Origin of the sequence: Spirosoma aureum (genome assembly GCF_011604685.1) — a bacterium.
In the GTDB taxonomy this organism is placed as follows: Bacteria; Bacteroidota; Bacteroidia; order Cytophagales; family Spirosomataceae; genus Spirosoma; species Spirosoma aureum.
The window spans coordinates 1,680,589-1,911,274 of record NZ_CP050063.1 but is presented as its reverse complement, the minus strand read 5'-3'; the positions used below and the strand labels follow the sequence as shown (position 1 = coordinate 1,911,274).

The 230,686-nt window shown below is 48.0% G+C and carries 186 protein-coding genes (2 of these 186 running past the window's edge); 105 read left to right on the top strand and 81 right to left on the bottom strand.

What is annotated here, in order from left to right:
- The 4 genes from G8759_RS07710 to G8759_RS07695 all read right to left on the bottom strand — a co-directional run.
- Positions 1 to 455: the 5' portion of an ABC transporter permease gene (locus G8759_RS07710; RefSeq protein ID WP_167206717.1), read on the bottom strand. It extends 337 nt beyond the left edge of the window; the window shows 455 of its 792 coding nt (coding positions 1–455); it begins with the start codon at positions 453 to 455; the stop codon falls past the left edge of the window.
- Between the two features lie 17 nt (positions 456 to 472).
- On the bottom strand, positions 473 to 1,081 hold the full coding sequence (locus G8759_RS07705) for a DUF3347 domain-containing protein (RefSeq protein WP_167206716.1): 609 nt from the start codon (positions 1,079 to 1,081) through the stop codon (positions 473 to 475).
- Positions 1,082 to 1,394: 313 nt separating this feature from the next.
- The gene (locus G8759_RS07700) at positions 1,395 to 6,296 is read right to left on the bottom strand and encodes a beta strand repeat-containing protein (protein WP_167206714.1); all 4,902 of its coding nucleotides are present in this window, start codon (positions 6,294 to 6,296) and stop codon (positions 1,395 to 1,397) included.
- A gap of 554 nt (positions 6,297 to 6,850) precedes the next feature.
- Positions 6,851 to 7,066, bottom strand: a complete 216-nt coding sequence (locus tag G8759_RS07695) for a recombinase family protein (RefSeq protein ID WP_167206712.1) — start codon at positions 7,064 to 7,066, stop codon at positions 6,851 to 6,853.
- Positions 7,067 to 7,610: 544 nt separating this feature from the next.
- Between G8759_RS07695 and parS the strand changes: the two genes are divergently transcribed.
- Together parS and G8759_RS07685 are read left to right on the top strand one after the other, a co-directional pair.
- Entirely contained in the window at positions 7,611 to 8,096 is a 486-nt protein-coding gene (gene parS / locus G8759_RS07690) for a type II RES/Xre toxin-antitoxin system antitoxin (RefSeq protein WP_167206710.1), read from the top strand.
- 3 nt (positions 8,097 to 8,099) lie between these two features.
- Positions 8,100 to 8,633, top strand: coding sequence for an RES family NAD+ phosphorylase (locus G8759_RS07685; RefSeq protein ID WP_167206708.1), 534 nt, complete (start codon positions 8,100 to 8,102; stop codon positions 8,631 to 8,633).
- A 189-nt stretch (positions 8,634 to 8,822) separates the two neighbouring features.
- Here G8759_RS07685 and G8759_RS07680 read toward each other — a convergent pair whose 3' ends face one another.
- Together G8759_RS07680 and G8759_RS36340 are read right to left on the bottom strand one after the other, a co-directional pair.
- Positions 8,823 to 9,056 (bottom strand): hypothetical protein, encoded by a 234-nt coding sequence (locus G8759_RS07680; protein WP_167204103.1) that lies wholly within the window; start codon positions 9,054 to 9,056, stop codon positions 8,823 to 8,825.
- Positions 8,954 to 9,187, bottom strand: a complete 234-nt coding sequence (locus G8759_RS36340) for a cupin domain-containing protein (protein ID WP_167206706.1) — start codon at positions 9,185 to 9,187, stop codon at positions 8,954 to 8,956. Before G8759_RS36340 ends, G8759_RS07680 begins: the two co-directional genes overlap by 103 nt.
- Before the next feature lie 142 nt (positions 9,188 to 9,329).
- Here G8759_RS36340 and G8759_RS07670 point away from each other — a divergent pair, with 142 nt between their 5' ends.
- Positions 9,330 to 9,539: a transposase gene (locus tag G8759_RS07670; RefSeq protein ID WP_167206704.1), complete on the top strand. Its 210-nt coding sequence runs from the start codon at positions 9,330 to 9,332 to the stop codon at positions 9,537 to 9,539.
- A gap of 442 nt (positions 9,540 to 9,981) precedes the next feature.
- Complete coding sequence (locus G8759_RS07665; protein WP_317166770.1) at positions 9,982 to 10,215, top strand: hypothetical protein; 234 nt, start codon at positions 9,982 to 9,984, stop codon at positions 10,213 to 10,215.
- A 23-nt stretch (positions 10,216 to 10,238) separates the two neighbouring features.
- Here G8759_RS07665 and G8759_RS07660 read toward each other — a convergent pair whose 3' ends face one another.
- The 3 genes from G8759_RS07660 to G8759_RS07650 form a co-directional block, all read right to left on the bottom strand.
- On the bottom strand, positions 10,239 to 11,105 hold the full coding sequence (locus G8759_RS07660; RefSeq protein WP_167206702.1) for a glycerophosphodiester phosphodiesterase family protein: 867 nt from the start codon (positions 11,103 to 11,105) through the stop codon (positions 10,239 to 10,241).
- Positions 11,106 to 11,159: 54 nt separating this feature from the next.
- Entirely contained in the window at positions 11,160 to 12,416 is a 1,257-nt protein-coding gene (locus tag G8759_RS07655) for a ComEC/Rec2 family competence protein (RefSeq protein WP_167206700.1), read from the bottom strand.
- A gap of 119 nt (positions 12,417 to 12,535) precedes the next feature.
- Positions 12,536 to 15,919 carry a TonB-dependent receptor gene (locus G8759_RS07650; RefSeq protein ID WP_167206698.1) on the bottom strand — a complete coding sequence of 1,128 codons (3,384 nt, stop codon included), beginning with the start codon at positions 15,917 to 15,919 and terminating at the stop codon, positions 12,536 to 12,538.
- A gap of 329 nt (positions 15,920 to 16,248) precedes the next feature.
- Here G8759_RS07650 and selD point away from each other — a divergent pair, with 329 nt between their 5' ends.
- From selD to G8759_RS07615, 7 genes are all read left to right on the top strand, one after another.
- A complete protein-coding gene (gene selD, locus G8759_RS07645; RefSeq protein ID WP_167206696.1) occupies positions 16,249 to 17,331 on the top strand; it encodes a selenide, water dikinase SelD in 1,083 nt (360 codons plus the stop codon).
- A gap of 89 nt (positions 17,332 to 17,420) precedes the next feature.
- Positions 17,421 to 18,191 carry an alpha/beta fold hydrolase gene (locus G8759_RS07640; RefSeq protein WP_167206694.1) on the top strand — a complete coding sequence of 257 codons (771 nt, stop codon included), beginning with the start codon at positions 17,421 to 17,423 and terminating at the stop codon, positions 18,189 to 18,191.
- Positions 18,192 to 18,198: 7 nt separating this feature from the next.
- The gene (locus G8759_RS07635) at positions 18,199 to 18,900 is read left to right on the top strand and encodes an SAM-dependent methyltransferase (RefSeq protein ID WP_167206692.1); all 702 of its coding nucleotides are present in this window, start codon (positions 18,199 to 18,201) and stop codon (positions 18,898 to 18,900) included.
- Positions 18,901 to 18,980: 80 nt separating this feature from the next.
- On the top strand, positions 18,981 to 19,622 hold the full coding sequence (locus G8759_RS07630) for an MBL fold metallo-hydrolase (protein WP_167206690.1): 642 nt from the start codon (positions 18,981 to 18,983) through the stop codon (positions 19,620 to 19,622).
- A gap of 84 nt (positions 19,623 to 19,706) precedes the next feature.
- On the top strand, positions 19,707 to 20,348 hold the full coding sequence (gene pssA, locus G8759_RS07625) for a CDP-diacylglycerol--serine O-phosphatidyltransferase (protein ID WP_167218793.1): 642 nt from the start codon (positions 19,707 to 19,709) through the stop codon (positions 20,346 to 20,348).
- Between the two features lie 95 nt (positions 20,349 to 20,443).
- Positions 20,444 to 20,695 carry a phosphoribosylformylglycinamidine synthase subunit PurS gene (gene purS / locus G8759_RS07620; protein ID WP_162387639.1) on the top strand — a complete coding sequence of 84 codons (252 nt, stop codon included), beginning with the start codon at positions 20,444 to 20,446 and terminating at the stop codon, positions 20,693 to 20,695.
- 143 nt (positions 20,696 to 20,838) lie between these two features.
- Entirely contained in the window at positions 20,839 to 21,846 is a 1,008-nt protein-coding gene (locus G8759_RS07615) for a 3-oxoacyl-ACP synthase III family protein (protein WP_167206688.1), read from the top strand.
- Between the two features lie 32 nt (positions 21,847 to 21,878).
- Here the strand turns inward: G8759_RS07615 and G8759_RS07610 are convergent, their stop codons facing one another.
- Positions 21,879 to 22,250 (bottom strand): CoA-binding protein, encoded by a 372-nt coding sequence (locus tag G8759_RS07610; protein ID WP_167206686.1) that lies wholly within the window; start codon positions 22,248 to 22,250, stop codon positions 21,879 to 21,881.
- 310 nt (positions 22,251 to 22,560) lie between these two features.
- On the opposite strand from G8759_RS07610, the gene G8759_RS07605 reads away from it, so the two are divergent.
- Positions 22,561 to 23,154 carry an HNH endonuclease gene (locus G8759_RS07605; RefSeq protein ID WP_167206683.1) on the top strand — a complete coding sequence of 198 codons (594 nt, stop codon included), beginning with the start codon at positions 22,561 to 22,563 and terminating at the stop codon, positions 23,152 to 23,154.
- 108 nt (positions 23,155 to 23,262) lie between these two features.
- On the opposite strand, the gene G8759_RS07600 is transcribed toward G8759_RS07605, so the two are convergent.
- Together G8759_RS07600 and G8759_RS07595 are read right to left on the bottom strand one after the other, a co-directional pair.
- Positions 23,263 to 27,105, bottom strand: a complete 3,843-nt coding sequence (locus G8759_RS07600) for a sensor histidine kinase (protein ID WP_167206681.1) — start codon at positions 27,103 to 27,105, stop codon at positions 23,263 to 23,265.
- A gap of 154 nt (positions 27,106 to 27,259) precedes the next feature.
- Positions 27,260 to 27,568: an iron-sulfur cluster assembly accessory protein gene (locus tag G8759_RS07595; protein WP_162391793.1), complete on the bottom strand. Its 309-nt coding sequence runs from the start codon at positions 27,566 to 27,568 to the stop codon at positions 27,260 to 27,262.
- A 145-nt stretch (positions 27,569 to 27,713) separates the two neighbouring features.
- Between G8759_RS07595 and G8759_RS07590 the strand changes: the two genes are divergently transcribed.
- On the top strand, positions 27,714 to 28,238 hold the full coding sequence (locus G8759_RS07590) for a DUF7935 family protein (RefSeq protein ID WP_162387634.1): 525 nt from the start codon (positions 27,714 to 27,716) through the stop codon (positions 28,236 to 28,238).
- A gap of 66 nt (positions 28,239 to 28,304) precedes the next feature.
- Here G8759_RS07590 and G8759_RS07585 read toward each other — a convergent pair whose 3' ends face one another.
- The 3 genes from G8759_RS07585 to G8759_RS07575 form a co-directional block, all read right to left on the bottom strand.
- Positions 28,305 to 29,150, bottom strand: a complete 846-nt coding sequence (locus G8759_RS07585) for a hydroxymethylglutaryl-CoA lyase (protein ID WP_167206679.1) — start codon at positions 29,148 to 29,150, stop codon at positions 28,305 to 28,307.
- Positions 29,147 to 29,500, bottom strand: coding sequence for a transmembrane 220 family protein (locus tag G8759_RS07580; RefSeq protein ID WP_167206677.1), 354 nt, complete (start codon positions 29,498 to 29,500; stop codon positions 29,147 to 29,149). Before G8759_RS07580 ends, G8759_RS07585 begins: the two co-directional genes overlap by 4 nt.
- Positions 29,501 to 29,603: 103 nt before the next feature.
- The gene (locus tag G8759_RS07575) at positions 29,604 to 30,323 is read right to left on the bottom strand and encodes a tetratricopeptide repeat protein (RefSeq protein ID WP_167206675.1); all 720 of its coding nucleotides are present in this window, start codon (positions 30,321 to 30,323) and stop codon (positions 29,604 to 29,606) included.
- A 269-nt stretch (positions 30,324 to 30,592) separates the two neighbouring features.
- Between G8759_RS07575 and galK the strand changes: the two genes are divergently transcribed.
- The 5 genes from galK to G8759_RS07550 all read left to right on the top strand — a co-directional run bounded on the left by galK (position 30,593) and on the right by G8759_RS07550 (position 36,593).
- Complete coding sequence (galK, locus tag G8759_RS07570; RefSeq protein ID WP_167206673.1) at positions 30,593 to 31,756, top strand: galactokinase; 1,164 nt, start codon at positions 30,593 to 30,595, stop codon at positions 31,754 to 31,756.
- An 82-nt stretch (positions 31,757 to 31,838) separates the two neighbouring features.
- Positions 31,839 to 32,507, top strand: a complete 669-nt coding sequence (fsa, locus tag G8759_RS07565) for a fructose-6-phosphate aldolase (RefSeq protein ID WP_162387629.1) — start codon at positions 31,839 to 31,841, stop codon at positions 32,505 to 32,507.
- 81 nt (positions 32,508 to 32,588) lie between these two features.
- Positions 32,589 to 33,269 carry a cell division ATP-binding protein FtsE gene (locus tag G8759_RS07560; RefSeq protein WP_167206671.1) on the top strand — a complete coding sequence of 227 codons (681 nt, stop codon included), beginning with the start codon at positions 32,589 to 32,591 and terminating at the stop codon, positions 33,267 to 33,269.
- A gap of 196 nt (positions 33,270 to 33,465) precedes the next feature.
- The gene (locus G8759_RS07555; RefSeq protein ID WP_167206669.1) at positions 33,466 to 34,632 is read left to right on the top strand and encodes a glycoside hydrolase family 26 protein; all 1,167 of its coding nucleotides are present in this window, start codon (positions 33,466 to 33,468) and stop codon (positions 34,630 to 34,632) included.
- 161 nt (positions 34,633 to 34,793) lie between these two features.
- Complete coding sequence (locus G8759_RS07550; protein ID WP_167206667.1) at positions 34,794 to 36,593, top strand: M61 family metallopeptidase; 1,800 nt, start codon at positions 34,794 to 34,796, stop codon at positions 36,591 to 36,593.
- A 76-nt stretch (positions 36,594 to 36,669) separates the two neighbouring features.
- Here G8759_RS07550 and G8759_RS07545 read toward each other — a convergent pair whose 3' ends face one another.
- Positions 36,670 to 37,989, bottom strand: a complete 1,320-nt coding sequence (locus tag G8759_RS07545; protein ID WP_167206665.1) for an esterase-like activity of phytase family protein — start codon at positions 37,987 to 37,989, stop codon at positions 36,670 to 36,672.
- Positions 37,990 to 38,147: 158 nt separating this feature from the next.
- On the opposite strand from G8759_RS07545, the gene G8759_RS07540 reads away from it, so the two are divergent.
- Positions 38,148 to 39,641 carry a capsule assembly Wzi family protein gene (locus G8759_RS07540; protein ID WP_167206662.1) on the top strand — a complete coding sequence of 498 codons (1,494 nt, stop codon included), beginning with the start codon at positions 38,148 to 38,150 and terminating at the stop codon, positions 39,639 to 39,641.
- 55 nt (positions 39,642 to 39,696) lie between these two features.
- Here the strand turns inward: G8759_RS07540 and porX are convergent, their stop codons facing one another.
- Complete coding sequence (gene porX, locus G8759_RS07535) at positions 39,697 to 41,271, bottom strand: T9SS response regulator signal transducer PorX (RefSeq protein ID WP_162387623.1); 1,575 nt, start codon at positions 41,269 to 41,271, stop codon at positions 39,697 to 39,699.
- A gap of 342 nt (positions 41,272 to 41,613) precedes the next feature.
- Here porX and G8759_RS07530 point away from each other — a divergent pair, with 342 nt between their 5' ends.
- From G8759_RS07530 to G8759_RS07520, 3 genes are all read left to right on the top strand, one after another.
- Positions 41,614 to 42,720 (top strand): LysM peptidoglycan-binding domain-containing protein, encoded by a 1,107-nt coding sequence (locus G8759_RS07530; protein ID WP_167206660.1) that lies wholly within the window; start codon positions 41,614 to 41,616, stop codon positions 42,718 to 42,720.
- A 74-nt stretch (positions 42,721 to 42,794) separates the two neighbouring features.
- Positions 42,795 to 43,007: a hypothetical protein gene (locus G8759_RS07525; protein WP_167206658.1), complete on the top strand. Its 213-nt coding sequence runs from the start codon at positions 42,795 to 42,797 to the stop codon at positions 43,005 to 43,007.
- Positions 43,004 to 43,795 (top strand): TIGR02757 family protein, encoded by a 792-nt coding sequence (locus tag G8759_RS07520; RefSeq protein WP_394353306.1) that lies wholly within the window; start codon positions 43,004 to 43,006, stop codon positions 43,793 to 43,795. Before G8759_RS07525 ends, G8759_RS07520 begins: the two co-directional genes overlap by 4 nt.
- A 28-nt stretch (positions 43,796 to 43,823) precedes the next feature.
- On the opposite strand, the gene G8759_RS07515 is transcribed toward G8759_RS07520, so the two are convergent.
- Positions 43,824 to 44,744 (bottom strand): hypothetical protein, encoded by a 921-nt coding sequence (locus tag G8759_RS07515; protein WP_232074167.1) that lies wholly within the window; start codon positions 44,742 to 44,744, stop codon positions 43,824 to 43,826.
- A gap of 436 nt (positions 44,745 to 45,180) precedes the next feature.
- On the opposite strand from G8759_RS07515, the gene G8759_RS07510 reads away from it, so the two are divergent.
- Entirely contained in the window at positions 45,181 to 46,428 is a 1,248-nt protein-coding gene (locus G8759_RS07510; RefSeq protein ID WP_167206654.1) for an alkaline phosphatase family protein, read from the top strand.
- 57 nt (positions 46,429 to 46,485) lie between these two features.
- Here G8759_RS07510 and G8759_RS07505 read toward each other — a convergent pair whose 3' ends face one another.
- On the bottom strand, positions 46,486 to 47,556 hold the full coding sequence (locus tag G8759_RS07505; protein WP_167206652.1) for a phosphatidylinositol-specific phospholipase C1-like protein: 1,071 nt from the start codon (positions 47,554 to 47,556) through the stop codon (positions 46,486 to 46,488).
- Positions 47,557 to 47,791: 235 nt separating this feature from the next.
- On the opposite strand from G8759_RS07505, the gene G8759_RS07500 reads away from it, so the two are divergent.
- The 6 genes from G8759_RS07500 to G8759_RS07475 all read left to right on the top strand — a co-directional run bounded on the left by G8759_RS07500 (position 47,792) and on the right by G8759_RS07475 (position 57,437).
- Positions 47,792 to 48,472 carry an RNA polymerase sigma-70 factor gene (locus tag G8759_RS07500; RefSeq protein WP_232074166.1) on the top strand — a complete coding sequence of 227 codons (681 nt, stop codon included), beginning with the start codon at positions 47,792 to 47,794 and terminating at the stop codon, positions 48,470 to 48,472.
- A gap of 24 nt (positions 48,473 to 48,496) precedes the next feature.
- Entirely contained in the window at positions 48,497 to 49,516 is a 1,020-nt protein-coding gene (locus G8759_RS07495) for a FecR family protein (protein ID WP_167206650.1), read from the top strand.
- Positions 49,513 to 52,986 (top strand): SusC/RagA family TonB-linked outer membrane protein, encoded by a 3,474-nt coding sequence (locus tag G8759_RS07490; RefSeq protein WP_167206648.1) that lies wholly within the window; start codon positions 49,513 to 49,515, stop codon positions 52,984 to 52,986. The genes G8759_RS07495 and G8759_RS07490 overlap by 4 nt, the downstream gene beginning before the upstream one ends.
- A gap of 80 nt (positions 52,987 to 53,066) precedes the next feature.
- The gene (locus G8759_RS07485) at positions 53,067 to 54,500 is read left to right on the top strand and encodes a RagB/SusD family nutrient uptake outer membrane protein (protein ID WP_167206645.1); all 1,434 of its coding nucleotides are present in this window, start codon (positions 53,067 to 53,069) and stop codon (positions 54,498 to 54,500) included.
- A 193-nt stretch (positions 54,501 to 54,693) separates the two neighbouring features.
- On the top strand, positions 54,694 to 55,416 hold the full coding sequence (locus tag G8759_RS07480; protein ID WP_167206643.1) for an SGNH/GDSL hydrolase family protein: 723 nt from the start codon (positions 54,694 to 54,696) through the stop codon (positions 55,414 to 55,416).
- Positions 55,417 to 55,430: 14 nt separating this feature from the next.
- Positions 55,431 to 57,437, top strand: coding sequence for an FAD-dependent oxidoreductase (locus tag G8759_RS07475; protein ID WP_167206641.1), 2,007 nt, complete (start codon positions 55,431 to 55,433; stop codon positions 57,435 to 57,437).
- A 174-nt stretch (positions 57,438 to 57,611) separates the two neighbouring features.
- On the opposite strand, the gene G8759_RS07470 is transcribed toward G8759_RS07475, so the two are convergent.
- On the bottom strand, positions 57,612 to 59,096 hold the full coding sequence (locus G8759_RS07470; RefSeq protein ID WP_167206639.1) for an arabinose isomerase: 1,485 nt from the start codon (positions 59,094 to 59,096) through the stop codon (positions 57,612 to 57,614).
- A gap of 119 nt (positions 59,097 to 59,215) precedes the next feature.
- On the opposite strand from G8759_RS07470, the gene G8759_RS07465 reads away from it, so the two are divergent.
- Complete coding sequence (locus G8759_RS07465) at positions 59,216 to 60,253, top strand: aldose 1-epimerase (RefSeq protein ID WP_167206637.1); 1,038 nt, start codon at positions 59,216 to 59,218, stop codon at positions 60,251 to 60,253.
- A gap of 111 nt (positions 60,254 to 60,364) precedes the next feature.
- Here G8759_RS07465 and G8759_RS07460 read toward each other — a convergent pair whose 3' ends face one another.
- The gene (locus G8759_RS07460) at positions 60,365 to 61,093 is read right to left on the bottom strand and encodes a 3-keto-disaccharide hydrolase (RefSeq protein WP_167206635.1); all 729 of its coding nucleotides are present in this window, start codon (positions 61,091 to 61,093) and stop codon (positions 60,365 to 60,367) included.
- Between the two features lie 323 nt (positions 61,094 to 61,416).
- On the opposite strand from G8759_RS07460, the gene G8759_RS07455 reads away from it, so the two are divergent.
- The 6 genes from G8759_RS07455 (at position 61,417) to G8759_RS07430 (ending at position 68,328) form a co-directional block, all read left to right on the top strand.
- Positions 61,417 to 62,178 (top strand): cytochrome b/b6 domain-containing protein, encoded by a 762-nt coding sequence (locus tag G8759_RS07455; protein ID WP_167206633.1) that lies wholly within the window; start codon positions 61,417 to 61,419, stop codon positions 62,176 to 62,178.
- Positions 62,175 to 62,990, top strand: coding sequence for a molybdopterin-dependent oxidoreductase (locus tag G8759_RS07450; RefSeq protein WP_167206631.1), 816 nt, complete (start codon positions 62,175 to 62,177; stop codon positions 62,988 to 62,990). Before G8759_RS07455 ends, G8759_RS07450 begins: the two co-directional genes overlap by 4 nt.
- 111 nt (positions 62,991 to 63,101) lie before the next feature.
- The gene (locus tag G8759_RS07445; protein WP_167206629.1) at positions 63,102 to 63,851 is read left to right on the top strand and encodes a DUF1223 domain-containing protein; all 750 of its coding nucleotides are present in this window, start codon (positions 63,102 to 63,104) and stop codon (positions 63,849 to 63,851) included.
- Positions 63,852 to 64,110: 259 nt separating this feature from the next.
- On the top strand, positions 64,111 to 64,680 hold the full coding sequence (locus G8759_RS07440; RefSeq protein ID WP_232074165.1) for a hypothetical protein: 570 nt from the start codon (positions 64,111 to 64,113) through the stop codon (positions 64,678 to 64,680).
- A gap of 2 nt (positions 64,681 to 64,682) precedes the next feature.
- Positions 64,683 to 65,399: a hypothetical protein gene (locus tag G8759_RS07435; RefSeq protein WP_167206627.1), complete on the top strand. Its 717-nt coding sequence runs from the start codon at positions 64,683 to 64,685 to the stop codon at positions 65,397 to 65,399.
- Between the two features lie 163 nt (positions 65,400 to 65,562).
- Positions 65,563 to 68,328, top strand: coding sequence for a vWA domain-containing protein (locus tag G8759_RS07430; protein ID WP_167206625.1), 2,766 nt, complete (start codon positions 65,563 to 65,565; stop codon positions 68,326 to 68,328).
- 21 nt (positions 68,329 to 68,349) lie between these two features.
- Here the strand turns inward: G8759_RS07430 and G8759_RS07425 are convergent, their stop codons facing one another.
- From G8759_RS07425 to G8759_RS07415, 3 genes are all read right to left on the bottom strand, one after another.
- Positions 68,350 to 69,096, bottom strand: a complete 747-nt coding sequence (locus G8759_RS07425; RefSeq protein ID WP_167206623.1) for a hypothetical protein — start codon at positions 69,094 to 69,096, stop codon at positions 68,350 to 68,352.
- Between the two features lie 114 nt (positions 69,097 to 69,210).
- Positions 69,211 to 69,951, bottom strand: coding sequence for a LytR/AlgR family response regulator transcription factor (locus G8759_RS07420; RefSeq protein ID WP_162387603.1), 741 nt, complete (start codon positions 69,949 to 69,951; stop codon positions 69,211 to 69,213).
- On the bottom strand, positions 69,948 to 71,189 hold the full coding sequence (locus G8759_RS07415; protein WP_232074164.1) for a histidine kinase: 1,242 nt from the start codon (positions 71,187 to 71,189) through the stop codon (positions 69,948 to 69,950). The genes G8759_RS07420 and G8759_RS07415 overlap by 4 nt, the downstream gene beginning before the upstream one ends.
- A gap of 275 nt (positions 71,190 to 71,464) precedes the next feature.
- Between G8759_RS07415 and G8759_RS07410 the strand changes: the two genes are divergently transcribed.
- Together G8759_RS07410 and G8759_RS07405 are read left to right on the top strand one after the other, a co-directional pair.
- Positions 71,465 to 72,391, top strand: a complete 927-nt coding sequence (locus G8759_RS07410; RefSeq protein ID WP_167206619.1) for an alpha/beta fold hydrolase — start codon at positions 71,465 to 71,467, stop codon at positions 72,389 to 72,391.
- 112 nt (positions 72,392 to 72,503) lie between these two features.
- On the top strand, positions 72,504 to 75,725 hold the full coding sequence (locus G8759_RS07405; RefSeq protein WP_232074163.1) for a ligand-binding sensor domain-containing protein: 3,222 nt from the start codon (positions 72,504 to 72,506) through the stop codon (positions 75,723 to 75,725).
- A 50-nt stretch (positions 75,726 to 75,775) separates the two neighbouring features.
- Here the strand turns inward: G8759_RS07405 and G8759_RS07400 are convergent, their stop codons facing one another.
- Complete coding sequence (locus G8759_RS07400; RefSeq protein ID WP_167206617.1) at positions 75,776 to 76,243, bottom strand: DUF3592 domain-containing protein; 468 nt, start codon at positions 76,241 to 76,243, stop codon at positions 75,776 to 75,778.
- A 352-nt stretch (positions 76,244 to 76,595) separates the two neighbouring features.
- Here G8759_RS07400 and G8759_RS07395 point away from each other — a divergent pair, with 352 nt between their 5' ends.
- A complete protein-coding gene (locus tag G8759_RS07395) occupies positions 76,596 to 77,594 on the top strand; it encodes an ankyrin repeat domain-containing protein (RefSeq protein ID WP_167206615.1) in 999 nt (332 codons plus the stop codon).
- A gap of 1,155 nt (positions 77,595 to 78,749) precedes the next feature.
- Entirely contained in the window at positions 78,750 to 81,176 is a 2,427-nt protein-coding gene (locus G8759_RS07390; protein WP_167206613.1) for a CBM96 family carbohydrate-binding protein, read from the top strand.
- A gap of 94 nt (positions 81,177 to 81,270) precedes the next feature.
- Here G8759_RS07390 and G8759_RS07385 read toward each other — a convergent pair whose 3' ends face one another.
- The 4 genes from G8759_RS07385 to G8759_RS07370 all read right to left on the bottom strand — a co-directional run bounded on the left by G8759_RS07385 (position 81,271) and on the right by G8759_RS07370 (position 87,386).
- Positions 81,271 to 81,678 carry a VOC family protein gene (locus G8759_RS07385; RefSeq protein WP_167206611.1) on the bottom strand — a complete coding sequence of 136 codons (408 nt, stop codon included), beginning with the start codon at positions 81,676 to 81,678 and terminating at the stop codon, positions 81,271 to 81,273.
- 128 nt (positions 81,679 to 81,806) lie between these two features.
- Positions 81,807 to 83,153, bottom strand: coding sequence for a TolC family protein (locus G8759_RS07380; RefSeq protein ID WP_167206609.1), 1,347 nt, complete (start codon positions 83,151 to 83,153; stop codon positions 81,807 to 81,809).
- Positions 83,154 to 83,176: 23 nt separating this feature from the next.
- Positions 83,177 to 86,248: an efflux RND transporter permease subunit gene (locus G8759_RS07375; RefSeq protein ID WP_167206607.1), complete on the bottom strand. Its 3,072-nt coding sequence runs from the start codon at positions 86,246 to 86,248 to the stop codon at positions 83,177 to 83,179.
- A 52-nt stretch (positions 86,249 to 86,300) separates the two neighbouring features.
- The gene (locus G8759_RS07370) at positions 86,301 to 87,386 is read right to left on the bottom strand and encodes an efflux RND transporter periplasmic adaptor subunit (RefSeq protein WP_162387594.1); all 1,086 of its coding nucleotides are present in this window, start codon (positions 87,384 to 87,386) and stop codon (positions 86,301 to 86,303) included.
- A gap of 212 nt (positions 87,387 to 87,598) precedes the next feature.
- On the opposite strand from G8759_RS07370, the gene G8759_RS07365 reads away from it, so the two are divergent.
- The 4 genes from G8759_RS07365 to G8759_RS07350 all read left to right on the top strand — a co-directional run bounded on the left by G8759_RS07365 (position 87,599) and on the right by G8759_RS07350 (position 91,396).
- On the top strand, positions 87,599 to 87,934 hold the full coding sequence (locus G8759_RS07365) for an ArsR/SmtB family transcription factor (RefSeq protein WP_167206605.1): 336 nt from the start codon (positions 87,599 to 87,601) through the stop codon (positions 87,932 to 87,934).
- Between the two features lie 156 nt (positions 87,935 to 88,090).
- Complete coding sequence (locus G8759_RS07360) at positions 88,091 to 89,242, top strand: trypsin-like peptidase domain-containing protein (protein ID WP_167206603.1); 1,152 nt, start codon at positions 88,091 to 88,093, stop codon at positions 89,240 to 89,242.
- Positions 89,243 to 89,453: 211 nt separating this feature from the next.
- On the top strand, positions 89,454 to 90,227 hold the full coding sequence (locus G8759_RS07355) for a hypothetical protein (protein ID WP_167206601.1): 774 nt from the start codon (positions 89,454 to 89,456) through the stop codon (positions 90,225 to 90,227).
- Positions 90,228 to 90,703: 476 nt separating this feature from the next.
- Positions 90,704 to 91,396, top strand: a complete 693-nt coding sequence (locus G8759_RS07350) for a hypothetical protein (protein WP_167206599.1) — start codon at positions 90,704 to 90,706, stop codon at positions 91,394 to 91,396.
- On the opposite strand, the gene G8759_RS07345 is transcribed toward G8759_RS07350, so the two are convergent.
- Positions 91,397 to 91,885 carry a GtrA family protein gene (locus tag G8759_RS07345; RefSeq protein ID WP_167206597.1) on the bottom strand — a complete coding sequence of 163 codons (489 nt, stop codon included), beginning with the start codon at positions 91,883 to 91,885 and terminating at the stop codon, positions 91,397 to 91,399.
- A 443-nt stretch (positions 91,886 to 92,328) separates the two neighbouring features.
- On the opposite strand from G8759_RS07345, the gene G8759_RS07340 reads away from it, so the two are divergent.
- The 4 genes from G8759_RS07340 (at position 92,329) to G8759_RS07325 (ending at position 95,406) form a co-directional block, all read left to right on the top strand.
- Positions 92,329 to 92,763, top strand: a complete 435-nt coding sequence (locus G8759_RS07340; protein WP_167206595.1) for a hypothetical protein — start codon at positions 92,329 to 92,331, stop codon at positions 92,761 to 92,763.
- Between the two features lie 44 nt (positions 92,764 to 92,807).
- Complete coding sequence (locus tag G8759_RS07335; RefSeq protein WP_167206593.1) at positions 92,808 to 93,107, top strand: hypothetical protein; 300 nt, start codon at positions 92,808 to 92,810, stop codon at positions 93,105 to 93,107.
- A 386-nt stretch (positions 93,108 to 93,493) separates the two neighbouring features.
- Positions 93,494 to 94,627 carry a sensor histidine kinase gene (locus G8759_RS07330; RefSeq protein WP_167206591.1) on the top strand — a complete coding sequence of 378 codons (1,134 nt, stop codon included), beginning with the start codon at positions 93,494 to 93,496 and terminating at the stop codon, positions 94,625 to 94,627.
- Positions 94,624 to 95,406 carry a LytR/AlgR family response regulator transcription factor gene (locus G8759_RS07325; protein WP_167206589.1) on the top strand — a complete coding sequence of 261 codons (783 nt, stop codon included), beginning with the start codon at positions 94,624 to 94,626 and terminating at the stop codon, positions 95,404 to 95,406. The genes G8759_RS07330 and G8759_RS07325 overlap by 4 nt, the downstream gene beginning before the upstream one ends.
- Before the next feature lie 16 nt (positions 95,407 to 95,422).
- Here G8759_RS07325 and G8759_RS07320 read toward each other — a convergent pair whose 3' ends face one another.
- The gene (locus G8759_RS07320) at positions 95,423 to 95,719 is read right to left on the bottom strand and encodes a hypothetical protein (RefSeq protein WP_167206587.1); all 297 of its coding nucleotides are present in this window, start codon (positions 95,717 to 95,719) and stop codon (positions 95,423 to 95,425) included.
- A gap of 170 nt (positions 95,720 to 95,889) precedes the next feature.
- Between G8759_RS07320 and G8759_RS07315 the strand changes: the two genes are divergently transcribed.
- From G8759_RS07315 to G8759_RS07295, 5 genes are all read left to right on the top strand, one after another.
- The gene (locus G8759_RS07315; protein ID WP_232074162.1) at positions 95,890 to 97,425 is read left to right on the top strand and encodes a TolB family protein; all 1,536 of its coding nucleotides are present in this window, start codon (positions 95,890 to 95,892) and stop codon (positions 97,423 to 97,425) included.
- A gap of 83 nt (positions 97,426 to 97,508) precedes the next feature.
- On the top strand, positions 97,509 to 98,345 hold the full coding sequence (locus tag G8759_RS07310) for a sugar phosphate isomerase/epimerase family protein (RefSeq protein ID WP_162387582.1): 837 nt from the start codon (positions 97,509 to 97,511) through the stop codon (positions 98,343 to 98,345).
- Positions 98,346 to 98,388: 43 nt separating this feature from the next.
- Positions 98,389 to 98,721: a YrdB family protein gene (locus tag G8759_RS07305; protein WP_232074161.1), complete on the top strand. Its 333-nt coding sequence runs from the start codon at positions 98,389 to 98,391 to the stop codon at positions 98,719 to 98,721.
- A 304-nt stretch (positions 98,722 to 99,025) separates the two neighbouring features.
- Entirely contained in the window at positions 99,026 to 99,577 is a 552-nt protein-coding gene (locus G8759_RS07300) for an RNA polymerase sigma factor (RefSeq protein WP_167206583.1), read from the top strand.
- Positions 99,578 to 99,974: 397 nt separating this feature from the next.
- Positions 99,975 to 100,526: an RNA polymerase sigma factor gene (locus tag G8759_RS07295; protein ID WP_167206581.1), complete on the top strand. Its 552-nt coding sequence runs from the start codon at positions 99,975 to 99,977 to the stop codon at positions 100,524 to 100,526.
- Between the two features lie 184 nt (positions 100,527 to 100,710).
- On the opposite strand, the gene G8759_RS07290 is transcribed toward G8759_RS07295, so the two are convergent.
- Positions 100,711 to 101,817, bottom strand: coding sequence for a DUF2911 domain-containing protein (locus G8759_RS07290; protein WP_167206579.1), 1,107 nt, complete (start codon positions 101,815 to 101,817; stop codon positions 100,711 to 100,713).
- A gap of 256 nt (positions 101,818 to 102,073) precedes the next feature.
- Between G8759_RS07290 and ileS the strand changes: the two genes are divergently transcribed.
- Together ileS and G8759_RS07280 are read left to right on the top strand one after the other, a co-directional pair.
- Positions 102,074 to 105,484, top strand: a complete 3,411-nt coding sequence (gene ileS, locus G8759_RS07285; protein WP_167218787.1) for an isoleucine--tRNA ligase — start codon at positions 102,074 to 102,076, stop codon at positions 105,482 to 105,484.
- A gap of 269 nt (positions 105,485 to 105,753) precedes the next feature.
- Entirely contained in the window at positions 105,754 to 106,155 is a 402-nt protein-coding gene (locus G8759_RS07280; RefSeq protein ID WP_232074160.1) for a hypothetical protein, read from the top strand.
- 33 nt (positions 106,156 to 106,188) lie between these two features.
- On the opposite strand, the gene G8759_RS07275 is transcribed toward G8759_RS07280, so the two are convergent.
- The 4 genes from G8759_RS07275 to G8759_RS07260 all read right to left on the bottom strand — a co-directional run bounded on the left by G8759_RS07275 (position 106,189) and on the right by G8759_RS07260 (position 111,190).
- Complete coding sequence (locus G8759_RS07275; RefSeq protein ID WP_167206577.1) at positions 106,189 to 107,094, bottom strand: 1,4-dihydroxy-2-naphthoate polyprenyltransferase; 906 nt, start codon at positions 107,092 to 107,094, stop codon at positions 106,189 to 106,191.
- An 89-nt stretch (positions 107,095 to 107,183) separates the two neighbouring features.
- Entirely contained in the window at positions 107,184 to 107,801 is a 618-nt protein-coding gene (locus G8759_RS07270) for a glutathione peroxidase (protein WP_167206575.1), read from the bottom strand.
- 61 nt (positions 107,802 to 107,862) lie between these two features.
- Positions 107,863 to 109,662 carry an arginine--tRNA ligase gene (gene argS / locus G8759_RS07265; RefSeq protein WP_167218785.1) on the bottom strand — a complete coding sequence of 600 codons (1,800 nt, stop codon included), beginning with the start codon at positions 109,660 to 109,662 and terminating at the stop codon, positions 107,863 to 107,865.
- Positions 109,663 to 109,780: 118 nt separating this feature from the next.
- Positions 109,781 to 111,190: an aminotransferase-like domain-containing protein gene (locus G8759_RS07260; protein WP_167206573.1), complete on the bottom strand. Its 1,410-nt coding sequence runs from the start codon at positions 111,188 to 111,190 to the stop codon at positions 109,781 to 109,783.
- A 99-nt stretch (positions 111,191 to 111,289) separates the two neighbouring features.
- Here G8759_RS07260 and G8759_RS07255 point away from each other — a divergent pair, with 99 nt between their 5' ends.
- The gene (locus tag G8759_RS07255) at positions 111,290 to 112,717 is read left to right on the top strand and encodes a pyridoxal phosphate-dependent decarboxylase family protein (protein ID WP_167206571.1); all 1,428 of its coding nucleotides are present in this window, start codon (positions 111,290 to 111,292) and stop codon (positions 112,715 to 112,717) included.
- A 4-nt stretch (positions 112,718 to 112,721) separates the two neighbouring features.
- On the opposite strand, the gene G8759_RS07250 is transcribed toward G8759_RS07255, so the two are convergent.
- Complete coding sequence (locus G8759_RS07250) at positions 112,722 to 115,088, bottom strand: penicillin acylase family protein (protein ID WP_167206569.1); 2,367 nt, start codon at positions 115,086 to 115,088, stop codon at positions 112,722 to 112,724.
- A gap of 127 nt (positions 115,089 to 115,215) precedes the next feature.
- Here G8759_RS07250 and G8759_RS07245 point away from each other — a divergent pair, with 127 nt between their 5' ends.
- Positions 115,216 to 115,716 (top strand): hypothetical protein, encoded by a 501-nt coding sequence (locus G8759_RS07245; RefSeq protein ID WP_167206566.1) that lies wholly within the window; start codon positions 115,216 to 115,218, stop codon positions 115,714 to 115,716.
- Here the strand turns inward: G8759_RS07245 and G8759_RS07240 are convergent.
- Genes G8759_RS07240 through G8759_RS07230 form a run of 3 tightly spaced genes read right to left on the bottom strand, consistent with a single transcriptional unit; the run spans position 115,699 to position 117,100 of the window.
- Entirely contained in the window at positions 115,699 to 116,508 is an 810-nt protein-coding gene (locus G8759_RS07240; protein ID WP_167206564.1) for a peptidoglycan-binding protein, read from the bottom strand. The two genes, G8759_RS07245 and G8759_RS07240, sit on opposite strands and share 18 nt — an antisense overlap.
- 48 nt (positions 116,509 to 116,556) lie before the next feature.
- Positions 116,557 to 116,886 (bottom strand): nucleotide pyrophosphohydrolase, encoded by a 330-nt coding sequence (locus tag G8759_RS07235; protein WP_167206562.1) that lies wholly within the window; start codon positions 116,884 to 116,886, stop codon positions 116,557 to 116,559.
- A 16-nt stretch (positions 116,887 to 116,902) separates the two neighbouring features.
- Positions 116,903 to 117,100 (bottom strand): DUF4177 domain-containing protein, encoded by a 198-nt coding sequence (locus G8759_RS07230; protein ID WP_167206560.1) that lies wholly within the window; start codon positions 117,098 to 117,100, stop codon positions 116,903 to 116,905.
- Between the two features lie 119 nt (positions 117,101 to 117,219).
- On the opposite strand from G8759_RS07230, the gene fdhD reads away from it, so the two are divergent.
- Entirely contained in the window at positions 117,220 to 118,053 is an 834-nt protein-coding gene (fdhD, locus tag G8759_RS07225) for a formate dehydrogenase accessory sulfurtransferase FdhD (protein ID WP_167206558.1), read from the top strand.
- 125 nt (positions 118,054 to 118,178) lie between these two features.
- Here the strand turns inward: fdhD and G8759_RS07220 are convergent, their stop codons facing one another.
- From G8759_RS07220 to G8759_RS07200, 5 genes are all read right to left on the bottom strand, one after another.
- Positions 118,179 to 119,345 (bottom strand): exo-beta-N-acetylmuramidase NamZ family protein, encoded by a 1,167-nt coding sequence (locus G8759_RS07220; RefSeq protein WP_167206556.1) that lies wholly within the window; start codon positions 119,343 to 119,345, stop codon positions 118,179 to 118,181.
- A gap of 37 nt (positions 119,346 to 119,382) precedes the next feature.
- On the bottom strand, positions 119,383 to 120,978 hold the full coding sequence (locus tag G8759_RS07215; RefSeq protein ID WP_167206554.1) for a RagB/SusD family nutrient uptake outer membrane protein: 1,596 nt from the start codon (positions 120,976 to 120,978) through the stop codon (positions 119,383 to 119,385).
- An 18-nt stretch (positions 120,979 to 120,996) separates the two neighbouring features.
- The gene (locus G8759_RS07210) at positions 120,997 to 124,362 is read right to left on the bottom strand and encodes a SusC/RagA family TonB-linked outer membrane protein (RefSeq protein WP_167206552.1); all 3,366 of its coding nucleotides are present in this window, start codon (positions 124,360 to 124,362) and stop codon (positions 120,997 to 120,999) included.
- Positions 124,363 to 124,518: 156 nt separating this feature from the next.
- Positions 124,519 to 125,511: a FecR family protein gene (locus G8759_RS07205; protein ID WP_167206550.1), complete on the bottom strand. Its 993-nt coding sequence runs from the start codon at positions 125,509 to 125,511 to the stop codon at positions 124,519 to 124,521.
- 11 nt (positions 125,512 to 125,522) lie between these two features.
- Positions 125,523 to 126,080, bottom strand: coding sequence for a sigma-70 family RNA polymerase sigma factor (locus tag G8759_RS07200; protein ID WP_167206548.1), 558 nt, complete (start codon positions 126,078 to 126,080; stop codon positions 125,523 to 125,525).
- Positions 126,081 to 126,375: 295 nt separating this feature from the next.
- Between G8759_RS07200 and G8759_RS07195 the strand changes: the two genes are divergently transcribed.
- The gene (locus G8759_RS07195; RefSeq protein ID WP_167206546.1) at positions 126,376 to 127,575 is read left to right on the top strand and encodes an EndoS/ChiA family endoglycosidase; all 1,200 of its coding nucleotides are present in this window, start codon (positions 126,376 to 126,378) and stop codon (positions 127,573 to 127,575) included.
- Positions 127,576 to 127,953: 378 nt separating this feature from the next.
- Here the strand turns inward: G8759_RS07195 and G8759_RS07190 are convergent, their stop codons facing one another.
- The 4 genes from G8759_RS07190 to amaB all read right to left on the bottom strand — a co-directional run bounded on the left by G8759_RS07190 (position 127,954) and on the right by amaB (position 131,206).
- Entirely contained in the window at positions 127,954 to 128,388 is a 435-nt protein-coding gene (locus G8759_RS07190) for a RidA family protein (protein ID WP_232074159.1), read from the bottom strand.
- Positions 128,389 to 128,492: 104 nt separating this feature from the next.
- On the bottom strand, positions 128,493 to 128,966 hold the full coding sequence (locus tag G8759_RS07185) for a nuclear transport factor 2 family protein (protein WP_197933105.1): 474 nt from the start codon (positions 128,964 to 128,966) through the stop codon (positions 128,493 to 128,495).
- Positions 128,967 to 129,117: 151 nt separating this feature from the next.
- Positions 129,118 to 129,324, bottom strand: a complete 207-nt coding sequence (locus G8759_RS07180; protein WP_167206544.1) for a hypothetical protein — start codon at positions 129,322 to 129,324, stop codon at positions 129,118 to 129,120.
- Between the two features lie 358 nt (positions 129,325 to 129,682).
- Positions 129,683 to 131,206: an L-piperidine-6-carboxylate dehydrogenase gene (amaB, locus tag G8759_RS07175; protein WP_167206542.1), complete on the bottom strand. Its 1,524-nt coding sequence runs from the start codon at positions 131,204 to 131,206 to the stop codon at positions 129,683 to 129,685.
- 139 nt (positions 131,207 to 131,345) lie between these two features.
- On the opposite strand from amaB, the gene G8759_RS07170 reads away from it, so the two are divergent.
- Complete coding sequence (locus G8759_RS07170; protein ID WP_167206540.1) at positions 131,346 to 132,392, top strand: fasciclin domain-containing protein; 1,047 nt, start codon at positions 131,346 to 131,348, stop codon at positions 132,390 to 132,392.
- Positions 132,393 to 132,485: 93 nt separating this feature from the next.
- Here the strand turns inward: G8759_RS07170 and G8759_RS07165 are convergent, their stop codons facing one another.
- The 8 genes from G8759_RS07165 to G8759_RS07130 form a co-directional block, all read right to left on the bottom strand.
- Positions 132,486 to 133,604, bottom strand: a complete 1,119-nt coding sequence (locus G8759_RS07165) for an ABC transporter permease (RefSeq protein WP_167206538.1) — start codon at positions 133,602 to 133,604, stop codon at positions 132,486 to 132,488.
- Complete coding sequence (locus tag G8759_RS07160) at positions 133,601 to 134,707, bottom strand: ABC transporter permease (protein WP_167206536.1); 1,107 nt, start codon at positions 134,705 to 134,707, stop codon at positions 133,601 to 133,603. Before G8759_RS07160 ends, G8759_RS07165 begins: the two co-directional genes overlap by 4 nt.
- Positions 134,708 to 134,725: 18 nt before the next feature.
- Positions 134,726 to 135,478, bottom strand: coding sequence for an ABC transporter ATP-binding protein (locus tag G8759_RS07155; RefSeq protein ID WP_167206534.1), 753 nt, complete (start codon positions 135,476 to 135,478; stop codon positions 134,726 to 134,728).
- An 11-nt stretch (positions 135,479 to 135,489) separates the two neighbouring features.
- Positions 135,490 to 136,416, bottom strand: coding sequence for an ABC transporter ATP-binding protein (locus tag G8759_RS07150; protein WP_167206533.1), 927 nt, complete (start codon positions 136,414 to 136,416; stop codon positions 135,490 to 135,492).
- A gap of 6 nt (positions 136,417 to 136,422) precedes the next feature.
- The gene (locus G8759_RS07145; RefSeq protein WP_167206531.1) at positions 136,423 to 137,382 is read right to left on the bottom strand and encodes an HlyD family secretion protein; all 960 of its coding nucleotides are present in this window, start codon (positions 137,380 to 137,382) and stop codon (positions 136,423 to 136,425) included.
- Between the two features lie 15 nt (positions 137,383 to 137,397).
- A complete protein-coding gene (locus tag G8759_RS07140) occupies positions 137,398 to 138,681 on the bottom strand; it encodes a TolC family protein (RefSeq protein WP_232074158.1) in 1,284 nt (427 codons plus the stop codon).
- A 70-nt stretch (positions 138,682 to 138,751) separates the two neighbouring features.
- Positions 138,752 to 139,375 carry a TetR/AcrR family transcriptional regulator gene (locus G8759_RS07135; protein ID WP_167206529.1) on the bottom strand — a complete coding sequence of 208 codons (624 nt, stop codon included), beginning with the start codon at positions 139,373 to 139,375 and terminating at the stop codon, positions 138,752 to 138,754.
- 163 nt (positions 139,376 to 139,538) lie between these two features.
- Entirely contained in the window at positions 139,539 to 140,855 is a 1,317-nt protein-coding gene (locus G8759_RS07130) for a gluconate:H+ symporter (protein WP_167206527.1), read from the bottom strand.
- Between the two features lie 245 nt (positions 140,856 to 141,100).
- Here G8759_RS07130 and G8759_RS07125 point away from each other — a divergent pair, with 245 nt between their 5' ends.
- From G8759_RS07125 to G8759_RS07075, 11 genes are all read left to right on the top strand, one after another.
- On the top strand, positions 141,101 to 141,700 hold the full coding sequence (locus G8759_RS07125) for an RNA polymerase sigma factor (protein WP_167206525.1): 600 nt from the start codon (positions 141,101 to 141,103) through the stop codon (positions 141,698 to 141,700).
- 111 nt (positions 141,701 to 141,811) lie between these two features.
- On the top strand, positions 141,812 to 142,945 hold the full coding sequence (locus G8759_RS07120; RefSeq protein WP_167206523.1) for a FecR family protein: 1,134 nt from the start codon (positions 141,812 to 141,814) through the stop codon (positions 142,943 to 142,945).
- A gap of 189 nt (positions 142,946 to 143,134) precedes the next feature.
- Positions 143,135 to 146,566: a TonB-dependent receptor gene (locus tag G8759_RS07115; RefSeq protein ID WP_197933104.1), complete on the top strand. Its 3,432-nt coding sequence runs from the start codon at positions 143,135 to 143,137 to the stop codon at positions 146,564 to 146,566.
- Between the two features lie 24 nt (positions 146,567 to 146,590).
- On the top strand, positions 146,591 to 148,096 hold the full coding sequence (locus G8759_RS07110) for a RagB/SusD family nutrient uptake outer membrane protein (RefSeq protein WP_197933103.1): 1,506 nt from the start codon (positions 146,591 to 146,593) through the stop codon (positions 148,094 to 148,096).
- A 139-nt stretch (positions 148,097 to 148,235) separates the two neighbouring features.
- Positions 148,236 to 150,527 carry a GH92 family glycosyl hydrolase gene (locus G8759_RS07105; RefSeq protein WP_167206521.1) on the top strand — a complete coding sequence of 764 codons (2,292 nt, stop codon included), beginning with the start codon at positions 148,236 to 148,238 and terminating at the stop codon, positions 150,525 to 150,527.
- Between the two features lie 240 nt (positions 150,528 to 150,767).
- Complete coding sequence (locus G8759_RS07100; RefSeq protein ID WP_162387547.1) at positions 150,768 to 151,328, top strand: RNA polymerase sigma factor; 561 nt, start codon at positions 150,768 to 150,770, stop codon at positions 151,326 to 151,328.
- Positions 151,325 to 152,140 carry an anti-sigma factor gene (locus G8759_RS07095; RefSeq protein WP_167206519.1) on the top strand — a complete coding sequence of 272 codons (816 nt, stop codon included), beginning with the start codon at positions 151,325 to 151,327 and terminating at the stop codon, positions 152,138 to 152,140. Before G8759_RS07100 ends, G8759_RS07095 begins: the two co-directional genes overlap by 4 nt.
- A gap of 150 nt (positions 152,141 to 152,290) precedes the next feature.
- Positions 152,291 to 152,818 (top strand): peptide-methionine (R)-S-oxide reductase MsrB, encoded by a 528-nt coding sequence (msrB, locus tag G8759_RS07090; RefSeq protein ID WP_167206517.1) that lies wholly within the window; start codon positions 152,291 to 152,293, stop codon positions 152,816 to 152,818.
- Positions 152,819 to 153,101: 283 nt separating this feature from the next.
- Positions 153,102 to 155,696 carry a penicillin-binding protein 1A gene (locus G8759_RS07085; protein WP_167206515.1) on the top strand — a complete coding sequence of 865 codons (2,595 nt, stop codon included), beginning with the start codon at positions 153,102 to 153,104 and terminating at the stop codon, positions 155,694 to 155,696.
- Positions 155,697 to 156,585: 889 nt separating this feature from the next.
- A complete protein-coding gene (locus G8759_RS07080) occupies positions 156,586 to 157,098 on the top strand; it encodes a hypothetical protein (RefSeq protein ID WP_167206513.1) in 513 nt (170 codons plus the stop codon).
- A gap of 178 nt (positions 157,099 to 157,276) precedes the next feature.
- A complete protein-coding gene (locus G8759_RS07075; RefSeq protein ID WP_167206511.1) occupies positions 157,277 to 157,825 on the top strand; it encodes a DUF4468 domain-containing protein in 549 nt (182 codons plus the stop codon).
- Between the two features lie 12 nt (positions 157,826 to 157,837).
- Here the strand turns inward: G8759_RS07075 and G8759_RS07070 are convergent, their stop codons facing one another.
- Together G8759_RS07070 and G8759_RS07065 are read right to left on the bottom strand one after the other, a co-directional pair.
- Complete coding sequence (locus tag G8759_RS07070) at positions 157,838 to 158,500, bottom strand: endonuclease III domain-containing protein (RefSeq protein WP_167206509.1); 663 nt, start codon at positions 158,498 to 158,500, stop codon at positions 157,838 to 157,840.
- A 104-nt stretch (positions 158,501 to 158,604) separates the two neighbouring features.
- Positions 158,605 to 159,882 carry an OmpA family protein gene (locus G8759_RS07065; RefSeq protein ID WP_167206507.1) on the bottom strand — a complete coding sequence of 426 codons (1,278 nt, stop codon included), beginning with the start codon at positions 159,880 to 159,882 and terminating at the stop codon, positions 158,605 to 158,607.
- Positions 159,883 to 160,176: 294 nt separating this feature from the next.
- Between G8759_RS07065 and G8759_RS07060 the strand changes: the two genes are divergently transcribed.
- Both G8759_RS07060 and G8759_RS07055 read left to right on the top strand, forming a co-directional pair.
- On the top strand, positions 160,177 to 163,248 hold the full coding sequence (locus G8759_RS07060) for a SusC/RagA family TonB-linked outer membrane protein (protein ID WP_167206505.1): 3,072 nt from the start codon (positions 160,177 to 160,179) through the stop codon (positions 163,246 to 163,248).
- Between the two features lie 41 nt (positions 163,249 to 163,289).
- Entirely contained in the window at positions 163,290 to 164,663 is a 1,374-nt protein-coding gene (locus tag G8759_RS07055) for a RagB/SusD family nutrient uptake outer membrane protein (RefSeq protein ID WP_167206503.1), read from the top strand.
- 112 nt (positions 164,664 to 164,775) lie between these two features.
- On the opposite strand, the gene G8759_RS07050 is transcribed toward G8759_RS07055, so the two are convergent.
- From G8759_RS07050 to G8759_RS07005, 10 genes are all read right to left on the bottom strand, one after another.
- Positions 164,776 to 167,412: a M14 family metallopeptidase gene (locus G8759_RS07050; RefSeq protein WP_167206501.1), complete on the bottom strand. Its 2,637-nt coding sequence runs from the start codon at positions 167,410 to 167,412 to the stop codon at positions 164,776 to 164,778.
- 99 nt (positions 167,413 to 167,511) lie between these two features.
- Positions 167,512 to 170,325 (bottom strand): M14 family metallopeptidase, encoded by a 2,814-nt coding sequence (locus tag G8759_RS07045; protein ID WP_167206499.1) that lies wholly within the window; start codon positions 170,323 to 170,325, stop codon positions 167,512 to 167,514.
- Positions 170,326 to 170,360: 35 nt separating this feature from the next.
- On the bottom strand, positions 170,361 to 170,987 hold the full coding sequence (locus G8759_RS07040) for a hypothetical protein (RefSeq protein ID WP_167206497.1): 627 nt from the start codon (positions 170,985 to 170,987) through the stop codon (positions 170,361 to 170,363).
- A gap of 76 nt (positions 170,988 to 171,063) precedes the next feature.
- Positions 171,064 to 172,662: a SusD/RagB family nutrient-binding outer membrane lipoprotein gene (locus G8759_RS07035; protein WP_167206495.1), complete on the bottom strand. Its 1,599-nt coding sequence runs from the start codon at positions 172,660 to 172,662 to the stop codon at positions 171,064 to 171,066.
- Positions 172,663 to 172,697: 35 nt separating this feature from the next.
- Positions 172,698 to 175,946, bottom strand: a complete 3,249-nt coding sequence (locus G8759_RS07030; protein ID WP_167206493.1) for a SusC/RagA family TonB-linked outer membrane protein — start codon at positions 175,944 to 175,946, stop codon at positions 172,698 to 172,700.
- Between the two features lie 470 nt (positions 175,947 to 176,416).
- Positions 176,417 to 176,641: a hypothetical protein gene (locus tag G8759_RS07025; RefSeq protein WP_162387532.1), complete on the bottom strand. Its 225-nt coding sequence runs from the start codon at positions 176,639 to 176,641 to the stop codon at positions 176,417 to 176,419.
- A 143-nt stretch (positions 176,642 to 176,784) separates the two neighbouring features.
- On the bottom strand, positions 176,785 to 177,060 hold the full coding sequence (locus tag G8759_RS07020) for a hypothetical protein (RefSeq protein ID WP_232074157.1): 276 nt from the start codon (positions 177,058 to 177,060) through the stop codon (positions 176,785 to 176,787).
- A 105-nt stretch (positions 177,061 to 177,165) separates the two neighbouring features.
- A complete protein-coding gene (locus tag G8759_RS07015) occupies positions 177,166 to 178,761 on the bottom strand; it encodes a peptide chain release factor 3 (protein WP_167206491.1) in 1,596 nt (531 codons plus the stop codon).
- Positions 178,762 to 178,864: 103 nt separating this feature from the next.
- Positions 178,865 to 179,242, bottom strand: coding sequence for a DUF423 domain-containing protein (locus tag G8759_RS07010; RefSeq protein ID WP_167206488.1), 378 nt, complete (start codon positions 179,240 to 179,242; stop codon positions 178,865 to 178,867).
- 113 nt (positions 179,243 to 179,355) lie between these two features.
- Entirely contained in the window at positions 179,356 to 180,015 is a 660-nt protein-coding gene (locus G8759_RS07005; protein ID WP_167206486.1) for a YggS family pyridoxal phosphate-dependent enzyme, read from the bottom strand.
- A gap of 179 nt (positions 180,016 to 180,194) precedes the next feature.
- Here G8759_RS07005 and G8759_RS07000 point away from each other — a divergent pair, with 179 nt between their 5' ends.
- The 4 genes from G8759_RS07000 to rplI all read left to right on the top strand — a co-directional run bounded on the left by G8759_RS07000 (position 180,195) and on the right by rplI (position 182,418).
- Positions 180,195 to 181,136, top strand: coding sequence for a hypothetical protein (locus G8759_RS07000; RefSeq protein ID WP_167206484.1), 942 nt, complete (start codon positions 180,195 to 180,197; stop codon positions 181,134 to 181,136).
- Between the two features lie 115 nt (positions 181,137 to 181,251).
- A complete protein-coding gene (gene rpsF / locus G8759_RS06995; RefSeq protein ID WP_162387527.1) occupies positions 181,252 to 181,626 on the top strand; it encodes a 30S ribosomal protein S6 in 375 nt (124 codons plus the stop codon).
- Positions 181,627 to 181,628: 2 nt separating this feature from the next.
- Positions 181,629 to 181,880, top strand: a complete 252-nt coding sequence (gene rpsR / locus G8759_RS06990) for a 30S ribosomal protein S18 (protein WP_012925715.1) — start codon at positions 181,629 to 181,631, stop codon at positions 181,878 to 181,880.
- Between the two features lie 94 nt (positions 181,881 to 181,974).
- Entirely contained in the window at positions 181,975 to 182,418 is a 444-nt protein-coding gene (gene rplI / locus G8759_RS06985) for a 50S ribosomal protein L9 (protein WP_162387526.1), read from the top strand.
- 60 nt (positions 182,419 to 182,478) lie between these two features.
- Here the strand turns inward: rplI and G8759_RS06980 are convergent, their stop codons facing one another.
- Positions 182,479 to 182,853, bottom strand: coding sequence for a hypothetical protein (locus tag G8759_RS06980; protein ID WP_167206482.1), 375 nt, complete (start codon positions 182,851 to 182,853; stop codon positions 182,479 to 182,481).
- 269 nt (positions 182,854 to 183,122) lie between these two features.
- Here G8759_RS06980 and G8759_RS06975 point away from each other — a divergent pair, with 269 nt between their 5' ends.
- From G8759_RS06975 to G8759_RS06860, 24 genes are all read left to right on the top strand, one after another.
- Positions 183,123 to 184,121 carry a GSCFA domain-containing protein gene (locus tag G8759_RS06975; protein ID WP_167206480.1) on the top strand — a complete coding sequence of 333 codons (999 nt, stop codon included), beginning with the start codon at positions 183,123 to 183,125 and terminating at the stop codon, positions 184,119 to 184,121.
- Positions 184,122 to 184,172: 51 nt separating this feature from the next.
- Positions 184,173 to 185,276 (top strand): Mrp/NBP35 family ATP-binding protein, encoded by a 1,104-nt coding sequence (locus G8759_RS06970; protein ID WP_167206478.1) that lies wholly within the window; start codon positions 184,173 to 184,175, stop codon positions 185,274 to 185,276.
- A gap of 90 nt (positions 185,277 to 185,366) precedes the next feature.
- Complete coding sequence (locus G8759_RS06965) at positions 185,367 to 185,633, top strand: NifU family protein (protein WP_167206476.1); 267 nt, start codon at positions 185,367 to 185,369, stop codon at positions 185,631 to 185,633.
- A gap of 12 nt (positions 185,634 to 185,645) precedes the next feature.
- A complete protein-coding gene (locus tag G8759_RS06960; RefSeq protein ID WP_167206474.1) occupies positions 185,646 to 185,885 on the top strand; it encodes a DUF433 domain-containing protein in 240 nt (79 codons plus the stop codon).
- Complete coding sequence (locus G8759_RS06955) at positions 185,869 to 186,195, top strand: DUF5615 family PIN-like protein (protein ID WP_167206473.1); 327 nt, start codon at positions 185,869 to 185,871, stop codon at positions 186,193 to 186,195. The genes G8759_RS06960 and G8759_RS06955 overlap by 17 nt, the downstream gene beginning before the upstream one ends.
- Before the next feature lie 72 nt (positions 186,196 to 186,267).
- The gene (locus G8759_RS06950) at positions 186,268 to 187,923 is read left to right on the top strand and encodes a D-alanine--D-alanine ligase family protein (RefSeq protein ID WP_167206472.1); all 1,656 of its coding nucleotides are present in this window, start codon (positions 186,268 to 186,270) and stop codon (positions 187,921 to 187,923) included.
- Between the two features lie 252 nt (positions 187,924 to 188,175).
- Positions 188,176 to 189,933 (top strand): phospho-sugar mutase, encoded by a 1,758-nt coding sequence (locus G8759_RS06945; protein ID WP_167206471.1) that lies wholly within the window; start codon positions 188,176 to 188,178, stop codon positions 189,931 to 189,933.
- 193 nt (positions 189,934 to 190,126) lie between these two features.
- Positions 190,127 to 193,459 carry a SusC/RagA family TonB-linked outer membrane protein gene (locus tag G8759_RS06940; RefSeq protein WP_197933102.1) on the top strand — a complete coding sequence of 1,111 codons (3,333 nt, stop codon included), beginning with the start codon at positions 190,127 to 190,129 and terminating at the stop codon, positions 193,457 to 193,459.
- Positions 193,460 to 193,486: 27 nt separating this feature from the next.
- Positions 193,487 to 195,193, top strand: coding sequence for a RagB/SusD family nutrient uptake outer membrane protein (locus tag G8759_RS06935; protein ID WP_167206470.1), 1,707 nt, complete (start codon positions 193,487 to 193,489; stop codon positions 195,191 to 195,193).
- 366 nt (positions 195,194 to 195,559) lie between these two features.
- Complete coding sequence (gene tsaE, locus G8759_RS06930; RefSeq protein ID WP_167206469.1) at positions 195,560 to 195,982, top strand: tRNA (adenosine(37)-N6)-threonylcarbamoyltransferase complex ATPase subunit type 1 TsaE; 423 nt, start codon at positions 195,560 to 195,562, stop codon at positions 195,980 to 195,982.
- A gap of 65 nt (positions 195,983 to 196,047) precedes the next feature.
- Positions 196,048 to 197,259: an alanine dehydrogenase gene (locus tag G8759_RS06925; RefSeq protein WP_162387515.1), complete on the top strand. Its 1,212-nt coding sequence runs from the start codon at positions 196,048 to 196,050 to the stop codon at positions 197,257 to 197,259.
- A gap of 107 nt (positions 197,260 to 197,366) precedes the next feature.
- On the top strand, positions 197,367 to 197,771 hold the full coding sequence (locus tag G8759_RS06920) for a hypothetical protein (RefSeq protein WP_167206467.1): 405 nt from the start codon (positions 197,367 to 197,369) through the stop codon (positions 197,769 to 197,771).
- Positions 197,772 to 198,244: 473 nt separating this feature from the next.
- Entirely contained in the window at positions 198,245 to 200,245 is a 2,001-nt protein-coding gene (gyrB, locus tag G8759_RS06915; RefSeq protein ID WP_167206465.1) for a DNA topoisomerase (ATP-hydrolyzing) subunit B, read from the top strand.
- 68 nt (positions 200,246 to 200,313) lie between these two features.
- Positions 200,314 to 202,665, top strand: a complete 2,352-nt coding sequence (ppk1, locus tag G8759_RS06910; RefSeq protein ID WP_167206463.1) for a polyphosphate kinase 1 — start codon at positions 200,314 to 200,316, stop codon at positions 202,663 to 202,665.
- A gap of 40 nt (positions 202,666 to 202,705) precedes the next feature.
- Complete coding sequence (locus G8759_RS06905) at positions 202,706 to 203,284, top strand: Uma2 family endonuclease (protein WP_167206461.1); 579 nt, start codon at positions 202,706 to 202,708, stop codon at positions 203,282 to 203,284.
- A 231-nt stretch (positions 203,285 to 203,515) separates the two neighbouring features.
- Positions 203,516 to 204,757 (top strand): NupC/NupG family nucleoside CNT transporter, encoded by a 1,242-nt coding sequence (locus tag G8759_RS06900; RefSeq protein WP_162387510.1) that lies wholly within the window; start codon positions 203,516 to 203,518, stop codon positions 204,755 to 204,757.
- Between the two features lie 475 nt (positions 204,758 to 205,232).
- Entirely contained in the window at positions 205,233 to 206,603 is a 1,371-nt protein-coding gene (locus tag G8759_RS06895) for a glutamine synthetase family protein (protein ID WP_167206459.1), read from the top strand.
- A gap of 110 nt (positions 206,604 to 206,713) precedes the next feature.
- A complete protein-coding gene (locus tag G8759_RS06890; RefSeq protein ID WP_162387508.1) occupies positions 206,714 to 207,754 on the top strand; it encodes an aminoglycoside phosphotransferase/kinase family protein in 1,041 nt (346 codons plus the stop codon).
- 7 nt (positions 207,755 to 207,761) lie between these two features.
- Positions 207,762 to 208,355 (top strand): RNA polymerase sigma factor, encoded by a 594-nt coding sequence (locus G8759_RS06885; protein WP_167206457.1) that lies wholly within the window; start codon positions 207,762 to 207,764, stop codon positions 208,353 to 208,355.
- A 31-nt stretch (positions 208,356 to 208,386) separates the two neighbouring features.
- Positions 208,387 to 208,704: a hypothetical protein gene (locus G8759_RS06880; RefSeq protein WP_167206455.1), complete on the top strand. Its 318-nt coding sequence runs from the start codon at positions 208,387 to 208,389 to the stop codon at positions 208,702 to 208,704.
- Positions 208,683 to 209,228, top strand: coding sequence for a periplasmic heavy metal sensor (locus G8759_RS06875; RefSeq protein ID WP_167206453.1), 546 nt, complete (start codon positions 208,683 to 208,685; stop codon positions 209,226 to 209,228). The genes G8759_RS06880 and G8759_RS06875 overlap by 22 nt, the downstream gene beginning before the upstream one ends.
- A 47-nt stretch (positions 209,229 to 209,275) precedes the next feature.
- Positions 209,276 to 210,103 carry a YHYH protein gene (locus G8759_RS06870; protein ID WP_167206451.1) on the top strand — a complete coding sequence of 276 codons (828 nt, stop codon included), beginning with the start codon at positions 209,276 to 209,278 and terminating at the stop codon, positions 210,101 to 210,103.
- Positions 210,075 to 210,668 (top strand): toxin-antitoxin system YwqK family antitoxin, encoded by a 594-nt coding sequence (locus G8759_RS06865; protein ID WP_167206449.1) that lies wholly within the window; start codon positions 210,075 to 210,077, stop codon positions 210,666 to 210,668. The genes G8759_RS06870 and G8759_RS06865 overlap by 29 nt, the downstream gene beginning before the upstream one ends.
- On the top strand, positions 210,637 to 211,323 hold the full coding sequence (locus tag G8759_RS06860) for an SCO family protein (protein ID WP_167206447.1): 687 nt from the start codon (positions 210,637 to 210,639) through the stop codon (positions 211,321 to 211,323). Before G8759_RS06865 ends, G8759_RS06860 begins: the two co-directional genes overlap by 32 nt.
- Before the next feature lie 83 nt (positions 211,324 to 211,406).
- Here the strand turns inward: G8759_RS06860 and G8759_RS06855 are convergent, their stop codons facing one another.
- Entirely contained in the window at positions 211,407 to 213,803 is a 2,397-nt protein-coding gene (locus G8759_RS06855) for a TonB-dependent receptor (protein WP_167206445.1), read from the bottom strand.
- A gap of 307 nt (positions 213,804 to 214,110) precedes the next feature.
- Here G8759_RS06855 and G8759_RS06850 point away from each other — a divergent pair, with 307 nt between their 5' ends.
- A complete protein-coding gene (locus G8759_RS06850) occupies positions 214,111 to 215,415 on the top strand; it encodes a DUF4249 domain-containing protein (protein ID WP_167206443.1) in 1,305 nt (434 codons plus the stop codon).
- Between the two features lie 221 nt (positions 215,416 to 215,636).
- Here the strand turns inward: G8759_RS06850 and G8759_RS06845 are convergent, their stop codons facing one another.
- Entirely contained in the window at positions 215,637 to 215,912 is a 276-nt protein-coding gene (locus G8759_RS06845; protein WP_167206441.1) for a hypothetical protein, read from the bottom strand.
- A 53-nt stretch (positions 215,913 to 215,965) separates the two neighbouring features.
- On the opposite strand from G8759_RS06845, the gene G8759_RS06840 reads away from it, so the two are divergent.
- A complete protein-coding gene (locus tag G8759_RS06840; protein ID WP_197933101.1) occupies positions 215,966 to 216,103 on the top strand; it encodes a hypothetical protein in 138 nt (45 codons plus the stop codon).
- A gap of 7 nt (positions 216,104 to 216,110) precedes the next feature.
- Here the strand turns inward: G8759_RS06840 and G8759_RS06835 are convergent, their stop codons facing one another.
- The 6 genes from G8759_RS06835 to G8759_RS06810 all read right to left on the bottom strand — a co-directional run bounded on the left by G8759_RS06835 (position 216,111) and on the right by G8759_RS06810 (position 224,872).
- Positions 216,111 to 217,184 carry a phosphotransferase family protein gene (locus tag G8759_RS06835; RefSeq protein WP_167206439.1) on the bottom strand — a complete coding sequence of 358 codons (1,074 nt, stop codon included), beginning with the start codon at positions 217,182 to 217,184 and terminating at the stop codon, positions 216,111 to 216,113.
- 70 nt (positions 217,185 to 217,254) lie between these two features.
- Entirely contained in the window at positions 217,255 to 218,517 is a 1,263-nt protein-coding gene (locus tag G8759_RS06830) for an acyl-CoA dehydrogenase family protein (RefSeq protein WP_167206437.1), read from the bottom strand.
- Between the two features lie 173 nt (positions 218,518 to 218,690).
- Positions 218,691 to 219,440 carry a carbon-nitrogen hydrolase family protein gene (locus G8759_RS06825; RefSeq protein WP_232074156.1) on the bottom strand — a complete coding sequence of 250 codons (750 nt, stop codon included), beginning with the start codon at positions 219,438 to 219,440 and terminating at the stop codon, positions 218,691 to 218,693.
- A 91-nt stretch (positions 219,441 to 219,531) separates the two neighbouring features.
- Positions 219,532 to 222,537, bottom strand: coding sequence for a DPP IV N-terminal domain-containing protein (locus tag G8759_RS06820; RefSeq protein WP_167206435.1), 3,006 nt, complete (start codon positions 222,535 to 222,537; stop codon positions 219,532 to 219,534).
- 128 nt (positions 222,538 to 222,665) lie between these two features.
- Positions 222,666 to 223,721, bottom strand: a complete 1,056-nt coding sequence (locus G8759_RS06815; protein WP_167206433.1) for an alpha/beta hydrolase family protein — start codon at positions 223,719 to 223,721, stop codon at positions 222,666 to 222,668.
- A gap of 71 nt (positions 223,722 to 223,792) precedes the next feature.
- Positions 223,793 to 224,872 (bottom strand): hypothetical protein, encoded by a 1,080-nt coding sequence (locus tag G8759_RS06810; RefSeq protein WP_167206431.1) that lies wholly within the window; start codon positions 224,870 to 224,872, stop codon positions 223,793 to 223,795.
- Between the two features lie 461 nt (positions 224,873 to 225,333).
- Here G8759_RS06810 and G8759_RS06805 point away from each other — a divergent pair, with 461 nt between their 5' ends.
- On the top strand, positions 225,334 to 225,702 hold the full coding sequence (locus tag G8759_RS06805; RefSeq protein WP_167206429.1) for a DUF7674 family protein: 369 nt from the start codon (positions 225,334 to 225,336) through the stop codon (positions 225,700 to 225,702).
- A 36-nt stretch (positions 225,703 to 225,738) separates the two neighbouring features.
- A complete protein-coding gene (locus G8759_RS06800; RefSeq protein WP_167206426.1) occupies positions 225,739 to 226,293 on the top strand; it encodes a GNAT family N-acetyltransferase in 555 nt (184 codons plus the stop codon).
- Between the two features lie 163 nt (positions 226,294 to 226,456).
- On the opposite strand, the gene G8759_RS06795 is transcribed toward G8759_RS06800, so the two are convergent.
- The 3 genes from G8759_RS06795 to pabB all read right to left on the bottom strand — a co-directional run.
- Complete coding sequence (locus G8759_RS06795) at positions 226,457 to 227,203, bottom strand: GLPGLI family protein (RefSeq protein ID WP_167206424.1); 747 nt, start codon at positions 227,201 to 227,203, stop codon at positions 226,457 to 226,459.
- 38 nt (positions 227,204 to 227,241) lie between these two features.
- Complete coding sequence (locus G8759_RS06790) at positions 227,242 to 230,082, bottom strand: outer membrane beta-barrel protein (RefSeq protein ID WP_167206422.1); 2,841 nt, start codon at positions 230,080 to 230,082, stop codon at positions 227,242 to 227,244.
- Positions 230,083 to 230,384: 302 nt separating this feature from the next.
- Positions 230,385 to 230,686, bottom strand: partial view of an aminodeoxychorismate synthase component I gene (gene pabB / locus G8759_RS06785; protein WP_167206420.1) — the final stretch only. Its footprint extends 997 nt past the window's final position; 302 of the gene's 1,299 nt are visible here — the last part of the coding sequence; the start codon falls outside the window, past its right edge; the stop codon is at positions 230,385 to 230,387.

Sequence of the window (230,686 nt, the reverse complement as noted above, 5' to 3'; positions counted from 1 at the left end):
GCAACCATTGTGGCGAGTGTCATCGGAAAGAACGTTGCCATAAATATCAGGAATATAGCTGGCTTATCTCCGATGTGAAACCAGAGGATGGCAAAAGGTATCCACGCCAGCGGTGACAGAAAGCGAAAGAAGTTAAGCATGGGTACAAGTGCCTGGCGCGCCTGGAGATGCTGGCCCAGCCACAATCCAATTGGTATGCCCATGCCCGCTGCCAGCACAAACCCTATAGCTACACGCCAAAGTGAGGCAACGATATCGTTTAGCAGACGTCCTGCGGTTAATTCTTCTTTAAAACTTACGAATACGGAGGCCGGAGATGGGAAAGCATACTCAGGAAACAAGCTGAGCGCTGAAATTCCATACCACAAGAGAATCACTCCCAGCAAAACCAGGATCGAAGAGAATCTGCCCAGCGGTGAACTTACTCGTTTCGTCGGCGATGATGGACTTTGCATAGTCATGATGTTGGCCTTCATTGGTATTCCAGCTTTTCCTGCGTTCTTCCGCAGTTCAGCATCATTTGTCCCATATAGGGATTGGCGAGTTCTTCGGTAGCGCTTAGCCAGGTCGCACCCTGATTGTTGAGCGCCATAGGACAATACTGGTAATACAGCGGAGACTTATTCACACGGAACGCTTTCACAACAGCATACATCGCTTCGCTAACACCAGCAAGACCTGATCGGGCCTGTTCAATCTCAGTACTGTTACTGATTACTTGCAAACCCGTTTTTAGTTTGGATGATTGAATGAAATAGAAATCCATTTGCTCAGCCGTCAGTTTCGACATGTCAAATTTATCGGTTGTTGCCAAAAGGTCGGCAGCAGCCGTCTTTGCTCCGGCCAGACTATCGCTGATCAATGCCTGGTTCAAGTTGAAATACCCTCTAAGTAAATCATGGATCCGATCTTTAACAAGAGGGTCCGCGCTTGTGAATAACGGTATGGACACGGTAACTGCCGCGCTCTGAGAAGCAGACGCATGGTCTGCTTCACTGCGACGAGTTGAGCATGAGGAAAGCAGCGAGATAACAATTGTGGCAACGATAGCCAACGAAGGCAATCCGGGAGAGCAGTTCATTGACGCGAATTTAAAGATTCCTAACGACATCTTGCTAAGGTACACGTTAGCTGCTTTTGTCGTCTCTCAAATATGGTTGCCGAAAAGCATTATCAACCATTGTTGTGGACCACTGAATTGATCTGTAATGAAAATTGATTAAAAACTTTGGCAAACCGTGATCTGGCTAAAGCCACTTATTCATCGACAAGACCGACCGGCCAGTTGCCGGGCAACAGCAATAGACCTGCGGCAGGGAATCGCCTGGTGTCTTGGCCAGCAAACGCCCGGCTCAGTTTGAACCGGGCGTTTTATGATCATTAAGTAAGACCAACTAAGGTTTCAATAGCTTCACTTGCTGGTGTTGCTGAGCGGTATTAACCTGCAAGAGTAATAGCCCCTTGCCCGTACCAACCGGCACACTCACCCGTTCTACGGAACCCACTTCCTCAAGCCGTTGCTGATGGAGGACTTTGCCCTGCATGTCCACCAGATCTAGCTGTACGGCCTGGCCCATTACACCCCGGATCTCTACCTCGACAGATTTGCCCTCAATCGGATTGCCCAATACCTTCACTTGCAAGCCCGCTCCTGCTTCACCCGTACCCACTCGCGCTGGGCTGCTACAAGCTGCTAACCAGTTGTAGAGATAGCTGGCCAGGGATGCCCCCTGTTTAGCCGTCAGGGTAATACTGGGGTTATCGGTATACAGATTCAGACTGTAAGGTCCCGGATTGGTGGTAGTCGACATCTCATTGACTACCGAGAAACTAATCGGAGAACTGTCGCTGCCTCCGTACTGGGGCGTAAAGGTCACTCGTCTCAGACCTGGACTCACTACCTCACAGCTCACCGTTGAGACACCCACAATCGTAAAGCCCGAAGGCGTAGTCGGTGCTGGATTGACTGTCAGCTGAAAGCTGGTTTGGGCTGACAAACCACCTGGATCAAGAGCGGTTACCTGAACACTGCTAACTCCTGTGGTAGATGGCGTGCCGCTGATAAAGGTACCATTGACACTTAACCCAGCCGGTAAACCTGTAGCGGAATACGTTAAGGATTGTCCATCAGGGTCCGAAAAGTAGTTGTTGAGGTTCAACTGATAGGCTTGTCCCACCAGAATGGTCTGATTAGGGATGCCACTGGTTGTAGGAGCTTGATTGGGATCGGTACCACTCTGGCAGGAAGCAAACCAGTTGTAGGCAAAGCGGGCTTCAGCATTACCCGCCTGATTGGCTACTAGCGTAATCACCGGATTATCGGTGTAGAGCTTAAGTGAATACGGTGGAGAAGCCGTGGTGGTAGGCATCTCATTGACCACCGAGAAACTGATAGGATTACTGTTTTGACCCGAATACTGGGGCGTGAACTGAACCTGATAGCCACCTTTAGCTTCATCGATGAGCGTACAGTTGACCATTATCACAGCCGTGATTGCGAAGCCACCTGGCAGGATTTGCAAGGTGATTGGAGTGCTTGCAGGGCTTGTGCAGGCTCCTACCGTACAACTCGCCGAGAGGGTATAGTTGCCGGGCTGAGTGAATGTATAAACGTCTCCAATGGCCTGGCCTGTTCCGCCCTGTGGACTCCAGTTCAGTGTACCCGAGCAGCCACTGGCCGTTACCGAGATCGGTTGATTGGCTGTTGAGGTGGCACTGGCAACCAGGACAGGGATGGGCAGATTACTGTTGCTTTCCACCGTGCTGGTTGCAACGGCCGAACAGCCATTTCCACTAGTCAGTGTCACCGAATAAAGACCTGGTGTAGTAACACTGATTTGCGGCTCAACAGAACCCGTATTCCAGCGAAAAGAACCTGACCCCTGTGCAGTTAATGTCTTCGATGGACTCTCGCAGGTAAGCGTCACTGAAGAGGGAGAAATGCTCACCAAAGGGGCCGATTGATCAGCCGAAACCGTGGCACTGGCCGTCGCCGTACAACCGTTAGCGGCAGTCAGCGTCACCGAGTAGATATCCCCACTACTGACGATGATCTGTGGATCGTTGGAGCCTGTTGACCAGTGATAGCTTCCCGCTCCCACCGCCGTAAGGGTTGCCGACGGATTGGTACAGGTGAGGGTCGCAGTGGCAGGGCTAATACTCAGATCAGGAGCGGATTGATCGGCGGTGATGCTGGCACTGGCCGTCGCTGTGCATCCATTGCCCCCCGTTAGCGTCACAGAATAGATGTCGGCCGCGCTCGCCGTAATCAGTGACTGGGTGGAGCCTGTCGACCATTGTAGGGTTCCTGTTCCGATTGCAGTGAGGCTAACCGTGGGATTGGCACAGGTCAGCGTGGCGCTGGAGGGCGTAATGCTGACAGAAGGAGCCGTATCGTCCTGTCCGATAATGGCACTAGCGGTTGCGGTACAACCATTGGTCGAAGTTAGGGTGACCGAATACGTACCGGATGCACTCACCGTCCGGACGGGATTTGTGGAGTTATCATCCCAGCGAACTGCCCCCGTACCCACGGCCGTCAGACTCACCGACGGACTAGCACAACTCAGCGTCGCAGAACTGGGAGAGATGCTTACTGTGGGCGGAGTATTATCTTGCTGGATAAGAATCGAGGTCGATGCTGTGCAGCCATTGGGGGCCGTCGCCGTTACCGAATAGGAGCCTGCACTACTGACCTGGATCTGGCTCTCGGTAGAACCATTCGACCAATGAACCGAGCCTGTACTGACGGCCGAGAGACTGGCCGTGGGATTGGCACAGGTCAGCGTCGCGGAGCTGGGGTTGATTGAGATAGTGGGGGGCGTCTGATCAGCGATCACGGTCGATGAAGCGGTAGCCGAACAGCCATTGGCTGCAATGACGGTCACCGAATACACGCCCGCCTGACTGACGGTAGCCGTGTTGGAGGAAGGGCCGCCGGGTTGGCTAGCCCCATTACTAAAGAGATACGTACTGCCCCCGCTGGCCACCAATTGGACGGTGGAACTGGCACAGGTTAAGGTTGCACTGGCAGGACTCATGGCAGCCGAGGGCAGTGTGTTATCCTGGCTAACCAGGGCAGTAGCCGTGGTCGTACACCCGCTCACGTTGGCAATGGTCACTGTGTAGCTCCCCGGTTGGTTGACCACAAACTGGCCCGTGTTGTTGATTTGCCCATCACTCAGTGTGTAGGAGTTACCCCCGGTAGCCGAAGCCGTCAGCGTAACACTCGTTGTGGCACAGGTTAGTGTACCGCCCGTCAGGCTGGCATTGGTAGGGGCGCTCTGGACGGTTAAAGTGGCGGTGGCCGTGTTGCTGCAACCCGTAGTGGTATTCGTACCCGTCAGCGAGTATGGCCCGGCCAGCGAGACCGAGATGCTGGCCGTGGTCTCTCCTGTGCTCCACTTGTAGGTTAGGCCCGTAGTGGGTGTAGCCGTGAGTGCGGTACTCTGACCGGCGCAGATGGTTGTCGCCGACGGGTTGATGCTCACCAAAGGCGGGGCGTTGACGCTGACAACGGCCGACCCGCTCATGGTCTGACTACAACTCGTCGTCGTAACGGCCTGGACGGTGTAGGTACCAGTGGTACTCTGAGGACCAAAACTAATGGGGTTATTCGTACCGGGTATGACATTGCCAGTGGGGTTGCCTTCAAGCAAAAGCTGGTAGTTGACCCCGGACTGGGAACCAGAAAGGCCCACGGTAGAGCCCGTGCTCCCGGCACAATAAGGACCTCCACCAGTCACGCTGAAGGAGGTAGGCAGGGAATTGGCTGTAATAGACGCGTAGGTAGATGTAAGGCTCGTACAGGCACCTGTGACGACAAGTCGATAAGAGCCACTTTGATTGACAGGCAAACTATAAACTGAAGAAATCGATGTATTGGTTGTACCCGAAAATAAGTTGCTCACTACTGTATTGTCCTGATAAAAATCAATACTACCACCACCCGAGCCTAACGATACAGTATAGTTAAAATGAACCGTTGTTCCCACGCACACGGTGGTAGCCGACTGAGACGTGCTGGTAATGGTCGGGGAAACGTAGGCTTCCCCCTGGTATTCGGCCGCCCCGATGTCGATGGTACGCAGCTTACGAGCATTGCCCAGCACGTCGGTTGTGGTTGTGTTGGCCGCGTCGTTGCCCGCATCAACGGCTGGAGCGCACAGCGATAGCTGAGGCCCCGTAACATTGGCAAATGGGAATTGGTTGAGTGTCTGGTTGTGCCCCCCGTCGGTATAGTCGGTCTCGTTCGCTTCAATCAAACAGTAGCTGGCATTGAGCGAAGCGGCCGTTTCCTCTACATGAATCGCATCCTGACCACCGTTATTCCAGAACAGGCTATTGACCAGATTGACAGTGGTATTGTTTTGTACTCTGAAAGCACCGGGCGTATTTCCACTAAAAGTGCAGTTGATTACATTCATTGTGCCCATATTCCCTCTGAATGCAGCATCTGGAACGTCGGCGGAATTTTGGCCAAAAAAGCAGTTCACTATCGACGTACCGTCACCGTTCTGATCATAGATACCTCCAATCTGGTTGGCGACATTGTTGACGAAACTACAGTTCGCAATTCGTAATCCAGCCGTAAACGCGTTGGCTATTGATGCACCTGTGATCCCACTATTCTGAGTAAACAGACAATTAAGGATACTTGGAGAACTACCAATATTAAATATTCCCCCGCCATAGGCAGATAACTCGCCACTCGCTCCATCAGCCTTCCCACCCGTAATGACAAATCCGTCTAAAACAGCTGAATTGTCTAACCCATTGCTATTGTTTAAAATAACATGGTAGCAGTTGTCAGCCTTATCGCCGACGGTACCAATGTCACCTGACAGGGTGGTCGAAGAGGGAATGGCTGAGCGGGCGGTGACGTTATTCTCCGTACCGGCTATTCCTGTGAAGCCTCCTAACACGCTCACTCCGTTCTTATTGGAAAAGCTCGCCGTGCGGGGATCGCTCAACCCACTGATGCTAGGCATGTACGTACCTCTTGCCACCCACACCTGATCGCCTGACGCCGACGCGTTGATCATGGCCTGCAGATCACCTGAAGCATTACTCCAGGAAGATCCATCGCCCTCCGCCCCTGCTTTCACATAACGAATAGTAGAGGCTACTGTCCTGGCCGAACCAGTAACAACAGGACCTGAATGATTGGCAGCCACGTTGTGTTGGAGTGCGCTGGGAGTTGGGAATGGAAGGACCAATTGCCTGGATTGCGCCAGAACAGACAAGTTCGTCCATAAGCATAGGCTCCATAATAGAAAGGTAAAGAATTTTTTCATAACAGATTTGCTTAATTGAATCGGTAGTAAAGAGGTCACAAACAGAAGTGGACTTAACGGGAATGAAGCACGAACCAGCCAAAAAGCGATTGAGTTGATAACGATCAGAAGCCTAAACTACGGTAGCCATAGACTTATTGATGAACCTGCCAGGAGTGGAAACCAGCGGTAAGGGTATACTCATAGGCAAAGTAAGGGCATGATTTGAGTCGATCAGACACAAAATAAGGCTATATACACAGATGTGATGTGCTATCTACAAGAGTCTTATCGACTTAGCCAATAATATTTATTCATTAATTGGAAGAATAAAGGCCTTAATTTATTATCGGATAGAAGCGAACGTCCCATTTCTATGAGATCGGACGTTCGCTTCTATCCGACGTTTTATACCGTTTAGACCCAAAAAGAGCGATAACCCGTTACGGGGACAGGCATACGTTAAGAGCTTATTGATTGTTAAGTCAATAAGCTCTTAACGTATGCTATGGTGCGCTGTTCTTTTAAAGCCTGAGGTGGCACTGTTCTACTTCCGGCCATTGCGTTACTGTTTATTAAACCGAATTAGTTTTAGAAAAGTATAGCACACAAAAATAGGCTAACCTATCACCTTCTCGCAAAATTTCCAGTAACTTTCGTAATTGGGGTCGTTCTTTAGCCGAGGAAACCTTCTCCTGGAAAATTTTATAACAACCTGCTTTTTTCAGGTCATCTAATTGCAAGTTCAGGTTTTGATCTTGAGTAGAAACGCGCGCGTAGCCGAATAGCATACTATTATCTCAATACAGAAAAAGGAGCGAGTCTGAACCAGTAGTGGCTAACCATGTATTACATAAGACAATTAGTAGGGGTAGGACTGACTGATAAGCCATGACCTTAACTATAGTTTTTGGAACAGATGCAATTAATAGCCAGTCAGTTGCGTCTGTTTGGAAATCTATCTTCTATTATCAAATTTCAGAAGCCGACTTAAAAAATTATTTGCTCTGGCAGAATCATTATAAGAGATAATATGGAGCTTCTGGAAGCCTCGATCACTAAATTCCTTAGCCATTTGTCCCCCGGCTATTTTTGCTGAATAGATGGTTAATTTCTTGGTACAAAAGGAATTAATCGGGGTCGTGCCATGGTGAACTCCCTGCGGTGGTCACCATGGCGCATAATGATAAAGTTGCTAATTACGGAATTCGCTGGGCACCGTGGCGCGGTCAGTATCGCCGAAATCTCCATACCAGACAATCTATAAACTTTTTTTTGACTGCACGAGTTATAGTTATGTAAAATGTCAGTAACATTGCTGACAAATTGTTATTTATGAAAGCAACTACCGAGAAAGCTCGCAAAGCTAGGCTAGGCGCTGAGGACAACAGCACACGACAACCGATCTTTATGGCCGCCAATGTCATGGTGCGAATCCTACCTGAGCGAACTGGCCCCTTCGAACTCATCGCCCAGTCGCGCTCAGGGGTGACCCATGCCGAAGTGCGAAAACTGGCGTCTTTGTTAGAGCTGACGATTCGGGAGTTAGCCATTCTACTATCGATGAACGAACGGACAATGGCTCGTCGTTTAGTGAGTGGCTCCTTGAATAAGGTGGAATCTGAACGACTCCTGCTGCTTAAAGCCCTAGCGGCCCATGGCCTGCGCGTTTTTGAAGATCAAGGTAAGTTCAACCGCTGGTTGCGTCGGCCCCTAGAGATTCTGGAAGGTCAATCCCCTCTACAACTGCTGGATACGGCTACTGGCTTCCAGGTAGTGGATCAGATCTTAGGCCGCATTGAGTATGGCGTTTACAGTTAAGCAATGCCTTTAGTCTATCGTATCCAAAAGAAGCAGTTCATTGAGTCAGTGCTCACGGGGGAAGGGGCTCGTTTGAACGGTGGTCGCTGGAATCCACCGGGTACTCCCTTAGTCTACACGTCGATGACGCCCGAGTTGGCCTTACTGGAAACGCTGGTTCACTTAGATGGTACACCCGTTCGCGATTTGCCGCCGTTTGTACGGGTGAGCATCGAGCTACCGGAGGCCATTGAGGATATCCAACTATCTGAATTGCCCACAGGTTGGGATGCGCTCAAGTATCCCGAAAACCTACCGCAGTTTTTACTACCCAAGCTAGTTCTTTCCTACCCCGCCTTGGCCTTTGCCATTCCGTCGGTGATTGTTAGGAACACGCCTTCGCGCAACATCCTGATCAATCCGTTGCACCCGCTGATGAGTCAGGTGAAGATAGTGGATGTAGTGGCTCATGAGTTCGATAAACGATTACAGAAGCAGGCTGAGCCGCCAGCGGTTTCTACCGCTCAAGTAAAGAAGAGCCAAAGACGGTCTACTTAGGGGTACCATCCCTCCATAGTCCTTATGTGGTAGAGCGGCCTATATCGTTCAAGAATACAAGCAATTTTTGAGACGAAGCTAAAAGGTCTACAATTTCCAATTTTTACACTCCAGTTTTGTTAGGCTGATGAATAAATAGTGTCAAGCTCCCCTTTGGGCAATACGATGCTACCAGCAGTGTTTAACTAGTCATGATTTGATTTTTCTAATCAGACTAATGATGGCAAAAATCAACCTGCGTTTAAAACCCACTACAGGGATCAAGCCATGATGCTTCATAATGTCCTGTAGTTTGCTAAAATCCGGAAGCCCATCAGCATTCAATACCGTAGCGATATCTTCAAAGTATTCAGATCCAAACGCATTACCCGGTGTTGTGCGGCAGAGAAATTCAACAGTTTCATTCGATTTATTTTCAAACATATGGATAGCCCCACAGGAATAATAAGCTTTTCACCCGGACCAATGTCTGTCGTTTTGCCGTTTACCGTCCATCTAACAATACCCTTTTCCCCGTATACTGTTTCCTCAAAACCCTGATGATAATGTGGCATAGGAACTCGGCTTGAGGGCTTGATCGAACAACGGAATTCGCAATATTCATCGTTTGTATTGTAGCCTTCCCTCATTTGTAAGCTTCCCTGAAATTAGGACAGTATAGGATTAGACTCCTAAAAAGCTAATTTAAACTGTCTCATGAAAAAGAAACTATTTACTGAAGCCCAGATTGTGGCTGTCCTCAAACAATACGAAGGAGGGAGAGAAGCCATGGATGTTTGCCGGGAGTACGGTATCTCGAAAGCCATCCTGTTCAACTGGCGTACGAAGTACAGCGGTATGGCGACTACTCACCTGAAGGCACTTAAAGCACTCCAGGAAGAGAACCGTCGTCTCAAGCAGATGTAGGCCGAACTGAGCCTGGACTACAAACTGGCCAAGGAGATCATTGGAAAAAACAGGGACGCCTGAGCGGCTCTAAGGCCCTGTCAGCAGCAAGAATTGGTGGCATGGGCGGTAAATGAAAACGTATCTGTGGATAGGGCCTGTCGAGTAGTGGGTATGCATCGATCTAAATGGTACTACCGCAGCAAGAGAGACGACCTGGTAGTGATTGAGAAGTTGCAGCTGTACGCCGAAAATTACCCAACCCGTGGTTTTGATAACTACTATGGCAAGATCCGCAACGAAGGGCTTAGATGGAACCGTAAACGAGTGTTGCGCGTGTATCGCTTATTGAACTTGAAACATCGAAGGCGGCATAAACGACGGCTACCCGCTAGAGTAAAACAACCTCTGGAGGTGCCAGAAACCATCAATTACATCGGTCCGCCGAAACCTATTGAACCTGATGGACCGGGTTAAGGACATTACGGTCAATCAGCTGGTAAACAACGACATTGCCTGGGCCGAACGTTTTGCCGATCGGGAAAAACTCGACGGACGAAAACTTCAGTTAACAATCATCAGGCCTACGGAGCCGCTTTATCTGAACATGATGAAATTCACCTCCGACGATATTGGCCGGATGATCGTTTCCGGCTACCAGGCCGGAACGGATGTGTTGAAGGTAAAAAATAGTTAACCGAAACCAGATCAGGCTATCGTTTAGAATAAAGCAGATACCTCAATTGGCCGATCAGTGGTTACAATATCACCGCCTTGCCGGAATAGTTCGCGATACCCAGACGTGGCTTCGGACAATGGCTTTTCGTCTAACTGAGTGGGTCCGTAAGTACCGATAGAGCATGGAATACCGAGCTTGTGCAGACGCTCATAGAATGCAACTGGCTGGGGTTTCTGGGGCGTAAGTGCAATTAATCGTCCTGATGCCAGTGGGTTCGTTTCCAATCGCTCCAGATCAGCCATGCTATTTACGCCAACTGCCAGCCACAGAGCCGGATACTTATCACGAACACGCTGTGCGTCGGCGAGTGAATAGCAAATGACAAAAACACAATATTCGGACTGATGCTTACGCACTTCGTTCATAACGCGCACCGGATCGGTTCCGGGCTTTACATCAAGGGCCAATACATACCGATTCTGATTCCAGGCCAGTATATCGCCAAAGGTTGGAATAGGCTGATCGGTTAGCTCACCGCTCAGTGTTTTGAGCCTGATCTTTTTTAAATCAGGCAACGACCATTGGGCCACATCTCCTGTTACATTCGACTCACGATCCAGGGTCGCATCATGCAGCAAAACAAAGTTGCTATCGCGAGTCATCCGCACATCCATCTCGATAATGGCATCGGGAAGCGCCTTTGCCGTTTTAGTAAAGGTTGGAATAGAATTTTCAGTATCAGACGAAGCAGGTCCACCCCGATGCGCTAAAATAAGTGGTCGTTTTCGTCCAGACTGGTATTTAAGAAAAGAATCTATTGTCTTGCTATCGTGAAACCGGTTAATTGATTGGCCGCAAACTTCAACCGATATAAATACGGCGACTAAAAAGAAACTACTGATTTTCATAATCCGTTATCCAGTACTGAATTTTTATGTCATTACGATCCGGCGACTTCTGTTTCACTTCGCCTGATAGGGTCCATGAATTGCCTTCACCTGTTGTCGTTCATCTTCATCATTCAAAATCAACACCCAATACACTTTACCGCCCGGCTCAACCCGTACCACAACATGGCCAGAGGTACTTTTCAGTCGGGATGCCAGATCACCAATTGCTGATCTGGTTTCGTGAAGCAGATTGGTCACGAACACATCACGATTGCCGGTATAAATTTGTTCCGAATAAATTCGTTCGAGCACGCTACGATCAGGATGAGATGAAGCCCAGGCTGGGACCACAAAAATACGGGGGCGCAGGCTGGCCAGCAATGCGCCATTTTGCGAATCTTTATACCCGTGATGGTCAAGCAATTGAACATCTACTGGCCCAACCACTTGTGCCAGGGGTGTCTCTACATCATGCCAGCCGGGTTCGCCAAATTGCAAAACGCCCGGAATATCTCCTCCCGAAAAATAATCGAAATCACCATAGTGAATCTGCAGGGCAATGCTGCACATATTCTCATTTGGGTAGTGATTCGTTGAGAGTGTTGCCAGTTCAGGAAACAGCTTACGGCAAGGTTGATTATCTCCCGCCCAAATTTCGCCATTGACAGCCAGATTCCTTATCTGAAACGACTTCCGATATAAATTCGGCTGCTTGACCAATGTAATCTGATCAGTTCGCCCAGCTCTAAATCGTTCAACCTTGAGACCTTTGCTTTGCGTTTGGTCAACCAGAAACCGACGATAGTTAACAACCATTGAGTCGTTATCGAACGGCTGAGGATAGGTGTAAACGGGCCAGCCACGATCCAGAACCGTACGAATGGGTAAATAGTCTGCTACCTCTGTTATTCCAGTCAACACACAGCCTTCTTTTGATTTCTTGGTTAGGTGAAGCGGAGATCCCATGTGATCATCATGGAAGTGAGAGATAATAGCATAGTCGAGTACGGGATCACTCTGAAAGCTAAGAACTTTCCGGATATAGCGGGCAATCCACTCGCCAGCCTGCCGTTCGTCGGTGGGTTTAATTGGTAAACTACGGGGCTGGTTAGTCCGCCAGTCAATGGGATTGATCGAACCCGCATCAATCAATACGGTAGTTCCATCCGGTAGTATAGCGAATGTTGCGTTTCCTCTGCCCGTATTTATGTGATGAATGTCAAGCTGACCTTGCTGCCAGGCCGGCAGCGTTTGCCCTATCTGCTGCGCTATAGCGCCATAAACAGGCCATAGTATCAATACCAGGATATAGCGAAAAAAGGTGAGCATACGAACGATTACTAAGTACTAACGGCCTACTGTTTCTTGCGCATTGCTCTTTCTGTGTAATAAAAAATCCCCCGTCACAAGAGCTGTGCGGGGGATTTTTGGTTATTCGGTCACTAGCATTAGAATGAGTAACGAACGCCAAGCTGAGCTTGCCAAACGTTATCAATCGTTATGCTTTTAACGAATGAATCTTTCAACAGAATCGTCTTGCCATCTAAATTTTGCGTAGCAAGCCGATACGTTGGTAAGCCAGCAGCACTAACGCTAGCGATAGCTAGTGGGTTAGCAGTTGTAGGAACCCAACCTACACCCCATTTGTTGTTGAGTAGGTTACCCACATTAAGAATATCTGCCCGGAACTGGATAGCATGTTTTGTTCCTTTGGCACCAGCTTTAACATAAAACTCCTGAATCACAGTAAAGTCAAAACGACTTAACCACGGAGCGAATCCACCATTGCGTTCAGCATATTGTCCACGACGGGTTTTTAGGTAATCATTACCGTCAATGTAAGCATCGAAAGCAGCCTGTTGTTGATCAGGTGAATAAACTACTGCCGAAGCACCTGAGCCAACCGTCAATGATGCAAATGTTAAGTCTGTAGCTTTTCCCGGAACAAACAGCAAATCATTAGTTTGACCATCGCCGTTTAAGTCACTACCATAAATGTATGACTGCTTGTAACCACTGGTTGATGAACCACCGAGTGTAAATGTTGTAGAACCACCAAATTTACCACCGTAATTGAGTCGGTAATTAACATAACCAATAATCCGATGACGCAAATCATTATCACCATACGACAGCGTTAGATAATTTTGTCCAGCAACTGTAGGTGTATTACCTACAACGGTGCTACCAACTGACATTAAATCTCTTGCTAATCCGTATGTATAGGCTAGCATTCCACCGAAACCGTTATTAGATGGCTTTTCAAGTTTAGCCGTAAACGTATAGGCGCTTCCCTCAGTTGTATTCTTAAGAACAAACGCGTTTGTATTGTACGGATCGTTAATATAACGGGCTTTATTGATAGCCGCTGTACCAGTTACCCCGGAAGCTGGAAAACGGCCACGTGTATCTGGTCCGGTAAGTTGGCGGTCTGCTGCTTTGAGGTTAGCATCAATATAGCGGAGACCTTGAATCGTCTTATTGTAGATTACTTCCAAAGTTCCAATTAAGCCCCATGGTAATCGCTGATCAATAGCAATGTTCGTTTTCCAAACGGTTGGATATTTTAAGTTCGGATCAGTTGCATTCACTGCATATCCCGTCAAACTCTCAACATTCGTATTCGTTGGCGGTTGTACTGCGGCAGGCAATTTGCTGGGATCAGTCACAAATGGATAGGCCGTTGTATTCTGAAAGTTAATGACGCCCGTATTTACTCCGTTGTTTCCTAATTGGTTAGAAACCAATACTTCCGGGATACGAGATACAAACAAACCGCTACCTCCACGAATTTGGGTCATTTTATCACCTTTAACATCCCAGTTGAAACCAACGCGAGGTGATACTAGCAGGCGGGCTTTAGGAAAAGCACCAGTATTAAGATAATAATTAGCCCCATTTTCGTCTTTGTAAGTCAGACTAGCTACTCTTGGGTTGTTAAACGCAGAAGCTGTCGAGTTATCGTAAGCGAAAATATCAGCCCTAACACCGGCTGTCAGTTTGAAAGTTGGATTGATCTGAAATTCATCCTGAACATAGGCGCTATATGTGCTTCTATGCAACGTTTGCAGTGGTTCAGCACCGCCTGGTACCAGTGAATAGCGCAGGTTATACCGATTCAAAGCCACGGGTGACGTAGTTGCATTCGGATTATTTATAGAAGCCAGTGCTGCCGTTTTGAAATCAGCAATTGAGTTATAAACATACACGCCGTTAGAGGCCGGGAAGAATACGTTGTTAGACGTATATTTTTCGTAAGACAAGCCAAATGTAAGCGTGTGCTTGCCAGCAAAATAGCTGAAATTATCCGTAATATTCAGTGTCGAATAATTCAGCTTATTGTTTGGGGTAAAGGGATCGAAACCAATAGACGTGTATGTCGTTCCATCTTTTAGAATATCAATGGTCGGAAATACACCTGTCAAATATGTCCGGTCCTCAATCTGCTTATTGTAAGTTGCAACCAGCTTGTTAGCAAATTTCCCGCCAAATGTAGAGTTTAATTCGATAGCTATTGACCGGGTGTTATCGGCAATTTTATAGCCTGTATTTTGTGGAGAAAGTGCCAGGTTACCAGCATATCCAGAGGAAGAATATCCGGTGCGGTTTCCATTACCAGCAGTATTACTACTATTACTGTTGCTAATCGCCTGGTCTGATTCAGAATTATGGTGAGAATAACGTACAGCAAGTTTGTGATTGTCGTTGATGTTATAATCGATACGAATCAGACCTTTCAAACTCTTTACCTGGTTATTGAAATTGTCAATGGCGCCAAGATCACGATTAAAATTCGTTTTCATAAACGCGCTAAGATCCTCCAAATCGGCCGCTGTTACACGCGACACGTTTCCAGTTGCGCCATCACGTTGAGCAACCCAGTCCAGAGCTGGTACACTACTCTTAAATTGCTCTACGTTAGCGAAGAAGAACAATTTGTTCTTAATGATCGGTCCACCAATCCGGAAGCCCGATGTCTTTTTATCGATAGTTACTGGAGGAAGATCTACACCATTCGCCTTTTTGCCGGCCAAACTGCTGTTCTGAAAAAGATAATAAACTGATCCAGAGAAATCGTTCGTTCCTGAACGCGTTACGGCATTAATACCTGCTCCCGAAAAGCCAGTTTGACGAACATCATAAGGAGCAACGTTCAATTGAATTTCATCAAGAGCATCTAATGAAACGGCGGTGGTACCAGTACGTCCACCAGCCTGAGCAGATGAGCCTAGACCGAATCCGTTATTGAAAACGGCACCATCGATGGTGATGTTATTGAAACGGCTATCCTGACCACCAAATGATTGCCCATTGCCATAGGCGTTATACTTGGTAATGTCAGCAATCGTACGGCCAATTGTTGGAACAGTATTGATCGTTTCCCTACCATAGGATGCAGCAGCACCCGTACGGTTAGAACTGATTATACCATTCCGATTACTGGTCACAACAATTTCAGACAATTGCTGGCTGTTGTCAGCCATCTTGAAACTTACGTCGGCAGATGTACCAAGGTTCGTAAAAATACCTTCAACTACCTGATCCTTGAACCCCACAAAGGTGGCTGTTACTTTGAACGGACCACCAACCCGAACACCAGGGAGAGTGTAGCGCCCGGAAGCATTCGTTGTTGTCCCGTAGCGGCTACCCGATGGTTCGTGAATGGCTACGACTGTGGCACCAGGCAAAGGACCGCCTTTATCGTCGGTTACTAGACCATCAATGACTGAGGTCGTTACCTGCGCTAGTGCTCCGCTCCCACCGAGTACGGACAGTAGTATACTGCTGACTAGCACAAAAGCCGCCCTAAAATGCAGTAATTGTTTTGACATAGAAGTGATTGATTTGGTTTGTAGTTTTGAGCAACTCATCCGGTTAGATAGGTCCCTAATTTAATGACAAAGATGCTACTTTTTTTGAGTCGACAAAGCACGCTATCTTAAAAAAGTACCACTATTTGAATACCTATACACTACATTCTACAAATAGCCATATTTCAAGTCGGTTACGTTCTATAAATGACGATTAAGATATTGTTAAGCTCACAGTTTCATTTAGATAGCTTTATGACCGATGTGGAACCATTCGATGGCAATGGCCGTACTTATTTTCAGGGATTCCGGTCTATACTACACGTTTTCCCTCTTAGTTTTGTCTCCTTATGATATCATCCGAAACAGCATCCGTCAAACTCACTCAATATAGCCACGGTGCAGGCTGCGGCTGTAAGATTTCGCCTAAAATACTGGATCAGATTCTGCATAACCAGACCACTAGTCCAATGGGTCAGGGCAGCAATCAGACGGCCGTTCAGCCGAACTACGCAAACCTCCTTGTCGGGAATGATTCGCGCGATGATGCGGCCGTACTTGATCTCGGAACGGGTGAAGCCATCATCAGCACAACCGATTTTTTTATGCCTATTGTCGACGATGCGTTCGACTTCGGGCGTATCGCGTCCGCCAATGCCATCAGCGATGTCTATGCTATGGGTGGCGAGCCCATTATGGCCATTGCTATTCTGGGTTGGCCGCTCGACAAACTTCCGCCCGAATTAGCTGGTCAGGTCATCGAAGGAGCTCGTGCAGTCTGCCTCGAAGCCGGAATTCCGCTGGCCGGAGGTCATAGCATCGATTCGCCTGAGCCGATTTTTGGACTGGCCGTAACGGGTCGGGTCCGAATTGATCACCTCAAACAAAATAACACCGCTACCGAGGGGTGTCGTTTATACCTCACCAAACCGCTTGGCGTCGGCATTTTGACAACAGCGCAGAAAAAAGGAATCTTACAGCCTGAACACGCCAATCTGGCACCGGCACAAATGGCTAAATTAAACAGCTTCGGCGCTGTTTTAGGGAAATTGCCGTACGTAAAGGCACTGACCGATGTAACGGGTTTTGGCCTGCTGGGTCACCTGACCGAAATGGCCGAAGGGTCGGGACTGAGTGCAGTCATTGCGTTCGACGATGTCCCCAGATTGCCATTTATTGACGAGTATCTGGCGAAAAAAAGTTTCCCAGGTGGCACTGTTCGAAATTGGGATAGCTATGGCCATAAAATCGCGGAACTAACCGAAACGCAACGCTACATTCTGGCTGACCCACAAACGTCTGGTGGCTTACTCATTGCCGTCGAGCCCAATAGCACCGCTGAGTTCGAGCGTGTAGCTGCTGAAAACGGTTTCTCCCTCCAATCGTTCGGTGAATTGGTTGAACAACGGGAGAAAGTTATTTATGTAAATTAAAGCGTGAATGAGTGCAGGAGTGAAATCGATCCGCTTTGGCCGACTGATTTCACTCCTGCACTCATTCACGCTTTCACTCTTTGGATTAGATGAAATTATTCTTCCGACAAACTGGCGAAACCGGTCCAGCAATTGTCATCTTACATGGTGTCTTTGGCTCGTCCGACAATTGGCTAACCATCAGCAAAGCCATTACGGCTAAAGGGTATCGCGTTTTCGCCCTCGATCAACGTAATCACGGGCAATCGCCCCGCGCCGACGAGCATGACTACCAGAACATGGCATCCGATCTGCATGAATTCCTGATCGATCAGGGGTTAGAAAAGCCAATTTTGGTTGGCCATTCGATGGGTGGCAAAGCAGTCATGCAATATGCCATGTCTTATCCGGGCACATTTGCCAAACTCGTTGTTGTTGACATAGCCCCCAAATTCTACCCCGTTCATCATGCAGAGCTTGTACGCGGCCTGAAGGCTATTGACCTGACCAGCCTGACAAACCGTAATGAAGCCGACGCAATTCTAAGCCGGTATGAGCCGATTTTGGCGGTACGGCAGTTCTTGCTCAAAAATCTGTATCGGAATGAACAGGGGCAGTTTGCCTGGCGATTGAACTTACCTATCATTGAACGGGAGCTTCATGGCATCGGTGAAGAATTAACGAATCCACGAATCGTAACCGACCCAACCTTATTCATCCGCGGCAGTGAGTCTCCATACATTCTGGATGAGGACATTCCGACGATCAAACGCATTTTTCCAAACGCACAAATCGAAGTTATTCAGGGCGCAGGGCATTGGGTACAGGCCGAAAAACCGGTGGAATTTGTGGAGGTGCTGATGAAATTTGTCAATACTTAGTTTTGTCATGCCAACACTCTATCTCATCCCTACCCTGCTGGCCGAGGACACTGCAGAGCTGGTACTTCCGGTACATATCCGGTCGGTTATTGAAAAAACGGATGCCTACTTCGTCGAGAATGTACGCACTGCCCGGCGATTTATCAGTGGCCTAAAAACCACTCGGGTTATTGATGAAACGACATTTTTCGATCTCGACAAAGACACTCCTGCGGTCGATACCCGCCGACAGATTCAGGAATTAACCGAGCGCAAACGCAATGCTGGTGTGTTATCGGAAGCCGGATGCCCCGGTGTTGCTGATCCGGGTTCGGTTGTGGTAGGAATGGCCCATTCGCTCGGCTGGCGGGTGGAGCCGCTGGTAGGCCCATCGTCTATTTTACTGGCCCTCATGGCGTCGGGCATGAGTGGTCAGTCGTTTGTTTTTCATGGGTACCTGCCTATTGAACGGCAGGACCGTGCCCGAGCAATTCGCCACCTCGAAAAAGAAGCACAACAGCGGCAACAGACTCAGATTTTCATGGAAACGCCCTATCGCAATGATGCATTATTTGCCGAAGTAATAGCCAATTGTGAACCGAATACCCGCCTGTGCGTGGCTTGTAATCTGACAGCCCCCGATGCCTTCGTACGTACACGAACCATACGGGAATGGAAAACACAGGTGCCTGATTTGCGCAAAAAACCAACGGTGTTTTTACTTTTGTAACAAAAAGTAGTAAGTCAGTAAGTGGCCGACGCGAGTTTGTTGCTTACGCATCAGCTACTTACTGACTTACCAACTGATCCATGATCCAGGCTTTCGAGTTTTCCCCGCTTCAAGAAAATACCTACGTAATTGCCGACGACGCAACCGGTGAGGCTGTTATCATCGACCCAGGTTGTTACGACCAGGGAGAAAAAGAAGCACTTGGACGGTTCATTACTGACCATAAACTCACCGTCAAGTACCTGCTGCTTACGCATTCACACCTCGACCACGTTTTTGGCGTCGCGTATGTAAAGCGTAAATTTGGCGTTAAGGCTTATCTGCACGAGCTCGACATGGTGATTTATAACGATGTACCAACACGTTGTGCTATTTACGGTTTACGGGGTTATGAGCCGTCAGAAATTGACGAACATCTGGAAGAAGGCGATCAATTTAAGTTTGGGAATACAACACTCGATGTCATCTTTGTGCCAGGCCATTCACCCGGTCATGTTGCCTTCGTGAATCACGCTGATCATTATATAATTGGTGGAGATGTACTGTTCCGGGGAAGTGTAGGCCGTACGGATTTTCCGTATTGCAATCATGCCGACCTCGTTAACAGCATCAGAACTCAATTTTACACCTTACCTGATGATTACGTCGTTTATCCGGGACATATGGATTCAACGACAATTGGCCAGGAGAAGCGATCAAATCCGTTTGTCAAACAATTATGAACGATGAATACCTAACCTCGTCGGCTCAAACTCATCCTTCATACGTATCCCTTGAAAAACTTACTCAAACATCTCCCGAATGCCATGACCTGCGGCAATTTGCTATGCGGGTGCATTGGTCTGGTCATGGCATTACGTGGGCACCTGGAAATAGCATCCTGGCTTATTGGCTTAGCCGCCGTGCTTGATTTTGGCGACGGTTTTGTGGCCCGACTGGTAAACGTATCGGGGCCGTTTGGGAAAGAACTGGATTCGCTGGCCGATGTCGTTACGTTTGGTGTGCTTCCGGCTACCATCGTCTTTCAACTCTGCTGGTTTCAGGAATTGGGAACCATTTCATACGGTGCTTTTTTAATTGCTGTATTGTCGGCATTACGGCTGGCAAATTTTAACATCGATACACGACAGTCTGAATCATTTATTGGCCTGCCCGTACCGGCAAATGCCATGTTGATTGCGGCATTTCCGTTAATGGGCCACTATCAGCCGCAGTACGATACAATCTGGCAGAACGATATTGCACTGGGCATGATGATTGCCTTTTCGTTCATGCTTGTTTCTGAAGTACCGCTCTTTGCGCTTAAATTCAAGTCGTTTGGCTGGGCTGAAAACCGGATTAAATTCAGTTTTCTGATAGCTTCCGCCCTACTCTTATTATTTTTGCAGTTCGCGGCTATTCCGCTGATAATTCTGCTTTACATTGTTGTTTCACTTTTTACCAAATGAGTGAAAGAGCGAATGAGTGAACGGGTGAGGTTAGCCAACTTCCCTTTCGCTCTTTCACGCATCGCATTCGCTCTTTCACTTTTCACTCATTACAGATGAAATACGTTGCCGAAATTAACATCATGACCCGTTCGGAAATTCTGGACCCACAGGGAAAAGCCGTTAAACTGGGCCTTCATAACCTCCAGATGGACAATATTGACAACGTCCGGATCGGGAAACACATCCGGCTTGAAGTAGATGCCGATAGTCAGGAAAAAGCACATGAAACGGTAGACACTGCGTGTCGCCAACTGCTGGCCAACCTGATCATGGAAGAATATTCTTTCGAGTTGCAACCAGCCTAAGGACTCATTTGCCCATTTCCACCCGGATGGCTCTGTTTTTAAAGAAAAGCTGCACTTTCCAGCGCAGATACAGGTAAGTAGTTTCCAAGCACAATAGCTACCTGAAAAAGTACTATTTTTGCCAACTATTTTGCCATTAACGAATGACGACCACTTATTCAAGGATTACCGGGTTAGGCTTTTACGTACCAGACAACGTGGTTACGAATGACGACCTGACCCAATATATGGATACATCCGACGCCTGGATTCAGGAACGGACGGGTATTAAACAACGGCGTTTTTTCACCTACGGGAAAGAGACTAACGCCAGTATGGCCGCAGCCGCATCGCGTATGGCGCTCGAACGTGCTGGTTTGGCCGCCAACGATGTCGATCTGATCGTCTACGCTACGCTTTCGCCGGATTATTATTTTCCTGGTTCGGCGTTTCTGATGCAGCGCGAATTAGGTCTGGAAGGTATAGCCGTAATCGATATTCGGCAGCAGTGTTCTGGATTTGTCTACGCCCTGTCGATTGCCGATCAGTTTATCAAAACCGGAATGTACAAGACAGCTCTGGTGATTGGGTCGGAGATCCAGTCAACGTTGATGGATAAAACAACCGAAGGTCGTGGGGTTGCGGTTATTTTTGGTGATGGTGCGGGGGCAGCTGTTGTTCAGGCCACTACAGATCTGGAACATCGTATCCTGTCAACTCATCTTCATGCCGACGGTCGTTATGCCGAGGAATTATATCTGAAAGATCCGGGCAGCAGCCGGCCTAATCACTTCATTACAGCCGATACGGCTACAGCTGGTGGGAGCAGCGTAGTGATGAACGGAAACACCGTTTTCAAACATGCTGTGGTACGCTTCATGGAGGTGATTAACGAAAGTCTTCAGGCCAATGGGTATCAACCCAGCGATCTGGCTCTTCTGGTGCCGCATCAGGCTAATATTCGTATTTCTGGCTATGTTCAGCAGCAGATGAATCTGCCTGATGAGAAGGTGTTCAATAACATTCAGAAATACGGAAACACGACCGCAGCGTCTATTCCGATTGCACTGACCGAAGCGTTTGAGCAAGGCCGTATCCAACCCGGCGATTTAGTTTGCCTGGCAGCCTTTGGAAGCGGCTTTACCTGGGCATCGGCTTTGATAAAATGGTAAAAAGGATTGACCTGTAAGCCGGTCAATCCTTTTTAGTAGGTTCCGATCGATAACATCACTAGTGTACAGGCTTCAATGGGTTCAATACCTTCGGCCTGTAATTGCCGTTCAAAATCCGGATTTTCGGTTCCTGGATTAAAAATCACTCGCTTCGGCTTCAGCCCTTTGATATAATTGTACAGGTCAGATTGATTCCGTGGCCCAACATACAAGGTAACTGTATCGATATCGGTTAGCGTCGGTTGTCCCGTCTGAATAGGGCGCCCTTCAATCTGGCCCGGCCTTAATCCAACTAATTCAATTTCGTGGCCGTGTCGTACTAAACTATGAGCAGCCCGATTTGCGTATCGTCCGGGATTTTCAGAAGCGCCAATAACTACTGTTTTTTTTGATTCAGTATTCATTTCCTCTCTTTTGCGCCAGCTTTTCAGTCAGCACTTTTTGTTTTAAAACCTTTCTGGTTACCGCGTAGTTCAACTTAGGTGCGTCTGCTTATTTAGATTCTTTCTACTATTTAAGTATATAAATCCTTCTATTGTTTATTGTCGTATGTATTTCTTTGCCCTTATAATCAGAAATCACTGAGAATCAGAATTTTTAATTTATTTTAGCAACTATCTTGTTTTATCTTTGTTAAAGAATAGTTAAACAAACAAGCCTTTATCAGCGAAACAAATCTATAAATAGCTAACAGGCACATAATAACCACTGGCAATGATTGAGAAGAAGTATCAAAGTTTCTGGAACGAAAAGTGGGTGCCCATAGTGTTCGATGGTATTGAAAACCAGCCTCGCTATGACGTTTCAAATTATGGACGACTGCGTAGTTTTCAGACTACAACACGCCCTGCCAACCCGACAACTACTACAACTGGAACCATTATCAAAGGCTCTGTCATTCAGGGGTATCGATCGCTAAACATACGTTCGGCTGGAAAAACTCTGAACCGATATGTTCATAAGCTGGTGGCCGAGCAGTTCATCACCCGCGAACATCCCGATCAAACCTTCGTGATCCATCTCGACCATGACAAGCAAAATAACTACTATCAGAATCTGAAGTGGGTTACTAAAAACGAGATGATTGAGCATAACCGGAACAATCCGAGTCTCAAAAATCGCCCGGCACCTCGCCCAACCCGCAATTATAAATTAACCGAAAGCAAGGTTAAAATTATAAAGAAGCTGCTCAGAAATGATAAAAATCGACTTAAGATGATTGCCAAGCAATTTGGCATCACCCATACACAATTGAATCGAATTCGGTCGGGCGAAAACTGGAAACATGTGACAATTGATGGTGATTAGCCAGTGAACGATCTATTTTGAGTGATGTTTGAGACTACGAGTTGCAGCCGATTGGGATTCCCGATCGGCTGCCTTGTTTTAAGGTCTACCCAATAATCCAAATCGCTATTACTTAAGCACCGACTGGTTTGCCGGTTCAGTAGCGGGTTTGCTATCCAGTGGCAACGACAGAAAGAACGACGTGCCAACACCTTCCGTTGTTTCGAACCAGATCGAGCCGCCCGCATGTTCGACGCCACGCTTGGCAATAGCCAGCCCTAAACCCGAGCCGCCCCGCTTGGTACTAAAATTCGGCAGAAAAACTTTCTTGCGAATAGCCTCCGGAATACCTGCTCCATTGTCATGCACTTCAATCTGAACATCATCGTCATTGGTATAGAGACGCAGACTAAGCACGGGTTTTCGGTCGGCAGGAACCGACTGAATTCCGTTAATGATCAGGTTTGTCAGGATACGGCCAATCAGCTGACGATCACCAACAACCATGACCGGGCCGGGCGCAATCTGCCGTAATAAACTGATTCGTTCATCATCGGCATAGAGATCCGCGGCTTTATTGATAACGCCGGTGACTTCAAATACCTCATTTTTAGGCAGTGGCATCTTGGCAAAGTCGGAGAATGACGTAGCAATATCACTGAGATTGTCAATCTGATCGAGTAACGAATCAAAGGTTCGCTGAATCACCCGGCGCATGGCCGGATCATTCGGGCCAGCCGGAGAACCGTCGGCTCCGTTCACATTCGGGAACGTTCGCTGCAAGTGTTGCAGTGTCAGTTTCATTGGTGTGAGCGGGTTCTTGATTTCGTGCGCCACCTGCTTTGCCATTTCACGCCAGGCCGATTGTTTTTCGTTCTGTGCCAGCGCCTGTTTACTCTCCTCCAGCTTTACCAGCATTCGGTTATACTCGCGTATCAGTAACCCAATTTCATCGTCAGAACGCCATGGAAGCGGTTCATTCGGCTTATCAAGATTCGTTTTCCGAATCTTTTGCGTCAGCAACTTCAGGGGTTTGGTCAGCACATTCGATGCGAAATAAGAGAGGATCAGGAAGAACAGAAATAAACCCGTAAAGATGCTCAGGGCCGAAGAGATCACTTCAATAATCTGGCGGTCGAGTTCAGGACGAGCATAGAAATAAGGAATACTTAACACACCCAGTAATCGGCCATCGTAGGACTTGATACCAGCATAGGCCGTTCGGTATTGTTTACTGCCCAGCGATTCGTTGAGTAGCTTCTGATTTTCTTTTTCTTCAATAACATGGATGTAAGCCTCCGGATTGATGCGCTTGGAAAGGTGTCCGCTCTCATACATCAGTGGACGCGTGGATGTACTTAGTCGCCCTTCTGTATCGAACAGGTTAATGTCGATATCGGCATCACGGGCAATTTTATGCAACTCCTCCTCCATTGACGCTTTACTACGCCTTCCCTGAAGGTATTCATCGAGGTACGTCACGAAATTAGAGGCAATATTCCGCGTATTGCTGATGTATGTATTCTCCTGGTTTGTAATGTAGTTTGAACTTATCACACTCAGAATAATGACGATCACCAGAAGCAATGGCAGGAAAAAGGCGACGTTCAACAGAATCTGAATCCTCGTTGAATAGTTAATGCTGAACTGCGAAAATCCGTAATGAATCGCGTAGATAATAACGACGATAAGTACCGTCAGGACAAGCAGCAGGTATAAAAATGAAAAATTGGAGAAAATATTCTGAAAGGGGTACTCCGCCGACGACACAACCACGATGCGGCCATCCTGCCCACGCTGGCCAACATGTTGATACCCATTGGCAATTAATCCTGTACTATACAGCGTCGAATCGGCCAGCAGCGCAGGTGGCATCTTACGATCATAATTATAACTACCGTCTCCGTACAGGATTCGATGGTAGGTCGTATCGTTGTTAGGCTGACCCTTAAAAATAGCATAGCTGTATTCCTGTGTATCTGGGCTCTGCATGAATTTAGTATCGACCAGCAGTGCCGGATAAACGCTTTTGGGCCTCTCATTACGCAGTTTCAGATCCAGTACAACATAGCCGATTGTATCAGAAACTGTTACCGTTCCTGCATTTGCCAACCGGATAGGAATAAAGCAGACATACTGCTTGATAAACTGATTACCGACTTCATTGACGAAATACACCCCAGGGTATTGTGTTTTATACATCGGTCGGCGGTATCGGGCGGTCAATGTCGATAATTCACTGGCATCGGGGCTGATATCGAGCGGCTGACCATCGGCCCGAAACGACGATACATCAATGTCGTATTTGTCGAAGTACTTATCTAGATGAACACTTTTTATCCGTTGCTGAATACGTTCTCTCACCAGAAGCGTATCTTTCCGTAATGAGCGGGCAATATCCACATCGGTCGTAATCGACTCCTGCGCTTTACTCATCAGAAACTCACCGAATTCGTCATTTTCGGCCAATAACTGCGAAGCAAACTCACGCTCGTGAACCAGTTGTTTCTTTATTTCCTGCTTATAAACCACATAGGCCGTTGTAACGGCGCACACAAAAGCAGCCAGAAACAGGTAGATCGAGGTCCTGTAACGGAACGTATAAAGCGACCGGGAAAAGCGCCCTACATAAATCAACAGGAAATAGAGCCCGTTCAACAACAATATCGGTTCCAGCGACCAGCCAATACAATAGAAAAGAGCAGCCGACAGTAATGTACCGACCGATAACCAAAGTATCCCGCTGATTACGGGTCGATTAAACCGAAGAAAAATACTGGCCAGGATATGGTTCAGTAAAAAATAAATCGATGAGATCGTGACGAACACGATTAAACAAACGATTTTCAACAGCGAAAATCGAATATTAAGGGTAATATCCAGCGTGAACTGTGACTTCTCATAAATGTTATTCAATTCATCATAACAACTGGAGAATGCCAGATAACTCAATACGACGCACGCAATCGATATAATTTTCTTTGTGCCGGAAGGCAAATGGATCAGCTTAGCATAACTCCAGGAGTGATAATAATGGCCGACCCAGTAATAAGACAGAATAAGAATCACGACCGCATTCAGCAACAAGTCGCCCAGTGACGGCACCAGTATGGATGAAGCATAAAATTTGGCGTTAAACAGATCGGATTCAAAAAATAAAAACGGGACGCCAAAGTAGAGCATCACCGCTCGCAAAACGACCAGATAGAGGGCCAGCCAGGCAAAGCCCAGTTCATAACGCCGACTGCGCTTGAAGCGAGCCAGCGCCTGCAGCACGTACAAACCCAGAAAGACAACGCCTAATGTGGCCAGAATTACGGTATTGACGGGTGTTGAATGATTCCGGTACACATCAACTTTGGGAGGAACCACCGAAAACAAATACACCGGTGTGTTGTCGTAGATTGCATGATAAACATTCGTACGATCGTTGGTAATCGCTTCTGGATCAATGGCAAACAAAGCGGGATTATAGCCTGACTCTAAATACGTATTATTGTTTCGATACTGGCGAAAAATGTTGACCAGCGAAAAAACATCCAGTGAATCAGCCCCACTTCGAACCCGTCGACGACTCACAATGTAGGTGCCCTCGTCGAAATTAATTAACGTTGGAAATGTTACGGAAGCAATTCGGGAATAATCGGGAATAAATCGGTAATCAGACCAGAACAACAATTTAGGCTCGCTACGCTGGCCGGATTTGCGACGAAAAATAAAATAAGGATACTGGGTTGGCTGGCTCATACTGGCAAACGTAGCGTTTGGCGTTTGCCGGACTTTTTCGGCCACCTGGTCCAGTTCGTCGGTACTGACCCGCATCTCCTCCTTCACCCGCTGCTGTACGGCAGTCATGTATTGCTCATCGGTCGCTCCCGGGGCATTTTGCTCCAGAATCCAATAACACAATACCGATAGGCTAACAGCCAGTATAGCTAATACTAAAAAAATATGTTGTTCAATTCGCTTCACGAACCCAGAGGGAGAGTTTGGTCAAAACTGACCTAAAATCATGCCAATTTTAGTCGGCAGTCTTCAATTAATAGTGCTCAGTCAGCTACTTATTGAAAATAGGAATGATTTTTTTCGCCTACAGAAAATAGTCCACTATTAACTGAGAATCTGCCTACTGAGAACTACCCACGGAAGTCTGTTCTTTTTCTACGGTAAAACCGCCTGGTTCGTACCCAATTTCGGCACCCAGTACGTACAACAAATGCCTGCGATCAATAATGATGCGAACACCTTCAACGTTATACACTTCGTCGGAAGAGCCAGGCACATCGAAACCCAGTAACCAGGATGCTCCACAGCCACCTCCCCGGATACCAATTCGCAAACCGTATTCGTCAGGAATTTTATTGGCCTGTAACGTGTCCATTAACTGCTGCCGCGCTTCAGGCCGAACCCGGACAGGATTATCAAGTACCAGCATAGTTAGTGTGTGGCCAACAGTTTGTGTCTTTTGGTAATTGGTTTGCCGACTCAGAATGTGTTGGCGAGTCAGCCAGCCAACGACCATAAACCGAAAGCCTTTTTTCAAAATTACCCATTTTTAACTAAACAACGTTTTTCCTTTTATGGAGTTGCTGAGTGATTTTTTAAAATTGATTGTACCCGCCGGATTGGTTCTCTATGGCATGTATGTGACCGTTAAGCTATTGCTGGAACGGGAGGCTGACCGTCATCGCTTCGAGGTTAAGACCCGCTACACCGAAACGGTTGTCCCTGTCCGGTTGCAGGCTTATGAACGAATGGTGCTCTTTTTAGAGCGAATCAGCCCTAACAATCTCTTATTGCGGTTAGGTGGAACTGCCACCACAACGCTGGAGTTTCAGCAACGACTTTTACAGGAAATCCGGGATGAATATAACCATAACTTATCCCAGCAGGTATACATGAGTCAGGCGGTTTGGGATAAGATTCAGGCCGCTATGAACGACGTAATGACACTTATTAATCAGGCATCCGGCGACACTCGACCCGATGCGCCTGCGCTTGAACTCTCCAAGCGTATTTTTGAGCGTATTATTCAGAAAGACCGACTACCAACTGCCGAAGCACTCAAGGCCGTAAAAGAAGAGATACAGGTTATGTTTATGTAGTGACTTCCCCGTGTTGCATGACAATGGTAGCTACTACGATTGAGTTGGTTTCTATCCGTGATACGTTTAAATAAATATCGCTGCTGACAATGTCAGTGCTTTCTGGAATGCGTCCTGGTTAAGATTAAGCGAAACGCCCTCATTCGTGAGTGCCTCAATAATGTCTTCGGTTGGCAGGTTTCCCGTAAGTTCGTCGGCCGCCATCGGGCAACCGCCAAAACCACGTAGGGCACCATCGATACGCTGAACACCCGCCCGAAGTGCGGCCTTCACTTTGGCAGGAGCCTCCCCCGGCACAGCATGAAGATGTGCCCCAAATTCAACGTCGGGGAAGCTAGCCAGCAACTGGCTGAACAGCCTTTCAATCGCTTCCGGCGTCGATGAGCCAACCGTGTCGGAAGGAGCAATGATCTGAACACCCATATCGACCAGTCGGCCGCTAAAATCAGTAACGAGTTCGGTGCTATACGGATCGCCATAAGGATTACCAAACCCCATAGACAGGTAAACAACCAGTTCTTTCTGGGTCTGTACACATAGTTTTTGCATCTCCCCGACCTCCACAAATGCCTGTGCTACCGACTTGTTGGTGTTTCGTTGCTGAAACGTTTCGGACACTGAAAGCGGAAAACCTAGAAACTTAATTTCAGCAAAATTCGTCGCTTGCTCGGCTCCCCGAACATTGGCGACAATAGCCAGCAATTTAGTCTGGGTATTGGCCAGATTCAGCCCCGCCAGTACGTCGGCCGTATCACGCATCTGTGGAATAGCCTTCGGTGACACAAAGCTGCCAAAATCGAGCGTGTGGAAGCCCACTTGCAGCAGCGCATTAAGATAACGGATTTTCAGATCCGTAGGCACGAAATGGGCAAGCCCCTGCATTGCATCGCGCGGACACTCGATAAGTTTCATGGTCGTGGAGTAGCTTGACGCGATAAGAATGCCAGCAATAACATAACTGCCGCACAGATAGCCAGTCCACCCGCTTCGCGCGCCATTTCTATGTTCATACTCCGCATACCGACTTCGCTGAACAGGAATCCCTCAAACACGGGAGGCCACTGATAAATAGCTGCGATTACGTAAAACAGAGCCATTATGACCAGAAACCACCAGCGAGCTACACCCGCATAGGCCATAAAACAAGCCGCAGCGGCCAATCCATAGATCGGTATCCAGACCTCCGGGTCAGGATCGTTATACTGGAAGGCTGCAAACAAAACAAAAAGCAGCCCAAAAATGATAGCAAGAATCTTACGCATACAGTGAGTTGGAAATTCGGATAAACAGGCAATTCTGGTGATCGATAAACTAACGCTTTGGCTGGCACTTCATTCCTCAATCTCAGATTACCTTATTGATTAATTAGCGACAATATTCGGCCACGGCATTAGCCGCATCAGCATAACCCAAATTTTGTGCCTGTTTCAGACTCAAACAACCACCTTCGCGCTCGTTTTGCAGGATCTGGGCTATACCTAATCCATAAAAGGCTTTACCAAATTTTGGGTCGGCCTGTACAGCCTGCTGAAAATCGATCGTAGCGCCAGCAAGGTCTTTTTGCTGGAAGCGCAGATTGCCCCGATTATATAAAGCCAGCGCATTCTTCGGATCTAATGAAATAGCCTGTGAAAAATCGGTCAGGGCGGGTTGAATCTGCCCCTGTGCTGCAAATAACTGACCCCGATTCAGAAAAATTTCTGCACTGATGCCGCGACTCGTATCAGGAGCCAGCCGGATGGCGTCAGAATAATCTTTCAACGCTCCCGGCAGATCGTTCTGAGCAACCTTCAACAAGCCCCGATTGTAATAAGGGCGATAAAAGTTCGGATCCAGCTTTATGGCCTGATCATAGTCCATCGTTGCATTGGCGTATTCTTTAAGCTCAAAATAAGCGACACCGCGCGAGTTAAACGCTTCGGCATTACCAGCATCGGCTTCCACAGCCTGATTCAATACCTGTACTGCTTCCCGAAACTTACCCTGTTTTAAATAATCTCTTCCCTGTTCAATCGTTTTATCTGCCGAGGTACAGGCACTGATAATGAACAGCGTACAAAAAAAACTATAAAAAGAACTCTTCATCACGAATGTATTTTGGCGCAAAGGTACTGTCGAAATTTGGTCGTTTGACTAACAATTGCTTAACTTTGCATCGGCAAATCGGTGCTACCAGCTCCTGCTGAATCCCCCAGGTCTTGACCGAAGCAAGGGTAGGTGGTCGTAGCGGTGAGACATTGGTTTGCCATTTTTTGTTTCCGTCCTGCTGTGTATTAGTTTCGCGGGAGCAATTAATTTGTTTAGCGGGTTATGCGGGTTAGCTGTATCAGACCGCTAAATTCCTTAAACCCAACATGGACCTGCTTAGCCAACTTACCGCGTCGTTTCAGGACGCGTTCCATTCCGATCCGATCCTGATCTGCTCTCCTGGCCGCGTTAATCTTATCGGTGAACATACAGATTATAACGAAGGGTTCGTACTGCCTGCCGCCATTGACAAAGCGATCTATCTGGCTGTTGGTCCACGCGACGACGACGAACTCCATTTTGTTGCTTACGATCTGAATAAAACCTATCGCGGCACACTAAATGAGCTTACCTCAACGCATACCTGGGCTGACTATCTTGTGGGCGTAGTTGCCCAGTTCCGGTTATTAGGTCAGCCTATCCGGGGCTTCAACTGTGTTTTTGGCGGAACGATTCCTATGGGGTCAGGTCTATCATCGTCGGCAGCACTGGAAAATGGCGTCGGTTTTGCCCTTAATGAGCTCTTCGATCTGGGCCTGGATCGGATAACGCTCCTGAAACTATCGCAACGAGCCGAGAACGATTTCGTTGGTGCCAAGGTCGGTATTATGGATATGTTTGCCAGCATGATGGGAAAGGCCAATCATGTTATTAAACTGGACTGCCGTTCGCTGGAATACACCTATGCCCCCCTGCAAATGGACGGAATCAGTATCGTTCTGTGCGATTCCCGGGTGAAACACTCTTTAGTTACTTCCGAATACAACACGCGCCGGGCTGAATGCGAAGCGGGTGTTCGGTTTCTGAAAACGTTTTATCCCGAAATCAACAGCCTGCGTGATGTGACGATGACCATGCTTGACACGCATCTAAAAAATGCCCAACCGTTAATCTATCGCCGGTGCGCTTACGTAGTGCAGGAGAACCAACGGCTGCTCGACGGGGTAACTGCTTTAGAAGCGGGTGATATCAAAACATTTGGCCAGTTGATGTATGGGTCACACGAGGGGCTCAGCCAGTGGTATGAAGTGAGTTGCCCCGAACTGGATGCCCTGGTCGACATTGCCCGCGAACATCCCGGTGTACTGGGTGCCCGAATGATGGGCGGGGGTTTTGGCGGCTGTACCATTAATCTGGTACGAGAAGACGCACTTGATGATTTTACGCACCTGATTACCAAACAATATAAAGCCAGAACGGGTAAAGATACGTACCTTCACGCCTGCAAAATTCAAAATGGTACGAACCTAGTCAGTAAGTCAGTAAGTTAATAAGGCCGCGTATATTTTATGTATCCGTTCCTTTTAGCTTCCGGGCTTACCAGCTTACCGACCTACTTAATTCTGTTTAACTATGAAATTTTTCATTGACACGGCCAATCTGGCCGACATTCGCGAGGCTCAGGACATGGGCGTTCTCGACGGCGTCACGACCAACCCATCGTTGATGGCCAAAGAAGGTATCACCGGCAAAGACAACGTGATGCGCCATTACAAACAAATCTGCGAAATTGTAGAGGGCGATGTAAGCGCTGAAGTTATCTCGGTCAAATACGATGAGATGATTAAAGAAGGCGATGAACTGGCCGAAATCGACGAGAATATCGTGGTAAAGGTTCCAATGACCGCCGATGGTGTAAAAGCGATCAAATATTTCTCAGAAAAAGGCATTCGTACCAACTGTACGCTGATTTTCTCAGCAGGTCAGGCACTGGTGGCTGCTAAAGCAGGCGCGTCGTTCGTGTCGCCGTTCGTAGGCCGGTTAGACGATATCTCGACCGACGGTATGGCCCTGATCGAGCAAATCGTAACTATTTTCACAAATTACGGTTTCACTACCGAAGTGCTGGCCGCTTCAGTACGTCACCCGATGCACGTTATTCAGTGTGCTGAAATCGGAGCAGATGTTATGACAGCTCCATTGAGCGTTATTAAATCACTGCTCAATCACCCACTGACCGACAGCGGTCTGGCTAAATTCCTGGCTGACCACGAAAAGGCTAACTTACCGGTTAAAAAGTAAAAAAATAGTTATCAGCCGCTACTCGTTACTGATTTAAACAGATCAGCTACGAGTAGCGACTGATAACTGATAACCAAATCTATGTTTTCTACAGAACCCGTTCTTAGTCTAGACCACGCGGACATCTACCAGGGCAGCAAACTGATTTTGGGCGATGTATCGTTTCAGATAAATAAAGGCGATTTCGCTTATCTGATCGGCCGAACGGGCAGCGGGAAAACATCCTTACTAAAAACACTATACGCCGATTTATGGCTTCAGAATGGAAAGGGTTTCGTAGCGGGCTACTCGCTCGAAAAGCTTAAACCCCGCGATGTTCCTTTTCTACGCCGTAAAATTGGTATTGTCTTTCAGGACTTTCAGCTGTTTCCTGATCGCACGGTTGAAGAAAATCTACGGTTTGTGTTGAAAGCAACCGGCTGGTCGAACAAAGCCGATATGAATAACCGCATCGCCGATGTGTTGATGCAGGTTGGCCTCGGAACCGCTCAGAAAAAAATGCCCCACCAGCTTTCGGGGGGCGAGCAGCAACGGGTTGTTGTCGCCCGTGCCATGCTGAACGAACCCCTCGTTCTAATCGCCGATGAACCTACCGGCAACCTCGACCCAGCAGTTTCGGATCAGATTATGAAGGTTTTTCAAGCCATCAACAACGCCGGAACAGCGGTGCTCATGGCTACCCACAATTACGAACTGCTCAATAAGTATCCGGCCCGCGTGCTGCGTTGTCAGGACGGTCAGGTCGTGGAACTGGGTGGGTAATTATTTTTTTATTGACTTGGATGAGCCTCTTTTAGCAGAAGAGGCTTTTTGTTTTTGAGAAAGACTGGAGCTTGATCCGTTCTTTATTTTGTCTCAACAGCTTAGGGATTCTACTAGTTTATGATCCATTTATTCAGATAATCATTGAAAATGGCTCCAAATGGTAGTGATTTGAATTTTCGTTAACCGAAGATCCATGGAAAAAGAACGTATACAGTCGGCTTGGGTGAGCTTACTGATTAGTTTATTGATCCTGTTCCCGAGTACCATAAACGCCCAAACATACCCCAACAAACCGCTTGACCTAAAGGCAACAAAAGAAACAGCTTCCCTTTATCAAAATCTGCGAAAACTCGCCAAAAAGCATATTCTTTTCGGACATCAGCATGCGACAGAATATGGTTATGGCTGGTCTGGCGATCCGAACCGCTCAGACGTTAAATCAGTAACGGGTTCACATCCTGCCGTAATCGGCGTCGACTTCAGCGGACTATCGGGTAGACCACCCGCAGCTATAGAAAAAGCCAAAGAAACGCTCCGTAAGCAGATTGTGGACACTTATAATCGTGGAGGAGTGACAACTGTTGCCTGGCATTTTACCAATCCGGCTTCTAAAGGTGGGTTCTATTGGGTCGATACGGTTTCGGCACCCGCTGTGGCTTTACTGATTCCGGGGGGATCGCACCATGAGCAGTACAAGGAAATTTTAAAAACCATTGGTAGTCTGGCCAATTCGGTGAAAGGGAACGATGGTAAGCTCGCGCCAATGATTTTCAGGCCCTACCACGAGTTCGATGGTGGTTGGTTCTGGTGGGGCAAACCGCATTGCAGGAAAGAGGATTTTGTGTCACTCTGGCGCTTTACGGTCTCCTATCTGCGCGATAGTCTTCAGGTTCATAATTTTCTCTATGCCTTTTCGCCCGATTGCCTGTTCAAAACGGAAGCCGACTACCTGGAGCGGTATCCGGGCGACGAGTGGGTCGATCTGGTAGGTATGGATAATTACGCCGACTTTGGCCGAAATGGCCGCTATAACATCAACGCCGGTAGTCAAAAACTAAAAATTGTGTCAGATTATGCCAGGAAAGCCGGAAAGCTGGCCGCTTTTACGGAAACAGGCCTTGAGTCAATTCCCGATACAACCTGGTGGAGCAACACCCTGTTGAAAGCTCTAAAAGCAGAAAAGATTCGATTAACGTATGTGCTGGTCTGGCGAAACGATGCTCGTAGCCAAACCCATTACTATGCGCCTTATCCGGGACAGGCCAGTGTACCAGACTTTCTTCGCTTCTATCAGGACCCGTATACCTGGTTTGAGACCGACTTGCCGAAGCTGTACCGGCGAAAGTGGTTGTTCTTTTAATTTTTTCCCTAGCTACGCCCATACTGAGTAACAGGGAGGTATCCATAAATCCAGCCTATTCTCCTCTCATCCTAGTTTTAAGGTACGAAGCCAGCAAGATTGCGTATGTTTACTTTTTACGTATTTTTTTGAGTACTCGATATAGCTTTCTTTCACGTACTATGAACAATTTTGTTTGGAGCGCACTGTTGCTGGCTTGCTCCTCATTGACAACGCCTGTGTGGGCAGCCGGACCAGCCCCTCTGGTCTACGAGGTTGACCTGAACAACCGGGCCGATGATCAGTTTAAAGTTACTCTTCATGTAGAGGGATTAAAGCCAGAAAACGCTGTTTATCAATTTGCATCGACAGCACCAGGCACCTATCAGGTCATGGATATTGGCCGTTTTGTCCGTTCGTTTCAGGCATTCGATAAAAAAGGCAAGGAGTTGAAAACCGAGCAGGTTTCGACCAATCAATGGAAAATTGAGCAACCTACTCAGGTACGCCAGATTCGCTATCAAATTGCCGAAACCTGGGATACCCCCGTCAAGAAAGATGTCATTTACCGAATGTGCGGCACCTCGATCGAGCAGGATCATGCCCTTATAAATGGGCAGGGCGTGTTTGGTTTTCCGCAGGGCATGCAGGCAACTCCGCTGGCCGTAAAAATCAATTACCCAATGGAGTGGACCGTAGGAACGGCACTTGAAAAGAACAAGGAAGGGTATTTTCTGGCCGATAGCTACGACCGCATTGTCGATTCGCCTATTCTGCTGGGCCGACTGACCCGCGCCGAAACTACGGTGGGCGGAGCGGCCGTTGAGATGTACACCTACTCGAAAACCGATCAGGTCACGTCCGAGCAATTGCTCAACAGCATGCAGTCGATGCTTCAGGCAGCTGGAAAGTTTTTGAAAACGTTGCCCGTAAAACGCTATACCTTTTTATACCATTTTGAGGATGAGAGCTGGGGAGCCTGGGAACATTCCTATAGTTCGGAATACATTTTCAAGGAAACTCCCTTTTCTCCGCGCCTGGCCGAAACGGTTACGTCCATTGCGGCCCATGAATTTTTTCACGTTGTTACGCCATTAAATATTCATAGCGAACTGATCCAGCAGTTCAATTTTGTTACCCCTACCCCCTCCGCCCATCTTTGGTTGTACGAAGGGGTAACGGAATGGGCCAATGGGGCCATGCGGCTACGGGGTGGGCTGACAGATCTGCCTGCTTACTGCGACGAACTGAGTCAGAAAGTAAAGATCGATCAGCAGTTGGACACGACCTACAGCTTGTTAAAACTCGCACTGACGTGCTATACACCCGAAGGTCAGAAACAATATGGCAACATCTACAACCGGGGTGCTCTGGTGGCCGGTCTGCTCGATATCCGGCTCCTTGAGTTGTCGGGTGGGCAGCGCGGCCTTCGGGAAGTAATCAATGAGCTAACAACTACCTACGGTCCAAATCGCCCATTTCCCGACAAGGAATTCTTCGACATTTTCGCGCAGAAAACCTATCCGGAAATCACCGATTTCTTCAATCGATATGTCAAGAATGCCGAACATTTGCCCCTTCAGGAATACTTCGGTAAAGTCGGAATTTTGTATAAGCCCGTTTTTGCTACCGGTAAAAAGCTGCCCTCACTGGGCATGAGACCGATTCCGGTGAATGATACCCTTCGGTTGAAACAGGTGAGTGAGCCACTACGTCAGGCTGGTATACAGGAAAATGACGAATGGATCGCGTTCAATCAGCAAACGATCGATCAATCAACGCTCCCGACAATCCGGGAACAGATTCGCGGACTCAAAGCGGGCGATCCCTATGAGCTGACCGTTCGGCGTAATGGGCAACCCGTAACTATCAAAGCCACCATGCAGGAGATTCCCGAAGTAAACCGTTATGTGTTCGAGCCAAACCCTCAGGCGACTCCGCAACAACTCGCGCTCAGAGAACGCTGGCAGAAGAATTTATAGCCGTAAAGGCTCCTGAAAATAACGAAGAAGCCCCGAAGCTATACATTTAGCTTCGGGGCTTCCTGATTACAGTAGTTTATCGTAATGCGGATTTCAACGTCACGAAGTAAATCCGGTTTTTATCGACCTGACCGGTAGCGGGCAACAGTTTGGTGGTAAAGCCATTTTTACCGTCATCCAATACGCCAAAATCATCATCGTTGGAAATAGCCAGTCGATTACGACCAATCAACGCTATTCCTTCTGCTTTGTCGTGTGGATACACCGGCGAAATGTCGGTGATCAGATCAAATACGAGCGTTTTCGAAACAGGTACGATGCCAGCCGCTGTCAGGCCCGCTTTATCTTTCAGTTGGTCAACCGTCATACCGTTATACAATTTGCCCCCATCGCCATTGAACGAATCGGAAATGTCGGTAGCTCCGGCCAGATCGAATTTATAAACCCGTTTAAATTTGGCCGGTTTGGCTGGATTACCACCGTAATCACCATCACGTTCCAGCGCCAGGAAAGTTGTATTGGTTATGGCAGCAATTTCACTACAGCCAGTTAGACTGGGATCTTCCATCAAATAAACGTATTGTTTGGTAGCACCCGTGGCAATTTCGAATGTAAGTATCCGAAGAACAGTTGAGTTCGCGACAGCCGCCGATGATGGATTGTATAGGGGTGACTGCATTAAGCCAACCAGCGTTTTTCCGTCAGGCGTAATCGTTAACCCTTCCATACCGCGATTCGGCCGGCGACGGGCAAACACTTTCGGCATGATCCGCCCACCGGTTCCAGTCCCAAAGGGATTGACACGCTCAATGGTCTTTCCTGTTGGATCAACGTGTACCAGGTGAGGCCCATATTCATCGCTTATCCAGAATGAACCATCCGGCATCAGGACCAATCCTTCGGAGTCGATACCATCTGGATCAGGCGAAATGGTTTTCCCATTCAGGTCGATGGCAATTTCGCCCGTATTACCCTGTCCAACCGGATTCGGCAATCCCGTCAGAAGCTGACCGCTGGCATTTTTCAGCAAAATCGTTTCTTCCAACACAATCTGATCGCCCACAATCCGGAATTTACCAATCTGAGGTGTAAAGTCGGCTTTACCGAAAATAATGGAATTGGCCTGAACACCCGCAGCATTAGGCCCTCGATCGGTGAGCAGATAAAACACAGATGGATCGTTGAGGGATGGAGCAATCGACGAACCATATCCACCATTGTAAATCGTTGTCCCGTTGGGCGCTGTCGATAGCGTTTTGGGGTTACTGGCTTCTACAAATGCCGGATAGGTGAAGCCATCGATCTGGTTAAGTTCATCCTGGCAGCCTGCCAATACTAAACCACTAATAAATACTCCACAGACTGCGCGGGAAAGAGGGGGTAGCTTTACGTTCATGAGGGGAGAAATAAGCAAGAGATAATTACACAAAGCTAAGGCTGTCATATTACCTGAATATTACTTAATACTGCTCATTATTAAGCTATTATGAAATTGGCAAGATGAATAATCACTTCTGTTGCAGATTGACATAAAGTACTGTAGTTTTCGTGATTATGCATGGTTTTTATGGTTGGGCGCTACTGCTCGTTGGCTTACTGACTTCGCATACGCTACGGGCTCAGCGGTCTTCGCTAACTGGTTCTGCCGACTTAAGCATGTATGGGGCCAATGCGTCACAAATACCCTTTTGGCTACGCACAAACCAGTGGGGTGTAGTACCTCCTAACACACCAGCCATTAGCCTGCAACTGGGTATCTGTCGCAACTATAAACAGACCGATTCGCTCCGTAAGCCCTTCGTTGATTGGGGATTCGGCGTCAAAACCGTCGGGAATCTGTCGCAGAGTGCCTTATCACCCAATTCCCGGCAGGTTTTGCTGCCGGAAGCTTATCTAAAAGTCCGGCTTGGCCGGTTTGAGCTCTGGGGCGGACGACGTCAGCAGATTATTGGCCTGGTTGATACAGTTCTTTCATCCGGTTCGTATTCGGTGTCCGGCAATGCCTTGCCAATACCACAGATTCAGTTCGTTCTTCCTGATTTTTTTCCGTTGCCTTTTCTGGGAAACGTGGTGGCCGTTAAGGGAAGCTTTACGCATGGTTGGTTCAACGCTCCCTACATACGGGGCGTAAACCTGCATCAGAAAGCAATTTTCCTGAAATTGGGGCGCCCTTCATCCCGACTCCACCTAATCGTAGGTCTGAATCACGAAGTACAATGGGGAGGCTATGCCGATTACCTTAAAAACTCTCCCTTTGCCGTTGATGGTCATCTAACGACCAATTTCGGGGATTACCTAAAGAGTGTCGTACTGGGAATTATTCCCAAAGATTTAGGTAATATTCGCTATACAAGTTTCGACGCGGCCAATCGAATTGGCAACCATCTGGGCAGTATTGACATTGGACTGAGCCTGATCTTACCAGCCTCATCGTGGTTTATTTACCACCAACATCCCTACGAAGATGCCAGTGGTCTAAGTTGGCGCAATGCTCCCGACGGTTTATACGGTTTGCGATGGCTCAACCGACAGGCAAAATCGGCTGGCAATCGTTTCTGGACATGGCATCGCTTATTGGGCGAAGTATTACTGACCAGCGATCAATCGGGGCCTTATTTTTCGGCCCCTGGGCAAGCCTATAAAGGAGCCGACAACTATTACAACCATTCCCAGTATGTGGAAGGCTGGTCTTATTTTGGGCAAACCATTGGCACACCCTTTCTGATACCGCGTTCCATGCTGTCATCTGCATCGGAGCCGGGTGAATTTTACTTTCCCAGTAATCGGGTTATTGCCTATTACGCAGCATTCGAAGCCTCTATAAAAAACCAAATTAGCATGACCGGGCGGTTTTCCTACAGCCAGAATTTTGGCACCTATTCAACTCCTTTTCGGTCGGCTGAGAACCAATTTTCGGGGATGTTAACCGCCAATATTCCCTTACCTGCATTGCACAATAGCGTGCTTTCAGTAGCCCTTGCGGCAGATCAGGGACAGTTGCTGGCAAAGAGCATGGGGCTAAGGGTTGGTTTACGTCGGCAATGGTAATAAACAAAAAAAGCCATCCAGTGGGTCGGATGGCTTTTTTTGTCAACGTATTGTTTTACCGCTTGGCTGTCAGATAGGCAAACGGAATAATCATCTCTTCGAGCGATACACCCCCATGCTGGAAGGTGTTCCGATAGTGATTGACGTAATAGTTGTAGTTGTTCGGATACGCAAAGAAATAGTCCTCCAGCGTGAAAACATAGGCGGTCGAAACGTGTGGCTTGGGTAGAAATAACCGCTCAGGCTTACGACCCACAAAGAGGTGGTTGTCATCGAAGCCAAGGTTCTTACCCTGTTTGTAGCGCAGGTTCGTGTTCGTTTCGCGATAGCCAACAATTTTAGCGGGTTTCTGAACCCGAATCATGCCATGGTCGGTCGTGATGATAAGGCGTCCGCCTTTAGCTGCAATTTTCTGGATGAACTCCAGCAGGGGAGAATGCAGAAACCACGACCGCGTTATCGACCGATAAGCCGACTCATCAGGAGCCAGTTCCTTAATCATCGCCATGTCGGTGCGGGCGTGCGAGAGCATATCGACGAAGTTGTAGACAACTACGTTCAACTGATTCTGCAACAAGTTATTGAAGTTATCGACCAGCGATTTTCCCTGATTGACATTCAGGATTTTATGGTACGACATTTTTACATTCAGACGGCTTTGCTCAAGCTGCCGACGCAAAAATTCGTCTTCATGGTTATTCAAACCCTCATCTTCGCTATCGTCGTTAACCCACAGATCAGGATGTTTACGCTCCATTTCGCTGGGCATCATTCCCGAAAAAATAGCATTACGCGCAAATCCGGTGGTGGTTGGCAGAATGGAGTAGTATGACGATTCTTCTTCGACCGTAAAATAGTCGCTCAACAGCGGCTCAATCACCTTCCACTGGTCATAGCGCAGGTTATCGATCAGGATAAAAAATAAGGGACCGGTGTTTCCGTTGCTGGCCTGATCCAGTAATGGAAATACTTTTTTACGCATCAACTGGTGGGACATAACAGGACTTTCGGCCTTTGGGTCATTTAGCCAGTCTTCATAATTGTCGATCACGAACTTGCAGAACGTAGAATTCGCTTCACTTTTCTGCATGTTCATCACCTCGCCCATGCTTCTATCCTGCGACTGGTCAAGCTCAAGCTCCCAGTAAATCAGCTTTTTATAAACGTCGGCCCATTCCTCAAAATCCATGCGGTCATTATACTGCATCGATATATTCCGGAAATCCTGCTGATAGCCGATGTTGGTACGTTCGGTCACCAGACGTTTGTTGTCCAGGATTTTCTTGACCGATAGTAATATCTGGTTGGGATTGAGCGGCTTAATTAGGTAATCGGCAATTTTAGAACCAATCGCTTCCTCCATGATATGCTCCTCTTCGCTCTTGGTGATCATGACAACGGGCAGGTTAGGCCGCAGCTGTTTGATTTGCGAAAGCGTTTCGAGGCCGGTCATACCGGGCATCATTTCATCTAAAAATACAACATCATAATTGCTCTGCTCTACCTCTTCAAGTGCATCTGCCCCACTATTAACGGGTGTCACTTCATATCCTTTGTTTTTCAGAAAAAGAATATGTGGCTTGAGCAGATCAATCTCGTCGTCAGCCCAGAGTATCGAATAATTTTGCATGTAGTTCTGGCTTTTCAATTATTAATAATATGTTGGATAAACACCTGAAATACTTTCGGTTAGAAGTTAAACGTTTTGTGATCGAAAGGTAGGAAACACGATCCAATCGGGCGAAAGCATGAATCAGAAGATTACCTTCTACTAAACATCAAACGCCCGTATGTGTTTAGGCGGTTCATAATTAAGGTTTTTTAACACAGCAAAGGAATTCGAAAAAGAGCTATAAATCAGACATAAACTGGCTATCAAACCGTTCTTGATGAAACTTGGGCCGATTTTTACGTTAATTTTACAATCAACTCTATTTTAAACGCTCCAGCGGTTTTTGGTTAGTACTAACCCATGAAAAAATATACAGTCCTCATTGCCCTGCTGCTTTTGATGAGCCGTATTGCAAGCGCCCACATCGTGGCCGATTCAGTGGGTGTTGAGAAAAAAGACGGTAAGCGATTTATCCTACACCGAGTCAATCAGGGTCAGACACTTTACGCCATTGCCCGGCGGTATTCCAGTTCAGTCAGTGCCATCAAAGCGGCTAACCCAACCATGGGCGATGCCGTTCGTTATTCCCAGATCGTCCGGATTCCGATACCCGAAGGCTCGCTAAGCAGGAAACAGGAAAAGACAATCGACAAGGCAATCCGCAAAGAAGAGAAAGTCAAAGAGCGGGCAGCAAAAAATAATTCGGATGCCGCCACCAAAGCAACAGCAAAGCAACAAAATAAGGAAGCCCGTAAGAGCAGTGATCCCGCAAAAGCAGGTATCCACGTTGTAGAGCCGGGTCAGACCTTATATAGTCTGGCGGTTCGATATGGCGTTGCTCAATCTGATTTGCGCAAATGGAATAGCTTGCCCGGCAATAACGTGCTGATCGGCCAGGCATTGATTGTGAGCGAGAAAGCCTATCAGGCCCGTACCCCATCGGCTCCCGTTGCTTCTGTACCGGTGAAGACGCCCAACCCGGCTCATCCCGATACGCCTACACGAACTTCGCCCAAATCAGAACGGCCAACCTCAAAAAAACCCGATGAAACGGTAACGGCGAAGACAGAAAATCCAACCCCGAAACCCGACAATGCTGGCTCGCCTAAAACCGATAACCCAGCCACCGCAAAAACCGAGGAGGTTGAGGTGGAAATACCCCATCCCGGCAATGATGCGCCTATGCCGACCCGTGGCCGACGGATTGCCACCAGCGGTGTTGCTGAAATGATTGAAGGTGACGACTCCGGCAAATATTTAGCCCTTCATCGCAAAGCGCCGATTGGTACGCTGGTGCAGGTACGAAACGAGTTCAATAATCAGAGTTTATGGGTAAAGGTGATTGGCCGCCTGCCCGACACGGGAGTCAATGACAAGATTCTGATAAAGCTCTCGACACAGGCCTTCGCGAAACTTTCCCCCGAAGACCGACGTTTCCGAGCTGAGGTCAGTTATATAGCCCCTTAAACATAGTTGTACGGTTTGTATGTTTTATAGTTTGTAGTTACAGCGAACGACAGAATACAAACCGTGAAGTCAGTATGGAAACGAAAGAAGAGCGCATTGCCCGACGCAATCGGGAACGGGATAAGAAAATGAAAGCCTCACCTGGCTATGTAACATTCAGCATCATGTTTACGCTGGCTTATCCGTTCATTGCGGTATTCACGTTTGTTATGTCGACGCTATTGGCCGTATTTTCGGGTATATCCCGGGCAATGGCGTGGGTCGTTAGCGGGGGGAAATCACATTGACACACACCGAGCTTTCCGATTTACTCAACCAGAAGGCCGATTATTACAATCGGCCTTCGTTTATTGAACGCGATCCGATCAGTATTCCGCATCGCTTTTCCCGAAAACAGGATATCGAAATCATGGGATTCTGGGCTGCGGTGCTGGCCTGGGGGCAGCGTCCTGTCATTTTGAAAAAATCCGCCGAATTGGTGGACCTGATGGATGGAGCACCCTACGACTTCATCCGGCATCATGAGGAGAGCGATCTGAAACGGTTTCTGAATTTCAAGCACCGCACCTTTAACGCTACGGACGCGCTCTATTTCCTTCATTTTTTTCGCCAGTATTATAAACAGAATGACTCGCTGGAAGATGCATTTCTGCCGCTCGTATCCGCCAATAACTCCCCCGTTACGCAATCAACGGTTGAGTCCAATCTTATCGTTTTCCACGATCGTTTCTGTGGTTTGACGGATTTCTTTCCTGAGCGAACGCGTAAGCACATTGCCACACCCGCTCGAAATTCGTCGTGCAAACGACTGTTGATGTTTTTGCGATGGATGGTTCGGCATGACGATCGTGGTGTTGATTTTGGTATCTGGACGCGCCTTCGCCCGGATCAGCTGGTGATTCCGATCGATGTTCATGTGAATCGGGTAGCTCGTAAACTTGGTCTGCTCAGCCGACCACAAACCGATTGGAAAGCCGCGCTCGAACTCACTGATACACTCCGTCAATTCGATCCAGGCGATCCTGTACGCTATGACTTCGCTTTGTTTGGGCTCGGTGTTGAGGGAGAAATGTAGCTTTCGGGGTATAACCTCCTGGAGCTGGTTATTTTTTCCGAGCGTAATAATAAATGATCTGGGGTTCTCCGTCCAGTTCCTCGGTCGTCGTGTAATAGCCCGCCCCATTGCTTGCCCAACCGACTGCTTCACCCTGTAATTCAGTGGCTAATGGTAATTGTAGTGGAACACGTTTGAGCGCATCGAGTATCGACTCGACCGAACGGCGTCTGTAATAAAATAGCTTCTCATAGGTGCGGATCAGGATTTCGCTACCATCGGGTGAGAGAGCCGCTGACGTTACATCCTTAAAAGGCATGGCCAACACACGAGACATTGTAGTGGTTTGAGTCAGCGATTGCGGGTACGCGGCCCGATAGACCAGCGATCGTTCACCTTTCGACAAAATAAACAGGTCTTTCGTGGCTGAATCAACCAAAATCGCTTCGGCATTTTGAGAACCATCGGGTAGTTGCAGTCGAATGATTTCTGCATTTGTAATGTGTCCTTCGTAAGGAAGCCGTTGCCCCACAACGGTAGGTTCGGGGAAGCGATAAATGACTTTCTCGGAATATTGGTGCTTATTATCGCCAATATCAGCCAGATATAGATAAGTTTGGCCCGCTACCGGTCCAGCCCCAATCGCAATATCTTCCCAGTCCCGATTGATTGCTCCATCGACGATGAAACGAGCGACTACCTTTCCGCTCTGGTTCAGCAATTGAATTTCATTGGGATTACCGGAGTCTTCTTCGGCCCATAGATACCCCGGATTTCGGCGGCTCGCTACCAAACCGGATGTTTCCAGCAAATCAGAATCGGTCAGAACACCAACCTGTTGTGGTTGCGCAAACAATGTAGTGTCATTTGCCAGATCATGAACACGATACTGAACCCACGGCAACGAATCATCTTTCGTTTCCGATGCAGTTGTCTGACTGGCGTGCTGACAACTATTCAGTAGCTCCATGAGCCCCACTGTTACTAAAATAATAAACTTCATTCGCTATTCATGAACTTGGCTCCTCATCATGGCTACCAAAAACAGTACCACGAAATCTACTTATATCGGGAAAGTATACTTTTTTCTACAACTTCTACGTCAAGTTACCTCAAGCATACCTTTTAATAGAGGTCAGCCAATGGTCAGGACGAATCGTAGTTCACGGTATAACGGCACGGCTCTGAACGAAACCCATGTCCAGTGCTCACTCATACTGGTTCTTTATGAGATTGTGAACGCCATTATCAAATCATAAATTAACAATAACAGAGGTTGCCCGACGGCTTTAGGAGGTTTTATTCTTTAAAATTCTGTTTTAAGCTTGCAAGAAAAATCAACCTGCAACCACCTATCGTTTAGTACTCAGCATCTCATATCTTTTATTCGCTTGCCTACCTCAATTATGTGTCGAATCTATAGCCTGCTCATCAGCTGTCTGCTTTTTCCGGTATCGCTTCTGATTGCTCAGAATAAGCCCAAAAAGGCTTTATTCATTATCGTCGATGGTATTCCGGCGGATGTCATTGAACGGGATTCGACCCCAAATCTGGACAGTATCGCCAAACAGGGTGCTTACAAACGTGCTTACGTGGGTGGCATAAAGGGCACGTATTCGCAGACACCAACGATCTCGGCAGTCGGCTATAACAGCTTGCTGACAGGCACCTGGGTCAATAAACACAACGTTTGGGACAATAGTATCAAAGCGCCCAATTACCACTACCCCACTATTTTTCGGCTGTTCAAAGAGCAATATCCTGCCAAGAAAATCGCGGTATTCTCTAGTTGGCTCGACAACCGCACCAAACTCGTTGGTGAAGGTCTGCCGCAAACCGGAAAATTGAAACTTGATTATCATACCGATGGGTACGAACTCGATACGGTCAGATTTCCGCATGATCAGGAACGGGATTTCATGGCCCGTATTGATCATCAGGTTGTTTCAGATGCCGTAGCGTCCCTCCAAACGCAGGCTCCCGATTTGTCGTGGGTCTATCTCGAATATACCGACGACATGGGTCACCGCTACGGTGACAGCCCGCAGTTTGTGAATGCCGTCAAGCGAATGGATGGCGAAATTGGCCGTATATGGGAAGCTATACGCGACCGCCAAAAAAATCACGGCGAAGAGTGGCAGATTTTCATTACCACCGATCATGGCAGAGACGAACAGACGGGCAAGAACCACGGTGGGCAATCGCCCCGGCAGCGCACGACATGGCTGGTCACGAACACGCCAACGCTCAATACCTATGCCGAACGTTTTCAGCCCGCCGTGGTAGACATTATGCCCACGATAGCTCGTTTCCTGAACATTTCGATCCCAACGGAACTGAGCCGGGAAATTGACGGAATTCCACTGACGGGCCCACTATCACTGGCCGAACCTACGATACAACAAAGCCCAAATCAACTGGCTGTAAGCTGGAAAGCGCTCTCCCAAACGGGAGCCGTAAACGTATGGCTTACGACAACCAATAACTTCGAAACCGGCGGTAAAGACGATTATAAGCTCGTCGCCAAGGTGCCGCTCAAAAACGAACGGGTAGTCATCAACACGCGCAACATACCTTCGTCGTTTTACAAAATTGTATTGGAAGGACCATCGAATACGGTCAATCGATGGGTGGTTTCTGGTGAGAAGAAATAGTCAAGAAACCCCAGTCTGGCTAGAATCAGACATTGAACGACCAGACTGGGGCCTGAATTACAGCAACGGATTTCGCTTAATGTATTTCCCGTCCTCGAAACTGATCACGTACTCCGAATTGAAGTGTTTGCTCTTGATATAGTAATCCGTTGTGATGATTTGTGCGCCCGACTTAGAGGCTGCTTCAAACATTTGCCTATCGTTCTGGCGAGCCTGCTTCGTATCCGCGTCAGCACGTGTACGAACGAGGTATCCTTTTTTCACCAGATCCTGAATAGCGGCCAGCTCATTAATCGGATTGTTTCGAATCACAAAAGCAGCTTCGGGAGTACCGGGTTCCGAATTAGTAAACAACACCCGGCCTTTCAGCGATGGATGCCCTTCAATGTAAGTCGTCCGTTTCGCTCCTGTTTCGTCCAGTACAAACATAAACTTGCCTTTGGCAGCCGCAACCGTCGGCCATTTGCCCGCCAACACCGCTTTCTCTAAAGTTTCAGCACTACCGCGAACATCATCCGGCGTAATCAGATATTGCTTCCCTAAGGTTTCTACTATTACTTTATCTAACTGGTCATATACCTCCGCCGTAAATTTTTCAGGCACCGCAAATCCAGGTCGATTAATCGGCTCATCTTTCGCATTCATGGTGATAAAGACCGGATAATGCCCTTTGTGTGCATCAGACCAGCTCTTTAGTTCCTGCAAACAATTTTTAAACGTCAGGCAGTTGCTGCGAAAATCTATTTCCTGAATGTGAAACACTTTAAAACCGGGCTCCTTCATCACACCCTGCAGATCGTAAGGAGTAGTTTGAGCGTCTTTCCCGGCCCAGTCAAGTCCTTTTGGATGCGCATATTTACCGCCGTTAACATCGGCATAAATATCGATCTCAAGGTTTTGAAGCCCCATCGAAAGCTGATCTGACAAACCGATATGGCTGTAATCGATTGATTTCACCATCGATGAATCGACCTGCTTTAATGTCCGCAACAAGGCGGGATCGATAGCCTGTTTATAGCTGTTGTGTGAGCCAATCACCTGAATTTTATTGATTGGCAAACGATCCAGATCAATAGAAATAAATGCGGGAAGAACTATCAGTAAACTGACAAAAGAGAGACGTTTCATAAAAATGTAAAGCGATTCATTTACCTCAGCAAGGTACTGATGACAGGGTTAAGCAAACGTTAAATTTAGCGTTCTTATCCTTACCACGGCTCCCAGCTATTGTGGGTGAAAGGTTAATTACAGGCAGAAGTAGAATCCATTGTAAATTTCTTGTATTTTATGAATAAAAAATAAAAACTGATTGGGGGATTCGATAGGGCTAACTTGTCTTACCTCTACCAAACCCTTCGACTTGATGCCAGCTGACGCATTTCCATTCCGGCGATCTACGGACCCGACACCTACCGGGCCAACGCCTTTGCTGCGGAGCGACCCCGAAGCCCCAACTCCCATGCCCATCGATAGCGAACAGTTTATCCGAAATGCGTTCGCCACCGATCCAAGGCTTGGTTGCGAGTTGCTCTTTCGGCAGTATTTCGCGCCTTTGTGCAGTCATGCCGTACGTTTCGTATATGACCGGCAGTTGGCCGAAGATCTGGTTGCCGACTTGTTTTACGCGTTTTATACGAAAGAAATTTACCAGCAAATTACGGGCTCCTATCGGGCCTATCTGTATCAGGCTGTACGGAATAAAGCCTATAATAGCCTGCGTTGGGAACTGGGTCGGCAGGAAACCTTACCCGATGATCTCGACCGGCCCGATACCGAAACCACCCAACCCGACCGTCTTCTGCAACAGGACGAACTCTACCGGGCGCTGGAACAGGCGGTTCAGCAGCTGTCGCCCCAACGGCAACGTGTATTTCTGTTAAGCCGCTTCGAGGGTAAATCCTACAAAGAAATTGCCGAAGAGATGGCCTTATCGCCCAAAACGGTCGAAAATCATCTTTTGCGCGCCATTTCAATGGTTCGACAATCGCTCCGCCAGCAAAAGCTGATAAGCTGGGGATTGCTCCTTATTGCGGCCTGGTCTTAATGCTCAACGCTTTACCCACTCACCATGGAACCTCCCAAAGAATTATTATTTACCTACTTCGCTGGTCAGGCAACGTCGGTTCAGCAGAAAGCCATCGGCGAATGGCTGAGTCGTCCCGAAAACCGGGAAATGTATTTCCAGTGGCTCGACGAATGGGAACGCACCTATCCTCAATATGCCCCTGATGTGGCGACTCACCTCGGTCAGTTTCGGCAACGACTCGATGCGCCCGACGACGTTCAGCCACGGTTGTTACGCGTGCTCCCCGATGAAGCTCGCCCATTCTGGCATTCTGGCCGATGGCTGGTTGCTGCTACGGTTGCGCTTACGCTATTAACCAGCGGCTGGCTGTTCCGGGAATCGCTCTTGTATTCAACTATTACGACCGGCCCGCACCAGCTTCGCTCGCTAAATCTGCCCGATGGTTCAACCGTGGCTCTGAATAGCAACTCATCCATACAACTACCACGCATTGGCTACGGCTGGCTCTCCCGGCGGGTAACGCTGACGGGCGATGCGGTTTTCGATGTAAAACATCTTCCCACCAATCAACCCTTTGTTGTCCACACGCACGATGGTTTGGCCGTAGAGGTGCTTGGTACGGAGTTTTCAGTACGAAGCCGATCAACGCGCGCTGAGGTCGTGTTAAAACGGGGAAGGGTCAACCTGCATTACGCAACGAATGACCAACCTGTACAGAATCTGCTCATGAAACCCGGCGACCGGGTTACACTCGACGGACACGGCGCTTTACAACTCCAGGCACGATCCGACACAACCCGGTTTGCTCAATGGCGTTACCGACTTTTCAGTTTCAACGATACGCCCCTGCGTGAGGTAGCTTACCAGATCCAGCGTGTCTTTGGTGTGAGTGTTCAACTTACCGATCCGGCGCTGGCTCGACGAACGCTAACCGGCACCATCCGGGCGGGTTCTTCCGACGAACTGGCCGAAGCCCTTGCCGAATTACTTGGCCTTCAGGTCAGTCACCGCGATCAACATTTAGTTTTTTCAACTGCTTCCGAAACCCAAATCACTCAATGAGAAAATCGATACCCCTCGCGCTGGTAACGGGTTGGCTGCTAAGCGTAGGCTATGGCCCAACCTTAGCCCAAACTCTGGCCTTTGCCCGAACGACTCAGCTTACCAACAAAAATCAGGCTGGCAAAGAGACTAGTCTGGCTATTGCCCACCAACCCCTGAAACAGACGCTTCTACAGTTAAAAGAGCATTATGGCGTAGACATTCTGTTTGAAGAATCAGTCGTGGCGCGCCACCTCAGTCCGCTTGAACCGCTCGACCTGACTGTTCGGCTGGAAGCGAATCTAAATCTGCTTCTGAAGCCTTACGGACTACGGTTTAAAAAAATGCGGTCGGGGGCCTATCTGATTCTGCCACCCAAAAACGCCGAAAAAACAGCGGCCAGCCAACCAGAACCAACCACGATGGCGGCAACCGCGCCGGTTCCAATAGTGGGCCTGGCGAATCTGCAAGGTGTTCAAATGACTGAATCTGCCCCAACGGATGTTCGGGTGAGTGGTCGGGTTACGGGCGAAATCGGTGAAGCGTTACCCGGCGTAAGCGTCGTCGTTAAAGGTTCGCCCAGAGGCACAACGACCGACTCACAGGGCCGCTACCAGATCAATGTTCCAAATGAGGGCGTTACACTCGTGTTTAGTTTTGTCGGTTACGTCAGCCAGGAGCAGGTGGTCGGCAACCAGTCTACGCTCGATGTAAAGCTCCAACCCGACACCAAGTCACTGAACGAGGTGGTCGTTGTTGGCTATGGCCAGGTCAAAAAGAGCGACCTGACGGGTGCTGTAGCCAGCGTACCCGTTGAAGAAATCCGCAAAGTGGCAGTTACTTCACTCGATCAGGCATTGCAGGGCCGGGCGGCTGGTGTTCAGATTACGCAGAACTCCGGCGCTCCGGGCGGCACAACAAGCATACGCATCCGGGGTGGTAATTCGATTCAGGGTGATAACGAGCCGCTATACGTCATCGACGGTATTCCGTTTAAAAATGATGGAGCCAGTAGTGGAGGCAACTTCAACGTGTTGAGCACACTCAACCCTAGTGATATTGAGTCGATCTCGGTACTAAAAGATGCCTCGTCTACAGCTATTTACGGATCACGGGGATCGAATGGTGTGGTGATCATCACTACCAAACGGGGCAAAGCAGGTAAGTCGACCATCAATTTTGAAACGTATTACGGTATCCAGCAGGTCCGCCGGAAATACCCGGTTCTGAACGGTAGAGAATATGCCCAGTTTGTGAATGATGCCAATACAAACGAAGGCCGACCAGCTGTTTATTCGCAGGCGCAGGTCGATGCTTTTGGCCAGGGTACCGACTGGCAGGACGAGATTTTCCAGCAGGCACCAATGGCCAATTACCAACTCTCATTTAGCGGTGGTGACGAAAAAACACAGTACGCCATTGCGGGTGGTTATTTCAAACAGGGAGGTATTATTGTCAACTCTGATTTCGACCGTTATTCATTCCGAACCAATCTGGACCGAAAACTAACCAACAGAATAAAAATCGGCAATAGCCTGACGATCAACAGAACTGTCACGAATCAGGCCCGTTCCGATGGTGACTTAGGCAGTGCCGGCCTAGTGACCATTGCCGCGCTTCAATTCCCTCCGATCCTGCCGGTTCGCAATGCCGATGGCACTTATTTATTGACCGATCCAGCTCTGCCTTTTACCGCCGACAATCCGGTTGCGCTGGCCCGCGATAATAAGAACCGGACTACTGCCTACCGTATTTTCGGCAATGTTTTCGGCGACTATCAGATTATTGATGGACTGAACCTGCGTGTATCGCTCGGCATGGATGGAATTCTTCAGAAACAGGACTCTTACTTACCCCGCTCGGTGTCGAGTGGGCTGGCTCAGGGCGGAGCCGCGTCGATTTTCAACAGCCAATCTGTTACCTGGCTGAATGAAAACCTGCTGACTTATACGCGCACGTTCAACAGTGTGCATAATGTAACGGCCTTACTTGGCTATACACAACAGGCCAATCGCACAGAAACGAGTCAGGCTCAGGCCCGTAACTTTGTGAACGATAACTTAGGATCGAGCAACCTGGCGTCGGGGTCAGTGCCGCTAACACCCTCATCGGGAATTGGCACCTGGGGTCTGCAATCCTATCTGGCCCGTATCAATTACGGTTATAAAGATAAGTACCTGCTTACGGCTTCGTTCCGAAGCGATGGTTCATCGCGCTTTGGGGCTAACAAACAGTATGGCTATTTTCCATCGGCAGCCCTCGCCTGGCGGGTATCGGAAGAAGGGTTTATGAAAAATAACCGGGTGGTCAATGACCTGAAACTGCGGGCTACCTACGGCTCTACCGGTAATCAGGATGGTGTGGGCAACTACCCGGCCTATTCGTTGCTTGGCACTCAGAATTACGTTTTTGGCAATACCGTTTCAACGGGTCTGGGGCCAAATCAGATTGCGAATCCTGATTTATCCTGGGAAACCACCACACAGGCCGATCTGGGCGTGGATGTTGGTTTCCTGAATAATCGAATTACGCTGACAGCCGATGTGTACCTGAAACGGACGAAAGACTTGCTGCTGAACGTAACGGTTCCGAGTACATCGGGCTTCTCGAGCGCCATCAAAAACCTCGGCAAAGTCGAAAACAAAGGGGTCGAGCTCAGTATTTCATCACGGAATATAGACGGTGCCTTCAAATGGAGTACTGACGTGAATTTTGCCCTTAATCGCAATAAAGTACTTGATATTGGGGGTACGCCACAAATATTTGCGGGTAGTGTCGCCAACATCGGGCAAGGGCTGAATTCAGGCATCATCCGGGTCGGTGAGCCATTAGGGTCATTTTTTGGCTACGTCACCAATGGGCTCTACCAAACGACCGATGAACTGACTGCGCTGGCTGATCCGCAGGCCAGGAAACCCGGCGACCGTAAATACCTCGACCTGAACGGCGATAAAAAGATTGACGATAATGACCGTACGATAATTGGCCGGGCACAACCCAAGTTCATCGGTGGTATCAGTAATACGTTCTCGTATAAAGGCGTGGAGCTGACCGCTTTCTTCCAGGGCGTTTATGGAAATAACATCCTGAATGCGAACCGCTATGAACTGGAATACCTGAACGCTACGACAAACCAGGATCGGGACGTACTGAATCGGTGGACACCAACCAATACCAACACCGACATTCCACGGGCCTCAACAACCCGTCCGGCTAACCGCGTATCGACCCGCCAGATTGAAGATGGCTCGTACCTGCGCTTAAAGAACATTCAGTTAGCCTACAACTTACCGGCCTCAGCCCTGAAAACCCTGAAAATTCAGTCGCTACGGGTCTATGCAACGGCGCAGAACTACCTGACGTGGACAAGCTATTCGGGCTACGACCCGGAAGTAAACCGCTTTGGCCAGGACAGTCGCAGCCAGGGCTTTGACTATGCCAGCTACCCCGCAGCGAAAACGATCCTGTTTGGACTTAATGTAGGATTCTAATTGAATGGATCATGAGCAATTGAGAATGGATATTCAAAGACTTACCCATTATTCATTGTTCGTTAATTATGTCATAAGCCATGAAAAAACACATAGTCGTTACCCTTCTTCTACTCGGCGCGATGACGTCCTGCGAAGTGCTGGATCAAAAGCCCGAATCGAGTTTTACGCCAGCGAATTTTTATAAAAACGCCGACGATGCCAAAGCGGCCGTGAGTGCGGTTTATGATCCGCTGAATAACGCCAACATGTATGGTCAGATCATGTGGATTTTGCAGGATCAAGCCACTGATGATGCGGAATGGGGAAATGGTCGATCGACGGCCAACCAGCCCAAAAATGACCTCGACAAATACACGTTTACACCCGCAACGAACACATTTCAGTCAATCTGGTCAACGGTGTATTCGGCGATCAACCGGGCCAACGCCGTGATTGCCCGCGTACCGGCTATCCCGATGGATAATGACCTGAAAGCCCGGTACGTAGCTGAGGCTAAGTTCATGCGGGGCTTTTATTACTTTACGCTGGTTCGGTTGTTCGGCGGGGTTCCACTAATCACCGCTGAAACAACATCGTTGAATAATTTAGCCGTTTCCAGGGCATCCGTCGATGACGTCTACAAACTGATTGTTCAGGATTTTACCGAGGCCGAAACCGTACTGCCAACGACCTATTCGACCGCTGACAAAGGCCGTGCTACCAAAGGAGCTGCCAAAGCATTTTTAGCGAAGGTATATCTGACCCGCCAGGATTGGGCCAACGCTTCGGCTAAAGCAAAAGAGGTTATCAATCTAGGGGTTTATGACTTATGGGCGAACTTTGCCGATGCCTTCCTGATCGCAAACAAAAATGGAAAAGAAGCGGTGTTTGAAATGCAGGCTCTGAGCGGTGGCTTCAACGAAGGAAGTCTGATGCAGGGCTACATGCGGCCCAATTTTGACCGAGTCAATGGCGTGGCCGGTTTTGGCGACGATCCCGCTACCGAAAATTTGTATAAAGCGTATCGTGCCGACGACAAACGGCGAAACGTTACGCTGAAACTTTACTCAGCGACAACGACTCCGGCGGCTCCGGCCAGCGTTTTGTTTCCCTGTTACGTCTATAAATACCTAGACCCAGCCTCAACGGGAACCAGCGATGGCGGTAACAATTATCCCATTATTCGCTATCCCGACGTACTATTGATGTATGCTGAAGCCCTAAATGAACAGGGAGCGAATAATACCGAAGCCTATACGACCATTAACCGGATTCGAAATCGGGCAGGACTACCTAATCTGACAGCGAACCTGAATCAGGCCCAGTTTCGGGATAGCCTGCTGCTGGAGCGACGGCTGGAACTAGCCTTCGAAGGACATCGCTGGTATGATCTGTCTCGCACGAAACGGCTAATCAGTGCCATGAAAGCCCAGAACCCAACCATTATAGTTGAAGAACGGCACTACCTGTTCCCGATTCCGCAAACCGAACGTGATGTCAATCCGCAGTTAACACAAAATCCAGGTTATTAATGTAGTCCTTTGTCTGAGAGCAGTCGCCTGGAACCGTGCCACGGTTATCAGGATCAGCATCAACAACCGTGGCACGGTTCCAGGCGACCGCTCTCAGGCAAAGGCCTGTAATTGAGTGTATCATTTTCAGTGGGGTAGTTTTCAGTAGCTAAAACCGGGCTACCCTGCCTACTACGCCCTGAAAACTACAGCTATGCAACGTCGAACGTTTTTACAAAGCACACTGGCCCTTGCTCCGTTTGCAAACCAGCTTTCATTTTCCGGAAATGGGAGTCCGCTGGCTGATGAAAGTCCGGTCATTATCAATGCGGGGATTGGCGGCAACAATACGGTCGATCTACTGGCCCGGATCGATAAGGATTGTCTGGCACAGCGGCCTAATCTGACCATTCTGATGATAGGAACCAACGACATGAACAGCAAAAAATACGTTCCCCTTCCCGATTATGAGCAGAACCTTCGAGCGATCTGTTCAAAGCTGGTTGCTGTACAAAGTCAGGTTATGCTCATGACGATTTTGCCCGTTTACGAGCCCTACTTGATGACCCGGCACGACCCTAAATTTTACCAGCCAGAAGGTTATACCGCGCGGAGATTGAAGGTGAATGATACCATTCGAAAGGTGGCCACCGACAACAGATTTCCATTGCTGGACATAGGGCATATTTTTGAGAAAGTAGGCAACATTGGCCTGGAAGCCAATAGTCTGATCAAAAATGAAGCGAACAGCCAGAAAACGGATGGGCTTCACCCGACTCCCGAAGGTTACCGTACGATGGCCGTTGCCATTTACACATTTCTGACCCAAAATCAGCTGATCAAAAACCGCATCGTCTGCTTTGGCGATAGCATCACTATTGGCGATGGGAACGGCCAGAACTACCCATCCCACCTCCAGAAATTAGTAGCGTCTTAATCGTTCTGCTCCGCATGAAAAAACTGCTTATTTTTTTCGCTTTCGCTCCATTTTTTAGTCCGCTTACGCTTGCCCAAACGGCACCCACCACGGTCGATATATGCGTTTATGGTGGTTCTTCCGCCGGTGTGATCGCAGCTTATACCGCCAAAAAGATGGGCAAATCAGTCATCCTGATCGAACCCGGACGGCATCTTGGCGGCCTGACCACGGGTGGACTTGGCTATACCGATATTGGCAATAAATATGCGATTTCGGGCATCGCCCGCGACTACTACCGCCAGATCGGGAAACATTACGGCAAATTTGAACAATGGATTTTTGAACCCCATGTTGCAGAAGACCTCTTCAAACAATATGTCAAACGCGCCGATGTCAACGTCCTGTATGCACATAGACTGGCCTCAATAAAAAAACAGAACGGGTCCATTCAAAGCATTACGGTTAAACCATCGACGGGTTCGGCTCAGTCCAAGGTAATCAATGCCAAGGTATTTCTCGATTGTACGTATGAGGGTGATCTGATGGCTCAGGCTGGCGTCAAATACACTGTTGGTCGCGAAGACAACAAGACCTACGATGAAACCTACAACGGTTTTCAATTACTTGACAAACACCAGTTTGTGGATGGTGTTGACCCTTATAAAGTACCGGGCAAGCCCGAAAGTGGTCTGCTCTGGGGCATCAGTACAGCCCAGATCGTTCCGACGGGAACAGGCAACAAACAGGTTCAGGCCTACAATTTCCGGATCTGCCTGACCAGCGATCCGGCCAACATGATTCCGATCACCCAACCGGAAGGGTACGACCCAACCCGGTATGAGCTTCTGCTGCGAGCCATCGAAAAGAATCCCAAACTAGCTTTTAACACCATTCTAAAACCGGATCGGATGCCCAATCAGAAAACGGACATTAACAACAACGGCCCGTTTTCTACTGACATGATCGGTGTAAATTACGACTTCCCGGAGGCCAGTTACGAACGTCGGGCGGCCATTCAGCGGGAGCACGAATTGTATAACAAGGGGCTGTTGTACTTCATCGGACACGATCCGCGTATGCGTAAAGACATTCAAATGGAGATGCTCAAGTTGGGCTATCCGAAAGATGAATACACCGATTCGGGCAACTGGTCGACCCAGATGTACGTGCGCGAAGCCCGGCGTATGATTGGCGACTACGTGATGACACAGGCCAACTGCCAGGGCCGGGAGGTTGTCAAAGATGGCGTTGGTATGGCCGCTTATACCATGGATTCGCACAATTGCCAACGGTTGGTTGTCGAAAAAAATGGCGTAAAAATGGTTAAGAATGAAGGTGATGTTCAGGTAGGTGGCTTTCCGCCCTATCCGATTTCGTACCGATGCCTGATTCCTAAAGAGGCTGAATGCAAAAACCTATTAGTACCCGTTTGCCTCTCGGCTACGCATATTGCCTATGGGTCAATTCGAATGGAACCCGTCTTTATGGTACTGGCTCAATCATCGGCTGTGGCAGCCAGCATGGCCATTGACGGCAAAACATCGGTACAGGCTATTGACATAAAGAAGCTTCAGAATGAGCTCAAAACAAATCCGTTAGCCGACGGTAGTACGCCCGAAATTCTGGTCGACAATGACGATCCGGCACAGGTTACCCACACAGGCGAATGGAAACGAGACAACAATCCAAAGGGTGCTTATGGGCCTGGCTATTTTACAACGACAGGTACCGGTGCGGCTCCAAAAACGGTACGGTTCAATCCCGCCGTGACAAAAGCCGGTAATTATCAGGTTTATGTTTATTTCCCCAAACTCACCGGAGCCTCCAGCAAAACAAATCTGATCGTCTCAGATGGTAACCAGACAAAACCCATTACGATCCGCGAATCAGACATTCGGGTCGAAGGACAAACATCGGGCGAATGGGTATCGCTGGGGTCTTTCGCGCTATCGCCGAATAAGAAAAGCTACGTTGAGGTTTCGACGAGCGATGCCGATGGTATTGTTGTGGCCGATGCAGTATTGTTTGTACCAAACTGAGAAATTTTATTGAGTGTGCAGGCAAAGTCTGAAGGAGCCGCAAAGCGATCGTATTTTTTGTAGCTCAGAGCCGTAGAGCCGTGCCACGGTTAGTTTATCCATCATTAGTAACCGTGGCACGGCTCTACGGCTCTGAGCCAAAGGTCTATCTCCTTCACGTGCTTTTTGGCCATTCTAACAAACCTGCACGACTTCCACATTCAGTAGTGCTCCAAGTTTCCTGAGCTTAGACGCAATGTGCCCTACTCCTACCGCACAATGGTGAGCCGGTCCATGACTGTTCCAGTCTTCAACAAACCGGCGGGCACCGATCGAAAACCGGTATCGACTATTTGTATTGCCTATTTCCAGAATTGGTCCCGCCACCGATTCTGCTTCAGCGGTAAGCAACTGAATTTTACCATCAACCGTTTCGACAACCGACAGCAAGGTTACCGGTCCATGCTTAACCGACATTTCTACGGATAATCCGTTGCCAACTTTGCCATGATAGACATAGAGTGGCCGCACTTTGGTCTTTCCTTCGGCAATGGCAATGTGGCCCGGTCCGTCATGGCCCATTAACACGACCTCGTCGGCAAAATCCATGGCGTAATATTCGGTGAAGGAGCCGCCAACCCCGAATGAATCCATAATTTTCATCGCTTGTACATTCTTGACCTCATACTCTCCCGCAACGGGTATGCCCCTGGCAGTCAGTAGCGAGTTACCCAGAATGACCGAACTCATCGTGTCTTCATTCCACGGATTACCTGTTCCTTTATAATAGTAAGCCAGCGAGCCTAAATCAAGCACCTGTACTAGCCGATCAAGCGCAATAGAAGTGCGGGCCGCCCGCTCCAGTTCAGGAGCCGTACAATCGTCCTGTATGGCAAACGTTTCGGAAAAAAGAGTTACCCGCTCCCGAATTTCCTCATCGGTTACATCTTTTCGCAGGGCCGACAACTGATCGACTTCAATCATTTCAATATGCCCGCCAAACACCGAACTGTGTAGGGTGAGATTCGAGTAAATGTCGAGCATACCGCCATAGTAATTCCCCATGACGCCCAGTCGGTTATGAGCCAATATGTTGGCTACGCGAGCCGCATCTACCCACTCATCGATCTCATTCCAGGCAAGCGGGTCGTTCCGAAGCATGCCCGTAATCTGATAGAACGGAATGCTGGATCGCTTAAATACGCTGGCAATTTCAGGAACCGGGCAAGCCGAGCAATAGGCCAGCCACTCGCCTGTCATACGCGTGCGGTCGCGTAGTGAGTTAAACCACTGGTAATCAATAGCCGGCTCGGGAGTCAGATTGAGTACGACAACAGGCACCTTTGCCCGACGGACGACCGGTAACACAGTCGATGAAAGCGCATAGGTCGTGACATATAGAAAAATCAGATCTACGTCGGCCTGCCGAAACTGATGCCCGGCGATCAGTGCTTTTTCGGGCGTATCGATCATGCCCAGATTAACGATCTCAATGGCTGGTCGACGCATTTTCTCTTCCAGTTCGTGGAGATAGCCTTCCAGACGGGCCTGCAACCCCTCAAATTGCGCCCAGTAGGCTTCTAATCCAATGCCAAATAAACCGACTTTGAGCGAATAGAAATTCTGGTGATTCGTTTTAGTAGCGACGTCAAACCCGGAGGTGATTGCAGGTTGTGGCATAGTATCTACAAGCTAAGTTAAAACATTAGTTGGGTGCGGTGATTTTTTTAATAAAGAAAAGAAACAAAACAACCGCCTGAGTACTTACCTAAGGTACCGTTCATACTAACAAAGATTGTATGTCATTTACGATTACGACCCAGCCATTTGGTCCGCTACCGCTGCCTTCGGATCGCAAACCACTAACCGAATACATCCTCCAATACACAGGAACGGGTGAATTTGCTACCATTATCCCGGAATTTGGCGGTATTCTCCGGCGTTTGGTACTCCGTCGGGGCAATCACCTCTTCGCGTTACTTAAAGCACCCGAATCGCCCCAGGCACTACTGGCCGATGAGTCGTATGCCAGTGCATTGCTCTTTCCCTTTCCGAGTCGAATCCGGCATGGCATTTATGCATTCGAAGGCGAAAAATATGCCCTCAAAATGAATGAAGCCAGTCGTGACAATGCCCTTCATGGCTTTGTTCACGGTCGGCAGTTTAGTGTTATCAATCAGGAAACTACACCCAATCATGCCAGCCTTACGCTTCGGTATGATTATGCCGGGGATACGGTTGGTTATCCGTTTCCGTTTGCGCTGACAGTCACCTACGAACTGACCCGCGCCGATTGGTTAACGCTTGGCAGTGACCCCACTGAAGACCGGCTGTGTGCATTGCGCATCACCTATTCAGCACTCAACACGGGTACAACCCGGTGCCCGGTAGCATTTGGCTGGCACCCTTATTTCACCTTTACCAGCGAACCCATTGACGAGCTAACGCTAACTTTGCCGGGTAGAACGGCCATCGTGCTGGATGGCGATATGATTCCCAATGGGCGTCAGCCCGTGGATGCTTCAGAAACGGTAGCTCTCCGCGATCGCCAGTTCGATACGCCCTTCATCATTGAACCAACGGGTACAACGCCCGATGGAATTAGTTTTGCCGAAACGGTTCTGGACTCCCCTCAGGCGGGGGTCAAACTGGTAATAGGTCAGGAAACGGGCGAGGGAAAGCTAAATTATCTGGTTTGCTATACCCCTACCCGACGCGATAGCATTGCCATTGAACCGCTGACGGCCAATGTTGATTCATTCAACAATGGTGAAGGATTAGTCATTTTAAACCCAGGCGAAATTTTTAGCGGCTCAATGTGGGTTCGACTGGAGTAGTCTCAGATTATATGATGCTGGACATTGGCTGCTATACGCTGGCAAACAGATCAGGCAACTAGTTCTCACTAGGCCACGCTCTGGCAGCCAATGTCTGCGACCCTTATCCTGCTAAAGTGGCCGAATTTTTACGTTGCGAAACCACACAGAGCTACCCCAATCCTGCAAACCAATTCGACCCGTAAAGTTACCTTTACCGATAGGAGCACTTTTTAGCTTGCTCGATGCTAACCGCTGTTTCCAGTCGGCACTGGTCAGGTCGTGCTCCTGAATACTGAAACCATTTAATGTAACGGTCAACTTGTTATTTTTAAGAACAAAGTGAACCTGATTCCATTCGCCAACCGGTTTCAGTTCACGAACCCGCGCATTGGCTACGCTGAAGAAGTCGCCAGCACGGTGTTTATTTTCATCCGCTCCTTCATAAATGGCGTCGTCGAGCACCTGAAGCTCTAAGCCTGTGTCGAAAATATTCTTGTATTGAGGAGCTTCCTGGACAAAGAAAAATATGCCACTGTTTGTAAACCGCTCGACTTTCCAGTCTGCCTTAAACTCAAAATTGCCTTTAAACACCTCATCCGTTGTTAAATCGCCCCCATCTGGTGCTTTATTACCAACCCGATTAGGTACATTTAACTTCAACGCTCCCTGATCAATTTGCCAGGACGACCCCACGCCTTTACCACCATATGTGTGCCAGCCAGCCGTATTTTTACCATTAAAGAGGAGTTTCCAGCCTTCCTTTTTCTCCTGGGATGACAAGGTGTTCAGGGCTTGAGCGTGTGCCCCAGTAAAGGCAAAACTGGTCAGGCAAATAAAACCGAAAATTGTACGAAGCATAGTTGAAGGAAGGGTTACTTTCTTTCAAAAAGCAGGGAAGACTCATTAACTCCTCATGTTTGCCGGTAAACGTTTTTAACCAATCCTTTGCTGCAATCCCTCAAACAAACGGAAAGCCGGCCAGTGTAATTGACTCAACGCCTGACTCCGGTAAACTTAGTTATGCTTACGGCTATTAGAAATTTCTTTTCGAGCCGTAGAGCCGTGCCACGGTTACCATTGATTCGCAAACAAACCGTGGCTCTCAGCGAAACTCCTGCAATAGTCTGATTATTTGTTAGATCAAAAATCGTAATGTTGTATATGGCTTAACCACTTCACCAATGAAACGCATTGTTCACAAGCATCCGCTGGCTATTCGCTGGTTTCACTGGATAAACTTTCCCATTCTGTTTGTTATGATCTGGAGTGGATTGCTGATCTATTGGGCCTACCATCCCTATAAAATTGAGGTTGGCGATTATACCCTTCTGACATTTTTCCCGAATGGATTCTTTAAATTTCTGAACATACCGCGTCGGCTGGCCGAAGGAATGGCCTGGCATTTTGTATTCATGTGGATCTTTCTGATCAATGGATTACTCTATGTAGGCTATACATTTATTTCGGGCGAATGGCGTCACCTGGTACCCGATCGAAACTCGTTTCGCGAAGCCATTCAGGTAACGCTTTATGACCTGGGTTTTCGCAAAACCCAGCCGCCATTTATCAAGTATAACGGAGCCCAGAAAATTGCCTATTTCTCGATCATGCTCATGGGTATCGGATCAGTACTGACTGGCTATGCCATCTATAAGCCGACCCAATTTTCGTGGTTGACCCGCCTGCTGGGTGGCTACAAAGCCGCCCGACTCGAACATTTCGCCCTGACAATTGGCTATGTGCTCTTCTTTTTTGTTCATGTCGGTCAGGTAATCCGTGCCGGGTGGCATAATTTTCAGTCTATGGTAACGGGCGTTGAAGTCGTTAAAGCAAATGAACCCGGCCAACCTGAAGTGACAGAACCCGACGATGACCAGCCTGTTGGCCCGTTCGAACCCACTTTATCGCCAATCGATTCACCAACCCGACCCGCCCTATCATGAGCTCATCAACGAAATCCAGTAAAGGTGAACCGAAACTTCCGGAAGAAGATGTTCCCGACTCAGCCGTTCGTCGGCGCATGTTAAAATCCTTTGGCTGGTTTGCTGTAGCTTCTGTCGTGCCTATTGGCATCTATAACTGGATAAAACGCAGCCCCAAAGCAATGGGAACGTTAAAACCATTGCGGGATATATTGAATACGAATGAAGCAATTGCCCGAACGTACTTCAGTAACACACACCTGGTTCGCACCTATCCGGTTGAAGAAGCGGCTCCCAAGGCACGGACAAATGGCTATGACGGCCTCAAATCACCCGTTCCTGAAGACTGGAAACTCACGATCGAAACACCAGATAAGCAGCCGTTGCAGTTGACGATCGACGACATAAAAGCACTACCAAAGCAGGAAATTGTTTATGAATTCAAGTGCATCGAAGGCTGGAGCCAGATACAGCACTGGGGTGGTGTTCGGTTGTCCGATTTTATGGCACACCACAAATTAGGAACCCATAGCGGCAATGCCCCAAATCCCGAGGCTACCCATGATCTGTTTAAGTATATTGGTTTGGAAACACCCGATAAAGGCTATTACGTTGGTATCGATATGGAAAGCGCGCTCCATCCACAAACGCTACTGGCTTACGAGCTAAATGGCCAGCCCATTACGGCTCCGCACGGGGCTCCGCTTCGGCTCATCATTCCCGTGAAATACGGCGTCAAAAATCTTAAACGCATTGGTCGGCTGTTCTTTGCCGATGAACGCCCCCGTGACTTCTGGGCTGAACGAGGATACGATTATTATGTTGGCTTGTAATCGTGGGATTTTCGCTCAGAATCGTGCTGCTAATGCTTCGCTACGGGCAATAAACGGTAGGGTAGCATCGACTTTGGCCAATGAGTCAAAAAAGCAAAACTACGCATCTACATGAACCACCTACTTCTATCGCTGTTTTTCCTGATCGCCACAGTCTATGGGTCGATCAACACGCTCCCGGAGACATCGACCAGGCCAGCGCCCAAATCGGTTGTGGTGCTGGAGTTGTTTACATCGCAGGGATGTTCGAGCTGCCCGCCAGCCGACAAAGCCTTACAGGAACTGACACAACAGGCAGCCAGGTCTGGGCAGGCGGTTTATGGGCTCTCGTTCCACGTTGATTACTGGAATCGGCTGGGCTGGCAGGACCCATTCAGCACAAAACAATTTACGGATCGCCAGCGGCAGTATGATCGGGTTCTGCAAACGCAGACCTATACGCCCCAACTTGTCATTAACGGCAAGCAGAACGTGATTGGCGGACAGCGGGGACGTATTCAACAAGCCATTCAGGCTATTCAGAAACAACCGGCCTCAGCTTTCGTGGATATAGATGGAAGTCTGACACATAATGCAGATCGCGTAACAGTAAAGTACGAGCTGTCGGCGGTGGGCCCTTACCGGGTCAATATTGCCTTAGTACAGAAGGAAGCCCATACTGCTGTTCGGAATGGCGAAAACAGCGGCCGGACATTGGTTAATACGAACATTGTCCGGGAGTTTAAAACCGTTGACAAGCCCGGCACATCCGGCGACGTGGTTCTTTCGCTACCCAACAACCTGAAGGCCGAACAAACGGCTGTCCTACTGTACGTTCAGAGAACGGATAATCAGCAGATTGTCGGGGCAAAGCAGTTGTAAGCTCGTGGTATAATTGCCTTTCAATACGATTGGTTCTTCATCGTCTCAAAGGATAAAGAACCAATCGTCATTTATTGTTCGTGTCACTACCCGCCCAGTCGAACTCCTTATCATGCCAAAGTCGCCCACTATTTCTTGAATACTACCGGTTGTTAACTGGTTATAGCACTCCGCTCGGGTGTCATCTACTTTTGTTTCGCCGGGTTCATCACTGAGACGGCAAAACACAAGCAGTAAACACATTATCAGTACCGAGCTAATGAAAACCAGACTAATCATAACCCTTTTTATCCTGCTGTTCACAACAGCAGGATCTTATAAAGCCATTGGCGGAAGTGGCCGGGACAAACCTGCTGTAAGTCCAGAAACAGACCAAGCAACCCGCGCCGTACAGGATTTCCTGCATTGGTACAAAACCCACATCGACTCAGCCAGCCGCATTATTCTGGTCAATCAACTGGCAGGTAAACCTTACTCCGTAAATGTCAAAAATGGCGAGCGTTACCTGGCCTATCTCCGTAGCAGCCACCTGCTGACAGATGCGTACCTCGCTGAATGGAAAACCTATTTTCACGAACGGCAGGCGGGTTTCCGGGCCAGTCCGCAAAACGAAGGGCCTCCGCTTGGTTTTGAATACGATCTGGTTTTGCTCAGCCAGGATGTCGATCAACAGTTAGCTTCCCTAAAAACACTAAAAATCGAAAACGTTAAGGTTCGGCAGGACCGGGCCACGGTTAAACTTTTGCTCCTCTATAACTACGAGTTCCGACTGGTTAAAATCAATAATCGCTGGTTAATCAACGAAATTCTAAACCTGAGCGCTGAATAAGCATGGAACGTTTACTTACTGTACTGATTGCCAGCCTGAGCGTTGCCATTCTTTTCGGTCTGCTGGGGGCTACACTGGTCTGGTGGCTAACGAAAGATTCGGGAGGAGGCAGTGATTCGTCAATTGCCTATGGTTATTTTGGCATTCTGGCGGGCCTTGGGCTGGCCGCCATTGGATTCTTCCTGACCTGGTATCTGACCCAGCGTTTTCTGCTACCCACTTACCTGCGTTATATCCAGATTGCCGACGGTATAGCCCTTCTGGCCCTGGTTGTGGTCTGGTTAATGCAGGCATCACAGGAGCCAGTAAGGCTACAATATGACAGGCATTGGGCAGCGCTGGAAGTTGAGGCACGGGCTGCTAAATCGTTACTAGGCGGAGAACCAGTTAGTTCTGTTATTTCTATGGATTACTCCGGTGGCCAGAGCAGCGGCAACTTTCCGAAACCCGAATCGGCTCGGGACGAGGGTTCATTTGTGATTCTTCCGTGGGCAACAGCACCGTTTCAGGTAAAGACCTGGAATGTCCGGGTGTTTTTACGGGGCGAACCTGTCCTGTTCACCCTGGGGCTACCTAAATACCCAACTCAATCGACGGAGTGGTCGAACTGGATACCTCCCATTCAATATCAGGACCATGTTGTGCCAGCAAACGTTCAGCAGGGGCTTACGCTTCGCTACCGATTTCGGCTCATTCCGTCCAATGAAGAGTATTACTAGTTGAGAACCTCGCAACGGTACAGAATGAGTTAAGCCCTGTTTAGAAACTGACGACAGAACTCATCCTGTACCGTTTATTAGAAACAATTGCCGGATACCAGCTCCCGAAACTTAACTTGGTATCACCTTAACTTATAGACCATTACGCTCTATACCCGCGGCCATGCACTCTTTTCTGATTTTTTCTTTTTTCTCCTGCTTACTGATCCTCTCGGCAGCATTTACAGCCGGGCATTCTGTGCAGAATACGCCACAGCAGTCACTGAATGAATACGTTGCCTTCCTGAACCAGTCGGTCGATGAGGTCATGAACCGCTTTCAGCTGATTCAGACCTACTATGCGGATATGAAGCAGTACCGCAACAATCCGCGGCAGTCATTGAGGTTACCCTCTTCGGGTCCACTGGAAGAGTATTATTATCAAAAAGCCCTGGCCACCGACGGTTTAACACCCGCGGAGAAACAACGCCTGAATGAAAGTACACAAGCCCTCTGGCAAGTCCTGACCAAGCTCGATCAGACCAGTAAAGCACTGGAAACCTACGTCAGGCTGAACGATTACCAACGCGATAATCTCAAACAGTCCGACGTCTTACTAAACGACCTGCAAAAACTATTCGGCCAGTTCAGCAACGACAAAACCGTTTTTTACAAGCAGATTCAGCGGATTTACCGACGTTATCAACCCTATCTTCCAACAGACGCTTACCTGTTTACGGAGAAAGAAATGGAGCTGGTTCTACAGAGCCAGCTTCAACTGCTCGACTCCTTATCGTATTACATGGATGAGAATGGCCAGTCGAACTGGCCTGTTGAACGCGTTCAGAAGAGTATGCTGGCTGATGTTAAAAGCCTGTCAACGTTTGGGAAGGCGGAGTCAGTAATTGGTTACCCGGCTTCCAGTATGCTCGCTTCGTTTAAAGAGGCCTTACAAACCATTCAGGATGTAAAGAAACGGGCCGTCGATGACAATACATTTGCCGCCCGACAAACTACCCGGCATGGCAACGAGGTCTACCTTTCGCTCATCAATCATTACAACAATGATCTGCGAAGCTGGCAGCAATCCTTTGTCGACTACAGTAAAACAGCCAAACACTTACTGGCTTATCCCAAATTCAGCCCGGTCTTTGCGTTCGAAGCGCCCCAGCAGCAAGCAGAAGCCGTAACCCGTACAACACCTTTTCGCGATATTCCACCTGCCCCGTTCACGATCAAACCGGCCGACAAACCCGCTGATTATGCAACCTTTCGGGCACTAACCGCTTATGTCGAATTCATTAATGAATCGCTGCGGCAGATGAACCACCTGCAGGTGAGCCTGCGGAATTACCAGTCTACAGCCGACTATTACCGCGATCCGTCGCCAACCAGTCGACGCGGCAATCTGACCTATTCGCACGATGAGTATAAAGTGCCCATCTCTGAATTTCAGCTCCTTCAGGTCGAAAGTAGTCATATACCTCAGCCCTATCGTGCTTCAATCAACGGGCAGGCCGAGGTACTGTTGAGTATGCTGAAAGAAATGGATGGCCTGAGCATTGAATTGATTGGCTATACCAGTCAGAAACTATACGTGCAGGATCACATGCAGCGTTCCGATGCTATTCTTGACCGTTATGTCTACCTGATCGATGCCTTTGACCAGAAAAAAGAAAAGTTATACCAGGATGTCCGGCGCGTTCACGAAACCTATCCTCTTCGCAATCCATCTGACTCCTGGCAGGTAGCCGGAAAAGCCCTGCAGAAAACGCTGGACGACGATAAGGAAATTCTGTTCGGGGTTAAAGCCTACATGAAAGGTGAGGCTTCCCAACTACCGATAACCGACAAACTGACTGCCGATGCCCGGAAGCTGATTCAGGACGAGTACCAGAATCTGGCCGGGCTGAAACGTCTGGGGCGAAATAACGGTCTGTGCCCCTACTCACCTTACGAAGACATCGCGGAGAATTCGCTCCGGTTCGCCGAAAAATCTCAGGGGGCTAAAACGAAGTCATCGTCTTATGGCGCGCATCCGTACGAAGAGTTCTACTATTTTTTCAACAATCAGCTAGTCTACGAATACAACAAGTTCAGCGAGCTCGCTAAAAGCGGTGTGTTAAAGGCAGTCAATCAGCCTAATATGTTCGCGTTTCGCCGATCGGCTCCTACGAAGCCTACAACCATCCAATCAGAGCCCGAAAACCGATCTGACAACAAGCCCGTATCGATGGCTAAACCGGTTTCTGATCCACCGGTTTCTGTTAGCGTGGCATCGACACCAATGCCCACCACCAACGGAACAACCATTCTGCATGACACCGTTTATGTGAAGCAGTCGACGGTAGATACCGTATACATTGACCGCTCGGGTCGACAGGAGTACGCCAATTCGCTGAAAGGCTTCGCGGCTAACAATATGGTCTTATTGCTGGATGTATCAGCTTCAATGGATTCGCCCTACAAGTTGCCTCTTCTGAAAAAATCCGTCAAATCACTCCTGGCCTTATTACGGCCCGAAGATCACATTTCGATTGTCGTTTATTCGGGTAAAGCACGCATTGCGCTGAAGCCGACGTCGGGCAGCAATATTGATGAAATTGCCCAGGTTATCGACCGGCTTCAATCCGACGGCGACACCGACGGCAATGGCGGTATTCGCCTGGCTTACAAAGTGGCCGACAAGCAATACATTCGGGCAGGCAACAACCGGATTATTCTGGCTACCGACGGCGAGTTTCCAATCAGCGACGAGACGTATCAATTAGTCAATGAATCAGCTGGTCAGGATCTCTATCTGACAGTTTTCACCTTTGGCCGAAAAGAAGTCAAGAGCAACAATCTCAAAAAATTAGCGAGTCTGGGAAAAGGCACGTACACGCACATCACACAGGATAACGCGAATGGCCAATTGATTCTGGAAGCGCAGGCCAAGAAAGTACCTTAGACTAGTGCCCTAGCCAGGGCACTAGTCGAGAACATTAACCCGGTAAAAGGTCGAGTGTTCGCTGGTGATATCGCTACCCGACCGAAAAGACTCCGTAATTTTTATCGTTTTAATTGAAGTCAGCATCAGGCTCAGCGCATTGAACCGGGCTCTGGGGCCTTTCAGATAAGAAACCGGAATCAGGTGCGAGCCAGAACCTGTGCCTACATCAATGGTAATGTAATCGGCCTGATCAGCACTTCCATCTTCTTCAATGATGCTGCCCCACTGGTTTTTTGTCTCGCTGATCTTGGAAACCGTCATCTGGCTATGCGTCGTTTCGCCCTGCCAGCGCTTCCAGAGCGACAGCCAGTAATTACCTGGTTCAACACCTTGCCAGTTCACTTGCAGGGGTTTCTTACGCGAATGGTCGGCCGGAAGGGCCAATTGCTGCGTAGTCAGATCAGGATGCGCCTGAATGCGTCCTACTTCATACTCCTTACCATCCGTGAGTATTATGGTAAACACGTACGTTTCGCCCCCCCGAACGCTTTCATCCGAACCTGCCAATAATTCATAGTAGGGAAAGGCTCCGTAATAGTTTGATGAGCCACTATTCAGCCGCAAGGGGTGCCCATTGGCACGAATCTGAATAGCGCGGTTCGCTACAGTCTTTCCGGACTGATCTTTTAGATAAGCCTTAATGCTGCTGGAGTTTCCATCATAACAAACCCGGCGATGGACAACGATATTTACCTGAAGCAAAGCCGGATCGGTGACAGCGCCCATAGACAGATCTGATCTACCACAACGCATAAATAACAGGGCCAGAGACAGAAAAGCGCAACAACGGATGAATACTAATCGGTAAAACATCAGGCATATCGTTGATTGAACTGGTCTTCATATTTTTTCCAGCAGACTCAGAAACTCCTGTTTTTTATTTCGCGATACGGGCAAGGTTTTATTGTTTTCCATGACCACCTCACCACCGTCGCCCCGAATATACCGCTGCACATAGCGCAGATTAATCAGGAAGCCGTGATGCACCCGACAGAACCCTTTATTTTCCAGAACCTCTTCCACTTCTTTAAGTGTTTTGGAAATCAGGACGGCCTTACCACTAGTCAGGAAAAAGTGCGTGTAGCCCCCATCAGACTCGCAGTAATAAATATCTTCAGCTTTCAGGATCTGTAGCCCTTCCATCGTTGGCAAGGCAATCCGATCGCCAAGTTTCTGCCGGGTCAGGTATTCGACAAAGTGGTCTACCTTCGACGATGAACGGCTTTCTTTATCCTGTTTGGCCTTTGCTACAGCCTGTATCAATTCGTCTTTATCAACTGGTTTCAGGATGTAATCCAGCGCGTTATGCCGAATGGCCTGAATGGCATATTCATTGTAAGCGGTCGTAAAAATGACCCGAAAATCGGTAAAGCGGCAGGCTTCGAGCATATCGAAGCCACTCATACCCGGCATTTCAATATCCAGAAAAACCAGGTCAGGGTGGTGTTGCTCAATAGCTTCTACGCCTTCTCGCCCATCGGCACAGGAAGCCAGCAAATTAACCGTGGGGCAATATTTGGCCAGCAAAAGGGCCAGCACATCACGGCAGTGTTTTTCGTCGTCAACAAGAATAGCGGTCATTGATTGAGTAGTTTTTGGGTGAAGCGAACGTGAGTTCCAGCCGGCGCTCCTCCAGCTTTATACTGATCAGTTATGGTAATACAGGCATCGGCCCCATACATCTCATTCACCAGATTTAAGCGTTCCTCGGTAATGGTAATTCCGTGCGATTTATGAGCATTCAGGCTGTTTGTCCGAAGCCGCCCCGACGCTTCCCGGCCAATTCCATTGTCCTGAATGTCGATAACCAGTTGGTTATTATGCTTACAGCAATCGATCTGTAACAGCGGCACACCCTCTTTCATAGGCAGCAAACCATGCCAGATCGCATTTTCGACATAGGGTTGAGTAATCAGCAAGGGCACATGGAGCACATCCTGATCCAGATCGTCGCTGACATTTAATTTAACTTCGAATTTATTGTCGCACCGAAGCTGTTCCAGCTCCACATAAATTTGCAACACTTTCAGTTCATTGCGCAACGATACCCACTCGGTTTTGGAGTTAGCCAGCACCTGTCTGATCAGCCGGGAAAACTTTGTTAGCAGATCGGATGCACGATCAACATCATTTTGCAAAATAAATTTATTGATGGAATTCAGGCTGTTAAAAATAAAATGCGGATTCATCTGCATCCGAAGCGCCATAAGCTTGGTTTCAGCAACCCGCTTTTTGGTTTCCATCAACTGCCGTTCGGCCTGTCGGTAGGCCTGTTCGACATCGGCCTGCTTAATTTTCTGCGCGCACAATGCCGCTACTGTCGACAGAATTTTCAGATGCCGGGGCATAAAGAAATTCTTCTGCGGGTGCTCAGCATCCAGCACGCCCCACACCTGACCATTTACCCAGATCGGTACTGTAATCTCTGAATAGCGAACAGCATCATCGGCAATATACCGCTTGTCGAGCGAGGTATCACCAATCAGTTCAGCCCGGCCGCTCTCAGCAACTGCCCCCACGATGCCCGATCCAAGTGGTATTTCGATGGGTTGAAGAATCACGTTCATCGGCATACTTTTAGGGCCATGCGCGGCTTGCTGCACCAATACATTCCGCTCTTTATCGAGTTGATAAATAACACAATCAACAAAATTTAACCGGGCAATACAGTTTTTTGCTACATCCCAAAGCACATCTTCTACTGTGGTCTGCTCCAGCAGCGACATAGCAAACGCATTGATGATCCGTTCTGCTTCCAGTTCATTCTTTAAGGACTGTCGGTGATTGATCGACTGACGAATTTTCTCATTACTTGCCACACGTGACACATGTTAGGTTAGATCAAGGTCAAAGGAACATTCCTTTTAGTTAATAAGGTAGTCCTAATCTGTAACTAGTCGGTTTGGGCGAACAACTGGCTGATTGTACGAATAACTGCCAGCTTTGGCAGGTCCGGATACACCCCGAACGAGTTATTGACTCAGAAGCACCAGCTATCGGTCGATTGCCACCAACTGTTAGTTTTATCTACTGCTTGCCATTGTTTCCCATTAAGTTTGACCAACTCAAAAGACTGCTCCTCCGGTCAACCGCTATGAATCCGTCCCGTGTATCAACGTTTCACGAACCAGCCGAAGCCAGCACATTTCTGGAAAACTGGAATAAAGAGGTCGAGTATTTAAACGGCTTTCAATACAAACGAATCACGGTTCAGACCTCTTTCGGCCATACGCGCGTTTGGGCCTGCAACACCCACCTGCCTGCCAGCAAAACAATTGTCATTTTTCCGGGTGCCCGTACCTGTGGCTTGTTCTGGGACATGGACAATGCGCTACGCCCTTTCCGGAACAATTACCGGATTTATATTACGGATGTAAACGGGCAGCCTTCGTTAAGTCATGGCCATAACCCGGCAATAAAAACAACGGATTATGGTCGATGGGCTACCGACGTGCTCGATGGCCTTCACATTGAAAAAACGATCATTGCCGGCGCTTCTCTGGGTGGGCTCATCTGCATGAAGCTGTGCTTGCTATCGCCCGACCGCGTCGAGAAAGCCATCTTAATGAATCCGGCCGGGATTCGTCCCTTCTCGTTTTCGATCCGGAACTTGTATTATAACCTTCTGCCAATTGTTCTGCCCACCAGGTCAAATCTGGCAAGATTCCTCGATAATGCCATTTTCTGCCCGCCTACTCACGACGTTCCACCGGTCTATAAGAACCTGATCAGCGATTATCTGCTCTATGCGCTCATGCAGCATAAATTCAGAGGAGATTACCCGGAGCCGCTCCGCAAAGAAGAGCTGGAACGGCTAACGACCGATATTTTTCTGATCGTAGGGGCCAAAGACCTGCTGTTTCCGCCTGGCGGAACCATTCGAATCGCTAAGCAATATATTCAATCGCTCCGTGGTATCAGCGTCTTACCTGCCACGGCTCACGGGATCGAAACGTCTAAAGAAGCAATTAATCTCATGTATGACCTGCTCGAAAATGCATCGATTCCGCAGCCTGCGTAAACGAATCAGCCTATTCCGTCAAGGGTCGACAAAATCCATTCTCGATTTACGGTAAAATAGCGTTTATATTCGCTTCGTCAGTTAATAATAGCTGCGACAGGGGAGTACTTGTATGGATATTGGTCAGCTAAGCAACAGTTCGACAAAAGCGGGTAAGTATAAACAGATGGGTAGCCTCTACCAGTGCCGTAATCAATGGTTACTAGGCTTATTAATCCTTTGCAGTGGCATCGCCCAGGGCCAGTCGCCTACGGTATTATTTCAGCGGCTCACCCTTCGCCAGGGGTTACCTACGAATTATACTACCTCAATCACTCAGGACAGTCTCGGTTTCATGTGGCTGGGTACGATCACAGGCCTGGTTCGTTACGATGGCATCCGTTGTGTTTATTATAGCCGTCAGACGGGTAATCCACATTCTTTATCGCACCGCATTGTACGCAGCGTTTTCAAATCCGGAAACGGCACGATCTGGGTTGGTACCCAAAAAGGCTTAAACCGGTTTCTGCCCGATAAACAGTCCTTCCAACGATACTCCTTCGCCACGCTGGGGAGCGGCTGTAATCTGGTTCGGGGTGCTGTAGAAAGTTCAGATGGTCTTTTTTGGGTGGCAACCAGCGGTGGCATTGTTGCTTTTAACCCTGTCACAGCTAAAGCTATACGACTGCCTATGCCAGCCGATTCAACCTCACGGCAGGCTGCCAATTCAATTCGCCGGGTGTTGATCGATGGGCCTACTCTTTGGGTTGGCAGTCAGTTTGGTCTTTATGCCTACAACCGTAAAACGAAACAGTTCAAAACGTTTCTCCATAGCGATTCTGCTGCGGGGTCATTACCGCATAATTACGTGTCGGCGATGATCCAGAACCCCCGAACAAAAGAAATACTGATTGGGACCCATACAGGACACATTGCCGTCCTCAATCCTACCACTGGCGTGTTCCGGTATTTGCCGATGCCGCCCGTCAAGCAGGAAATAACGGCACTTCTTCTGACCAAGACCGGCATATTGTGGGCAGGTGTTGCCACCGGAGGGTTATACCGTTATGATCCCGAGAAAAATCTATTTTCAACCTATGTCAGTGATGAAACCAATCCGAGAAGTCTGGTCTCCAACTCTGTGAAAGCCTTGTTTGAAGACCGGAGTGGTGTGGTATGGGTTGCTACCGATGATGCCGGTGTTAGCTGGTTTAACCCAACCATCAATAAAATAAACTCGCTCTTCGATGACATTAGTTATCGGCCAGCCTCAACGTTGGGGCTCGATGCGAGTCGATTGTCTATGGACCAAAAAAATTGTCTCTGGGTGTCTACACGGGATGGCATTTTATGGGTCAATCCTAAAACCCGGACTTACCACCTTTATCGACATAACCCACAGGACCCGCATAGTCTTACTAACAACTGGACGTATTCGATACTGGCGGACAGAAAAGGCCCCGTGTGGGTCGGAACACCTACCGGCCTCGATGTGCTCAACCCAACGACCAGTCGATTTGAACACATCCGTTGTTTGCCCTCGTCGGAAAACCCAACCCTTTATCCAGCTTTCAATCCAGCCCGTCGGGATTTCGTAGCAGGCCACCAGACATTCAATGTCATTCAGGCCCCCGATGGCCGGGTTTTTATCGGTACAAATGAGAAGTTAACGATTTATGACCCGAAAACCCAGACGTTCAGCAATCAGTTTAACGACGAACGAATCAGGCAATTACCAGGCAAAAACTACAATACCCTTTACCTCGATAACGAAAACAATCTATGGGTAGGTGGCCTTGGGCCCGTGCTCAAGATCAGTCCGGACCTGAAACTACTGGCCGAATATACCCACGAGGACGATAACCCCAATAGCCTTCCCGATGAGGGCGTGACCGATTTTGTCGAAGATCGTTATGGCCGGATATGGATGGGGACCGACAATGGGCTGACTTGTCTGAACCAGCGCACCCGGCAGTTAAGTACCTACACCACCCGACACGGATTACCTAAAAACGATATTGCAGCCCTTCACTTAGTCGGCGACAGCCTTTGGATCAGCACGAGCCGGGGGCTGGCGTGTCTTGATATCCGTCGGTTACAATTCACAGCTTTTGACGAAGCAGACGGTATTCCTTCGTCGGAGTTTGAATCGGGATCGATGATTCGCGACTCCACCGGGCGGCTCTATTTTGGCGCGATGCGCGGATTAGTATACCTGCAACCCGACCAGATTAAACTGAATCGGTTTGTTCCTCCTGTATACCTGACGTCTTTTCGAATCAATGACCAGGAGCTACTCACCAGTTCTTTAGCGACTCCTCAGGCGATCAATCTTGAGCCGAATCAACATACATTTTCGTTCGACATGGCCGCCCTTAGTTTCGACAACTCGGATGGAAATCAGTATGCTTACCGACTCGAAAATTTTGAGGAACGATGGAATCAGACCAATAATAGACCATTTGCCAGCTATACGAACGTGCCTCCTGGCGATTATGTCCTGCATATCATAGCATCCAACAACGACGGTGTATGGAATCGGGAAGGCTATCGGTTACCCCTGACAATTCAGGCTCCTTTCTGGCAAACGTGGTGGTTTCGGTTACTTGCACTAGGCACATTACTGGGATTAACCGTAACCATTGCCCGATGGCGGGAGAAACGCGTTGCCAGCGAGCAACAGGAAAAAAGTGAACTTCGCGAACGAATTGCCGCTTCAGAAATGAAGGCATTACGGTCGCAAATGAATCCACATTTCCTCTATAACTCACTGAATGCCATCCGTTTGTTTATCCTGCAAAATGACAGCGACAATGCAGACAAATATCTGGTTAAGTTTGCCCGACTCATGCGGCTGATACTGGACAATTCACGTCAGGAGTGGGTGACCATTAGTAGCGAGGTAGAGCAATTGCAGCTTTATCTGGAGTTGGAACAACTGCGATTTAACAGTAAATTCGATTTTGCCTTAACGACCGATCCATCACTGGCTCAGGAGAATCTATCCATTCCACCGATGATTATTCAGCCGTATATTGAAAATGCGATCCTGCACGGCATTGCCCACAAACGAAGCCGGGGAACCATTACAGTCGGCATTAATCGCCAGGGCGATCATCTGGAATGCATTGTGGACGATGATGGGGTTGGTCGACAAAAAGCGCAGGAGTTGAAAAGCAAAACCGTTTCAGCTCACAAAAGCGTTGGCCTTAAGGTGACCGAAGAGCGCTTACAGCTGATCACGCAACGCAGCGGTAAGGAATCGGGGGTAGTCGTCATCGACAAAACCGATGACAACAATGAGCCTGTGGGTACGCGGGTGATTATTCAATTGCCAGTGATCAGGCAGGAGTAGTTCTGTAATGCTATGATCCGGCGATTAGACATTCCCAAACTTAGCTAACCTCAGAAGGCGTGATTCGAGCTTAGCCACTCCTGAATGCCGCCAAAGGTTAGCACCAGAATCAAAAGCATACCAAAAGCCATCAGACCAATACCGGCTAATCCGCGTACCTGCCAGTTGAAATGTGAGCCGGGCAAAGGCTCATCTAATTCATTGGGCACATAGGTTAGTTGGGTCGTTGCTCCTTCACTTACCTGATACCATAACTTCGACCGCATATAAACATCAACTTCTTTAGGCTGCCCCGATGGATCATGAAACTGGCATTGCGCATAATAGCTTTCCAGATTCCCCCAGGCTCCCTGATCATCTTTCCTGAATTTTTTCAGAATGGTAGCCGTAACGGTCAGTCCGTTGCTACGCAGATCGCGCCCATCGTACCAAAGATACCAGCCAATAAAAATTGATAAACCCCCAAAGAATAAGCCAACAAAGGCGATAAGTAGCGGAAGGATCGTTGTCGTTGCCATAATGGTTGAAGAGGATGAGCAAAAGTGCAGCACAGTCGATGACGAACCTAGTCTCACTTACTAATCGGCAGTTCTGAATGTATAACTGGTTAATTTTCCCGATAACTGGTTAATCCAGCCGTTTTGATGTGTTTTCTGACGAGCCAATCGCAGCATTAATCGGGCTGATTCGCTGCTATTGAACGAACGTCGCCAACTGTACTTCTTCGTCTACCTGTTATTCATTCAAAACAACCCGTTGTTGGTTCGGACTAGCCTAAGCCCATCCGCCGTGTCTACTTTTGATCAGTCGCGAATGTCCGTATAAAAGGAAACAAGCGTTCGCCCCAGGCTGTCTATTTTTGCAGTACACATGAAAACACTCACAACCAGTAATTGGCTTTTAGCATGCCTTTACGGTGTCATTCTACTTTTCTCTTTCTTTAACATAAACCGTCGGGGTAACGACGCGGCAGGAATCGGTATGGAAACAGGATTGATTTTCTTTGGCGGTATTTTACTGGCCGTACTTATTGGCCTAAATATCATTCCTTACCGCTGGTCGAAGCTAACCGCATTTTCGGTTGGTCTGCTACCCCTCCTGGTTGTATCGTATAACTTCGTTTCTGACCGGATCTTCGCGTATTTAGACAAGCAGAAAAACGAAGCCATTGCCAATGGCTCATATTATTTCCAGGATGCGGCACTGCTCGACGTCGCGTCAGCCATTGCCAAAGAAGACTTACCCCGGCTGCAAACGCTTCTCCAGTCGCCCATTCGGCAACGGCTTAACGAAAGCGGTAAGGATCATGTAACCCTGCTTGATTTCGCGACCTTCCGTGCTACCGAACAGGAAAATCCCGAACAGGCCATGCGCTGTATGGAGTTACTACTGGCAAATGGAGCCACGACTCAAACAGCCGATACAGCCCGTATTCCAACTCAGATCTGGGTTAGTCGGCAGGGCTCGGCAGCGGTTCTTGAGTTATTATTAAAAAAGGGTGCTGACCCAAACGCTCATAACAGTTATGGCGCTCCCATCCTTTTTTCGACTATCGATTACGAAACTGATCGCTTCTTAAAAGTGAAAGTGCTGCTGGAACACGGCGCCAATCCAAATAGCATCCACCCCGATTACGGATGGATGGGTCATTATTCACCTTTACTTTATGCCGCTAATAATCAGGTGTGGGACGTATGTCAGCTATTGCTGGAACGTGGGGCAGATTTTCGCTATCAAACACCAACAGGCTTCATAATCGACAATGTGATCGTTCATTATGAGAATCTGTATGCAGATAACGGTAATACTCCAGCCGATTTCACGGCTTTCAAGAAAAAACTGCGTGCGGCTCAGAGCAGTAAGCAATGAGGTGATTGATCACCTCATTGCTTAACTATGAACGACTACATTAATAGTCATATAGGGCTATCGAGTGTTTTACCCATTCATGCACCAGCGTGACAAATTTTGCGTACTCTTTCGGCGGGTAGGCCCAACGTTTAAAAATGTCTTTGTAGTTGTCGCCGGGTTTCTAATGGTGGCTATAAAGCTGCGATTTCGATGATAAAGCTTCTGTCATGAAACCCTTCTGGGCAATCGACTTCATACCCCGCTTGATATACATATCGAAAATCCTATCGAAATGGCCCAGCCATATTTGGGTTTACCATGAGCATCTTCGGTATGGACATTAGTCGATCCCACTTCATTGCGGCTACACCATCCCCCGTTACGAGCAGACAATGCGCCTGCACATAACCGGGCTCAGTTACAAGCCTTCGGCCTGAAGCGCTCCTTATTTTCCATTTAGTATACATAGTTCGGCTGCTCGTAGCCGAACCACGCCAAAATTGGCCGGAGAAGGCCTTTATCTTTCGCGACCTGAATGGTAAATGGCCTGCGGTCTGAGCGAAGCAATTGATAGCCCAAAGCAAGCCTAGAATGATACGGTTCTGATTAATAAAATCAGGTCTTTCGCTTCGAGCCACGGTCCGCCGTGTGGTGCCACTGCAACCGCAGACGATGGTTTCTAATTATGTACAGGCAAACCGTTGAACCAAACACCTATCTAATCAATAGATATGAGGTATTTATAAATACATAAAATTATTAGGTTACAATAATTATTATTTTATTATCTTTACAAGAAAATTTAGTCATAAACCAATTTAGACTACTCAGTGTCACATTTGGCCATACTAAACATGGGTGCTCTTATCGATACAAGCAAAGCGTGGAGTATGCAGGCGAAGCGTTACTCTATACATCGCTTTAGGCTTAACCTAAAACTAGTTGCGGGCAAAATATACAACACCACTTTATTGATGGATAAAGGCAATTCTGTTTTTAAACTAAAACTGAATTCGCAGAACGACCGACTGATTGACCCGATAATTTGTGAGCTATGGTTAGCCTTTATCCTGTTGAGTGTCACGATAGAACAGCCTACCGGCCATCATGGCCATAATCCCCTCGCCTACAATACATTACCTGCAGTTTTTTTTCCTACCCCCCTAAATAACTATGAAACAAATATTTCATCTGACCACCGTACTTATAGTTGCCCTTTTCTGTGAAAAAAACAACGTATATGCCCAGCGGGATACCTATTCGACACTCTGGGGCCGTAAGGGCGAAACGCGGGATACAGCCCGAATTCGGAACTTCACAGAAGCAGGTTATCGGAAAGGTCTTTCCCCTATTCCTGATTATGTACAATCGGTAAATGTAATCGACTATGGTGCCGTTGGCGATGGTACGACTGACAATATCGTTGCTTTCAGAAATGCCATTAAAGCGTGTGGTAATGAAGGTGCCGTTTATATTCCGGCAGGCACATTTTTGCTAAGCGATAGCCTGATAATCAAGAAAAGCAATATCTGTCTCCGGGGAGCCGGGCAGGGAACGACCAAATTACTTTTTCCCAAAGGGCTGGAGGAGTTATACCCACTTTATAATACGACGACCAATCAGAGTTCGTGGTCCTGGAGTGGGGCCCTAATTAGTTTCCAACAGGGGTGTTCAAATGTGGGCATTGAGAATCTAACTGTCACTTTCCCGGATAATGCATGGGCAGGCCATAATTTCCATGAACGAGGGTATAACGCGATTGGTTTTTCGAAAAATGCTTATGATGGCTGGGTACGAAATGTTATCATAACAGGGAGCGATCTGGGGCTTTTTATCGCAACAGACAGTCATCATATTACACTTCAGAACTGGACGCTGGACCAGGGCCCGATCAGGGGGGGAGCCACCAAACAGGGGCACCATGGAGTTAACATCTACGGTGGCTACAATTTACTGCAGGGTTTTACGATAAAAGGAAAGTTTCAGCATGACCTGTCGATAGAAGGGAAAAATTCAAAATATAACGTATTTCACAACGGAAAGGGAAAAGACCTTTGTATCGACCATCACAACCATGATCAGCGAAATAACCTATTTACCAATCTGGACATGGGTGTAGGATCGCGCCCTTATGAGTCAGGTGGTAAGGCAAAACCTACGGGCATTTCATTACAGACAACGTATTGGAATCTATATGCCCAGCGGGATATGCAGTATTGTGATCAGTATGAGACTAGTTCAGACCCAGACAAATCCAGAAACAACGTTGCCGTCGGCGTACGAACAATTCGCCCATCAGAAACGCCGGATGCGCGAGGTAACTGGTTCGAAACAATCACCCCGGCTCGTCTCTACCCAGCTGACCTTTATACAGCCCAGCTGGAATATTATAACCTTCCTATGTTTGGCGAATGCCCGGTCTATGCCACATCGAACGACGGTAATCTACCCGCCAATGTAACCGACAATAATCTTAATACGCGATGGGCAGCCAAAGGTGATAACGAATATCTGGTCTTGTGTCTGAATGAAGCACGTGCCATTAATAGCATCAAAGTCGCCTTTTATGAGGGAAACCTGCACCAATATAAGTTTGATGTACTAACTTCTCTTGATGGATTAACATGGGAGACCGCTTTATCCGGTAAGATAAGTAATGGAACAACCGCCAATCTAGAAAGCTTTATGTTTCCAGTAAAACAGGCCAAGTACGTCAAGATAATCGGACATACTTACGCAGGATCTGACCAGAACTCAATTACCGAAATAGAGGTTCCGCTCAGTTCCAGCTCGCCTACAACCACTGTCGCTCCCATCGCTGATACCTACATCCGGGATGGTAGTTATGCCAACAACAATTACGGCACGGAAGAGAGTTTGATTGTAAAAGGCGATCCATCGTCGGGATATAAGCGCGAGACATACCTCAAGTTTAACCTCAACGATATTGCGGCTAATTTTAGCTCAGCCAAGCTACGGATGAAAATTAAATACGCCAATACCAATGTCAGTTCCGCACGCTGGCAATTGGTGTTTGTACCGACCAATCTCTGGACCGAAACGGGCTTGATCTGGTCTAATCGACCAGCCAGCACTTCCCTTATAAGTACCGTGTCGGGCGTGTCAAGTGGTTTTGTGGAGTGGGATGTAAAGGATATTCTTCAGCGGCTCTTAAATGCCGGCAATCAGGAAGTATCACTGAGGCTGGCCAACACAGTTGCCGACAGTAAAGGTGATGCTGGCTTTCATTCCCGTGAGGCAAGTAATGTCGATGACCGGCCCATGCTCATTGTCAATTATGGTACAACGGGAGCACGCGTCGATGTCAGTAAGGCGTTGAGCTGGATAGAGGAATCAGAGGTTGCCAAAACCATCCTGGCTTATCCCAATCCCTTCGAGAGCGAACTAACCATCGAAGCAGACGAAAGTGACACTGAAATTCGGGTATACAACAACGTGGGACAGTCGATGGTACGAATGCCGGTGCTGAACCAGAAGTCAGTACGCATTGCGACAGGCGTATGGCCGTCGGGTATGTATTATGTGAGTTGGCTGAACGAAACGGGGGTCCGGGCCAGCAAGCGAGTAATCAGAAAATAAACAAAAAGACAAGAGAGGTTCTGAGTGAGTAGCCTACCATTACCTCACTCAGAACCTCACTTCCAGACCGTAGTGTTAACAGTTTTTGCTACTGTTACTTGTCCACTAGCGTCGACGTAGCAAATAATGTAATCTGCATACCATCAGGTGCTTGAACCCGGGACACTTCGCTCCAGGGCGCGGTGGTGGGCGGAGCAACCGACGTAGCTCCGCCATCAACGAGTGTCTCGGTTGCGGCTGGGATCGGTTCACTCACGCGCAAAGCCAGTCGTATTGGACCTGATACCCGTTTGCCAACTTCAATCTGATCGATTCGGTCGGCGTGTTTGGCATCAATCAGTTCAAGTGACGCCCGACCCGCATCCAGAATAATACCGTTACCGGCTTCTTCGTGCCATTCTTTCGATGTTTCCAGCCCGACCGTATCCCGGTAAAAACTGATCAGTTCATCCAGATTGTCGACGGTAAGAATTAGGCGAAGTTCTTTTACTGTGGTTTTCATAGGGTTTATCGGAAAGTAAATAGCAAGTGTTTTGGGCAAAACTAACCGACGTTCCCCAATGGCAATTAAAAAGCGCTGGCTAGTTTGCCCAAAACACCTGCTTAAAATTGACTATTCTCAGCGGGTTATCACTTGATCCGGCCCAGCACTTTATCCAGGCTGACCGTAGCCGTCAGGTAGTCATAAACGGCCTGTAGATAATTCGATTTGGCTTGCGTAAGCGAGAGCTCAGCGTCCGACATATCCAGTCGTGAGGCAATACCTTGTTTCCAGCGGTCGCGGGTGATGCGGTAGCCTAGTTCTGCAACCGAGATCGTTTGCCGTTGCGTTTCGATCCGTAAACGCGCTTCCTCCACATTAGCCAGCCCAATCTTAACCTGCGCCCGAACAACTTCTTTCAGGTTAGCCACCTGCGTTTCGGTCTGCTGGCGTGTAATCTGCGCCTGCTGAATCCGTGAATTTGTGCGAAAACCCGTAAAAATCGGGACACTTAATTGCAGCCCCAGATACGAACTCACGGGCCACTTATACTCATCAACCCGAAAGTTATTGGCCTGTGACTGAGACTGTACTAGCCCAATTGCCGATAGCTTGGGTTGTCGCTCTGCTGTTTGTATGGCCACTTGCTCCCGATTCAATTGTTCGACCAGTTCCAGCCGACGCACTTCGGGCCGGGCCTGAACGGCTTCGAAATAGACATCCGTAGTTGTAGCAGGAGTTGCCAATAAAGCATTGTCGTAACGCAGCGAATCCTGTAACTCGATGGTTTCCTGTTCATCCAGACCCATTGTCCGTTTCAGAATGGTCTTGGTTATTCCGATGCGGTTTGTCAGTTGAATAATGGCCGGACGTAGGTTTTCGACCGTCACAAAGGCCCGTAACGTATCAACGCGAGAGGCCCGTCCCTGCGCCAAAAGTGAGCGTGCATCTTTCAGCGCCTGTTCATTCCGGGCGATGCTTTGCTGCTGCAACCGAAGTTGTTCCTGCGTGATCAGCACATCCAGATACGCTTTTTTTACATCCGTAACAATGTTGGCCCGAACGTCGGCCAGGGCTTCGTTTGTAGCGGCCTCATCAATCTGCGCAGCTTTGATACCCGACTTTATACCCGGCTGGAAGAGTGGTTGTGTTGCGGCAATGCCCCCGATCAATGCATTTGACCCTCCCACCCGGAAAGTAGCCAGTTGATTTTCAGGCAATCCAACAAAACTACCGGGCAAAAACGAAACCTGCTTGTTGAAATAATACTGATACAGGGCTGACCCTGCTACGTTTGGCAGCGCATAACTTCGCGCTTCTACCACTTTCTGAGCCGACTTAGCTGTTTCCAGCGTTGCTACCTGTAAATCCCGGTTCTTATCCAGCGCCAGCTTCACGGCATTGTCCATCGTTAGCTGGCGAACCTGAGCCTGAGTTAGCCCCTGACTACCCGCAAAGAACAGGACAGTCAGGAGCGTATAAATAATTCGTTTCATGAAATCTAGTTGATAAAACTCGTTTATTCTACCGGCTCTAATATCTCAGCTTCCTTATGCTTTGGCACGCGGGAGAAGTAAGAATAGACCGCCGGTATGATGTAGAGTGTGAGCAAGCCAGCAAACAATAGCCCGCCAACAATGACGGTACCCAGCGAATTGCGGCTGTTTTCGGTGAGTGCAATCGGAATGGTACCGAAAATCATGGCCAGGCTTGTCATCAGAATGGGCCGGAACCGGGAAGCAGCGGCTACTTTAGCAGCTTCCAGCGTGCTTAATCCTGCTTCCTTGCTCTGATTGGCAAATTCCACAATCAGAATCCCATTTTTGGTGATCAGACCGATCAGGGTTATTATACCGATCTGGCTGAAAATATTCAGGGTCTGGCCAAAAAGCCACAGGCTGATTAGCGCCCCTGTCATGGCCATCGGAACCGTCAGCAAAATAATGAACGGATCGACCAGGCTTTCAAACTGAGCGGCCAGAACCAGATAAATCAGCACCAGCGCAAATACGAACGCAAACATCAGGCTCGATGAGCTTTCGGCAAAGTCCCGCGATTCGCCCGCCAGAGACGTTTTGATCGTCGGTGGCAATACTTTCCGAGCGATACGATTCATTTCGGCCACGCCGTCGCCAATGGTTTTTCCGGGTGCCAGACCCGCCGATACCGTAGCTGAAATAGCCTGATCGTAGCGATAGATAGCCGCCGGGCTAATGCTTTCCCGGAACGAAACCAGGTTGTCGAGCGAAACAATGTCGCCGGTTCGGGTGCGTACGTACATGGACTTGAGGTCATAGGGCGTATCGCGGTCCTGACGCTGCAACTGACCGATCACTTCATACTGGCGGTCATTGTAGATAAAGTAACCATACCGCTGACCACTCAGCGCCAATTGCAGACCACGGGCAATTTCGACAACTGAAATTCCCAGCTCAGCTGCCTTATCGCGGTTAATCTGAAGGACCAGTTCAGGTTTATTGACTTTCAGATCGGAATCGGCAAAGCGCAGGATCGGGCTTTTTCGCGCTTCGTCCATGAACTTGGGCAAAACCTCCGTAATAGCGGCCAGATTGGTCCCCTGCAACACATACTGAACAGGTTGAGCCTGCCCAAAACGGCTACCAATGGTCGGCGGCTGAACCGGAAACACCATCACTCCTCTAAAATTTTGTGCATTCCGGGAATAAGTCGCGAACACATCCGCCTGGGTGGTTTTCCGCTCATCGGCCTTTTTAAGGAAGGTGTTCTGAATGGCAATATTGACCGGAGCTGGCGGGCCAAACGTCAGTGCCAGAATGGAATACGTCTGAAATAAACCCTGCGTAGAATCGACCGAGAATTTCGCGATCTCGTTCATGTACTTCTCCGTGTACTCGTACGATGATCCTTCCGGCGCAATCACGGCCAGGCTAATCTGCGAACGATCTTCCAGCGGAGCCAGCTCCGAAGGCAGTTGCTTTCCGATGATATAAATCAAGCCGAATGTAACGATCAGCGTTGGAAAGGCAACCCAGCGATAGCGCAGGAACCAGCCCAGTGATTTTTCATAACCCCGGTTCAGAGCCACAAAATACGGCTCGGTTTTCCGGTAAAGCCAATTGGGTTTTTCCTGCCGTTTTAGCAGATAGGCGCTCATCATGGGCGAGAGTGTCAGCGCTACAAAGGCCGATACCAATACAGAACCCGCCACTACTACCGCAAACTCCTGGAACAGCTTTCCGGTAATGCCGGGCAGGAAAAGAATCGGCAGGAACACAGCCGCCAGCGTAATTGTCGTTGAGATAACGGCGAAATAGATTTCCGACGACCCTTTGAAGGCAGCCTGCAAGGGCGACATACCTTCCTCTACTTTAGCGAAGATATTTTCCAGTACCACGATGGCATCATCAACCACGAGTCCAATTGCCAGCACCAGTGCCAGCAGCGTCAGGATGTTGATCGAGTAGCCAGCGATGTACATGATGAAGAACGCGGACACGATAGACACCGGAATCGCCACCACCGGAATGATAGTCGAACGCCAGTCGCGCAGGAACAGGAACAGAATCAGAATGACCAGACCAAAGGCGACGAACAGGGTTTCTTCGACTTCCGAGATCGAATCGCGGATTGGCTCCGTAAAGTCTTTCCCAATCGTCAATTGATAGTCGGCAGGAATTTCCTTGCGCAGTTCTTTCAACCGCCGGTAAAATTCATCGGCTATCGCTACGGCATTGGCGCCCCGTTGCGGTTCAACAAAGACACCAATGGTCGGCGAGTTTCCTTTCAGGCTATTCAGAATGGCAGTTCGCTCGTTTTCAGCGCCCAATTCGGCATAGCCAATGTCTTTGAACCGAATTATGCTGCTACCCTCCTGCTTGACGATCATGTTGTTGAAATCGTCTTCTTTGGTCAGGCGGCCCAGCGTCCGAACCGTCAGTTCGTTGCGGTCGCCTTCGATACGACCCGATGGCAGATCCACATTTTCTTTACGTAAAGCCTGTTCAATATCGGATGGAGTCAATTGATAAGCCGCCAGTTTGGCCGGATCGATGCGAAGCCGCATGGCGTATTTTTTCTCTCCCGCAATACCCACTCGTTTTACGCCCGGAATGGTCTGCATCCGTTCTTTAATGACCGTGGAGGCAATATTACTGACTTCCAGAATGCTGCGGGTTTTGCTTTCCACAGCCATAAAAATCACGATATCACCACTGTTGGCTTTTTCCACAATGGGCGGATCGACATCACCGGGCAACAGCCGCCGGGCTTTGGTCACTTTATCGCGAACGTCGTTGGCAGCCGCTTCCAGATCAGCGTCAAGGTTAAACTCAACCGTAATCACGCTGGCGGCTTCTCGCGAAACCGATGAGATAGTCCGAATACCATTGGCCTCGCCAATCGACTCTTCCAGTGGCTTGGTAATCTGATAGGCGATTACGTCGGGGCTGGCCCCCGGATATGTTGTCGTAACGGTAACGATGGGCGAGTCGGTGACGGGGTATTCACGAATACCGAGGTAGGTAAGCCCAACGAAACCAAACAGAATAATCAATACAGAGAGTACTCCGGCCAGTACTGGCCGCTGAATACTAATTCCCGATAAACTCATGATTGGGTAAATTTTGATTCAATAATGATGAGAAGGCCTTGTGAACAGATGCCTAGTCAACAGTAGAAATAGTTACGGGAACACCCGTATCGAGCCGCAGTAAATTGGTTGTCAGCACCGTATCGCCAATCGATAAACCATCCATGATCTGAACCATGCCTTTGGTGCGGCTACCGGTTTTCACGTCACGTCGTTCTGCACTTCCATTTTTGAGTCTGAACAGTGAATAGCCTTTGGCATTCGGAATGAGCGCTTCCGTCGGAATCAGGATACCATCCTGAGCAACGTGCAAAGCAAAGGCGATTTTAGCCGACGATCCCGGCACAAGTTTGCCATCCCGGTTCTCGCTGACGGCTTTCACCAGCAGGCTCCTTGTGTTTGACTCCATTTTGGGTTCGGTAGCGGTGACTTTGCCAGCGAACGAGCGATTACTATTCTCGGTCGTAAAGTGAATGGTTTGACCGGGCCGAACGTCGGAAGCGTATTTTTCGGGAATGGTAAAGTTGATTTCTACCCGACTCACATCGTCAAATGAACTCAGTACCGTTGAAGGCGTCACATACGCGCCAACGTCAACACGTTTTAAACCCAGCCGACCGGCAAAAGGAGCGCGGATCTCGGTTTTCGCCAGATCCACATCAATCATGGCTATTTCGGCCTGTAGTACGTTCAGGTTGGTTAACACCTTATCATATTCCTGCTGATTGACCGCTTCGGTAGCGAGCAATTCGCGGAATCGTTTTTCGTCGAGCTTTGCCAGTTTTTCCTGGAGGGCGATCCTGCGTTTTTTTGCCAGTAGATCGGCATCGTCTAACTTGTATAGCAGCGTCCCCTGCCCAACGAAACTACCTTCCCGAGCATAGACCCGAACCAGTTTACGAGCCACTTCACTCACCAGATCGACCTCCTGGTTAGCTGCGATGGTTCCTGTAGTCTGGAGTTCGTCTGTAATTGTTTCGCGCTTAATGACAAAAACATCGGTAGCCACTTTGTTTTCGGCGGGCGGTGTTGATGGAGCTTTCGTATTCGAAGGCTCTGGCTTATTGGAGAAAAGCTTCGGCGTGATAAAAAAAAGCGCAACCGTTAAGGCGATGATACCGACGATGAGCGATTTTGTTCGACTATTGATCGTTTTCATACTAATTGAGGTTGTATTGTTTTATTGTTCTACAATTATCGAACTTTAATTGTTTTATGGATATCGAACAAGTGTGCCTGCCGGATGGTTTCCTAAACGTGAAAAAAAATCAAGTGAATTATTTTTAGTCCACTAATCGTTGTAGTAGCAATTACTGTAGCTACGTCTTTTCTGGTAGCTACCAACGAGCAGAAATTGGAAGGAGTAGACTTATGAAACAGTACCAGCACCCCACCGCCGAACAGATTACCCTGACCGGTGTGCTGCACGCTCTGAGTGATCCGGTGCGGCTGAACTTTATACAATGCTTAGCTAAACTAACGAGCGAGTCGCCCTGTGGGGCTATTCCGTCGCCCGTTGCCAAATCGACCATGTCGCATCACCTGCGCGTGTTGCGAGAGGCTGGTATTGTTCATATCCGAACCGAAGGCACCCAGAGTTTAACCTCCTTGCGGCTGCACGAACTGGAAGCAAAATTTCCGGGTCTGCTGGATTCGGTCCTGAAAGCTGCCAACGAAACGAGCCCCCTTACAGAAACAGAAAAGTAGCTTAGCGATTCATGAAACGGGATTGAGGCTGCGTCGCATAAAGCCTTAACGACCGGCTGCCCTAACTTTTACATGTCGTTAACATTGTTTTACAGGTGCCTGTCCAGGTGATTCACCCAGGGCCAATACATTTGCCCAAATGGACATGTTGCACCGATGAACAACTTTGGCAGAACGTTAGCTTATATCCTCGGGTTTATTCTCAGCTCTAGTTATTACCCGGCTTTGGGTCAGGAAAAAGAAACCTGGATTACGAAACCACAGGCACAATGGCCCCTCATTTCGATGATCAATGAGGTTTGGTTTCAAAATGGGGAACGCTACGTACATCCTTCTTTTGACTACGTTGCGACCGGCTTTCTGATCCAAACCGGTACAGATACGCTGGCCGTTACCGCCAAGCATGCTTTATGGGTTGCCAAAACAAAAGCGATGAAATCGGTAGATTTTGGCGGTGCGCTTCAAAAATGGCTCATGCATCCTAAAAATAACCTGGCCGATTCGGTATTGATCGATTATTTGCTGAATGCAGATACCACTGAAACACTCTCAGGCAGGCAATCGACCATTACCCAGCGCGACTGGCTTGTTTTCAAAACCAAGTATCGTTCACCCGCCATTCAGCCTTTAAAGCCCAGATATACCCTGGCAAAGCCGGGAGAAAAGGTATACATTTTTGCCTGCCCTTACCAGGAAAAGAACTGCGTGGTCTACAGCGGACGGATACTGGAATCCAAAGGAAACCGGTTAATTATCACGAGTGATACGTCCCAAAAAGTTTCCGGGTCCAGTGGCTCGCCTATTGTCGATGAAAACGGGTATTTACTTGGCATTCTTGGCGGCAGTTCGGTTAATAACAAAACGAGCGAACCAGCCCTGTATGGTACAACTACACATTATCTGCAAAAAGTACTCCGTCAAACCCGACCTCTGAACGTACCCTTGACCTCCATTGGAGAGGTCTTGCTACCGATCATTGACAAGCAGGGCATCGATCAGGCTGTGAGGCATTATCGAACCTTGTATAACCAGGACCAGAGCCACTTCATCTATAACTTCGATTCTCAGGAACTTAATACGCTAGCCGATGGGCTCGTTCGGGAGAAAAAGCTGAATGAAGCCGTCCAGATTTACCTTCTTAGCCTATCTGAGTTCTCCTGGAGCTCGGGCACCTACTATTCGCTGGGAAATACGTATGCACTAATGGGAAAAACCCGACTCGCCAGACAAGCTTACACGCGATCGATCCAACTCTCCCCCGACAATAAGGAGGCTAAGCAAGCACTTGACAAGCTTTCCAACCAGTAAGTATCTTTCACACCGTCAAGCCTTCTTTCTACCCATTTATCGGATGCAATTAGTGCCATCAATGGTTGTTTTTCTAATCCGTTTCACCCGTTACTCCATGCAGTTCAGGTAGTTCTTTATGCAGTTCAGGCAGTAGCTTCTGGCTTAACCGGTGCCCAACGTTGTACGTTTGCATCGTTCCTCAGGAAAACCAGAAACAACAAATACTGTCATGAAAACATTTACTCGATTAGCCGTTCTGGCGCTTGCACTGGTCTGTTCAACAGACTTCGTTATGGCCCAGCAATCGGTTCGGCGGCCAGCGCCGAAAGCTGTTTCCACAGCGAAAAAACCCGTCGCGAAATCAGCTACAAGCCAGGTCCGTAAGCCGGTAACGGCCACAACCGCTCCCAAAACGCAGACACAGGCACCTGCTCCGGTAGCCAGTCCGGCTGCCGCCGAAACTCGCCAGGCGCCCGCTACACAAACTATAGCTCGTCCCCAGCCGGGGGCTCGTCCGGCGGCAGCCCGTACGTATAGCACAAGATCTTCGCACCGAAGTCGCGCGGTATATCTTAATGCAGGAATTGGGCTAGCCACTTATTATGGTGGTGGTCTGCCACTAGGTGTCTCCGTGGAAGTAGAAGCCAAAAACAACTTTTCTATTGGTGGCTCAATCGACTACTATCGCTACAATTACGGCTATTATTCAAGTGGTTATAATTTCGTTTATGCCGGAGCCCGCGCTTCCTATCACCTGGGCGAAGCATTGAATGTTCAGAACAATAGCTTCGATCCTTACGTGGGTGCATCGCTGGGTTTCCGGTATGCAGGGGGTGGGGCTTATAGTTATAGCTATTACGACTATGGCAGCAGCTACAACAGTGGGGTATTCATCGGATTACACCTGGGAGCCCGGTTTATGTTTGCTCCGAAAGTCGGCGCATTTGCCGAAGTAGGGTATGGCGTATCGGCCGTTAAACTGGGGCTGACGGCTAAATTTTAAGTAAGCACTGCCAATCAGAAGGTACGCATCACGTCGTCCTTGCTTGACAATGACGCTAGCTTAAGCCTGGATCGACCTGGTGCGTACCTACTGAAAAACAACATTAATAATCAAATACAACAACGAAAACAACCAGACACATTCGCACCATTCTTCGCACCGAGCGGGCACGGTTTCTGGGTATGGAAACTGTAGTTTCCCGCCCTGTTCGTCGGACGGCTACTTTCACAACCGGTCGGTAATCGTACCAGCCTGTCTGGCTAAAAATGACTTATAAATTGTACCGTCAGCTCAAGGTGTAGTCCTTATCATCGAATAGTATGGTAAGGGCTTTTTTGTGGTTAGTGGTTTATAGTAGCGATTCTCAATTTCCACTTAGTCAATAAACCATCCAATTTCGATTATAATCCATTTTGTCACTATCGGGCACATACTGAAATTGCAAGCTTGGCGTTTTCTAGGAAACATCCTATTCTATGAAAACAACCTTACCTCTGTTATTGGTTGCACTATCTTTTGCAGGGCAAGCCCAGCCTGTTTCGCAACAGGTAAATACGCAGGCCGGTTTAAATCCCTTCACCCGAAAAAGCTGGCAAATTGGTATTCAGGGAGGTTATTCCAAAGCAGAATTCATATCCAGAAATAGTACAATCCAGCTTTATGGCGGCTATTTTGTAGCAAATAAGCTTTCAATGGGTCTATCAAGTACTTGGGTGGCTGAATGGACACGCAATGTTTTGCATGAAAACACACTCACAATGGGTCCTGCCATACGGTATCAACTGACTCAAACACGCATTTCGCCCTTCCTGGCAGCTTCTTATCAAATTGGAGCGCGTACGCTTACCATCGCTAACGTTACAGTCAATCCAGCAGCCGTTGTTACCGTCATAACAACACCAACAGGCTCATACAGTACGATTAGCGGCTCAAATTTTAGTTATACTGCCAGCAATAAACCTACTGCTATCCATTCACGCTCACTTACAGCAGGAATAAGTGTTGGCGTAGTCTCATCAATACGTATAGATCTTGCGATTAACTGGCAGGGTAATGCATTTCCTTCTTATCCAGAAATAAAGCGTGGGCTTTTCCAATTCCAGTTTGGCCTTAATTATCAGCCGGGTGCTACATACCATTATTCTCTTCGGAGAAAAACAAGCCGTTAACTACAAATTCAGTAATTTCTTCAGCTTGTCGTAAAAGCCGGTATTTCGAAACGTAAACTGTTTGTGAAGAATGTAATTACTGATAAAACTAAGGCCCATTCCGGAGGTATGCGCCACCAATTTATTGACATTTACTTCTTTCACCGAGGAAGGAATTTTAACTACAATTGACCGGAATGTTTCGATTGAAAACGTGTAAAGCAGCGAAGAGCCGTAAACAGTGATGATGCAGGATAGTACTGAAACAAGCGTGAATTTGGCAATTTCCCGCCGGGTTTTGGCCGAGTTTTTCGCGTTAAAAGCAAAGAGTTTGGTCAGATAGAATCCAATAAAAAAAGCAGCTACATAACCAGCGAGCAGCGCCTGCTCATACGTTACCTGAAACCATTCCTGAAGTAAAGTACCAACTACCAGTTGCAGTGAAGCGCCAATAGCAGCGACAATAAAATAAGCAATGAGATCTCTTCTGTTGAATAGTTGGCTATTCATAAATGCGTTAAAATGAAACGGCAAAGATAGAGAAAAGCACAGTTAGCTTACTGCCGTTCAGGAAACCATACCCATATTCAGCCATTATTGTCGTATTCGGTTGCACCAGGCTTTTTTTAAGGTTCAGGCATTAATCCGCTACGCCATTCTATCCTTACTGTAAAAGGAGAACTAAGTCCTGTAGCCCCTTCAGGCATAGCCACTCATAACCAGCCATATACAAAGAGCGATCCATTTCCTGACTGTTTCCTCAGGATTGGATGACTGTGCCAGATTATGACGTTTCCAGTTCATTCGGCGGTTATTCCTATTGAGCCCCCGCTTTTGTCAGTTGATACAGGATACCCTTCTTCTCCCCTCATTCAGCCGCCATTTTTGTGTCATCAAACCGACAAGGTTCAGTTAACCTTCTTCTTTTTTCACCAAAAACAACATTGATCCTAATGAACACTCTTTTCTCTTTCCGGCGCTCAGCACTGCTTGTGCTACTGGTTGCCGTTTCGCTTTCGGCTTGTAAAAAAGACAATTCAGACCCCGCGCCTGATCTGGCTAGCCGCGTAGCTGGTTCGTACAATTTCTCGGAACTGGTCACTGGCGGAAAAACCTACCCAGCCAGCGAAACCAATCTGAAAGGCACTATGAACGTAACCCGGCAGACGGCAACTACGGTCTCCATTGATGTAGCCATCAAACTTAAATCGACGAATGAGTTCTTCATTGAAGATTCGGCCGATGATGTAACTGTCGTTGAAGCAGGTAGTGGCAAAGTGGAGTACCGACTGAATGGCACTGTAATCGCAACGAGCATCGGCAATAAGTTAAGCATCAGTGGCGAAGACGATAATGGCGTTGACCTAACTGTTTCTGCAACCAAGTAATCAAACCTTCTCTTTTTGAACCACCGCAACAGCGGATTAAAACCATGAACTCTATCAAAAAATTTACCTTGCTGGCATTAGCCACCCTTACTCTTTCAGGATCACTTACCAGTTGCGCTACCGTTTTCGGCGGACGTGTCACCGAAGCTCAGAAACGTAAACCGATGCCAGGCGAACCCCAGCGGCAAGTTCGCACCGGAGCCTTAATTGCCGATATTCTATTGTTCTGGCCGGGCACTATCGTTGATTTTGCAACCGGTGCTATCTATAAACCACATCGTGGGGTAACAGCGCAAAAAACACCAGCGAATCAATCCAATACTACCCAGAAACAAACAAATTGAATTTTAGCCTGTCACCAGGTTTATCAGACAAATCCCCGGCGAGTAATTGCCGGGGATTTTTATTCAACATGATACAAACAATTGCGGGCTAATAATTCCTATACGTATTCTTGTATTTACCTATATAATTATATTGCGAATTGAAACTGGTGATTAGCGAAATGCAACTCACTACCTTGTTTCTGTGCCTTTATTCATGGTGAGTGATTGATGAAATCCTAAATTGGTGAAACTCCTTAACCCTGATTTTGCTCAATTCATTGCCCGGTTCATACAGTTGATGAATGTGGCAGATGCGGTGCATATTTGGCAATAGTACCTTTATAACGCCAGGAATTTCGCCTAGAAGTGTGCCCCCTGATCAACAAGCGACGTAAAAATTGTCTATGAATAAGCCAGTTCGTTTTTCGCCCCTGGGACCGTTCTGTTCCCATAGCAGGTGGACCTACGTCCTGGCTGTACCTTGTTTTGCGATTCTGTTCGGCCATCTGCTTGTCGGCGATAATTATTGGCACAATGGATGGGTATTTGCAGAAGCAACGGTTCTTAACGGGTTCCTGCTTTCCGGTACTTTTTTTACGCAGAATCAGGTATCCAAACGAATCACTGAACGTTACCCCCGTTTCGAGCAGACAACGCGCCGAATACTGACAGCCCTTTTGGCTCAAACGACTCTGTCAGCATTCTTCCTGACAATCACGGCTACAATCTACAGTCAATTGCGGTTAGCTGGCTCTTTGTTTACCTACGAAGCGCAAACCCAGGCTTACGTTGTTACGCTGATCTTTACGGTGCTGGCAGTGGGTATGGATGAAACCGTTTATGCACTAAACCAGTGGCAACAAAATCAGGTCAATAAGGAAAAACTAAAAGAAGAAAACCTGAAGGGACAATTACAGGGGCTCAAAAATCAGGTCAACCCGCATTTTCTGTTCAACAGTCTCAATTCACTCTCATCGCTGATTGCCGACGAGCCGCAACGAGCTGAGCAATTCGTTGACCAGATGGCCCGCGTGTATCGGTATATGTTACAAACCAACCGAAGTTCTGAGCTACTCCTGGCGACTAATCAGGCCAACAACGATGAGTTGACAACGCTTGATGCAGAGCTGGCGTTTATCGACTCATACTATCATCTGCTCAAAACGCGGCACGGAGACGGCTTGTACCTGCATGTCCGCGTATCCAATCAGTATCGTCAGCATCGATTACCTCCTCTTACGTTGCAATTGCTTGTCGAAAATGCGGTCAAACACAATGTTATTCTGGCGAGCCGACCTTTGTCTATCTCAATAGAGATCACAAAACAAGGTCACCTGTGCGTACGCAATAATCTTCAGAAAAAAGCAACCCGACCAGGATGTACTAAAATCGACGAGCTGGAATCAACCCAGGCTGGTCTGGCCAACATCCGGGCAAAATACCAACTGCTGGCCCAATCGGAACTCAATATTGAAACGGGTCCAGACTTTTTCACAGTTACCATACCTCTTTTAGCAAAAGCCTCTACCACCACATGAATGCATTGATCGTTGAAGACGAAGAATTAGCTGTCCGTAAACTCCAGAAACTGTTATTTGAGGTAAAGCCTGACTTAACCATTGAGGGCGTAACAGCCAGTATTGAAGATACGGTAGACTGGCTTGAAAACCGACGGGCAGCCGCACAACCGGAACCCGATCTTATTTTTCTGGATATTGAACTGGCCGATGGCCAAAGCTTCGAGATTTTTGAGCGGACGTTGGTAAAAAGCACGGTTATTTTTACAACCTCCTACGACGAATATGCCTTGCAGGCGTTTAAGGTCAATAGCATCGATTATCTGCTTAAACCGGTTCAACGCGACGACCTGCAACGGAGCCTCCAAAAATATGAATCCCTGCGCGGCAAGCCTGTTAATGACCCCGTTCATAACATCGAGAAATTACTGCAACAAATTCAGCGGCAGGCCCCACGCGACTATCGCCAGCGGTTTCTGGTTCGGCAGGGTCAGCGACTACTGTCTGTTGAAGTGGGCGAGATTGCCTATTTCTTTACCGAAGACCGCTACAGTTTTTTCACGACCCATTCCGGCCAGAAGTTTCTGGTTGATTATACACTGGATGAACTGGCCGACAACCTCGACCCGAATCGATTTTTCCGGATTAACCGGGGTGTTCTGGTTACGCACCAGGCCGTTGATCAGATGCAGCCTTATTTCGGGAATCGGCTCGCTTTAAACCTGCGGCCTGTTTTTGATAAAGAAGCGCTGGTAAGCCGCGAAAAAGTCAGTGATTTTAAGACCTGGATGGGCAAATAATACCCTCCGGATCTCCTCATAATGAGTCTTTTTTAGCTTTACCAATTGGCACCCCAACCCCAAATGCTCTGGGATCGCTTGGCGGAACGGTTTTACCTTTCCGCTTTTTGCCATTATTCGTAGGAGCTACGACGGCATTCGGATCAGGTGTCGATTGAAGCATCGTTCCGGGGCCCGATAATGGTGTATCAACACCTGGTATGGGAACTCGTGTTGTTGTGGACGGTTCGCGGGGTGTTTTGGTTGAGTCGATCTGGCCGAAACAAATTGAGCCACACAAACTAATTGACAGGAAAAATAAGACCGAACGCATACGAAAAGTTAGTTAGTTGAGTAAATCGTTTTAAACTAACCTTCTCTTGGTTAGCTCTCTTGTCAACTAACAGATGTAGGTAACAGTTTAAGCAGGTTGTAATCAGAAAGTAAACTTTACCGAATCGCTTCTTTTGAAATGGCTATCCAAGCGTTTCAGCTTACCCTTCTATGCCTACCTACGAACGATTCATGCGAACAAACTTCCTGCTGATCATTGGTCTACTGATCAACCCGAGCATTGGAGCCCATGCCCAACAGAAATCAACGGGCATATTTGATGGGCAGAATACTATTGGTACGGCCACCCAACCCATGGCAGCCCGCTACACTTCTACCAGTCAGGCGTATGAACTAAGTAGCGTCGGAGCGGTTCAGGATGGGGCCAACTTTCTATGGAAACGAATCAAAGGCGATTTCATCGTTTATACACGCGGACATTTTCAGAGTAAAGAGCCTGGCCACAAAATCGGCTGGATGGCACGGGCTACTCTTGAACCGGGTTCGCGGCAGGTAAGTGCGGCTGTTAATAGCGATGAGCCTGCTTCGCTGGAATTTCGCCGAACAGACGGCGGTTCCATAGACCAAACCCAGACTACGGTCAACAATGCCGACATCATCCAGCTTGAGCGACGCGGCAATACCTACACCATTAGAGCGGCCCTATTCGGAGAACCGTTTCAGGTTCGGGAAATCACAGAAATCAACCTGGGCGATGAGATTTACGTCGGTCTATTTGTTAGTACTTCCCATAAAAATGCTGCGGCAAAAGGTGTATTTCAGGATGTGCGCATTACCGTACCAGTCAAGGCAGACGCAAAGCCGGGCCGAATGGATTTAGGCAGCCGGATCGAATTGCTGGACATTGTTACGGGCAAGCGTGAGGTCATCCACACGGCCCCCAACTCTATCCAGGCTCCCAACTGGACAACGGATGGTAAAACCCTGATCTACAACGGACAGGGAATGATCTATACGTTCGACCTAACCAGTCGGCAGCAGAAAGTACTCAATACAGATAACATCAAGAACAATAACAACGACCATGTTTTGTCTTTTGACGGGAAACTCCTGGGACTAAGCAGCGGTGTCAGTGAACTGGGCGGATCGATCATCTACACCGTTCCCGTAACGGGCGGAACACCCAGGCAGATTACGCCTAAAGGCCCCTCGTATTTGCACGGATGGTCGCCCGATGGTAAGAGTCTGGTATTCTGCGGTTCGCGAAACAATGAATATGATGTCTATAAAGTTTCGGTCGATGGTGGCCCCGAAGTTCGGTTAACCGATGCCAAGGGACTCGACGATGGGCCGGAATTTACGCCCGATGGCAATTATATTTACTTCAATTCGAACCGGACCGGCACCATGCAAGTCTGGCGTATGAAACCTGATGGTAGTCAACAGGAAGCGGTTACGGATGGTGAATTTCACGACTGGTTCCCTCATATTTCACCAGACGGCAACTGGATCGTTTTCCTGTCGTTTCTAAAAGACGAAGTAGCTGCTGGCGACCATCCGGCTTATAAGCACGTTTACCTGCGGATGATGCCGGTCAAAGGAGGCAAACCTACTGTTATTGCCTACCTCTATGGCGGCCAGGGTTCCATTAACACGCCTTCATGGTCGCCCGATAGCAAACGAATTGCCTTTGTCAGCAATACCGATGTGAGTACATTAAGCCCGATTGAAATAACGGGTAACTAATCAATTGACCCCTGTCAGGGTATAGTAAACCAGTCGGCAAATTATATATCCGAAGGCAAATCCCATTAACCTTAATTAACACAATGAAAACAAGACGTGAGTTTCTTAAAGCATCGGGCTATCTGGCAGCCGGTGCCGTTTTAGCACCAAACCTGGCAAAAGCGGCTAAGGTGAGCAATGTGGGTATTCAATTATATACCGTCCGCAAAGAAATGCTGGCCGATGCAGCAGGAACGCTGAAACAGTTAGCCAAAATTGGCTATAAACAACTTGAATCAGCGCGCAGCGATAAGGGCAACTTTTACGGTTTGAAACCTAAAGAAATCAAGAAGATAGCCAGCGATCTGGGCATGACCGTACGCAGCGGACACGTTCACATCGATAAAGACTGGCAACGGTCGATCGATATGGCGGCTGAAGCGGGTCAAAGTTATCTGGTCTGCTCGTCGTTACCGTCGGAGGGTCAGACAGTGGCCAATTACCAGCGCTGCGCCGATACGTTTTCGAAAGCCGCTGAGGCCTGCAAGAAAGCAAATCTGGTATTCGGTTACCACAATCATGAGTATGAATTCGAGAAAGTAAATGGCAAGGTTCTATACGACATTCTGCTGGAACGCACCGATCCAAAGCTGGTAAAAATGGAAATGGACCTGGGCTGGGTTATTGTAACGGGCAATGATCCACTGGCTTATTTCAAAAAATTTCCAGGACGTTTTCCGCTATGGCATCTCAAGGACATGGACAAGGTCAAAAAGGAAAGCACTGAATTCGGTAAAGGGCAGATCAATATCAAAACCATGCTGCAAAATATCGACAAATCGGGGATGAAGTTCTTCTTTGTTGAACAGGAAGAATACCCAAAAACAGCCATGGAGAGTGCCAAATATGATTACGATTACCTGGCAAAACTCACCTACTAACGCATCCTTATTGAAAAAAACCCAATAGTCTACAGTGATCGCAATGCTAAAATCAGTTTATCTGGCACTCATGTTCGTGCTCGAAATAGCGATGCTTATCATACTGGGCTATTGGGGTCTTCATAATACGAACAACCGGTTGGCAGGGTATGCACTGGCAATTTGCCTGCCCTTGCTGGCAGCCGTTTTGTGGGGTCGGTTTGCAGCACCCAGATCTGCACACCGATTAACGCTTCCCTATCGAATCGTATTCAGCCTGACGTTATTTGGCATTGCTGCGTTGCTGCTGTTTAAAACAGGGCACATTACCCTCGCCATCGTTTTTGGGCTAACCGCCTTAGCTTGCCAGTTATCGGCCCTATTTTTTGAACGATAAGGTTATACTCCAGGCCAACAGGAACAAAGATTCCAGCTATTTCTCAACTATGCTTAATTTATTAAGCTATAGTAAAATAGTGTACTTCGATAAAACATCTTTTCTAATAGAATATACTAATCAGCAACATTATACGTACAGAAATGTAAATTAATTGAATCCTATTCTGTTAATATGTTTACGCATCTACCATTTAATATATTTTTCGTGTCTTAATTAACGCTATTCAGTCTAACAATTAATAACGATCTCCATCATTATTTAGAATAAATAAATACAACCTGAACTGCGCCCATAGAGTATTATGCATACTTCATTAACTGACGAGAATATAATTCGCTTATACTTACCCAATCAGCCAAATCAGTGTTTCGAAACACTCTATACGCGATACGTTAATAAAGTTTATCGGCGCTGCTTATCGCTCACTCAGGATTCTGCCAAAGCCGAAGATTTTACCCACGACATCTTTCTGAAGGTGTTCGATAAATTAGATAATTTTCAGGAACGCGCCCGTTTCTCAACCTGGCTCTATTCGATCGCGTACAATTACTGCCTCGATCAAATTCGCATTTCCAAGCGAATAAACACAGTCACCATTAGCGACGACGACGATCTTGATATGCCTGATATTCAAGAGTCTGCACTCCGTGAAGAAACGCTCCACATGGTAAAGCGGGCTATGGATACGTTGTCCAAAGAGGAAACAGAACTTCTTCGACTGAAGTATGAAGATAGCATGAGCATCGATGAAATTGCTGATTTATATGACCTTAAAGCCAGTGCGGTTAAGATGCGACTTAAACGTATTCGCGACAAGATTCATCGGCTCTATGAGCAGCAGTACAACAGCTAATTGATGCCAGAAAATTTTTCGAAAATTTCAGGTGACCGAATCAGGAGGTTTTATTCTAAATACCAAAACCTCTACTAGCCAAAAGTTACTCTAAGCCCAATCGTACTGATTGGGCTTTTTGTTTTTGCCCTATTCTATGCAACCGGACCCTCTCGCGACTAAGTAATTTTACTTAATAATATCAATAGAAATTATTCATATATATTTTTTATTAATTATATCAATATATATACCTACAATTAATTACACAAAATATAGTATTCGATTTATTTACGAAATAAAAACATACTAATATAAAGTATTTGTTGAACATATTAGATATAATAAATCTAAAATGAAGCGAATTACGTACGCACCCAGATTGGCAAACGCTTGTTAAACTAACCCAAAGTAGCCCATGACTAAGTTGCTATCGGATGAGGAGATGATTCGCGTTTATTTACCTTCACAACCAAATCACTGTTTTGAGACACTTTATAATCGCTACGTCAACAAAGTATACCGTCGCTGTTTATCACTAACCCAGGACTCAGTCAAAGCCGAAGATTTTACCCACGATATATTTCTGAAGGTATTTGACAAATTAAGTGCATTTCAGGAACGCGCCCGTTTCTCAACCTGGCTCTATTCAATTGCATATAATTACTGCCTGGATCAGCTTCGACTGGCCAAACGAATCAATACCATTACGCTTGGTGAAAGTTCGGAATATGACCTACCAGAGACCGACGAAACCTCTCTGCGCGATGAGGCTATCCAATTAGTGCAGCAGGTGGTAGAACGACTGTCGTCGGAAGAAACGACCCTGTTACGGCTTAAGTATGAAGACGGTATGAGCATTGATGAACTGGCCAGTCTTTATAATATTAAAGCCAGCACTATTAAAATGCGGCTTAAACGCAGCCGTGATCGAATTTATCGTTTATACCAAAAACAACATCGCAGCTGATTAATCTATCCTTATCAACCACTTATTCAACTGATTACATCATTTACGATCCGATAATCAATCAACTTTATGATGGCTATCGGATCGTATTTTTGTCTTCCTGGGTTGAAGTCCGTGTAGCGTTAGTGCACGCTACACGATCTTTCTGCTTTTAGCGGAACTTGCCTTCGGCTGCGTACCCGCTTTAATTCACATCTTTGCCCTGCCCAAGCTGCAGCAATAAACGTTCAACGTTGGCTTTATTAGCGGCATCCGGTGCCAGAGCCAAGGCTTTTTTACCCCAATCTGTAGCCTGCTTATAATCACCAGCCGCCGAGTAGCCGCGCATTAGCCCCATGTTCGTCATGAACACGTTTGGATACTTTTTAGCCAGCCCCTGAAACAGTTCCAGAGCTTCTTTGGCCTTTTTCTGGCCGATCAGTTGCCGACCGTATTGATACGACTCTTGCATGCTGGCCAGCGGTAGCGCTTCTTTCATCAGTTCATCGGCCTCCGCACCTCGATTCAGCATAGTCAGCAAACGAGCTTTCGTACGAAGTGTATTGAAATTCTTTTCGCCCACAAACTGACCAGCGATGGAATAGTCGGCCCAGCGCAGTGCTTCGTCAAGATTGGTATTGTGATCGGCGCAGTAAGCAGCCGCCTGTTGGTAGGCCTCCGCCCGAAATCCTTTTTCGCTTCGCAACTCATTCCGCAGCGAAGCGAGCTGGGTCTGAACCAGATTGACGGATACTTTAAATGGAATAACCCATTTCTCCCAAAGCAACGACACAACTGCCGAACTATCGGTTTCGTCGGCAAATTCAAACTTAAGGCGTTCTACTAAGGGTTGGTTTTTGGCTGGCTTGACCGTCACCCGAAGTACATCTTCTTTGGGATCATAGAAGTAGCTACCCCACGAACTGGCATTTTTCGAAAAAATAACCGTTACGTCATTTTCCTGAACGGCCATCATCAGTCCATACGTCCCGGCAGCTAATGGCTTACCCTCGATGGCAACATCCGTACTGAACGAAATCGTCGTGTTTTCATTGGCACCAGCCCGCCAGGGCGCTTCTTTACTGGTACCGAAAGCCAAATCCTTAAAACCGTAATGCACCAGCTGCCCCCAGATTTTGTCTTCGCGGCCTTTCACTGCCGGGCGGTTGTAATTGACGGTAACATCCGTAATACCAATGCGTTCAGAAACTAACGCTTTTTTATTACCACCATCGGGCGGAAACGTAAGCTGTGCCATCGTCGACAATGACCAAAGACACAGCGAGCTTATCAGTAAACTTGTTTTTTTCATGGTACTGATACTTAATTAGATAGGAGGTGGTAAACTACATAATCGACTAAGAGTAAAAATACTTATCACCCAACCGGACAGGCAAAGTGAACCGTATGGACGGGCTTCTGTGTTGATAAAAGGTATAAGACTATTTCTCCTGACCGGGTTAGACTTTCGGCTTTCGTGCCCCAGTCTATTTCCATATCTTTGCACTCATTTTTTAACCGCATGGGCCACCTGCATTTCGATTCGGGACGACTTGTGCAATACGATTATTCCAGGCGTGAAGTATCAGCAATATGAGTCCCTTGATTACGCGAAGATCGCGGCCGAGGTTTTAACGTATTGGAACCAGAATCAGGTTTTCGAGCAATCCATCGCTATTCGCGAAGGGAAGCCAACGTTTACGTTCTATGAAGGCCCGCCGTCGGCCAACGGAACGCCGGGTATTCACCACGTAATGGCCCGCACGATTAAAGATATTTTTTGTCGGTATAAAACCCTGCAGGGCTTTCAGGTCGAGCGTAAGGGCGGATGGGATACCCACGGCCTGCCTATTGAGTTACAGGTCGAAAAAGAACTCGGCATTACTAAAGACCACATCGGCAGGCCCGAATCAGAAGGCGGCATCAGCGTTGAAGAGTACAACCGCAAGTGCCGCGAAACGGTCATGCGCTTTACTGACCAATGGAACGATCTGACCCAGAAAATGGGCTATTGGGTTGACCTCGACAATCCATATGTCACCTATAAAAACGAATACATCGAATCCGTGTGGTATTTGTTGAAGCAGTTATACGACCAGAATCTGCTCTACAAAGGCTATACCATTCAGCCCTATTCACCCAAAGCTGGTACAGGCCTAAGCTCACACGAGTTGAACATGCCGGGCACCTACAAGGATGTTCGCGATACAACCATTGTAGCCCAGTTTAAGGTGAAACCCAACGGCAAATCAGGGTTCCTTTTCTTCGATTCTGCCGATGCCGACGTGTATATACTCGCCTGGACCACCACGCCCTGGACATTACCTGCCAACTCCGCTCTCACCGTTGGCGCGAACATCGACTATGTGCTGGTAAAAACCTTCAACCCATACACACACCTCATGGTGCATGTGGTGATGGCAAAAAACCTGGTCGGGCGCTGGCTTAACGAAAAAGGGCAGGTCGAAACGGTCAACAATCCCGCTTTCGATGCGTATCTGCCGACCGATAAAATAGCTCCCTGGACAATCGTTTCTGAGTTTAAAGGCGAGCATCTCGAAGGCATTGAGTACGAACAGCTCATGCCTTACGTCACACCGGAAATCCCTGCATTCAGAGTGATTCTTGGCGATTTCGTTACCACCGAAGATGGTACCGGTATCGTGCATACGTCGCCCACATTTGGTGCCGATGACTTCCGGGTTGCCCAGGCTGCCGGTATACCACCCATCATGGTGAAGGATGAAACCGGAAAAGATGTCCCCATTGTAGATAAGCACGGCCTGTTTGTGGACGAGATCACGGATTTTGCCGGACGCTATGTGAAGGAGGAATATTACTCCGATGAAGAACGGGCCGATCCGGATTTCAAGCCAACCGATGTACTGATTGCCATCAAGCTCAAAGAAGAAAATAAAGCCTTTCGGGTCGAGAAATACGAACACCCTTACCCGCACTGCTGGCGAACCGACAAGCCGATCCTGTATTATCCGCTCGATAGCTGGTTTATCCGCACGACGGCCAAGAAAGACCGGTTGGTTGAACTGAATAAAACCATAAACTGGCAACCCGAAAGTACGGGCACTGGGCGTTTTGGCAACTGGCTCGAAAACCTCGTCGACTGGAACCTCAGCAGAAGCCGGTTCTGGGGAACGCCGTTGCCTATCTGGCGCAGCGAAACAGGTGAAGAAGTATGCGTTGGGTCAGTCGATGAACTAAAAAAACATGTTCAAAAAGCACAGTGGAGCGATGCATTAACGGATGACCAACGGATAAAAAATGGTGCTTTTCTGGAAAAACTTTCGGGCGGAGATTTTGACCTGCACCGACCTTACGTCGATGAGGTTTATTTCGTTTCAGAATCGGGCCGAGTCATGCAGCGGGAGTCTGACCTGATCGATGTCTGGTTCGATTCGGGGGCGATGCCGTATGCCCAGTGGCACTATCCCTTTGAGAATCAGGATGTATTCCAAAAGGCATTTCCGGCTGATTTTATCTCGGAAGGCGTTGACCAGACGCGCGGCTGGTTCTTCACGCTTCATGCCATTGCGGGGATGCTGTTCGATTCGGTAGCGTTCAAAAATGTGGTATCAACGGGTCTGGTGCTCGACAAAAACGGCAACAAAATGTCGAAACGACTCGGCAACGCTGTCGATCCATTCGCGACACTGGCACAATATGGTGCCGATGCCACGCGCTGGTACATGATCACGAATGCCGAGCCCTGGGATAACCTTAAGTTCAATACGGAAGGTATTGGGGAAGTGCAACGAAAATTATTCGGTACGCTGTCGAATACCTACAATTTCTTCGCGCTCTATGCCAATCTTGATGCGTTTCATTTCGATGGCCGAACAGTTCCGGTAGCTGAACGCCCCGAACTCGACCGCTGGATTCTATCGAAACTACAATCGCTGATTCTGGAAGTTGAACAACAGTTCGATAGTTATAACCCGACCAAAGCGGGTCGTGCCGTTCAGGATTTTGTGAACGATCAGTTGTCGAACTGGTACGTTCGTCTGTCGCGTCGGCGGTTCTGGCAAGGCGAAATGACGATCGATAAGCGCGCAGCTTACGAAACACTGCACGAATGTCTGACAACTGTATCGCAGCTCATGTCGCCCATTGCGCCATTTTATGCGGACTGGCTCTATCGTAATCTAACCGGAGGAGACAAATCCGTACACCTGACCGACTTTCCGGTGGCCGAACGATCCTTGATCGATACCGAACTGGAAACATCGATGGAATTGGCTCAGGATACCTCGTCGCTGGTTCACTCATTGCGGAAAGGCCATAAACTGAAAGTTCGCCAACCACTGAGCCGGGTGCTTATCCCCGTGCTTAGTACGGATACACGCCGACAAATAGAACACGTTGCCCCGATTATTATGTCGGAGGTAAACGTGAAAGCCGTTGAATTTGTGGACGATGCCAGTGGTATTCTGAAAAAGAAAGTAAAGCCAAATTTTAAAGCCCTCGGTCCAAAATTTGGCAAACAGATGAAGGATGTTGCGGCTGCTATTTCAGCCATGACTGATGACGAACTAAAGGAATTAGAAGCTGTTGGTACCTGGCAATTGGCGGCTGGTACGATTGCACTGTCGGATGTCGAAATTCTGACGGAAGACATTCCGGGGTGGCTCGTAGCCAGCGAAGGCGGGCTGACCGTTGCGCTGGACGTAACGGTAACTGACGAACTGCGTCAGGAAGGTATTGCCCGCGATTTTGTAAACCGGATTCAGAACCTCCGGAAAGATCGCGACTTCTCGGTTACCGACAAGATCCGAATTTCACTGGAGCGGAACGACGACCTGCTGGCCACTGCTATCGAAGCCAACCGGGAGTATATTCAGCAGGAAGTTCAGGCGGTTTCGCTTGATCTGGTTGGTGATCTGAACGGTTCAGCAACGGAATCTACGGCGGCAGAAATTGAGATGGATGAATTTCAGCTACGGGTTAAAGTCGAGCGTGCGTAAGCAGTTAACTAACAGGACAAATACGGTTATTCATAAACTAAAAAGGTCGCCTTACGTAAGGGCGACCTTTTTAGTTTATCGGTCCTGGGGTATAACAGCAGTGCTTTCTGTTACAGCTGATAATGAATGTTACATAAAGTCCTAGTAAATAGACAGTCGGCACGAAACTTGTAAGGGATAGTAAAAGACCTAATCGTCTATTCTGGCAGCCGATTTCGGCTAAGCGAGGTAGTCTGCTTGTTCATCTTCTAAATCACAACACAGCCTTGATGGAATCTTTACAAAACACACTTCGATCCTTTGTTAATAGTTATCAATCCGTCATGTGGCGACTTCGTGAATGCCGTCTTAACGATGAACAATTGAGTATACTTATCGGACTTAGCAGCGGAGCTGTGCGTAATCGCCGTGCAAAACCCGATCTCTGGAAACTCTCGGAAGTAGAACGATTAGCTGCTTTTTTCAATGTGCCAACAACTGCCTGCCATCAAATGAATCAACTTCTCCATGAGTTGCCCAATCGGTGGACAATTATGCACGAAAGTGAGCGTAGACGAATCGAGCGCATGCTATCGGTCAGACGGTCTCAGTTTGAAACCTATAATCATACCGACTGGCCAGTGCGTCACCTGCTCAAAATGCACCGTGTTCTGGCCAATGATAACGAATAGCCGCTTGAGTTTGTAACCTCTGAACGGTTATACTTATAGCACCTGACTGATACCAAACAGAATCACAAACAGCAGGGTTGACAAGGCAAGTTGACCAAGTCGGGCGTTAAGCTCGGCCGGGCGCTTATGAGTGGCAACAGCCCGCCCGTTCAGCACAAATAACGGAAAAGCAAGCACATAGCTATACCCCGATAACGTGGCATCGGTCAAGAAGGAATAAGCCAGCGCACAAAACATACCGGTAAGCAGTAGACCCCAGTGATAACGGATAGCCAGTTGTAAACCCAGTCTCGCTGGTATTGAACGTTTACCGGTCAGCGTATCAGTTTCTATATCACGGATGTTATTGATATTCAGCACGCCCGTAGCGAACAAACCAACGCTGGTAGCGGGCAGAAGCAGAATCGGACTGAACGATAACGTATGCAGAAAATACGTTCCCAATACACCTACCCAGCCAAAGAAAATCAAAACGGCAATATCGCCAAAACCAGCATAGCCATAAGGACGCTTCCCATTGGTATAGCCAATAGCGGCCGCAATACTGAGCAGACCAAGAACCAGAAAAAACCAGAACAGCTTTGGTCCTGCATCAAAAAAGGATACGATCAACAGCCAGATACCGCTAATCAACGACAATACCGCCGTTACAATAATGCCCCGCATCATTGCTTCTTTGGTAATGTCTCCAGTAGCAACGGCCCGGCGCGGTCCAACCCGAAGCTCAGTGTCTTTGCCCGATACAGCATCGCCATAATCGTTGGCAAAATTGGAAAGAATTTGCAGGCAAATCGTAGTCAGCGCAGCCAGCAGGGCAATTTTCCAGCTAAAGTGACCGGTAGTTGCCGATGATCCGGCGGCCAGGAAACTACCCAGAATAATACTGGCCAATGCCAGCGGTAACGTGCGCGGTCGAGCCGCAGCAATCCAAGGCTTCATACTGAACACTATAAAATGAACAATGGATAATGATCAGACTGGCGATGAACCAATCCTGTCATTATCCATTGTTCATTACCCATTTTACATTACATGCCAATGGCTTTCTTAAACTCTTCGTCTTCTGGCTTCACTTTAGAAGCAAAGAAGTGAGTTAGTTCGCCTTTTTCATTGATAACATATTTGCAGAAGTTCCAGGTTGGAACCTTGTCATTCCATCCATTCAAATCTTTGGTAGTAAGCCATTTGTACAAGGGAGCCTGATCCTCACCCAGAACCGACACTTTTTCGAACATCGGGAATGTAACACCGTAATTTTTCTTACAGAACTCAGCAATTTCTTCGCTGCTACCTGGCTCCTGACTCTTAAAATTATTAGCTGGAAAACCCAGTACGACAACCTTATCGCCGTGTTCTTTATAAAACTTTTCCCAATCAGCGTACTGTGGAGTAAAGCCGCATTTCGAGGCTACGTTTAGAATCACAACCTTTTTGCCTTTAAATCCACTCAGGGCAACAGGCTTGCCATCAAGCGATTTTACGGTGAAATCATAAAGACTTTTGGTTGGGGCCGGGGCATTAGCCGGAGCGACCGCTACTTCACGTTTGTCGCTGAAAATACCTTTGACGAGGGTTGATAAAGACATAAAACTACTTGCAAAAAAAGCTACGGCAACGACTGCCAATAGAGTTACTGTTTTTTTCATGGTTATTTGGTTGTTGTATAGAGTTTGGAAGGAAATGTTTGCTGAACCTGAAGGATTGGATTTACATTTTTTCAGGCACCTCTATGCCCAATAAACCCATTGCCTTACGAATAGTTTCACCGACTGATTTAGAAAGGATTAAACGTGTGTGCAGCTTAACCGCATCCGTTTCTTTCAGGATCGACAGTTTGTCATAAAACTGATTGAATGTTTTCGCCAGTTCATATACATACTGCGCAATATAGGAAGGCGCATAGGCATCGCCCGCTTCGGCCACCCGCTGTGGATACTGGCTTAACAGGAACACCAATTGCTGCTCAATTTCATCCAGTTCAGTTGTTGTAACTGCTCCTTCCAGCGAAACGCCCATATCACTGGCTTTCCGCAAAACCGACCGTATACGGGCATGTACATACTGGATATAAGGTCCCGTATTGCCATGTAAATCAACCGATTCAGCCGGATTGAACTGCATCCGTTTCTGCGGGTCAACTTTCAGTAAATAATACTTCAATGCACCGAGCCCCAGCATCTTGAAAAGGGCCGTTTTCTCATCGTCACTGAATTCATCGAGTTTACCTTTAGCCGCTTCATCGGCAGCAGCCGAAGCCGCATCGATGGTCTCCTGAATGAGATCATCCGCATCGACAACCGTACCCTCGCGGGACTTCATCTTACCCGTCGGCAAATCGACCATGCCATACGACAGGTGATACAGCCCATCGGCATAATCCCGGCCTAACCGATGCAAAATCGCAAATAGTACATTGAAATGATAATCCTGCTCATTGCCTACAACCCAGATCTGCCGATCAGTATGGAAATCCTGAAATTTCAGGTCGGTTGTGCCAAGATCCTGCGTCATGTACACCGATGTACCGTCGGAGCGCAGAACCAGCTTTTGATCCAGTCCCTGCTCAGCCAGATCGATCCAGACAGAACCGTCATCTTTACGGTAGAACACGCCCTTCTGTAGCCCTTCTTCAACAATTTCTTTCCCCAGCAGATACGTATTCGACTCGTAATACGTCTTATCGAAACTAACCCCGATACTCTGGTAAGTAGCATCGAAGCCTTCATATACCCAGGCGTTCAGCTGGCTCCAGAGCGCTACCGTTTCAGGATCACCCTGCTCCCATAGCCGCAGCATTTGCTGCACTTCGAGCATCAGCGGGGCTTTTTTCTCGGCTTCTTCTTTGGGCATCCCCTGCCCTACCAACTCTTCTATCTGCGCTTTGTAAGCCTTATCAAAGAGAACATAATATTTCCCGATCAGGTGATCGCCCTTCATGCCAGTCGACTCGGGGGTTTCCCGATGGCCGGACTCATCAGCACTGAATAGCTTGTAAGCCAGCATGGACTTACAGATGTGAATACCCCGGTCGTTGACAATGCAGGTTTTTGCAACAGTATACCCGTTGGCGGCCAGAATTCGGCTGACCGAATCGCCCAGAAAATTATTACGCAAGTGCCCAAGGTGCAGCGGCTTGTTGGTGTTCGGCGACGAAAACTCAACCATAACCGATTGTTCCTTCTGGGCTGATGTGCCAAAAGCGGGGTTAGCAGAAATGTCATTCAGCACGGTAACCCAGGCGGCATCGGCAATACTGAGGTTCAGGAACCCCTGCACAACGTTAAAACCGCTGACAATCGAACTGTTCTGCGTTATCCAGCTACCAATCGCCTGTCCGATCTGGGCAGGAGCCTGTCGAAGCGCTTTGGTGAGCGGAAACGTCACGAACGTATAAAGTCCTTCAAATTCTTTCTTCGTGGGTTGGAGTACTATTTCGCCCGCATCCTGTTGATACAGCTCCGAAATGGCCCGTTGAATGGTATGCTTTACTTCTTCCTGAATATCCATTGGTTTGCGAAACCGCACGAACGGGCGGTTTTCCGGGTGCAAAAGTACGAAATGTAGTTCGGCTGTTATGTAGCTCAGGCGTAGGCATTTGTTTTTTTATCGCATCAAAACAAGATGCCTACCTGCCCGCTAACTTCCCGAGTCGTTTCAGGCCTTCCTCAACGGCAGCGCTAAACGGCTGTCCAAAGCTGATACGAAGGCAGTTTTGATAGAGTTGCTGAGCCGTAAAAACGGCGCCGGGAGTAACTGAAATACCTTCCAGAAGCGCCTGTTGGCTAATTTGAACCGTATCGATTAAATCAGGTAGCTCAACCCATAGCACAAAACCACCCTCTGGATTAGTAAACCGTGTCCCCTCCGGAAAATACGCACTGATGGCTTGCTGATAACGTAAACTCGTCAAATGAAAGGTTTGTCGAAGTTGTCGTAAATGATGATCGTAGCGGCCATGGGCCAGAAAATGAGCTAATGCGGCCTGTGTAAGTGTTGGGCAGGTACGGGAAAAGACCGCTTTCTGGCGATTTATTGCCGAACCGGACCGCCCTGGCAGTATCCATCCGATGCGATAACCGGGTGCCAGCGATTTAGAAAATGAACTGCATAGCATAACCCACCCTTCGGTATCGAAGCTATAACATGTCCGGGGGCGCGTTTTGCCAAAGTATAGATCCCCGTAGACATCATCTTCAATGAGTGGTGTCCGATAGCGGGCCATCATCTGTACCAGTCGCTGCCGATCCGTATTCAGTAAACAACTGCCCAGCGGATTACTAAATGTCGGTGTTAGTAAACAGGCCTGCACGACGCCAGCCCGAAGGGCCGTTTCCAGCACGTCGAGATCGACACCCGTAGTCGGATTTGCGGGTAGTTCAAGTACATTTAGTCCCATTTTTTCGAAAGCCTGAAAAAACGCAAAGTAGGATGGACTTTCGACCGCTACCGTATCGCCCGGCCTGGTAACCGCTTGCAGACAAAGTACTACGGCTTCCATACAGCCAGCGGTGATGATCACTTCATCGGGCGTTACGACCGACCCGCTTCCAAAGGCCAGACGAGCAATTTGCTGACGTAATTCGGCATTACCCTTCCCATCTTCATACGTTGTTCCTCCGGCCGGAGCCGTACGCAACGCATGAATCATTGCCTTCTGTAGTTTAGCGACTGGCAACAAATCAGGTGCGGGTACGGCGGCAGCAAAGCGTAGCGGCCCGTCGGGCTGGTTGTAGAGACGAGTCAGCAGTTCGTCATTGCTTAGTGTCTGCACGATGGCATCGGGCTGCGACGCGCTGGGTAATGCGTAGCTTTTTGACGGCTTGGAACGGACGTAATAGCCTGACTTTGGCCGGGCCTCAATCCAGCCCTGCGCTTCCAGATGATAATAAGCCTGAAACGCTGTGGTAAGACTTACTCCATGCTCCTCGCTCAATCGGCGAACGGAAGGCAGTTTATCGCCTACCCGTATTACCTGGGTATCAATAAGCTGACGAATTTTATCGGCAATTGACACGTATAAAAACGCTGTATTCATTCGATCGATCTTTACAATCTGATATGGTCAAAAATAACAAAACTGTATCTGTTATGCTCAAGAAAGAAGCAGGACTTTTGTAGAAAATGTCAAGTAGTTATGCCGGTATCATCCTTTCAGAACGATTTAGTCAATTTATCATCATTGCTCGATGCGATTCAGCAACTGACGTTGACTCATATCCAGCATCTTTCAACGATTCATACATCACCTAAAACCAGCGACATACCAACGGCAAATCTGCCCGAAATGGGCCAGGGAGCAACTTTTCCGTTGCGCTGGTTCACCGAACATTATCAGCCATTAATGACAGCTTCCGCTGGCCCACGATACCTTGGCTTCGTTACGGGAGGCACAACACCGGCTGCACTGGCGGGCGACTGGCTGGTTTCGGCCTTTGATCAGAATACTCAGTCGATTACGCCGGGTTCAGGCGATTGTTCGGCTTTGCTGGAACAGGAAACCATCCGATTGTTAAGGCAACTCCTCAATCTGCCGGATGCTTTCATGGGCGGTTTCGTAACCGGTGCTACGATGTCTAATTTTACGGGGCTGGCCGTTGCCCGGCAGTGGTTCGGTGCTGAGTATGGACTGGATATAGCCACAGAAGGGCTCCGTCAGGATGTGACTGTGCTAGCAGCCACCCCCCATTCATCGGCAGTAAAAGCGTTGGCGATGCTGGGAATTGGCCGGAATTCGCTTCGGTTCGTAGCTACTCTTCCCAACCGGGAAGCCCTTGACCCGGCAGAACTGGAAGCGGCCATTGAAGAACTGAAAGGCGAACCGTTTATTCTGGTCAGTAGCGGTGGCACCGTCGACACCGTCGATTTCGACGACATGGCGTTTATTGCCGATCTAAAAAAACGGTACCGGTTCTGGTGGCATATCGATGCGGCATTTGGTGGTTTCGCGGCCTGTTCGCCTGCTTATGCGCACCTCCTCAACGGTTGGGAGCTGGCAGACAGCATTACCATCGACGCCCATAAATGGCTAAATGTACCGTATGATAGCGCCGTTATTCTCACACGCGCCGAACATGCACATTTGCAACGCGATACCTTCAAAAACGCCAGTGCACCCTATCTTGGCGATCCCTTGCAGAATTTCTCGTACCTAAATTTCGTACCCGAAAACTCCCGGCGATTCAGAGCGTTACCCGCCTGGTTTACGCTCATGGCCTACGGGCGCGATGGTTACCGGGCACTGGTCGAAAACAGCATAGTACGAGCACAGCAATTAGGGCGACTACTGGACGAATCAACTGCGTTTTCGCTGGCTGCTCCCGTCCGGCTGAATGTCGTTTGCTTTACGCTCAAAGCGGGACAGACAAATGACGTCACTACCCGCCTGAACGACATCCTGACCCACCTGAAACAACGCGGGCGTGTATTTCTGACGCCAACCGCTTACAAAGGTATTCCGTGTTTGCGGGCAGCCTTTGTCAATTGGCAAACGACTGACGCTGACGTGCAGATCGTGGTTGATGAACTACTAACGGCCTGGCACGCAGTCCAACCCGTAGATTAATAAGTTAAGGCTTTAGTATGGTGGTTCCCTCAGCAACCGTTTTTACTTTTTCTTTGGAGAAAAACACGGGAAAATAACTGTTTTCAGCCCAGATCGGAAACAGGTCGCCATAGTGCGGACTGTCAGGATTGCCCGACTGACCCGGATTATTGACGCCCAGGGTTTTATCCCAATCTTCGGTATCGACCAGAATCCGGAACGAGGCACCGTGAGCCTGGTTCAGATCGTTACCCGTTGCGTTAACCGTTTCGCCATAGCCACCCCGCGCCACTGGACCCAGATTGATTTTTTTCTGCATCTCTTTATCGACCAGATCGCTGAGTGGATGTGTGATGGTAATATGCTTGTTTTTTCGTTGCCCATATGCCCACTCGTCCATGTCGCTGCCAAGTCGTTTGGTGAGTTCAGTCACAGCGCGATCCATGCAGGAAAGTAACAGACTATCGCGAGCGGCCGTTGGAATGAGCAATGCATCGAAGACCCGCCTTGAAGGCATTGTTTTAAAGTAAGGCTGAGCGTTCTTGGGGACTTTTTGCTGATAAACGGCCTGCTTTAGTTGCCCCTCCCAGGCTACATAAATTGAAGCCGCTACTGAACTGGGGTCAAGTTTATAATCCCACCGACGCAGGCGGGCCAACGCCTGTTCAGTTCGATCGGTCGGCGACGACAGGTTTTGCAGTAATGGCACCAGTGTTCGGGCCGGGATAGACAGATAGTCGGCCTGAAGTGCCATAAAATCAACCATACTTTTGCGCTTTCCATCGTTTAATACCTCTTCGATACGGTGCGCCCGGCTTGGTGCGGCCCACGTCCAGCCGATTGCATTGCGGTGAGGAAAACTAGTTGGCGTGAGGTTGTTATTGGCCGTTGCAACGTACCCTTCAGGCGGATTCAGTTTGCCGGGAAGTTGCTGAATTGGCAGATAACCACTCCATTCATAACGACCATCGCCCGGTACAGGCACCAGTCCCGTAAAGTTTTTCCGGATGGGGGCCAGCCCTACAGCCTGCCAGCCAATAGTCCCCGTCTTATCTGCCCAGATCATATTTTCGCCCGGAATTCGGCTGTAGGTGCAGGCCTGCCTGAACTCCGCCCAGTTATGGGCCTGATTCATTCGCAGACTGGCCAGATACGGCGAACAACCCGTTTCAAGCCATCCGGCCTGCACAGCGTAGGCTTTGTGATGTTGCTTATCTTCGAAGACAACCGGGCCATGCTGTGTGTATTTCAGTTCAGCCCGAACGGATTGACCACCTTTTACCGATATTGTTTCGGACATGGTTTTCATGGTCACCCAGCGGCCTTTGTATCGGTATTGATTCGGGTTAGCCGGATTTGTTTCGTACACATACAAATCCTCATTGTCGGTTTCAAAGATCGTTAGGCCCCAGGCCCCGTACTCGTTATGACCTACAGAAATGCCAGGCAATGTGGGTTCACCCGCCCCTACTACGTTCCAGCCGGGCGCATTGAGATGTACCCAATACCGCAATGACGGCGTAGATTGTGCTCTGTGCGGATCGTTGGCCAACATTGGGTAACCACTGGCAGATTTGTTCCCTGAAATAATCCAGTTGTTGGAGCCAACATATTGCTTTTCCGTGTCGAACCAGTCGTCTACTGAACGATCCGATCGTCTTGCTTCATCCTCATCAGCTTTCGTTGGCCGGCCTTTGAACTTCAACGGCAGGCGAAAGGCTTCGTATAATTCCAGAATCGGCTGAAACAATTCATCACCGTTAACATGCAAGGTCAGGTCCGGATCGCCGGTTTTTGATATTGCAACGGTAGGCTGCGGGTGAAACCACTGCAATTCACGGAGTTTGTCTGCTCCGATGAGTTTAACCAGTCGCCCGTAGTTTAGCTCGTCACGTACGTTATAGGCAAGTCCCTGATGGCGGCTTATAACAACTTCGGGGGTCCATAACCCTGGTTTCGTATCGAGCACCCGAAACTCGAAAGGAAGTTTCTCCGGTGTCTTCAGAATTTCGGTGATGTAGGCGTTGATCCCCTCAACAAACGCCCTTACAATCTGCGGACCATGGGGATGATAGTGAAGCAGTTCTTTGTTGATATCTCCTCTGAATCGAAATAATCGTGTGCCAATATCGCGCTTGGTTTCCTGTGGTCCAAGTAATTCGGCAACAGTACCTGTAGCCTGCCTACGCCATATTTCTAACTGAAAGAGTCGATCCTGAGCGGCTGAATAACCTTGGGCAAAAAATAGATCGTGTTCGTTTTTAGCATAGATGTGATTAACACCCCAGCGGTCGCGGATTATTTCGACGGGTTGCTGAAGGCCAGGCGTTGATTGAGAACAGGCAGATGAGATCGTAAGAATGAGCAGAAGTAAGGGCAGGAATCGTTGCATTGCACAGCGTTGATTTCTGAGTAAGATAACCAACATTCTGCATACCTCAACTTTAACGGGCTTTTAACAAGTATACTAACTTTGTTTTGTTACTTTAACAATCAGATTAATACAAAACTTATTACGAATGAAAACGCTCGCTACTTTTCTCCTGATTAGTTTACTGGCCGGATGCGTAACGATACAATCCAATATAAAATCGGATGCCATCCCGACATTCAAGCGGATTTTAGTCGTTACGAAGCTAAGAAAGGCCCCGGAAAGCTATGTTCAGGGATTTGTCAAATCGTTTCCAGTAACTTATGAGGTATGTACGGTGGCCTTAAGCCCATTATCATTCGACAATCCCGATGAGGCTGTCCGGAAACAGGCCGAAGCCTGCCAAAGCGATGTTATTTTAACTCTCGAACTGAGTAAAACGGGTCATTCAAGCCGATACAATAGTGTTCCATACGAATACAATGCCGAAATGAGTAGCGTAGCTACGGGGCAACCCTTCTGGAAAGCCATTATCTCATCGAACCCGACCTATGGCGAACGGGTACCACCACGTAGCGTGGTTAAACGGCTGTTGAAAGATCACATCATTGAAGGCAAGCTACCTGAATCACTACAGGCCCTCAATTGAGAATACATCGATGGTTGCGTTCTGAATATTCCGGACACGGGCAAAAACAGCCGTGCCATTACTTCCGCCTTTTAAATCCGTATTGCCTTCCAACGTCTCGATCGCATCCCCCAAAACAGCCGTTATGATCCCCGTATGAAACCAGTCGTTATCCTGCGGATTGCGCAGAATGAACACATCACCAATCCGAATACGATCTGGTTTTTTGCGGATCAATGCACTATCTAATAACCGGCCGTTATCCTTCCCACTGAGCGCCATAGTATCGCAACTAAGCGTCTGGGGCATAATCGACGTAAAATTGCGGCCGTGTGCCGAGGCTACCTGATCGAGTACCGTCTGCACAAAGCCTACGCACCATTTGAACGGCAACCCATCGAACCCATCGCAGTAACCACGTACCCATGGCCCAAGGTTTTGCCCATCATCGGTCTGAATTTCGGCGGATCGCTGGTTTAAGTGCGCTTTTGCAACTTGTACAACGGCTTTACGCGTATCACTGACGGTGGGTTTTGCCTGAAAAGCCGTTGATAACGGAGCACTGAGCCGGGCAAATAGTTCGGAGGTGACAATCCCCGTTTTAGGCAACTTGAGAACCGCCTGAAAATTCTGCAACGCCCGCTCGGTAGCCGGCCCAAACTGGCCATCAATGGCAGTTGTCAACACTGCCTGTGGATAACGTAACGCACTTAAACACAACCATTCCTGAATTCGCCGGACATCGGGTCCCTGGCTGCCTTTTTTGAGCGTATCCGAAAAAAGTAGTTCGTTTTGGTAAGAGGTTTTGATCATACTACATATTTGCCCGGCCCCACAATCCAGGCACACTTGGTGGACAGATTATTCTTTCAGCTTCTCATTGTTCAAATGCCGGGTGGCATCGCGGCTGTTTTTTTTTGCCAGGTTTTTTGCGAAGGCCTCGGTCAGGTCAACTCCGGTCTGGTTGGCCAGGCAGATCAGTACCCAAAGTACATCAGCCATTTCGTCGCCCAGGTCTTTATTTTTATCCGATTCCTTCTCTGACTGTTCGCCATAGCGCCGGGCAATAATTCGGGCTACTTCGCCAACTTCTTCGGTCAGCATAGCCATGTTGGTCAGTTCGTTAAAATACCGAACGCCGACGGTTTTGATCCAGTCGTCGACAGTTATCTGTGCATCTTTAAGAGTCATATAGTAGTAAAGTCAATTAATTGATTTCCCGCTTGAGTATCACCATCACATTTCGCGATTGGCCCTGACCTATATTGAGATCGACGGATGATACCACCTCCCAACCTTCAGCGCCCAGTTCATTTAGTTTATTGGTCAACTCCTGTGCATCAACCGATCTGCTCCAGAACCCTCTGGCCGCTACGTCTAACGTAAGATACTCGAACTTTTTCATGCGATTGGTTAGCCCTGAAACTAACCAGAGCTGGATTTTTGCCGCGAAGATAGTGGTCGGGCCATCAACTAAATCAACTTTACTGTACTACCGGGCGTTATAGCTAAAAGTGTAAGCTTATGTCGTTCGTTGCGCCCGTTACCATACAGAAAATCACCGGCAACAATCTAATCGAAGCGCCTGACTTGCTGGCTGTTGAGGAGCCTCTCGAAATCCGGCTGGGATTTGGCCCAATCGATGACCGGCAGCAGCGTAGCGTTGCCGTTACGATGCGCACACCCGGCAATGACGAAGAGTTAGCGATGGGTTTTCTGTTTACAGAAGGAATCATTCAGAAACCCGCCGATATCATTTCGTGCCGACATTGTGTTCAGGATTCGGCCAAAGATGGGAACGTTATCCGGGTTGAACTTAATCCGGATGTACCGGTCGACTGGTCGCGACTAACACGGAATACGTTTACCTCATCGAGCTGTGGACTTTGTGGTAAAACCACTATCGATGCCGTAATGGCGCTTACACCAGGGCCGATTTCATCTGATTTATTGATCGAACCTACCATCCTGCATGCCTTACCTGACCGGGTCCGGACTACACAGCGAGCCTTTGCCTATACGGGCGGTATTCATGCAGCCGCCCTGTTCGATGCTACGGGTGCATTACTACTCGTTCGGGAAGATATTGGCCGACACAATGCCTTAGATAAACTCATTGGGGCTGCTTTCTGGCAAAACTGGCTACCATTAAGCCGTTATGGCGTATTTTTAAGTGGTCGCATCGGCGTTGAACTTGTTCAGAAAAGCTGGATGGCTGGTCTTCCACTATTGGCAGCCGTAGGAGCGCCGTCGAGTCTGGCCGTTCAGATGGCACAGGAGGCCGATATAACCCTGGCCGGTTTTGTACGGGATGAGCGCTTCAATATCTACAGTAAACCCAATCGGGTAAGTTCTTGAACCGAACTGGCATGACAGCCGGTAAGATCTCTCCGAACAGAAGGCTTCACTCCTGCTTTTTATCAGCGTTCATTCTGACGCTGGAGGAATGAATAAACTCTCCATTTTTGTTGATAGGCTTTTCGCTAAGGATACAAGAGATACTTTTCTCGCAATACCTTGAACTGGTTCAATTCCTTTTTCCAGGCAGCCCGGATCGCTTTTTCGGATTTCCCGTCAGTTATCATGATTCGCACAAAGTCGTTACCTGCCAATTTATCGAAAGCAGCAGGTCTGATAAAGAATTTGGTTTTGTCGGGAGCTTTTTGGTAAAAATCAATGAGGTATTTCAGCGTGAAGCCTACTTTTTGAGCGTTTACACGTCGCAAGTCCAACCCATAGCATAATTGACCTTCGTTGGCCGGATTAAGAGCTCCCGGCCGGTCGATCGGTGTAAACATATACTGGCCATAATTGGGGCTTGTACCGCCAATTACCTGAAACTGCGTATCAGTACCGCGCCCAAAGTTGATTTCAGTACCTTCAAACAAACAGAGCGATGCGTACATTAAAATGGCCTTTCTATTAGGCAGATTAGGCGTTGGCGGCACGGGTAAATCATAGGGCATCTGATGCGTGTAATTTTGGCAGGCAACTACTTTTAGGGTACAGGGTTTACCACTGGCGAGCCAGCCTTCGCTATTGATCATTCGGGCCAACTCGCCTACCGTCAGCCCATATACGATAGGCACAGGATTTAACCCGACAAATGAAGCAAATTTTCGATTCAGGACAGGCCCGGCTACATAATGGCCGTTTGGATTTGGGCGATCTAAAATAATGAGCGGTTTATCTGTTTCGGCGCAGGCTTCCATTATGTAGTGCATTGTGCTGGAAAAAGTGAAGTAACGCACGCCAATATCCTGAATATCGAAAACGACGACATCAACATCTTTTAGTTGTTCGGTTGTGGGCTTTGTATTGGCTCCGTAGAGTGACGTAATGGGCAGTCCCGTTCTGGCGTCAATACTGTTATCGACTTTTTCGAGCGGGCTGGCAACACCTCTATACCCATGCTCGGGCGTGAAGATCATTGTGATGGTAACCCCCAAACTCAATAAGCTATCGACCAAATGTCTATGGTTGCTAAATATAGACGTATGATTGACAACCAAGGCGACCTTTTTCCCTAGCAGGTCAGGCAGATACTCACCCGTCTGTTCGCAACCCAATCGTAGGTTTTGTGCTATCAGGTTAAACGGTATCAGTAAAAAGGCAGTAATAGCCAGGAGTTTAAAAAATCGTTGCCCCATATGACCGAAGGTTATGAGAGGTTTAAACAAGCGTACATTACCAACCTGAATTTTGGGAAAGATTTGGCGATAAAATCCGTTCATTCGTCGGAATTGGCCACAAATAATCGCGGGTCGCGTTAAACGATTTGATGAATGATGGTACCTCAATGGTTTTGACAGCATTATTATCTACATAGTCGATGCCTTCAATTGTACCAACTAAAACCTTATCGCCAATTTTCCAACGTCGGAGATCATAGAGCCGTAGCCCTTCAAACGCTAATTCGATAGCTCGCTCCCGACGCACAAGTTCACGCAAATCGGCTTGCGATTGCGGCAGCGAAATAGCTGGTAGTTTTACGTCGCCCCGAGTCCGAACCGCATTGATAGCATCCAACACACTCTGATCTATTTGGTTTTGCTCAATTTTTGCCTCGGCATACGTCAGCAATACCTCGGCATAACGTAGCTGAATAATATTGATACCACTGTTAGTGGGTGTAGCCGCATCGGCATTGTTTACATATTTGCGGGAAGTAAATCCCGTTGCCGTTGCATAAAACGTGCCACCGACAGCATCAGGCGTGTTGCTGGACGGCAATGGATTGAATACCTTTCCATTAGGCAGCAAATCGCCCGGTACATAAAACGTAAAACCCAAACGTGGATCCCGGTTCTGGTAGGGCTTTTTTGGATCAAAGCCGCTGGTTGGATCAATAATCGGTTTGCCGTTTGCCATTGAATACATCGTAGCCAACGCTTTTGTTGGCACATAAGAATTGGACGTCAGGGCGGAGGTTTGCCCATAAGGAGCCATCTGGTTAAATACCGGACTTGGCAGTACATCTTTAATATACTCCCGATCCAGAATAACCTCCGGATTTCGCTCAGCTGTATAGCCGAACAGGTCGGCGAATTTCGGATAGATGGTGTAGATGCCCAGCTCCATCACAGCTTTGGCATCGGCTGCAGCCTGCTGATATCGACCAGCATACAGATTAGCGCGGGCTTTCATGGCCAGAGCCGCCCCTTTCGTAACCCGGCCAATATCAGTTCCGGTATAGCTGGCAGGCAAAAGCGAAGCCGCTTCAGTCAGTTCTTTATCGATGAAATCCCAGATCTGGCTTACGGGTGTACGGGATAACCCTTTCCCGTCCTCAATTGAAATCACTTTCGTAATAAGAGGAATATCGCCGAAAAGAGCCGTTAACTTAATATACTGATACGCCCTCAGCGTTTTGGCTTCACCTTTTACGCGGTTAACAATGGTCTTGTTCGTAACAGGAATGGCATCGACATTATCCAGTACGAAATTGGTTTTCCTGACTCCGGCCCATAGTGTTGTCCACTGGGATGAAATAACCGAATTCGACGCATCGTAGCTGTTTTTTTCGACCAGCGCATCAGCATTAAAGAACGAATTCACGTGGGCAATATCGCTGAATGCGTCGCGCTGAAACAGGGTCACCCCATCGTCTAACACTGCCGAATAAGCTGCATTGACAGCCAGTACGGCATCGTTTTCGGTTTTCCAGAACAAATCCGTTGATAAGCGGTCGTTGGGAGGCAGTACTAACAAATCGGTTTGGCATCCACTCAACACCAGCATGGAGAAGGCTATAAGCCCCGCCTTAATATAGTTTGCGTTCATTTTTCTTGTGATTGGTGGTTAAAACTGAATATTTAGTCCAAAACTCGTGACCGACACCTGCGGATAATACGTGGCCCGACCACTTCCTGCCTCGGCATCAAGTCCCCATTCATTCAGTTTGGAAAAGGTTAAGAGATTTGTTGCCGACAAATACACACTGGCACTTTCCAGTTTCATTTTCTGGACTATTCTGGTTGGCAGATGATACATCAACTGTACGTTCTTTAGCCGCAAGTAGTCACCATTAATGACGAGCCGATCAGCGGTGTACATGTTGAATAAATCCCTTTTCAGAGGTCGCGGAAAGCGAGCGTTCGGATTGTCGGGTGTCCAGTAGTTAGTACTTACTAGTTTAGGAACAAAGCCTTCATTGTTGCCATTTTCGGCCAAAGCACCCGCTAAACGAGCATCTACACCGGCTGCACCCTGAAAAAACAACGATAACTCGAAGTTTTTAAAGCCTATATTCCCATTCAGCGAGTAGAGTAGTTTGGGAAATGAGCTACCGATAATGGTACGGTCGTTGGCATCAATTTTCCCATCGTTGTTCAGATCGAGGTATTTCACATCACCAGCCGCCCGGCCCGTAGTGATGGTTGGGTACCTTTTGGCTTCGTCGTCGGTTTTGAAAAAACCATCGGTTTTATAGCCCCAGAGCGAATTAATGGGAGAACCTTCTTTTATGATAAACAGCGGATCAATATCACTACCGGAAATGTAGGGACCCGTTCCGGCCAGACTGACTACCGTGTTTTTATTGGCCGAGAGGTTAAGTGTTGCGCTATACCGGACGTTTTTCGCACCTACATTCCGATAGCCGAGTTGTAATTCGAAACCTTTGTTTTCAACCTTACCTGCGTTTTGAGGGGGTGCGGCCAAACCAACAGTTGCCGGAATAGGCAAGTTCAGCAAAATGCCATCGGTTAGCTTATTATAGTAGTCGAACCCAACGCTAAACCCTCTGAAAAGCTGGGCGTCGAAACCGAAGTCAACCTGAGCCGTAGTTTCCCAAGTTATATTTTTGTTAGCCAATTGGGTCGGCGAATATGAAATAGCGGTAGCCCCATTGAAGCCATAGGACGAAGCTACCAGCGACTGATAGTAGCTATATAAACCAACCGACTGGTTGCCGGTTTGTCCCCACGAAACCCGTAGTTTCAATTCATTGACAAAGCCTGCTTTCTTCATGAACGACTCTTCTGAAATGCGCCAACCTGCCGAAAACGAGGGAAAAAAGCTATACACATTCGCACCTGTAAACCGCGATGACCCATCGTAGCGAGCGTTGGCTTCAAACAAATACTTGTCGGCAAAGGAATAGTTGACACGGCCAAAGTATGAGCGCAGGCCAAACTGCGCATCCGAACCGCCGTTGTTTTTGGTGCCATCATTAGCCCCCTGACTTAGCGCCTGAATGTCGTTGTTGTAGAAATTCTGACGATAGGCATACAATCCCTTAAACACATTGTTGATGGTCGAATAACCAGCCAGGGCTTTCAGGTAGTGCTTTTGCAGACTTGTCTCGTAATTCAGGTAATTATTCCAGGTATATTCGGTGGCGTTTTTGAGTGTATCGGTCAGTGCATTATTGATAATGTTCCGCGTTACATTTTTGACCAGATCCACATTTTTGTAGGCATTTGTGAAATTCTTTTGTCGCAAATTCTCGATCCGTAACGCCAGTTGGGAAGTAAATCGAAGTCCTTTTACGATTTCATAATCGGCCTTAAGGCTCGAAAATATGCTTTCCTCTATGCGTTTCGAGGTACCGTCCTGCTCGGCCTCTATGCGGGGCGTAACGCCTTGTGCGCTCAATCCGTAGGTTCCGGTAATGCCCGGATACGTTCCCTCCAGCGTACTAAAATACCGGGGCGTGGCAAACAGGGTGCCATGGATGAAGCGGTTAAATACTTCGCTTTCATTGACTGGTGCAACTGTGTAGCTGTTCCGGTAATTAATATCGGTCGATACGTTTATTTTATTTGACACCTTGAAGTCGGTATTCAGTCGAATGTCACGCAAATCGGCACCATAGTTCAACGGCACATCCAGAAGGGAAGCCTGTTTTTGCTGGCGGATGCTCAATCGGGCACGAATACTTTCGCTACCACCACTAACTGAAAGGCTGTTGTTGTATTGAGGGGCAACTCCTAGCATGGTTTTAAACCAGGAATTAACATCGGGATACAGTTCAGGATTGGTTTTATTCCCGTTCAGGTATTCCTGGATACCCACATCCGTAAATTTAGCAGGTAGCGGAATTTTGGCATTGTTATAGGCCACCTGCTCTAATTTCATGTAACTCGGCAAATCCATCTCTGGATTATTGACCGACCGTTGCAGGCCGTAAAACCCATTATAACTGACCGTAACTTTTCCCTCTTTTGCCCGTTTAGTCGTAATCATAATCACGCCGTTAGCTGCCCTTGACCCATAGATGGCGGTTGATGCTGCATCTTTCAGTACAGAAATAGATTCGATATCGTTGGGATTAAGGTTGGTCAATTGCTGCTCAATGCCATCCACAATCACGAGGGCTTCGTTGCTGTTGCTCAGGGTTGTAACACCCCGCACACGCAGGGTGCTGGTAGTGCGGCCCGGACTGCCACCCTGGTCAAGTACGGTCAGACCGGCCACCTGCCCCTGTAAAGACTGCTGGATACTGGAATATGGTCGCCTAACGAGTTCGGTACCTTTAACGGTCCCTACCGCATTAGTCAGGCTCACTTTCGATTGCTGGCCGTAACCTACCACCACAACTTCATCGAGCGATTTGGTATCTGCCGCCAGCGAAATCGATATATCACTTTGATTACCCACCTTCACCTCCTGCGTGATGAAGCCGATATAGCTAAAGACCAGAATGGCCTGATCGCCCGGCACATCAATCGAATACCGGCCATCTTCATTCGTAACGGTGCCACGGGTTGTTCCTTTTATAACGATAGAAGCCCCGACAATCGGTTGTTTTTTTTCATCGGTGACCTGCCCTTTCACACTTGTGGCACTTTCTTTTTTTTCGATCGCATCGGTTTTGTTTTCATTGGGAGCATTTCTCGACGGTGACTTGATTTTCCTTAGTAAAATCCGATTACTGATTACCTCATAATCAATCAGATTTGGAATCAACACTTCATCCAGAACCGTTGAGAGTTTTCGGTTCTTTAGATTGATCGTTATCCGTTGGTCTGAGTTAACCTTGGTACTGTACACAAATTTCACATCGGCCTGTTTCTCGATCTGGGTCAAAACCGCGCGTAATTCAACCTGATCACCGACAAGCGATACGGTTCGATTCAGTACTTCCTGTGCGCGAGTATCATATGCCAGCGTAACACTAACCCCTATGACACACATCAGCAACTGAGTAAGCGTGATTCTCATAAGTTTCCTCCAGTTACTGGAGGTTTGTAAATCATTTTTCATAGCTTTATTTGTTTTTCGTTGAACAGATGAAAAACTCTATCCCTTCTACAGATTGGCGTTTGTCAAGGGATAGCTACACCAGCCGAAAATGCGGAAACATTTTCGGCTTTTTTATTAACAGCCTTCACCATTGATGAAGATAACCGTACCTCTTTTTTCGTACGTGGCATCAATAGATTTGCAGATTAATTCTAATTGAATAAATAGCGATAGGGCATTCAAATCGGCGGTAATATGACAGTCTTTTGTTTTCGGATTAGTAATAACAAACTCGATTCCGTATAGTGTCGAAAGCGTATTCAATACAGTTTGTAAGGGCGTCGACTGGAAAATTAATTGGGGGGCCATGTTCTCTACGGATGCCACCGGTATTGGCTTTTCAACAATACCGGGAATAATATTCTGCGAGGCTTCATCAAACGTAACCTGCTGATTAGGTGTCAGAATTACACCTGCCCGTTCATTTTTATGGCTTGATTTTTCGGTATAGACTGACACCCGACCTGTTGCCACAGCGACCTCAATGGCATTGGCTTTTGGTTTTATCCGAAAACTTGTTCCGAGCACTTCGGTAATCAGCGTGCCCGAATGCACAATGAAGGGCTTCGTTATATCTCGTTTGACGTAAAAAAAAGCTTCGCCGGTCAGATACACTTCGCGTTTACCCTGATTGAAGTTTTCGCCGTAAACAAGGCTGCTTTTTTGTTTTAGCAGTACGACGGTTCCATCTTCCAGTTTTACTACCTGTTCTGCCGAGGTCATATTCTTCACTTCAATACCAGTGCGGCCCAGCTTATTTGCTACCGCAAACGGTCCATTTTTAAGAAGCAGCGAGGAGGATGGCACTAACCAGAAAAGTCCCACTAATAGGCAAGCTGCCATCCCACTCAGCCATGCAGCACGCATCCAGATAATTTTCGGCTGAATTTGCTGATCAATGTTTCGCCATATTCGTTGCTCAACCTTGTTTCTCTCAACTTTGGTGAAATCAGGTAACTCATTGGCCAGTTGTCGCTGCGACCATGCTAACAAGTACCGATCCTCTTCCTCAGAGGTGTTACCCTCCAGATAGCGTTCCGATAACTCATTAAATTCTTGTTGTGTCATTGTACGTTGATTTAATTATCAGACTGATAATGGCTTAAATTCTCTCTCAAAAATTTCAGGGATTTCGTAATATGATATTCAACTGCCTTTTCTGAGAGATTCAGATCTTCGGCGATTTCTCTAACCGATTGGTTATGGAAACGACTTCGACGAAACACGTCGGCGCTTTTTTCGGGTAATCGACCGAGGGCGGCTTCGGTAGCATCCATGAGTTCGTGAAAACTCACAAAGTCATCGGTGGGGTGGTTCTGATAGATATCCTGAAAAATAATATATTCTCTGTATTTTTGTAAACTAATCTTAGATTTCATATATTTATATACTTGATTTTTTACAGCCAGCATCAAATAAAGATCCAGTTGCTTGATAATGATTATTGACCGCCGTTTCCAGAGACTCATGAAAATGTCCTGAATCAATTCTTCGGCATCTTCCTGCACATTGATTTGGTGATAAGCTATTTTAAACAGCTTGTACCAGTAGCGCTTATAGATCTCCTCAAAGCTCGCCCTATTGCCCTGATGAAAAAGCGTTACCAACTGCTCGTCATGTAGCTGTTTCGTATTCATTTAGTTACGGGATATAAATACTCTTACTGGGTATAAGTACCCTAAAGCAGAAAAACCCCTAAAAAAAGCAAAAAAAATAAGCAAATAGTCAAAATTCACCAGTCTGAGGTAGGCCAAATACCAATTTTCAATGACTTAGTTAGAATTATAAATATTCTAATTATCGAATATAGTTTGGGATTAGTAAACTATGTAATATATAGTTTATATTAATATATAAACTATATAAGCAAAAGTTTTTATATTTAAATATTTTAAAATAATATTGCTACCGTAACATTTAACCCCTTTACTTATGAAGTATTTTTCAATTATCGTCTGTATGGTATTTATGACACTGAGCTGTCGGGAGATGAGCCCAGTAGATTCAATGACGGCCGAGGCTAAAAATGGATCGGCCAGAGCAGCAGGAGAGTATAAAGAAATTATGGCAGGTTATTATAGAACCGGGGCTGATAAAGCCGATCACCCGGAGAAATTAACTACCATGCTTGATTTACCGACTGACCTGGATATGGTAATGATTTTCCAAGTCAATACGAGTTCCACAAGTAACTACTGGAATGTGCTAAGGGATACATATGTGCCGGAGCTTCATAAGCGTGGCACTAAAGTCATTTATACAGTAGGTGGTATTAACATGGGGCCTGAATATACACATAATACCGCCGGCTATGAAAAATATGCCAAACACCTGATCGACAATTACCTCATTAAATATAACGCAGATGGTCTTGATTTTGATATTGAGGATTCTCCAAGCGGCCAAACGCTAACCGATAAAGTAGGTATTGTTACCGCTTTGTCAAAATATGTAGGACCTAAATCAGGCACAGGAAAGCTACTTATTTATGATACAAACCAGGATGGAACCACTCCCTTTTTTCAAGCTATCTATGATAAAATTGATTATGTGTTCTTGCAGGCTTATGGCCGTAGTGCAACCAGCGTTAATAGCACCTACAATAACACCTACGCCAGTAAACTACCCCTGAACAAATTTTTGCCTGGATTCTCATTCCACGAAGAACGGGGTGACTTTCACGATGTTCACTCCCCTGATGATCAGAAAGGAATTGCTTATGATTACGCGAAATGGAATTTGGGTAAGAAAGGGGGAATTTTTGCGTATGCTATTGACCGAGATATTCCCGATCAACAAACGGATACGAGCCCAGCGCCCGATTACAAAGTGACCAAAAACCTGATCGATATCCTTCATGGGAACGGCGTTCAATTCTACAGGGATTATTACTATGGTGGTCCCGTATCGACCTATCTCAAGAAGGGAACTTATACGGGGTACCAGTTGACCGTTGCTGGCGTGCCCAATGATTGGGCATCGTCGGTGAAAATTCCTGTTGGCTGGAAAGTAACCATGTACGCAGACGATAATTTTACTGGTCAGTCGTGGGTGCTTACTGCGAATAAGAGCTCTTTTGGATCACTTTCACCCAGTGCAAATGACAAAATAACGTCGGTAAAGATTGAATAACGGGTGGTAACACAAGTTTAAAAAGCGGGGAGCCAACTCCCCGCTTTTTTGGTAAAAAGGGCAATGTAATTCAATCACAGGGGAGTTGTAAGGCGTACCTAAAGGCTTGACTAACAGCCATGTCTTTCACAGACAATATAGGCTGACTATTTTCTACCCGGAAGGTCAGTTCGTTATCAACGATCATGTCGACGTTCGGACTTTAACATGAGTTCATATCTGCTGTAGACGGAGCCTTTAGGGCGTTCACGCTTTCAGTCGTACCCTGGAAATGAAAAACTAAAACCTCTCTGTCAGAAGGGGTTAAATGTCGCCCGGGAGCAGCCCCATGCGGAGCAAAGTAACAACCAACAGTCGCTGTTGGCTAACTGGTGTTGATTACTTTTCTCTTTTGAACGCAACCGCTTCAATTTCCACCAAATAATCAGGATTGGCTAAACCGGCCACAACAATGCCGGTAATAACGGGCGGATTACATAATTTTTTCAAAAAACTCTGGGCACCTTCAAAACCCTTTCGTACGTCTTGTCCCTGAACAATATAAATTGTCAATCTAAACAAGTCGTCTACCGTTGCATCGCAGGAATTTAAAGCAATTTCAATGTTTTTCAATACGTATTCCGTCTGTAAGGCTATGTCGCCTTTGCCAATTATTTCCAGATCTTTTGTTATTGCATTTTGTCCACCAATATAAATTGTACTGCCATTTCCCTTTGTAATGGCAATCTGAGAGAAAGCCGGATTTTTCAATAATTCGTCTGGGTTCAGAAATTCTACGGTTGAGTTCATATGTTCTGGCTGTTGTTTATACAATAACTTCTCTTGACGACTTTTGTCCAGGATGAGTGAATACTTATCCTAATCCGAGAGCAATTTATAAGCTATTAATAACTTGATTAGAGCCAAAAATTACACGATCAACCTTTTACATAAGCCAGTTTTTCCGCCACCTTTCCATTTCGTACTTTGAAAATATCCACTCCCCTCAAATGCCAGGGTTTCCCTTCTTTTGTCTTGCGATAAATCCACCTGACAACACAACGGTCTCCAGTCGCAAAAATCTCCTCCGTCTCAAAAATAGCGTCTGGATTTGCCGCAAAGAATTTCCCCCAATACGCCCTGACAGCATCAGTACCCAATAAACGAGTACCATCAGGTTGTGGGTTCGTGTTCTCAAAAATGCAGTCTTCTGTCATAGCATTCATGACAGCTTCGACATCGTGACGATTGAACGCTGCATTGAACCTCTCCACCGCAGCCAGTGTAAGATTTGTCGAACTATTTTCTGTTTCGCTTACCATACCTGCTTGTGTTTTCTTTTGGCTATAACTGGTTTTACATGATGTCAAAATGAATGATGCCACGATAAGAAGTATCAAATTTTGATTCATTTTCTTAATAGTTTACATGTAGTATTTTGCTAAGCAAAATTAAAACCTGCAAAATCCCGATGTGGCTCAGGATCGGTAAAGACCCGTCTAACGTTGAGTTGACGGCTCTCCTAAAGGTGCTGCGAATACACGAAGAGGGATTCACAGAGCATCACTTCTGGCGACTAACTTGATGCTTGAGCATGAAGGAAACCCCTTCTACCAAACAACATAGCAAACCAACACCCCTGAACAGGCTGCCCCAGCCAATGACATAGTAAGTAGCATAAAGTTGGATGTCAAAAGCGTCGTCTTTGATCCAAAACGAGACAATTAACAAGAGCAAACCAAGCGCTAAAAACATCAATTTGGTATTCATAGGTAATTAGCCTAAGGTATGCACTAAAGTTAGCTGTCTTGCCGCACGCTACGTCAGATTTGACTACCGCAACCAGGATATTTCCTGTACCAAACGCGGCCCTATCGAAATGAGTCGATTACCAATTGAAACCTGGCTGTCACGCTTTTTTATCCAGAACGAAGTACTTCTAGTTCGAATCCTTTTAAACTAAATTCATCCATAGATCACAAAGAATTGCGACCACTTGCGTTTCACTCAACACTTAAAGAACTGATGATGAAAGAATTACTCAAAACGAGCGAGGGAACTCGCTCGTTAATTAATTGGCAATTGGGCTTGCCAGCATGCTTTGAGGTTAAACCTGTCGATATAACTATCACAGCTCAAACGTAATACCCTGCGCCAGCGGCATGGTAGTGCCATAGTTGACGGTATTGGTTTGCCGACGCATGTAAGCTTTCCAGGCGTCGGAGCCAGATTCACGGCCACCGCCCGTTTCTTTTTCGCCCCCGAACGCACCTCCGATTTCAGCGCCCGATGTTCCGATGTTTACGTTGGCAATACCACAGTCGGAGCCAGCAATGGATAGGAAACGCTCAGCCTCCCGCATGTTCAGGGTAAAAAGGGCCGATGATAGTCCCTGTGACACAGCATTTTGCTGAGCAATCGCGTCGTCTAGCGTGGTGTATTTCAGCAGGTAAAGAATGGGCGCAAAGGTTTCCTTCTGTACGATAGGCCACTGATTTTCGGCTTCGGCAATACAAGGCTTCACATAACAGCCTGATTCAAAACCTAATCCGTCGATCTGGCCTGGCTCAACAACAAACCGTCCCCCCAATTCGCGAATCTCGTTTACGGCTGTCTGATAGCCTTTTACGGCCTGCTGATCGATGAGCGGCCCAACATGGAACGACTCATCCAGCGGGCTCCCAATTCGTAATTGAGCATAGGCATTTTTGAGCCGATTCTTTACGTCATCGTAAATACTCTCCTGAACAATAAGCCTGCGCGTGGTGGTGCATCGTTGGCCAGCCGTGCCAACGGCTCCGAACACAATTGCCGGAATGGCCAGATCAAGATCGGCATGTTCCGATACAATAATGGCGTTATTACCGCCCAGTTCGAGCAGACTACGGCCCAATCGTCCGGCAACGGCTTCAGCAACCGCCTTACCCATGCGCGTACTACCCGTAGCCGACACCAGCGCGATACGTGGGTCACGGGCAAGCCATTCACCCGCATCGCGACCGCCGATAACAAGACACGACACACCTTCGGGCACATCATTATTGCGCAAAACCTCGCCAATGATCTGCTGACAGGCCAACGCGGTCAATGGCGTTTTTTCGGATGGTTTCCAGATACAGACATCGCCACAAACCCAGGCCAGCATCGCATTCCATGACCAGACGGCTACGGGAAAGTTAAAGGCCGAAATAATACCCACAACCCCCAACGAGTGCCATTGCTCAAACATCCGGTGAGCCGGACGCTCCGAATGCATCGACAGGCCATACAACTGCCGCGACTGCCCAACGGCAAAATCGCAGATATCAATGATTTCCTGCACCTCGCCCAAGCCTTCCTGGAGCGACTTGCCCATCTCATAGCTGACCAGTGTACCAAGTTCACGTTTATACCGCCGGAATTGCTCCCCCATCTGCCGGACAATTTCGCCCCGGCGCGGAGCGGGAACCTGCCGCCATTGCAGAAAAGCGGCCTGTGCCGTTTCAACAACGCGATCATAATCAGCCCGACTCGACACATGGACGCGTGCAATGAGCTGACCGTCGGCGGGTGAATAGGAATCGATTATTTTTTCGGAAGATTGCCAGAACTGTTGCCCGGTACTGGTTCCGGGTTTTACGGGCTGCGTTGGTAAAGGGAGAATCGACTGCATAACTATCGGTACTCAGTAGGTTGATGTGTTGGCAAATCTAGTGGCCTTTGTATAAACAACGGACACATGACAGTAAACTTTTTACGTCCAATTAGGTTGATAACATGATGATTTGTTATCTCAACGACCATGCAACGTTATGAAAATCAATGTAACACTTAGTTTACTGACGCTCGGAGCAGCGTTGGCAACTGGAGACGCCTGGGCACAGTCTACGCCCACCGGGGCAGCTACCTCAACGACTTATCCGCAGGGTGCTATCGCTCCCGATTCTACACCCGCCCCATCGTCACGAAGTCAGCGACGAGCCATGAAACGCAATAAAAAAGCCATGGAACAGAACGCGCGCATGAACTCAGGTACCTCAACGAGTGTGCAGGATGGTCAGTACCGGAAAAGTTCGGCCAGCGACGGCACGTCCATTAACAACAGTAACACGACGAACTACAATAGCAACAACGTTACGAATGCTCCTACGGGCGTTGGCAGTAATCCAACAGCCGCAACGCCTACGCCCGCCGATCAGGTGAGCAACGGACAGAATAATTCGGCTGCCCGCAGTTCCGTGAGCAGCGACGGAAGCAGTTATTCGCCCAATACGGGTGCAACTCCATCGGGAACAAGTGTCAGCACTTCAGGCACCGGAGCCGCGGTATCGGGCGCAAGAACCGGGAGCGGAACACCAGCCGTAAAAGCAGGCAGCACGAACCGTAGCACCAGTGTAGGCGATTTTATTTCATCATCGCCAAATTACACGACGCTGCAAAATGCCCTGCAATCGGCTGATTTATTTGAGACACTCAAAGGAAGCGGCCCTTACACCGTGTTCGCACCGTCGAATAGTGCCTTTAAAAAACTACCAGCCAACGCCCAGAGCGGTCTGCTGGAAGGTAGCAACCGCGATGCACTAAAGCAATTGCTCTCCTATCATGTAGTACGGGGAGAAGTCGATATAGCCGAGTTAAATCGTCGAATCAAGGCGGGTAATGGTCAGGCCGAATTACAGACACTGGCAGGAAGCACACTGATGGCGAAACAAGGTTCAAACGGCAGCATTGATTTGACCGATGATCAGGGACATACCGCCAGCATCGACGCTGGTGATAATTACAAATCAGCAAATGGTGTTGTGCACAGCATTAACGTTGTACTGATGCCCAAAGCAGGAGGTACTATGTTTCGGTAGATGAGCGTTACAGTATACCAATGGCCGTGGAAATGAGTTTAAGCGCTCATCGCCACGGCCATTGTCTGTTATCATCAGACTGTAGCTGGTCTTTCAGTTCGTTTTGCGGTAATTCCAGATGGCCCAACCATTGAGCACGATGGCAAAACCGACTTCGTAGAGCAATTGGCGGGTTACATCGGCCAGCCCACTGCCTTTCAGAATAATCATTCGAACCACTTCGATAAAATGCGTAACGGGGGTCATATACGCAATGGCCCGCGCCCAGGGTGGCATGCTATCGATAGCGGTAAATAAGCCGCTCATCAGAATAAAGATCATCACGAAGAAAAAGGCGACGAACATCGCTTGTACCTGCGTATCACTGTAGGTTGAAATGAGCAGCCCAAACCCCAGCAGAGCAACCAGATAAACGCCCGCAAACAGATACAGTGTTGCCAGACTCCCAACTGGAATAATGCCGTAGACGAGTCGGGCAATAAGCAATCCGATGGTGAATACGATCATACCCAATACCCAGAACGGAATCAGCTTGCCCAGAATAAACTGCCACTTCTGAATGGGTGTCACATTGATTTGTTCGATGGTGCCAATCTCTTTTTCCCGCACAATATTTAGTGCCGACAAAAACCCGCCTACCAGCGTCAGGAGTAAAACCAGAATACCGGGGACCATGAAAAAACGGTACTCGCCCAGTGGATTGAACCAGTTTGACGAAGTTACGTCAATGACTGTAGCCTCGTTAAAACGGCCGGGCTGTATCCACTGTAGCCGGACATCGCCGTTGAAATCACCAATAATCCGACTCAGGTAAGCACCGCCCAGCCCCGCTTTGGTTCCGTTAATGGCGTCGACCGCCAGCGACAGCTTTTGCGAGCCTTCGCGAACCAGATTCCGTTCAAATCCGGCAGGAATTTCCATGATCAGATCGGCCCGATTGTCTTCAACCGTGTGCAGGGCCTCCTTAAACGAATGGCTGGCTTCGATAATGCGGAAATAACCGGATGAGCCTACTTTCGAAATCAGCCGCTGCGAATAAGTGCTGTGATCGTTATCGACAATAGCCAGATTCACATTCTTCACATCGAAATTGGCGGCCAATGGCAGAATAATCAGCTGGATCGATGGCATCGCAAAAATCATGGCCAGGATACTTTTGTCGCGGAATATTTGCCGAAACTCTTTCCGGAGCAGAAATTTCAGGATTCTCATGCGAGCCGTATGTTAAAGTTCTTCAGACTAATTCCCAATAATCCAATGGCCATTCCGATCAGCACAACTGTTTCTTTCCAGACGGCACCAAAGCCCAGCCCTTTCAGCATAATCGCTTTCACTATCAGATAATACCACCGCGAGGGAACGATATTGGACACCAGTTGCAACGGTAGCGGCATGTTTTCCAGCGGAAACATAAATCCCGTAAACAATATGGTCGGCAGCATCATCCCCATCATAGACGCCAGCATGGCCACCTGTTGCGAGGCCGTTATGTTAGAGATCAACAAACCCAGCGAGAGGCAACAGATAATGAACAGTGTACTCTCGGCAAACAGCAGCACAACACTCCCCCGAACGGGTACATCAAGCACAAACACCGCTAGCACCAGAATCAGGGCAAAATCCAGCAGCGACAGCACCAGATAAGGAACAGCTTTGGCAATAAGAACCAGAATCGGTTTAAAAGGTGAAACCAGCAATACCTCCATGGTTCCCAGTTCTTTTTCCCGAACGATGGAAACAGACGTCAACGTAGTGCAGACAATCATCAGAATCAATGCTAAAACCCCCGGAATAAAATTCAGCGAACCATTCATATCAGGGTTATAAAGCATTCGGGTTTCGGTCTGAATCTGATACGGTAAGGCTGCCGCTGCATTGATTTGCTGCTGATAATCACCGATAATTCCGGTCAGATAGTTGGTGATCGTTGTGGCCGTATTGGGGTCCGATGCATCGGCAATGATTTGAATCTGCGCTTTGTTAACATGGCGTAAATCGTCATTAAAGCCCGTCGGAAAGATAATGGCCGCTCTTATTTTTCCTTCCCGAAACGCACGTTCCATGTCGGCATAGCTCAGTACGGACTGTTGTAGATTGAAATACGAGCTAGACTGAATTTTGGTAATGATCTGTTGCGTAGCTATATCTTTTGAAAAATCGACGACGGCCAGATTGATGTTTTTAACCTCACTGCTCAGGGCATAGCCAAACAGCATAATCTGCGCCGTTGGCAACCCAAACAGGATGAGCAACGTACGCCGATCACGGAAGACGTGATAAAATTCCTTTCGTATAAAAACCAATAGTTGTTTCATGCCCGTAGTTGGTTGAACTTAATCCGCAGAACGTTTGGCACCCCGAGCCAACTGGTAGAAAACATCATCCATTGAATCGGTGGCAAACTGTTTTTTCAGATTTCCCGGCGAATCCAGCGCGTCGATTTTACCATCGACCATGATCGAAATCCGGTTACAGTATTCGGCTTCGTCCATGTAGTGCGTTGTCACGAAAATGGTGATGCCCCGATCGGAAGCATCGTAGATCAGATCCCAGAATTGCCGACGCGTAACGGGATCAACTCCGCCGGTCGGTTCGTCCAGAAACACAATTTTGGGCTCATGAATGATGGCGACCGAGAACGCGAGCTTTTGTTTCCAGCCCAGCGGGAGGCTCCCAACCATCTTTTTGGCTTCGTGTTCAAGCCCCAGCGTACTGACCAGTTCGTCGCTTTTCGTTTTCAGGTCTTTGTCCGACAGGCCATATACGCCCCCGAAAAATTCGATATTTTCCAGGATGGACAGGTTTTCATAGAGCGAAAACTTCTGACTCATGTAGCCAATGTTTTTCTTGATCGACTCCTGCTGCTTGTAAACATCGAAACCCGCGACCGTAGCCTGCCCGGAAGTAGGAAACGACAGGCCACAAAGCATCCGCATGGCCGTGGTTTTACCAGCGCCATTGGCACCTAAAAAGCCGAATATTTCACCGATTTCTACATCGAAGGAAATCTTGTTGACCGCCACAAAATCGCCGAATTGCTTCGACAATTCATGACAGGAAATGGCTTTCTGATTCGTTGCGTTCATACCAGTAGTGGTTAATCGGCCTGTTTCGTCATGAGTTCGATGAATCGGTCTTCAATGGTGGGCCTGATGGGTTTCACCTCAATGCCGGTATGCTTTTTTTGCTCAAGATATTGAAGCAACGTTTGCGCATTCTGGCCGTTATCCTGTCTGAAGGATACGTGTAGATACTCACCAAAGGCGTAACTGCTTCGTATTGAGCTATTCTGCCGGATGTCGTTCAACAGCTGATGAATAGAATCTGCTTTAACGGCGAATAGCTGCCCCGGATAAGAATTTATCACGTTTTCCGGTGTGTCGATGGATAGTATTTTACCCGTTTGAATCAGCGCAATTCGTTCGCAAAGCGTCGCTTCGTCCATATAGGGCGTTGACACCAGAATGGTAATGCCCTGTTGTTTCAGACGCTTCAGCATATCCCAGAATTCTTTGCGGGAAACCACATCTACGCCGGTCGTCGGTTCATCCAGAAACAGGACCGTGGGTTTATGGATCAGTGCGCAGCAGAGAGCCAGTTTCTGCTTCATTCCGCCCGAAAGCTTACCTGCCCGGCGCTTTTTAAACGGTTCGATTTGTTCGTAAATGTCTTTGATCAGGGCGTAGTTTTTCTGAATGGTTGTGCCGAACAGGGTCGCAAAAAAAGTCAGGTTTTCTTCAACGGTTAAGTCCTGATAGAGCGAAAAACGTCCCGGCATGTAGCCAACGGTGTTCCGGATAGCCTGGTAGTCCTTCACAACATCGTACCCATCGACGGTTGCGGTGCCTTTATCGGCCAGCAGTACCGTTGTCAGAATACGAAAAATGCTGGTTTTCCCGGCTCCATCGGGCCCGATCAATCCGAAAAGTTCGCCCGGCTCTACTGAAAAAGAAACCTCATCAACGGCCAGAACTTTCCCGCTGTCGTAGGTTTTTGTCAGATTCATCAGCGTCACGCCCCCCATGATTACTCAGTTCGTTTTGGGTTTATTCGAATCCAGAATCACTTCGCCATACATACCGATTTTGAGGTAACCGTCATTTTTGACCCGTATTTTGGTAGCATAAACCAGATTGGCCCGTTCATCCTTCGTCTGAATTGTCTTGGGCGTAAACTCCGATTTGGTTGAAATCCAGGAAATTGTACCCGGATATTCTTTAAATCCTTTTTCGCCATTATCGATCCGTACCGTAACCGGCTGATCGACCTTCACCTTTGGGAGTTGCGTACCCGTAATGTAGGCCCGAAGGTTAAGGGTGTCGGTGTTGGCAATCCGGTATAACGGCTTACCCAACGTGGCCATTTCGCCCGCAAAGGCATATTTGGTCAGTATCGTCCCTTTCACTGGATTAATAATCTGACCTTTCTGCACCTGTACTTCATATTGTTCGGCGGCCTTTGCCAGAGAACCCTGTTCGCTCAAAACGCCCCGGTTTTGCGACGCATTATTGGTTTCGGCGACCCTGATTTGCTGGCGGGTTACGTCCAGCTGTTTTTGTAACTGATCGATCTGGGCATTGAGGTCGTCTAACTGCTTTTGGGTAGCTGCATCCGCTTTGATCAGATTTTCGGTTCGTGTTCGCTCGTGCACCAGTTGCTTTAGCTGGGCTTCCTGAACAGCGAGCTGCCGCTGGGTTAGCTCGACCTGTGGCCGCACACTGGTAGTTCGCTCCCGCAGCGCCTGCATCGATGCCTGCACCTGCTCTTTCTGAAGTTTGGCGGAGGTCACATCAATCTGACCAACTGTTTGACCGGCTTTCAGTACATCGCCTTCATTAGGCGAAAACGTTAAAATCTGGCCGTTCTGCTGGGAGGACACGATAATCTCATCAGCCTCAAAATTGCCGGATGCATCATAATCAGGCTCGTTGTTCTGACATGATGCCAGCCCGATGGCCGTTGTAATAATTAGAATTGCAAAGGGTTTCATTAGTTCGACACTGGTTTAATTTCCGGACGTGTTTTTATGAGTATACTGAGCCCGTAGTAGCTGAATTTGGTGTAGAATAAGGTTTTGCCGGGCTTCGTTTTCGGCATTCACCTGATTGATGTAATCGTGGGACGTAATGACACCATTTTGCAATTGGGCATTGGCCGAGTTCTTAACGGAAGCCCGCAAGTCAATAATCTGATTGTCCTGAGCGATCAAATCCTGGTATTTCTGCACGTCCGAGCTCTGCTGAGCCATCGACAGGTTGGTATTGAACAGAAACGTTTCCCGTTGGATATCCACGTTTTGCCGATTGATTGCCAGTAATTGCACATCGTTGCGGTGCGTGGTATAGAAGCTACTCAGTGCCCAATTCAACCGAATACCCCCAATCCAGAAGAAATCAAAGGTATTATTGATGAAATTGAAAGTCGGGCGGCCATAGTTTTCCTGAAAAAAAGCACTGACTTTTGGGCGGTAAGCGGTCTGTAATTGCTTTTCCTGCACGTCATAAATCCGTTTCTGATTTTCGTACAGCGTTAGCTCCGGCCGGTTTACCTGAGCTGAAAGCGTAATGGGCTGCGGCCTGACAAATACCGTACTGTCGTTCAGCGGCTGGTTGATTAGAGCGCCCAGCATTGTTACGTAGGCGCGCCGGGAGGCTTTCAGTTCGGTAGTCGCCTGATCAGCCCGGATCAGCTCAGCTTTCAGTTCATTCAGGCTACTCCGGAAAGCAGTTCCGTTGGTGAGTGCGCCCTGTGTTTTATCGACTCCACTCTGAATATCGGCTTTTCGTAAATCGGTTTGTTTGAGCTGCTCATCGATCAGGGCAATACCAAAAAACAATTGATTGACCCGCTCCCGAAGCGCATACAGACTGACCTCGAGATTTTGCTCCTGAATGGCAGCATCGGTCCGGCGAGCCTCCTGGGTGTATCTGATCGCTCCACCATCATAAATCAGCTGATCAACCTGCCCGGTGACTTTATATTGATCCTTACTGATTTTAGGCAGGGCAATATTGGGCGGTATTACAGCACCCAGTGCCGATTCGGAGAAATCAACCGTTTGGTTTTGATAGGTGGCCTGGCCCGAAAGCGTCAGTTGGGGCAGGTATCCTTTCGCAGCATTCTCGACCGAATAAGCGCTGGTTTTCTGAATCAACGCCCGCTGCTTAATGAGCGGATAGTTCTGTTTAGCCAGCGTATAGCAATCCTCGATTGTTAATGACTGGCCCACCTGAGCCATCAGGCCAACCGAAATGGTCAACAAGCCTATCAACATGCTTATCTTTTTCATGATTAAGCCGGTTCAAATTGACTTAAAATTAATTTTTAAAAATATTTTTAACACCTGAGCAAAAAAAAATTCAACTGGCCTTTAAAATCGCGCTAATCCATAAGGGTATCAACCGTTTACGCTCCTGCATCAAGGCATAAAACTCGGCCGGTTCCTGATTGGCAATTACCTGAACCAGGGGTCGTGCAATAAAGGGCATTACCACCAGGCTCATGATGCTCATCATAATTTGCATTGGATGCATACTGATTTCATGCGCATCCAGTTCAGCCTGTAACTGCTTAAAAAAATACGACTGTATGATCTGCTTTCTACCCACAATATCAACCAGTTTGTCAGGATTCGCTGTTACTTCCCGGAAAACAAACAGCGGCAGTTCGGGCTCATTCGTAAACAGGTCAATATAAAACGTAACGATCTTCTGTACTTTCTCGCTGAGTGACGTTTTCGGATCCATCATAATCTGCTTAATGGAGCCTGCAATCTGCTGGATATTCTCCGCCATAATGATGTCGAACAGTTTCTCTTTGCTCCGGAAGTAGTAATTGAGCAGCGCAATGTTCATTCCGGCTTCCTCCGCAATATCTTTCACACGAGTGGCGGCATACCCCTTTTGCGTAAACATCTTACGGGCCACTTCCTTGATCCGTTCTTCCGTTGTGCCGTCCAGCGCGTTATTGGCCGATTTCTCCATACAGTCTGGCCTTCCTGATTACTGCTCAGAAAGGGCTATAAAGCTTGATTTTTTTGCAGGCTTGATGGCCTTGCCAGTACAAAGGTCAGCAATTAAAAATGTTTTTAAAAAATTATTTTAAAAACAGTCTTGCTCCTTTATCCAAAGGTCGTTAACTCATTATCTAGTGAATAAACAGACTTAGTGCCATTACGCCCGCCAATCCGGCCACCGATACCAGCGTTTCCATGACCGACCAGGTTTTCAACGTATCGGCCATTGACAATTGAAAATATTCGCGAAACAACCAGAAACCCGTATCGTTAACGTGCGAAAACATCATACTTCCGGCGCCAATGCTCAGTACCATCAGGTTAGGTTCAACTCCGGATGCTTTCAATAGGGGTGCCATAAATCCGGCGGTTGTAATGCCCGATACGGTTGATGAGCCAACGCACACCCGAATGATCGCAGCCATGCTCCAGGCCAGTACATACGGATGTAGGGTCGAATGCTGCATCAGATCGGCGATATTCTGGCTCACACCACCATCTGTCAGAACCTGTTTGAGCGCGCCAGCTCCGCCAAAAATCAGCAAGAGCATCGCTATTTCTTTCACCGAATCGGCCAGAAGCGTCGTAATTTCCAGCATTGATTTACCTCGCTGCATACCCAGCGTACCAATCGCAACCAGCACCGAAAGCAGCATACTCACAGTCGGTTCGCCAAGTGTCATCAACACTTGCTTACTCAGGGAACCCTCGGGAAGAAAAGGACTAAAAACGGTGCTCAAACCAATTAGCAGAATCGGCAGTAAAACCGTCAGGAAACTGGCCGTTACTGAGGGCATCTGTTCATCGGTCAGTTCAGCGGCCATAAACGCTTTGTTGGGCAGCGTTGTGTAACGTCTAAGCGTCGACCCAAACAAGGCACCAGAAACCAGAATAGCCGGTATGGAAACAATGATTCCGTAAAAGAGCGTCAATCCCATATCGGCATTGAACTGTTTAAGAATTGCCAGTGGAGCCGGATGGGGAGGTAAGTATCCCTGCGTAACCGACAGCGAAGCCAGCATTGGCAAGCCGATGTAAAGCGCTGGCAGTTTGTATCGATAAGCAACTGTAATGACCAACGGAGTCAGCAACATAAAACCAACCGAGTAAAATAGCGGTAGGCCAACAATAAAGCCTGTAACCATAAAGGCCCAGCGGGCATGTTTTGTGCCAACCAGCGACATCATTGTGACGGCAATCTGCTGAGCGGCACCACTTGTTGCAACGAGTTTTCCCAACATAGCCCCCAGCGCAATAATCCCCAGAATAGAGCCAAGTGTCCCACCTATTCCCTTCTGAATCGACTCCAGAATGGGGAGTGGCTGCATTCCCAGCGCCAGGCCGACGCCCATCGACACCACCAGAAAAGACAGGAAAGTATGTAAACGTACGTACGAAATCAGAGCAATCAGAACAAGGATGGCGAGGGTTGTGATCAGCAGGGGCATAGTGGGGAAAGACCAGCTTAAACCAGATTTACTATCCTGACAGACTCTTGTCGTACAGTAGAATAGTCGCTTTTAGAAGAACAATTCGCTTCTCAACTACACAAAAATAGAGCGTTGAATTCCGCTCATGAGGGCTTGTATATTGCCGGTATAGAGACCGTCTAATCACAAAAAATACTTTTTTTATTACAGGGTTCCCTAAATTTGCACTCTTATTCTTAGCCTACTCAACGATAGCATTGGCCATGCCTACAAGCAGGATATTCGACGATGACTCCGGTCTTTGGAATGCCTTTCAACAGGGAGACATCGAGGCTTTTGAGCATATTTACCGAACGCACTCGTCTTTATTACTGGCATATGGCAAACGTCTGTGCAGCGATCATGACCTGATCAACGACGTTGTGCAGGACGTTTTTCTGGAGATCTGGACTCGCCGGAGCACCCTGCGTGATTTGCATACGATCAAATATTACCTCTTCCGGATTGTGCGCAACAAGCTGTCAAAAATACGGATGAATGCACCACTCCTGGCTACTGACGGTGAAGATGTGATAGCCGATGACCAGCTACTTTCACCATCCATTGAATTTCTGATTACGCAACAGGAAACAAACAACGACCAGTCGGCCCGTCTTCAAAAAGCCATCGTAAAACTGCCTAGTCGCCAGCGGGAAGCTATTACGCTCGCCTTCTATCACGACTTCAGTAATGATGAGATTGCAGGCATTATGGGCATCAACCATCAGTCCGTTATCAATCACCTGAATCGGGCGATCATCTGTCTGCGGGATTTATTTACCAGCCACCCAACTGCACTTATACTGATTGGACTTTTTTTGTAGGCTCTATTCCCAGTTTTTTCACGAAGAATCGAAAAGTTTTTAAAAAATTTCAAAAAAGATGAGTTAAAACCACGCCCTCTCGACTATTACATCTAGACGAACGCGTGTATTATGACCCAACTCTCTCGCTGTGAAGACTTTGTTGCTGACTCCTATTTTCGGCAATGGGTAAAGAATCCTGATGAAGCGTCAACGCTTTACTGGGAGTCCTATCTGGCCGAATACCCCGAAAAAGCAGAAGCCATACAACAGGCGATTGAACTGGTTAAACAAATTACCGACGCTACATCAACGCTCGCGCATCCAATTAAGGGCGACGACGAAGAACGACTTTGGGCAGCGATTCGGGATCAAATTGAGTTGTCACATCAGCCCTCAACGAACCCGTTCACAAAGATCTTCCGTCGGAATTGGCGCAATTGGATAGCCATTGCGGCATCCATCGCTATTATGATGAGCCTCGGTTGGTGGTGGCTACGCGTTCACAATGCGGGCAACGATCAGGAACGCTTTCACGAGTTAGCACAGTTGGATCAGTCGCTCATCGAGCAAACGAACGACACCGATAGGCCCCGCCTGATTGCGCTGCCAGATGGCAGTACGATTATTCTTCAGAAAGGCAGTCAAGTTACGTTTTCTAAAAAATTTAACGGTCCCAATCGGGCGGTCTATCTGATTGGTGAAGCCTATTTTGAAGTGGCCAAAGACCCATCACGCCCTTTTCTGGTGCACGCGAATGGCTTACTGACAAAAGTATTAGGCACCAGTTTTACCATTCGGGCCTTCGCCGACGATAAAGATGTGGTGGTTACGGTTCGGTCGGGCCGCGTCGCCGTTTTTCCGCAGACGGATAGGCAACAGCTGCAAAAAGTCAGTACGCCTTCGCTGGATGGAATCGTACTGACTCATAACCAGCAAATCGTTTTTGCCCGTCAGCAGGCCCGGCTTATTCGCACCCGGGATGTGGTTGCTGCGACACCCGTTTTTCCAAAAGGATTGTCAACCAGTTCAACCAATTTCATCTTCAATGCAACGCCGGTCAGCGACGTATTCCACGAACTGGAAAAAGTGTATGGAGTGACGATCAGGTACGATAAAAATGTGCTGGGCAACTGCCGGCTTACAGCCGATTTAACCGACGAATCGCTATCCGAAAAGCTAACGATTATCTGTAAAAGTATTGAAGCTGAGTACCAGATGCAGCAATTAGCCATTGCCGTTTCCGGGCCCGGCTGCCAGCCTTAAACTACATGACTATTAGAATATTAAAAACCAGAAAAAGACCTATGCAGTAGAATAAAGCCGAAGAGGAACCAGCAATGCGCCAACATTACTGGCTCCGGTATTGTCCCAGGAGTCGCTAAACCTACGCCCGATTACCGGGCGTCCGGGAAGATTTTGTCAACAGGTTCTTAACAAAACCCTTTCAAATTTATGAATAACCCCATACTCTCCAAGTTTATTGGATGGAACGTTATGCGATTAATGCTATTCCAGTTGCTGTTAGCCGCGATTTTTTCGAATGTCTCGCTGGCTACTGACGGCAACGCACAGGATGTGCTCAATCAGAAGATCACCTTACAGATTGCGAACAAAAACATAAGTGATGTTCTGACTCGAATTGAAAAGCTGACCGATGTAAAGTTTTCCTACAGCCCCGATTTGATCCAGGCAAATCGGAAGGTATCGGTGTCAGCCGAAAATGAAACACTGGCTCAGGTGCTTTCGTCGTTGCTTGGTCCCTTGCAACTTAAGTATGAAATGGTCGGTAACCGACTGATTCTGACACGAAACGCCAGCGCACAGAAAAAACTATCATCGTTAGTCGATGCAGCAGCCATCGAGTCGGCGGCTCCACCGATTACCATTCGGGGGCGAGTGTTTGACGAATCGAGCAAACCGCTTCCGGGCGCGACCATCCTGCTAAAAGGAACAACTTCAACGGGTACGGTAACCGATGCCGAAGGTGTTTTTACGCTGAATGTTCCCGACGGTAACGGAACGCTGGTAGTTTCATCGATTGGCTATACGGCGAAAGAAGTTTCCATCAACAATCAGACAACTATTGACATTTCGCTCGTGCCCGATGTTAAATCATTAAACGAAGTGGTTGTTGTGGGTTACGGAACCCAGAAACGGTCGGACTTAACCGGATCGGTCGGGAGTGTGAAAAGCACCGAGTTGCTGGAGCGCCCGGCCATTAACGTCGAGCAGAGTTTACAGGGTCGTATTGCAGGTGTCAACGTTTCGGTTAACTCAGGCCGCCCGGGTGGCAATACAAACATTCGGATTCGCGGCTACAGCTCGATCAACGCAACCAACAACCCTCTTTATGTGGTCGATGGAATCATTTGGGCTGCTGGTATCGACGCCCTGAACCCAGCCGATATTGAATCGATCGATGTGTTGAAAGATGCATCAGCAACGGCCATTTACGGAACAAGGGGCGCCAATGGTGTTATTCTGGTAACGACCAAACGGGGTCGGAAAGGTGGAGCCGTAAGTTACGATACCTACGTAAGTGCCAGCCGCATTGCCCGCAAACGCGATGTACTGAATGCCAAAGAATTTCTGGCCCTCGAAGATTTAGCCTACCAGAATGTAGCCAAGTACGACCCGGCGGGCTGGGCTAGTGGCAAATACGCCGATAAAGATCCAAAGATCAAACGGACTGCCCTGATCGGAAAACTGTTCGATGCAAACCTGAATCCGCTGTACGATGTCGACTGGCAGGATGAAACCACGCGCACAGCAATCAGTCAGAATCATAACCTGGGCTTTACGGGCGGCAGCGATCAGACGACATATGGGTTGTTTCTGAACTATAACGACAATCAGGGAATTATCAAAAACACGTATCTGAAGCGCTACAGTGGTCGGTTGGTTATCGACAACCAGGTCAAGAAGTGGCTGAAGGTCGGCGCTACGCTGAACTACAGTTATTCGGAAGAACGGCGGGCCGACGAAGGTGTTGGGGGCAACAACATTCCCCGGATGCTGATCGAAATGATTCCGATTGTTCCGATCCGTTATCCAGATGGCACCTACGGCAAGCGGCAGGATTATCCTGACATGGAAAGCGGAGACAATCCGGTAGCCCTGGCCAACGAAGACAACCGGATGTACAAGAAGCAGGTATTTGGTGCCAATACTTACGCCAATATTACGCTGATGCCGGGCCTGGACTTCCGCACTACGTTCGGAGCCAACATTGCCAGCCAGTACAATCCGTTCTCGGAAACCAACCAGGTTCAGCTGACTCGCCCGTTCCGGGGCTATGCCGAAATCTGGAGCTACGATACCAAGTTTTTGCAGTGGCAGAACTACCTGACCTACAACAAACAGATCGACGCATCAAACTCGATCAATGTTGTGGCGGGTGCCGAGTTGCAGAAATACACCTACCTGCAATGGTTTTCAGGGGTCGAAAGTCTGCCGGACAATTACTACCAATACTACAATCTGGGTGTAAGTGCCAACCCATTGCCGCCTACGTCGTCGTACAATGCCTACCAGATGGCATCTTACTTCGCTCGGGGCAACTACAACTACAAAGACAAAATTCTCGTAACGGCAACGGGTCGCTACGATGGTTCGTCTCGTTTCGGGGCCAACAACAAATATGCGTTTTTCCCATCGGCAGCGGTGGCCTGGAGGCTATCGCAGGAAGATTTCCTGAAAAACAGCCACCTCATCTCCGATCTGAAAGTACGCGCCAGCTACGGCTTGACGGGGAACTCAGAAATCAACTCGTACCAGTCGCTGGCAACGCTGAGCACCAATACAACGGTTTTCGGTGGGCAGCGTGCGTCGGGTACCATCATCGGTACGCTGGCCAACCCAAACCTGCGCTGGGAAAAAACGGCACAGTATGATCTGGGCGCATCGGTTGGCTTTCTGAAAGGACGCATTAACCTTGAAGCCGACCTGTATCTCAAAAAGACTCATGATCTGCTTCTATCGGCTCCTGTGCCCCTATCAAGCGGATATGCCAGCATCTACAAGAACATTGGCAGCATGGAGAACCGGGGTCTGGAGTTATCGCTGAACACGATCAACATCGACAACAAAGATTTCACCTGGTCGACGAACTTCAATATTTCGTTCCTGAAGAATAAAGTTACGGCACTGGGCGACGCGAACGACGACATTTTCCCGGACCCACAGTTTCTCAACAACACGAACATTCTGCGGGTTGGCGAATCGGTCGGCTCGTTCTACGGTCTGGTTCGGACAGGCACCTGGGGATCGGCAGAAGCCGATCAGGCGGCTAAATACGGCAAGAAACCGGGCGACCTGAAATTCCTGGATCTGAACAATGACGGCCAGATCAATGATCAGGATCGCGTCATTACCGGCAAAGGTATTCCAACTGGCTACGGTACATTCAGTAACACGCTGCGTTACAAGGGACTTGACCTGACGGTCGATCTTCAGTTCTCGTACGGCAACGATATTTTAAACCTGACGCATCACTCGGCACTCGACCGCACGGGACAGGCCAACAGTTATGCCGAAGTACTAAATGGCTGGACGCCAACCAACCAGAACACGTTCATTGCCGAAGCGCGGCCGTCGTATGTGTATTACGATACAAAGATCGATTCGTATAAAGTGGAAGATGGGTCGTTTCTGCGGGGGCGTAACCTGGTGTTGGGCTATACATTTCCAACTGACTTCGTACAGCGGATCAAGCTAAGCCGTCTGCGGGTGTATGCATCGGCGCAGAACTTCTTTGTGCTGACGAAATATACAGGCTACGATCCGGAAGTAAGTACCTACGGCAACGCCTTTGCGCAGGGCATTCAGTTCTTCGACTATCCGAAAGCACACGTGTTCACGGCCGGTCTGAACGTTTCTTTCTAATCCTACTCAATGACAGCAATTCGTATGAGAAAGTACATAAAATCAATCAGTCAGACAATAGCCGGTGGAGCGCTGATGCTCAGCCTGTTTGGCTGTACGGATTATTTGCAGGAAGTCAACAAATCCAACTTCACGCAGGACAGTTATTTTACATCCGCCAGTCAGGCACAGTCAGCTATCAATGGGCTATATGCTGGTTTGGGAATGTTCAATACGGACAATGGATACGGTGAACGGCCGTGGGTATCGTTGGAATTGATCAACGGTCACGCGTCAACGTTGGGCCAAAGTTTTTACAATAGCCAGTTTATCAACCAGACAGCCGATGCAGCTAACCCGCCGTTCAAAACCATCTGGCAAACCAGCTACAACACCATTGGAAGCGCGAACCTGGCCATTCAGCGAATTCCGGCCATTTCGATGGATGAACCGCTGAAAAAATCATTGCTTGGGCAGGCGTATTTCATGCGGGCTTTCTTCTACTATCACCTGGTACGGCTTTACGGTGATGTGCCCCTGATTACAACACCCATTGATGCATCCAGCGCCGATCTGTATCCAACTCGGGCATCGCAGGAAGATGTCTATAAGCTAATCGTCAGCGATCTGACTACAGCGGAACAGGCCGGACTTCCCGTTGCTGATCAGACGGGACGCATTACGGTTGGTGCCGTTAAATCACTGCTGGCCAGCGTTTACCTGACGATGGCTGGCTATCCATTGCAGAAAACAGAAAACTATGCTTTGGCCGCAGCGAAGGCGAAGGAAGTACTCGATTCGAAAGTTTATTCGCTGTTTACGTCCTACGACTATTTGCACGATAATGCGCACAAAAATCAGAGCGAATTTATTTTGCAGGCCCAATACGCAACGGGTATCGTGAACAACTCGATTAGTGCATTGATTATTCCTTACTTCGCCCGGATCTCGGTATATGGCGACGAATATGGTGCCCTTATCCCGACGGAAGGTTTCTACAATACGCACGAGTCGGGTGATCTGCGTGCCCAGGAGCGGCAGTTCTATTTTACCGAATATCCATCTATCACGGATACGACCAAGATTGTTAAGTTTGGGGTTCATGCGCTTTACAAATATTTCCAGAAGGAAAGCGCTCTGAATCGTAATGTCAATACTGATGAGAACTGGACGTTACTGCGTTTACCGGAAGTCATGCTGATTTATGCCGAAGCCTCAAACGAAGTGAGCGGACCAACACAAGCTGCTTACGATCAAGTGAATACGATCCGGACGCGGGCGCAATTGAAGCCGCTATCGGGTTTGAGCAAAGAACAGTTCCGGGAAGCCATCTGGAAAGAACGCTACCACGAACTGGCCTACGAAAACAAGGCGTATTTCGATACGCAGCGCACCCGGAAAGTGTATGATGTGGTCAATAACAGGATGGTAGATGCGATCGGCTTTAAAAACGAGAGCGGTGCTACATTCACTGAGAAATACCTGCTGTGGGGTATTCCTCAGTATGAGATCAACAACAACAAAAAGCTTACTCAGAACAAAGGCTGGTAGAATTCGTCAATCAATCTGTTTAGTAATGCAGGGTAAATCAAGTAAGATTGGTTTACCCTGCTTTTTATACGTTACGATGAATTACCTTCCCACTCATTCAAGCGTTTGGTCTGATGCTGCGATTCGATACAAAAACACAATGAAAAAACACCTTTATCTGCTGAGCTGGTTAGCTATTTCGGTTGCCGCCTATGCTCAGCCAGCCAGCCCTAAACCCGATTGGGTCGAGTTGGTAAACCCACTCATCGGTACCGATTCGAAACCAAGTTTATCGAACGGGAATACCTATCCGGCCATTGCGCTACCCTGGGGTATGAATTTCTGGATGCCGCAAACGGGCAAAATGGGTAACGGGTGGGCCTATACGTATTCGGCGGATAAAATCCGGGGTTTCAAACAAACGCACCAGCCTTCGCCCTGGATGAACGATTATGGCCAGTTCTCGCTCATGCCCATGACAGGCAAATTGCGGATCGACGAAGACGAACGAGCCAGCTGGTACTCGCACAAAGCCGAAGCTGCCAAACCCTACTACTACAGCGTCTATCTGGCCGACCATGATGTGACAACCGAAATTGCACCGACCGAGCGGGCTGCCAGTTTCCGGTTTACCTTCCCCAAAACGGATAGCTCCTTTGTTGTCATCGATGCCTTCGATAAGGGTTCTTTCGTTAAAGTGATTCCGAAAGAACGTAAGATCATCGGCTACACAACCCGAAACAGTGGTGGCGTTCCGGCAAACTTCAAAAATTACTTCGTCATCTACTTCGATAAGCCATTTGCATCGGCTCAGACCTGGCATGAAAAAAAACTGGCGAAAGACACACTTGAGCTTACATCCAATCATGTGGGCGCGGCCATTGGTTTTAAAACAGCCAAAGGCGAACAGGTCCTGGCTCGCGTTGCTTCTTCGTTCATCAGTGTCGAACAGGCCGAACAGAATCTGAAAGAGCTGGGCAACGATGCCTTCGATTCGGTTAAGCAAAAAGCAAAAGAGGCCTGGAATAAAGAACTCGGCAGGATTCAGGTAGAAGGAGGTTCGCTCGCCCAGACACAGACGTTTTACTCCTGCCTGTACCGTTCGTTACTCTTTCCCCGGAAGTTTTATGAGCTCGATGCCAGTCAGAAGGTGGTTCATTACAGTCCCTACAATGGCCAGGTATTACCCGGTTACATGTTTACAGATACGGGCTTCTGGGATACGTTCCGATCGATGTTCCCGTTTCTGAACCTGATGTATCCGTCTCTGAACGCGCACATGCAGGAAGGGCTGGCGAATGCCTACAAAGAGGGTGGCTGGCTACCCGAATGGGCTAGTCCGGGTCTGCGTAGTGTGATGGTTGGTTCCAATTCGGCATCGGTCATTGCGGATGCGTACCTGAAGGGCGGTCGCGGCTACGACATCAATGCGCTCTACGAAGCAGTTCTGAAGAATTCAGAGAATGAAGGCCCAATGGACGCTGTCGGTCGTCGGGGGGTTAAATTCTACAACGAGTTGGGCTATGTACCCTATGACGTAAAAATTAACGAAAATGCCGCCCGAACGCTAGAATATGCCTACGATGACTTCGCCATTTATCAGTTAGCAAAAGCCCTGAAACGCCCTCAGGCCGAAATTGACCGTTTTGCTAAACGTTGCCAGAACTACCGTAATCTGTTTGATAAGCAAAGTGGTCTGATGCGGGGTAAAAATCAGGATGGTTCGTTTCAGTCGCCGTTTAATCCGTTCAAATGGGGAGATGCGTTTACCGAAGGAAACAGCTGGCATTATACCTGGTCAGTTTTCCACGATGTACAGGGATTGATCAGTATGATGGGCGGTCGTGAGAAATTCGTAAACAAGCTCGATTCGGTATTTACCATGCCACCCGTATATGATGAGAGCTACTACCGAAGCGTAATTCACGAAATTCGGGAAATGCAGATCGCAAACATGGGCCAGTACGCTCATGGAAACCAGCCAATTCAGCACATGATCTACCTATACAACTACGCCGGAGAGCCCTGGAAAGCCCAGTACTGGCTTCGTGAGGTCATGAATCGCCTGTATCTGCCAACGCCGGATGGCTACTGTGGGGACGAAGATAATGGACAGACTTCGGCCTGGTATGTCTTTACGGCTATGGGTTTCTATCCGGTATGCCCAGCTACTGATCAGTATGTACTGGGAGCTCCATTGTTCAAAAAGGTTACGGCAACCCTCGAAAATGGAAAACAGATTACCATAAATGCGCCGGCTAACAGCGCGTCTAATCGTTATATCAAGGCCATGCGGCTGAATGGTAAGCCATATAGTAAAAACTGGTTAAGCCATCAGGGATTGACAGCGGGTGCAACGATTGATATAGACATGTCGGTAATCCCAAATAAGCAGCGGGGAACTCAAACAAATGAGTTCCCCTACTCGTTCTCTACGAGTGAAATCAAGTAACCAGAGCCGTGGCATGATGAGGTCCCCTTCTCACAAAGACTTCATCATGCCACGGCTATTTACGACTAACGAGCCTGTTGAAGCCGTACAACAACAAGCGGCCATACGACCATCTAATAAATATCGGCAACAAATACAGTCAACAACTTCTCTTTACAGAGTGGTAATTACCTGCTTTACTGGTCAAACGCTTATTCATTTATACTTTCTGCTATATTTGGCCCATCTAACTATACCTGTGTGAAACGTCAGTCATCTTTAGTATCGGAAAGTGTCTTAATCGAGAAGCTTACCAGGCGCGATGAGCAGGCTTTCCATTGGCTGTACGACCAATATTCGCCCGCTCTCTATGGAGTTGTGTTACGCATCGTTCGCGACGATGAACACGCTCAGGACCTTGTACAGGACATTTTTGTAAAAATCTGGAAAAACCTTGATGCTTACGACCCTAGTAAAGGCCGGTTATTTACATGGATGCTGAATGTAGCCCGTAATACGGCCATTGATGCGCTTCGTGCCAGAAAAACGCAGCCATCCCCCTCCAACGCAATCCGAACCGACGAAGAGAACGTACATATTGTTGATCGTCAGCACAACACTGAGCAGCCTAATCCCGAACACATCGGGATCAAGGAAGTTGTGAGTCAACTCCGGCCTGAACGCAGGCAGTTGATCGATCTGGTTTACTTCGGCGGTTATACGCACGAAGAAGCCGCCGATGAATTGAATTTACCCCTCGGAACAGTAAAAACCAGAATTCGTGCCGCGTTGCAGGAATTAAAACAATTATTTAAGTCATGAATATACCGGAGTATTTAGCGTCTGGCATCCTGGAATCTTACGTTATGGGCGCGGTGAGCGACCAGGAACGGCGTGAGGTTAACTGTCTGGCGTCTATTTACCCTGAGATCCAACAGGAACTGGATCAATTAAGTCTTTCGATCGAAAACTACGCCTTATTACATAGTGTTGAGCCACCTGCCGAGCTAAAATCAAAGATAATGGCTCAGCTTTCGTTTGAGAAAACTGCCGAGCCGATTATTCGGCCCATGCCTGTTGACCTGACCAAAGATCGCCCAACCTTCAAAACAACCTGGGTCGTTGCGGCTTCTGTAGGTTTATTACTGCTTGGTTTTTCGTTTTTCCTGTTGTCGCAACTACGATCTGGTCAGGAGACACTGGCTCAGTTACAATCAGCCAATGGATCGCTTCAAAAGGAACTCAGTCAATATAAAGAACGACAGGCTGAAAATGAACAGGCTCTGGCTTTGTTTAAACAGTCAGGCACGCGTACACTTGAATTACGTGGCAACGAAAAAGCGCCCAATGGCGATATGCTGGTATTCTGGAATGCCAAAACCCATCAGGTAGCCGTTGAGGTCCGATCACTTCCTCCCTTGCGACCTGATCAGCAGTATCAGCTGTGGTCACTCGTAGGCGGAAAGCCGGTCGATGCCGGTGTATTTGAAGCCAATAGCGCGAGTAAGTACCTTCAACAGCTCAATCGCCCGATCGACCGTGCCGACGCCTTTGCTGTAACAGTCGAAAAACGGGGCGGTAGCCCAACGCCAACGCTGACAACGTTGTTGGCCATGGCAACAGTAGATGCCTGAACGATAGCCTCTTTTTCATTGTTTTAGCTATACCAGCGATAGATTTTTGAACGGTTCAAAACTTTCGCAACGTTGTCAGTAATCTGTCAACCTGAAATCCAGATTTGCTCTACTCTTGTACGTTTTTGTACAGCTATCACGAATCAACTCATGAAAAATACCCTGCTTTTGTTATTGCCAGCCTGGCTTTTAACAGGCTTCATTTATCTAGGCACCTGTACGTCCAGCGCATCGAACCAAACGGTTGATCAATCGAAGCGCCTTGTCGATGAGAAACCGCCGGGCGGTCGGAAGGTCGTTAAAACGGACGCAGAATGGAAGAAAATCCTGACACCCGATCAATACGCTGTTCTGCGCGAACACGGTACGGAAAGAGCCTTTACCAGCCCGTTAAATGATATCCACGATCATGGCGTTTTTTACTGCGCAGCCTGCCACAATCCGCTTTTTTCGTCAGATACGAAGTTTAACTCCGGCACAGGCTGGCCGAGCTTTTATGCACCCATTGCCAAGAACGCGGTTAAAGATGCCAGCGACAAAAGTTATGGTATGGTCCGGACAGAAGTTCTTTGTACTGTTTGTGGTGGCCATTTGGGCCATGTGTTCGATGATGGCCCGAAGCCAACAGGTCTGCGTTACTGCATGAACGGTGTAGCCATGACATTTGAAAAGAAATAAGACCACAAAAGACAACAAAAGACGGTAACAACAAGGGGAAGGCCTGAATAGCCATGCTCGTTGTTGTTACCGTCTTTCCTATTAAAAATAACCTATTCAGAATCAGTCGGGTTGTTCTAAGAGCCGGGCTTTAGTATATCACATCGGCTGAAAATCCGTTATATTTGAGGCCCGGCGATGATGCAACGACCGGTCTGCCGGTTGGGTAGATTTGCCGGGAGCCAATGTTCGACCTAGTCGTAACTAATCATCCCATAACCGAGAACTTACCGAATTAAAACGCATGAGTGAATATAGGGAGCGATTCCGCGCCGTCCGGCACGCGTTTGGAGCGTTTCGGCGACGAATTCGACAACGCCGGGCGCAATTTGGCGATGTCAGACGCGGAGTCGGTCGACACATCTATCGGCAAACCGCACGAATCGCCGGTGAAGAACGGGTTAATTCATGGGTCACAGCTTACCGCGATTATCGTGGTCGTCTGCGCTCATTTATCCATCAGTACATTGATCCGGATGCCTGGTATTATCCATACCTGAAATATGGAATCAAAGGTGGATTAACGGCAGCACTGGCTTTGGGTCTTTATGTGTTCATGCTCAACTACAATTTCTTGTACCTGACCGGCGAAATGCCCAGTGTAGAGGAGTTGAAAAACCCAAAGCTGAATCAGTCGTCGGAGATTTATTCGCAGGATGGCGTAATGATCGGGAAGTTTTATGCCGAAAACCGGACTCCGATCAAATACGAGAACATTCCGAAACAGTTGATCAATGCCCTGATTGCCACCGAAGATGTGCGTTTCTACGAGCATGGGGGCGTTGACCCCAGGGCAATTGGCCGCGCTGTATTTACATTAGGGCGCGATGGGGGCGGTTCGACAATCACGCAACAGTTAGCCAAAAACCTCTTCAAGACCCGCCGGAAAACCCGGTCAGGTCTGCTGACCCGGATTCCGTTTATCCGCAAGATTATTTACAAGTCGAAAGAGTGGCTGATGGCACTTAAGCTGGAGCGAAACTTTTCGAAAGAGGAAATTATTACCTACTATTTCAATACGGTAGACTTCGGCAGCAATGCGTTTGGTCTGAAAACCGCTGCCCGAACATTTTTCAACAAAGCGCCAGATAGCCTCAACGTGCAGGAAGGAGCCGTGCTGGTCGGATTACAGAAAGCCACAACAAGTTACAATCCACTTAAGAACCCTGAACGCTCGAAAGAACGCCGAAACATTGTTCTGGGGCAGATGGCAAAGTACAACTACCTGACCAAAGCGCAGGCAGACTCGATTAGTACTTTACCGTTAGGAACGGACTTCACGCCCGAAAATCCGTATTCAGGTCCAGCCAGCTACCTGAAAAATGCCGTTCAGGATTATGTGAAGAAATGGGGAGAAGAAAACGGTTATGACCTCTACACCGATGGGCTGCGCATCATTACGACCGTGGATTCGCGCATGCAGAAATACGCGGAAGATGCGACCAGTGAAAAAATGAAGCAGTTGCAGCGGACATTCGATAACCATTGGCGGGGCCGAAATCCGTGGACCGACGAAGATGGAAATGAGCTTCCAGGCTTTATTGATTCGGTAGCTAAACGCACAGAACGATACAAAACACTCAGCCGTCGTTTCATGCCACTGTACCCCGACTCGATCATGTACTACATGAAAAATGTGAAGTACAAAATGAGAGTTTTTAGCTGGACCAGCAAGCGTGGCTATGACTCCACCCAGATGACACCCTATGATTCCATAGCCTACTATAAACATTTTTTACAGTCAGGCATGGTCGCGATGGACCCCCACACAGGTTATATCCGGGCGTGGGTTGGTGGATTAGATTACGATTATTTCAAATATGACCACGTTAAGCAGGGAAAACGGCAACCGGGTTCAACCTTCAAACCGTTTGTTTATACCGCTGCCATCGATGACTCACTGGTCAATTTAAGTCCGTGCGACCGAATTGAGGATAGACCCTTTCGCAAGGAGTTTATCAACGCCGAAGGAAAAGAAGATGTGTGGGAACCACGCAACTCGACGGGTTATTATACCTATTCCAACATGACCTTGCGTCGGGCTTTGGCCCGTTCTGTGAACTCAATCACGGCACAGCTAACAGACCGGGTTACGCCGGAACGAGTGGCCCAGTATGCCCATCGAATGGGGATTAAAAGCAAGCTGGATGCGGTGCCATCTATCGGCCTGGGGTCATCGGACGTATCGCTTTATGAGCTTGTTGGCGCCTATTGTACGTTTATCAACGATGGTGAAGCGATCGACCCAATGATTGTGCAGCGTATTGAAGATCGGGATGGCAACGTTATTGAAACGTTCTCGTCCAAAAAGAAACGGGCTATAAGTCCCGAGTCGGCGTTTCTGATGCGGTATATGCTACAGGGCGGCTTACAGGAATCGGGGGGCACATCACAAAACCTGTGGTCATTTGAGCTATTCAGAAACCACAATGAAATGGGTGCAAAAACGGGTACAACCTCCAATAACTCCGACGGCTGGTTTGTTGGTGTATCCGACAAATTGGTAGTGGGAGCCTGGGTCGGTGGCGACGACCGGAGCATTCACTTTCGCTCAACGGACCTCGGCGAAGGGGCTAAAACAGCTTTACCTCTTGTCGGTCGATTCCTGGAAAAAGTCTATGCTGATCCTAAATTTAAGAGTTTGCAGGGGCCCTTCCCAAAACCAGCGTTCTCGATTTCAAAGAATTATCTGAATTGCGGCCCGTCTGACGACGAAGAAACCACCGAAGCCACTGACTCAACTGCTATCGGTGAACCAGGGGATTCTACCTTCGTACCAACGACACCCGCCCCTGCAGAGCCAACCGTTCCGCCCGACACAACAGGAACCCAGCTTTAAACCGAAGTGCTTTTGACTCTAAATGGTCCAGAATTGATTCTGGACCATTTTTTTGTTTAAAGCAGGTCACTTTTGCAAGAACTCCTACCCTGCACATCTCAAATTATATAGGGTGAGTATAGGGACATGCGGATCACACTAGAGCAGGACTTCATAATCCAACCGTTGACAGGTTACAATGGTAATTTATTCTTCATCAGACTGGCTTACCATTATTTCGGAGAGTAAAATCCGAAACAACATGGGATTGTTTCTCTGGTACAGCCAATGAATAGCGATAGCCATTATCTACTTTAGGAAGTCGTCGCTTTTCATCAAATCGGCAGAACTTTTGGTACGGGCAGTAAATTAAGTTTTATTTCTGGCGAGATACTTGTAGACTTCAACTACCGCAAATGATCTACGAGCACAGAACAACAGATCAGCTGATAGTATTTACCTAAAACTATCAGCTGATTATAAATGCATTACTCATCAAAATATCTGTAAACAAAGATGGTATACTCTATCAAAAAGGTAGATACAAATACTTTTTCTTTATTGAACCTTGGTCTCAAGTGAGGTTTTTGGTACAAAATTTGATCATTCCAGAATCAAACTGGCTTTCGAAGGTCTAATAAGCCTTTTTCGGTACGATTATAAATTGATGGATGTAAATCTCAGAAGTGCACAAGCTTAAACCATAACACTTGTGCATAGTAGAAAATTGGGATACTTCTTATTTTAAGTATCTTGATTAGATTAACAGCATGAATCCTAATTCATCATGTATACATTTAAATACTACAGTGATTGAATTAGTAACACCTTAAGATGTTATTTTTGTTTAACTGAAGAATTACAAATGACACTTTTATATCAAACACCAACATATTACCCAAAATATATAATGAAGACACGAACTACAGGTTTAACAGCCCAGGAACTGGCTCGCTATTTAGGTGGCCGGGTACAGGTACTGGTTGAAGGCGCAGATGCCCAAAGCCGAAATGCTAAACTAGTAGCCGTTGATATTACAAGCGGGGAAGTAAAGGTTTGTTACGAAGGGAGTCGGCTTGAGCATGAATTATCGCCTGAATTAGTCCGTCCCGTACTCCGAAAACTGGTAGCGATCAGTAACGACGAGGCACGCCAATGTTTTCAATCGGCTTATTCCTGGGATGAAGATATCGACGTGACAGTGACACGGGGAAATGACTATATTGAACTATACGCTGACCCAATAACGCTCATCATTACAACCAAAGGTGTTATTGCCTCAAGTAAAGACAGTGGTTACCGCGTTGGCCCAGCCCGCGTCAATGCCCGTGCCATCATAAATTACCTCGATGCACAAGGCTTCGATCTGGACGGCTTGATTGAGGCAGGTCTTTCCGTAGATGATGAAACGCTTACAACCTAATCAACAAGTACCATTATCGTCCATAAATCGTTTAGCAAACGCCCTTTAACTATATCTTTGTACCCTCGAAGTACTGAACTTCTGTATAAAGTTTCTGGCCCAGATACCCATATCTAATTGTCAGTCAGCTTAATAAGCGCTGTGATTCGACACATGGGTGAAATGATATTGCTAAACAATGAAAATTCTGATACCATTTCTAGTATTGTTCTCAATTAACGTACTAGCCCAGGTCAAATTGCCAACCAATGACCTTGGACAGGTTCAATACCAGGAGTTAGTGCGCCTGCCCGACGCAACACGCCCAACCAAACAAATCATTACTCAGGCACGCTCGTGGCTGGCACAGCAATTCCCCAACGAAAGCGATGCTGAGCAACAATTCGATCAGGAACATAACATTCTATTTGTCAAATCGGCCTACCGTATCGACGATCAGCTGATCCGGTATACGCTTACCATCGAGTCGAAATTTGGACGCTACCGGGCCACGATAACCGATCTCATCGCAGAGGGCAATGGACTTTCGCTACCCGTCCGGCCCGATAGCCCTACTGCAGAAGAAATGAGTCGTTCTTCCGATAATAAAACAAAAAGTACGGCTGTAATAAATCAGGCAGTTCGCCAGCAAGCTGATTTATACCGGCAAATCGATAAAGAATGTCACGATACACTGGCTAGCTTAAAAGAGTATATGGTATCGCTGGCAGCAAAAAAAACAGACTAATCAAGTTGTTGTTTATCGATGCCGCTCCACCCCTTCCTGCTCACACCACGCCAGCACAGGGCAGGTCGAACAATGAGGCAGTGTGCCGGTACAGATGTGCTTTCCGAAAGGCATCAATAGCCGATTGATATTGACCCACTGCTCACGTGGTACCTGTGTTTCCAAGACGTTCAGCGTTTGTTCGGGCTGTTTGGTATGTACATAGCCCCACCGGTTTACGACCCGATGCACATGAACATCGACGCTGATCGCAGCCTGACCTGTTGCTACGCCCAGGGCTAGATTGGCGCATTTTGGACCAACCCCCTTCAGCGAAATCAGCGTAGCAAAATCGGCGGGCAATTCTCCCCCAAATTCATTGACGATACGATCGGCAATACCATGCATGGTATACGCCTTCTGGTCTGGATAGGTCGTGCCGTATAGCAAACCCGTTAGTACAGGAATGTCAAGCGCCAGAAGTTGATCAGGGGTTCGGGCTGCTTCAAACAGTTTTAGCGAAACAGGTATTGTTGTCTCGTCCAGCGTGCGAATGGAGACAATACAGGATATTAATTGTTCAAACAGACTATTATAACCTCGTTCGGCCAGCTCAAACATAGCGGCTTTGGGGTATGGGCGAATAGCCTGCTCAATTCGGTTCAGAACAACGTCGAGATCAAAATCAGGTTTCATTGGCTGGTTTAGTTTAGGGTTTCGGATTAGCCACCCGCTGTTATTCGGTTGAGTTAGCTACCAGTAAACCAGAAACCGTAAACTGAAAACCCACTGTCAAGGTTTTATACGTTTATAATCACCATCTCTACACGACGATTTTCAGGACGCTCTTTCAGGCTTTTATTTTTATTGATTGGTCGCGATGGACCATAACCGACTGTATCGATTCGGCCCGCGCCGATTCCTTTCGCCACCAGGTATCGCTTCACCTCATTGACCCGATTCCGGGACAGTTCAACGTTCGAATCGAAATCGCCAACCGTGTCTGTATGCCCTTCGAGCCGGATAGTCATTGTCGAATTCTCCTGCATTACGGTTACGAGTCGATCCAGTTCAGGGTAGGATTCAGGCTGAAGGTCGAACTGGGAAGCATTAAAATAAATATTCTTCAGCGTAATGGTGGCTCCGGCTTCAATTGGAATCAGATCGAAATTCCGATTTACGTTGACGCGATTCGTGGCGAGGGTATCGCTCTGGCTGAAATAGCCTTTTGCCGAAGCGGTCACAACGTACACCCCGCGCCGATCGACTGGAATCGTATAGGCTCCTGTTGATTTATTACTCCGAACAGAATCAGCCGAGCCATCGCCGGCCGACTCAGCACCGGATAGCAGCCGAAAACTGACTGTTGCACTCATTAACTGCTTAGTTTTGGCATCACGTGTAATCCCACCAATTGCCACAGCCGATGGAGTTGTCTGTGGTTGTGTTACGGGCGGGGTTGGGTCTGGCGTTCCAGCGCCTGGCGATGTCCGGGGCTGGTAGCGTGGTTGCTGTGGTTGTGTTTGTGGTTTTGGCTGAACCTGTGGCTTGGGTGTCCGTTGTGAGTAGGTCTTTTTGGGCGGATTGATGATGTGAACCCCCCAGAAATTAAAACACACATAGCCACCACCATCTTTACATTCAAACAAATCGAACGTAGTGTATCCGGGGTCGATCCGTTCAAAATAGGCGACAAAATCTACCCGTTCACCCGGCTGAACCCGCCGACGGGTTTCGAGGGGAATATTCTCGGCCCGAATAAATTTATACGATCGTTCACCCTCGTTGACATACAGCCGTGATGTAGGCTGAAAACCAATGTTGTTGGTAGACTCTATTTTCCCTCCTCTTCCGTTCGGCATTGGGATGCTGAAAGGCAGGTCGCGACCCACTCGCTGGCTGGCTTCAAACTTCATGTAAATGACTGTGTATTGGGCCGTTAGCTCAACACGCTGTATCGACACGTCGCGGTCGTTCACATCATCTACCCTGGGCGATTCGGTGGCATATTGTACCTGTGCACGTAGCTCCGGTGCGAGCAGCACCAGAACAAGGAGTGGAAGTAATAGACGGTTCATAATCGTTGTTTACAGGAAGTTACTCCCTATAAACGTTAGACTATGCCGAGTAGTTTATGGTTTAATTTCTCTTCAAACTGCCCGTCACCGGTCTTTAATTGTGAATAAATCAAGATTTTTCCGCTTTATTTCACCAAAATGGCCTATAAAATATTTTATTCTAGCTAAAAACTATTTTTCCAATAAATATTTTGACATTATCAGCAGAATCAACCTTTGTTGTACACCATTTTTTTTATAAGTTATCGTTGCGTTGTACTTTTACAGTTCTTTTCAACTTTCTAAATTAATAACATGAGAAAACTCTTACTAGTTAGCTTCCTATTTCTTGTCATAGCTTGCAGTAGCTATGCACAGAGTCAGGTAGTATCAGGTAGGGTCACGTCATCGGATGACGGTGCCGGTCTACCAGGCGTATCGGTTAGTATAAAAGGCCGAACGCAGGGAACGCTGACCGACGCATCGGGCAATTACCGCCTGTCTACAGATGGGAACGTCACCCTTGTTTATAGCTTCATCGGCTTTACTTCGGTTGAAGAACCGGTAAACAATCGTTCGGTAATCAACGTACAACTGAAGACCGACGTACGTAATTTGAGCGAAGTCGTTGTTACGGGTTATGGCCAGCAGATCAAGCGTGATCTGACCGGTAATATTGCAAAGGTTAAGGCTGCCGATATTCAGGATCAGCCCGTAACTACTTTTGATCAGGCACTTCAGGGTAAAGCTGCCGGTGTTCAGATCAATTCAGGTTCGGGTAAATTAGGCCAGGGAATTCAGGTTCGGGTACGGGGTCAATCGTCGGTATCTGCCTCGAACCAACCTCTATATGTCGTTGACGGAACGCCGGTTACAACCGACAACCTGAGCTTCAATAGTGCTTCTACAAACCCATTGGCTGATATTAACCCGCAGGATATTGAGTCTGTCGATATTTTGAAGGATGCCTCGGCCGGGGCTATTTACGGAGCCAGAGCGGCCAATGGCGTTGTGCTGATTACGACCAAACGCGGAAAAGCCGGTCGGACGAATATCAACTTTGGCGCGCAATATGGATCGAGCAAACCGACGAAAAAACTTAATTTTCTGAATACGGACCAGTACGTCAAATTTTACAATCAGGCTGCTGCTAATTCAGACCGCATCGAGGGCCTTGACCCGGCTGATCCTGATTCGTATTCGTCCTACATGAAGAGCTTCTACGACACACAGGGGCTTGGCACCTATGGCACTCCACAACAGGCAAGTACAAACTGGGGAGACCTGGCTTATCAGGATGCACCGTATCAGCAGTATGACTTGAACATAAACGGCGGAAATGAAAAAACGACGTTCTATTTATCCGGTCAATTGCTGGATCAGAAAGGTATTCTGGTTGGTAACGCCCTGCAACGGTATTCTGGTCGTCTGAACCTTGACCATCAGGTGTCGGATCGCTTCCGCACAGGCTTCAACATTGGCCTGACCCGCACCTTTAACCAGCGCATTTCGGCAGATAACCAGTTTGATAATCCAATGCAGATGGTGGCGCTTCCACCCATGACACCTGCTACGGATCCAACTACGGGCCTCCCGGTAGGAACCCCTCCCGGCGACATCAGCATTCCGGTTTATTATAACCCGCTGATCAATATTGGCAATGCCTATTTTAACACAACGGTTTACCGGAATATCAGCAATGTGTATGGCCAGTTGCAGATTATAAAAGGCTTGACATTCCGCACGGAGTTTGGCCTCGACGTACTGAACCAGCAGGAAGAGCTGTACTACAACAGTAAAACACAGCGTAATTTCAGCGCCCCACAAGGCGTCGGCCAGAACCGCTACGTGCGCGTGGAGAATTACACAACCAACAATTTCTTTTCCTACGGTACCGTCTTCGGTAAGCATGCCATTGATGCTACGCTGGGTATGTCCTATCAGCAGTCTCAGCAAAAAACGAATTTCACCGAAGGTCGTGATTTCCCGTCGGACGCCTATCGCCAGATCGTTAGTGCAGCCCGCAAAACCGATGGTAGCTCAACCCAGACCGACTATCGCTTCCTGTCGTATTTTGCCAGAGCTAATTACAAATTCTCTGACCGATACCTGCTGGGCTTAAGTGCCCGTGTCGATGGGTCGTCACGGTTTGGTCGCAATAGCCGCTACGGCTTTTTCCCCGCGATTTCGGCAGGTTGGGTATTGTCGGAAGAAAGCTTCCTGAAAAATAATAATACCATCAGTTTTCTGAAGCTCCGCTCAAGTTATGGTCGGACAGGTAATGCCGAAATTCAGAACTTCCCCCAATTAGGCCTGTTTACCGGCGATGCCAATTATGGCTCATTACCCGGTCAGCGCCCGTCACAACTGGCCAACCCCGACCTGAAGTGGGAAACGACCAATCAGTTTGATATTGGTCTTGATTTCGGGATTCTCAACAACCGGATTAACGGCGAAATTGACTACTATAACAAGCAAACAACAGGCTTACTGCTGAACGTAAACGTTCCAGGTACAACTGGTTTCGCTACACAATTCCGGAACGTTGGTAGCCTGGAAAATAAAGGATTTGAGTTTGTATTGAATACCGAAAACCTGACGGGTGCTTTCCGGTGGACGACAAGCTTCAATGCGGCTACCAACCAGAACAAAATCACCAATCTGCAAGGCCAGATTATTGAAGGTGGTATCAACGCCATGAGCCGTGCCGTTGAAGGGCAGCCACTGGGTGTATTCTTCACGCAGGAGTACGCAGGTGTTGATCCGGCGAATGGGGATGCGCTCTGGTATAAAAATACGGCAAATCCTGATGGATCATTAGATCGCACCACAACGAATGTCTACAGCCAGGCACAGCGTGTCGTGATGGGAAGCCCACTGCCTAAATGGACTGGTGGTATCACCAACACCTTTAGCTATAAGGGAATTACATTGAGCGTTCTGTTCAACGGCGTATTTGGCAATAAGATCAATTTCTACGGTGTTGGCCGCTACTCTTCGGCAAATGGCCGTTTTGAAGATAACCAGACCGTCGATCAGCTAGCCGCCTGGACAAGTCAGAATACGAATACGAACGTACCGGAAGCCCGTTTGTATTATAACAACGGCGCTCAATCGTCGAGCCGATTTATCCTCGATGGTGCATTTGTCCGGCTGCGCACGGCTACGTTATCGTACAACTTACCGAAAACACTGATCAATCGGGTGAAATTGAATAGTGTACGTTTCTTCGTAACGGGTCAGAACCTCCTCACCTTCACGAAGTATGCGGGTTGGGATCCAGAAGTAAATGCCGATTATATCGTATCGAACATCGCTCAGGGCTATGATTTCTATACCGCTCCACAAGCTCGTACGATCACCGGCGGAATTAACATCGGTTTCTAACCCAAACACGTTAAAACTGAATTTTCAAACGCATTTTCATTATGAATTCATCCATAAAATACTGGTTATACGTCGGTTCCGTTAGCCTATTGTTCACGGCCTGCGACAGCCGACTAGACGTTGTGCCGACTCAGAGTATCGAGCAGGGTCAGGCGTTAAATACCGAACAGGACGTTCAGATCACCTTAACCGGTGCTTATGATGGGCTGAATACATCTGCTGCCGCCCAAAACGGAGCTAACCTATTCGGTGGTGCCTTTCAGTATATTGGTGATCTGCTTGGCGATAACCGTGATGTTGTTTTTGGTGGTACCTACGCAACGATTGATGAGATCTGGCGCAAAACCGTTACAACGTCGAATACAGTCAATCGGGATGTATGGCTCAATAGTTACAGTACAATCAACCGTACCAACAACGTGCTGTCAGCATTACCTAAAGTTAGCGAAGCCAATCGCGGGAATATTGAAGGGCAAGCCCGCTTTATCCGGGGTGCGGTTTACTTTGAACTGGTTAAGCTCTACGGAAAAAGCTGGAACGATGGTGCACCAACGGCTAATGCAGGCGTACCGCTGGTACTCACGCCAACTACTTCTGTATCGGATGCCGACTACCGCGCCCGGAATACAGTAGCGGAAGTGTACACACAAGTACTGGACGACTTAACGAAAGCGGAAAGTTTATTACCCGCTACGCAGTCTGGCGGAACCGGTTTTGCCACCAAGGGAGCAGCAGCGGCTATACTGGCTCGCGTTTATCTTCAACAGCAAAACTATGCAGCTGCCCGCGATGCAGCCAATCGGGTTATTACTTCGGGCGCCTATAGCCTGGAGTCAAACTTTACGGATGTATTTGACGACGCAACGAATGATAATGAATTGATTTTCAAAATCATCATTACAGATCAGGATGGCGTCAATGACATGAATACATTCTACGCATCAGTACCTAATCAGGGGCGGGGCGATGTGCGTGTTCAATCCAAATTTCGCCAGCTCTATGCTGCGGGCGACGTGCGGGGAACGTTTTTCAACACGGCAGGACAGAATACGTTTACCAGTAAATTCAATGATCAGTATGGCGACGTTCCAGTTGTGCGGCTCGCTGAAATGTATCTCGTTCGCGCCGAAACAAACCAGCGTCTGAATACGAGTATTGGTGCGACTCCACTGGCCGATGTAAATCTGATCCGGAACCGGGCCAAAGCTGCTCCATTGACTGCTGTCGATCTGAACGCGATTCTGCTGGAACGTCGTCTTGAACTTGCTTTCGAAGGCCAGCAGCTTGCCGATATTAAACGCACGGCTGGCACAGTGGGGACGGTAGCCTATAACGCCAATAATCTTGTTCTGCCAATCCCACAACGGGAGATTGACACGAATAAGAAGCTGGTACAAAATCCGGGCTATAATTAAGAAACATTGATTTTGTTCCAATAAAAAAGTGGTGGCAGGTTTGAGAACCTGCCACCACTTTTTTATTATAATCAGTTTCTCAGGAACTGGTTCCTGTCAAAACTGAAATCATTTATTCACTCTTGGCGCTCTGCTCACCGCTATTTTTAGGCAATGTACTTTCATAAAGCGTGTTGAAAATCAATTTATACGTTCCGCGTGGCTGGCCCCGGAATTGTGGGCTAAAGCCGAAAAGAACAATAGTCCCTTTACCCTGATAAGCTCGAACAACGGCGGCTTTTCCGGCAATGTATTTGTCTTCATTCAAGGCCCAGCCGCTCATCAGCAACTCTTTTTTCGCATAGCTGGCAATCACCTCTACTTTCGGTTCTGGGGCGGCTTTAACCTCCTCACGGCCGCCTTCGCCCTCGCGAACCTGGCGAATAACCTCAAATGCCCGACTATTGGAGAAAGCAGCGGCCGCTTCGGGCTGCATACCATAGGCCAGCGGATGCTTCGTATCGATAACTGTCCGAATCAGCGAGCCGGGGATATAGAACTGCTGACTCGACAAACCGTCGGTAACATTCTTAACGGGTAGCCCAAACAGCTCAATCGCAAAGTCACTGGCACCGTCAAATGCGACCAGCGTTCCACCATTCGAGACATACTGCTGTAAAGCTACTGTACCGCCCAGACCTAACCCACCGACGTATTGAGCAGGCATTGTGTTAGCAGCATGACCATTTAGAATCCGCTTCACCTCCTGATCAGGAATGATAATTGCGCTATAAGCCGACAAGTCTTTTTTGGCGATGTCGGCGTCATGTAAAGTATCGACCGGAAACCCATAGGTTTCCATCAGCCAGCGTGTCCAGCCTTCATCCATGTTCGCTACCCACGATTTATACAGGCCGATTTTGGGCAGTTTCAGCGGCTTTCCCACGGTTGCTGGTTTGCTGGCAACGGCAGTAAAACTTACACCCAGTTCCTTCGCCAGTTTCTGGATACGGGCATCGGTTGACGCTCCTTTTTCGATCAGGAAGTTCTTCGGATCGGTCGATTGGGTGCTGGCAGGCATTATCGACACAAGTTCACCGTCTTTTAGCAGACGGTTTACGGCCATGACGCTGGCGTTCTGGTTTCGGGAAAGCAGGTATCCATATCCTGCACTCTCGGCAACCTGACCCGCAACAACGGGTGCCAGTCCTTTTATCAACTCGGTTTCGGCCTTAAATGCAGTGCCGATTTTGGCCACGCTCACACCCATCTGCATGGGCAATGTCCAACCGGCCAGATCGTATGGCGGAATCGGCGGACCACCCGGATAGAGCCGTTGGTTTGGATGAACCTGCTTTTCCATCAGATCGACGACGTAGGGGCTAAAGGCCTGCCCACCGTAAATGACGTAAGAACCAGCTGCATAAGACATATTATTGACCTGAAACGGCTGCGTAGCCCGGTGCACCTCTACCCCACTTTGGCGAAACATATTGACCAGATTCAGGGCTTCGCCTTTATCCCATTGCTCGGTTGGAATGATGTAGGCATACGGCTTCCCTTTGCCGGCCGCTTCGATAGCATCGCGGCCCATCCGGTAAATGTTATACAGAAACTCCTCGCGTTTATCGGCCGCCAGGACGAGTGTAGCCATCGATGCTTCTTCCATGTAATTGACCGCGTCACGGAAATGCGATTGGCCGCCTTTCCAGGGATCAGCATAAAAAATTTCGGTACCTGTCGTGGCAGCAGTTACGCCCTGACCAACGGTTTTTGGCAGCGAATCGGGTGGGTAAAATCGGGGTGACGGTGTTGCATGTGCCGTTTCAGTCAGAATACCGATCTGGTTGTGGTAGTAAGGAACCGTCCGCATACCACCGTTCCACCACATGCTGAACCGCAGTTGTGACACCACGCCCGGCATTCGTTTAATGGCAAATCGGCTGGCCATTGCCGTACCGACCAGATTGACGCCTGCCGTTACAGCGGGGTGAATCTGCGGATTAACGGGGTTGGCAAAAGGCGGAATGAAAATACGGGTCCAGGCGGGCGACGTTTGGTGGTGGTTATAAACAATTTGCGGATACCACTGATTGTAAAGTACTTCCGAAACGGCTTTTGTTTCGGGCATGTTATTCGTAAACCAGTCGCGGTTGTTGTCGTGCCCAACGTAGTGATGGTACAACCAGGGCGGCTGCGTGGTTTCGAAGGGTGTTCCAAGATTACCGTTATACCAGTCAGCCACAATATCGAGGCCATCGGGATTCATTTCAACCATGAGCAGCGCAACGACCTGATCGCGAATTTTTTTCATCTCCGACGACTCTTCGGTTGCCATGCGGTAGGCCAGTTCGGGCATCATCTGCGCCGATGCTACTTCCGATGCGTGCATACCAGCATCGACCCACACAATGGCCTTGCCCGAAGCCGCCAGACTACGCGCCTGAGCGTCATCGATTTTTGCCCGTGAAAGCTGCTCGCTAACACTCCGCCAGTGATCCAGCTGTTTCATGTTGGCTTCGCTCGACACCATCAGCAATAACAGCGGTTTACCCAGCACCGATTTGCCAATGGTCACCATCTGCACCCGATTACTGGCTTTATCCAGACGCTGATAATAGTCCATCAGCATTTTGTAGTTAGCCAGCTTATAGTCGGCTCCCGGTTCGAAGCCAAACACATCGGCGGGTTTTGGCACCTGAGCCATAGCCGCCAGCCCCGAAAACAAGGCCACGCAAAGCAGTAATAAACGATGACGATAGTTGTTCATGTTAGTCAGGCAAATTGGTTAGCAGATAATAGAGGAAGGCAGAAAAACACTGTGGCCCCGGATTCAAATCCGGGGCCACAGTGTTTTTCTGGTTAAGCATCAGTTGCCATTCGTGGCCTCGCCCGGTGCCGAACCGGCGGAGTAAAGTTGATTGAACAGTAGTTTAAACGTTCCGTGCGACTGCGCCCGGAATGTAATTTCGGGGCCAAAAGCGTAGAGTTTGCCGGTACCGACAGGAGCCATGAAAGCCGCAATACCATCTTGCAGATACGACTGTCCCCATGCCCAGCCGCTACGCAGCGGTTTGCTCGTCGAGAACCACGCCAGTGGTTTCACTTTTCCGGTAGCGATTGCATCAGGAGCTACTTTAAACACGGGGCTCGCATCAAAATAAACATCGGTTAGTGCAGGTAAGCCCCAGGTTGCCTGATTGGTAGAGTCTACACTCATTTGCAGTACACTGCCCGGAATGTAATACTTTTCACCCGGCAACGGTTTTTCCTGTCCCGTTGTGGTCATTTCGGTCAGAGCACTCTTAACGGGTAGTTTCAGGTGATAAGCCAGATTGGTGCTGGTACCGATGGTGATTACGGTTCCACCGGTTTCCATAAACGTCTTCAATTGCGGGATCGATTTATCGGCTGTAATCTTCCCTAACCACGGACGGTATTCAGCGGGTGTATTTTCGGGTTTGGCTTCCGAACCGAGCAGGCTGAAAATATCGACATCCTTGCCGCCAACGGGCGGAATAGCCCGCGTTACGAACACGATCACATCGAATTTTTTCCGAAGATCGCCCGCATCAATGTCCTGTGTATAAATAACTTTCGCCGGGAAATGGTACTGCTCCATCAACCAGCGTACCCAACCCGAAGGCATCGATCCGCCGTAGGTATCCCAGAGCGCAATGCGCATCGGGGCCATTTTCGTCATCGTCGTTGTTGGCCGTTTGGCAAGGCTGGCTACTTCCAGACCAAGTTCTTTGGCGGCTTTATCCAGTACTGATTTTGACTTCGGTGTTGCGGGTACATAAAATGCCCCCGCTTCGCTGGCAGGCTTCACACCTGTGCCATTGGGCAGACGATATACTTCAACCCCAGATGCCAGTAAATCATTGACAGCAGTAAATGTGTTATTCGCCCGTGCACTCAGCACATAGCCATCGCCTACTCCTCCGGCCACGTGTCCTTCCGGCGACTGTAGTTCGCCGTACGGCAATTTCTTGAAAGGCCCATCAAAACTGTCCAGAATACGATCAAACTGAATATTCATCAGGTACGCCAGCGTCCATCCGGCAGCATCGTATGGGCGAACAGGAGGGCCACCCGGATACTGAAAATCATTGGGGTGATCCTGCGGCTCGAACATGTCCAGCACGTGTGGGCGGAATGCCTGATCGGACTTAATCACATAAGAGCCAGCCGGATACGTTTTTCCGGCAACGGCAAATTCAGACGTTGCCTGCTGAACCTGAATGCCCGTTCTGATCAATGCATTAATGAACTTGACGGCGGTAGCAAAATCGGGCTGACCAGCCGGAATTATGAACCCACGCGGATCGCGTAGCGACGGTGCTTTCATAACCGTATCGTAGTACTTCATTGGCATACCACCCCCTTTGGGAATCATTCCGTACTGCGCCAGAGCGGCATTAGTGGGCGGCACTACTTTCTTCGGGTCTGAATCATACGCATTCGTGATCGCATCGATCCGTTTGGGCGAGAGCGCCCAGGTGTCGCGGCTACCCCGCTCAATGGAGTTTTTACCCATGCGGTAAATATTAAACAGCACTTCATCGCGATAACGGGCGGCATAACCGAGCACAGCATAATTCAGTGATACCGAATAGTCGATTGACTGCCGGAAATGCCATTTTTGTGGCGTAACCGGAAATGGTGTAGCCCCATTAGGCAGCAACCGCTTCGGAACCAGCGGCACATCTTCGGGAGTTGGGTCACCAATGATTTCGGTTAGCAGCCCAATCATGTTATGGAAGTGCGTAGTTGTGCGCAAGCCCCCGTTATACCAGGTTGAGAAAACAGAACCGCTCAGGCGCGTGAATCCGGGTTTGTTTTCGGCGTTCAGGCGGTTGATCATGGCGGCACCAAGGGCATCGATCCCGGTTACCATCAGCGGGTCAAATACGTAATTGAACGGGTCACGATAAGGAGGTCCAGCCAGCACAGACCCAGCCGGACCGCGCTGATGGTGATTGTACATGATCTGAGGAATCCATTCAACAAACAGCTGACGGCCAATATTTTGCGTTTCTTTCATGTTCAGCATGAAGAAGTCGCGGTTGTTGTCGTGACCAACGTATTTCTGATACAATCTTGGTACGTTATCCAGCGATCGCTTTTCGGGAGTGGCTTCGCGCATGTACCAGTTCGTGACAATCTCCTGCCCATCCGGGTTGGCATGGGTCAGCAGAATAATATCATCGTTCAGAATCCGCATCGTTTCGGGATCTTTACGGCTCGCCAGTTGCCAGGCCGTTTCAATTAGTTGCATTGTCCCAACGGTTTCGGTGGCATGCAGGCCTCCATCAATCCAGACAACGGCTTTCCCTTCGAAGGCGAGTGCACGGGCCTGATCGTCGTTCAGATTTTCGGCGCGGGCCAGCTTTTGGGAAATTTCCTTGTAGTGACTCAGCTTTTTCAGGTTGGCGGGCGACGATACAATCAGCATATACTGCCGCCGGCCTTCTTCGGTTGGGCCAATATCGACCAACTTCACCCGGTCGGAAGTGGCCGCTAGCTTTTTAAAATAAGCCTCTGTCTGCGTATACGTGGCCAGTTGATAATCGTCGCCGATATTGAAACCAAAATGTTGTTTAGGCGACGGAATTTGCGCCCAGACCGTAGTCAGGCTGAGCAGTAGGATGGCAAATGGTCGTAAAATAGAACGAATCATAAAGGGGTTAATTTAGAGGGGTAGTTGTTTATCGATTATTTTCTTCGGAAGCGAACACCAACCCGGCAGTCGCCAACTTCGCCACGGGCTTCGTCGCATACGTTCTCCTGGTAGCCCGCAATACGTCGCCCGTCTTTCAGATTCAGCATAAACTTGAACAGAAAGTAGTCGTTTTGCGCAACGGTGCTCAGGTTAACGCCCGTAAACGCAGCCAGTTGGGCGGCAGTTACCGTGAATGTTTTGGGGAATTGCGTCACCGTTTCATAGAGCTTGTCGGAGGTTCCAACCCGGCTTGGAAGCGGATACTGGGTTACGCTGGGATAGAGCCCTCCTGGCTGCGACAGTACGATTGGGTAGGCCGGATTTCCCGTAGCTGCCGCCTTATTGAAACCGAGATAGACATCAATGGAAGTCACTTCTTCTTTCCCAAAACCCTCCCATTTCAAGGTATATTCAAATTCCTGGGTAGCCAGATTTGCGGCACCCAGGTCAAAAAAAGAGGTATTTGCTGTAGAAACCGTAGGCAAGGCAGATTTCGCTATGTTGACCGCCACCAGCGGAACTGCCGTATAGGACCAGTTTTCCCAAACATAATCTTCGGTCTTACAGGCATCGAGGCCAACGACCAGAAGGAGTAAAAAATAAAGAATGATTTTTTTCATGAGTAGCCTTAACTATTTTACGGTGAATCGTTTATCGTACTCGGTTTGCAGAAAACGCTATTCTCTGTCAACTGAATTACTTATCCCAAAAAACCGGTGTTGTTTGCTGCGCTGTCTGAACCTGGTCAGCCTTAGCCGATACATTTGCATTGGTAGAAAGCTCCGTGATCGAATACGTTAGCCGCAACGGGAACGTGTTCAAGGGGGCGATGGGCGCGGGCAACGCAGGCAATCCGGTTCGGCGGTAATCGTTGTACGCTTCCATTCCATTGCCGTAGAGCGCAATGTATTTCTGCGTCATAATCGCATTCAGCTTACCAGCCGCATCAGCTGCGTCATATTGGCTGGTTCGGTTGGCCACGAAGGCCGTGATGGTAGCCGCCGAAATGGCCGGAGCTGAATTTCCGGAAGTCGAAGAAATGGTGTTGACGCTGTTCAGGTGAGCCGTAATACCATCCTGAAACAACTGCTTCGCATCGCCGGTGGTCCCTAATGTCAATGCCGCTTCGGCCAGAATAAACTTCACCATCGCGTTTGTCATGAACGGAAACACACCAGCACCCGTCCCGTCAGTATTGCTTACCACTTTCGGGGCCGAGGTAGCTCCTGCGTTGGTTATGAATACATTGGCCGATGTCAGGTTGTTGATGGGGCCGTTATCATACAAACCACCGGCCGGATAAACGCCAACCGTCGCTTTCAGTGCGTTATCATTCGGTGAAGCGGTTGCATCACCCGTGTAACGACCGAAATAACCATTACCCGTTGGCGTAAAACCAACCGTATAATTAGAGGTCTGGCGGTAGAAGAAATAACGAATCCGGGGATCGTCGGTATTGAACAAGCGTTCGATGAAGCCCTGGCTCATGTAGTAACTTTTGCTGGCCTGATACTCCGAGCGGTGCCATGGATGCCGGTTAGCGGGCGTCTCGGTGGTGCCGAACCGGAACGAAAAATCCTGCGCATTGGTCGCGATCAGGGGCGCATTGGCCGACAATATAGCAGCGATACCCGCTTTTGCCTTGTCGGCTTGCACGAGCCGAATCTGGTTGAACAACTTTAATTTCAGCGTATTGGCCATACGAATCCAGGCTGCCTTATCCCCTTTGTAAATGATGTCGGCCGTGGTTGGCTGAATGGCAAAATTGCCTTTGTTGGCATCGGCCAGGGCTTCATCGATCAGCGTAAACAGTTTGTCGTAGATGGTTGCTCCGCTTTCAAAGGTTGGGTCAGAAACGGTCAATCCTTTCGACGCATCGGCAAACGGAATATCGCCCCACAAATCAACCATCAGGCTGTAGATGTAAGCTTTTTCCAGCTTGGCAATCGATACATAGTCCCAGCGTTGCTGCTTTGTTCCCTCGCGGATAACGATCTCGATGTCATTGAGAACCTGGGTGTACAAACCATTCCAGGACTGCTGATAATCGGTTCCGTCCTGAAAATTACGGCTTGTATTGCTTGTGTAGAGCTGCTGCATCAGGATGGATGTACCCTGGTTTACATCCCGCAAACTGCCGGTCATTGATACCTGGGTTGCGGGCAGAAGCAATTCCAGAACCGGCGTTGTTGGGTTGTTTGGGTCTGCATTTATATCGATAAATTCCTTACAGGCGCTCCCGATAAACAGCAGGCTCACGAAAGAAGCTATTCGTATTAGCGTTATGACTTTCATAAAATCGTGTTCGAAATGGGTTGATTGACCAGAAATCAGAAGCTAAACCGGAGGTTTACACCCAACCGGCGGGTCGTTGGAATACCGATAAAATCGAAGCCCTGCGAATTTCCGGCGCCAAGCGAGCTAACCTCCGGATCGAAATTCAGATGCTTGGGGAAGTTCGGGGCCAGATACCACAGATTACGGCCACTAAGGGATAGATAAGCCGACCCAAACGGCGTTTTGTCTAACCATTTTTTCGGAAACTGATAGCCCAGCGATACTTCACGAAGCCGGAAAACCGTTGCATCTAAAACGTTTACCTCAGCCGCACCACCTGGCCCAAAACCGCCTGTGAAATAATAGTCAGCTACCGCAATTCCGATGTTATTCGGAATTTTCTTTCCTTCTCCATCCAGAATGGGTTTCAACGTATTCACATCCCCCAGTACACCCGGTCCTACCAGAATGGCTTCCCGCTCTTCAGTATCTTTCGTTACGCCCCGGCTAAGCAGTTCATAAGCTGTGAAGGAATACATATCACCCCCTTTTTTCCAGTCAAAGAGCGCACTCAGCGTAATACCCTTATAGCTCAGTGAATTGGTGATACCCAGAATAAAATCGGGATTCGGATTGCCAATGGCCGCTGTTTTACCGCTCAGAATGGGCTTCCCGGTATTTGGGTTAACCAGAATATTGCCTTCATCGTCTTTTGCATAAGTTGATCCGCGAATCTGCCCGTAAGGCTGGCCAGCAATGTGTACACTACCCAGATCGGAGAATCCTCCGTAGGGTAATTCGGTCAGGTTGCCAATGTCCCGCACGATGTTGCGGTTCATGGTAAAGGCCGACGAAAGCGTCCAGGTCAATCCGTTGAGCGTCTTTACGGGGGTTGCACTCAGCCCAATTTCAATCCCCTCGTTCGATGACTTCCCCAGATTGATTACCTTTTGCGTATACCCCGACGAAGGCACGGCATTGACCGTAAAAATCTGCGACGTACTAATCTTGTTGTAGTACGTGATGTCCAGCCCAATCCGATTATTGAAAAACTGGAGTTCGGTTCCTAACTCCAGTTCGGTGATAAACTCCGGTTTCAACAGAGAATTGGCCAGCAAATCCGATTCAGTCAGCGTACTTTGTCCAGCAAAAGGAGAAGCAATCGTGCCGGTTCCCGAAGCACCAGCGCCCAGAACCGGGTTGGCAATATAAACCGTCTGCGTCTGATACGGTGTGGCTTCATTGCCGACACGGGTATAACCAGCCCGGAATTTACCGAACGACAGAATATTTTTGGGTAGTTTGAACGCTTCCGTAAAAATCAGCGATGCACTGGCCCCGCCGTAGAGGTAGCTTCGATTGCTGGCAGGCAACGTTGATGATACGTCATTACGAGCCACCAGATTCAGGAAGGCAAAGTTTTTATAATCCAGCGAAATGTCGGTGAAGAACGCAAAGAATCGTTGTTTGAAATCGTTACGGTTGTTAGGCAGTACACGAGGAATGGTTACACTGGTATTATTCAGCGAATTGATGCCCCGGAAAATGATACCATCACCAAATACGACCTGACGCTCGGTTAGTCGCTGGTTCACGTTATTTCCTACAATAACTTTCAGCCCAATGTTTTCATTGATCGGTTTCGTAGCCGTTATCAGCAAGGTGTTATCCAGTTCCTGCCGGTAGATGTTATCGGTCGTGACATTGCCGTTCGGAAAATAATCACCGCCTTTCCCATTGACGACCGTTCGCCGATCCGTGTAGGCGTTAAAGCCAACGGTATTCTGCACATTCAACCAGGGCAATGGATCGAATCCGAGCACAACGTTCCCGTAATAGCGATCTACCTTACTCAGGGTAGGACTATTAAGGACAGACCAATATGGGTTATCAGTCCCTACGCGGTCATACACGTTATTGCCATTCAGCGGATTCGTATTCGGGAAACCCGTCAGGTCATAACTGGTTGGAACAAACATCAGAATGTCCATAATGGAGCTTCCACTCCCATTGGCTGCCGTTACCTGAGGAGATACCTGATCGGTATTGACATAATTCAGCGCCCCGCTTAAGTAGAACTTGTTGTCTAGCTGCGCATTACCACCAATGTTGACAGCCGTACGTGTAATCTGGTTTTCCCGGACAACACCCTGATTGGCAGTTCGTGACAAACCCGCCGTGAAGTTGCCTTTCTCGCTGCCAGTCGATACCGACAGTGCGTTTTCAAATACGCTACCTGTACGAAAGAATTTTCTGGCGTTATCCTGCGAATAAGACTGGTACGGAATCTGAATTGGCGTTATACCATCTGCCTGATAAAACTCCGGAAAAACGGTGGAAGGATACCGGTTATTGGTCGTTAGCGGATGCGGAATTGTTGCCCGCGTAGGAATCAGACTCGTAATACCCTGATAAGGCGGCCCCCAGGAACCAAACACACCACTTCGATAATCGAAGTTGGTGCCCTGCCCGTAGCTCGTCTGATAATCGGGAAGTCCGGCTACAGTTTCCGTCGCATAGCCTGTATTGTAGGTAATTTCCAGACCTTTCTTACTCTGGCGCTTACCAGCTTTCGTTGTCACGATGATGGCACCATTGGCGGCCCGGGATCCGTAAAGAGCTGCTGCTGCCGCTCCCTTCAACACCGTCATTGTCAGAATGTTATTCGGGTCCAAATCGAACGCCCGGTTGGTAATGGTCGATCCGCCAACCGAACCGTCGGTACTACCAAAACTGGAATTATCGAACGGAACCCCATCCACTACAAACAAGGGTTGGTTGTTATTACCCAGCGACGAGTTTCCCCGAATGGTAATGTTTGTAGCTCCACCTGCAGCACCGCCCGAGCCCTGAATATTCACGCCCGCAACTTTTCCCGTGAGTGCACGCAGTGCATCCGGTTCCGATTTCTGAGCCAGTTGGTTGGCATCCAGTGTACTTACCGAATAACCGAGTGCATTTTTGTCACGTTTAATCCCAGCGGCTGTCACAACAACTTCGCTAAGTTGCTTCGTATCAGCCACCAACACAACATCGATCACCTGCTGTGCTCCTACAACAACCTCTTTAGACTGAAAGCCAACCGAGGAATAAACAAGGGTAGCATTTTTGTCGGGGACATTAATCTGATACGTTCCCTGTGCATCAGTAACCGTCCCAACTGTACTACCCTTCACCGTTACTGTTGTGCCGGGTAATGCCGATTTTTCTGCCGTGTCAGTTACTTTGCCACGGACAGCTCGCTGCTGGGCGAGCGCAAAAAATGGCAAAAGCAGGGTTAGAGTAAGGAGAACTAGTTTCATAGATAGGCAAGTAGAGATTATACATATAGAGAATGGCACTTAGTAAATGAAGCACCAATTATAAGGGATTATATTTTTTAATACTTATTTAATACAGAATAAAATTTTATTAAGTCATTATATTTAAATATTATCTATTAAACTTCCTATATTCTATCTACTATTAAATATATTAAGTTGAAACGTAAACAGGTAAACACAGGCCTATTCCCAATAAAATACTACTAGTCAATAGGTTACGCTAAAATTTATCAACAAGAGCTCATTATTTAAACCATGAATAAGTATTTGTACTTAGTACATTTTGGTTCTTACTCTATCGTGCAGTAATCAGTGCTACCACTCGAAGCAAACGTCTTAAACTAATTGAACAGTAATCTAAGCCTCAACTTCACCCTGTCTTCAAGGTGGCTACAACAAAAAGCCCCCCAATCTCTTGGGAGGCCAATGGTGTAAATAAAAGGGATAATCTAACTATCTGTCGTTTTCTTTTCGGCCTTTTTCATGTTCTTATGCATATGCTTCATGTCTTTTGCAGCATCCGCTTTTGCATCATCCCCCTCTTTCTTGGCCTCTTTTTTCATCTGCTTGGCTTCATGTTTCATTTCTTTATGAGCCTTTTTTGCATCATCCTGAGCAAAAGCAGCACCTGTCATCAACAGGACTGCAACAGCAGCGATCATTACCTTTTTCATAGTCTTCCTTTGATAGGTGAATAAAACCAACATTAATTTAACCGCTCCCCTACGAAAAGGTTATTAAACTTTGGTTAAATCAGCCACTGATATTGACTATATCGGCGTTCAACTATCTGACTTTCTGGACTTTTTCTTCGCTTTTACAGAAGATGCCCCGGTCCTGGTACTGCTGTTGGCATCGGTTGAAGTTGTGCGGGGCTAGTTGCATTACCCGCCTGATTTTGCTCAAGCGTCGTACCCGTTCCGGTCGATGCACCCATGGTTCCATCATGGGTATTGGCAGCTGACGGATTGGAGCGTGCGGCATCCACTGGCGAAATAGTGCCAGCTGTAGTTGCTGGCTTAGTGCGTTTGGGCTGCTTTTGCTGGGCTACGGCGGTTCCGGCCATGAACAGCACGAAAGCAACAATTGCCATTGAGTTTATCATCGGTACGGGTTGTCTGGTTAATAATTGACTAACCCATACCAATGACAGTAGTTTTTGAGTCGGAAGAAATCTAAGCAAACGGACTTAAAACGACTAGGCCGTTACATTAAACTCCGACGTCAGGTGGAACTGAATATCTGGGTTATTTTGCTGGTTCATACGCAACATCCAATCGGATTCGGCCAGAAAAACAGGATGCTGATCTTTATCGTAGGCAATCTGGTTGCCTTTTAATCGGATAAATTCAGCAAGCTTAACCGGGTTCTCGGCGGTGATCCAGCAGGCTTTTGTATAGTTGAGCGGCACCCAGCGGCACTTCGCACCGTATTCATTCTCCAGACGATACTGAATTACTTCAAATTGCAGTTCACCCACGGTTCCCACAAACTTCCGATTGCCTAGTTCAAGTGTGAACAACTGGGCAACGCCCTCATCGGTTAACTGCTGAATCCCCTTGTCCAACTGCTTGGATTTCATTGGGTCGAGGTTCACCAGTTCTTTAAAGATTTCGGGCGAAAAGCTTGGAATACCCTGAAACTGCAGGTCTTCGCCTTCGGTCAGTGTATCCCCAATCTTAAACGTACCGGTGTCGTATAAGCCAACAACATCGCCGGGGAATCCTTCTTCAACGACGCTCTTGCTATCGGCCATGAAACTGAATGGTGAGGCAAAGCGAACGTTTTTATCGAGACGGGTGTGGTGGTAGAACTTACCCCGCTCGAAAACGCCCGAGCAGATGCGTAGAAACGCAATACGATCGCGGTGGCGCGGGTCGAGATTGGCGTGAATTTTAAAGACAAAGCCGCTAAAATTCTTCTCATCAGGTAGCACCTCCCGTTTGTCGGTTGGCCGGGCAATTGGTTCGGGCGAGATAGCACAGAAACCTTCCAGTAGCTCTTTCACACCAAAATTATTGACAGCCGAGCCAAAAAACACGGGAGCCAATTTGCCATCCAGATAAGCCTGCCGATCGAAGGAATCGTAAACGCCCTCAATCAGCTCAACATCCTCGCGCAGCTGAGCCGCATCACGCGCACCTACTTTCTGATCAAGTAATGAATCATCCAGCTCAATTGGAAGCACATCATCTTCTACGCGGGTTTTGTTGACTTTAAAGAAATATAACTTTTTCTCGATAAGGCTATAAACGCCTTTAAAGTCAGAACCCATGTTTACGGGCCAGGTCATTGGTCGAACACGAATGTTGAGCTTCTCTTCCAGTTCGTCGAGCAGATCGAAGGGGTTACGGCCTTCGCGGTCCAGTTTATTAATGAAAATAATAACCGGTGTATCGCGCATGCGGCAAACCTCCATCAACCGCTCGGTTTGTTCCTCAACGCCTTTTACGCAGTCGATAACCAGAATGACGCTATCGACTGCAGTAAGTGTCCGATAGGTATCTTCCGCAAAGTCTTTGTGACCAGGTGTATCGAGAATATTAATTTTGAGATTGTCGTATTCAAACGTCATTACCGACGTAGCCACGGAGATTCCCCGCTGCTTCTCAATCTCCATGAAATCGGAAGTTGCCGACTTCTTGATTTTATTGGATTTTACGGCCCCTGCTGTTTGAATAGCCCCGCCAAACAGAAGCAATTTCTCGGTCAATGTCGTTTTACCGGCGTCAGGGTGACTAATGATGGCGAATGTCCGCCGACGAGCGGTTTCAGCCTGTATATTGGTTTGCATTATTCTCAGAATCAGACAACAAAGATACGAAGATTTAAGGGAAGAATGAAGCGTGAGCAATAAACCTCATGTGAGTCACTAGGCTTCATTTTTCGCTTTTCACCTATAAAAATGCCCACAGTAGCAGCGCCCAGCCAGCAATCATAGCTACTCCGCCCAACGGTGTGATGGCTCCCAACCAGGTGATGCCGGTAAAACACAGAACATAAAGTGACCCAGAAAAAATGAGCGTTCCGCCCAGAAATGAATATCCTGACCAGTTGAGCAGCTTAATTATGGTAGGGTTACTCCCAAATAACTGCATTAATACACCCACCAGCACGAGGGCCAGTGCATGATAAAACTGGTATTTAACGGCCGTTTCGAAGGTTGCCGCCCGGCCCGATGCATCGAGCATTGCCCGTAATGCATGTGCGCCAAACGCGCCGAGCGCAACGCCCAGCAGACCTAAAACGGCTCCTGCCTGAATAAAGAATTTCATATCATTGTTTGTTATGCTGACAAAGTCAGACCGCCGGAGCGATAATTATAAAAATGGTCGTACTGAAACATGCTTCCTTCTGCCCCGGCGCACCGGCCAGCAGAAAAAATCAATCAATTCCGCGATCCAAAAATAGCACTCCCAACCCGCACCAGCGTGCTACCCTCTTCGACCGCTATGTGATAATCACCACTCATACCCATCGAGAGCTCGGAGAACTGAACATTTTTACGGTTCAAAGCAGCCAATGTATCATATAACTGCTTCAAACCGCGAAACTCCCGCCGAATCTGGTCGTCGTTGTCGGTGTTGGTGGCCAATCCCATAAGCCCAACAATCCGAACATTTTCCAGACTCTCCAGCGTTGGGTCGTTCAGCAGGGTTTCGGCTTCCTGAGCACTAAGGCCAAACTTGGTTTCTTCATCGGCAATATAAATCTGCAATAAACAGTCGATGGTACGATTATTCTTTGCCGCCTGTTTATTGATTTCCTGCAACAGCTTGAGACTATCGACCGAATGAATTAGAGCCACAAACGGGGCAATGTATTTAACCTTGTTTGTTTGCAAATGACCAATCAGATGCCATTTTACATCGGCAGGTAGCTGAGGCTGTTTCTCAGTCATTTCCTGCACTTTATTCTCGCCAAACTTTCGGCAACCCGCGTCATATGCCTCACGCAGCAACTCAACCGGTTTCGTTTTGGTAACAGCAATAAGCTGGGCTCGTCCCGCTAATTCGGTTTCGATCTGGTGAATCGTATCAGCAATCATAATGGCCTAAAAGTCGGTTCAACACCGACCGTTTATTAATATTGTGCAAAGATAGGTTTGAGAACTACGCGAAATCGTGTAGTTTTTGGCCATAAACCAGCTAACTGGTACAATAAACCGGTAGATGATATAGTTTTGGTAAGGATTTACACAACACCTTCGCTTAACAAATGACCCCAATGGAACCTAGACCCCAATCCCGAAACAATAGTCGCAGCTACTTGCTGGCCGCTCTACTGGTTCTGGCAGCATTAAACATATTACTACTCTATTTCTATTATCAGGAACGACAGGATAATAAAACTAAAGATGCCACGATTGCGGCTAAAACTGAAGAAGTATTATCCGCGAAAACAAAACTAGATTCAATTTCGGCGCAACTGGATGCCAAAATCGCTGAAATTCAGCAACTGGGCGGTAGTGTAGATTCACTCATGAAAGTGAAAGCGCAACTGGAAGTCGATAAACGTGAATTACGAAATGTAAACTCCTTCGACAGAAAAAAATACGACCAGAAAATTCGAAATTACCAGGCCTTGCTGGCACAGAAAGACCTGGAGATTACCCGTCTGAAGGAGGAAAACGGTGTTTTATCCCAGCAGAACGAATCACTGTCGCAGGAAAACAACAGTTTGAAGGCAGAAAAACAAACATTGAGCGATTCGGTCGTGGCGGTGGCATCAAAAAATCAGGAGCTGAGCGAAAAGGTCACGATTGCGGCTGCGCTCAGAGCTGAGAACATTACGGTGAATGCCATAAATTCGCGAGGGAAAGAGAGCGACGGCGGTAGTTATAAAGCCCGACGAATCGACAAAGTGCGGATTTCGGTGCGGATCGCTCCAAATGGACTGGCCAAGCAGGAAGAAAAAGTGCTGTATATGCGCGTTCTGGATCCAAGTGGGGCCGTTGTTTCTGATTTAGCCACCGGGTCTGGAGAGTTTACGTATAACGGCGAAGGCATGATTTATACAGCCATGCAACGGTTCAATTTCGACAATAGCCGCCAGCAGGTTGACTTCATTTATGGTCGCGGGGGGCAACGGTTTAGCCAGGGTCGCTATAGTATTGAGATCTATTGCGAAGGCTTCCGAATTGGCGAGGGCGAGTTTACCGTGAAGTAATTGTTGGCATCAAATGAAATTTCCGAGTTGGCAGTTCGCAAAAAAGCGGCCGTCCACTCGGAAATTTCATTTTTTTTCTTACCTTTGCGCCCTCATTTCAAACCAATTACGTACAATGTTTCCGAATAACTACGAAACGGTGTTCATTTTAACTCCCGTTTTATCTGAGATTCAGATAAAGGACGCCGTTGACAAGTTCCGCAAAGTGCTGACCGACAACGGTGCGGAGCTCGTTCACGAAGAAAATATGGGCCTACGCAAACTGGCTTATCCAATCCAGCACAAGAACACGGGTTACTACCAACTCTTCGAGTTTAAGGCTCCCGGCACGATCATCGAGAAACTCAACACCGAGTATCTACGCGATGAGCGCATCATCCGTCACCTGACGGTTTCACTTGATAAGCACGCCGTTGCTTACAATGACCGTAAGCGCAACGGCTTAGTGGGTAAGAAAAAACAAACCGAAAACGCCGGGGAGGCCAAGTAATCATGAGTTTGCAAAACGAATCAGTCTCGAAAACCGAGAACCGCAAAAAATACGACCGCTTCAAGAAAGCCGGCATCAAATACATCGACTACAAAGACGGAAACTTCCTGCTGAAACTGTTGAACGAACAGGGTAAAATTTTACCCCGGCGTTTGACCGGTACAAGCCTGAAAAACCAGCGTAAAGTGGCCCAGGCCGTCAAACGCGCTCGTCATCTGGCTATCCTGCCGTACGTAGGAGATTCACTAAAATAGTTTTCAGTTTATAGTTTATAGTTTTCAGTTGTACAGCAAACTCTGTCCACAAAACTGTAAACTGACCTACTGAAAACTGAAAACTCTTTTAATCATGGATATCATTTTAAAAACCGATATTGCCGGCCTGGGCTATAAGAATGACACCGTAACGGTGAAGCCCGGCTACGGCCGCAACTACCTGATTCCCCAGGGGTTTGCGATCATGGCGACCGATTCTAACAAGAAAATCGTCGCCGAAAACATTCGTCAGGCCGCTCACAAAGCCGAAAAAATCAAAAATGATGCCCAGGCAATTGCCGATGGCATCGGCGATATTACACTGACTATTCCAGCAAAAGCGGGCGATAGCGGCAAAATATTCGGCCGTGTTACAAATACACAGGTGGCTGACGCTCTGCGCGCAAAAGGCTTCGACATCGACCGGAAGAAAATTACGGTTGATGACGTAAAAACCCTCGGTACCTATGAAGCATCACTTGACCTGCATAAGGATGTGAAGCACAAGGTTAAATTTGAGGTTGTGTCTGCAGAATAAGCACTTCATAACAAAAAACGGTCGGCCAGATTTACGTCTCGGTCGACCGTTTTTTTATGCCTATACTTTCGCTTCAATTTCAGTGTAATACCATTCAACAGGAGCCTTGTATTCTTGAAATATCGAACATATTTCGCCAAAAACTTTAGCGTTTTTGTATTGAATCTGCCGCCAGTCACAGGGTTCCAGCAATTTCAACGTTTCGCTCAGTGTCATTTTCTGGGCATCCTGCCAATAAATCAGTTGTTTCTTATCGGCAATCGTTCGATACAACAAATCACGGGCACGAACCGAAAAGGAGATTTCCTGTAGTTTCAGTGGCGGAATGCGTTCGATAAACTCCTGCCGACGATTAATTTCATGGCGCGCTTGATTAATTAATTCATGTAGTGATTCGAAACTAAGTGCTTTAATTCGTTTCTGGAAGGTCATCATTATTGAGTAAATCGAAAAGCATTATTTTCGGTGAATGTATACATAAAAGGCTATATCTCCTTACGTCAGGATAGATATAATAGTTAATAAATTTATACGACTATATTTTATATTTATAGTATAGACGACAGATGAAATATATCAGGGTAGGTCAAGTACAATTTTTTATCGGCTAAACACCTATATAAAACATTAAATATGAGATAGTTACACACAAAATTAACTTTAAAAACAGGGACCTATTTGGTATATATTTTTGTTGATACAGTATGCAGTTTCATACCGAATTTTCACCTGAACCACTCGCCCACCGTATTGGCCTCAACAGCCGTATTGTGACTATTGGGTCGTGTTTTGCCGAGGTTATGGGCCGTCGATTGGCCGACCATAAACTAACGGTCCTGGATAATCCCTTTGGTACGATCTTCAATCCCGTTTCTATTGCCAGGCTGCTAACAATGGCTCTCTACGGGACTTTGCCCGACGAGAATCGATACGTTGAACGCGATGGTGTCTGGTTTCATTACGACTTCCATTCGTCGATCTGGGCAAACAGTCGGGATGAATTACGCAACCGGTTAACTCAAACCCTGGCGCAGACCAGTGATGCGATTAACAAAGCCGACTTTCTGTTGCTTACCCTTGGTTCGGCGGTCGTTTATAGGCACATCGAAACAGGAAAAGTGGTAGCCAATTGCCACAAAATGCCAGGGCAGTTGTTTGAAAAATACCTGTATCAGATTGATCACCTCCGCGACGACATGACGCGGTTGCTAAAAACGCTACACAAAGCCAATCCAAAACTTAACGTTGTACTGACGGTCAGCCCTGTGCGCCATACCCGCGATACGCTTCCACTTAACCAGGTGAGCAAATCCACATTGCGGGTAATCACGCATGAACTGACTGTATGGAATGATTGGGTGTTCTACTTCCCTGCTTACGAATTAATGGTCGACGATCTGCGTGATTACCGATTCTACGAAGCCGATCTGATTCATCCGAACTCCCTGGCACACGACTACATCTTTAACAAACTTGCTGAAAGTGCTTTCGATACCGATCTTCGCAGCTTTATTGATAAATGGGTAAACGTCAGTAAATCATTGGCACATAGACCATTGTACGGAAATAGTCCGGCTCACCAACAATTCCTGACGAAGTTATTGGCACAATTGGAAGTCTTATCGAATCAAGTCGACGTTTCGACGGAACTGGCAGAGGTGCATCGTCGTTTAGAAAAATGTGTGATGCATAATGAATCGTGAGTTTTCGGACTCCAGCGCTGCATTCTACATTTTACATTATTCATTAGCCTGATGTCTGATTATCGATTATCGAAAGAAGCTGTTTTACAAGCACTAAGCACCGTTGAAGAGCCGGATCTGAAGCGAGATCTCGTTTCACTCAACATGGTGAAAGATATTGAGCTGAGTATTGGTCAGGTTCGTTTTACGGTTGTGCTGACTACACCCGCCTGCCCGTTGAAAGAAGTGATCCGGAAACGATGCGAAGATGCCATTCATACACACATCGGCCCCGATATTGAGGTAAAAGTCAATATGGTATCCGACGTAACCTCAACGCGTGCCAATGCCCCAACACTTCCGGGAGTAAAAAATATTATCGCGGTATCGTCGGGGAAAGGCGGAGTCGGGAAGTCTACCGTGACGGCAAATCTGGCCATAGCCCTGCACAAATCAGGCGCAAAGGTCGGTATCATCGATGCTGACATTTACGGTCCTTCGATGCCAACGATGTTTGGTGCCGAGAATATTCAACCCCGCATTTTTCAGGTAGATGGCCAGACCAGAATGGAACCGATCCAGCAGTTTGGCATCAAAATGCTCTCGATGGGCTTTCTGGTAGCTCCTGGACAGGCTATTATCTGGCGCGGCACTATGGCAGGCCGGGCTTTGCAGCAGTTCTTCTCCGATGCCGATTGGGGCGAATTAGATTATCTGCTTATCGATCTGCCACCGGGCACAGGCGATATACATTTAACACTGGTGCAAACCGTTCCGGTAACAGGTGCGATCATTGTAACAACGCCCCAGAAAGTGGCTTTAGCAGATGCAACGAAAGGGCTGGCCATGTTCCGACAACCGCAGATCAATGTTCCGGTATTGGGCGTTATTGAAAACATGTCCTATTTCACCCCGGCTGAATTACCCGAGAATAAATACTACATTTTTGGCAAAGGTGGCGGAAAGCAACTGGCCGATCAGTTTGATGTACCACTTCTGGGGCAGATTCCACTGATTCAGAGCATCCGGGAAGCGGGCGACGATGGCCGGCCTGCCATCAGCGTTGGTGAGCCTGTAGCCAGTGAGGCCTTCCAGAATACTGCCGAAGCACTGGCTCAGCAGGTAGCTATTCGAAACGCTACGACCGAACGCACCAAACGCGTAGAAGTAGCCTGATCGCTTCTCGTCTGAACCAGGCAAGAGCTTGGTTCAGGCAGTTGCATAAAACCCCGATACCCTGTAACTTTACCGTAAATAGAAAATTCCATGGAGACGGTAGTTAATAACGACCAACTGATTACGAAGATCGAACGAGCGCTTGATAGCATGCGTCCTTATCTGGCAGCAGATGGCGGCAATGTGAAAGTGCTGGAAGTGACCGACGATAAAACCGTACGGCTCGAGCTGATTGGTTCATGTGGTTCCTGCCCCATGTCAGCAATGACCTTTAAAGGAGGGCTGGAGGAAGCCATTCTACGTGCCGTACCCGAAATTACGAAGGTGGAAGCCGTGAATATTACACCCGCGTTTTAAGACATTCGGATTATGACTGCTAAAGAATTAATAAATATTGATCCAGAAATTATGGGAGGGATTCCTGTTTTTCGGGGAACAAGAGTGCCCGTTCAGCATTTACTGGATCATCTTGAGCATAATGCAACGATTGATGAGTTTCTAGTTGGTTTCCCCTCGGTGTCAAAAGATCAGGCTATTGCATTTATTCATTTAATGAGTCAAAGTGTTTCAGGCGGAAAGCTCCTTGCATTGAATGAAGATTTTGTTTGATGAAAATGTCCATAATAAGCTGAAATTTCGCTTTCCCGATCATGATGTCCTAACAGTACGGGATATGGGTTGGGCTGGTAAACGTAATGGCGAATTAATGCAATTGATGATTGAGTTCGGATTTGATTTATTAGTCACTTTAGACAAAGGATTTGAATACCAACAGAATTTCATCAAGTATCCCATTCCTGTTTTGGTTCTAAAAGTAAAGCGGAGTGACTACGAATTCCTGCTACCACTTATCGATAAAGTAAAGATTATTTTAGCCAGTCAGCTTCCTGAAGGCGTCACAGTTGTTTCGCCAGATTAAGATCAGTTGCCATCAGAACGCCGAATTAGGCGTTTTTTTGTTTCTTTGTGAATAGCATTATTCCTCAATTCAGTGAAAATAGGCATTTTCTTCGGGGGCCCGGCGCGGGAGCGCGAGGTGTCGTATGCAGGTGGGCGTACAGCTCTGGCAAATTTAGATAAAGGCTTGTTCGAGCCCGTTCTGGTATTCGTAGATGGGCGGGGGCGATTCAGGCTCGTGCAACCCGAATTCCTGAATTCGCCATCGTTACGGGAAGCTCTGCCACAGGATAGCTCGGGTTTCTCGGTTTATGATGAATCGCTCGATCCAAACATCCTGGAAACAACCCTACCCGAAATTCGTCCTGAACATTTTCGGAATTACTTCGATCTGGCATTTTTAGCCATGCATGGTCCAGACTGCGAAGACGGTGCTATTCAGGGTTTGCTAGAATGGCACAAAATGCCGTATACGGGGCCGGGCTTGGTTGGTTCAGCGGTAGGCATCAATAAAATCTTACAGAATGAACTGATTGCACTCGCCAATGGGCAGCAGAAAAAAACAGCAACTATAAGTCGTGACGCATACGAACGAGCCGATAAAGCGCAATTTTTCAAATCGCTGACCGATCATCTGGGCTTACCAATCGTTGTAAAAGCCCCGCACCAGGGTTCTTCCATTGGCGTGGCTATTGTTCGTGAAGCCGATCTGGCACAATTCTGCCGTGCTGTCGAGCAATGCTTCTTTACGATGACTATTCAACCTGATGGCTGGAGCAAACTGAGCGAATGGTCTGACTTATCAACCACAGAAAAACAGGAATTAGCCCAGGCAATGGTTAGTCTGGATTCAGGAATTAGTTTTCCGGTTGTGATCGAACAAACGGGAGAAGTCATTCGGCATCCAAAAGACTTCGTTGAAAAACTCGATGAACTTACGAGAGGCTCGGGCGGATCAATTACCCTTGCCTCCCTCAACGCTGAAGATGAAGTGTTATTTGAGGAGTTCATCAGCGGCCAGGAATTTTCGTGCGGGGTTATTCAGGATGATGATCAGATGGCAATTGCTCTGCCGCCCACTGAGATTTATAACGTAACGAGCTTCGATTTTGAATCGAAGTATAAGTTGAATACGACCAAAAAGCGGATTCCGGTTGAGACGACTCTCGAAAACAATCGCAAAATTCAGTTGGCCGTCGCCGAAGTTTTCACCCGGCTGGGCATAAATGTTTATTCGCGAATTGATGGTTTTCTAACCCCCGACGGCCGCGTGTTGCTTCACGATCCGAACACAATTCCGGGCATGTCTCCTTCGTCGCTTATTTTCAAGCAAATGGCAGAGATTGGCCTGAATCTGGCCAACTCCCTGACGTATCTTATCCGCCAGTCATTGCGGGAACGCATCCGTACGGGAAAAGATACGTTCCATCTCAAACGACTGTTGGCCGATCTCGATGCGCAGCTCGCCAACCGCAAAGCCAATCCCCTACCCGAACGTGTGATTTCGTTCGGCATAAGTGATGAAGAATTTGTGGCGGCAAAGCAACAATACAACGAGCTGGCAGCATCGGGAACCGTACGGCCATCGCTGATGTACATTAAAGGCAAAGCCGAATCGCATGAAATTCCGGTGTATTTCCTTTTCAAAGATACCATCGCCGATTTGGAAGCAGCCCTAAATCAACCGCGCCACCCATTACTGCTGGAAACAGCCGAAAGAAGCGCTCACATAACGGCGAGGTATGTTTAACTCGTAGTACTTTTCAACAAATAGCTGAATATGACCAGATAGATGGGCCTGGAAGCGGCCCAACCACAACCATCAATCCTTAAACGGTCTGCCATCGACTTGATAATGGCAGGCCGTTTTTTATATAGACAGCGTAATCAGTCATTCTTGTTACTAAAATTCTCCAAATGATTCTACCGTAAGGATTTGGTGGGCAAATGGGGAATTGTAATTTTGGCGAATAATCGTTTCTGTATTAATCAGCCCTTTAGTATGACAACTACCCTTGACGCTTCTACCCAGCAGCGAATCGACCAATGGCTTGGCGGTAATTACGACGCCGACACTAAAGATGCCATCCAACACCTGATCGACTCGGGCAATATTACCGAACTGACCGATTCGTTCTACCGCGATCTCGAATTCGGAACAGGTGGTCTACGGGGTGTGGTTGGTGTGGGGTCTAACCGCATGAATCGCTACACGGTTGGCGCGGCTACCCAGGGGCTTTCCAACTACATCAATGCCGCTTTCCCCGATCAGGACATTAGCGTAGCCATTGCGCACGATAGCCGCCGGATGAGTCCAGAATTTGCGCGGTTAGTCGCCGACATTTTCTCCGCGAATGGCATTAAAGTGTATTTATTCAGCGCCCTGCGCCCAACCCCCGAACTGTCGTTTGCAATTCGGCAATTGGGCTGCCAGAGTGGTATTGTCGTAACAGCTTCGCACAATCCACCTGAATACAACGGTTACAAAGTATACTGGAATGATGGCGCCCAAGTGGTTGCCCCCCACGATAAAGCGATCATTGGCGAAGTGGCTAAAATCACATCGGTAGACGACATCAAGTTTGTGGGTGTTCCGGAAAAGATTCACCTGATCGACGAAGAAATCGATGCCCCTTACATCGAGCGGATCAAGTCGAATGCCGTCAATCCGGATGTTATTAAGCGGCAGTCAAACCTGAATATTGTTTATACGCCTATTCATGGCACCGGTATTACGCTCGTTCCACGCGCTCTTGATGCGTTGGGCTTCACGAACGTTCATATTGTTGAACAGCAGGCAACACCCGATGGCAACTTCCCGACCGTAAAGTCGCCTAACCCGGAGGAACGGCCTGCGATGCAGTTAGCCCTCGATCTGGCTTTGTCGATCAATGCCGATCTGGTTATGGCTACTGATCCCGATGCCGACCGTGTGGGTGCGGGTGCCCGTAATCACCACGGCGAATTTGAGTTGCTGAATGGCAACCAAATGGCCAGCCTGATTATCTATTATCTGCTTAATGCCTGGAAAGACGCCGGGAAACTAACCGGTAATGAGTTCGTAGCGAAAACCATCGTTACGACCGACCTCATCGACCAGATGTGTGAACGCTATGGTGTAAAATGCTACAACACACTCACCGGTTTCAAATACATTGCCGAAGTCATTCGTGAACTGGAAGGCCAGGAAAAATTCATTGGTGGTGGTGAAGAAAGCTACGGCTACCTCATCGGTGATTTCGTCCGTGATAAAGATGCGATTGCCTCCTGTGCCATAATCGCCGAATTGACCGCCTACGCCAAAGACAACGGTCAGAGTCTGTTTGACCTGTTGATGACGATGTATCAGGAGAACGGTTTTTATTATGAAGCCCTTGTATCGCTAACGAAAAAAGGAAAAGCCGGGGCTGAAGAGATTCAACAAATGATGGCGGATTTCCGGGCAAATCCGCCAAAATCGATTGCTGGATCTCCTGTTGTTCGGGTCGACGATTACAAAGCACTGACTCGCCTGGACGCACAGAGCGGGCAGACGAGTGCCATTGAAGCCGGAAAAATGGGCATTGAATCATCGAACGTACTCCAGTTCTTTACGGCCGATGGCACGAAAGTATCAGCACGTCCTTCGGGTACGGAGCCTAAGATTAAGTTCTACGTTAGCGTTCGTGAACCACTCGAAAGCAAAGAAGCTTTTGACGATACGTATGCGCAATTGAAAACGAAAGTTCAGCGCGTAATCGATGACATGAAACTCGTATAGTTTGCCTGTAATTATACTTATTTTAAAAAAATATAAAAAATCCCGGCCTTGTAGAAAAGCCGGGATTTTTAATGGGTAAAAATATTTTCAATAAAATTAAAGTAAGCTTAATTAGAATTAATCGAAGAAATACTTTAAGCATTAGTACTCATGTACTTCTCTCGATCATATTACCTATTCTAATTAAGATCTCATGATTAACCAACTTCTACGCAATGTGCATCGCACATGGCCGCTGGCATTGCTTTGCTGGCTTTTGTGCGAAGGGGCCTTCGCCCAGGATCGTAAAATTAGTGGCCGTATTGCCGACGGCAACGACAACAATCCACTGCCTGGAGCGAATGTCGTCATTAAGGGTACGCAAATCGGTATGGTTACGAATGCCGAAGGACGATTTACATTAACAGTACCGACAGGCCGTAACACACTGACCATTTCTGCCATTGGCTACACAGCCCAGGAAATTACCATTGGAAATCAAACGGAACTCAATGTTACGCTGGCTCCCGATGTTAAAACACTGAATGAAGTTATCGTAACCGGGTATGGCGCTCAGGCCAAACGCGACATTACCGGGGCGGTTGCAACCGTCGATGTAAAGGAAGCACTTAAAGTGCCGGTTACAAACGTTTCGCAGGCATTGCAGGGGCGCGTAGCCGGCGTTCAGGTCGGAAACGACAATTCACCGGGAGGTAGCGTAATGGTGCGTATTCGCGGCTTTGGCACACTGAACGACAACTCCCCGCTCTACATCATTGACGGCGTACCTACAAAAGGGACTAACAACACCATCAACCCAAACGATGTTGAATCAATTCAGGTGCTGAAAGATGCATCGGCAGCTTCGATTTATGGTTCACGAGCCGGTAATGGCGTTGTTATCATTACGACAAAAAAAGGGAAAGCGGGAAAACCGAAGTTCACCTACGATGTGTATTATGGCACGCAGCGCCCCGGCAAAACATTGAGTCTACTGAATACCCAGCAATACGCTGATCTTTTATGGGAGTCCCGTATCAATTCGGCCAATACACTCGTCAATGGTGTAGCAACGCCTAATGCCGGCCAGAGTGGTTTGATTTATCCCAAAAATGCTCAGTTTGGGAGCGGTACTACGCCTGTTCTGCCAGATTATATCTTTCCGGATGGTGCTGCCGCAAACGATCCTCGCCTGGCACAAAATCCAGATGGTAGTTATGTCAACTACTCAAGTGATATCGACGGGGCCGACTTTCGCAAAACTAAATTCCTGATCACCAAAGCGAACAAACAGGGAACCGATTGGTTCGACGAAATTTTCGATCCTGCCCCCATTCAAAATCACCAGTTAGGCGTATCGGGTGGCAACGAAAGTGGTCGGTATGCCATGTCGGTGAACTATTTCAACCAGCAGGGCATCCTGAAATACACTGGCTATAAGCGGTATTCGGTACGGGCAAATACAGAATTCAACGTAAACAAGCGCTTTCGGGTGGGTGAAAACGTCCAGATTGCTTACGGAGAACGCGTTGGGGGCGGTAATTCAACCCAAAGTGCCACAGCCAATAACAACGAAAGCAACGCCATCTCAATGGCCTTCCGGATACAGCCGATCATTCCGGTGTATGACGTAGCCGGAAATTTTGCGGGTACCAAAGGGGGTGACCTCGACAACGCTCGTAATCCAGTGGCCTTGCTCTATCGCAACAAGGACAACGTCAACAAAGAGATGAAGTTGTTCGGTAACGTTTATGCCGAAGTTGATATTCTGAAAGGCTTAACGGCAAAAACCAGTTTTGGGGTTGATTATAATACGCTCAATGTTCGCGTTTATACACCGCGCGACGTTGAATCGTCTGAATCGGCAGGAGCCAACAGCATGTTCGCCCGGAACGAGTTCGGCTACACCTGGACATGGTATAATACCCTGACCTACAACGGCGAAATTGGCAGCAACATTCGGTATAATGTCATTGCCGGAACGGAGTCTATCAAAAATTACTTCGAGTTTCTGCGGGGCGACCGAAGCCGGTTTGCCGACGATGGTATGGAGAACCGGTATTTAGATGCCGGTAATGCCGGTACATCGACCAACACCAACGGCGCATCAGACTGGCGGCTAGCCTCGGAGTTTGCCAAAGTAAACCTGGCTTTCTTCGACAAATACCTCATTGATGGTACACTGCGTCGGGACCGTTCTTCGCGCTTTTCGGCAGCAAACCGCGTAGCTTATTTCCCGGCACTCTCAGCGGGCTGGCGCGTGTCGAAAGAGTCTTTCATGGCCCCAACAGCTGGCTGGATCGATGACCTCAAGTTACGGGCAGCCTACGGGCAAACCGGTAATCAGGAAATTGGTAACTACAACCCGTTCCTGATTTACGCCACGAATCCAACCAATTCGTTCTATGATTTAAATGGCTCCCGAACGTCATCGATTCAGGGTTATCAGCTCGATCAGTTTGGCAATGCCAACGCGAAATGGGAAACAACAACCTCCGTTGACTTTGGCCTGGATGCGTCGCTGTTTAAAGGCAAAGTTGATCTGACATTCGACTGGTTCAATCGCAAAACCACCAATGCGTTGTTCCCGGTAGAAGTTCAATCGACGCAGGGCGTTGCCACCAACCCATTTCAGAACATTGCCGAATTCACAAATAAAGGCATTGAGCTGGGCCTGAACTATAATGGTCGGGCACTGGGCGGTGAGCTAACCTATAGCCTGGGTGCGAATATCTCGACTTACCGAAATGTGGTCACGAAGACCGATGGAAATCAGTCAACTCAATATTTCGGTTTTACACCCCGCATTCCGGCCATGACCGTAACGCAGGCAGGCTACCCGATTTCGTCGTTCTTTGGGTATGTCATCGACGGGATTTTCCAATCGGATGAGCAGGCCAAAGCAGCTCCGCCAGCCTTCGCCAATGCCGATGGAACAAACAATTACAACAAAGCGGGTGAATTCATTTTCAGGGACGTAAACGGCGATGGAAAAGTCAATGCCAGCGACCGGACAATTATTGGTAGCCCACACCCCAACTTCAGCTATGGCCTGAACGTAAATATTGGCTATAAAAACTTCAATCTGACGCTGTTTGGCCAGGGCGTACAGGGCAATCAAATCTTCAATTACGTTCGCTACTGGACTGACTTCCCGACATTTGGGGGTAACCGCAGCACGCGCATGTACTATGAGTCCTGGAAGCCAGGCAAAACGGACGCTAAACTGCCAATCCTGCGCTCGAATGACGCGATAAGCTCCAACCCATCTACCTATTATCTGGAACCGGGTGGTTACCTGCGGCTCAAAAACGTTCAGTTGTCCTACAACCTGCCCCGCACGTTGATGAGCCGGTTAGGGGTAAGCAATGCGACTATTTATGTACAAGGTCAGAATCTGCTGACGGCAACTAAGTACACGGGGCTGGACCCTGAAATCAACCTGCGTGATTCAGGAGGTACCGGCAACGACCGGCACATTGGTGTGGATGAAGCGGCTTATCCGGTTGCCAAAACCCTGCTTGTGGGCCTAAATCTGGCGTTCTAATCCCTTGACTTAATCTGATCTTACATCATGAAAAAAATAACTGTATTAGCCTGTCTGTTAACAATTGGCTTTGTTACAGGCTGTAAAGAGTCTTTCCTTGACGTACAACCCAAGGCTGTACTAGGTGCCGAAAACTTTTATAACCGTGTTGGCGTCGGCTATCTGCTTACGGGAGCCTACTCGTTACTGGACGGTTGGGGTTCCGGCGGAACATCGTACCATAGCTCGGCCGACAACTGGGTTTATGGCAGTATAGCTGCTGATGATGCTTACAAAGGATCTACCTCAGGCGATCAGCCGGAAGCAGGCTACATCGAATACAAAAACATTCAGCCCGACAACACCTACTTCCGGGGTAAGTGGCGGGTTGTATACGATGGTGTAGCCCGCTCGAATGATGTGATCCAGGCCGTTGCCAAAGCAACCGACATGAGCAATGACGAGAAGACCCAGGCGATTGCCCAGGCACGCTGTCTGCGGGGTCATTACCATTTTGAAGCGAAAAAAATGTTCAACATGGTACCCTACATCGATGAAAAAATCTATAATCCGCTCGATCTGAACAGTACGAAAGTGCCTAATGACAAAGACATATGGCCCAATATTGTTGATGATCTGAAATTTGCTTACGACAATCTGCCCGAAGTACAGTCGCAGAAAGGTCGGGTAACCAAATGGGCTGCCGCAGCCTTGTTGGCTAAAGCCTATGTTTTTCAGCAGAAATGGGCAGAGGCCAAACCGTTGCTGGAAGCCGTTCTTGCCAGCGGGAAGTACAAGCTGATGGACAGGTACCATGATAATTTCAAGACGGTAACGAATAATAATTCGGAGTCAATTTTTGAGATTCAGTATTCGGTTAATGACGGTACAGGTGAAAACGGCAACAATGGAGCTGTGCTGAACTACCCGTATGCCGGTCCGACCACCTGCTGTGGCTTTTTCCAGCCCGCACAGAACCTGGTCAATGCGTTCAAAACCGACGCCAATGGCTTGCCAATGCCCGCAACGTTCAATGATTCGGATGTAATAAGCGATCAGGGCATTGAGTCGACACAGCCGTTCACACCTTACGCGGGTACACTTGACCCACGTCTGGACTGGACAGTTGGCCGACGCGGCATTCCATTTCTCGATTGGGGAATAATGCCTGGAAAGTCGTGGGTACGCGACCAGGGCAATGGCGGCCCTTATGAAGGCAAAAAGCACTTATTCTATAAGACAGATGTCGGCACGAACACCTTCGCCAGCAATTCGCGTCTGAACGCCAATAATTACCGGATGATCCGTTTATCGCACGTATACCTCTGGCTGGCTGAGTGTGAAATTGAAGTAGGAAGCCTCGAAAAAGCCAGGGAATACGTCAACGTGATCCGGAAACGGGCTGCTAATCCCGATGGTTTTGTGAAACTGGATGACGGTAAGCCAGCGGCTAATTATGTCATTAGCCAGTATACGACCCCCTGGGCCGATAAAGCCGCAGCCCGCACGGCCGTACGGTTCGAGCATAGACTGGAATTTGGCATGGAAGGTCACCGCTTCTTTGATCTCGTGCGCTGGGGTATAGCTGATCAGACTCTGAATGCGTATATGGCGAAAGAGGCCAGATTACGCACGTATTTTAACGGAGCCTCCTTCTCAAAAGGAAAGCACGAATATTACCCGATTCCATTGCAGGAGATTTTGAATAGTAAGATTAGTGGCAAGGAAACACTAAAACAGAATCCTGGCTATTAATTTCATATAAGCAGCACCAGTGGGCAGTGAACAAATAAAGGTGTTCGGCTGCCCACTTTTTTTGTCGCTAGAATCCCGGTTTATGGAAATTTTTATCCGCCCAGCCCAATCATCGGACATTGCTTAAACAGCTTTCTGGCAATGGGGGGTCAAGGGCTCCAGAAATAGTGTTGAGATGCATCACTAACCCCTGAAACGACCCGGAAGCTAAGAAGCTATTAAGTAAACCAATGCGAAAAGAGTGGACCTCCTAAAAATCTGTATCTTTGCAGGCTGTTAGTTTCTGGATACGGGTTGATTCATTTCGTATTGACTCGACCCTAACTGACTTGGGCTAAATTGACTAATCCAGATCAATGCCGGATTATGACGTTACACTTTCATCGACTCGACGAATTAGATACGGTTGCTCATCAATTACTGGCCGAAGGACGAAAGTATTCGGTATGGCTGTTTGAAGGCGAGATGGGTGCTGGTAAAACAACACTGATTAAAGCACTTTGCCGGGCATTAGGTGTCGTCAGTATGGTACAAAGTCCAACCTTTTCGATTGTTAACGAGTATACAACGCACGAAGGCAGGTCGGTCTATCACTTCGATTGCTACCGACTCCGCAATGAAGCCGAAGCGCTGGACATTGGTATCGAAGAGTATTTTGATTCAGGTGATTATTGTTTCATTGAGTGGCCGGAACGCATCGAATCGCTGTGGCCTGCCACCTACTATCAGATCCATCTTTCAGCCGATCATGTCGGCCGCCGAACGGTGGAAACTTTATCAGTTGACTAGTTTTCGAAGGGTAGGCTTGTACCTATTCATGTTTCTATCTACCGAAAACTGAAAACGATTAGCAAGTGACTGGATTCGAGGAATTGGCTAAGCAAACAGCCTTATATCCCAAAGAAGCTCCGATGGCCGTAAAGACCAGTCGGAACGGTTTACTTATCGGTCTGCCGAAAGAAGTATCACTTCAGGAGAACCGTATCGCACTCACGCCCGAAGCCGTGGCCATTCTGGTCCGTAACGGCCACAATGTAATCGTTGAAAAAGGAGCTGGCGAAAAAGCCAAATTCTCGGATACGGAATACAGTGAAGCCGGAGCACAAGTTGCGCAATCACCCCAGGAAGTATATGAGGCCAATCTGATTTTAAAAGTTGAACCACTCGTCGAGTCGGAGTTCGACCACATAAAATCAGGCAGTACGGTTATTTCAGCCCTGAATTTACCTGCTCACGACCGGGGTTATTTCGAAAAAATCAACAACAAAAACCTGACAGCGTTCGGGTATGAATACATTGAAGATCAGGCCGGCAATATGCTTATTATCCGCTCGATGAGCGAGATTGCAGGCAGTACCGTCATGTTGATTGCCGGTGAATACCTGAGCAACGCCGATAATGGGCGGGGCATTATTCTGGGTGGCATTACGGGAGTACCTCCCACCAAAGTAGTGATGCTCGGAGCCGGAACCGTTACCGAATATGCTGTCCGGACGGCCCTGGGTATGGGGTCCGACGTGAAGGTGTTCGACAAGCATCTGTACAAGCTTCAGCGGCTCAAATATTCCGTTGGCCAACACGTCTACACGTCTATTATCGACTCCGACACACTAGCGGAAGCCATTCAGCGCGCAGATGTGGTCATTGGTGCCATGCGGGCAGAAGATGGCCTAAGTCCGATTGTTGTAACCGAGGAGATGATTAGCCGCATGAAACCGGGTTCTGTGATCATCGACGTGTCAATCGATCAGGGCGGCAACTTCGAAACCTCACGAATGACGACCCATAAACACCCCACATTTAAGCACATGGGTGTCATCCACTACTGTGTACCCAATATTGCAGCACGCGTCGCCTACACGGCCAGCATGGCCCTCAGTAACATCTTTTTACCTTTTCTGCTTGAAACTGGTACTACGGGTGGTATTGAGCAGATGATGTATGCGAACCGTTGGTTCATGAAAGGTGTTTATGCTCATAAGGGAACGCTCACCAACGCCTACATCGCCCGGAAGTTCAACATGCGCTTCAAGGATTTGGACCTGTTGCTGGCAGCCCGATTTTAAGTTTTACAACGTCTTCAGTTTATAGGCATCTGTAGGAGGTAAGCCTTACTGGCGCGACAGTACTGAAACTGAAAACCGCACCGGCGACCCGGTGAAAACTTTTTAACATGATTAACCATAGCAACGAAAATACCCTACTCGACGATGCCAATTCGTATGATGTCAACAAAGAGTTGATGGGTGTGATATCGTCGGATTTCATCAAAGTAGCCGATCAGTTGAAAGAGGCTTCGTACCAGATCAGGAAACGTGGCTTCTCGGAATTTCCGATTTTTGTCGCATCACGCCGTGATGTTCCGGTAGGTCAGTTATTGATTGGGGCCACTGAGCTCGACAATCAATGGAACTATAAAGCATCGTTTCTGGACGAGTTCATCCAACGTGCCCTGATTGGTGCAGAATCGCTGGATTTGTGGAAAGAGAATTACAAGCAACCGGATGAATATTGCTGTTTATTTGTCGTACATGGCGATTTTGCCGGCTTTGTTTATATCCCTTATCCCGAAGACTAATAGCGTTTTTTAATCCATCCTAACAAAGCCAGGCCTTCAGGAGACCTGGCTTTATTTTTGTCAGATTGGGTACCGTTCGAAGCATCCTGTTCTGTTCCTGGGCCTCCCGCTAAGTTTTATGATCAACACACAATAATGAGCGCTGATCATCGGCAAATTCCATGTCGGCTAATAATACTTTTTCGAGAAATCCCCCCGCTAAAAAAAGCCGATAAAAAATGTCATTTATAGCGTCATTGATTGGATGATCAACTATCAGAAAATAGGCCGTAAATCGACCATAAACCCGCTAAAATCCACTACTTATCGGGCAAATTGGGGAATAAAATAATTTTACGTATATTAAGGCAATCTTACCAAAAGACCTAGGAAAAGACAAATTATTTTTGTATTTTTACAATCTGTTAGGCTCACCTGAATTTGCCATTTATTGAGCCATAAACAACAAATTTCAGACACGCTCCCATTCCGATATGACCAACGAACTGATTGAAGCAGATGCTCCCGTTGAAACCGCGCTAGGCAACTATGGTGCCGATAACATCCAGGTGTTAGAAGGTCTGGAAGCCGTTCGCAAACGTCCATCCATGTATATTGGCGACGTAGGTACGCGCGGCTTGCACCACCTCATCTGGGAAGTTGTTGATAACTCTATTGACGAGGCTTTAGCGGGCTACTGCGACAAGATAACAGTAGCAATTAATCCTGACAACTCGGTTACGGTACAGGATAATGGCCGGGGTATCCCAACAGGTATCAATACCAAAATGGGTAAGTCGGCACTCGAAATTGCCATGACGATATTACACGCCGGTGGTAAGTTCGATAAAGACACATATAAAGTATCCGGAGGTCTGCACGGCGTTGGTGTTTCCTGCGTAAATGCACTCTCGACCGACGTTCGTGTAGAAGTTCACCGCGAAGGCAAAATTTTTGAACAGGAATATAAAATTGGCGTCCCTCAGTACGATGTACGCGTCATTGGTGATGCCACCGATACAGGTACTACGACGCATTTCAAGCCTGACGCCAGCATTTTTACCGATACAGTATATAAGTACGACACAGTAGCCGGTCGACTGCGTGAACTGGCTTACCTGAACAAGGGTATTCACGTTTTCCTGAAAGATCTGCGGGAATTGGATGAAGCCGGTGAGCCTATCCGCCAGGACGATTTCTTTTCAGAAGGTGGTCTGGTCGAATTCGTGCAATATCTGGATGAAACCCGCCCTGCCCTTGATGGCATGAAGCCCATTTACATGGAGAGCACGAAAGGCGCTACTCCCGTACAGGTTGCTTTGGTGTATAATTACGAAGCAGGCGAAAATGTCCTGTCGTATGTCAACAACATCAATACACACGAAGGCGGTACACACGTACAGGGCTTCCGCTCGGCACTAACGCGAGTCTTGAAGAACTATGCCGACAAAAACCCCGGCGTATTGCCCAAGAATTCCGGAAAAGTAGCATTTAGTGGTGAAGACTTCCGCAAAGGACTCACCGCTGTTATCTCGGTGAAAGTTCAGGAGCCTCAATTTGAAGGGCAGACCAAAACCAAGCTGGGCAATCAGGAAGTAGTCAGTGCGGTTAGCCAGACAATGGCCGACCTGCTGGAAACCTGGCTGGAAGAAAACCCAAAGACGGCAGCCGGTATCGTGAAGAAAGTGCTTGTGTCGGCTCAGGCGCGGATTGCCGCTGATCTGGCCTACAAGCGTATCATGACCGAACGCAAGGACTTTATGGGTGGTATGGGTCTGCCCGGTAAGCTTGCCGACTGCTCCGACACCGATCCGGAAAAGTGTGAACTTTACCTCGTAGAGGGTGACTCCGCTGGTGGAACGGCCAAACAGGGCCGCAACCGGGCGTTTCAGGCGATTCTGCCACTGCGCGGTAAAATCCTGAACGTCGAGAAGGCAATGGAGCACAAGATCTACGAAAACGAAGAGATCAAGAATATATGGACGGCTCTCGGCGTGCGGCTCGAAAAGAAAGATGATGAAACGGTAATGAACCTGGAAAAGCTTCGCTACCACAAAATCATTATCATGACCGATGCCGACGTTGATGGTAGTCACATCCGGACACTGATCCTGACGCTTTTCTATCGCAACATGAAAGCGCTCATCGATAATGGCTATATCTATATTGCTCAGCCACCACTCTATCTTGTCAAAAAAGGCAAAGAAGAACGGTATTGCTGGACTGAAGCTCAGCGCGAAGTAGCCGTTAAAGAACTTGCCGGTAGCGGTCGAGAAGAAAACGTAGGTGTACAGCGTTATAAAGGTCTGGGTGAGATGAACGCCGAACAGCTCTGGAGCACGACGATGAACCCCGACACGCGAAGCCTCAAGATTGTGACCGTCGAGTCGGCCGCCGATGCTGATCACGTCTTTTCAACCCTGATGGGCGATGAAGTTGCTCCCCGACGCGACTTCATCGAACGAAACGCTAAATATGCCCGAGTGGATGTTTAACCGAAAGATAACATAGAGCGGGCTGAAAAGCCCGCTTTTTTGTTTTACTTCAAAGTTCTAAATTCAGTATGCGTTATTCCCTTAATCCCAACCGTACGATACTGGGTAACATTGTTTCCCGTTTTACTCACCGTCAGCAAGATCAAGCCACGACAGTAACCGACAAAATGGCAAAGGTTAGCGAAAAAGTTAGTAGTGTCATTGATCAAAGTGACTACCTCAGCCGCGATTTAAGCTGGCTTAAATTCAATGAACGGGTGCTGGACCAGGCCCGACGTGTCGAACCTCCTCTTCAGGATCGGACGCTCATGGAACGATTGAAATTCCTCGCGATTTCAGCCTCGAATCTGGATGAGTTCTTTATGATCCGGGTTGGAAGTCTATACAACTACCTCGATTACCATAAACAGCGTGTCGATTATTCCGGTTTACGCGAAGTGCCCTTTCGGAAAGCATTATACACGACTTCCCAGCAGTTTTTCCGCGACCAGCAGGCTGTATTTACAGATCAGTTGTTGCCCCTGTTCCTCGAAAATGGTCTTCAGCTAGCCAGCTATAGCGACCTTACCGCCGACGAAAAAACGGAAGCGACAGGCTATTTCGATCGGGCAATCTATCCAACATTGACACCAATGCTCTACGACTATACGCACACGTTTCCGGTGCTGTTAGCTAAAGTGCTCATATTTGGTGTGGTGACGCAAAATCCGGACGGCGCTAACCTCCAGAGTCTGCGTTCAGAAGATGAAGATGATCGACAACGGTTATCGTTTGTGCAGATTCCGGCCAACCTGCCGCGCTTTCTGTCATTCGAGCGTGAGGATACTATTGTGTTCGTCCCAATTGAAGAAATCGTCAGACAAAATATAAAAAAGCTCTACCGTAACGTCGAAATTCTTTCCGTTAACCTATTTCGGATCACGCGTAACGGCGACTTTACGCTCGACGAAAACGATGATGATGAAGTCGATTTTCTGGACGAAGTACGGCAGAAAATCAAAAGTCGCCGGCTCGGTCGTGTAACCCGTGTGGAGGTTGAAACAGACAGCAACGGTCAGGTGGCTTCACCCTGGATGATGAACCTGCTCAAAAAGCGCTGGGAAATCGATGACCTGAATATTTTTGAGTCGAAGACAATGCTCGATTTTTCGGCCTTCTGGCAAATCATCGGCCATCCGGAATTCAAAGATGACATGCCTCGGCCTCATGCACCCGTTCCACCGCTGGGTCTCGGCCGCGACAAAAACGACGATATTTTTGAGATAATTAAACAGCGCGACTTACTACTTCATCACCCTTACAACAATTTCGAGCCCGTATTACAACTTCTCGAACAGGCTGCGGAAGATCCGCATGTACTGGCTATTAAAATTACCGTTTACCGGCTGGCCAAGCGATCACGCGTTACTGAAGCGCTGTTGAAAGCGGCTGAAAATGGCAAACACGTTTCGGTACTGTTTGAAGTGAAAGCGCGCTTCGATGAAGAGAATAATATTCGTGAAGCCCAGCGCCTGCAAAAAGCCGGATGCTTTGTGATTTATGGGATCAGCCGATATAAAACGCACACCAAACTTCTGCTGGTCGTACGCAATGAAGGCAGCCGTGTAGTACGCTATGCCCATATGGCCACTGGTAATTACAATGAAGATACATCGAAGTTATATACGGACATTGGCCTCCTGACAACCAATGAGACCTATACGCACGATATCTCCGAGTTTTTTAACGTTATAACGGGCCATTCCCTGCCCAACGAATACCAGTACCTCATTACGGCTCCCCGCGACATGCGCGAACAGTTACTTCGATTGATCAGGGTCGAAGCTGATAACGCCCAGCGTGGTTTACCGAGTGGTATCTGTATAAAGGTCAATTCGCTGGAAGACAAACTGGTGATCGACGAATTGTACAAAGCGTCGCAGGCAGGCGTTCCTATTCGACTCATTGTCAGAAGTATTTGCTGTTTACGTCCCCACCGAACCGGCCTCAGTGAGAACATTACGGTTCGGTCGATCGTTGGCGATTTTCTGGAACATACCCGGATTTATTATTTTCATAATAACGGTGATCCAAAGATATACGGTGGTAGCGCCGACGTAATGGTACGGAGTTTTGATCGGCGGATTGAATCGCTGTTTTTCCTGGCCGACCATCGTGTGAAGCAGTTAGCGATCCTAATTCTGGACTATAACCTGAAAGATAACGTCAATTCGTATGAATTGATGGAAGATGGCGACTTTAAAAAATGCCAAGTACCCACTGGTGGCCAACCCTTTAATCTACACCAGCGCTTCTTTGAGGTAACTGAGAAGGAAGCGCTGGAAACGCGTCTATTCGACCCGGAGATTAAACCTGCCGAAGTGGCCAAGATTGAAGAAGAATACCAGGAAGGAGCTGAACGCGCCATTGCCAATATTTAGTAAATAATATCGTAAGTTTGATTGCTTAATAACAGAAGGTATGGAATCAATACGGGTGCATTTGCCAGAAGATTTGCGGATGAACGATGATGAGTTCTTTCGCTTTTGCCAGGACAATCCCGACCTGAAGTTTGAGCGTCGAAAAAACGGCGATATTGTTTTTATGGCGAACACAGGCGGAGAGACAGGTAATTATAATTTTGAATTAAGTGTCGATTTTGGTGTATGGAATCGACAGGTAAGGTTCGGCAAGTTCTTTGATTCGTCAACCGCGTTTCGGCTTTCCGATACATCCATCATGTCGCCGGATATTTCGGGCATTGCCCAGAATCGATGGGATGAATTAAATCCCGAACAGCGCCGTAAAATTGTAGCCCTCTGCCCTGATTTTATCCTGGAATTACGCTCCCCCAACGACCGCCTGAAGGATTGCTTTGAAAAAATGGAGGACTGGACGGCAAACGGCTGCCGATTAGGCTGGCTCATTGATCTGACAAATCAAATCACGTACATCTACCGGCCTAATCAGGAACGGCAGGAAATTGTCGGATTAGGGCAATTATCCGGAGAGGACGTACTGCCCGGCTTCTCATTGGATTTAGCAGCATTGACTGCCTGACGCATTACTACAACATGGTTTTGTCTTCGAGCCGTGCCACGGTTTGTTTGTGTACGATCAGTAACCGTGGCACGGCTCGAAGACAAAACCCTTACTAAATGAAAAGAGGTCGAATTGGCGAATATTATTTGTCAATTCGACCTCTTTTCATTTAGTAAGATTGAGGAAAGACTCATTCCTAACCTTCTTTTTGTATATTCGCCAACCTAACTGTAATTGTATTTTCGCTGAATGGATCGCTTCACCGGACTAATTGGTATTGTTTTAATTCTGGGCATTGCTTATGCTCTCTCCGACAACAGAAAATCAATAAACTACCGTACCGTCGGGGTTGGGCTTGCCCTTCAGTTCGGTTTGGCAGTTTTTGTACTAAAAACAGATATCGGGCAGCAACTCTTTCAGGGCCTGGGTTATTACGTAGACAGGCTTCTTCAAAAAGCCAATAAAGGCGCCGAGTTTGTCTTTTCCTCGCTCGTGAGGCCCGATGTTCTTAGTAAAGCCTTTGGCCCCGACAACAGCTTTATTTTCTTCTTCAAGGTTATTCCGACCATTATTTTTGTGGCCGTACTGGTCAATATTTTCTATCATTTAGGCATTATGCAGCGCATTGTGGCTGTAATGGCTAAAGCCATGAAGTGGCTCATGGGCGTTAGTGGAGCCGAAGCGTTATCGAACGTGGCCAGTACATTTGTCGGTCAGGTTGAAGCTCAAATCATGATCAAGCCGTACCTGAACGGAATGACCAATTCTGAACTACTGGCTTCCATGACAGGCTCGTTTGCCTGTATTGCAGGTGGTGTGCTGGCCGTTTATATTTCGCTTGGTGTTCCGGCCCCTTATCTGTTGGCAGCCAGCATTATGGCTGCGCCAGGCGCTTTGGTAATCAGTAAGATCGTGATGCCCGAAACGCAGGTATCGGAAACGCAGGGAACCGTAAAGGTCGAAATCAAAAAAACGCATGCGAACCTGCTCGATGCCATTGCTGCCGGAGCCAGTGAAGGACTAAAGGTGGGCTTCAACGTCATTGCCATGCTAATTGGCTTTATTGCCCTGATCGCCCTGATAGACAGCATTTTATTCCGGATAGGTTTCTATATTTTCAGCATGGACAACCTGAGCTTAAATCTTCTACTAGGTAAAGTATTTTCCCTATTTGCCTGGGCAATGGGTGTTCCGAATAAGGACATTGTGGCGGCAGGATCATTAATGGGCACTAAAATGGTGGTTAATGAATTCGTCGCTTATCTGGATTTGGTGAAAATTAAACAGACACTTGAGCCTAAAACAATCGCTATTGTGAGTTTTGCTCTTTGTGGATTTGCCAATTTCAGCTCAATTGCCATTCAGGTAGGCGGCATTGGCGAATTAGCTCCGTCGCGCCGGGGTGATCTGGCCAGAATTGGCTTCAAAGCCTTGATCTGTGGTACACTGGCAAGTTATATGTCGGCAACGCTCGCCGGTTTGCTGCTGTAATCCGTACGCATTTTATCAATGTAGATATTCATTCCTTTTAAGACAGGCTGCTTATAAAAATAGGCAGCCTGTTTATGTTTCAGAGGTTAGTTCCAGAGCAGTTGCAGTGCCACGGTTTTAGGTTAAGCTCGATTTAACCGTGGCACTGCAACCGATCCGGAAGAACAATTTGCGTTTGTGTAACCGGCTCAGTTTTTATAAATCGCACTGCCTTATGAGCTTCAGGGGCCTTTATAAAAATCAGACCTATACGTTTAGTTTTTTCTTGTTCTTCATTTCTTTCGCGACTATTCATGCCTAAAATGCTATATAACAACCTGTTTGATAACCCCTACATAAGTTTGCATCGCTACACCCAACAATGTTATTACCCAATATGGCATTAGAATTGGTTAACCAATAACTTAATAGATTTTGCTACCTTACGCGCCCCGGCAGCGCCATTTGAGTTGCTCATTGCCATTGACAACACGCCATGAATCAGCAAGACATTATTTCCTTCATCGAACAAAACGATATAAAAAAAATCAAATTCGCCTTTGCCGACATCGACGGTGTACTTCGGGGCAAAATCATTGGCCGACAAAAATTTCTGGATGGGCTGGCTGATGGTTACGGATTTTGTGATGTTGTCTGGGGCTGGGATTCATCCGATACGCCCTACGACAACGGACGCACAACCGGCTGGCATTCTGGCTATCCTGACGCTCCGGTCCGGCTCGATCTGGCTACGTTCCGGCAGGTTCCCTGGGAGGATGGAATCCCATTTTTTCTGGCCGACTTTAGTGCCGATGGCAACGGCAAACCGGATAGCGATTTAGCGGCCTGCCCTCGATCGTTACTGAAACGGATTGCTCACGATTGCCGTAAAATGGGCTTTCATGCCGAATATTCACAAGAATTTGAGTGGTTTAACTTTCGGGAAACTCCGCAGAGCCTGCAACAAAAAGATTTCCGGAATTTAGAACCACTAACGCCGGGCATGTTTGGCTATTCGATCCTGAGGCCTTCACTCGAAAGTGCTTTTTATCATGACCTGTTCGATCTGCTGGGCGAGTTCGATATACCGCTCGAAGGGCTCCATACGGAAACCGGACCGGGCGTATACGAAGCGGCTATCATGCACGATGAAGTTCTCAAAGCGGCCGATAAAGCTATTTTATTCAAAACAGCCGTTCGGGAAATTGCTTATCGACACGAGCTTGTTGCTACGTTCATGGCCAAATGGAATGCCGATCTACCCGGTTGCAGCGGCCACATCCACCAAAGTCTCTGGAATCCGGAACAAACCAAAAATCTGTTCTACGATCCGGCCCAGCCAAACTGCATGAGCGAGCTGATGCGTCAGTTCATTGCTGGCCAGTTGCATTGTCTGCCACACATAACACCCATGTTTGCACCGACCATAAACAGCTATAAACGGCTGGTAGAAGGTGCCTGGGCACCAACAACAGTAACCTGGTCGGTCGATAACCGGACAACGGCACTGCGGGTGCTGAACCGAACAGAGGCCTATACCCGCGTTGAACACCGGGTTTCGGGCTCTGACTCAAACCCGTATCTGGCCATAGCAGCAGCATTGGCTTCTGGTTTATACGGTATCCGGCATCAACTAACGCTCGACATACCAGCCTCCGTGGGCAATGGATACGCCGATAAAAAACACGGTGTTCTACCGGCTAATTTATCAGAAGCCACCCGAGCTATGGCAAATTCACCCATTGCATCTGAACTGTTTGGTCCTGAATTTGTTGACCATTTCACCCGTACACGCGACTGGGAGTGGCGGCAATATGTCAGCCAGGTCAGTGATTGGGAATTAAAACGATATTTCGAAATTATTTAACTGGTTTCAGTTCATGGTTTTCAGTTCACGGTTAATAGTCACCTATTAATCTACGAACAAGTGAAAATCATGAACTGAAAATTGCACCGGCAGCCCGGTGAAAACTTTTCATGCGTCTAGTCGATTACCCCACAATTATTAAAAAAGCTTGGGCCAGCTTCGATCCGTCGGTACAGATTGATACCATTACGGACATAAGTGCCAAGGTTTCTACAAATCACGTTTTCAAAGTTACGTTTGAAGATGGCGACAGTATCATTGCCAAACTCTCCTACTTTGGCAAGTATGAACACTTTGTAGAAGATCACCGCATTATCCACGCTCTCTCCAATAATCTACTCTATCCTTTTGAGAATGTACTGGCCAAATCGCTGGTACGTGATGGTCAGGTTTATACTTACCGGCATAAAGATGGTTTTGTGGATGCATGGGTTGTGTTTTATAATCCGATCCGAAGCCAATATAAGTTACCCCGGCGGCTGGAAGAACACCATATCCGAAAGCTTGGTAATCAGATCGCCAAGTTTCACAAAGCCTGTTCCCGCGTAAGTACGGTTCTGCCCAACTCGTCGAAAACGTTACGTTCCGATGTTTGGGACTTACTTGATTTGCTGGAAACGGAGGCTGGCCAGTATGAGCATCGGATGCATGTCGACGAACTAAAACGACAATGTAATCTCTTTCTGGAAAACCGGCAGAAACTGGTTGCCAAAACGGTTGAAACCATGCCTGTTTTTGTAGACTGGAACATCGGCAATTTCTCGGTAACCGACAACCTTGAGCTATATTCCCGCTGGGATTACGACTGGTTTCGGATCAGCTATCGAGTGATGGATTTTTATTTCTTCAGCCGGGTCGTTTCCAACGTCGGTGATCGAACCGTGTTCAGCTACGTCATAGGTCCACTGATGGAAGACCGCTTCATGCTGTTTTTGCAAGAGTATCATAAGGTTTATCCGCTGACAGAGAATGAAATACGCTTCCTGCCCGAAGCCTATCGCTTTTTCATCTTAAATTACGTCATTAAATACGGGCGGTATTTTTTCCATCGTACGTATGCCACCAAACTCCAGCGCGAAGCCTACCAACTCTATTTTCCCTCTATTGAAAAATTTGACGCGGAGAAAATCCTGAAAGCGCTGGGAATATGATGCCCGAATGCCCACCTCGCCCGACCTGTCAGTACTGATCGAACCCATCCGGCAAGGCAGCGAATCGGCTTTCCGGCAACTTTACGAAGCCACCAAAAGTCGTGTTTTCAATACGGCTCTTAGCTATGTGCACACTCGTGAAGATGCCGAAGAAATTACGCAGGATGTGTTTGTCGAGGTGTTTCAGGCGATTGGGGCATTTAAAGGTGATGCCACGATTACAACCTGGCTTTATCGGATTACGGTGAATAAATCGCTCGATTTTCTGAAGCAGAAAAAGCGCCAAAAGCGCTTTGCCTTTTTTACCAGTTTATTCGATCGTAGCACAGGCGAGGTGTTACACCATCCCACTGATTTTTTCCATCCGGGTATTGCTCTCGAAAATCAGGAGAATGCGGCCAAGTTGTTTAAGACGATCGATAAACTTCCCGACAAACAAAAAACGGCCTATATTCTAACAAGAATTGAAGGATTGAGTAATACTGAAGCAGCCAGCGTTATGGCTGTTAGTGTTGGCGCCGTAGAGTCGCTGTTGCAGCGGGCTACCGAAAATCTAAAAAAACACTTGGCTGGTTTTTATAAAACCCTACATAAGCCGTAGGAATCAAATCGATTTGTCGTCTGACCTTTGTATGGAACCTAAAAAAAAGAAATGGATCAACGATATACTGGCTAGTGCTGATGGGATTGAACGGGCAGAACCGGGCCCATTTCTGTACACCAGAATCCGGAATCGCCTGGCCACGTCAGTTGACTATGTACCGACCCGGACGGTATGGCTGACCATTGCCTCATTTACCCTCTTGCTGCTACTTAACTGGCGGGCAACAAGTCGGCTGTCAGAAAAAGCTTTTGACGATAACGCCGGGTTAAATGCGGTCATAACGGATATGCAACTCGACCCGACCGCCAACCAACCTTATAACCTATGGAGCGGACACAACTACTAACCTTTGCTGTTATTGGATTACTTCTACTTAATCTGCTTACGATAAGTTTTGTATGGCTCAAGCCCGATCAGTCATCTTCCCTTTCTCAAGGGCCACCACCCGAAGGCGATGGTCCGGCAAGGCTCATTATTGAGCGGCTGCATTTTGATACGCAACAGCAACAGCAATACCGTCAGCTGGTTCAGGAGCACCAACGGCAAACGCGGATTCTGAATCAGGAGTCGGTTCAATTATTCCGCGCTTATTATGGATTACTGGCATCTGCTCAACCCGATTCAGCACGAGCAAATACCCTTAGCAAGCAGATTGCCGACAATCAGCGGTCAATAGCCAAACTTAATTTTGCGCATTTCCAGCAAATAAAAGCCTTGTGCCGACCCGACCAGCAAGCCTATTTTACGAAACTGGTAGATGATCTGGCTCACTTGTTCGGCAGACGCCAACGCCCACCACGACCAAACGGTGATGGTCCGCGAGAAGTTCGCCCGGAAGGCCCGCCAGAAAATTTTCCATCGCGGCCGTAGGAATCGATTCGGTGATGTCGTCTAAGCAGCAAATGATCACCAATCGTATGAATCAATTACGACTAATCACCGCTTCGGGCGGATTGGCCCTTCTACTTGGCCTGATAACAGTTGTTGCCTGCCAGAAAAGCGACAACACGATTACGCCCACTACAACAACAGGAGCGACAAGTTCGACAACCGCAACAGGAACGACCACTAGCACCGTAGCTGTTGGCACGGGAGTGCCGGATGTGTACAAAAAGATTTACGGAGCCATGGAGATTTATGTGGAAGGAACAAACATTGTGATTAAAACAAAGGGGCGACCCGATCACAAGAGCCCGTATTACAAAGGCACGCAGTGGGAAAGCAGCCTTTACGAAGTCTACAATGGAACGAACACCAAATTCGGGGCCAATCCAAATACCATCAGCGAGTTCAGCCTGACCTTTAAAATACCGATGAACCCTCAGATAGATGCTTCTCATGCAGCAACACCACTGGGTTCGATCGGCGTGGCAGTAAATGGCGTGGCATTTTTTAATCAATACGCGGCCATGAGAGCGGCCCTTACCAATGAAATCAACGGATTCGATCAATATGGTGGGCATCCACAACAGCAGGGGCAATATCACTACCACGTCGAGCCGACCTACCTCACAAAGAACAAAGGTAAAGATGCGCTGCTCGGCTTCCTTCTGGATGGGTTTCCGGTTTATGGCCCTCAGGAAAACGGCAAAACCGTCACAAACGCTGATCTTGACAGCTATCATGGCCATACCCACGCCACTGCTGATTACCCCAATGGCATTTATCACTATCACATCACCGCCGAAGATCCCTATCTCAACGGCAGCGGCTTTTATGGCAAGGCAGGAACGGTTACTCAATAATACCTTATTGGTTGTAGGTTTGTTACTGAGCCTGTTCGGTTGTAGCTCGCGAGATCGTACGATTCCGGCTCAATTTATATCAGCAAACCTGCCGGGCTGGCAGCGGCATGAGGGCCAGTTATGGCTAAATGGTAAACCCTTCAGCGGCTGGCAATACCAACTCTGGCCAGATGGAGATACTTCGTTCGTCGGTGCCTTCTATGAGGGGAAAGCAGAAGGTTTGCATCGATATTGGTATGCCGATCAACGGCAAAAAGAAATCCGGCACTACCAGAATGGCTGGCAGGAAGGCGAGCAACGCGGCTGGTTCGAATCGGGAAAACCGGCGTTCGTCTATCATTTTCGAAACGATAGCTATGAAGGTCGCTGTCAGGAATGGTATCAAAGCGGCCAACCCGCTCAGGATAAGTATTATCAGGACGGGCAGGAAAGCGGCCCGCAAAAGATGTGGTTTGCCGAAGGTAATCTGAAGGCAAATTACGTGGCTCGCAATGGCCGGAATTATGGATTTACGGGTGTTAAAAACTGCGTCAATGTCTGGGATTCAATTGCTGTTTCGCATTAATAGCCTGTTATTTTTACTGGCAGGCCTGATCGGGTGCCGCCAGTCGGACGAAACAGCTGATCGCCAGCAGGCGTTGGTTTCGGAGCCAGTTCCGTACTACAACACACCTGACTTTACGCCGGTTTGGCTAACCAACCCGATTGATATTCAGCAGAAAATTACGCATCGCATCGCCGATTTCGCCTTCTACGACCAGACGAACAGGCTGTTTACGCAAGACTCCATTGCGAATAAGATTTATGTAGCGAATTTCTTTTTTACGGCCTGCCCCAGTATCTGCCCAAAGATGACCAATTTGCTAAAAGCCGTTCAGGACACCTTTCTGCATGAACCGAAAGTCGCTCTCGTATCATTCAGCGTTACGCCCTGGCTCGATTCGATTCCCCGGCTTCGCCAGTATGCAGCCAATAAGGGCATTATTTCGACCAAATGGCATCTATTGACTGGCGAACGCGGCAAACTATATGAGCTGGCCCGGCGCTCTTATTTTGCCGAAGAAGCGATCGGCTTTAGCAAAGATTCAACAGAGTTTCTGCATACCGAGCACCTGATTCTGGTCGATCAGAACCGCCGGATCAGGGGTTTTTATAATGGAACATTGCCGCTGGATGTCGATAAACTGATTGCCGACATGAATACCTTGCTGCGCGAATAGCAACTCGTTTTAATTGCCGCATTAAGGATAAACACCGATCAGGCGCTTAACTGCTTTTCGGAATGTAGTTGAAGGAGATCCACTTATTTAAACTCAAAATTGTAGGTCAAACTGGGGATTGGTGCTCCGAAAATGCTTAGCCGATACGGATTCGTGCCCTGGCCTTCTGTACGATAGAAAATCGAATACACATTCTTCCGACCATACAGGTTATACACGGTAAACGTCCAGTGGCTCTGCCAGCGCCGGTTTTTCATGCTGGGATTGTAAATGTTCCAAGCAAAATCCAGGCGGTGATAGTCAGGTAAGCGATACTGGTTACGCTCGTCATAATACGGATAGGTGCGACCCTGATAGCGAATAAACCCTTCGGGTGCTGTATAAGGTCGTCCTGTACTATAGGCGAAGTTAAACGAAAAACTGTGGTGTTTACCCTGATTGATCGTCAGGCTCATGTTCAAACTGTGAGGACGATCATAATTGGCGCGATACCAGTCACCATTATTGATCTGCTGCTGAAAATCAACCCCTTGATTGACCTGATTCAGCGTTCGCGAAAATGTATAATTGATCCAGCCTGTCAGTTCTCCTTTTTTCCGGGCAATCATCAACTCCAGCCCGTACGCTTTGCTGTGTCCAGGTAATAACTGCGTTTCGGGATAGGGTTGTAGCAGAAAGTCAGCGCCTGGCTTGTAATCCAGCACATGCTGCGTACTCCGCCAGTAGACCTCTGTCGATAGCTCAAAGATATTGTTCTTGAAATTCTGAAAATAACCGGCCGACCAGAGCTGGCTCACCTGAGGCTGAATATGAGCGTCGGACGTTTTCCAGCGAACAGTTGGCAACGGGGTCGTTGTATTCGTAATCACCTGTAAATACTGCCGCATCAGATTATAGCCCACTTTAATAGAGGCATTGGGCGTCAGCGAATAACGTAAGCCTAAGCGAGGTTCCAAACCGCCATATTGACTGGTCACCTGACCAGCTCCGTAACGAACCGAATCGACCACCGTTGTGGCATCGACCGATTCGCCACCGGCATACCGACGGACAACAGACGGCCCCAGGTTCAAAAAGTGCGAATAGCGTAACCCAACCGATACAGCCAGCCGATCTGATACACTGATCTCATCTTCGGCATGGATGGCTAGTTCCAGTGCGTTTTCATTTGGGGTTTTCTGATAGTTCACTGCCGGGCTACTATTGGGTATCAATTCGCCGGGGTTAAGTCGATACTGGATGCCACTAATGCCCACCTCCAGCTTCTGATTGGCCAGTTGATAATTCAGGTTTGACTTAATCTGGCGCTGCAGCAGCGATTGCTTCAGCACGACTTTGTTGTTGGTGCTATCTTCAATGGATAAAATTTCAGGAATGTATTGAGACACCAACGCCGTCGTTTGCAGATTCAGCCGGGGATTGAATTCATGAAACCAGCGCACCATTCCATTAGTCGTTTGCTGGGCGTATTGTGTAGCGGTCGAGTTCACATTGGCCAGACTGCCCAGCAAATTGGTCTGGAACAAATCCTGACTATAGTACCCCATAGCCGTAATGGTATTGCGGTCATTTACCCGCCAAAATAGTTTGGCCGTACCATCACCGAACTTAGCCCGAATATTTTCCAGTCGGGGCGAGACGAGCCGCAGCAGAAAGTCGTTAAATGCTCCGCGGCCTGACACCATCAGGGCCAGTTTGCCTTTGATTATGGGCGTCTCAACCGTCAGCCGATTGGAGACCAGACTAACACCACCGCTAAGCTTAAACTGGTTCAGGTCAGGATTACGCAGACTAATGTCGAGCACCGAGGCTGCCCGTCCGCCGTAGCGGGCGGGTACATTACCTTTGTACAGATCAAGCCCACCGACAGCATCGGGCGGAAAAACCGAAAACAGCCCGAACATATGGGTCGGATTGAAAATGGGCGTATCGTCGAGGAGGATCAGATTCTGATCAGTCGTGCCACCCCGAATGTTGACCCCATTGGCCGCTTCGCCTACGCTGGTTACACCGGGGAGCATTTGCAGACTACGTAAAATATCGACTTCACCTAGCGCTGCGGGCATCTTTTTAAGGGCAGGAATAGAAATCTGGCTAACGCCCAGAAGCGGTTGTCGTACATTTCGGTCGTAGCCTTTGCTCGTAACAACGACCTCTTCCAACTGGCTGGATACCGATGGCAAACGGACATCAAGTGTCTTATTTTCACGCAGATAAAGAGTTGTACGGAAAGGCACGTACCCGACGCTCCTAACCACGACGATGTGCTGCCCGGATCGGGCTTTTATCGAAAAATAACCCCGATCGTCAGTGTAGGTACCGGTCGTATTTTTCTCATAATCGAGCACAACCGCAGCCCGCACCACGGGTTGCATGCTGGCCGAATCGCGAACAATACCGGAAAGCGTATAGGTAACCTGAGCGTTTACAGCAGATACAGATAAAATCAGCAGGATGACAACAGGTAGTAGTCGGCTCATGAAAAGAAAAGTAAACGAATGATTGCAACTACGTCTGAAGCTATTTATATAGGCCTTTCGTTACGAGCCGTGCCACGGTTACTGATGATGTTCCTAATAACCGTGGCACGGCTCGTAACGAAAGGCCTACTATAAAAGGATCTATCTCCAAATTCTAATTGATTAGATCCTATCTTATTATCGATCAAAAAAATCCAACTAAATTACTATCATGATTTTCGCAGAGAGTGGTGTCTCGGTTATCGATAACTTTGATGCAAACCGTGGCACTGTTCCATCCGAAAATCCTGTACTCCTTTAACTAATCATGCGTTTCCCGCATATTCTTTTTTGCATTGGCTTGTTGGTTGTTGGTTTGCTGGCGGCCTGCGTAGATCCGGCAGACATTATGATCAATGCATCAGTTAATGTGCTGGTCGTCGATGGCACCATTACGAATCTACCAGAACCTCAGATCATTCGGCTCAATCGATCGAAAGCCGACCCTGTTACCGGGCGCTTTGGTACGACTCCCATCACCAAAGCTACCGTTGAAGTAGTTGTGGATTCGGTACAGGTAATCGCTTGTCACGAAACCGTAGATGGCAGCTATCAGTTGCCAAGCGACTTTCGGGGACAGATCAATCATAGTTACCAACTTCGGTTTATGCTCAGTGACGGCACTCGCTACGTATCTACCCGGCAAACTATGCAGGCCGTTCCGCCAATCAACAGCGTATCGGCGCAATTCAGTCTGACGAGTTTACCTGTCGAGTTGCAGCTGGCAGGCCAATTCCGGGCGGGGCACAATCTTTTTATCGGCTTTAATGACCCGGCGAACCAGCATAACTACTACCGTTGGGAATGGGTTTTGTGGGAAAAGCAAAGCTGGTGCCGGAGCTGTCAACAGGGGGTTTATGCGGTTAATAACATCCTTCCCCATACCTACAAAGACCGCCTGTTTTATGTGTCAGGGAATGACACGTACGAAGATTGTTTCGTGCCGATCAATTACAACGAAGCAGCCCAGCCTCCCTTTCCGAGTGGCCTCTATGTCTATGATTATCCCTGTCGGACCCAGTGTTGGGAAATTCTCTATAGTAGCTCCATCAATGTGTTCGATGATCAGTTTAGCAATGGAGGTCAGATTCGGGGGCGTAAAGTGGCTCAAATCCCTTATTATGATAGCACCGCGTGTCTGGTCGAAATTCGCCAGTTAGCCCTGACGCCGAAAGCATATTCGTATTTTAAACTCTTTCAGGATCAAACTCAATCAACGGGCGGGCTAGCCGACACACCGCCTTCTGCGCCGGTCGGAAATATCCTGAACGCAGGTGATCCGGGCGAGCACGTTGTGGGTTATTTTACCGCTTCGGGTGTCTCGACTGTTCGCTATTGGCTGGATCGTAAAGACGCGAAAGGATTACCATTTGGCGAAACCGATCCAGCGGGCCCCTCAAAGCAGAAAGATGCTGAACTGTTTTACGCCCTTAGGTTGCGACAACCGATTCCAGAACCCATTTATCCTTACCCCAACATTCGGGTTTTAGGCGGTCCACAGCGGCCGCCAACTGCCCTTTGCGTGCCCAGCGATAGTCGAACCCCCTATAAGCCCGAAGGTTGGCGGGAATAGCTAAAGCCAGCTTCTGGTTGTACTCCACAAATAGTCCATCAGGGAGTTTCTGGGTCTTCTCAAGTTGGCTTTCCACGCTTATTCGTAGTCGGACTTTTTGAGGTTCTATCTGCCCTTCTTCTCGATCTTTTCAAATAGGGTTATTGGTAGCCATGAAGTTGTTTGCCTTTTTGTCTGACCTTCAAATTTCAATAGTAGGCGAGCGTCTCTAACTTTTTCAGTTAAAATTCACTTTGTTCAAAGAATTGAATGAATTTATCAATCTCTTCTTGAGGTACTTCATTTTTAGAAGCAATTGTAAAATAAAAATTTGTTGAACTAGGAGATTTTTCTGATCCCCAACTGAATCCATAACTATCAATCATAATATCTTGGATTCGCTTACTGGAAACGATTTTATTCAAAACTGACAGTTGGTCATCAGTTATATCCATCCAACATAGAGAGGCTGCTTTTTCTGAGTCATTTGCATGCCTCATAGTTTTAAAGCTCTTCATGATTTAAGTGTTTATTCTCTTGGTATACCGGATTTAAATTGTTTTCCCTTAAGTTGCGACAACCGATTCCAGAACCCATTTATCCTTACCCCAACATTCGGGTTTTAGGCGGTCCACAGCGGCCGCCAACTGCCCTTTGCGTGCCCAGCGATAGCCGAACACCCTATAAGCCCGAAGGCTGGCGGGATTAACAACTGCTCAAATTGTACCGCTGTCAATGGCTCCAACAGCTTTGTTGGCCAGTTCAACAATCATCGGCAGGATTTTGCCGAATCGCTCATCTTTGCTGTAACCCTGTTTCCAGCGAGCATAGATCTGCTGAGCGATCACGGCATTTTTATACAGACCGAACACGTAATAGAACAGCATATTCGATAGGTCACGCCCACTGCGCCGGGCATATCGTTCAGCAACTTCCTGCCGGGTCAGATTACCGGGTAACCAGGTCAGATTGAAGTTTTTATAAGCCGGGCTATCCGTTACTTCCGACCAGTAAGCCAGTGTTGCTCCTAAGTCCATGAGCGGATCGCCAACGGTAGCCATTTCCCAGTCTAATACACCCCGAATGTGAGCTGTTGGTTCTCCCGTAACATCATCTGGAGCCAGCAGGACGTTATCATACTTATAATCATTGTGTAAAAATGCCGGAACTTGCTCGACAGGATAGTTCCTGGGCAACCACGCTCCTACTGCATCCATTGCCGGGATCGTGTCGGTCTGGGCAGTATGGTATCGTTTGAGCCAGCCTTCAACCTGACGTTGCACGTATCCTTCGGGTTTCCCTAACTGGATCAGTCCGGTACGGTGAATGTCCAGCGCATGAATATCGACCAGATTATCGACTAATGATTCCGATAGCTGGCGCATGCGTTCGGGAGCAAGATTCAGCATTGGCGCCATCGACGCCCGAAGAATGATTCCCTGCACGCGCTCCATGATGTAGAACGGGGCACCCAAAACGTCGTCGGTTTCGCCATAAACGACCGGATTGGGAATCCGGTCGTAGTGACCTGTCAATAAGGACAATACACGAAACTCGCGACCCATATCATGACCGCCTTTGATGTTGGCGCCAAACGGTGGCCGACGAAGCACATACTCACTACTGGCCGTTTTAAGCGAATAGGTCAGATTGGAAAAACCACCGGGAAATTGCCGAACCTCCACCACCTCGCCCATAGCTGGTGCGTATTCGCGTAGGTACGTATTAAGAGCGGATAGATCAAGTTCTTCGCCCGAACGAACAGAGCGCGGAGCATCGGGAGTAATCATTAATGAGGATGTTGGATTTAGGATGGTTGAACCTTGCGAGTAAGTCCATTAACGCGAATCCCTCAAAAATCTACAATTGTTCAGCAGTCATCATCCGGCGGAACTCCTGCAATTCGCGGGCTTTCTGCTTAACATCCAGCCCGTATTTCTTTAAAATACTTATCGCCAGACTCTGCTTGTGGACTTCATCAGCTCCATCCCAGATGCGGGCGCCCCGTTCATGACGGTACATAGCCGCCAAAACCGTATCATCCGTGACGCCCAGAGCGCCGTGCACCTGTATAGCGCGATCGAGCACACGCAGAAATGCGTTGGCCACGTAAAACTTGATGGCCGAAACGGCATCGCGAACAGCAGCAACGCCAACCGTGTCGATCATGTGGGCAGTATTGAGTACGTACAAGCGACTGGCATCAATTTCGGCGCGGCTTTCGGCAATAAAATCCTGAATAAATTGTTTCTCGCCCAGCATCATCCCCTCTTCGATTTCACGGGAAGCTGCACGTTTACACATCAAATCCATCGCTTTTTCGGCATTGCCGATCCAGCGCATACAATGATGAATCCGGCCGGGACCGAGTCGTTCCTGCGCCAGCCTGAAACCCATTCCTTCACCCCCAATCAGGTTGGTGATGGGTACGCGACAATCGGTATACGATACCTCGGCGTGACTGAACCAGCCTTGTCCTGCTTCACCAAAAACGGGAATGTTTCGCTCTATTTTGAAACCCGGCGTATCGGTCGGCACGATGATCATGCTCGCACGCTGGTGTGGAACGGCATCGGGGTTCGTAACCACCATGGCAATGGCAAAAGTGGCTCCATCTGCCGAAGATGTGAACCATTTACGCCCATTAATGACATAGTCGTTGCCATCACGATCGGCCATTGTAGCCAGTCGGGTAGGATTTGAGCCCGCGAATTCAGGCTCGGTCATGGAAAAACAACTTCGGATTTTGCCATCCATAAGCGGCTTTAAATACCGCTCTTTTAGTTCGGGCGATGCGAATTTGTGAAGCAGTTCGGTATTGCCAATATCCGGAGCCTGGCAACCGAACACATAATGCCCGAAGAATGGGGCATGAGCCAGTTGTTCGCTAATCTGCCCAAATTCGCAGAGCGTCAGACCATGCCCTGCCTCCTCTTTGGAGAGATGCAACCCCCAGAGTCCGGCGGCTTTGACTTTATCCCGCTTCTGGTCGAGTATCGGGATCAATTCGCCAAGGGCGTGATGCGAAAAACCGTCTTCAAGAGGAATCAGTTCGTTATGAACAAAGTCACGGACCTGTGTCAGCAACGGCCGGACACGGTCAGTAGTGAATATCGTTTCCATTCGGGTTATCGGTCTAGGCAATCAGCAAACCGAGCAATCAGTATGCTGCGTCAGACACTAAGGTAATTGTTCCCGAACGAAGGGACAAATTGGCGGATAGGGAGAGACGGGTGTAGAGTTCTGGAACTAATTCACGGTTGGGCAATAGCAAGTCATTTGTGAGTAGTCGTTTTTTATAGTATCTGTCTGGTTACTTCTTCCGTTACTGTGTCAAAAATTAGCAGACCTTCATTTTTGTCGTCAAGTTGCCCAGCTAATTGCCCTTGTTTTGTCCAAGCAGAACTCAAGCCGACACTCATAAAATTATCGCAAAACCCGACACAATTTGACATTAATACGGGCATTGAATAGTTCCTGGCAACTTCAGGATAATGGATCATGGCCTTATTCACGCCATTTTGTGATTTGGCAACGCTCGCTACGTAAATGTCTGCACCAAGTTTACTGGCCTGGTCAGCGTGATCGGGCTGCAAACTTTCATAGCAAATAGCAGGTGCAATCCTGACATTTTCGACGGTCAACATAATTTGTTGATTGCCATTTTCGAAATAGGGAAGTTCGTCGGAATGAAGCTGCTGTTTTGAGTAAGTCTGCCTGGGTTTTCCAGGCTGAAAAATGATCATGCTTATTTGAATGCCCGTTTTCGTTTTTGTCGGAGCACCAAGTCCAATGGTAATTTTAGTTGTATCGCTAATTTGCTGAAAGTCATCAAGCCTTCTATCATCTTGATTTATCGCTAACTCTTTGGCTAATTCAGGTTCATAACTGGTCAAAGAAAGCTCCGGGAAGAAAATTACCGTTGCCTTACACGAAGTAGCAAGGTCAATTAACTGTTTGTGTCTCTTGATATTACCGGAAATATTTCCTTTGATTTGTCTAGTCTGCGCGACACTAATTTTCATTGCATTGTCTGTCAAGATCATAGCGAACGTACCAAAACAAAACCGGGCGGTGAATACAAATATGCACATCGCATTTCGTATTCACCGCCCGGCTTATCAACAACGGTACTACTTATTTCAACAACTCTGCCAGTGTCCAGACCTGCCCATTTTTGATCGTGTATTTCACGTTCATGGTATCCCGGATTTTGGTGAGTGGGTCGCCATCAACGGCAATTAGATCGGCGATTTTACCCACTTCAATGCTGCCAACATCCTTACCTACACCAGCTGCTTCCGCCGACCAGAGTGTGGCTCCCCGCAACGTCTCGAACGGTGTCACGCCACCCTCAACCCAGTTCTGTAGCTCGATCTGTAAGCTCAGTCCATACGGAATCAGGGGCGAATCCGTTCCCGGTGTTACACGACCACCGGCAGCAATGAACTTCTTCACATTTCCGGCCAGTGTCTTGAAATTTTCGACTGCGCCGGGCATCATCCGACGCATGGTCTGTTGCTGGGCCATCATATTGGTCCGGTATTTCTCATCATAGAAATGCATGTATGGCGCATAGCTGAACAGGGCCGTATCGCGTCGGGTCTGGTAGCCGAAGCCACCCTGCAAACTTGTTGTTGGGGTCATGTTCATCCCCGATTTAGCAATCAGGTTCAGTACATCGCCATAGATGTGATTGGTAGACGTGAGTTTAGGCGAGAACCCCCGGCGGCTTGTAGCCGATGAATGTTCGACTCCATCGATGTTGTATTTTACGGCCGGATACAGCTCATGCGACGTTACAGGAATGCCAATCTGATGCGCCAGATCGGCGGCCAATTGCTGTAACCGGTCAGGGAGTCGAACATAGCACTTCAGGAGATCATAGTCAAGCCGTTTGGCCCGGTCGAGTTCCATGCGCAATTGTGCCTCACTGCGGATACTGGTCGCCAGACCGTAATAAAGCCGGTAGCCTTCATTGAGTGTTCCGGTATAAAACGAGCGCGGCCCCGGCCGGATACCCGCATCCCAGGCTTCGCGCCGTTCGAGTGCATCATACGGATCGGCGCCCGTTTCGCGAATGCTCGTAATGCCGTGACTGAGCCAGATACGCCCTTGCTTTTCCCCCGCCAGAATACTCTGGTGCGTATGCATTTCCCAGAGACCGGGCATAACCGTCAGCTTAGACGCATCGATCAGTTTGCCCGTTCGCCCGGCTTTATGCGGCTCAATTGCCTGAATACGACTTCCTTTCAATACAATGTCAACGTTTTCACGGTACGCATTGGTTTTTCCATCGAACAGCTTTCCGGCATGAATAATGGTCTGATCAGTAGGCAATTTCGCCTGATACGTGAAATTTAGCGGAATGATGCTAACCCGATTGGTGGTAATATCCAGTTGCTTCAACGTATCGACTGCCAGATAAACCAATGTCTTCGAGTCGGCGGTCCAACTCATGTTATCAGCCAGCGTCTTTGTCCGTTGAACAGGCGATCCGGTCTGTTTTCCATCGGCAGTGACCGGCAATGTCCACAACACACCATCGAGCACGTAAGCCATCCAGTGACCATCCGGCGACCAGGCAGGACCACTGCGACCACGGAAACTGATGGTTTGCCCCGATGAATCAGGTTTCAGTTCGAGTGCGCTACCACTGCCTCCACTGGGGATAACCAAAAACTGGTTTAATCCCTCCCGAAAACGGCTGGAATAGACATCCAGTGCAGAAACGGCAATCTGTTTCCCATCGGGCGACCAGCTTGGCACACCGGGGCCAAACAACGCGTCGTGAATCTTTTTGGGCACAGGTGTAGGCTGATCTTCCGATGGCGGCACATCAAGCGTATGCAACACACTCCGACCAAAGGCAGCCCGGTCGAGCATAAAAAAGGCAATGTGTTTGCTATCGGGTGAGAATACGGGCGTACTAATTTCTTCCGTTCCGTTGGTCAACTGGCGATCCTGACCAGTTTTCAAATCTCTGGCCCACAGATTGATACTACCAGAACGATCGGACACAAACACCAGAAATCGGCCATCGGGCGAGAATGTTGGATCAGCCTCAATGAAGGCATCGTCCGTTAGCTTTTTAGGCGTAGGATTACCAATATCCAGCCAGTACAGATCGCCAAGTGCCGAAAACGCAATGGACTTCCCGTCGGGCGAGACTACCGGAGCCCGGATGCCTTTAACAGGTCGTGGCTTCGCGTTATCGAGCAGGTACGTTTTGCGGGTATAAGGCTTGCGCTGTAATGCCAGCGTTGCCTGCCAGGTGACCTTGTCGGTACGGGCGAAATCAGCCGTTTTGTGTTTAATGCCACCATCGGCTGTGTACCAGATAGAACCGTCCGTTGCTACCGAAGGTCGGAAAGGAAATACATCTTCGCCAGTGGCCGAGATGACTTTCGGTTCACTATCGGGTTTCAGGTCTTTAACAATCAATGCGGTTTTGCCAGTTTCAGCCGTCTGCACAATGAGTGACTGTCCGTTCAGTGACCAGGCTGGTGGCCCGAGTGTAGCGGCTGTTTTCCAGGCCAGTGTTTCCTTACCACCCTCCCAGACATAAAGTCCTGATGCATCGGGGCGGGTAGCTACGTAGGCAATCCGTTTGCCGTCCGACGAGTAGGATGGTGCATATTCGTTGCCTGCATTGTCGGTGAGTTGTTTGAGTTCTCCGGTTTTGAGTGTCAGTTCAAACACGTTGTAATTACCACCGTGATCTGACGAAAAAATCAACTTACTACCATCCGGCGAATAGGATGGTTCACGGTTATCAAATTCCCCCTTTGTGTGTTTCTGCAAGTCTGAACCATCGGGTTTGACGCTGTAGATATGGAACGTTCCATCGCGAAACGACGAGTAAACAATACGTTTACTATCCGGCGACCACGCAGGCTGCCGGGCATCATCCCGAAAATCGGTCAAGGCACGAGCTGTTCCACCTTTGGCAGGCATCAGCCAGATAGTACCCTGAAGATCAACAACAATGGACTGTCCATTGGGCGAAAGCGCAGCCGACATGTTGGTACCTTCTGTGACGGTGATCCGCAACGAATCAGGCTGGGCCAGAGCCGAAGTGGCTCCCGACAGGATCAACGCAAAAAACAGCAGCAACTTGGCAAACTCAAAACAGGTCTTCATAAGCATAGTGAGTTAGCAGTAAAAAAAGGAAGGCAATAAATTCGTATCAGGCAGCTGGATGCTGTCTGCAAGAAGAGATAGTACTCAATTAATTAGCTGACTACAAACTAGTTAATCAGGCAGTAGTTTTATTTCACACCAGCTGGCGGATTCAGATAGCGAGTGAGAAATTTATAAATCTCTTCGCGCGATTCGCGAGCCAGTTTCGTATCGAGTCGGTTGAAACTATGTCCACCCGGTGCATCCTGATAAATTTTGTATTCGAACTTTTTTTCGTGGGCTTTCAGGGCATTGATCAGCGATTCGACTTCCAGCACATTCACATCTTCGTCGTTGGTATTGGTATGAATCAGCAGGGGTGTTTTGAGCTTCTGTGCGTTCCAGACCGGCGACCGGCGACGATATTCGGCTACATTGTCGGAAGGATCTTTACCAATGTGAGTCGCAGCTGAGAAGATCGTCCGATACTGCTGCGGTTTATAGCCAAGCCGGGCAATGATGTCGCTGACGGGCACACCGGCATAGGCCACTTTATAATCTTCGGGATGATCGAAAATATTCATGAGCGAAATCATTCCGCCGTGGCTCCAGCCAATAATACCAACGCGGTCGGCGTCTACCTGCGGCATGTTTTCAACTGCCCATCGTTTTCCGGCCAGCACATCGTCGTTTTCGTAGTCACCGTAGTCGATCTGGTTGTAAAATCCACCGCCATAACCAACGCTACCCCGGTATTCAGGCGCAACGATCAGGTAGCCCTGATCCAGTAACTCCCGCACAACATGGGCATATAAAGTACCAAAATCACCATGAACCCCATCGTGAACGAAAACCAGTAAGGGCAGTTTCTTAGACGTTGCGTACTTTTTGGGAATAAACGTATAAGCCGGAATAATGACCGGATTGCTGGCACCCTGACCTGTCGGATTTTTGATTACATGCGGGGGTTTGCTGGTATAGCGTACTTTATCGATAATCGCAACATCGCCAAGTTTTTGATACCAGAGCAGGTCGTCAATATTCTTATTCAATACCTGATCTGAATAACGTAGATTCTCTTCCAGTTGCCGAACGCGTTCGTTTAAATCGGGAGCGGCAGGGGTTGGTGTAGCGGTGGGCGGTGTAGTTTGTCCAGCAGCCACAAATGATATACAGACAAAAAGAAGTAAATAGAGTTGACGCATAGAGAAATAACAAATTGCAGGTAACGAGTGGGTATAAATTTACGGGCAGGAAATTCCCAAAAATTCACTAATCAGATCAGTTTTCGCAGCTTTAGCGCCAGCGAGTCTGCTTTATATCGTCCTTGCATGGTCAGCGTGCTATCGTTGAGAAATGTATAATTAACCCGCATCGAATCAGCCGAATCTCCCTTTTCGTTTGGGAAGCCGATGCGAATGATTTTAGCGGTTTCGTCGATCTTGTAATTGCCCCGCAAATCCCGCTTTTGAAACTTGTCGGGATGGTATTTGAATAGGCAGCCGTACCGCCATTCAAAATACACTTTCGACCAGACCGAATCCTGATAAGCCGATGGCACAACGACTTGGTCATTTCGGGCAATGCTTTCGATTTTCCAGACCCCATTTAATTTCGTTTTAGGCTGGAAGCCATCACGCAGGGCACCAATGCGCCAGAACGCAAACCCAATCACCAAAACCCGTATGACATTCAGCAGAACGGTCCGGCCATTTAGACTCACTTTTTCCTGATACGACAGGAACGCCAGCCTAAGCCTGTCATAATCCAGAAAGAGCAGAAAAAACAGCAGGAATGTATAGTGAAGGGCGTTGTAATAAGCCAGTGGAGAGATTTCATAAAAATGGTCAATCAGATCAATGTTGACCATTACGGGGAGCAAGACAAATACGCCGATCAGCCGCGTTTGTCGGAAGAGTAACAGAATGCACCCTATAATCTGAGTCCAGCCCAGAATGTAGGCCATCGTTTGCGAGTAACCGTAATAGGTCCAGGTCAGCCAGAAACCGTTGAGGTCACCAATGGGTGTTTCAAGAATGTAGTTAGGCGGCTGAAACTGGGTTTTCAGAATTTTAGCGGCTCCATAGCCTGTAATTGCATAGGCAACGTAAAACGCAATGATCGTCTGAAACAGTCCATGCAGCTTCTCACCCTTGCCGCTGCGCTGCCAGCTAAAGGCAATAAGAAAGCTAATCAGCAGCACGCCAGCCAGAGCAAGCCACAGTTTAGCCCAGTCGGAGGTTACCTCAAACTGCCAGCGTGAGGTAACCTCCGACACCTGCATTATCCCGATCAGTACCAGAAGCAGGCAAAGAGTCTCCGAAAACTTAAGCCAGAAACCACGGGCGGCCAACATAAAAGAGGAAGATTATCGACGCAATTTAAAGTATATAAATTCAAAATACACAAAACAAAGTACAACCAAAATCATTAATCGTCAATTATTTATTCTTTATCTTTTGTTTTTCATACTTGCATTATCAAACTATTGAGCGGTTATAATCAGGAGCTTCATATCTATTCGTTTACTGCATCGTTCTGACTAGTTCAGTCAGATTATTTTCCAGACTGATACCTACTAATTAAAACATGGCATTGATAGCTGAATCAACCCACTTTACCGACAAATACGTGCACAGGTTGTGAGCTGGTCACTATTATTTTGACAGAGCATCTTATCAAAATGATAGGTTTTAGCTGCCCGCCTGGCATAGCAACTTTTTGTTAATTAATTGAAATACAGCAACATAAATACTCACTTATAATCATGGCACGGAATTATTAGCATAGGTTGGCAGTACGTTAATAATCATTGCTATGAATGATGTCATTAGTAAATCTGATTTGCTCAATCTATTGATCAATCGGATACCGGAAGCCCGGCAGGAATTTATGGTCTTACCCAATGAGACCAGCGTCTATACGATCTTACATAAACTATGTGAGGTAACATCGCTTCTGGCGCACCAGAATAAATTCAGAGCCCTGAAGCGATGTTTGCTGGCTGCTGAAGAGTTACTGAAAGACGGCGACAAACAGGTCAGTAACGCAGTTTGCTCGGTCTACATTTATCGGCTGGCTATGTTGATGGATAAACGCGATACCCGAGCTGACATAATTCATTACTTATTACCCCGTGCCCTGCGTACTGAATATCATCGTCAACTCAACACCTGTCTTCCATAAGGTTCAGGCGAGTAGCAGCTTTATAAGGCTCTTAGTATGGAAACGGACATAACGATTACCGTGGCATCAAAAGTGCACCTGATCCACGTCGATTCAATCTGCCGCACAATAGCGGAAAGCGCTCAGGCAAGAGGTACGGGCATTGCCGGGCGTTCTGCCTCCTATCTGCGGCAGAAAATGCTGGATGGAAAAGCAATTATTGCAACGTTGAAAAACGGACAATGGGCTGGATTTGCTTATCTAGACGTCTGGGAGAATGGACAGTTTGTTTCTCATTCCGGTCTCATTGTGGCACCCGATTTTCGTCGACACGGGGTTGCTCAGCAGATTAAACGAGCGCTCTTTAGCTTAAGTCGTGGCCTTTTTCCAAAAGCTAAACTGTTTAGCATCACGACCGGCCAGGCTGTTATGAACCTCAACAGCCAGTTAGGATTTCGGCCTGTGGCCTTTAGCGAATTACCACAGGATGAACGCTTCTGGAATCAATGCTCATCTTGCAAAAACTGTGATATTCTGGCCCGTACTGGCCGAAAATATTGTCTCTGTACGGGAATGTTATACGAACCTGTCTCTTCAGAAAAAGCCGGGTAAGTCTGGAAACATCCCATGCCACTTATCGTAACCATAAAAGCCTGGCCTGTCAGTGTTTACTATAGAATTACCCGCCCTGCGTACACGACCGGAAGCCATTGCCGAATAAACTCTTCAACAATGGCTTCTGGTCGTTCAGCATTATTATTTTACGAAAAAGTTATCAATACCGAATGGCCCAATAGGGATTGCGGTGAGCGGTCATACTTTCGGCAATATGCTGGCGGATAAGCTCATCGTAGGCGACATCGTTAATTTTCTTACCCTTGAGCTTGGGCAGCTTCAGTTCGTCGGGTGTTAGTTTTCTGAACGTCACGTTTGTAGCTTCAATGACAACATCACCATCGTTCAGATTCAATTCTAGAATAAGCCCCGGTAAACCATTGTAACGCTCTGGACCTGCCGAGACGGGAATATCCTGCGCAAACCAGGCCGTAATTTTCTGCTTTTTAATGGGATCTTCTGATTCAGCCCTCATGCATATATACCCGGCAATATCTTTGATCTGATTGCCTATTTTCCAAACGGGTGTATGTAGTGAATCGTCAATGACGTAGGTCTTCCCCAGCATTTCTACGACGTCGGTTTTCTGTTCTTTGGCGAAATTTCGGTATAGAAGTAACTCCTGATTCCGCCATGTATATCGACCATCATCTGTACTTCCCATCTCGTTGACATAGGTATACAGGCTTGCATCCTGATTGAATGTCAGTTTCATTTTCTCCTTATTCTCCTCGTCATTCTTCCAGGTCTGAGCAATACGGTCTTTTTGTTCCTGACTCAGGTACGTCATCCGGGAGTAAATCTTTGTCCAGTACGTTTTCCGTTCGTAGGTAACAACGCCTTCTGTTTGCTGGGCTACTGCCGATACGCTCATCAGCAGTACAATAAACATTATTAATTTTTTCATATCTAAAAGATAGCCAATCCATTAACTACAACGAACCATTAAAATCCATCCCGGCGCATCTTCGCTGTAACGCCACGCATATTATAGGTAAAGCCAAGCATAAAATAGCGGGCCAACGTCTGAGTGCGTTCATATTGCGCATAATTCTGGCTGGCATTGGCCGTAATCGCGATGTTCCGATTGAGCAAATCAACCGACGACAGCCGGATTTCGGCTCGCTTGGCTTTACCCAGAATGTGATAAATCGAGGCATTTAGCAGTGGTATGCGCTGATCGAAATTGAGCAGATCATTTTTATTGACCCGATAATTCAGTGTCGTGTTAATATAAAAATCATGGGGCAGCTTCACCGTCAGATCACCGCCAAAATTATTGTTCAGGAAGACCTGATTCTGGCCTGTGTTAATCGAATAGCGGGTATTGCTGATACCGATATTGGCATTACCGTAGAACGTCAGCCAATCGGTGGGCGTCAGGCTAAGGCGGGTTCCGAAGCCATAGTTCTGACCCCGTGTCTCATTCGTTACATTGTTGATTGTGGCTGGGTTTGTACTAAAATTCAGGTTCGCATTCAGGTCAAGCGTTGCTTTGGTTTTTTTGAGCGGAAAACCAAAACCCAGGTATGATCCAATCATACGCCCGCCCGATAGATTTTCGGGCTGGATAGTCGTAATAAGCGTTTGCGCATCTGTATTTCGACTATATACAATCTGATTAACAAACTGGGTGCCGTTCACGCCAATATAGAGATTAATGAAACTACCCGGATTAAAGTAATTGAACCCAATGTTCAGGTTATGCCCCAACTGCGGCAACAGATTCGGGTTTCCCTTATTGATGAATAATGGGTTACTATTATTCGTCACGGGTTGCAAATCGCGGGATGTGGGTATCTGTACGCTGACATTATAGCCACCGTAGAGATACCGGTTATTTTTCAGATCATAATTCAGGTTTACGTTCGGAATAACCGTAGTGAACACCCGATTGATTTCCCCGAGTAATGGAGACGTTTGATCACGAGCAAATTGCCCATTCAATGTAAATCGCTGCACAGCCAGTCCTCCCGATATATTCAGTCCTTTAAACGTATAGCGAATACTACTTCCAAGGCGATTATAGATGTAATTATTCTTATAATACAGGCTCAATGAGTCGTTTCGGACCCGATCGCTGTTGTTCTCGCCCCGGTCAATCACATCCCGGTCAACTTCGTCATAGCGTAGACTAAAATTGTAAAATGTTTCCCAAAAAAACTTTTTGGCAAACGGTTCCACATATTGCAGGCTGGCTTTGTACTCGCTGCGGTGGCTATTGGTCCCCTGATCCTGCCGAATGAGCCGTAAGGTTTCGTTGACGCTTGTTGGTTGTGAGAATTGATTGCTGGCGTCCAGTTTCAAATTGGCGTCGTTGGTATTAATTTCGTAAGTAGTACTGGCCGCAAAACTTCTCCCTTTCTTTTTCATTTTCAGCCGGTAAATCAGTGAGCTCGACGAAGCAATCTGGCGCTGTGTACTGGCATTTTTGGTCGTATTTTGAGTCGTTACACCGTTATTACGATCCAGATCCTGGATTCTGTCGAGGTTGGCGTTCCCATTACCTAACCGGCTGTTGTTAATAAAAACCAATGTATTGACCGAATCCAACTGGGCCTCATACCGTAAACTGACCCGATGGTTTCCGTTAAAATTCAGTTGGTTACTGGTTTCATTGATCTGATATTGACCCTGCGGCAGGTAGTAGGTCTGATTTCGAAGGGCACTCAAGTCAAGCCGTGTCTGGTTATAATAGTAGCTACTGCTGAATTTCTTTTTCTTCGTATCATAATTATAGTTGATTCCACCAGCCACGTTATTAGAAAAACCAGTGCCCTGCCGACCGCTTACCGGAATGCCCAGGCCTTCGTCGCCACTATCGGAATAGTAAAAGAAGTTGCCCCCACTAAACCCAAAGTCAGCATTTTGATTCCCGTTATATGAATTACTACCTCTAAAATCCTGATAATCATTATACGACAATCCCTGCTGGTTCGTGTTATTACCCAGTCCAACCAGCGAAAACTGATTTTTCGCATTGAATTTATTGTAGCTTCCCTTGATTTCGCCCCGCGCCGGTATATCATTGGAAGCAGGTCCGGCACTGGCCGTTACTTTTCCGAAACCGCCTTTCTTAAACTCTTCTTTCAGTTCCAGATTAACCGTTTTTTCTTTCTTCCCATCGTCAACGCCGGTTAATTTAGCCTGCTCTGTTTTGTCATTGAAGACCTGCACTTTTGAAATCGATTCGGCCTGTAAGTTTTTAGTAGCCTGTTTGGGGTCATTGCCAAAGAAATTCTTTCCGTCTACGGTTACTCGCTTCACTTCCTGTCCCTGAGCACGAATGTTTCCGTCCTGATCAACCTGTACGCCGGGCAGTTTACGCAGCAAATCCTCAACAGTCGATCCGGGGGGCACTTTGAACGAACTGGCGTTATACTCAATGGTGTCGCCCTTTATCGTTAGTGGAGCCTTAGCTGTTCTGACAACAACCTCCATCAGCTCTCTCGTAATTGGCTTTAGCTTCAAAGGTCCAAGATCAATCAGGGCTTCACCGCCCGATTTGATAACCTGGTTGTACGGGATAAATCCGACGAATGAAATTTTCAGAACGTAATTACCAGCCTTCAGATTCTTGAATATGAACGCTCCCTTTTCATCAGTTCTGGTAAAATTGACCAGCGACGAGTCTTTAGGATTGAGCAACATGACCGTAGAAGAAGCCAGTGGAGCTGCGGCAGTGTCAACGGCTCGCCCCTGTAACGTAAATCGAGGGGAGCCAGTCTGGGCATAAAGTGCCGCCGTAAACAGGCATAGCACAGCCAGCATGAAGAGGTTTTTCATTCGCGAATAGGTAAAGGGTGATCGGTGTATCAGAAGCAAAAATAATCGAAACCAAACTAGCTGGTTACAAGGTTAACGTTTTTTAACTAAATTTATAGTAGTAAATTTAACAAACGGTCGACCTCGCTCATAATGAGCGTATTTGATTAGAAAATGTTGCTTCGCTTATAGAGCAAGACTAGAAAAGTGGATGAATTCCACACCGAAAGAGCAATTATATTTTAAACGGTATGCAGTTTTCAACTGGCAAGGTTCATTCCTGGGGACCTTCGTTAATGATGTGACTGATGACGGAGTAGTACCTACTGAAAAGATCGCTCCAGCACTTCCCGGATAGCCCGCGCTTTTAATAGACACTCCTCCCATTCCTGCTTAGGGTCAGCATCGTAGGTAATAGCGCTTCCGACAGAGAAGGATGCATATTGACTTTGTGAGTCATAAAGCAGCGTACGGATAACAACATTGAAGTCAAAGTCGCCATCGGGCGTTATAAAACCAATTGTCCCCGAATAAACACCCCGTCGACTGACCTCTAGTTGGTCGATCAATTCCATTGCCCGGATTTTAGGTGCTCCGGTCATACTGCCCATCGGAAAAGCATGAC

Excerpts from the sequence above, each read along its gene's own strand:
- G8759_RS07705 (WP_167206716.1), bottom strand. The coding sequence starts at position 1,081 with ATGAACTGCTCTCCCGGATTGCCTTCGTTGGCTATCGTTGCCACAATT.
- G8759_RS07700 (WP_167206714.1), bottom strand. The coding sequence starts at position 6,296 with ATGAAAAAATTCTTTACCTTTCTATTATGGAGCCTATGCTTATGGACG.
- G8759_RS07695 (WP_167206712.1), bottom strand. The coding sequence starts at position 7,066 with ATGCTATTCGGCTACGCGCGCGTTTCTACTCAAGATCAAAACCTGAAC.
- parS (WP_167206710.1), top strand. The coding sequence starts at position 7,611 with ATGAAAGCAACTACCGAGAAAGCTCGCAAAGCTAGGCTAGGCGCTGAG.
- G8759_RS07685 (WP_167206708.1), top strand. The coding sequence starts at position 8,100 with ATGCCTTTAGTCTATCGTATCCAAAAGAAGCAGTTCATTGAGTCAGTG.
- G8759_RS07680 (WP_167204103.1), bottom strand. The coding sequence starts at position 9,056 with ATGTTTGAAAATAAATCGAATGAAACTGTTGAATTTCTCTGCCGCACA.
- G8759_RS36340 (WP_167206706.1), bottom strand. The coding sequence starts at position 9,187 with ATGCCACATTATCATCAGGGTTTTGAGGAAACAGTATACGGGGAAAAG.
- G8759_RS07670 (WP_167206704.1), top strand. The coding sequence starts at position 9,330 with ATGAAAAAGAAACTATTTACTGAAGCCCAGATTGTGGCTGTCCTCAAA.
- G8759_RS07665 (WP_317166770.1), top strand. The coding sequence starts at position 9,982 with ATGGACCGGGTTAAGGACATTACGGTCAATCAGCTGGTAAACAACGAC.
- G8759_RS07660 (WP_167206702.1), bottom strand. The coding sequence starts at position 11,105 with ATGAAAATCAGTAGTTTCTTTTTAGTCGCCGTATTTATATCGGTTGAA.
- G8759_RS07655 (WP_167206700.1), bottom strand. The coding sequence starts at position 12,416 with ATGCTCACCTTTTTTCGCTATATCCTGGTATTGATACTATGGCCTGTT.
- G8759_RS07650 (WP_167206698.1), bottom strand. The coding sequence starts at position 15,919 with ATGTCAAAACAATTACTGCATTTTAGGGCGGCTTTTGTGCTAGTCAGC.
- selD (WP_167206696.1), top strand. The coding sequence starts at position 16,249 with ATGATATCATCCGAAACAGCATCCGTCAAACTCACTCAATATAGCCAC.
- G8759_RS07640 (WP_167206694.1), top strand. The coding sequence starts at position 17,421 with ATGAAATTATTCTTCCGACAAACTGGCGAAACCGGTCCAGCAATTGTC.
- G8759_RS07635 (WP_167206692.1), top strand. The coding sequence starts at position 18,199 with ATGCCAACACTCTATCTCATCCCTACCCTGCTGGCCGAGGACACTGCA.
- G8759_RS07630 (WP_167206690.1), top strand. The coding sequence starts at position 18,981 with ATGATCCAGGCTTTCGAGTTTTCCCCGCTTCAAGAAAATACCTACGTA.
- pssA (WP_167218793.1), top strand. The coding sequence starts at position 19,707 with ATGACCTGCGGCAATTTGCTATGCGGGTGCATTGGTCTGGTCATGGCA.
- purS (WP_162387639.1), top strand. The coding sequence starts at position 20,444 with ATGAAATACGTTGCCGAAATTAACATCATGACCCGTTCGGAAATTCTG.
- G8759_RS07615 (WP_167206688.1), top strand. The coding sequence starts at position 20,839 with ATGACGACCACTTATTCAAGGATTACCGGGTTAGGCTTTTACGTACCA.
- G8759_RS07610 (WP_167206686.1), bottom strand. The coding sequence starts at position 22,250 with ATGAATACTGAATCAAAAAAAACAGTAGTTATTGGCGCTTCTGAAAAT.
- G8759_RS07605 (WP_167206683.1), top strand. The coding sequence starts at position 22,561 with ATGATTGAGAAGAAGTATCAAAGTTTCTGGAACGAAAAGTGGGTGCCC.
- G8759_RS07595 (WP_162391793.1), bottom strand. The coding sequence starts at position 27,568 with ATGCTGGTACTTGATAATCCTGTCCGGGTTCGGCCTGAAGCGCGGCAG.
- G8759_RS07590 (WP_162387634.1), top strand. The coding sequence starts at position 27,714 with ATGGAGTTGCTGAGTGATTTTTTAAAATTGATTGTACCCGCCGGATTG.
- G8759_RS07585 (WP_167206679.1), bottom strand. The coding sequence starts at position 29,150 with ATGAAACTTATCGAGTGTCCGCGCGATGCAATGCAGGGGCTTGCCCAT.
- G8759_RS07580 (WP_167206677.1), bottom strand. The coding sequence starts at position 29,500 with ATGCGTAAGATTCTTGCTATCATTTTTGGGCTGCTTTTTGTTTTGTTT.
- G8759_RS07575 (WP_167206675.1), bottom strand. The coding sequence starts at position 30,323 with ATGAAGAGTTCTTTTTATAGTTTTTTTTGTACGCTGTTCATTATCAGT.
- galK (WP_167206673.1), top strand. The coding sequence starts at position 30,593 with ATGGACCTGCTTAGCCAACTTACCGCGTCGTTTCAGGACGCGTTCCAT.
- fsa (WP_162387629.1), top strand. The coding sequence starts at position 31,839 with ATGAAATTTTTCATTGACACGGCCAATCTGGCCGACATTCGCGAGGCT.
- G8759_RS07560 (WP_167206671.1), top strand. The coding sequence starts at position 32,589 with ATGTTTTCTACAGAACCCGTTCTTAGTCTAGACCACGCGGACATCTAC.
- G8759_RS07555 (WP_167206669.1), top strand. The coding sequence starts at position 33,466 with ATGGAAAAAGAACGTATACAGTCGGCTTGGGTGAGCTTACTGATTAGT.
- G8759_RS07550 (WP_167206667.1), top strand. The coding sequence starts at position 34,794 with ATGAACAATTTTGTTTGGAGCGCACTGTTGCTGGCTTGCTCCTCATTG.
- G8759_RS07545 (WP_167206665.1), bottom strand. The coding sequence starts at position 37,989 with ATGAACGTAAAGCTACCCCCTCTTTCCCGCGCAGTCTGTGGAGTATTT.
- G8759_RS07540 (WP_167206662.1), top strand. The coding sequence starts at position 38,148 with ATGCATGGTTTTTATGGTTGGGCGCTACTGCTCGTTGGCTTACTGACT.
- porX (WP_162387623.1), bottom strand. The coding sequence starts at position 41,271 with ATGCAAAATTATTCGATACTCTGGGCTGACGACGAGATTGATCTGCTC.
- G8759_RS07530 (WP_167206660.1), top strand. The coding sequence starts at position 41,614 with ATGAAAAAATATACAGTCCTCATTGCCCTGCTGCTTTTGATGAGCCGT.
- G8759_RS07525 (WP_167206658.1), top strand. The coding sequence starts at position 42,795 with ATGGAAACGAAAGAAGAGCGCATTGCCCGACGCAATCGGGAACGGGAT.
- G8759_RS07515 (WP_232074167.1), bottom strand. The coding sequence starts at position 44,744 with ATGGAGCTACTGAATAGTTGTCAGCACGCCAGTCAGACAACTGCATCG.
- G8759_RS07510 (WP_167206654.1), top strand. The coding sequence starts at position 45,181 with ATGTGTCGAATCTATAGCCTGCTCATCAGCTGTCTGCTTTTTCCGGTA.
- G8759_RS07505 (WP_167206652.1), bottom strand. The coding sequence starts at position 47,556 with ATGAAACGTCTCTCTTTTGTCAGTTTACTGATAGTTCTTCCCGCATTT.
- G8759_RS07500 (WP_232074166.1), top strand. The coding sequence starts at position 47,792 with ATGCCAGCTGACGCATTTCCATTCCGGCGATCTACGGACCCGACACCT.
- G8759_RS07495 (WP_167206650.1), top strand. The coding sequence starts at position 48,497 with ATGGAACCTCCCAAAGAATTATTATTTACCTACTTCGCTGGTCAGGCA.
- G8759_RS07490 (WP_167206648.1), top strand. The coding sequence starts at position 49,513 with ATGAGAAAATCGATACCCCTCGCGCTGGTAACGGGTTGGCTGCTAAGC.
- G8759_RS07485 (WP_167206645.1), top strand. The coding sequence starts at position 53,067 with ATGAAAAAACACATAGTCGTTACCCTTCTTCTACTCGGCGCGATGACG.
- G8759_RS07480 (WP_167206643.1), top strand. The coding sequence starts at position 54,694 with ATGCAACGTCGAACGTTTTTACAAAGCACACTGGCCCTTGCTCCGTTT.
- G8759_RS07475 (WP_167206641.1), top strand. The coding sequence starts at position 55,431 with ATGAAAAAACTGCTTATTTTTTTCGCTTTCGCTCCATTTTTTAGTCCG.
- G8759_RS07470 (WP_167206639.1), bottom strand. The coding sequence starts at position 59,096 with ATGCCACAACCTGCAATCACCTCCGGGTTTGACGTCGCTACTAAAACG.
- G8759_RS07465 (WP_167206637.1), top strand. The coding sequence starts at position 59,216 with ATGTCATTTACGATTACGACCCAGCCATTTGGTCCGCTACCGCTGCCT.
- G8759_RS07460 (WP_167206635.1), bottom strand. The coding sequence starts at position 61,093 with ATGCTTCGTACAATTTTCGGTTTTATTTGCCTGACCAGTTTTGCCTTT.
- G8759_RS07455 (WP_167206633.1), top strand. The coding sequence starts at position 61,417 with ATGAAACGCATTGTTCACAAGCATCCGCTGGCTATTCGCTGGTTTCAC.
- G8759_RS07450 (WP_167206631.1), top strand. The coding sequence starts at position 62,175 with ATGAGCTCATCAACGAAATCCAGTAAAGGTGAACCGAAACTTCCGGAA.
- G8759_RS07445 (WP_167206629.1), top strand. The coding sequence starts at position 63,102 with ATGAACCACCTACTTCTATCGCTGTTTTTCCTGATCGCCACAGTCTAT.
- G8759_RS07440 (WP_232074165.1), top strand. The coding sequence starts at position 64,111 with ATGAAAACCAGACTAATCATAACCCTTTTTATCCTGCTGTTCACAACA.
- G8759_RS07435 (WP_167206627.1), top strand. The coding sequence starts at position 64,683 with ATGGAACGTTTACTTACTGTACTGATTGCCAGCCTGAGCGTTGCCATT.
- G8759_RS07430 (WP_167206625.1), top strand. The coding sequence starts at position 65,563 with ATGCACTCTTTTCTGATTTTTTCTTTTTTCTCCTGCTTACTGATCCTC.
- G8759_RS07425 (WP_167206623.1), bottom strand. The coding sequence starts at position 69,096 with ATGGGCGCTGTCACCGATCCGGCTTTGCTTCAGGTAAATATCGTTGTC.
- G8759_RS07420 (WP_162387603.1), bottom strand. The coding sequence starts at position 69,951 with ATGACCGCTATTCTTGTTGACGACGAAAAACACTGCCGTGATGTGCTG.
- G8759_RS07410 (WP_167206619.1), top strand. The coding sequence starts at position 71,465 with ATGAATCCGTCCCGTGTATCAACGTTTCACGAACCAGCCGAAGCCAGC.
- G8759_RS07405 (WP_232074163.1), top strand. The coding sequence starts at position 72,504 with ATGGATATTGGTCAGCTAAGCAACAGTTCGACAAAAGCGGGTAAGTAT.
- G8759_RS07400 (WP_167206617.1), bottom strand. The coding sequence starts at position 76,243 with ATGGCAACGACAACGATCCTTCCGCTACTTATCGCCTTTGTTGGCTTA.
- G8759_RS07395 (WP_167206615.1), top strand. The coding sequence starts at position 76,596 with ATGAAAACACTCACAACCAGTAATTGGCTTTTAGCATGCCTTTACGGT.
- G8759_RS07390 (WP_167206613.1), top strand. The coding sequence starts at position 78,750 with ATGAAACAAATATTTCATCTGACCACCGTACTTATAGTTGCCCTTTTC.
- G8759_RS07385 (WP_167206611.1), bottom strand. The coding sequence starts at position 81,678 with ATGAAAACCACAGTAAAAGAACTTCGCCTAATTCTTACCGTCGACAAT.
- G8759_RS07380 (WP_167206609.1), bottom strand. The coding sequence starts at position 83,153 with ATGAAACGAATTATTTATACGCTCCTGACTGTCCTGTTCTTTGCGGGT.
- G8759_RS07375 (WP_167206607.1), bottom strand. The coding sequence starts at position 86,248 with ATGAGTTTATCGGGAATTAGTATTCAGCGGCCAGTACTGGCCGGAGTA.
- G8759_RS07370 (WP_162387594.1), bottom strand. The coding sequence starts at position 87,386 with ATGAAAACGATCAATAGTCGAACAAAATCGCTCATCGTCGGTATCATC.
- G8759_RS07365 (WP_167206605.1), top strand. The coding sequence starts at position 87,599 with ATGAAACAGTACCAGCACCCCACCGCCGAACAGATTACCCTGACCGGT.
- G8759_RS07360 (WP_167206603.1), top strand. The coding sequence starts at position 88,091 with ATGAACAACTTTGGCAGAACGTTAGCTTATATCCTCGGGTTTATTCTC.
- G8759_RS07355 (WP_167206601.1), top strand. The coding sequence starts at position 89,454 with ATGAAAACATTTACTCGATTAGCCGTTCTGGCGCTTGCACTGGTCTGT.
- G8759_RS07350 (WP_167206599.1), top strand. The coding sequence starts at position 90,704 with ATGAAAACAACCTTACCTCTGTTATTGGTTGCACTATCTTTTGCAGGG.
- G8759_RS07345 (WP_167206597.1), bottom strand. The coding sequence starts at position 91,885 with ATGAATAGCCAACTATTCAACAGAAGAGATCTCATTGCTTATTTTATT.
- G8759_RS07340 (WP_167206595.1), top strand. The coding sequence starts at position 92,329 with ATGAACACTCTTTTCTCTTTCCGGCGCTCAGCACTGCTTGTGCTACTG.
- G8759_RS07335 (WP_167206593.1), top strand. The coding sequence starts at position 92,808 with ATGAACTCTATCAAAAAATTTACCTTGCTGGCATTAGCCACCCTTACT.
- G8759_RS07330 (WP_167206591.1), top strand. The coding sequence starts at position 93,494 with ATGAATAAGCCAGTTCGTTTTTCGCCCCTGGGACCGTTCTGTTCCCAT.
- G8759_RS07325 (WP_167206589.1), top strand. The coding sequence starts at position 94,624 with ATGAATGCATTGATCGTTGAAGACGAAGAATTAGCTGTCCGTAAACTC.
- G8759_RS07320 (WP_167206587.1), bottom strand. The coding sequence starts at position 95,719 with ATGCGTTCGGTCTTATTTTTCCTGTCAATTAGTTTGTGTGGCTCAATT.
- G8759_RS07315 (WP_232074162.1), top strand. The coding sequence starts at position 95,890 with ATGCCTACCTACGAACGATTCATGCGAACAAACTTCCTGCTGATCATT.
- G8759_RS07310 (WP_162387582.1), top strand. The coding sequence starts at position 97,509 with ATGAAAACAAGACGTGAGTTTCTTAAAGCATCGGGCTATCTGGCAGCC.
- G8759_RS07305 (WP_232074161.1), top strand. The coding sequence starts at position 98,389 with ATGCTAAAATCAGTTTATCTGGCACTCATGTTCGTGCTCGAAATAGCG.
- G8759_RS07300 (WP_167206583.1), top strand. The coding sequence starts at position 99,026 with ATGCATACTTCATTAACTGACGAGAATATAATTCGCTTATACTTACCC.
- G8759_RS07295 (WP_167206581.1), top strand. The coding sequence starts at position 99,975 with ATGACTAAGTTGCTATCGGATGAGGAGATGATTCGCGTTTATTTACCT.
- G8759_RS07290 (WP_167206579.1), bottom strand. The coding sequence starts at position 101,817 with ATGAAAAAAACAAGTTTACTGATAAGCTCGCTGTGTCTTTGGTCATTG.
- G8759_RS07280 (WP_232074160.1), top strand. The coding sequence starts at position 105,754 with ATGGAATCTTTACAAAACACACTTCGATCCTTTGTTAATAGTTATCAA.
- G8759_RS07275 (WP_167206577.1), bottom strand. The coding sequence starts at position 107,094 with ATGAAGCCTTGGATTGCTGCGGCTCGACCGCGCACGTTACCGCTGGCA.
- G8759_RS07270 (WP_167206575.1), bottom strand. The coding sequence starts at position 107,801 with ATGAAAAAAACAGTAACTCTATTGGCAGTCGTTGCCGTAGCTTTTTTT.
- argS (WP_167218785.1), bottom strand. The coding sequence starts at position 109,662 with ATGGATATTCAGGAAGAAGTAAAGCATACCATTCAACGGGCCATTTCG.
- G8759_RS07260 (WP_167206573.1), bottom strand. The coding sequence starts at position 111,190 with ATGAATACAGCGTTTTTATACGTGTCAATTGCCGATAAAATTCGTCAG.
- G8759_RS07255 (WP_167206571.1), top strand. The coding sequence starts at position 111,290 with ATGCCGGTATCATCCTTTCAGAACGATTTAGTCAATTTATCATCATTG.
- G8759_RS07250 (WP_167206569.1), bottom strand. The coding sequence starts at position 115,088 with ATGCAACGATTCCTGCCCTTACTTCTGCTCATTCTTACGATCTCATCT.
- G8759_RS07245 (WP_167206566.1), top strand. The coding sequence starts at position 115,216 with ATGAAAACGCTCGCTACTTTTCTCCTGATTAGTTTACTGGCCGGATGC.
- G8759_RS07240 (WP_167206564.1), bottom strand. The coding sequence starts at position 116,508 with ATGATCAAAACCTCTTACCAAAACGAACTACTTTTTTCGGATACGCTC.
- G8759_RS07235 (WP_167206562.1), bottom strand. The coding sequence starts at position 116,886 with ATGACTCTTAAAGATGCACAGATAACTGTCGACGACTGGATCAAAACC.
- G8759_RS07230 (WP_167206560.1), bottom strand. The coding sequence starts at position 117,100 with ATGAAAAAGTTCGAGTATCTTACGTTAGACGTAGCGGCCAGAGGGTTC.
- fdhD (WP_167206558.1), top strand. The coding sequence starts at position 117,220 with ATGTCGTTCGTTGCGCCCGTTACCATACAGAAAATCACCGGCAACAAT.
- G8759_RS07220 (WP_167206556.1), bottom strand. The coding sequence starts at position 119,345 with ATGGGGCAACGATTTTTTAAACTCCTGGCTATTACTGCCTTTTTACTG.
- G8759_RS07215 (WP_167206554.1), bottom strand. The coding sequence starts at position 120,978 with ATGAACGCAAACTATATTAAGGCGGGGCTTATAGCCTTCTCCATGCTG.
- G8759_RS07210 (WP_167206552.1), bottom strand. The coding sequence starts at position 124,362 with ATGAGAATCACGCTTACTCAGTTGCTGATGTGTGTCATAGGGGTTAGT.
- G8759_RS07205 (WP_167206550.1), bottom strand. The coding sequence starts at position 125,511 with ATGACACAACAAGAATTTAATGAGTTATCGGAACGCTATCTGGAGGGT.
- G8759_RS07200 (WP_167206548.1), bottom strand. The coding sequence starts at position 126,080 with ATGAATACGAAACAGCTACATGACGAGCAGTTGGTAACGCTTTTTCAT.
- G8759_RS07195 (WP_167206546.1), top strand. The coding sequence starts at position 126,376 with ATGAAGTATTTTTCAATTATCGTCTGTATGGTATTTATGACACTGAGC.
- G8759_RS07185 (WP_197933105.1), bottom strand. The coding sequence starts at position 128,966 with ATGAATCAAAATTTGATACTTCTTATCGTGGCATCATTCATTTTGACA.
- G8759_RS07180 (WP_167206544.1), bottom strand. The coding sequence starts at position 129,324 with ATGAATACCAAATTGATGTTTTTAGCGCTTGGTTTGCTCTTGTTAATT.
- amaB (WP_167206542.1), bottom strand. The coding sequence starts at position 131,206 with ATGCAGTCGATTCTCCCTTTACCAACGCAGCCCGTAAAACCCGGAACC.
- G8759_RS07170 (WP_167206540.1), top strand. The coding sequence starts at position 131,346 with ATGAAAATCAATGTAACACTTAGTTTACTGACGCTCGGAGCAGCGTTG.
- G8759_RS07165 (WP_167206538.1), bottom strand. The coding sequence starts at position 133,604 with ATGAGAATCCTGAAATTTCTGCTCCGGAAAGAGTTTCGGCAAATATTC.
- G8759_RS07160 (WP_167206536.1), bottom strand. The coding sequence starts at position 134,707 with ATGAAACAACTATTGGTTTTTATACGAAAGGAATTTTATCACGTCTTC.
- G8759_RS07155 (WP_167206534.1), bottom strand. The coding sequence starts at position 135,478 with ATGAACGCAACGAATCAGAAAGCCATTTCCTGTCATGAATTGTCGAAG.
- G8759_RS07150 (WP_167206533.1), bottom strand. The coding sequence starts at position 136,416 with ATGGGGGGCGTGACGCTGATGAATCTGACAAAAACCTACGACAGCGGG.
- G8759_RS07145 (WP_167206531.1), bottom strand. The coding sequence starts at position 137,382 with ATGAAACCCTTTGCAATTCTAATTATTACAACGGCCATCGGGCTGGCA.
- G8759_RS07140 (WP_232074158.1), bottom strand. The coding sequence starts at position 138,681 with ATGAAAAAGATAAGCATGTTGATAGGCTTGTTGACCATTTCGGTTGGC.
- G8759_RS07135 (WP_167206529.1), bottom strand. The coding sequence starts at position 139,375 with ATGGAGAAATCGGCCAATAACGCGCTGGACGGCACAACGGAAGAACGG.
- G8759_RS07130 (WP_167206527.1), bottom strand. The coding sequence starts at position 140,855 with ATGCCCCTGCTGATCACAACCCTCGCCATCCTTGTTCTGATTGCTCTG.
- G8759_RS07125 (WP_167206525.1), top strand. The coding sequence starts at position 141,101 with ATGCCTACAAGCAGGATATTCGACGATGACTCCGGTCTTTGGAATGCC.
- G8759_RS07120 (WP_167206523.1), top strand. The coding sequence starts at position 141,812 with ATGACCCAACTCTCTCGCTGTGAAGACTTTGTTGCTGACTCCTATTTT.
- G8759_RS07115 (WP_197933104.1), top strand. The coding sequence starts at position 143,135 with ATGAATAACCCCATACTCTCCAAGTTTATTGGATGGAACGTTATGCGA.
- G8759_RS07110 (WP_197933103.1), top strand. The coding sequence starts at position 146,591 with ATGAGAAAGTACATAAAATCAATCAGTCAGACAATAGCCGGTGGAGCG.
- G8759_RS07105 (WP_167206521.1), top strand. The coding sequence starts at position 148,236 with ATGAAAAAACACCTTTATCTGCTGAGCTGGTTAGCTATTTCGGTTGCC.
- G8759_RS07095 (WP_167206519.1), top strand. The coding sequence starts at position 151,325 with ATGAATATACCGGAGTATTTAGCGTCTGGCATCCTGGAATCTTACGTT.
- msrB (WP_167206517.1), top strand. The coding sequence starts at position 152,291 with ATGAAAAATACCCTGCTTTTGTTATTGCCAGCCTGGCTTTTAACAGGC.
- G8759_RS07085 (WP_167206515.1), top strand. The coding sequence starts at position 153,102 with ATGAGTGAATATAGGGAGCGATTCCGCGCCGTCCGGCACGCGTTTGGA.
- G8759_RS07080 (WP_167206513.1), top strand. The coding sequence starts at position 156,586 with ATGAAGACACGAACTACAGGTTTAACAGCCCAGGAACTGGCTCGCTAT.
- G8759_RS07075 (WP_167206511.1), top strand. The coding sequence starts at position 157,277 with ATGAAAATTCTGATACCATTTCTAGTATTGTTCTCAATTAACGTACTA.
- G8759_RS07070 (WP_167206509.1), bottom strand. The coding sequence starts at position 158,500 with ATGAAACCTGATTTTGATCTCGACGTTGTTCTGAACCGAATTGAGCAG.
- G8759_RS07065 (WP_167206507.1), bottom strand. The coding sequence starts at position 159,882 with ATGAACCGTCTATTACTTCCACTCCTTGTTCTGGTGCTGCTCGCACCG.
- G8759_RS07060 (WP_167206505.1), top strand. The coding sequence starts at position 160,177 with ATGAGAAAACTCTTACTAGTTAGCTTCCTATTTCTTGTCATAGCTTGC.
- G8759_RS07055 (WP_167206503.1), top strand. The coding sequence starts at position 163,290 with ATGAATTCATCCATAAAATACTGGTTATACGTCGGTTCCGTTAGCCTA.
- G8759_RS07050 (WP_167206501.1), bottom strand. The coding sequence starts at position 167,412 with ATGAACAACTATCGTCATCGTTTATTACTGCTTTGCGTGGCCTTGTTT.
- G8759_RS07045 (WP_167206499.1), bottom strand. The coding sequence starts at position 170,325 with ATGATTCGTTCTATTTTACGACCATTTGCCATCCTACTGCTCAGCCTG.
- G8759_RS07040 (WP_167206497.1), bottom strand. The coding sequence starts at position 170,987 with ATGAAAAAAATCATTCTTTATTTTTTACTCCTTCTGGTCGTTGGCCTC.
- G8759_RS07035 (WP_167206495.1), bottom strand. The coding sequence starts at position 172,662 with ATGAAAGTCATAACGCTAATACGAATAGCTTCTTTCGTGAGCCTGCTG.
- G8759_RS07030 (WP_167206493.1), bottom strand. The coding sequence starts at position 175,946 with ATGAAACTAGTTCTCCTTACTCTAACCCTGCTTTTGCCATTTTTTGCG.
- G8759_RS07025 (WP_162387532.1), bottom strand. The coding sequence starts at position 176,641 with ATGAAAAAGGTAATGATCGCTGCTGTTGCAGTCCTGTTGATGACAGGT.
- G8759_RS07020 (WP_232074157.1), bottom strand. The coding sequence starts at position 177,060 with ATGGCAATTGTTGCTTTCGTGCTGTTCATGGCCGGAACCGCCGTAGCC.
- G8759_RS07015 (WP_167206491.1), bottom strand. The coding sequence starts at position 178,761 with ATGCAAACCAATATACAGGCTGAAACCGCTCGTCGGCGGACATTCGCC.
- G8759_RS07010 (WP_167206488.1), bottom strand. The coding sequence starts at position 179,242 with ATGAAATTCTTTATTCAGGCAGGAGCCGTTTTAGGTCTGCTGGGCGTT.
- G8759_RS07005 (WP_167206486.1), bottom strand. The coding sequence starts at position 180,015 with ATGATTGCTGATACGATTCACCAGATCGAAACCGAATTAGCGGGACGA.
- G8759_RS07000 (WP_167206484.1), top strand. The coding sequence starts at position 180,195 with ATGGAACCTAGACCCCAATCCCGAAACAATAGTCGCAGCTACTTGCTG.
- rpsF (WP_162387527.1), top strand. The coding sequence starts at position 181,252 with ATGTTTCCGAATAACTACGAAACGGTGTTCATTTTAACTCCCGTTTTA.
- rpsR (WP_012925715.1), top strand. The coding sequence starts at position 181,629 with ATGAGTTTGCAAAACGAATCAGTCTCGAAAACCGAGAACCGCAAAAAA.
- rplI (WP_162387526.1), top strand. The coding sequence starts at position 181,975 with ATGGATATCATTTTAAAAACCGATATTGCCGGCCTGGGCTATAAGAAT.
- G8759_RS06980 (WP_167206482.1), bottom strand. The coding sequence starts at position 182,853 with ATGATGACCTTCCAGAAACGAATTAAAGCACTTAGTTTCGAATCACTA.
- G8759_RS06975 (WP_167206480.1), top strand. The coding sequence starts at position 183,123 with ATGCAGTTTCATACCGAATTTTCACCTGAACCACTCGCCCACCGTATT.
- G8759_RS06970 (WP_167206478.1), top strand. The coding sequence starts at position 184,173 with ATGTCTGATTATCGATTATCGAAAGAAGCTGTTTTACAAGCACTAAGC.
- G8759_RS06965 (WP_167206476.1), top strand. The coding sequence starts at position 185,367 with ATGGAGACGGTAGTTAATAACGACCAACTGATTACGAAGATCGAACGA.
- G8759_RS06960 (WP_167206474.1), top strand. The coding sequence starts at position 185,646 with ATGACTGCTAAAGAATTAATAAATATTGATCCAGAAATTATGGGAGGG.
- G8759_RS06955 (WP_167206473.1), top strand. The coding sequence starts at position 185,869 with ATGAAGATTTTGTTTGATGAAAATGTCCATAATAAGCTGAAATTTCGC.
- G8759_RS06945 (WP_167206471.1), top strand. The coding sequence starts at position 188,176 with ATGACAACTACCCTTGACGCTTCTACCCAGCAGCGAATCGACCAATGG.
- G8759_RS06940 (WP_197933102.1), top strand. The coding sequence starts at position 190,127 with ATGATTAACCAACTTCTACGCAATGTGCATCGCACATGGCCGCTGGCA.
- G8759_RS06935 (WP_167206470.1), top strand. The coding sequence starts at position 193,487 with ATGAAAAAAATAACTGTATTAGCCTGTCTGTTAACAATTGGCTTTGTT.
- tsaE (WP_167206469.1), top strand. The coding sequence starts at position 195,560 with ATGACGTTACACTTTCATCGACTCGACGAATTAGATACGGTTGCTCAT.
- G8759_RS06920 (WP_167206467.1), top strand. The coding sequence starts at position 197,367 with ATGATTAACCATAGCAACGAAAATACCCTACTCGACGATGCCAATTCG.
- gyrB (WP_167206465.1), top strand. The coding sequence starts at position 198,245 with ATGACCAACGAACTGATTGAAGCAGATGCTCCCGTTGAAACCGCGCTA.
- ppk1 (WP_167206463.1), top strand. The coding sequence starts at position 200,314 with ATGCGTTATTCCCTTAATCCCAACCGTACGATACTGGGTAACATTGTT.
- G8759_RS06905 (WP_167206461.1), top strand. The coding sequence starts at position 202,706 with ATGGAATCAATACGGGTGCATTTGCCAGAAGATTTGCGGATGAACGAT.
- G8759_RS06900 (WP_162387510.1), top strand. The coding sequence starts at position 203,516 with ATGGATCGCTTCACCGGACTAATTGGTATTGTTTTAATTCTGGGCATT.
- G8759_RS06895 (WP_167206459.1), top strand. The coding sequence starts at position 205,233 with ATGAATCAGCAAGACATTATTTCCTTCATCGAACAAAACGATATAAAA.
- G8759_RS06890 (WP_162387508.1), top strand. The coding sequence starts at position 206,714 with ATGCGTCTAGTCGATTACCCCACAATTATTAAAAAAGCTTGGGCCAGC.
- G8759_RS06885 (WP_167206457.1), top strand. The coding sequence starts at position 207,762 with ATGCCCACCTCGCCCGACCTGTCAGTACTGATCGAACCCATCCGGCAA.
- G8759_RS06880 (WP_167206455.1), top strand. The coding sequence starts at position 208,387 with ATGGAACCTAAAAAAAAGAAATGGATCAACGATATACTGGCTAGTGCT.
- G8759_RS06875 (WP_167206453.1), top strand. The coding sequence starts at position 208,683 with ATGGAGCGGACACAACTACTAACCTTTGCTGTTATTGGATTACTTCTA.
- G8759_RS06870 (WP_167206451.1), top strand. The coding sequence starts at position 209,276 with ATGAATCAATTACGACTAATCACCGCTTCGGGCGGATTGGCCCTTCTA.
- G8759_RS06865 (WP_167206449.1), top strand. The coding sequence starts at position 210,075 with ATGGCAAGGCAGGAACGGTTACTCAATAATACCTTATTGGTTGTAGGT.
- G8759_RS06860 (WP_167206447.1), top strand. The coding sequence starts at position 210,637 with ATGTCTGGGATTCAATTGCTGTTTCGCATTAATAGCCTGTTATTTTTA.
- G8759_RS06855 (WP_167206445.1), bottom strand. The coding sequence starts at position 213,803 with ATGAGCCGACTACTACCTGTTGTCATCCTGCTGATTTTATCTGTATCT.
- G8759_RS06850 (WP_167206443.1), top strand. The coding sequence starts at position 214,111 with ATGCGTTTCCCGCATATTCTTTTTTGCATTGGCTTGTTGGTTGTTGGT.
- G8759_RS06845 (WP_167206441.1), bottom strand. The coding sequence starts at position 215,912 with ATGAAGAGCTTTAAAACTATGAGGCATGCAAATGACTCAGAAAAAGCA.
- G8759_RS06835 (WP_167206439.1), bottom strand. The coding sequence starts at position 217,184 with ATGATTACTCCCGATGCTCCGCGCTCTGTTCGTTCGGGCGAAGAACTT.
- G8759_RS06830 (WP_167206437.1), bottom strand. The coding sequence starts at position 218,517 with ATGGAAACGATATTCACTACTGACCGTGTCCGGCCGTTGCTGACACAG.
- G8759_RS06825 (WP_232074156.1), bottom strand. The coding sequence starts at position 219,440 with ATGATCTTGACAGACAATGCAATGAAAATTAGTGTCGCGCAGACTAGA.
- G8759_RS06820 (WP_167206435.1), bottom strand. The coding sequence starts at position 222,537 with ATGAAGACCTGTTTTGAGTTTGCCAAGTTGCTGCTGTTTTTTGCGTTG.
- G8759_RS06815 (WP_167206433.1), bottom strand. The coding sequence starts at position 223,721 with ATGCGTCAACTCTATTTACTTCTTTTTGTCTGTATATCATTTGTGGCT.
- G8759_RS06810 (WP_167206431.1), bottom strand. The coding sequence starts at position 224,872 with ATGTTGGCCGCCCGTGGTTTCTGGCTTAAGTTTTCGGAGACTCTTTGC.
- G8759_RS06805 (WP_167206429.1), top strand. The coding sequence starts at position 225,334 with ATGAATGATGTCATTAGTAAATCTGATTTGCTCAATCTATTGATCAAT.
- G8759_RS06800 (WP_167206426.1), top strand. The coding sequence starts at position 225,739 with ATGGAAACGGACATAACGATTACCGTGGCATCAAAAGTGCACCTGATC.
- G8759_RS06795 (WP_167206424.1), bottom strand. The coding sequence starts at position 227,203 with ATGAAAAAATTAATAATGTTTATTGTACTGCTGATGAGCGTATCGGCA.
- G8759_RS06790 (WP_167206422.1), bottom strand. The coding sequence starts at position 230,082 with ATGAAAAACCTCTTCATGCTGGCTGTGCTATGCCTGTTTACGGCGGCA.